This is a genomic window from Duganella caerulea, assembly GCF_040362985.1.
Classification (GTDB): domain Bacteria; phylum Pseudomonadota; class Gammaproteobacteria; order Burkholderiales; family Burkholderiaceae_D; genus Rugamonas; species Rugamonas vulcania.
Genome location: NZ_BPWJ01000006.1, coordinates 54,545 through 280,615, shown reverse-complemented (window position 1 = coordinate 280,615; position 226,071 = coordinate 54,545). Strand labels below are relative to the sequence as shown.

Annotated in this window: 210 protein-coding genes and 2 pseudogenes (1 of these 212 running past the window's edge); 81 read left to right on the top strand and 131 right to left on the bottom strand. The window is 64.4% G+C overall.

Annotation, left to right across the window (positions count from 1 at the left end):
• Window positions 1-184: 184 nt before the first annotated feature.
• Both ACUJB0_RS20030 and ACUJB0_RS20025 read left to right on the top strand, forming a co-directional pair.
• Window positions 185-373: pseudogene (locus ACUJB0_RS20030) on the top strand (type II toxin-antitoxin system RelE/ParE family toxin); the annotation flags it as partial.
• A complete protein-coding gene (locus tag ACUJB0_RS20025) occupies window positions 357-659 on the top strand; it encodes a helix-turn-helix domain-containing protein (protein ID WP_444846752.1) in 303 nt (100 codons plus the stop codon). The pseudogene ACUJB0_RS20030 and the gene ACUJB0_RS20025, both read left to right, overlap by 17 nt.
• A gap of 102 nt (window positions 660-761) precedes the next feature.
• Here ACUJB0_RS20025 and ACUJB0_RS20020 read toward each other — a convergent pair whose 3' ends face one another.
• Window positions 762-3,074 (bottom strand): dockerin, encoded by a 2,313-nt coding sequence (locus ACUJB0_RS20020; RefSeq protein WP_444846751.1) that lies wholly within the window; start codon window positions 3,072-3,074, stop codon window positions 762-764.
• A gap of 322 nt (window positions 3,075-3,396) precedes the next feature.
• Here ACUJB0_RS20020 and ACUJB0_RS20015 point away from each other — a divergent pair, with 322 nt between their 5' ends.
• Together ACUJB0_RS20015 and ACUJB0_RS20010 are read left to right on the top strand one after the other, a co-directional pair.
• Window positions 3,397-3,714 carry a cupin domain-containing protein gene (locus ACUJB0_RS20015; protein WP_444846750.1) on the top strand — a complete coding sequence of 106 codons (318 nt, stop codon included), beginning with the start codon at window positions 3,397-3,399 and terminating at the stop codon, window positions 3,712-3,714.
• 5 nt (window positions 3,715-3,719) lie between these two features.
• Window positions 3,720-4,319, top strand: a complete 600-nt coding sequence (locus ACUJB0_RS20010) for a TetR/AcrR family transcriptional regulator (RefSeq protein WP_444846749.1) — start codon at window positions 3,720-3,722, stop codon at window positions 4,317-4,319.
• Here ACUJB0_RS20010 and ACUJB0_RS20005 read toward each other — a convergent pair.
• From ACUJB0_RS20005 to ppnN, 3 genes are all read right to left on the bottom strand, one after another.
• Entirely contained in the window at window positions 4,316-5,968 is a 1,653-nt protein-coding gene (locus ACUJB0_RS20005) for a methyl-accepting chemotaxis protein (RefSeq protein WP_444846748.1), read from the bottom strand. The two genes, ACUJB0_RS20010 and ACUJB0_RS20005, sit on opposite strands and share 4 nt — an antisense overlap.
• Before the next feature lie 413 nt (window positions 5,969-6,381).
• On the bottom strand, window positions 6,382-7,794 hold the full coding sequence (locus ACUJB0_RS20000; RefSeq protein WP_444846747.1) for a YgdI/YgdR family lipoprotein: 1,413 nt from the start codon (window positions 7,792-7,794) through the stop codon (window positions 6,382-6,384).
• A 49-nt stretch (window positions 7,795-7,843) separates the two neighbouring features.
• On the bottom strand, window positions 7,844-9,214 hold the full coding sequence (ppnN, locus tag ACUJB0_RS19995; protein ID WP_117010299.1) for a nucleotide 5'-monophosphate nucleosidase PpnN: 1,371 nt from the start codon (window positions 9,212-9,214) through the stop codon (window positions 7,844-7,846).
• Window positions 9,215-9,471: 257 nt separating this feature from the next.
• On the opposite strand from ppnN, the gene ACUJB0_RS19990 reads away from it, so the two are divergent.
• On the top strand, window positions 9,472-10,971 hold the full coding sequence (locus ACUJB0_RS19990; protein WP_444846746.1) for a peptide MFS transporter: 1,500 nt from the start codon (window positions 9,472-9,474) through the stop codon (window positions 10,969-10,971).
• 71 nt (window positions 10,972-11,042) lie between these two features.
• Here the strand turns inward: ACUJB0_RS19990 and glpD are convergent, their stop codons facing one another.
• Window positions 11,043-12,587: a glycerol-3-phosphate dehydrogenase gene (gene glpD / locus ACUJB0_RS19985; RefSeq protein ID WP_444846745.1), complete on the bottom strand. Its 1,545-nt coding sequence runs from the start codon at window positions 12,585-12,587 to the stop codon at window positions 11,043-11,045.
• A gap of 187 nt (window positions 12,588-12,774) precedes the next feature.
• On the opposite strand from glpD, the gene ACUJB0_RS19980 reads away from it, so the two are divergent.
• Window positions 12,775-15,111, top strand: a complete 2,337-nt coding sequence (locus tag ACUJB0_RS19980; RefSeq protein WP_444846744.1) for a penicillin-binding protein 1A — start codon at window positions 12,775-12,777, stop codon at window positions 15,109-15,111.
• A gap of 1 nt (window position 15,112) precedes the next feature.
• Here the strand turns inward: ACUJB0_RS19980 and ACUJB0_RS19975 are convergent, their stop codons facing one another.
• Window positions 15,113-15,793: a TetR/AcrR family transcriptional regulator gene (locus ACUJB0_RS19975; protein WP_444846743.1), complete on the bottom strand. Its 681-nt coding sequence runs from the start codon at window positions 15,791-15,793 to the stop codon at window positions 15,113-15,115.
• Window positions 15,794-15,970: 177 nt separating this feature from the next.
• On the opposite strand from ACUJB0_RS19975, the gene ACUJB0_RS19970 reads away from it, so the two are divergent.
• Together ACUJB0_RS19970 and ACUJB0_RS19965 are read left to right on the top strand one after the other, a co-directional pair.
• A complete protein-coding gene (locus ACUJB0_RS19970; protein WP_444846742.1) occupies window positions 15,971-16,885 on the top strand; it encodes a lipase family alpha/beta hydrolase in 915 nt (304 codons plus the stop codon).
• Window positions 16,886-16,895: 10 nt separating this feature from the next.
• Window positions 16,896-17,819, top strand: coding sequence for a lipase secretion chaperone (locus tag ACUJB0_RS19965; protein WP_444846741.1), 924 nt, complete (start codon window positions 16,896-16,898; stop codon window positions 17,817-17,819).
• Window positions 17,820-17,827: 8 nt separating this feature from the next.
• Here ACUJB0_RS19965 and ACUJB0_RS19960 read toward each other — a convergent pair whose 3' ends face one another.
• Complete coding sequence (locus ACUJB0_RS19960; RefSeq protein ID WP_444846740.1) at window positions 17,828-18,004, bottom strand: hypothetical protein; 177 nt, start codon at window positions 18,002-18,004, stop codon at window positions 17,828-17,830.
• Between the two features lie 260 nt (window positions 18,005-18,264).
• Here ACUJB0_RS19960 and ACUJB0_RS19955 point away from each other — a divergent pair, with 260 nt between their 5' ends.
• Window positions 18,265-18,855 carry a DUF4337 domain-containing protein gene (locus tag ACUJB0_RS19955; RefSeq protein WP_444846739.1) on the top strand — a complete coding sequence of 197 codons (591 nt, stop codon included), beginning with the start codon at window positions 18,265-18,267 and terminating at the stop codon, window positions 18,853-18,855.
• Window positions 18,856-18,874: 19 nt separating this feature from the next.
• On the opposite strand, the gene ACUJB0_RS19950 is transcribed toward ACUJB0_RS19955, so the two are convergent.
• Both ACUJB0_RS19950 and ACUJB0_RS19945 read right to left on the bottom strand, forming a co-directional pair.
• Entirely contained in the window at window positions 18,875-20,008 is a 1,134-nt protein-coding gene (locus ACUJB0_RS19950; protein WP_444846738.1) for a GGDEF domain-containing protein, read from the bottom strand.
• A 121-nt stretch (window positions 20,009-20,129) separates the two neighbouring features.
• Window positions 20,130-21,110, bottom strand: coding sequence for a choice-of-anchor A family protein (locus ACUJB0_RS19945; protein WP_444846737.1), 981 nt, complete (start codon window positions 21,108-21,110; stop codon window positions 20,130-20,132).
• A 199-nt stretch (window positions 21,111-21,309) separates the two neighbouring features.
• On the opposite strand from ACUJB0_RS19945, the gene ACUJB0_RS19940 reads away from it, so the two are divergent.
• From ACUJB0_RS19940 to serB, 3 genes are all read left to right on the top strand, one after another.
• Window positions 21,310-22,248 (top strand): 5'-nucleotidase, encoded by a 939-nt coding sequence (locus ACUJB0_RS19940; RefSeq protein ID WP_161091146.1) that lies wholly within the window; start codon window positions 21,310-21,312, stop codon window positions 22,246-22,248.
• 92 nt (window positions 22,249-22,340) lie between these two features.
• Window positions 22,341-25,793: a transcription-repair coupling factor gene (gene mfd, locus ACUJB0_RS19935; protein ID WP_444846736.1), complete on the top strand. Its 3,453-nt coding sequence runs from the start codon at window positions 22,341-22,343 to the stop codon at window positions 25,791-25,793.
• A gap of 71 nt (window positions 25,794-25,864) precedes the next feature.
• Window positions 25,865-26,707, top strand: coding sequence for a phosphoserine phosphatase SerB (gene serB, locus ACUJB0_RS19930; protein WP_444846735.1), 843 nt, complete (start codon window positions 25,865-25,867; stop codon window positions 26,705-26,707).
• A 17-nt stretch (window positions 26,708-26,724) separates the two neighbouring features.
• On the opposite strand, the gene ACUJB0_RS19925 is transcribed toward serB, so the two are convergent.
• Window positions 26,725-27,054 (bottom strand): DUF3471 domain-containing protein, encoded by a 330-nt coding sequence (locus ACUJB0_RS19925; RefSeq protein WP_444846734.1) that lies wholly within the window; start codon window positions 27,052-27,054, stop codon window positions 26,725-26,727.
• 211 nt (window positions 27,055-27,265) lie between these two features.
• Between ACUJB0_RS19925 and ACUJB0_RS19920 the strand changes: the two genes are divergently transcribed.
• Both ACUJB0_RS19920 and ACUJB0_RS19915 read left to right on the top strand, forming a co-directional pair.
• Window positions 27,266-28,216, top strand: coding sequence for an aspartyl protease family protein (locus ACUJB0_RS19920; RefSeq protein WP_444846733.1), 951 nt, complete (start codon window positions 27,266-27,268; stop codon window positions 28,214-28,216).
• Window positions 28,213-28,497, top strand: coding sequence for a YciI family protein (locus tag ACUJB0_RS19915; protein ID WP_444846732.1), 285 nt, complete (start codon window positions 28,213-28,215; stop codon window positions 28,495-28,497). Before ACUJB0_RS19920 ends, ACUJB0_RS19915 begins: the two co-directional genes overlap by 4 nt.
• Before the next feature lie 27 nt (window positions 28,498-28,524).
• On the opposite strand, the gene ACUJB0_RS19910 is transcribed toward ACUJB0_RS19915, so the two are convergent.
• From ACUJB0_RS19910 to ACUJB0_RS19900, 3 genes are all read right to left on the bottom strand, one after another.
• Window positions 28,525-28,977, bottom strand: a complete 453-nt coding sequence (locus tag ACUJB0_RS19910; RefSeq protein WP_444846731.1) for a nuclear transport factor 2 family protein — start codon at window positions 28,975-28,977, stop codon at window positions 28,525-28,527.
• 9 nt (window positions 28,978-28,986) lie between these two features.
• The gene (locus tag ACUJB0_RS19905) at window positions 28,987-30,390 is read right to left on the bottom strand and encodes a serine hydrolase (RefSeq protein WP_444846730.1); all 1,404 of its coding nucleotides are present in this window, start codon (window positions 30,388-30,390) and stop codon (window positions 28,987-28,989) included.
• Window positions 30,391-30,472: 82 nt separating this feature from the next.
• Window positions 30,473-30,949 carry a low molecular weight protein-tyrosine-phosphatase gene (locus ACUJB0_RS19900; RefSeq protein ID WP_444846729.1) on the bottom strand — a complete coding sequence of 159 codons (477 nt, stop codon included), beginning with the start codon at window positions 30,947-30,949 and terminating at the stop codon, window positions 30,473-30,475.
• 76 nt (window positions 30,950-31,025) lie between these two features.
• On the opposite strand from ACUJB0_RS19900, the gene ACUJB0_RS19895 reads away from it, so the two are divergent.
• Window positions 31,026-31,982, top strand: a complete 957-nt coding sequence (locus ACUJB0_RS19895) for an AraC family transcriptional regulator (RefSeq protein ID WP_444846728.1) — start codon at window positions 31,026-31,028, stop codon at window positions 31,980-31,982.
• Between the two features lie 10 nt (window positions 31,983-31,992).
• Window positions 31,993-32,883 carry an alpha/beta hydrolase family protein gene (locus tag ACUJB0_RS19890; protein ID WP_444846727.1) on the top strand — a complete coding sequence of 297 codons (891 nt, stop codon included), beginning with the start codon at window positions 31,993-31,995 and terminating at the stop codon, window positions 32,881-32,883.
• Here the strand turns inward: ACUJB0_RS19890 and ACUJB0_RS19885 are convergent.
• Window positions 32,850-33,461, bottom strand: coding sequence for a UdgX family uracil-DNA binding protein (locus ACUJB0_RS19885; protein ID WP_444846726.1), 612 nt, complete (start codon window positions 33,459-33,461; stop codon window positions 32,850-32,852). The genes ACUJB0_RS19890 and ACUJB0_RS19885 overlap by 34 nt on opposite strands.
• A gap of 109 nt (window positions 33,462-33,570) precedes the next feature.
• Between ACUJB0_RS19885 and ACUJB0_RS19880 the strand changes: the two genes are divergently transcribed.
• Window positions 33,571-33,933 (top strand): DUF4870 family protein, encoded by a 363-nt coding sequence (locus ACUJB0_RS19880; RefSeq protein ID WP_444846725.1) that lies wholly within the window; start codon window positions 33,571-33,573, stop codon window positions 33,931-33,933.
• 3 nt (window positions 33,934-33,936) lie between these two features.
• Here the strand turns inward: ACUJB0_RS19880 and hisC are convergent, their stop codons facing one another.
• From hisC to rimO, 3 genes are all read right to left on the bottom strand, one after another.
• Entirely contained in the window at window positions 33,937-34,992 is a 1,056-nt protein-coding gene (gene hisC / locus ACUJB0_RS19875) for a histidinol-phosphate transaminase (protein ID WP_444846724.1), read from the bottom strand.
• Window positions 34,989-36,158 (bottom strand): cystathionine beta-lyase, encoded by a 1,170-nt coding sequence (locus ACUJB0_RS19870; protein WP_444846723.1) that lies wholly within the window; start codon window positions 36,156-36,158, stop codon window positions 34,989-34,991. The genes hisC and ACUJB0_RS19870 overlap by 4 nt, the downstream gene beginning before the upstream one ends.
• A gap of 70 nt (window positions 36,159-36,228) precedes the next feature.
• A complete protein-coding gene (rimO, locus tag ACUJB0_RS19865; protein WP_444846722.1) occupies window positions 36,229-37,620 on the bottom strand; it encodes a 30S ribosomal protein S12 methylthiotransferase RimO in 1,392 nt (463 codons plus the stop codon).
• Window positions 37,621-37,760: 140 nt separating this feature from the next.
• On the opposite strand from rimO, the gene ACUJB0_RS19860 reads away from it, so the two are divergent.
• A complete protein-coding gene (locus ACUJB0_RS19860; RefSeq protein ID WP_444846721.1) occupies window positions 37,761-38,780 on the top strand; it encodes a LacI family DNA-binding transcriptional regulator in 1,020 nt (339 codons plus the stop codon).
• Window positions 38,781-38,799: 19 nt separating this feature from the next.
• Here the strand turns inward: ACUJB0_RS19860 and ACUJB0_RS19855 are convergent, their stop codons facing one another.
• The 8 genes from ACUJB0_RS19855 to phaC form a co-directional block, all read right to left on the bottom strand.
• Window positions 38,800-40,128: a glycoside hydrolase family 27 protein gene (locus tag ACUJB0_RS19855; RefSeq protein WP_444846720.1), complete on the bottom strand. Its 1,329-nt coding sequence runs from the start codon at window positions 40,126-40,128 to the stop codon at window positions 38,800-38,802.
• 96 nt (window positions 40,129-40,224) lie between these two features.
• Window positions 40,225-41,310, bottom strand: a complete 1,086-nt coding sequence (locus tag ACUJB0_RS19850) for an ABC transporter ATP-binding protein (protein ID WP_444846719.1) — start codon at window positions 41,308-41,310, stop codon at window positions 40,225-40,227.
• Window positions 41,311-41,312: 2 nt separating this feature from the next.
• Window positions 41,313-42,233, bottom strand: coding sequence for a carbohydrate ABC transporter permease (locus ACUJB0_RS19845; RefSeq protein ID WP_444846854.1), 921 nt, complete (start codon window positions 42,231-42,233; stop codon window positions 41,313-41,315).
• Window positions 42,234-42,283: 50 nt separating this feature from the next.
• Window positions 42,284-43,168 carry a carbohydrate ABC transporter permease gene (locus ACUJB0_RS19840; RefSeq protein ID WP_161083700.1) on the bottom strand — a complete coding sequence of 295 codons (885 nt, stop codon included), beginning with the start codon at window positions 43,166-43,168 and terminating at the stop codon, window positions 42,284-42,286.
• 3 nt (window positions 43,169-43,171) lie between these two features.
• Entirely contained in the window at window positions 43,172-44,419 is a 1,248-nt protein-coding gene (locus ACUJB0_RS19835; RefSeq protein WP_444846718.1) for an ABC transporter substrate-binding protein, read from the bottom strand.
• A gap of 57 nt (window positions 44,420-44,476) precedes the next feature.
• Entirely contained in the window at window positions 44,477-45,868 is a 1,392-nt protein-coding gene (locus ACUJB0_RS19830; RefSeq protein ID WP_444846853.1) for a GH1 family beta-glucosidase, read from the bottom strand.
• A gap of 149 nt (window positions 45,869-46,017) precedes the next feature.
• Complete coding sequence (gene phaR / locus ACUJB0_RS19825) at window positions 46,018-46,581, bottom strand: polyhydroxyalkanoate synthesis repressor PhaR (protein WP_117010266.1); 564 nt, start codon at window positions 46,579-46,581, stop codon at window positions 46,018-46,020.
• Between the two features lie 201 nt (window positions 46,582-46,782).
• Window positions 46,783-48,519, bottom strand: a complete 1,737-nt coding sequence (gene phaC / locus ACUJB0_RS19820) for a class I poly(R)-hydroxyalkanoic acid synthase (protein ID WP_444846717.1) — start codon at window positions 48,517-48,519, stop codon at window positions 46,783-46,785.
• A 45-nt stretch (window positions 48,520-48,564) separates the two neighbouring features.
• On the opposite strand from phaC, the gene ACUJB0_RS19815 reads away from it, so the two are divergent.
• Window positions 48,565-48,777 (top strand): hypothetical protein, encoded by a 213-nt coding sequence (locus tag ACUJB0_RS19815; protein WP_444846716.1) that lies wholly within the window; start codon window positions 48,565-48,567, stop codon window positions 48,775-48,777.
• Window positions 48,778-48,794: 17 nt separating this feature from the next.
• On the opposite strand, the gene pgeF is transcribed toward ACUJB0_RS19815, so the two are convergent.
• Window positions 48,795-49,583, bottom strand: a complete 789-nt coding sequence (pgeF, locus tag ACUJB0_RS19810; RefSeq protein ID WP_444846715.1) for a peptidoglycan editing factor PgeF — start codon at window positions 49,581-49,583, stop codon at window positions 48,795-48,797.
• A complete protein-coding gene (locus tag ACUJB0_RS19805; protein ID WP_175048056.1) occupies window positions 49,583-50,605 on the bottom strand; it encodes an RluA family pseudouridine synthase in 1,023 nt (340 codons plus the stop codon). Before ACUJB0_RS19805 ends, pgeF begins: the two co-directional genes overlap by 1 nt.
• Window positions 50,606-50,694: 89 nt before the next feature.
• On the opposite strand from ACUJB0_RS19805, the gene ACUJB0_RS19800 reads away from it, so the two are divergent.
• Entirely contained in the window at window positions 50,695-51,495 is an 801-nt protein-coding gene (locus tag ACUJB0_RS19800; protein ID WP_161091123.1) for an outer membrane protein assembly factor BamD, read from the top strand.
• A 143-nt stretch (window positions 51,496-51,638) separates the two neighbouring features.
• On the opposite strand, the gene yaaA is transcribed toward ACUJB0_RS19800, so the two are convergent.
• Window positions 51,639-52,406 (bottom strand): peroxide stress protein YaaA, encoded by a 768-nt coding sequence (gene yaaA, locus ACUJB0_RS19795; protein WP_444846714.1) that lies wholly within the window; start codon window positions 52,404-52,406, stop codon window positions 51,639-51,641.
• A gap of 35 nt (window positions 52,407-52,441) precedes the next feature.
• On the opposite strand from yaaA, the gene ACUJB0_RS19790 reads away from it, so the two are divergent.
• The 3 genes from ACUJB0_RS19790 to ACUJB0_RS19780 all read left to right on the top strand — a co-directional run bounded on the left by ACUJB0_RS19790 (window position 52,442) and on the right by ACUJB0_RS19780 (window position 55,156).
• Window positions 52,442-52,891: a putative toxin-antitoxin system toxin component, PIN family gene (locus tag ACUJB0_RS19790; RefSeq protein WP_161092784.1), complete on the top strand. Its 450-nt coding sequence runs from the start codon at window positions 52,442-52,444 to the stop codon at window positions 52,889-52,891.
• A gap of 68 nt (window positions 52,892-52,959) precedes the next feature.
• Entirely contained in the window at window positions 52,960-54,150 is a 1,191-nt protein-coding gene (locus tag ACUJB0_RS19785) for a pyridoxal phosphate-dependent aminotransferase (RefSeq protein WP_444846713.1), read from the top strand.
• Between the two features lie 16 nt (window positions 54,151-54,166).
• Window positions 54,167-55,156, top strand: coding sequence for an HD-GYP domain-containing protein (locus tag ACUJB0_RS19780; RefSeq protein ID WP_444846712.1), 990 nt, complete (start codon window positions 54,167-54,169; stop codon window positions 55,154-55,156).
• Between the two features lie 6 nt (window positions 55,157-55,162).
• Here ACUJB0_RS19780 and ACUJB0_RS19775 read toward each other — a convergent pair whose 3' ends face one another.
• From ACUJB0_RS19775 to ACUJB0_RS19700, 16 genes are all read right to left on the bottom strand, one after another.
• A complete protein-coding gene (locus tag ACUJB0_RS19775; protein ID WP_444846711.1) occupies window positions 55,163-56,320 on the bottom strand; it encodes a tetratricopeptide repeat protein in 1,158 nt (385 codons plus the stop codon).
• Window positions 56,317-57,210 carry an ExeA family protein gene (locus ACUJB0_RS19770; protein ID WP_444846710.1) on the bottom strand — a complete coding sequence of 298 codons (894 nt, stop codon included), beginning with the start codon at window positions 57,208-57,210 and terminating at the stop codon, window positions 56,317-56,319. The genes ACUJB0_RS19775 and ACUJB0_RS19770 overlap by 4 nt, the downstream gene beginning before the upstream one ends.
• Complete coding sequence (gene mshL, locus ACUJB0_RS19765) at window positions 57,211-59,013, bottom strand: pilus (MSHA type) biogenesis protein MshL (RefSeq protein WP_444846709.1); 1,803 nt, start codon at window positions 59,011-59,013, stop codon at window positions 57,211-57,213.
• On the bottom strand, window positions 59,010-59,360 hold the full coding sequence (locus ACUJB0_RS19760; RefSeq protein WP_444846708.1) for an MSHA biogenesis protein MshK: 351 nt from the start codon (window positions 59,358-59,360) through the stop codon (window positions 59,010-59,012). Before ACUJB0_RS19760 ends, mshL (ACUJB0_RS19765) begins: the two co-directional genes overlap by 4 nt.
• Window positions 59,361-59,368: 8 nt before the next feature.
• A complete protein-coding gene (locus ACUJB0_RS19755) occupies window positions 59,369-60,151 on the bottom strand; it encodes a type II secretion system protein M (protein WP_444846707.1) in 783 nt (260 codons plus the stop codon).
• Window positions 60,148-60,807, bottom strand: coding sequence for a PilN family protein (locus ACUJB0_RS19750; protein WP_444846706.1), 660 nt, complete (start codon window positions 60,805-60,807; stop codon window positions 60,148-60,150). The genes ACUJB0_RS19755 and ACUJB0_RS19750 overlap by 4 nt, the downstream gene beginning before the upstream one ends.
• The gene (locus tag ACUJB0_RS19745; RefSeq protein ID WP_444846705.1) at window positions 60,804-61,742 is read right to left on the bottom strand and encodes an agglutinin biogenesis protein MshI; all 939 of its coding nucleotides are present in this window, start codon (window positions 61,740-61,742) and stop codon (window positions 60,804-60,806) included. The genes ACUJB0_RS19750 and ACUJB0_RS19745 overlap by 4 nt, the downstream gene beginning before the upstream one ends.
• Before the next feature lie 149 nt (window positions 61,743-61,891).
• Window positions 61,892-65,071, bottom strand: a complete 3,180-nt coding sequence (locus tag ACUJB0_RS19740; RefSeq protein WP_444846704.1) for a DUF6701 domain-containing protein — start codon at window positions 65,069-65,071, stop codon at window positions 61,892-61,894.
• 10 nt (window positions 65,072-65,081) lie between these two features.
• Window positions 65,082-65,510 (bottom strand): agglutinin biogenesis protein MshP, encoded by a 429-nt coding sequence (locus ACUJB0_RS19735; RefSeq protein ID WP_444846703.1) that lies wholly within the window; start codon window positions 65,508-65,510, stop codon window positions 65,082-65,084.
• The gene (locus ACUJB0_RS19730; protein WP_444846702.1) at window positions 65,507-66,340 is read right to left on the bottom strand and encodes a PulJ/GspJ family protein; all 834 of its coding nucleotides are present in this window, start codon (window positions 66,338-66,340) and stop codon (window positions 65,507-65,509) included. The genes ACUJB0_RS19735 and ACUJB0_RS19730 overlap by 4 nt, the downstream gene beginning before the upstream one ends.
• A complete protein-coding gene (locus ACUJB0_RS19725) occupies window positions 66,337-66,885 on the bottom strand; it encodes a type IV pilus modification PilV family protein (RefSeq protein ID WP_444846701.1) in 549 nt (182 codons plus the stop codon). Before ACUJB0_RS19725 ends, ACUJB0_RS19730 begins: the two co-directional genes overlap by 4 nt.
• Window positions 66,875-67,402, bottom strand: a complete 528-nt coding sequence (locus ACUJB0_RS19720) for a pilus assembly FimT family protein (protein ID WP_444846700.1) — start codon at window positions 67,400-67,402, stop codon at window positions 66,875-66,877. Before ACUJB0_RS19720 ends, ACUJB0_RS19725 begins: the two co-directional genes overlap by 11 nt.
• Window positions 67,403-67,453: 51 nt before the next feature.
• Window positions 67,454-67,927, bottom strand: coding sequence for a prepilin-type N-terminal cleavage/methylation domain-containing protein (locus ACUJB0_RS19715; RefSeq protein ID WP_444846699.1), 474 nt, complete (start codon window positions 67,925-67,927; stop codon window positions 67,454-67,456).
• A 68-nt stretch (window positions 67,928-67,995) separates the two neighbouring features.
• On the bottom strand, window positions 67,996-68,469 hold the full coding sequence (locus tag ACUJB0_RS19710; protein WP_444846698.1) for a type II secretion system protein: 474 nt from the start codon (window positions 68,467-68,469) through the stop codon (window positions 67,996-67,998).
• Window positions 68,470-68,531: 62 nt separating this feature from the next.
• Window positions 68,532-69,767: a type II secretion system F family protein gene (locus ACUJB0_RS19705; RefSeq protein ID WP_444846697.1), complete on the bottom strand. Its 1,236-nt coding sequence runs from the start codon at window positions 69,765-69,767 to the stop codon at window positions 68,532-68,534.
• Window position 69,768: 1 nt separating this feature from the next.
• Complete coding sequence (locus tag ACUJB0_RS19700; RefSeq protein ID WP_444846696.1) at window positions 69,769-71,475, bottom strand: GspE/PulE family protein; 1,707 nt, start codon at window positions 71,473-71,475, stop codon at window positions 69,769-69,771.
• Between the two features lie 165 nt (window positions 71,476-71,640).
• Here ACUJB0_RS19700 and ACUJB0_RS19695 point away from each other — a divergent pair, with 165 nt between their 5' ends.
• The 13 genes from ACUJB0_RS19695 to ACUJB0_RS19635 all read left to right on the top strand — a co-directional run bounded on the left by ACUJB0_RS19695 (window position 71,641) and on the right by ACUJB0_RS19635 (window position 85,439).
• A complete protein-coding gene (locus ACUJB0_RS19695) occupies window positions 71,641-72,357 on the top strand; it encodes an ABC transporter ATP-binding protein (protein ID WP_444846695.1) in 717 nt (238 codons plus the stop codon).
• Complete coding sequence (locus tag ACUJB0_RS19690; protein WP_444846694.1) at window positions 72,345-73,277, top strand: ExeA family protein; 933 nt, start codon at window positions 72,345-72,347, stop codon at window positions 73,275-73,277. Before ACUJB0_RS19695 ends, ACUJB0_RS19690 begins: the two co-directional genes overlap by 13 nt.
• Window positions 73,278-73,340: 63 nt before the next feature.
• Window positions 73,341-75,182, top strand: a complete 1,842-nt coding sequence (mshL, locus tag ACUJB0_RS19685) for a pilus (MSHA type) biogenesis protein MshL (RefSeq protein WP_444846693.1) — start codon at window positions 73,341-73,343, stop codon at window positions 75,180-75,182.
• Window positions 75,179-76,837 carry a tetratricopeptide repeat protein gene (locus ACUJB0_RS19680; protein ID WP_444846692.1) on the top strand — a complete coding sequence of 553 codons (1,659 nt, stop codon included), beginning with the start codon at window positions 75,179-75,181 and terminating at the stop codon, window positions 76,835-76,837. Before mshL (ACUJB0_RS19685) ends, ACUJB0_RS19680 begins: the two co-directional genes overlap by 4 nt.
• A 7-nt stretch (window positions 76,838-76,844) precedes the next feature.
• Complete coding sequence (locus ACUJB0_RS19675) at window positions 76,845-78,548, top strand: GspE/PulE family protein (RefSeq protein ID WP_444846691.1); 1,704 nt, start codon at window positions 76,845-76,847, stop codon at window positions 78,546-78,548.
• On the top strand, window positions 78,548-79,753 hold the full coding sequence (locus tag ACUJB0_RS19670) for a type II secretion system F family protein (RefSeq protein WP_161093299.1): 1,206 nt from the start codon (window positions 78,548-78,550) through the stop codon (window positions 79,751-79,753). The genes ACUJB0_RS19675 and ACUJB0_RS19670 overlap by 1 nt, the downstream gene beginning before the upstream one ends.
• 7 nt (window positions 79,754-79,760) lie before the next feature.
• Entirely contained in the window at window positions 79,761-81,338 is a 1,578-nt protein-coding gene (locus ACUJB0_RS19665) for a hypothetical protein (RefSeq protein ID WP_444846690.1), read from the top strand.
• Entirely contained in the window at window positions 81,335-82,015 is a 681-nt protein-coding gene (locus ACUJB0_RS19660) for a PilN family protein (protein WP_444846689.1), read from the top strand. Before ACUJB0_RS19665 ends, ACUJB0_RS19660 begins: the two co-directional genes overlap by 4 nt.
• Window positions 82,015-82,494, top strand: a complete 480-nt coding sequence (locus tag ACUJB0_RS19655) for a hypothetical protein (RefSeq protein WP_444846688.1) — start codon at window positions 82,015-82,017, stop codon at window positions 82,492-82,494. The genes ACUJB0_RS19660 and ACUJB0_RS19655 overlap by 1 nt, the downstream gene beginning before the upstream one ends.
• A 33-nt stretch (window positions 82,495-82,527) precedes the next feature.
• On the top strand, window positions 82,528-83,232 hold the full coding sequence (locus tag ACUJB0_RS19650; protein WP_444846687.1) for a type II secretion system protein: 705 nt from the start codon (window positions 82,528-82,530) through the stop codon (window positions 83,230-83,232).
• Window positions 83,229-83,993, top strand: a complete 765-nt coding sequence (locus tag ACUJB0_RS19645; RefSeq protein WP_444846686.1) for an ABC transporter permease — start codon at window positions 83,229-83,231, stop codon at window positions 83,991-83,993. Before ACUJB0_RS19650 ends, ACUJB0_RS19645 begins: the two co-directional genes overlap by 4 nt.
• Window positions 83,994-84,081: 88 nt before the next feature.
• A complete protein-coding gene (locus tag ACUJB0_RS19640) occupies window positions 84,082-84,801 on the top strand; it encodes a hypothetical protein (protein ID WP_444846685.1) in 720 nt (239 codons plus the stop codon).
• A gap of 83 nt (window positions 84,802-84,884) precedes the next feature.
• A complete protein-coding gene (locus ACUJB0_RS19635) occupies window positions 84,885-85,439 on the top strand; it encodes a prepilin-type N-terminal cleavage/methylation domain-containing protein (protein ID WP_161093341.1) in 555 nt (184 codons plus the stop codon).
• A gap of 4 nt (window positions 85,440-85,443) precedes the next feature.
• On the opposite strand, the gene ACUJB0_RS19630 is transcribed toward ACUJB0_RS19635, so the two are convergent.
• Entirely contained in the window at window positions 85,444-86,049 is a 606-nt protein-coding gene (locus ACUJB0_RS19630) for a LysE family translocator (protein WP_444846684.1), read from the bottom strand.
• 102 nt (window positions 86,050-86,151) lie between these two features.
• On the opposite strand from ACUJB0_RS19630, the gene ACUJB0_RS19625 reads away from it, so the two are divergent.
• The 4 genes from ACUJB0_RS19625 to ACUJB0_RS19610 all read left to right on the top strand — a co-directional run bounded on the left by ACUJB0_RS19625 (window position 86,152) and on the right by ACUJB0_RS19610 (window position 93,819).
• Window positions 86,152-87,021: a LysR family transcriptional regulator gene (locus tag ACUJB0_RS19625; protein ID WP_444846683.1), complete on the top strand. Its 870-nt coding sequence runs from the start codon at window positions 86,152-86,154 to the stop codon at window positions 87,019-87,021.
• 67 nt (window positions 87,022-87,088) lie between these two features.
• Entirely contained in the window at window positions 87,089-88,156 is a 1,068-nt protein-coding gene (locus tag ACUJB0_RS19620) for a phosphotransferase (RefSeq protein WP_444846682.1), read from the top strand.
• 87 nt (window positions 88,157-88,243) lie between these two features.
• On the top strand, window positions 88,244-92,884 hold the full coding sequence (locus ACUJB0_RS19615; protein ID WP_444846681.1) for a PAS domain-containing protein: 4,641 nt from the start codon (window positions 88,244-88,246) through the stop codon (window positions 92,882-92,884).
• Window positions 92,881-93,819 (top strand): diguanylate cyclase domain-containing protein, encoded by a 939-nt coding sequence (locus ACUJB0_RS19610; RefSeq protein WP_444846680.1) that lies wholly within the window; start codon window positions 92,881-92,883, stop codon window positions 93,817-93,819. The genes ACUJB0_RS19615 and ACUJB0_RS19610 overlap by 4 nt, the downstream gene beginning before the upstream one ends.
• Before the next feature lie 7 nt (window positions 93,820-93,826).
• Here the strand turns inward: ACUJB0_RS19610 and ACUJB0_RS19605 are convergent, their stop codons facing one another.
• From ACUJB0_RS19605 to ACUJB0_RS19580, 6 genes are all read right to left on the bottom strand, one after another.
• Window positions 93,827-94,279 carry a MaoC family dehydratase gene (locus ACUJB0_RS19605; RefSeq protein ID WP_444846679.1) on the bottom strand — a complete coding sequence of 151 codons (453 nt, stop codon included), beginning with the start codon at window positions 94,277-94,279 and terminating at the stop codon, window positions 93,827-93,829.
• Window positions 94,279-95,418, bottom strand: coding sequence for an acyl-CoA dehydrogenase family protein (locus ACUJB0_RS19600; RefSeq protein WP_444846678.1), 1,140 nt, complete (start codon window positions 95,416-95,418; stop codon window positions 94,279-94,281). The genes ACUJB0_RS19605 and ACUJB0_RS19600 overlap by 1 nt, the downstream gene beginning before the upstream one ends.
• 9 nt (window positions 95,419-95,427) lie before the next feature.
• Complete coding sequence (locus tag ACUJB0_RS19595; RefSeq protein ID WP_444846677.1) at window positions 95,428-96,618, bottom strand: acyl-CoA dehydrogenase family protein; 1,191 nt, start codon at window positions 96,616-96,618, stop codon at window positions 95,428-95,430.
• A 242-nt stretch (window positions 96,619-96,860) separates the two neighbouring features.
• The gene (locus ACUJB0_RS19590) at window positions 96,861-98,669 is read right to left on the bottom strand and encodes a glycoside hydrolase family 16 protein (protein WP_444846676.1); all 1,809 of its coding nucleotides are present in this window, start codon (window positions 98,667-98,669) and stop codon (window positions 96,861-96,863) included.
• A gap of 214 nt (window positions 98,670-98,883) precedes the next feature.
• Window positions 98,884-99,612, bottom strand: a complete 729-nt coding sequence (locus ACUJB0_RS19585) for an SDR family NAD(P)-dependent oxidoreductase (protein WP_444846675.1) — start codon at window positions 99,610-99,612, stop codon at window positions 98,884-98,886.
• On the bottom strand, window positions 99,609-100,670 hold the full coding sequence (locus ACUJB0_RS19580) for a patatin-like phospholipase domain-containing protein (protein WP_444846674.1): 1,062 nt from the start codon (window positions 100,668-100,670) through the stop codon (window positions 99,609-99,611). The genes ACUJB0_RS19585 and ACUJB0_RS19580 overlap by 4 nt, the downstream gene beginning before the upstream one ends.
• A gap of 104 nt (window positions 100,671-100,774) precedes the next feature.
• Between ACUJB0_RS19580 and ACUJB0_RS19575 the strand changes: the two genes are divergently transcribed.
• Both ACUJB0_RS19575 and ACUJB0_RS19570 read left to right on the top strand, forming a co-directional pair.
• Window positions 100,775-101,938: a phosphatase PAP2 family protein gene (locus ACUJB0_RS19575; protein WP_444846673.1), complete on the top strand. Its 1,164-nt coding sequence runs from the start codon at window positions 100,775-100,777 to the stop codon at window positions 101,936-101,938.
• Complete coding sequence (locus ACUJB0_RS19570) at window positions 101,935-102,546, top strand: CDP-alcohol phosphatidyltransferase family protein (RefSeq protein ID WP_444846672.1); 612 nt, start codon at window positions 101,935-101,937, stop codon at window positions 102,544-102,546. The genes ACUJB0_RS19575 and ACUJB0_RS19570 overlap by 4 nt, the downstream gene beginning before the upstream one ends.
• Here the strand turns inward: ACUJB0_RS19570 and ACUJB0_RS19565 are convergent.
• From ACUJB0_RS19565 to ACUJB0_RS19550, 4 genes are all read right to left on the bottom strand, one after another.
• Entirely contained in the window at window positions 102,497-104,290 is a 1,794-nt protein-coding gene (locus ACUJB0_RS19565; RefSeq protein WP_444846671.1) for a bifunctional alpha/beta hydrolase/class I SAM-dependent methyltransferase, read from the bottom strand. The two genes, ACUJB0_RS19570 and ACUJB0_RS19565, sit on opposite strands and share 50 nt — an antisense overlap.
• A gap of 1 nt (window position 104,291) precedes the next feature.
• Window positions 104,292-105,200 (bottom strand): phosphatidate cytidylyltransferase, encoded by a 909-nt coding sequence (locus ACUJB0_RS19560; RefSeq protein ID WP_444846670.1) that lies wholly within the window; start codon window positions 105,198-105,200, stop codon window positions 104,292-104,294.
• Between the two features lie 52 nt (window positions 105,201-105,252).
• Entirely contained in the window at window positions 105,253-107,397 is a 2,145-nt protein-coding gene (locus ACUJB0_RS19555) for a gluconolaconase (protein ID WP_444846669.1), read from the bottom strand.
• 211 nt (window positions 107,398-107,608) lie between these two features.
• Window positions 107,609-109,867 carry a carboxy terminal-processing peptidase gene (locus tag ACUJB0_RS19550; protein ID WP_444846668.1) on the bottom strand — a complete coding sequence of 753 codons (2,259 nt, stop codon included), beginning with the start codon at window positions 109,865-109,867 and terminating at the stop codon, window positions 107,609-107,611.
• A gap of 338 nt (window positions 109,868-110,205) precedes the next feature.
• Between ACUJB0_RS19550 and ACUJB0_RS19545 the strand changes: the two genes are divergently transcribed.
• The 4 genes from ACUJB0_RS19545 to ACUJB0_RS19530 all read left to right on the top strand — a co-directional run bounded on the left by ACUJB0_RS19545 (window position 110,206) and on the right by ACUJB0_RS19530 (window position 113,765).
• Window positions 110,206-112,209 carry a methyl-accepting chemotaxis protein gene (locus tag ACUJB0_RS19545; protein ID WP_444846667.1) on the top strand — a complete coding sequence of 668 codons (2,004 nt, stop codon included), beginning with the start codon at window positions 110,206-110,208 and terminating at the stop codon, window positions 112,207-112,209.
• 79 nt (window positions 112,210-112,288) lie between these two features.
• Complete coding sequence (locus ACUJB0_RS19540; protein WP_444846666.1) at window positions 112,289-112,651, top strand: DUF2946 family protein; 363 nt, start codon at window positions 112,289-112,291, stop codon at window positions 112,649-112,651.
• 80 nt (window positions 112,652-112,731) lie between these two features.
• Entirely contained in the window at window positions 112,732-113,340 is a 609-nt protein-coding gene (locus ACUJB0_RS19535) for an SCO family protein (RefSeq protein WP_444846665.1), read from the top strand.
• Entirely contained in the window at window positions 113,337-113,765 is a 429-nt protein-coding gene (locus ACUJB0_RS19530; protein WP_444846664.1) for a copper chaperone PCu(A)C, read from the top strand. Before ACUJB0_RS19535 ends, ACUJB0_RS19530 begins: the two co-directional genes overlap by 4 nt.
• 50 nt (window positions 113,766-113,815) lie before the next feature.
• On the opposite strand, the gene ACUJB0_RS19525 is transcribed toward ACUJB0_RS19530, so the two are convergent.
• The 4 genes from ACUJB0_RS19525 to ACUJB0_RS19510 all read right to left on the bottom strand — a co-directional run bounded on the left by ACUJB0_RS19525 (window position 113,816) and on the right by ACUJB0_RS19510 (window position 117,655).
• A complete protein-coding gene (locus tag ACUJB0_RS19525) occupies window positions 113,816-114,865 on the bottom strand; it encodes a S41 family peptidase (RefSeq protein WP_444846663.1) in 1,050 nt (349 codons plus the stop codon).
• Window positions 114,866-114,900: 35 nt separating this feature from the next.
• Window positions 114,901-115,653, bottom strand: a complete 753-nt coding sequence (locus ACUJB0_RS19520) for a LytR/AlgR family response regulator transcription factor (protein WP_444846662.1) — start codon at window positions 115,651-115,653, stop codon at window positions 114,901-114,903.
• On the bottom strand, window positions 115,653-116,987 hold the full coding sequence (locus tag ACUJB0_RS19515; protein ID WP_444846661.1) for a sensor histidine kinase: 1,335 nt from the start codon (window positions 116,985-116,987) through the stop codon (window positions 115,653-115,655). Before ACUJB0_RS19515 ends, ACUJB0_RS19520 begins: the two co-directional genes overlap by 1 nt.
• A gap of 137 nt (window positions 116,988-117,124) precedes the next feature.
• Complete coding sequence (locus tag ACUJB0_RS19510) at window positions 117,125-117,655, bottom strand: hypothetical protein (protein WP_444846660.1); 531 nt, start codon at window positions 117,653-117,655, stop codon at window positions 117,125-117,127.
• A 131-nt stretch (window positions 117,656-117,786) separates the two neighbouring features.
• On the opposite strand from ACUJB0_RS19510, the gene ACUJB0_RS19505 reads away from it, so the two are divergent.
• Window positions 117,787-119,178: an MFS transporter gene (locus tag ACUJB0_RS19505; RefSeq protein WP_444846659.1), complete on the top strand. Its 1,392-nt coding sequence runs from the start codon at window positions 117,787-117,789 to the stop codon at window positions 119,176-119,178.
• A 131-nt stretch (window positions 119,179-119,309) separates the two neighbouring features.
• Here ACUJB0_RS19505 and ACUJB0_RS19500 read toward each other — a convergent pair whose 3' ends face one another.
• The 5 genes from ACUJB0_RS19500 to ACUJB0_RS19480 form a co-directional block, all read right to left on the bottom strand.
• Entirely contained in the window at window positions 119,310-120,347 is a 1,038-nt protein-coding gene (locus ACUJB0_RS19500; protein WP_444846658.1) for a radical SAM protein, read from the bottom strand.
• Window positions 120,347-120,919 (bottom strand): hypothetical protein, encoded by a 573-nt coding sequence (locus ACUJB0_RS19495; protein ID WP_444846657.1) that lies wholly within the window; start codon window positions 120,917-120,919, stop codon window positions 120,347-120,349. Before ACUJB0_RS19495 ends, ACUJB0_RS19500 begins: the two co-directional genes overlap by 1 nt.
• A 105-nt stretch (window positions 120,920-121,024) precedes the next feature.
• Window positions 121,025-121,315, bottom strand: coding sequence for a type II toxin-antitoxin system TacA family antitoxin (locus ACUJB0_RS19490; RefSeq protein WP_444846656.1), 291 nt, complete (start codon window positions 121,313-121,315; stop codon window positions 121,025-121,027).
• A 102-nt stretch (window positions 121,316-121,417) separates the two neighbouring features.
• Entirely contained in the window at window positions 121,418-121,663 is a 246-nt protein-coding gene (locus ACUJB0_RS19485) for a TA system antitoxin ParD family protein (protein WP_444846655.1), read from the bottom strand.
• An 83-nt stretch (window positions 121,664-121,746) separates the two neighbouring features.
• Window positions 121,747-122,637: a LysR family transcriptional regulator gene (locus ACUJB0_RS19480; RefSeq protein ID WP_444846654.1), complete on the bottom strand. Its 891-nt coding sequence runs from the start codon at window positions 122,635-122,637 to the stop codon at window positions 121,747-121,749.
• 102 nt (window positions 122,638-122,739) lie between these two features.
• On the opposite strand from ACUJB0_RS19480, the gene ACUJB0_RS19475 reads away from it, so the two are divergent.
• A complete protein-coding gene (locus ACUJB0_RS19475) occupies window positions 122,740-123,603 on the top strand; it encodes a pirin family protein (protein ID WP_444846653.1) in 864 nt (287 codons plus the stop codon).
• A 27-nt stretch (window positions 123,604-123,630) separates the two neighbouring features.
• Window positions 123,631-124,209 (top strand): isochorismatase family protein, encoded by a 579-nt coding sequence (locus ACUJB0_RS19470; protein ID WP_444846652.1) that lies wholly within the window; start codon window positions 123,631-123,633, stop codon window positions 124,207-124,209.
• A 5-nt stretch (window positions 124,210-124,214) separates the two neighbouring features.
• Here ACUJB0_RS19470 and ACUJB0_RS19465 read toward each other — a convergent pair whose 3' ends face one another.
• On the bottom strand, window positions 124,215-124,775 hold the full coding sequence (locus tag ACUJB0_RS19465; protein WP_444846651.1) for a thymidine kinase: 561 nt from the start codon (window positions 124,773-124,775) through the stop codon (window positions 124,215-124,217).
• 195 nt (window positions 124,776-124,970) lie between these two features.
• Here ACUJB0_RS19465 and ACUJB0_RS19460 point away from each other — a divergent pair, with 195 nt between their 5' ends.
• Genes ACUJB0_RS19460 through ACUJB0_RS19450 form a run of 3 tightly spaced genes read left to right on the top strand, consistent with a single transcriptional unit; the run spans window position 124,971 to window position 127,958 of the window.
• A complete protein-coding gene (locus ACUJB0_RS19460; protein ID WP_444846650.1) occupies window positions 124,971-126,338 on the top strand; it encodes a pyridoxal-phosphate dependent enzyme in 1,368 nt (455 codons plus the stop codon).
• Window positions 126,335-127,513 (top strand): trans-sulfuration enzyme family protein, encoded by a 1,179-nt coding sequence (locus tag ACUJB0_RS19455; RefSeq protein WP_444846649.1) that lies wholly within the window; start codon window positions 126,335-126,337, stop codon window positions 127,511-127,513. The genes ACUJB0_RS19460 and ACUJB0_RS19455 overlap by 4 nt, the downstream gene beginning before the upstream one ends.
• A gap of 40 nt (window positions 127,514-127,553) precedes the next feature.
• Window positions 127,554-127,958, top strand: a complete 405-nt coding sequence (locus ACUJB0_RS19450) for an HNH endonuclease family protein (RefSeq protein ID WP_444846648.1) — start codon at window positions 127,554-127,556, stop codon at window positions 127,956-127,958.
• On the opposite strand, the gene ACUJB0_RS19445 is transcribed toward ACUJB0_RS19450, so the two are convergent.
• The gene (locus tag ACUJB0_RS19445) at window positions 127,943-130,156 is read right to left on the bottom strand and encodes an acylase (RefSeq protein WP_444846647.1); all 2,214 of its coding nucleotides are present in this window, start codon (window positions 130,154-130,156) and stop codon (window positions 127,943-127,945) included. The genes ACUJB0_RS19450 and ACUJB0_RS19445 overlap by 16 nt on opposite strands.
• 34 nt (window positions 130,157-130,190) lie before the next feature.
• Entirely contained in the window at window positions 130,191-131,021 is an 831-nt protein-coding gene (locus ACUJB0_RS19440; protein ID WP_161085582.1) for a ParB N-terminal domain-containing protein, read from the bottom strand.
• A 279-nt stretch (window positions 131,022-131,300) separates the two neighbouring features.
• Between ACUJB0_RS19440 and ACUJB0_RS19435 the strand changes: the two genes are divergently transcribed.
• The gene (locus tag ACUJB0_RS19435) at window positions 131,301-131,591 is read left to right on the top strand and encodes a hypothetical protein (protein ID WP_444846646.1); all 291 of its coding nucleotides are present in this window, start codon (window positions 131,301-131,303) and stop codon (window positions 131,589-131,591) included.
• Window positions 131,592-131,607: 16 nt separating this feature from the next.
• On the opposite strand, the gene ACUJB0_RS19430 is transcribed toward ACUJB0_RS19435, so the two are convergent.
• The 4 genes from ACUJB0_RS19430 to ACUJB0_RS19415 are packed head-to-tail and all read right to left on the bottom strand — an operon-like array spanning window position 131,608 to window position 136,162.
• Entirely contained in the window at window positions 131,608-132,588 is a 981-nt protein-coding gene (locus ACUJB0_RS19430) for a ribonuclease T2 family protein (protein ID WP_444846645.1), read from the bottom strand.
• 37 nt (window positions 132,589-132,625) lie between these two features.
• Entirely contained in the window at window positions 132,626-133,237 is a 612-nt protein-coding gene (locus ACUJB0_RS19425; protein WP_444846644.1) for a response regulator transcription factor, read from the bottom strand.
• Complete coding sequence (locus ACUJB0_RS19420; protein WP_444846643.1) at window positions 133,234-134,328, bottom strand: sensor histidine kinase; 1,095 nt, start codon at window positions 134,326-134,328, stop codon at window positions 133,234-133,236. Before ACUJB0_RS19420 ends, ACUJB0_RS19425 begins: the two co-directional genes overlap by 4 nt.
• Window positions 134,329-134,365: 37 nt before the next feature.
• Entirely contained in the window at window positions 134,366-136,162 is a 1,797-nt protein-coding gene (locus ACUJB0_RS19415; RefSeq protein WP_444846642.1) for a CIA30 family protein, read from the bottom strand.
• A gap of 170 nt (window positions 136,163-136,332) precedes the next feature.
• On the opposite strand from ACUJB0_RS19415, the gene torT reads away from it, so the two are divergent.
• Window positions 136,333-137,475 carry a TMAO reductase system periplasmic protein TorT gene (torT, locus tag ACUJB0_RS19410; RefSeq protein ID WP_444846641.1) on the top strand — a complete coding sequence of 381 codons (1,143 nt, stop codon included), beginning with the start codon at window positions 136,333-136,335 and terminating at the stop codon, window positions 137,473-137,475.
• On the opposite strand, the gene ACUJB0_RS19405 is transcribed toward torT, so the two are convergent.
• The gene (locus ACUJB0_RS19405; RefSeq protein ID WP_444846640.1) at window positions 137,476-141,003 is read right to left on the bottom strand and encodes an indolepyruvate ferredoxin oxidoreductase family protein; all 3,528 of its coding nucleotides are present in this window, start codon (window positions 141,001-141,003) and stop codon (window positions 137,476-137,478) included.
• Window positions 141,004-141,120: 117 nt separating this feature from the next.
• Between ACUJB0_RS19405 and ACUJB0_RS19400 the strand changes: the two genes are divergently transcribed.
• A complete protein-coding gene (locus ACUJB0_RS19400; RefSeq protein ID WP_444846639.1) occupies window positions 141,121-141,588 on the top strand; it encodes an Lrp/AsnC family transcriptional regulator in 468 nt (155 codons plus the stop codon).
• Window positions 141,589-141,596: 8 nt separating this feature from the next.
• Here ACUJB0_RS19400 and ACUJB0_RS19395 read toward each other — a convergent pair whose 3' ends face one another.
• The 4 genes from ACUJB0_RS19395 to ACUJB0_RS19380 are packed head-to-tail and all read right to left on the bottom strand — an operon-like array spanning window position 141,597 to window position 146,240.
• Complete coding sequence (locus ACUJB0_RS19395; protein ID WP_444846638.1) at window positions 141,597-142,799, bottom strand: ABC transporter permease; 1,203 nt, start codon at window positions 142,797-142,799, stop codon at window positions 141,597-141,599.
• On the bottom strand, window positions 142,799-143,515 hold the full coding sequence (locus tag ACUJB0_RS19390; RefSeq protein WP_444846637.1) for an ABC transporter ATP-binding protein: 717 nt from the start codon (window positions 143,513-143,515) through the stop codon (window positions 142,799-142,801). The genes ACUJB0_RS19395 and ACUJB0_RS19390 overlap by 1 nt, the downstream gene beginning before the upstream one ends.
• Window positions 143,512-144,807, bottom strand: a complete 1,296-nt coding sequence (locus tag ACUJB0_RS19385) for an efflux RND transporter periplasmic adaptor subunit (RefSeq protein WP_444846636.1) — start codon at window positions 144,805-144,807, stop codon at window positions 143,512-143,514. The genes ACUJB0_RS19390 and ACUJB0_RS19385 overlap by 4 nt, the downstream gene beginning before the upstream one ends.
• The gene (locus ACUJB0_RS19380) at window positions 144,804-146,240 is read right to left on the bottom strand and encodes an efflux transporter outer membrane subunit (protein ID WP_444846635.1); all 1,437 of its coding nucleotides are present in this window, start codon (window positions 146,238-146,240) and stop codon (window positions 144,804-144,806) included. Before ACUJB0_RS19380 ends, ACUJB0_RS19385 begins: the two co-directional genes overlap by 4 nt.
• 248 nt (window positions 146,241-146,488) lie before the next feature.
• Between ACUJB0_RS19380 and ACUJB0_RS19375 the strand changes: the two genes are divergently transcribed.
• Both ACUJB0_RS19375 and ACUJB0_RS19370 read left to right on the top strand, forming a co-directional pair.
• The gene (locus ACUJB0_RS19375; protein WP_444846634.1) at window positions 146,489-147,328 is read left to right on the top strand and encodes a universal stress protein; all 840 of its coding nucleotides are present in this window, start codon (window positions 146,489-146,491) and stop codon (window positions 147,326-147,328) included.
• Window positions 147,329-147,367: 39 nt separating this feature from the next.
• Window positions 147,368-147,760, top strand: a complete 393-nt coding sequence (locus ACUJB0_RS19370) for a TraR/DksA family transcriptional regulator (protein WP_444846633.1) — start codon at window positions 147,368-147,370, stop codon at window positions 147,758-147,760.
• Between the two features lie 8 nt (window positions 147,761-147,768).
• Here ACUJB0_RS19370 and fnr read toward each other — a convergent pair whose 3' ends face one another.
• The 5 genes from fnr to ACUJB0_RS19345 all read right to left on the bottom strand — a co-directional run bounded on the left by fnr (window position 147,769) and on the right by ACUJB0_RS19345 (window position 152,751).
• A complete protein-coding gene (gene fnr, locus ACUJB0_RS19365; RefSeq protein WP_444846632.1) occupies window positions 147,769-148,566 on the bottom strand; it encodes a fumarate/nitrate reduction transcriptional regulator Fnr in 798 nt (265 codons plus the stop codon).
• Between the two features lie 152 nt (window positions 148,567-148,718).
• Window positions 148,719-149,357, bottom strand: coding sequence for a response regulator (locus ACUJB0_RS19360; protein WP_161100144.1), 639 nt, complete (start codon window positions 149,355-149,357; stop codon window positions 148,719-148,721).
• Between the two features lie 3 nt (window positions 149,358-149,360).
• Window positions 149,361-150,836 carry a response regulator gene (locus ACUJB0_RS19355; protein WP_444846631.1) on the bottom strand — a complete coding sequence of 492 codons (1,476 nt, stop codon included), beginning with the start codon at window positions 150,834-150,836 and terminating at the stop codon, window positions 149,361-149,363.
• Window positions 150,833-151,246 (bottom strand): response regulator, encoded by a 414-nt coding sequence (locus ACUJB0_RS19350; protein WP_117010178.1) that lies wholly within the window; start codon window positions 151,244-151,246, stop codon window positions 150,833-150,835. The genes ACUJB0_RS19355 and ACUJB0_RS19350 overlap by 4 nt, the downstream gene beginning before the upstream one ends.
• Complete coding sequence (locus ACUJB0_RS19345) at window positions 151,243-152,751, bottom strand: sensor histidine kinase (RefSeq protein WP_444846630.1); 1,509 nt, start codon at window positions 152,749-152,751, stop codon at window positions 151,243-151,245. The genes ACUJB0_RS19350 and ACUJB0_RS19345 overlap by 4 nt, the downstream gene beginning before the upstream one ends.
• A gap of 182 nt (window positions 152,752-152,933) precedes the next feature.
• Here ACUJB0_RS19345 and ACUJB0_RS19340 point away from each other — a divergent pair, with 182 nt between their 5' ends.
• The 3 genes from ACUJB0_RS19340 to ACUJB0_RS19330 are packed head-to-tail and all read left to right on the top strand — an operon-like array spanning window position 152,934 to window position 157,192.
• Window positions 152,934-153,317, top strand: coding sequence for a TraR/DksA family transcriptional regulator (locus ACUJB0_RS19340; protein ID WP_444846629.1), 384 nt, complete (start codon window positions 152,934-152,936; stop codon window positions 153,315-153,317).
• Window positions 153,318-153,349: 32 nt separating this feature from the next.
• Window positions 153,350-155,944 carry a magnesium-translocating P-type ATPase gene (gene mgtA / locus ACUJB0_RS19335; RefSeq protein ID WP_444846628.1) on the top strand — a complete coding sequence of 865 codons (2,595 nt, stop codon included), beginning with the start codon at window positions 153,350-153,352 and terminating at the stop codon, window positions 155,942-155,944.
• A gap of 9 nt (window positions 155,945-155,953) precedes the next feature.
• Window positions 155,954-157,192: an MgtC/SapB family protein gene (locus ACUJB0_RS19330; protein ID WP_444846627.1), complete on the top strand. Its 1,239-nt coding sequence runs from the start codon at window positions 155,954-155,956 to the stop codon at window positions 157,190-157,192.
• A 38-nt stretch (window positions 157,193-157,230) separates the two neighbouring features.
• Here the strand turns inward: ACUJB0_RS19330 and ACUJB0_RS19325 are convergent, their stop codons facing one another.
• Window positions 157,231-157,680 carry an Hsp20/alpha crystallin family protein gene (locus ACUJB0_RS19325; RefSeq protein WP_175001376.1) on the bottom strand — a complete coding sequence of 150 codons (450 nt, stop codon included), beginning with the start codon at window positions 157,678-157,680 and terminating at the stop codon, window positions 157,231-157,233.
• Window positions 157,681-157,934: 254 nt separating this feature from the next.
• On the opposite strand from ACUJB0_RS19325, the gene ACUJB0_RS19320 reads away from it, so the two are divergent.
• Window positions 157,935-159,167 (top strand): putative glycoside hydrolase, encoded by a 1,233-nt coding sequence (locus tag ACUJB0_RS19320; protein WP_444846626.1) that lies wholly within the window; start codon window positions 157,935-157,937, stop codon window positions 159,165-159,167.
• Window positions 159,168-159,177: 10 nt separating this feature from the next.
• Here ACUJB0_RS19320 and ACUJB0_RS19315 read toward each other — a convergent pair whose 3' ends face one another.
• Together ACUJB0_RS19315 and ACUJB0_RS19310 are read right to left on the bottom strand one after the other, a co-directional pair.
• Complete coding sequence (locus tag ACUJB0_RS19315) at window positions 159,178-159,807, bottom strand: SagB/ThcOx family dehydrogenase (protein WP_444846625.1); 630 nt, start codon at window positions 159,805-159,807, stop codon at window positions 159,178-159,180.
• A 43-nt stretch (window positions 159,808-159,850) separates the two neighbouring features.
• The gene (locus ACUJB0_RS19310) at window positions 159,851-160,258 is read right to left on the bottom strand and encodes a carboxypeptidase regulatory-like domain-containing protein (protein WP_444846624.1); all 408 of its coding nucleotides are present in this window, start codon (window positions 160,256-160,258) and stop codon (window positions 159,851-159,853) included.
• 226 nt (window positions 160,259-160,484) lie between these two features.
• On the opposite strand from ACUJB0_RS19310, the gene ACUJB0_RS19305 reads away from it, so the two are divergent.
• Both ACUJB0_RS19305 and ACUJB0_RS19300 read left to right on the top strand, forming a co-directional pair.
• Window positions 160,485-160,922: a universal stress protein gene (locus ACUJB0_RS19305; protein WP_444846623.1), complete on the top strand. Its 438-nt coding sequence runs from the start codon at window positions 160,485-160,487 to the stop codon at window positions 160,920-160,922.
• Window positions 160,923-161,149: 227 nt separating this feature from the next.
• Window positions 161,150-161,572: a hypothetical protein gene (locus tag ACUJB0_RS19300; protein WP_444846622.1), complete on the top strand. Its 423-nt coding sequence runs from the start codon at window positions 161,150-161,152 to the stop codon at window positions 161,570-161,572.
• A gap of 286 nt (window positions 161,573-161,858) precedes the next feature.
• On the opposite strand, the gene ACUJB0_RS19295 is transcribed toward ACUJB0_RS19300, so the two are convergent.
• Together ACUJB0_RS19295 and ACUJB0_RS19290 are read right to left on the bottom strand one after the other, a co-directional pair.
• Window positions 161,859-162,233 carry a YajD family HNH nuclease gene (locus ACUJB0_RS19295; RefSeq protein WP_152840246.1) on the bottom strand — a complete coding sequence of 125 codons (375 nt, stop codon included), beginning with the start codon at window positions 162,231-162,233 and terminating at the stop codon, window positions 161,859-161,861.
• Window positions 162,234-162,332: 99 nt separating this feature from the next.
• Window positions 162,333-162,950: pseudogene (locus ACUJB0_RS19290) on the bottom strand (YdeI/OmpD-associated family protein).
• 610 nt (window positions 162,951-163,560) lie between these two features.
• On the opposite strand from ACUJB0_RS19290, the gene ACUJB0_RS19285 reads away from it, so the two are divergent.
• The gene (locus ACUJB0_RS19285) at window positions 163,561-164,415 is read left to right on the top strand and encodes an FRG domain-containing protein (RefSeq protein ID WP_444846621.1); all 855 of its coding nucleotides are present in this window, start codon (window positions 163,561-163,563) and stop codon (window positions 164,413-164,415) included.
• Between the two features lie 577 nt (window positions 164,416-164,992).
• Window positions 164,993-166,438: a tyrosine-type recombinase/integrase gene (locus ACUJB0_RS19280; RefSeq protein WP_444846620.1), complete on the top strand. Its 1,446-nt coding sequence runs from the start codon at window positions 164,993-164,995 to the stop codon at window positions 166,436-166,438.
• 775 nt (window positions 166,439-167,213) lie between these two features.
• On the opposite strand, the gene ACUJB0_RS19275 is transcribed toward ACUJB0_RS19280, so the two are convergent.
• The 13 genes from ACUJB0_RS19275 to ACUJB0_RS19215 all read right to left on the bottom strand — a co-directional run bounded on the left by ACUJB0_RS19275 (window position 167,214) and on the right by ACUJB0_RS19215 (window position 180,752).
• Window positions 167,214-167,570 (bottom strand): hypothetical protein, encoded by a 357-nt coding sequence (locus ACUJB0_RS19275; RefSeq protein ID WP_444846619.1) that lies wholly within the window; start codon window positions 167,568-167,570, stop codon window positions 167,214-167,216.
• A 220-nt stretch (window positions 167,571-167,790) separates the two neighbouring features.
• Window positions 167,791-168,402, bottom strand: coding sequence for a glycoside hydrolase family 19 protein (locus ACUJB0_RS19270; protein WP_444846618.1), 612 nt, complete (start codon window positions 168,400-168,402; stop codon window positions 167,791-167,793).
• Window positions 168,403-168,441: 39 nt separating this feature from the next.
• Complete coding sequence (locus ACUJB0_RS19265; protein ID WP_444846617.1) at window positions 168,442-171,111, bottom strand: phage tail protein; 2,670 nt, start codon at window positions 171,109-171,111, stop codon at window positions 168,442-168,444.
• Between the two features lie 5 nt (window positions 171,112-171,116).
• Complete coding sequence (locus ACUJB0_RS19260) at window positions 171,117-172,133, bottom strand: phage BR0599 family protein (protein WP_444846616.1); 1,017 nt, start codon at window positions 172,131-172,133, stop codon at window positions 171,117-171,119.
• Complete coding sequence (locus tag ACUJB0_RS19255) at window positions 172,130-173,020, bottom strand: hypothetical protein (protein WP_444846615.1); 891 nt, start codon at window positions 173,018-173,020, stop codon at window positions 172,130-172,132. The genes ACUJB0_RS19260 and ACUJB0_RS19255 overlap by 4 nt, the downstream gene beginning before the upstream one ends.
• Window positions 172,986-173,702 carry a hypothetical protein gene (locus ACUJB0_RS19250; protein WP_444846614.1) on the bottom strand — a complete coding sequence of 239 codons (717 nt, stop codon included), beginning with the start codon at window positions 173,700-173,702 and terminating at the stop codon, window positions 172,986-172,988. The genes ACUJB0_RS19255 and ACUJB0_RS19250 overlap by 35 nt, the downstream gene beginning before the upstream one ends.
• 207 nt (window positions 173,703-173,909) lie before the next feature.
• On the bottom strand, window positions 173,910-176,966 hold the full coding sequence (locus ACUJB0_RS19245) for a coiled-coil domain-containing protein (RefSeq protein WP_444846613.1): 3,057 nt from the start codon (window positions 176,964-176,966) through the stop codon (window positions 173,910-173,912).
• A 284-nt stretch (window positions 176,967-177,250) separates the two neighbouring features.
• Window positions 177,251-177,667, bottom strand: coding sequence for a hypothetical protein (locus ACUJB0_RS19240; protein WP_444846612.1), 417 nt, complete (start codon window positions 177,665-177,667; stop codon window positions 177,251-177,253).
• A 57-nt stretch (window positions 177,668-177,724) separates the two neighbouring features.
• A complete protein-coding gene (locus ACUJB0_RS19235) occupies window positions 177,725-178,429 on the bottom strand; it encodes a hypothetical protein (protein WP_444846611.1) in 705 nt (234 codons plus the stop codon).
• 63 nt (window positions 178,430-178,492) lie between these two features.
• On the bottom strand, window positions 178,493-178,897 hold the full coding sequence (locus ACUJB0_RS19230; RefSeq protein ID WP_444846610.1) for a phage tail terminator protein: 405 nt from the start codon (window positions 178,895-178,897) through the stop codon (window positions 178,493-178,495).
• Complete coding sequence (locus ACUJB0_RS19225) at window positions 178,894-179,388, bottom strand: phage virion morphogenesis family protein (RefSeq protein ID WP_444846609.1); 495 nt, start codon at window positions 179,386-179,388, stop codon at window positions 178,894-178,896. Before ACUJB0_RS19225 ends, ACUJB0_RS19230 begins: the two co-directional genes overlap by 4 nt.
• Window positions 179,389-179,390: 2 nt before the next feature.
• Window positions 179,391-179,849 (bottom strand): phage protein Gp36 family protein, encoded by a 459-nt coding sequence (locus ACUJB0_RS19220; protein ID WP_444846608.1) that lies wholly within the window; start codon window positions 179,847-179,849, stop codon window positions 179,391-179,393.
• A gap of 225 nt (window positions 179,850-180,074) precedes the next feature.
• Window positions 180,075-180,752 carry a hypothetical protein gene (locus ACUJB0_RS19215; protein WP_444846607.1) on the bottom strand — a complete coding sequence of 226 codons (678 nt, stop codon included), beginning with the start codon at window positions 180,750-180,752 and terminating at the stop codon, window positions 180,075-180,077.
• Window positions 180,753-180,843: 91 nt separating this feature from the next.
• Here ACUJB0_RS19215 and ACUJB0_RS19210 point away from each other — a divergent pair, with 91 nt between their 5' ends.
• Window positions 180,844-181,176 carry a hypothetical protein gene (locus tag ACUJB0_RS19210; protein ID WP_444846606.1) on the top strand — a complete coding sequence of 111 codons (333 nt, stop codon included), beginning with the start codon at window positions 180,844-180,846 and terminating at the stop codon, window positions 181,174-181,176.
• A gap of 128 nt (window positions 181,177-181,304) precedes the next feature.
• Here ACUJB0_RS19210 and ACUJB0_RS19205 read toward each other — a convergent pair whose 3' ends face one another.
• The 4 genes from ACUJB0_RS19205 to ACUJB0_RS19190 form a co-directional block, all read right to left on the bottom strand.
• Entirely contained in the window at window positions 181,305-181,580 is a 276-nt protein-coding gene (locus tag ACUJB0_RS19205; RefSeq protein WP_444846605.1) for a hypothetical protein, read from the bottom strand.
• Between the two features lie 79 nt (window positions 181,581-181,659).
• Window positions 181,660-182,589: a Mu-like prophage major head subunit gpT family protein gene (locus ACUJB0_RS19200; protein ID WP_444846604.1), complete on the bottom strand. Its 930-nt coding sequence runs from the start codon at window positions 182,587-182,589 to the stop codon at window positions 181,660-181,662.
• Window positions 182,590-182,618: 29 nt separating this feature from the next.
• The gene (locus tag ACUJB0_RS19195; protein ID WP_444846603.1) at window positions 182,619-183,788 is read right to left on the bottom strand and encodes a phage protease; all 1,170 of its coding nucleotides are present in this window, start codon (window positions 183,786-183,788) and stop codon (window positions 182,619-182,621) included.
• Window positions 183,789-183,992: 204 nt separating this feature from the next.
• Window positions 183,993-185,258 (bottom strand): hypothetical protein, encoded by a 1,266-nt coding sequence (locus tag ACUJB0_RS19190; protein WP_444846602.1) that lies wholly within the window; start codon window positions 185,256-185,258, stop codon window positions 183,993-183,995.
• A gap of 392 nt (window positions 185,259-185,650) precedes the next feature.
• On the opposite strand from ACUJB0_RS19190, the gene ACUJB0_RS19185 reads away from it, so the two are divergent.
• Together ACUJB0_RS19185 and ACUJB0_RS19180 are read left to right on the top strand one after the other, a co-directional pair.
• A complete protein-coding gene (locus tag ACUJB0_RS19185) occupies window positions 185,651-185,950 on the top strand; it encodes a hypothetical protein (RefSeq protein ID WP_444846601.1) in 300 nt (99 codons plus the stop codon).
• Window positions 185,951-186,813: 863 nt separating this feature from the next.
• Window positions 186,814-187,710 carry a hypothetical protein gene (locus ACUJB0_RS19180; protein ID WP_444846600.1) on the top strand — a complete coding sequence of 299 codons (897 nt, stop codon included), beginning with the start codon at window positions 186,814-186,816 and terminating at the stop codon, window positions 187,708-187,710.
• A 257-nt stretch (window positions 187,711-187,967) separates the two neighbouring features.
• Here the strand turns inward: ACUJB0_RS19180 and ACUJB0_RS19175 are convergent, their stop codons facing one another.
• Complete coding sequence (locus ACUJB0_RS19175) at window positions 187,968-188,315, bottom strand: hypothetical protein (RefSeq protein ID WP_444846599.1); 348 nt, start codon at window positions 188,313-188,315, stop codon at window positions 187,968-187,970.
• 185 nt (window positions 188,316-188,500) lie between these two features.
• Here ACUJB0_RS19175 and ACUJB0_RS19170 point away from each other — a divergent pair, with 185 nt between their 5' ends.
• Window positions 188,501-189,106 (top strand): hypothetical protein, encoded by a 606-nt coding sequence (locus ACUJB0_RS19170; RefSeq protein ID WP_444846598.1) that lies wholly within the window; start codon window positions 188,501-188,503, stop codon window positions 189,104-189,106.
• On the opposite strand, the gene ACUJB0_RS19165 is transcribed toward ACUJB0_RS19170, so the two are convergent.
• The 16 genes from ACUJB0_RS19165 to ACUJB0_RS19090 all read right to left on the bottom strand — a co-directional run bounded on the left by ACUJB0_RS19165 (window position 189,060) and on the right by ACUJB0_RS19090 (window position 200,280).
• Window positions 189,060-190,622: a phage portal protein family protein gene (locus tag ACUJB0_RS19165; RefSeq protein WP_444846597.1), complete on the bottom strand. Its 1,563-nt coding sequence runs from the start codon at window positions 190,620-190,622 to the stop codon at window positions 189,060-189,062. The two genes, ACUJB0_RS19170 and ACUJB0_RS19165, sit on opposite strands and share 47 nt — an antisense overlap.
• Window positions 190,613-192,205 carry a hypothetical protein gene (locus ACUJB0_RS19160; RefSeq protein ID WP_444846596.1) on the bottom strand — a complete coding sequence of 531 codons (1,593 nt, stop codon included), beginning with the start codon at window positions 192,203-192,205 and terminating at the stop codon, window positions 190,613-190,615. The genes ACUJB0_RS19165 and ACUJB0_RS19160 overlap by 10 nt, the downstream gene beginning before the upstream one ends.
• A gap of 290 nt (window positions 192,206-192,495) precedes the next feature.
• On the bottom strand, window positions 192,496-192,786 hold the full coding sequence (locus ACUJB0_RS19155) for a hypothetical protein (protein WP_444846595.1): 291 nt from the start codon (window positions 192,784-192,786) through the stop codon (window positions 192,496-192,498).
• 34 nt (window positions 192,787-192,820) lie between these two features.
• Entirely contained in the window at window positions 192,821-193,324 is a 504-nt protein-coding gene (locus ACUJB0_RS19150; protein ID WP_444846594.1) for a hypothetical protein, read from the bottom strand.
• A gap of 2 nt (window positions 193,325-193,326) precedes the next feature.
• Window positions 193,327-193,731 carry a hypothetical protein gene (locus tag ACUJB0_RS19145; RefSeq protein ID WP_444846593.1) on the bottom strand — a complete coding sequence of 135 codons (405 nt, stop codon included), beginning with the start codon at window positions 193,729-193,731 and terminating at the stop codon, window positions 193,327-193,329.
• Window position 193,732: 1 nt separating this feature from the next.
• Window positions 193,733-193,984 (bottom strand): hypothetical protein, encoded by a 252-nt coding sequence (locus ACUJB0_RS19140; RefSeq protein ID WP_444846592.1) that lies wholly within the window; start codon window positions 193,982-193,984, stop codon window positions 193,733-193,735.
• 267 nt (window positions 193,985-194,251) lie between these two features.
• The gene (locus tag ACUJB0_RS19135; protein WP_444846591.1) at window positions 194,252-194,578 is read right to left on the bottom strand and encodes a hypothetical protein; all 327 of its coding nucleotides are present in this window, start codon (window positions 194,576-194,578) and stop codon (window positions 194,252-194,254) included.
• Window positions 194,578-194,889: a hypothetical protein gene (locus tag ACUJB0_RS19130; RefSeq protein WP_444846590.1), complete on the bottom strand. Its 312-nt coding sequence runs from the start codon at window positions 194,887-194,889 to the stop codon at window positions 194,578-194,580. The genes ACUJB0_RS19135 and ACUJB0_RS19130 overlap by 1 nt, the downstream gene beginning before the upstream one ends.
• Before the next feature lie 65 nt (window positions 194,890-194,954).
• Window positions 194,955-195,509 carry a hypothetical protein gene (locus ACUJB0_RS19125; protein ID WP_444846589.1) on the bottom strand — a complete coding sequence of 185 codons (555 nt, stop codon included), beginning with the start codon at window positions 195,507-195,509 and terminating at the stop codon, window positions 194,955-194,957.
• Between the two features lie 157 nt (window positions 195,510-195,666).
• Complete coding sequence (locus tag ACUJB0_RS19120; RefSeq protein WP_444846588.1) at window positions 195,667-196,113, bottom strand: hypothetical protein; 447 nt, start codon at window positions 196,111-196,113, stop codon at window positions 195,667-195,669.
• Between the two features lie 20 nt (window positions 196,114-196,133).
• On the bottom strand, window positions 196,134-196,550 hold the full coding sequence (locus tag ACUJB0_RS19115) for a hypothetical protein (protein WP_444846587.1): 417 nt from the start codon (window positions 196,548-196,550) through the stop codon (window positions 196,134-196,136).
• Window positions 196,551-196,582: 32 nt separating this feature from the next.
• On the bottom strand, window positions 196,583-197,110 hold the full coding sequence (locus ACUJB0_RS19110; protein WP_444846586.1) for a hypothetical protein: 528 nt from the start codon (window positions 197,108-197,110) through the stop codon (window positions 196,583-196,585).
• A 211-nt stretch (window positions 197,111-197,321) separates the two neighbouring features.
• Window positions 197,322-197,867: a hypothetical protein gene (locus tag ACUJB0_RS19105; protein WP_444846585.1), complete on the bottom strand. Its 546-nt coding sequence runs from the start codon at window positions 197,865-197,867 to the stop codon at window positions 197,322-197,324.
• A gap of 176 nt (window positions 197,868-198,043) precedes the next feature.
• Window positions 198,044-198,511, bottom strand: a complete 468-nt coding sequence (locus tag ACUJB0_RS19100; protein WP_444846584.1) for a hypothetical protein — start codon at window positions 198,509-198,511, stop codon at window positions 198,044-198,046.
• Between the two features lie 218 nt (window positions 198,512-198,729).
• Window positions 198,730-199,062 (bottom strand): hypothetical protein, encoded by a 333-nt coding sequence (locus tag ACUJB0_RS19095; RefSeq protein ID WP_444846583.1) that lies wholly within the window; start codon window positions 199,060-199,062, stop codon window positions 198,730-198,732.
• Between the two features lie 798 nt (window positions 199,063-199,860).
• Window positions 199,861-200,280, bottom strand: a complete 420-nt coding sequence (locus tag ACUJB0_RS19090) for a hypothetical protein (protein ID WP_444846582.1) — start codon at window positions 200,278-200,280, stop codon at window positions 199,861-199,863.
• A gap of 322 nt (window positions 200,281-200,602) precedes the next feature.
• On the opposite strand from ACUJB0_RS19090, the gene ACUJB0_RS19085 reads away from it, so the two are divergent.
• Window positions 200,603-200,911 (top strand): hypothetical protein, encoded by a 309-nt coding sequence (locus ACUJB0_RS19085; RefSeq protein WP_444846581.1) that lies wholly within the window; start codon window positions 200,603-200,605, stop codon window positions 200,909-200,911.
• Window positions 200,912-201,331: 420 nt separating this feature from the next.
• Window positions 201,332-202,963, top strand: a complete 1,632-nt coding sequence (locus tag ACUJB0_RS19080) for a mechanosensitive ion channel family protein (protein WP_444846580.1) — start codon at window positions 201,332-201,334, stop codon at window positions 202,961-202,963.
• A gap of 3 nt (window positions 202,964-202,966) precedes the next feature.
• Here the strand turns inward: ACUJB0_RS19080 and ACUJB0_RS19075 are convergent, their stop codons facing one another.
• Window positions 202,967-204,226 (bottom strand): voltage-gated chloride channel family protein, encoded by a 1,260-nt coding sequence (locus ACUJB0_RS19075; RefSeq protein ID WP_444846579.1) that lies wholly within the window; start codon window positions 204,224-204,226, stop codon window positions 202,967-202,969.
• A 100-nt stretch (window positions 204,227-204,326) separates the two neighbouring features.
• Here ACUJB0_RS19075 and ACUJB0_RS19070 point away from each other — a divergent pair, with 100 nt between their 5' ends.
• A complete protein-coding gene (locus tag ACUJB0_RS19070) occupies window positions 204,327-204,617 on the top strand; it encodes a hypothetical protein (protein WP_444846578.1) in 291 nt (96 codons plus the stop codon).
• 8 nt (window positions 204,618-204,625) lie between these two features.
• Here the strand turns inward: ACUJB0_RS19070 and ACUJB0_RS19065 are convergent, their stop codons facing one another.
• Window positions 204,626-204,865 carry a hypothetical protein gene (locus tag ACUJB0_RS19065; RefSeq protein ID WP_117010158.1) on the bottom strand — a complete coding sequence of 80 codons (240 nt, stop codon included), beginning with the start codon at window positions 204,863-204,865 and terminating at the stop codon, window positions 204,626-204,628.
• A gap of 79 nt (window positions 204,866-204,944) precedes the next feature.
• On the bottom strand, window positions 204,945-206,384 hold the full coding sequence (locus tag ACUJB0_RS19060; RefSeq protein ID WP_444846577.1) for a M20/M25/M40 family metallo-hydrolase: 1,440 nt from the start codon (window positions 206,382-206,384) through the stop codon (window positions 204,945-204,947).
• A gap of 136 nt (window positions 206,385-206,520) precedes the next feature.
• On the opposite strand from ACUJB0_RS19060, the gene ACUJB0_RS19055 reads away from it, so the two are divergent.
• From ACUJB0_RS19055 to ACUJB0_RS19020, 8 genes are all read left to right on the top strand, one after another.
• The gene (locus ACUJB0_RS19055) at window positions 206,521-207,051 is read left to right on the top strand and encodes a GNAT family N-acetyltransferase (protein WP_117010156.1); all 531 of its coding nucleotides are present in this window, start codon (window positions 206,521-206,523) and stop codon (window positions 207,049-207,051) included.
• 169 nt (window positions 207,052-207,220) lie between these two features.
• On the top strand, window positions 207,221-207,628 hold the full coding sequence (locus ACUJB0_RS19050; protein WP_229213167.1) for a glycine zipper 2TM domain-containing protein: 408 nt from the start codon (window positions 207,221-207,223) through the stop codon (window positions 207,626-207,628).
• Window positions 207,629-207,715: 87 nt separating this feature from the next.
• The gene (locus tag ACUJB0_RS19045) at window positions 207,716-208,753 is read left to right on the top strand and encodes a protein kinase domain-containing protein (protein WP_444846576.1); all 1,038 of its coding nucleotides are present in this window, start codon (window positions 207,716-207,718) and stop codon (window positions 208,751-208,753) included.
• Window positions 208,750-211,389, top strand: coding sequence for an FtsW/RodA/SpoVE family cell cycle protein (locus ACUJB0_RS19040; protein ID WP_444846575.1), 2,640 nt, complete (start codon window positions 208,750-208,752; stop codon window positions 211,387-211,389). The genes ACUJB0_RS19045 and ACUJB0_RS19040 overlap by 4 nt, the downstream gene beginning before the upstream one ends.
• Window positions 211,390-211,392: 3 nt before the next feature.
• Window positions 211,393-212,952 (top strand): hypothetical protein, encoded by a 1,560-nt coding sequence (locus ACUJB0_RS19035; protein WP_444846574.1) that lies wholly within the window; start codon window positions 211,393-211,395, stop codon window positions 212,950-212,952.
• Between the two features lie 17 nt (window positions 212,953-212,969).
• Complete coding sequence (locus ACUJB0_RS19030; protein ID WP_444846573.1) at window positions 212,970-213,488, top strand: SH3 domain-containing protein; 519 nt, start codon at window positions 212,970-212,972, stop codon at window positions 213,486-213,488.
• An 83-nt stretch (window positions 213,489-213,571) separates the two neighbouring features.
• Window positions 213,572-214,582 (top strand): PP2C family protein-serine/threonine phosphatase, encoded by a 1,011-nt coding sequence (locus ACUJB0_RS19025; RefSeq protein WP_444846572.1) that lies wholly within the window; start codon window positions 213,572-213,574, stop codon window positions 214,580-214,582.
• Window positions 214,583-214,719: 137 nt separating this feature from the next.
• The gene (locus tag ACUJB0_RS19020) at window positions 214,720-216,255 is read left to right on the top strand and encodes an FHA domain-containing protein (protein ID WP_444846571.1); all 1,536 of its coding nucleotides are present in this window, start codon (window positions 214,720-214,722) and stop codon (window positions 216,253-216,255) included.
• Window positions 216,256-216,339: 84 nt separating this feature from the next.
• Here ACUJB0_RS19020 and ACUJB0_RS19015 read toward each other — a convergent pair whose 3' ends face one another.
• The 3 genes from ACUJB0_RS19015 to ACUJB0_RS19005 all read right to left on the bottom strand — a co-directional run bounded on the left by ACUJB0_RS19015 (window position 216,340) and on the right by ACUJB0_RS19005 (window position 217,985).
• Window positions 216,340-217,218, bottom strand: a complete 879-nt coding sequence (locus ACUJB0_RS19015) for a pirin family protein (RefSeq protein WP_444846570.1) — start codon at window positions 217,216-217,218, stop codon at window positions 216,340-216,342.
• A 4-nt stretch (window positions 217,219-217,222) separates the two neighbouring features.
• Window positions 217,223-217,621 carry an OsmC family protein gene (locus ACUJB0_RS19010; RefSeq protein WP_117010147.1) on the bottom strand — a complete coding sequence of 133 codons (399 nt, stop codon included), beginning with the start codon at window positions 217,619-217,621 and terminating at the stop codon, window positions 217,223-217,225.
• A gap of 76 nt (window positions 217,622-217,697) precedes the next feature.
• Entirely contained in the window at window positions 217,698-217,985 is a 288-nt protein-coding gene (locus ACUJB0_RS19005; protein WP_444846569.1) for a DUF1330 domain-containing protein, read from the bottom strand.
• Window positions 217,986-218,089: 104 nt separating this feature from the next.
• On the opposite strand from ACUJB0_RS19005, the gene ACUJB0_RS19000 reads away from it, so the two are divergent.
• On the top strand, window positions 218,090-218,974 hold the full coding sequence (locus tag ACUJB0_RS19000) for a LysR substrate-binding domain-containing protein (RefSeq protein ID WP_444846568.1): 885 nt from the start codon (window positions 218,090-218,092) through the stop codon (window positions 218,972-218,974).
• Here ACUJB0_RS19000 and ACUJB0_RS18995 read toward each other — a convergent pair whose 3' ends face one another.
• The 5 genes from ACUJB0_RS18995 to ACUJB0_RS18975 form a co-directional block, all read right to left on the bottom strand.
• Window positions 218,975-219,319: a zinc ribbon domain-containing protein YjdM gene (locus ACUJB0_RS18995; protein ID WP_444846567.1), complete on the bottom strand. Its 345-nt coding sequence runs from the start codon at window positions 219,317-219,319 to the stop codon at window positions 218,975-218,977.
• Window positions 219,320-219,373: 54 nt separating this feature from the next.
• Entirely contained in the window at window positions 219,374-221,680 is a 2,307-nt protein-coding gene (locus ACUJB0_RS18990; RefSeq protein WP_444846566.1) for an SUMF1/EgtB/PvdO family nonheme iron enzyme, read from the bottom strand.
• 34 nt (window positions 221,681-221,714) lie between these two features.
• Window positions 221,715-223,988: a hypothetical protein gene (locus tag ACUJB0_RS18985; protein WP_444846565.1), complete on the bottom strand. Its 2,274-nt coding sequence runs from the start codon at window positions 223,986-223,988 to the stop codon at window positions 221,715-221,717.
• 100 nt (window positions 223,989-224,088) lie between these two features.
• Window positions 224,089-225,111, bottom strand: coding sequence for a hypothetical protein (locus ACUJB0_RS18980; protein WP_444846564.1), 1,023 nt, complete (start codon window positions 225,109-225,111; stop codon window positions 224,089-224,091).
• Window positions 225,108-226,071, bottom strand: the 3' portion of a protein-coding gene (locus ACUJB0_RS18975) for a hypothetical protein (protein ID WP_444846563.1). 284 nt of this gene lie beyond the right edge of the window; the window shows 964 of its 1,248 coding nt (coding positions 285-1,248); its start codon lies beyond the right edge, outside the window; it ends in the stop codon at window positions 225,108-225,110. The genes ACUJB0_RS18980 and ACUJB0_RS18975 overlap by 4 nt, the downstream gene beginning before the upstream one ends.

Here is a 226,071-nt window from a genome sequence, read left to right as displayed (position 1 = left end):
GTAGATAACCACAGTTCCGGCCATAAAATCGTGCGGCGCGCGCCGGCGTTTATTGGTCAACATAATGATCGTCTCTCCCCAGGTCCGTCCGGCGGAAAACCGAACGCATAGTTATTAAAGGTCACGTAGTCTAGCGGATCAAAGCCAATTGAAATGCACGGATTGTCACGCCAGAGCGCCCGGCGCCCGAGCAGGCAGCCGCTACGTGTTTCTGCATGGGTTCTCCAAGGGCGACAAGGCAAACATCACGCAGGACGAAAAGAAGGCGCTGCAATTCGCCGGCAAGGTGTTCCTGGAACTGTCCACCCTGGCTTTGTTGAAGGCGTTGCAGTCGGGTGTGTTATTGGAGGTGCATTGTGAGCAAGATCATTGAATCCCTGCGTGGCGACCTGGCTACGCTCCTCGAAGCGGGCGCGATCAGCAAGGTGACGATGCGCGAGTTCCACGCGATCTGCCCGCCACCAGTGCGGGCGTTCAGCGCTGCCGACATCAAACGCCTGCGCGAAGCCTTGAAGTTCAGTCAGCCGGTATTCGCGCTTCATCTGCACACGTCGGCATCAACCGTCCGTAAATGGGAACAAGGTGACACCCATCCCACCGGCCCTGCCCTCAAGCTGCTCAACATCATCGCCGACAAAGGCCTGCAGGCCATCATCTGACGACGACGGCGGCGCGGCAAACCGGCCAGGCTCGGTAAAAAAAACGGAGGCGCGCGGCCTCCGTTGTGCTCACGTCAGGGACGTGCGGCTTGGTTGCTGCACTTAGTTGCTATATTGCAGACCACGCGCAACACCATTGACGTAGATGCGGCCATACGTGTTCCAGTCACCCACCACCACCGCGTTGCCGCCAAACTGGTGCGCATCATCGTTGAAGCGCGACCACGTTGCGCCACCATCGTCGGAGCGGAAGATGCCCCACTGGCCGTTGATCGTGCCCTCCACATAGACCGCGGCCGAGTAAGACGCGCCGCTTTGCGCCTTGCCCAGCGTGATATTGGTGGCGCCCAGCTTGCCGTTGGAGGTCGCAAAGGCGGTGAGCTTGGTCCAGCTCGCACCCGAGTCCAGCGAGTGGTAGACCGCATTGCCATCGGCCACCCAGATGTCGCCCTCGGCGTTCGGGTTCACCGCCATCGACGTGTCGCCCCAGGCATTCCAGGCCATGTTCGCGTTCACCGACCCCTGGCTCAGCGTGAACGTGTGGCCGCCGTTGGTTGAGACATAGATCTTGCCAGGCTGCCAGCTCCACGGTGCGCCGCCCGAGTCGAAGGCATAGACCTTGTTCGGGTTCTTGCGGTCCACGGCCAGGCGATACGCGCGGAAGAAGCCATTCCAGGTGGCGGTGAACGCCGGCAGGTTGGTTTGCGTCCAGCTCGCGCCATTGTTGGTGGTGTACGACGGCACCGCGTCCTGCGGCGCCCAGACCAGGTTGTTGCGGGCCGTGACGGCCAGGCTTTGCACCTGGCTTCCGCTGGTCGAGCCGCCGGCCGGCATCGACGAGAACTGCGACCAGCTATTGCCGGAGTCGCCGGACCAGAAGGCCTTGATGACGGCACCGTTGGCGTTGTCGACACCGGTGACGGCGATGTAGGATGGATCGGCCCACGCGATGTCGACCGCATTGCCGCTGCTCCATCCGGGCATGGGCGCCCGCGTCGGCCGCGTCGCGAGGTCCGTGATCACCCACGCGCCGATGTCGCCGGCGGCGTTGATCAGCTTGTACTGCGCGCCGGCCGGAGGGGCGACGGCGAACAGCGTGGCGGTCTCTTCCAGGTTGTTGACCTTGGGGCTCCAGGTCGGCGTGGCCGAGGAAGCGTTCGTGGTTTCGCAGATGCCGCCGCCGTGGACGTGCATGATGTGATCGCGGTTGGCCGGATCGATGGTGACGCTCTCGATCCACCCGCGGCAGCTGTCGGAGGTATGCGGCATGTTGGCCTCGACTTCGCGCCAGGTGCTGCCGCCGTCATCGGACATTTGAATTTGCTTGCTGCTGTCGCTCCAGCCGGTCATGCCCACCGCGATGCGGGCGCTCGAGCCGGTGCCGGAGACGGACAGGCCGGCCATCCCCATGCTGGTGGAGCTTGTGAGCTGGGTCCAGCCGCTGCCGTTGCTGGCGCCGAACTTGTAGAGATAGCTGGGGCCACTGCCGCCCTGAACCTGCGGAGCGGTCGGGCGGAACGTCATGTAGAAGTTGCCGTCGGACGTTTTCACGACGTGCGGGATGTCGTAATTGCTCACGTTGGACGGGACCGCGACCGGCGCCCAGCTGGCGCCGCCATTGGTGGAGCGGTACAGCGTCGACGTCAGGCCCGCCGCCTGGGCGTAGTCGGCAGCGACGGTGGCCCAGATGATCCACGTCGGCTGTCCGGTCCCCTTGAACGGGGTGTCGAAGACGATTTGTTCGACGCCGATCGGGGTTCCCCCGCCGGTCATCGTGGTGCTCGAGAAGCTCGTGACCTGGTTCCACGTGTGGCCCGAGTCCGTGCTCTTCCAGATACCGGCCTTGCGCGAGCCGAACATCAACGTCGATGGATTCTGCGGATCGACCGCCAGGCGTTCGCCGTAGCCCCGGGCGTTATCGTTGCCGCCCACCGCGAACGGCAGCTCGTAGTACGTCCAGCTGTTGCCGCGGTCGCCCGAAATGTAAATGCGGCCGTGGGTATCCTGATTCACGGTATCGCCGGTCATCATATACACCAGCTGGTCGTTGTTCGGGTCGAGGGCGATGCTCTCCACGCCGTGATAGCGGCCTTCGCCGGCGCCGAAACCCAGGCCATCGGTGATCGGTGTCCAGGTCGAGTTGCTGGCGTTCCAGCGGTAGGCACCGCCGACGTCGGTGCGCGCGTACAGCAGGCTCGCATTGACCGGGTGATAGATCGTGCCGGTGACATAGCCGCCGCCGCCCCACTTCACGCTGGTCCAACTGGAAGCCGCCGCGCCGGCGAGAGCTTCGCTGGTCACGGTGCCGGCGAGGGTGCGGGCCGGTGCGTCGGCGCTGGTTCCGGTATTGCCGCCACAGCCGGCCAGCAGGCCCGCCAGCAGGGCCGGGATGATGAACTTGTTGTTTTGCCTCATGGGTATCTCCTCCATATAGATTGCCAAGGTTCTTTTTGTTTACTTCGAACTGCTCAGGCAGTGTGCGGATATGGGGGAGTGGCCGCAATTCACAAAACCATCAAACGACTGAATAAAATTTCACATTTCAAGATGTTGGCAGGTTATCATTCAGGCATCACGAAATTGCATGAATGAAAATTTGGTTGCGAGAAGTAAAACGTCTATTTCCCCAGAGCCTCTACGCGCGGGCGGACGGCCGTCGACCGTCTTGAATCATGCTTGACTCCCTAACGAACGTTAGTTAGAGTGGCGACCTCTACTTACAAATAGGAGTTGGCGCATGATTCTGGCTCAACAAGCTCAACGCGACTGGTGCGACTCCGGGATCGCCGGCGTGCAAACCTGCTCGACCTGGAGCGGCAACGACGGCGACGGCGGCTACCTGGCCAAATTCCAGGCTGGCGCGCGGTTTCCGAAACACGCTCACGATGGATGGGAGCAGATCCTCGTCATATCGGGCGCCATCCGCTTTAACGATGTCGAGATGCGCGCTGGCGACGTGCTGCAGGTTCAGGGATGCGATGAACATGAAGCCTGCGCATTGGAGGAAACGCTGCTGTTCGTCGCCCACCGCGGCGGCATCGCCATTCTGGAATAAACCCCATGGTGCCAACGAAGAAAAACAATCCGCCATTGACGCGGGAAACCATACTCGGGGCAGCGATCCGCCTATTCCAGCGGCGCGGATTCAACGGCCTGGGTATGCGCCAGATCGCAGAGCACCTGCAAATAAAGGCACCCAGCCTCTATCACCATTTCGCTTCAAAGGAAGATTTGACCAGGCACGCGCTGCGGCAGTATCGGGAGGAACAAGCCACGCGGCTGCTCGCCATCGAGGACGGCGAAGACCTGGCCGAGCAGCTTCGGATGTATGCGGGCCTGTTTGCCGAGATGCTGCACGACGGGAATCGCCTGTGCATGTACGTGACGATGGTGCGCGAGCCGTCTTTTCAGGAGCAAGCCTGCGTCGACGAGCTGCAGCTGTTCGCCAAACAAAACATCGACTGGCTTGAGAAGATTCTGCACGCAAAAAAAGGCGGCGCGCGCTTGCCGGCGGGCGTACGAGAACGCGAGCTGGCGGAAATCATCTTCGCGTCTTTCGAGGGCTTCATGACGGTTTCCCTTGCCGATAAAACGCCATCCGCGACGTTTCGGAAAAAAGCCGCCAATCTCCTGAAGATCGTGATCAGCTCGGCCGCTTAATGCGCCACCCGCTTCAGCGGACCGGCGACCGATGCGGTAACCTGCCGGGGCATCGGGGCACGATGGCCTGCCGCCTCAAGCTTCACAACAACCGCCGTGTGCGCGCCATCCAGCTTGAACACCCCCACGACGTGCGACAGGTTGTTGGCTTGATCCTGCAGCGCCCCCGCCGCCGCGGCGGCTTCTTCGACCAGCGCGGCGTTCTGCTGCGTGACCTCATCCATCTGCACGATCGCCTGGTTGATTTGCTCGATGCCCAGGGTTTGCTCTTGTCCAGCGGTCGTAATCTCCGACATGATTTCGGTCACCCGCTTGACGCTTTCCACTATTTCGTCCATCGTCGCCCCGGCCTGGCCCACCAGCCTGGCGCCGATATCGACCTTGTCGACCGAGTCGTCAATCAGCGTCTTGATTTCCTTGGCGGCGGCGGCCGAGCGTTGCGCCAGGTTGCGCACCTCGGAGGCCACCACAGCAAAGCCCCTGCCCTGTTCTCCGGCGCGGGCCGCTTCAACCGCGGCATTCAAGGCCAGGATATTGGTCTGGAACGCAATACCATCGACCACGCTGATGATATCGACGATCTTCCGGGAAGACGCGTTGATTGAACTCATGGTGTCAACCACCTGCGCCACCACGCCGCCGCCTTTGACGGCCACTTCGGAAGCGGACACCGCCAGTTGATTGGCTTGCCGGGCATTGTCTGCGTTCTGCTTAACGATAGACGTCAGCTCTTCCATTGACGACGCTGTCTGTTCCAGCGAACTGGCTTGTCCTTCGGTGCGCGCCGACAGATCGAGATTGCCGGCCGCGATCTGCGCCGAAGCAGTGGCGATCGTGTCGGTGCCGATGCGAACCTCACCCACAATTTTTCTCAGGCTGTCGTTCATAATCTTCAGCGCCTGTAACAATTGGCCGATTTCGTCAGTCGATGTAATGTCGATGCGACTGGTCAAATCGCCCGCCGCCACGGTCTCCGCCACCTTTACCGCCTCACGGATCGGACGGGTGATCGAGCGGGTGATGCCATACGCAAAAGCCACGCCGATCAGCACCGCCGCCAGGCCCAGGCCAACCATCAGATTCCGGGAAGACGCAATGTTCTGCTTGATGTCGGCTCCGCTGGCTTCAACGATCTTTTTCTGCTGCCTAGTCAATTCCTTGACGCTGCCCTGCAGCTGGTCGAGCATTGGTAGCGTTTCCGCGATCATCAAGCTTGTAGCCTGCTCGCGCTGATCCTCGGCCACCAACTTGCCGACCTTGCCGAAAGAGACCACATATTGCGCGCGTTGCTCTTTGATTTTTGCCAGCAGGGCCCGGCCTTCCGGCAGATAGACCAGCTTGTCGAGCGTCGCCAGCGCTTCGGTGATGGTCTTCTTGTTGACCTCGATCTGTTCGCGCACCTTGTCCGCATAGGCCTTATCAGGCGCGATCAGCAATTCCATCGAGCGGCGCGCGTTGGCCCGCGTCGTGGCGTCGATGACGTTGGCCGCCTCCGCCTTGATCCAGTCCTTCTCGATCATTTTGCCGCTCGTTTCGCCGATGTCCGCCAAGTGCATGAGGCTGACCACAATCAGCGACGCCATCAGCGCCAGCACCAGCCCGAAACCTGCGCCGAGACGGCCGGCGATCCTTATATTCGCGAAACTCATTTAAACTCTCCTGACTCTGGATAACTGCGATATGCGATTCCGTTACATCGGAGCGCACACCCGTTCCGAGCAGCGTGCTTTTCGATCAATCCGATGTTTTCTCGTTGTGCGCCAGTTAGCCATCACGGAATAGATCGTCCGCCCCGGCGCGGCGCATGAACGCGCTGATTCCGGTGCGAGATTATTCGATGAGATATTGCACGGGTTTAGGTGCGAGGAACTTCGGTTGGCGCGAAATTGATATAATTGACTAATTCAATTGTACCTGTATTTGGCTTATTGATATTTATCGAATTTAATAATTCTTGATTTGCATTAAGATTCCTTGCGGCAACGAGTCGATCCTTGTGCGGACTTGCGCCGCGAAGAGTAAATCAAGCCACAATGTACTGAATCACACGACCCGGGGCGATTCATTCAGCGCTCGGTGGATCTTCGCGCGAAAAGTCCTCGCGGAAGATGGTCGCGATCACGGTGCCGCCATTCTTCGATGGCAGGACGGCGAAGGCGAGATTCCGCATGACGAACACCGTCTCGCCAGCCTCTCCAGTGCGAATCGCCTCATCCAACCTATAGCCATTGCGTCCCTGCCTGCCCAGGCTGGACTCGATCAACGCGTCACAGTCGATGCGCTTGGTATCCTCGCGGCGCGGACATTGGTCGCCCCGCACGAAGGGGATCTTGCGCTGCTCTAGGCGCTTGGAGATCTCGGCGACCACCTTCTCCGGCGTGGAATCCGCGAACAGCGTATAGCCGCTGCCGCTGAGTTGGGCGCGGCGAAGCAGCAGCAGCTTCGCATTGGCGCCGAACGCCTGCTTGGCCGTAACCGGAGCGTACACAAACGGCGGCGTGTAGTCCTCGCCAAATTCTCGGTTCATCTCGCCGACCGTCGCCTGGCGCCAGCCGCTCACGCAGCCCTTATGGGCGGGATTGAAGCAATTGCGATATCCGCCAGCCTCGGTCAGGAATAACTCCTCGAGAGGGTTGGGGGTTTTGCGATTCTCCGGCGCCGCAGGTACGACATCCCACTTCCCTTCCGCGTTACGCTGCCAGGTGTAGGACTGGTCGAACCAGGCACGGACGCGATCATATGGATTAACCTTGGGATCCGGTTCGCGCGGCAGGCTGACAATCGGAATAGGCAGCGCATCGCGCGATTCGCCATTGTCATCCGCAACCAGCAGGTTCGATGGATCATCCAGGCTGTCCACGTAGGCAAACGACTTCTGGTCCGGCGAAATCGACACAAGGGACTGTATCCAAAGCTTGTCGCGGCGCTCATTGAAGGGAGCCGGCAATACCTGCACCTTCATGGGAAAAACGCTAAGCAAGAATCCCGGCGTCGATCTGCCGGGGAAGTATCTTGCGCCAGCGCGCAGCGGATAACCGAACGGGAATTCCCTGGTCATCGCACGCTGGCTGTCCCCGCGTTCCAGGTCGCCATGGTCTATGCGGTCCACCACCACCTTGCCGGCGGTTTCGTGCACCAGGTATTCCTCTTTCTCTAACGGCGAGTTGGAGTGCACGAAAAAGGCGGGACGATCGAGGCCGGGCCAGGGTTCGATCAGGTCGGACTTCTCGATGACGATCCGGCCATTGTGGATCAGGCGTTTGTAGTCCGAGTGCCATGCGCCGAAAAAGCCCTTGCCGCCGGACTGCCGAATGGAGAGCACTGTAAATTGTCCATTGGGCGCATCCTTCGTGACGTATTCGCCGTCCTTGAGGGTGCTGACATACGGCCCAAAAGGCTTTTGCATATTACTGGTTTCGCAGCCGGCCAGCAGGCCAAGGGCGATCAAACAAATTACAGGGACGGCTTTGGCCATGGTGCTCAATCTGGCGTCCGCGCCTATTGCACGCGGACGCCGGCTGGTGTTACTGGATCACGCGATAGCAAGGCGTGTACTGCTTGCCCGCCAGCTTCATGCGATGCTGCGCCACGAAGGATGCCAGCAGCGCATCCATCGGCCCCATGATCTCCTTGTCGCCGTGGATTTCGAAGTGGCCGAATTTCTCGATGGCGCGGATGCCCTCGTCCTTGACGTTACCCGCCACCACACCCGAAAACGCGCGGCGCAGGTTCGCAGCAAGCAGGTGCACTTCCTGGTTCTTGTGCAGGCTCAGGTTGCGCATGTTCTCGTGCGTGGGCGCGAATGGATGCTGGAACTCGTGGTCGATCTTCAGGCCCCAGTTGAAGTAGTAGGCGTCGCTGCGGGATTTGCGGAACTCGCGCACCTGCTTGATCCCCGCCTGCATCTCGCGCGCCACCAGTTCGGGATCGTCGATGATGATCTTGTAGCGCTGCTGCGCCTCGGGGCCCAGCGTATCGTGGATGAACTGGTTGATCTGCACGAAGTACTCGCGCGACGTCTCCGGCCCGGTGAACACCAGCGGGAACGGGATCTCGGCGTTATCGGGATGCAGCAGGATGCCCAGTATATAAAGGATCTCTTCGGCCGTCCCCGCGCCGCCGGGGAACACGACGATGCCATGGCCGGAGCGCACGAACGCTTCCAGGCGCTTCTCGATGTCCGGCATGATCACCAGCTCGTTGACAATCGGGTTCGGCGATTCGGCCGCGATGATGCCCGGCTCCGAGATGCCCAGATAACGCCCCTTGTGCAGGCGCTGCTTGGCGTGGCCGATGGTGGCGCCCTTCATCGGGCCCTTCATCGCGCCGGGACCGCAGCCGGTGCAGATGTCCAGGTCGCGCAAGCCCATTTGATAGCCGACTTCCTTCGAGTAGTTATACTCGGCGCGGTTGATCGAGTGCCCGCCCCAGCACACCACCAGGTTCGGGTTGAGCATGGGCTTGAGCACCCCGGCATTGCGCAGGATGTGGAACACCGAGTCGGTGATGCCTTCGGTGCTGCCCATGTCGAACTTTGGATTGTCGCTCACCTCATTGCTGACGAAGACGATATCGCGCAGCACCGCGAACAGGTGCTCGTGAATCCCCTTGATCATTTTGCCGTCGACGAATGCGATCGCCGGCGCTCCCTTGATATCGAGCTTGATGCCTCGCTCGCGCTGCACAATGCTGATTTCGAACGACTTGTATCGTTCCAGCAGTTCCTTTCCATCGTCGATCGTGCTGCCGCAATTGAGCACGGCCAGCGCGCAATTGCGGAAGATGTTATAGAGGCCGCCCTGGCTTGTGTCGAGCAGCTTGTTCACTTCCGCCTTCGAAAGCACTTCCAGCTGGCCTTCGGGCGAAATCAGGGTATCGACAACGTCATGTTCCATGATGCGAAAATCCTTATTCAAATTCGATGCATAACAGGTAAGCCTGCACTGCCAATATACGACAAACCAGCGCATTGTGGGGCGGAGAATGCCGCAGCAGGAATTTACATAGTTCTTAGCACAAAAGACATAACTTTGCAGGCACGCCATCAAAATGTACGAGCGGAGTGATTTGTAGATTAAAATGGCGCCCAATTTGGCTCCCCATAAGGGAACCCGAGACACTTTTCATAGATCATAAAATTAGGAGAAGCCGCATGAGCGGTGCTACCACCACCAATACGGAAGTCGCTATTCCCGAATTCAAGCAGATCATGGGTCACCCTGCTCCGCTGTGGATGTTGTTCATGACCGAGTTCTGGGAGCGTTTCGCGTTCTACGGCATACGCTGGGCCCTGGTGCTCTACGTCGTGGCGCAGTTCTACAGTGGCGCCCCCACCGGCGAGGCCCCGGCCAACCTGATTTACGGCTCCTACCTGGCGCTGGTCTACGCCGCCGCACTGTTCGGCGGCTACGTGGCCGACCGTGTCCTCGGCTACCAGCGCTCCATCCTGGTCGGCGCGACCTTCATGGCCGCCGGCCTGTTCATGATCGCCTTCCCCAACCAGACCGTATTCCAGCTTGGCCTGGCGACCGTCATCGTCGGCAACGGCATGTTCAAACCAAACATCTCGACCATGGTCGGCAAACTGTATAGCGCCGCCGATCCGCGCCGCGATTCCGGCTTCACGATTTTCTACATGGGGATCAACTCCGGCGCGATGGTCGCACCGGTGCTGACCGAGTGGCTCGCGTCGACCATCTTCGGCACCAACGGCATGCCCGCTTACAAAGTGGTGTTCATGTCGGCCGGCGTCGGCATGCTGATCTCGCTGGTGTGGTTCTTCATCGGCCGCCGCAACCTGAAAGGCATCGGCGCTCCGGACGCATCGAACTCCGATCCAAAGCGCGTGATGTACGTGGTTCTGGGCTCGCTGTGCGTGATCCCTGTGGTTTACTTCCTGCTGGCCGCCGGCGCCAACAACCTGCAGGTCGTGCTGTCCGCGCTGTTCATCCTGCTGTCGGTGATGCTGCTGATCGAAGGTATCAAGAACGGCAAGGTCGCCCGCGACAAGGTCATCGCCATGCTGCTGATCTTCTTCTTCAACATCATGTTCTGGATGTTCTTCGAACAGGCAGGCAGCTCGTTCACCTTCCTGGCCGAGAAAATCGTCAACCGCCAGATGTTCAACTGGACCTTCCCAGTGGCCTGGTTCCAGATCTTTAACTCGCTGGCCATCATCGGCTTCGCGCCTGTCGTGGCCTTCGTCTGGATCGCCATGCGCAACAAGAATCCTTCGATCCCGCGCAAATTCGGTCTGGGCCTGCTGTTCAACGGCTCCGCCTTCGGCCTGCTGATGTTCGCGCTGTCGTCGCTGGTCAGCGCCGACAACCATATCCCGTTCTGGACCCTGGTCATGGTCTACGTGCTGCAGTCGATCGGTGAACTGTGCCTGTCGCCTATCGGCCTGTCGATGGTGACCAAGCTGGCGCCTACCCGCCTGGTTGGCCTGGGCATGGGCGGCTGGTTCCTGTCGACCGGTATCGGTAACAACCTGTCGGGCATCTTCGCTTCGGCGGTCAGCGGCGAGAGCGGCATGTCGGTAGGGTCGGCGCTGTCCGGCTACACCTTCGGCTTCTGGTCGCTGATGGCCGGCGGCGTGCTGCTGTTCCTGATCGCACCGCTGATCCAGAAGCTGATGCACGGCGTGAAGTAAGCGTCTTCCGCACCCAATAAAAAACCACCTGCACGGAGCGCGATCCTAAGCGCTTCGGCAGGTGGTTTTTTTTATGCGGCCTGCTTGAACTGGAACGGGTTCGCCGCGAGCCAGGCCTGCAGCTTGTCGCCGGCATCCTTCGGCAGGTGCAGGCCCAGTTTGGAGCGCCGCCACAGGATGTCCTGCGCGGTGCGCGCCCATTCGTAGCGGCGCAGGTATTCCACTTCCGCCGCGTACAGGCCTGGCGCGATCTCCTCGCCCATTTCGGCGACATCCTCTTTCTTCCCGAGCAGCGTGTGCACGCGCGTGCCGTAGGCGCGGGCGTAGCGCGCCACCAGCAACGGCGGCAGCCAGCTGTAGCGGCCCTGCACGTTGCGCAGCCAGGTGTCGAATTCCAGCACCGAGCGGTTCTGCGGCTCAGCCCCGAACAAATCGCCGCCAGGCAGGCAGGCGTTGTGGGTCCAGGCGCCGTGGCGGTTGCCCAGCGATTTGGCGATCAGGTCGACCGCCTCTTCCGCCAGCTTGCGGAAAGTGGTGATCTTGCCGCCGAAGACGCTCAACATCGGCGGACCGTCGCTGTCGACTTCCAGCCGGTAGTCGCGGGTGACGGCCTTGGCGTCGGCGCCGTCTTCCACCAGCGGGCGCACGCCCGAATAGGTCCACACCACGTCGGCCGGCACGATGGGCTTGACGAAGTACTGGCTGGCCAGCTCGCACAGATAGGCGATTTCGTCCTCGCTGATGGCGACCTGGTTGGCGTCGCCGTGGTAATCGAGGTCGGTGGTGCCGATCAGCGTGAAGTCGCGCTCATACGGAATCGCGAACACGATGCGGCCGTCCGGATGCTGGAAGATGTAGGCGTTGTCATGCTCGAAGATGCGCTTGACGATGATATGGCTGCCCTTGATCAGACGGAGATTCCCGCCGCCCTCCTTCGGCAGCGTCGAATGCAGCAGGCTCGCGGTCCACGGCCCGGCGGCGTTGACCACGTAGCGCGCGTTGACGCGGATGTCGCCGCAGCCGGTCTTGTGCAGTGCCGCTTCCCAGCCGTCGGCCTTGCGCGTCAGGGCGCTGCACAGGGTCCGGGTCAGGATGGTGGCGCCCTTTTCGCAGGCATCGATGGCGTTCAACACCACCAGCCGGGCGTCGTCCACCCAGCCGTCCGAGTAGATGAAGCCGCGCTGGAATTCAGGCTTGAGCGGCTTGCCCGCCGCGTGCGCGCGCAGGTTGATACCGGCCGACGCGGGCAGCAGCTCGCGCTTGGCCAGCAGGTCGTACAGCATCAAGCCGGCCCGTATCATCAGCGCCGGACGCTGGCCTGGCGCATGCGGCATCACGAAGCGCAGCGGCCACATGATGTGCGGCGCGGCGCGCAGCAGCACCTCGCGCTCGATCAGTGCCTTGCGCACCAGGTTGAATTCGTAGTACTCCAGATAACGCAGGCCGCCGTGTATCAACTTGGTGGAGGCCGACGAGGTATGCGATGCCAGGTCGTCTTTTTCGCACAGCACCACCGACAACCCGCGCCCCGCCGCATCGCGCGCGATGCCGGCGCCGTTGATGCCGCCTCCTACGATCAGGATGTCGCAATCAAGAGTGTGCAGCGGTTCCGCCATGTCTTCCCCGGTTGTAGAGCGTTTTTAGTCAGATATCTGCCAATATCTATTACGTTACGACAAAATCACCAATAGTCATAGGGGGGAGTGACCATATTTGCATAAAAAGCCACTTTTCATTTAAGGGTACCCAAATTTTTGTTGGTCTATAATCGCGCCTACCCGCCGCTATCGTGAGACTAACGCCTTGAGTGCTTCCCCCATCAATCTGTCCAAATGGCTGACCCGCCGCAACGCCATTCGCGGCTTTATCGTGGCCGGCGTCGCCGCGCTGATCGCCGGCGGCCTGCTGCTGGCCTATTTGCTGCTGTATGTCGCGCCCAACCTGCCGTCGCTGGAGGTCATCACCGACTACCGGCCGAAGATCCCACTGCGCATCTACACCGCCGACAATGCCCTGATCGGCGAATTCGGCGAGGAGCACCGCGACTTCGTGCCGATCAAGGACATCCCGGAGATGATGAAGAAGTCCGTGCTGGCGATCGAGGACAAGCGCTTCTACGACCATAACGGCATCGACTGGCGCCGCGCGCTGGGCGCCGCACGCGCCAACCTGGGCGGAGCGATGCGCCAGGGCGGTTCCACCATCACCATGCAGGTGGCGCGTAACTTCTTCCTCACCCGCGAAAAATTCTACGGCCGCAAACTCAATGAGGTCATGCTGGCCTTTAAGATCGAGGCTGCGCTCAGCAAGGAGCAGATCCTCGAACTGTATATGAACCAGATCTACCTCGGCCAGCGCTCCTTCGGTTTCGGGGCGGCCGCGCAGGTCTACTTCGGCAAGCCGCTCAAGGACCTCGACATCGCCGAGATGGCGATGCTGGCCGGCCTGCCGCAGAATCCGGCCCGCCACAACCCGGCCGTCAATCCCAAGCGCGCCAAGCAACGGCAGCATGTGGTGCTCAAGTCCATGCGTGACCTGAACTACATCACCGAAGAGCAGTACCAGAAGGCGCTGCACGAAACGCTGCACGTCAGCCATCGCGGCCAGGAGTTCGACACCCACGCCGAGTACGTGGCCGAACTGGCGCGCCAGGTGGTCTACGCCCAATTCAAGGAGGACTCGTACACCAAGGGCATCAGCGTCTACACCACCATCCTCAAGGCCGACCAGAACGCGGCCTACGAATCGGTGCGCCGCAATGTGCTGAACTACGACCAGCGCCACGGCTACCGCGGCCCGGAGGCCTTCATCACGCTGCCGGCCACCGAGGAGGAGCGCGACGACGCCATCGAGGAAGCGCTGCAGCGCCGTCCGGGCAGCGACCGCCTGATCCCGGCCGTGGTGCTGGAGGTGGGCGCCAAGTCGGTCAAGGTGCAGAATCCGTTCGGCGAGGAGATCACCATCAGCGGCGACGGCCTGCGCCTGGCCGCCAACGCGCTAAGCGACAAGGCCAAGGACAGCGTCCGCCTGCGCCCCGGCGCGGTGATCCGCATCATCCAGGAGAAGAACAGCTGGAGCATCACGCAGGTGCCGCAGGTGGCGGCGGCGTTCGTGTCCATAGATTCGGTCACGGGCGGCTACCACGCCATGGTCGGCGGTTTCGATTACAACCTGCAGAAGTTCAACCACGTCACGCAGGCGTGGCGCCAGCCGGGTTCCTCGATCAAGCCGTTCGTGTATTCGGCGGCGCTGGAAAAAGGCTTCTCGCCGGCGACCCTGATCAACGACGTGCCGCTGGACCTGACCGGCGCGGAAACCGGCAACGAAGCCTGGAGCCCCAAGAACGACGACGGCAAGTTCGACGGCCCGATCACCATGCGCACCGCGCTGGCCGAATCGAAGAACGTGGCCTCGGTGCGCATCCTGCGCTCGATCACGGTGCCGTACGCGCACAACTACCTGGGCAAGTTCGGCTTCGACCTGGCCAAGCATCCGAAGAACCTGACCATGGCGCTGGGCACCGGCTCGGTCACGCCGGCGCAGCTGGTGGGCGCGTACTCGGTGTTCGCCAACGGCGGCTACACCGTCGAGCCTTACCTGATCGCGAAGATCGTCGACGGCAGCGGCAAGATCATCTCCGAGGCCAAGCCGCGCACCACGCTGCCGGACGACGCCCGCGTCATCGACCCGCGCAACGCCTTCGTCACCGACAGCATGCTGCGACAGGTTACGCGCACCGGCACCGGCGCCGCCGTGGCCCGCCTGGGCCGCCCCGACCTGGCCGGCAAGACCGGCACGTCCAGTGACGCCATCGACGGCTGGTTCGCCGGCTACGGCGGCGGCATCGTGGCGGTGTCGTGGATGGGTTACGACGACTCGAAATCGTTGGGCGGCAAGGAGTTCGGCTCCAGCGTGGCGCTGCCGATCTGGATCGACTACATGAAAGTGGCGCTGCAAAGCCGTCCGCCGCAGGAGCGCCAGGTGCCGGCCGGGCTGACGCAGGTGGACGGCGAGTGGCTGTACGACGAGTTCACCGGTGACGCCGCGCGCCACACGCTGGACATGGACGATGTGCCGCCGGGCGCGGAGAACGTGGCGCCGCAGCCGGCCGGCACGACGCCGCCGCCGCCGACCAACTAAATCAGGGCGCCAGGTAGGCGCGCATGAGGCGCACGGCGCTGTCCGCAAACTGGTCCGGGCTGACATCGGCGGCCCGGTACTTCCAGCGTTTCACATACCAGTCCTGGAACGTCGCCATGATGTGCGCGGCCTGCATTTCCGGGCTGCCTTCGGGACGATCCGGAATTTGCGCGATCACGCCGGCAAACAAGGCCTGCACGTACAACTCCGATTCCTTGGCGGTGGTGCGCTGGGCCGCCTGCAGCACGCGCGAATCCATGAACACAAAGTAGAACCACGGCTGCAGGATCTCCGACACGTAGATCGAGGCGCGTATCAAGGCCTCCAGCTTGTCCAGCGGATCGGCGACGTCGTCGGACAGGCGCGGCATCTCGTGGGTGGCGTGGCGCACCACGTCCTCGATCATCTCCGCCAGCTGGTCCTTGTTGCTGATGTAGCCGTACAAGCCGCCCATCGACAGGCCGGTTTCCTGGCACAGGTCGCGCAGGTTCATGGCGCGGAAGCCGACGTCGTTGGCCAGCTTGAACGTGGCGCGGAAGATCCGCTCCAGGTTCTCCAGCGCCGGCTTGCGGCGCTTGACGGTGATGCGTTCAGCGTTGTGGTCGAGCAGGTACGCCCAGACATTGGCGCCGTCCAGCGGCGTCATCGCCTGAAATTGTTGGAAGTCGAATCGCGACGGCAAGGGAGTCTCTTTGTAGGATTTTTATCATCGATTATAGCGCACGAAAACAACTGTCATCAGCAGCCCGTCAGATTGGCTCCCCAGGCCTAGCGTGCGGACTGCAACGCCATCGGCTCGGTGCTACATTTTGTTGACCGGGGAAGCACCCGGACTTCAAAAATATAACCGGAGACTTCAATGATTAAACGCTATTGGACCTACCTCGCCGCCTGCCTGATCGCACTTGCCGCCCTGCCCGCGCCATCCTGGGCCACCGGCTACACGCAAACCAAATATCCCATCGTGCTGGTGCACGGCCTGTTCGGCTTCGACAACATCGGCCCGGTCGACTACTTCTACGGCATCGCCTCGGGGCTGCGCAGCGGCGGCGCCAATGTGTACGTGACGTCGGTGTCGGCCGCCAACAGCACCGAGGTGCGCGGCGAGCAGCTGCTGTTGCAAGTCAAGCAGATCCTGGCCGCGACCGGCGCCTCCAAGGTCAACCTGATCGGCCATAGCCACGGCGGCCCCACCGCGCGCTATGTGGCGTCGGTGCGTCCGGACCTGGTGGCTTCGGTCAGCAGCGTCGGTGGCGTCAACAAGGGTTCGAGGGTGGCCGATGTGCTGATCGGCGCCGTGCCCGACGTGACCTACGCGCTGGCCAACGCGGTGTCGGGCTTCATCAGCTTCCTGTCCGGCAGCCCGACCTTGCCGCAGAACGCGCGCGCGGCGGCGACCTCGCTGAGCACCGCCGGCACGCTGGCCTTCAACAGCAACCATCCCGAAGGCGTGCCGACGTCGGCCTGCGGCGAAGGCGAGTATCAGGTCCATGGCGTGTACTACTTCTCGTGGAGCGGTGCGCAGCCTTACACCAATATGCTGGATATCAGCGATCCGGTGCTGGCCCTGACGGCGATCGCCTTCAACGGCGCCAAGAACGATGGCCTGGTCAGCAGCTGCTCCAGCCATCTTGGCCGCGTGATCCGCGACGACTATGCGATGAATCACCTGGATGAAGTCAATCAGATGGTGGGCATCACCAATCTGTTCGAGACCAGCCCCGTGACTATCTTCCGCCAGCAGGCCAATCGCCTGCAGGGACTGGGACTGTAAGGAGCTGATGATGAGCACAAACGCGAAACTGCTGCGCTTCGGCGCGTTGGCCGCTGTCGTCTGCACCGGCTTGTATCTGGCGCTGCCGCGCAGCGAGCCTCCGCCGGCCAGGCCTGCAGCGGATCCAAACTATTTTGCGTTTGTGCCGTCGATGATCGGCACCCGGCCGGATGGCGACGTGCGCCAGGTCGCTGGGGACAAGCTGGCCGTCAACGCGGAACTGGCCTACCTGTTCGACTACTATCTGGCGGGGCTGGGCGAGAAGCCGCTGGAGGCGATCCGCGTGGAGATAGGCCGCGAACTGGATCGCCGCCTGAACGCGGCGCCGGCGGCCGAGGCCAAGCGCCTGCTGGACGCCTACCTGGCCTACAAGCGCGCGCTGGTCGATGTGGAACGCGCACTGCCGGCCACACCTGATCTGGCAAAGGGCGCGCGCCAGCGGCTGGAGGCCATGCAGCGTCTGCGGCGCTCCTACTTCAGCGATGCGGAGGCGGAGGGCCTGTTCAGCGCCAGCGATGCCTACGACCTGGATGCGCTGGCGCGGCTGGAGATCAATGCGGACAAGGGCTTGAGCGATGCGCAGCGCAAGGAGCGGATCGCGGCGCTAGACGCGAAGCTGTCGCCGCAGGAGCGCGAGGAACGCGCCGCGCCGGCCAGGGTGATGAAGCTGGAGGACGATGTGTCGAAGGCCCGCGAACAAGGCATGGGCGACAACGAGATCTACCGCATGCGCGCGGCGGCGCTGTCGCCCGAAGCGGCGGCTCGCCTGGCCGACGTGGACCGTGAGGAAGCTGACTGGCACCGGCGCATCGCCAGCTATCAGGCGCAGCGCCAGCAGCTGGCCGGAGCCGGCGATCCCGCTTCATTGCAGAAGCTGCGCGACGCCATCTTCTCCGCCGACGAGCAAAAGCGCCTGGGTGCATACGAACAGTAAGCGTATTTCTAGTGCACGTAGCGGGCGATGTAATCACTCAGATCCATTCCAGACTCTTGGGTGGCGAAATTGTTCTGCATGACAGCCACGTCCTTCTCCAGCACCCCGAGGCGCGCCTCGACACGTTCATCATAGGTGCGGCCCGGGATATTTTCAAATTTACTTCCTTCAATGTTCGCAGGCATGGCAGCTCCTCGGCAGCGGGACACCCTCCACACTCGCGCGCCTACGTGCCGCTCCGTTTGCGCCAGATCAGCGAAAAAAAAGCAGCCCGAAGGCTGCTTCACTTTGCTGCTACGCCAGATAGTGGCTTACTTTATTGTTAGAACTCTCTTGCCGCAATATGCTGCCCAGCCGCCGCAGCGTCAACCAGATTCTTCGGATGTGTGGCGCGATCCGCACAGTTATCGGTTAAGCTTGCGGCTTTTACATCGCCTCGACCAACATGGAACCAATGGAAATTCTCGACACCCAGACCGAAGCCCAGGCCACCGGCAGAAAGCTCAACGCCACCGTCGCCATCACGGTCGCGCTGCTGGCCACCTTCATGGGCATCTGCAAGGTCAAGGACGACAACATCAACCAGAGCATGCAGCAGGCGCAGGCCAACCGGGTCGACCACTGGGCCTTCTACCAGGCGCGCAACGTGCGCGAGGAAGTCGCCAGATCGACCGTGGTGCAGCTGCGCCTGGCGTCGGCGGGCAAGCCGGCGGCCGAACAGGCGGCCTACCAGCAGGCGATCCAGGAATACGAGAAAGTGGCGCAGGACCAGGCCACCAAGAAGGCCGACGCCAAGGCCCAGGCCGAACAGGACCAGAAAACCTACGACGCCGCCAACTTCAAGGACGACCAGTTCGACCTGTCCGACGCGCTGCTGGCGATCGCCATCTCGCTGCTGGCCATTACCGCGCTGACCCAGTTGTGGGCGCTGTACTTCACCGCGCTGGTGCCGACCGCGTTCGGCGTGCTGATGGGCCTTTCGGGGCTGGCCGGCTGGGGCTTGCATCCGGACTCGCTGATCGCGCTGCTGTCCTGACCGGCGCCGGGCCGCATCATCAGCCTGCGATGACGCGGTTGCGGCCGGCGCGCTTGGCCTCGTACATGGCGGCATCGCCGGCCGAGATCAGGCGGATCAGGTCATAGCCATATTCGTCCGACGACACCACGCCCACGCTGGCCGTGTAGCGCACCGACAGCGCATCGATCTCCACCAGCTCCAGCTCGATGCGCGAGCGCAGGCGCTCGGCCACCTTGATCGCGGCCTGGCGGTCCAAGCCATCCAGCGCCAGCACGAACTCCTCGCCGCCGAAGCGCGCCAGCAGATCGTAGGGCCGCAGTTCCAGCTTCAGCATCCGCGTCAGATGGCGCAGCACTTCGTCGCCAACGGGGTGACCGTAGGTATCGTTGATCTGCTTGAAAAAATCGACATCGATCATGATCACGGCCAGGCTGCGGCGGCCGCGCTGGGCCCGCAGCGCCACCCGCTTGCCCTCGTTTTCCAGGCCGCCCCGGTTCAGGGCGCCGGTCAGCGGGTCCAGCGTCGACAGGTGGCGCAGCCGCTCGGCGTAACGCCACATCACCATCAGGATCATGCCGAAGACGATGCAGACCTGGGCCAGCGGAATGGCCAGCATGCTCATGCCCATCACCAGCGAGGCCGGCACATCGGCCGGATCGGCGTGCCGCAGCATGTGGGCGCCGCGCATGAACAGCGCCAGTCCCAGCACCGCGAAGCCGCTCACGCAGATGGCGATGCCGCGCCAGCCGCTCTGGCGCGCAAGCGTGACCGCGCACAGCCAGTTGATCAGCGCGAAATAGAAGCCGCTGAAGCACAGCCGTCCACGCAGGCTCGGCACCACAAGCGTGAAATAACCGGGGATGAGCAGCGCCAGCACGGTGAAGATGGCCACCACGCGCCATGACAAGGTGGCGGAGCCGTGCACGCGCAGGCCGCGCAGCACCAGCCCCATGCCGAAGGCGATCACACCGTAGCCGATGACGGCGCTGAAGATGAAGGGCAAGCCGTCCAGGTTGGCCATCGCCAGGCCAGCCGACACCACCAGGTTGCCCGCCGCCCACCAGCGCAGCTCGGGCGGGCTGCCCGCGTAGCAAGCGGAAGCCACCAGCAACGCCGTCGTCAACAGCGTTACACAGACCTGAACCAGTAAAAGTGTGTCGAGATTGAGCACGCCGGTTTCCTGTCCTGAGGATGCTTCAATGTATCCCAGCGTCGTGCCAGTGGCAATCGCGCATGCAAGAAAGAAACAAAAAAAGCTGCCGAAGCAGCTTTTTTGGCGACGCCAATGTGGATCAGGCGTTGCGGCGGCGGCGCGCAACCACGCCCACCAGCGCCAGGCCGCCCAGCAGCATGGCGTAGGTTTCCGGTTCCGGCACCGGAGTGGCGACGTAGCCCTTGAACGGCTCGTAGCCGATCTCGACGGCGCTGACCAGGGATTTGGCCACCACGCTGCCCTCCAGATGGCCGGCGCCGGACAGCACGGCGTCGTTGGCCAGCACCGAGCCCCAGACGAAGGTGTTGACCTTGACCACATTGGCGTCGTTCAGGTTGAACAGCACGTTGGCGCGCAGCTGCTCCAGCAGGCCATCCTGGCCGCCGCCGAAGACCACGTCGCCGCTGCCGCTGACGTTGATGACCACGGTGGCGCCGGCCTTCACATTGCTCAGCGACAAGTTGGTCAGGTTGCGGGTGTTGACGTTGAACACTTGCAGGCCTGCGCTGTTGTTGCCCACCAGCTCGATGCCGCCGTTGGCGAAGTTGACCTTGCCGTTGGCGGTCTGGCTGTTCAGCGTGCTCGACAAGCCGGTCAGCTGGGTCTTGGCCGCGCCGAAGTCGGTGTAGGTCGAGACATTGGCTTTATTCAGCGTCAGGTAGCTCGACGACGTGTTGACGCCGCCGTACACACCGTAGCCGTTGTAGTTCTTGGCGTACTCGGTGATCGGGCCGATGGTGGCATTGGTGTTCACATTGGCTAGCGGCGCGGCGTAGATGTCGCCGCCGCTCAGTTTGACGTTGCCGCCCACCACCAGGCTGGGCGCGGTCACGCCGTACGGGGTGCGGTAGCCGATCGACGCGCCTGAAGTGGAGACATTGCCGCCGACGGCCAGGCGGCCTTCGATATCGGTGAAGTTACTGGCATTGCCATAAAAATAGGCGCTGTAGCCATTGGCCAGTCCCAGGTCGAAACTCGGGACCGCTGCCTGGGCGGCGCACATGGCGCCCGCGCCCAGCACCAACGGCAAAACACGTTGCATCAAAGTGGAAATAGTCATGGTATGTAATTGGTATGTTCGTTAAGAAACGGAGGAAACCCGCATGCAAGGGCTAAATTATATCTCATAAACAACAGTAATAAGCTTATTGATAATAAAAAATATTGAGATATATGACCAAAACAATACCAATAATATGCCACGCGTGAAGAATGCGAATCGGTTAAAGTGATGCTAATTGCAATCCACAGACAAGACCATGGCCTACCCTATCGAGCACAAACTGGTGATCGGCATCGCCTCCAGCGCGCTGTTTGACCTGACCGAATCGCACAAGATCTACCTGGAAGGCGGCGCCGAGGAGTACCGCAAGTACCAGGAGCAGCATATCGACGTCATCCTGGGCAAGGGCGTGGCCTTTCCCTTCATCCGGCGCTTCCTCAACATCAACAAGCACTACGCGCAGACGGCGCCGGTGGAGGTGGTGCTGATGTCGCGCAATTCGCCGGAGACCGGGCTGCGGGTGATGAATTCCATCGCCCACTACGGGCTGGACATCTCGCGCGCCTGCTTCGTCACCGGCAAATCGCCGTACAGCTACCTGCCGGCCTTCAATACCTCCCTGTTCCTGAGCGCCAACGAGGAGGACGTGCGCAACGCGCTGGAGGCCAACTATCCGGCCGGCCTGGTGCTGCCCTCGCGCACCGAGGACGATGACGACGAGGAGTTGCGGGTCGCCTTCGACTTCGACGGCGTGATCGCCGACGACGAATCGGAGACCGTCTTCAAGCGCAACAACGACGTCGACGAATTCCACGCGCACGAGCGCGAGCGGGTCGCCATCCCGCACCAGCCCGGCCCGCTGGCCGACCTGTTCCAGAAGCTGTCGCTGATGCAGCGGCTGGAGGAGCGCGCCCAGCGCCGCGACCCGTCGTACAAGCGCATCCTGCGCATCGCCATCATCACGGCCCGCAGCGCGCCGTCGCACGAGCGGGTGGTCACCACGCTCAAAAGCTGGGGCGTGTCCGCCAACGAGACGTTTTTCCTAGGCGGCATGGAAAAAGCGCGGGTGCTGGGCATCTTCAAGCCGCATATCTTCTTCGACGACCAGCTCAGCCACCTGAAGTCGGCCGGCGGCAATATACCGATGGTCCATGTACCCTTCGGCATAGCCAACCGGCCACCCAAGCCGGCATGAGCGCGAGGCGGCGGGCGCGCGGGGCTTCGTCTATAATGTCGGCAGCGGCATTGCCCCCTCTGGCGGTGCGTCGAGGTCCCATTAACCGTTGAATGTGTGTTGTGTCCCTGGTCTTAAAAAACTCCCTACCAAAACCCGGCACCCGCTTCGCCCTGCCTGCGCTGCATGGCTCGTCGGACGCCTACGCATTGGCGCTCACCGCGCTTGAACTCAAATCCAAGGGCCAGATGCTGGCCGTGATCGTCGCCAACGCCAGCGACGGCCAGCGCCTGCTCGACGAGATCCCATGGTTCGGCGGCGACAAGCTGCGCTGCCACCTGCTGCCGGACTGGGAGACCCTGCCCTACGACGCCTTCTCGCCGCACCAGGATCTGGTGTCCGAGCGCCTGGCCACGCTGCACGAGATCTCCAGTGGCCAGTGCGACGTGATGCTGGTCCCGGCCACCACCGCGCTGGTGCGCATGGCGCCGCCGTCCTTCCTGGCGGCCTACACCTTCTTCTTCAAAAAGGGCGAGTCGCTCGACGAAGCGCGCCTGAAGTCGCAACTGACGCTGGCCGGCTACACCCACGTGGCGCAGGTCATGTCGCCCGGCGAATACTCAGTCCGCGGCGGCTTGATCGACCTGTTCCCGATGGGTTCCGCCCTGCCCTACCGGCTCGACCTGTTCGGCGACACCATCGAAACCATCCGCACCTTCGACGCCGACACCCAGCGCTCGCTGTACCCGGTCAACGAGGTGCGCTTGCTGCCCGGCCGCGAGTTCCCGATGGACGAAGCGGCGCGCACCACCTTCCGCAACCGCTGGCGCGAGCAGTTCGAAGGCGACCCTTCGCGCTCGGTGGTGTACAAGGACATCAAGAGCGGCATCGCCTCGGCCGGCATCGAGTACTACCTGCCGCTGTTCTTCGAAGAGACGGCCACGCTGTTCGACTACCTGCCGCAAGGCGCGGCGCTGGCCCTGGTGGGCGACATCGACGCCGCCATCAAGCGCTTCTGGACCGACACCGGCTCGCGCTACCGCTTCCTCAAGTCCGACCGCGACCGCCCGATCCTGGCGCCGGAAGCGCTGTTCCTGTCGGACGAGCAGTTCTTCACGCTGGCCAAGCCGTACGGCCGGCTGGTGATTTCCAGGGACGCCAGCGAGGGCGCCTCGGAGCTGTCCGCGCCGGTGCCCAACATCGCCGTCAACCGCCACAACGACGATCCGCTGACCAACCTGCGCGCCTACCTGCTGCAGGCGGGCCGCCGCGTGATGATCTGCGCCGAGACCAACGGCCGCCGAGAAACGCTGCAGCAGTACTTCACCGAATACGACCTGGCGCTGACGCCGGTCGAAGGCTACGAAGGCTTCGCCACCTCCAGCGCGAAGCTGATGCTGGGCGTGGCCCCGCTGCACGCCGGCTTCGAGCTGTCGACACCCGGCGAGAATCTGATTTTCATCACGGAGACCGAGCTGTATGCGGGCTCCGGCCGCCGCGTCGGCACCAAGAAGCAGGAAGCCGTCACCCAGGTCGAATCGATGGTGCGCGACCTGTCGGAGCTGAAGATCGGCGATCCGGTGGTCCACATCAACCACGGCATCGGGCGCTACATGGGCCTGACCAGCATGGACCTTGGCGAAGGCGAAACCGAATTCCTGCACCTGGAATACGCCAAGGACACCAAGCTGTATGTGCCGGTATCGCAGCTGCACGTGATCTCTCGCTACTCCGGCGCCTCGCCGGACGACGCGCCGCTGCACGCGCTGGGCTCCGGCGCATGGGAAAAAGCCAAGCGCAAGGCCGCCGAACAGGTGCGCGACACCGCCGCCGAACTACTCAACCTGTACGCCCGCCGCGCGCTGCGCCAGGGCCACTCGTTCGAATACTCGGCGCACGACTACGAGCGCTTCGCCGACAGCTTCGGCTTCGACGAAACGCCGGACCAGCAGGAAGCGATCAACAACGTCATCAAGGATATGACCTCCGGCAAACCGATGGACCGCCTGGTATGCGGCGACGTCGGCTTCGGCAAGACCGAAGTGGCGCTGCGCGCGGCCTTCATAGCCGTCATGGGCGGCAAGCAGGTGGCGATCCTGGCGCCGACCACGCTGCTGGCCGAGCAGCACGCGCAGACCTTCGCCGACCGCTTCGCCGACTGGCCGGTGCGCATCGCCGAAATGTCCCGCTTCCGCACCGGCAAGGAGATCGCGCAGGCGATCAAGGGCATGGCCGACGGCACGCTCGACATCATCATCGGCACCCACAAGCTGCTGTCGGACGACGTCAAGTTCACCCGCCTCGGCCTGGTCATCATCGACGAGGAGCACCGTTTCGGCGTGCGCCAGAAGGAAGCCCTGAAATCGCTGCGCGCCGAAGTGGACGTGCTGACGCTGACCGCCACGCCGATCCCGCGCACGCTGGGCATGGCGCTGGAAGGCCTGCGCGATTTCTCGGTGATCGCCACCGCGCCGCAAAAGCGCCTGGCGATCAAGACCTTCGTGCGCAGCGAGGGCGAATCGATCATCCGCGAAGCCTGCCTGCGCGAGTTGAAGCGCGGCGGCCAGGTCTACTTCCTGCACAACGAGGTCGAGACCATCCAGAACCGCATGGCGATGCTGACCGAGCTGCTGCCGGAGGCGCGCATCGCCGTGGCCCACGGCCAGATGCACGAACGCGACCTGGAAAAGGTGATGCGCGACTTCGTGGCGCAGCGCTACAACATCCTGCTGTGCACCACCATCATCGAGACCGGCATCGACGTGCCAACCGCGAACACCATCATCATGCACCGCGCCGACAAGTTCGGCCTGGCGCAGCTGCACCAGCTGCGCGGGCGTGTCGGCCGTTCGCACCACCAGGCGTACGCCTACCTGCTGGTGCACGACCTGCAGTCGCTGACCAAACAGGCGCAGCGCCGCCTGGACGCGATCCAGCAGATGGAAGAACTGGGCAGCGGCTTCTATCTCGCCATGCACGACCTGGAGATCCGCGGCGCCGGCGAAGTCCTCGGCGACAACCAGTCCGGCGAGATGACCGAGATCGGCTTCCAGCTGTACTCGGACATGCTGAACGAAGCGGTGCGCTCGCTCAAGGCCGGCAAGGAGCCCGACCTGGCGGCGCCGCTGGCCACCACCACCGAAATCAACCTGCACGTTCCGGCGCTGCTGCCTGCGGATTTCTGCGGCGATGTGCACGAACGCCTGTCTATTTACAAGCGCATGGCCAACTGCAACGTCCAGGACAAGATCGACGACATGCAGGAGGAAATGATCGACCGTTTCGGCAAATTGCCCGATCCCGTCAAGGCGCTGATCGAGACCCACCGCCTGCGCATCGCCGCCAAGACCGTGGGCATTATCAAGATCGACGCCCATGGCGAAGCGGCCACCTTGCAGTTCATGGCCAAGCCGCCGATCGATCCGATGCGCATCATTGAGTTGATCCAGAAGAACCGCCAGATCAAGCTCAATGGCCAGGACAAACTGAAGATCACCGCCGCCATGCCCGACCTAGCCGCGCGTGTGGCCCAGATCAAAGGCGCCATCAAACAGTTGACCGCATGAGCCTTAACACGTAACTTGGGCGCTTAGCCCAAAAAACGCTATCCGCATTTATGAAGACTGCCAAAAATACTATGAATCTTGTGCTGCAAGGGTTGGACGACTGCAAGGCCAGACTGGAACGCATCGCGGCGCTGACGGCGCCGACAAACATCACCTGGTTGAACGAACGCGCGCTGCGCTGCGAAGGCATCACCTTCTCGCCGGCGCTGCGCCAGACCATCGAAGTGGCGGCCCAGGCGGCCCAGCTGGACGCCACCTACTCCATCGGCGTGCACAAGATGAGCGAGTTCAAACTGGTCGCCATGGACATGGACTCCACGCTGATCACCATCGAGTGCATCGACGAAATCGCCGACATGCAGGGGCTCAAACCGCAAGTGTCCGAGATCACCGAGGCGGCCATGCGCGGCGAGCTTGATTTCTCCGAGAGCCTGAAGCGCCGCGTGGCGCTGCTGGAGGGCCTGGAGGCGTCGGCGCTGGAGCGCGTGTACGACGAGCGCTTGCGGCTGTCGCTGGGCGCGGAGGCGATGCTCAAGGCGGTCCAGCAGGCCGGCCTGAAAACGCTGCTGGTATCGGGCGGCTTCACCTTCTTCACCTCGCGCCTGAAAGAGCGCCTGGGCCTGGACTACACCCACGCCAACGAACTGGAAATCGTCGACGGCAGGTTGACCGGCCGCGTGGTCGGCGGCATCGTCGACGCCGAAGAGAAGAAGCGCACCGTGGAGCGCGTGTGCGCGGAACTGGGCATCTCGCCGTCGCAAGCCATCGTCATGGGCGACGGCGCCAACGACTTGAAGATGATGAGCATCTCCGGCATGTCGGTGGCGTTCCGCGCCAAGCCGGTGGTGCGCGAGCAGGCCAACGTCGCGCTCAACTTCGTCGGCCTGGACGGCATCATTCCGCTGCTGACCTGATCCCCTCAAGCGCCGGCTCAATCCTGCCGGCGCGCCACCTGCTCGGGCCCCGACAGGCGCACGCCGGCGACATTGCCGTTGTCGCGCTGGTCGAACTCCACGCGCAGCCCGCCCCAGCGCGTCATGAACGCGCCTTTGCCCGCCGGCTCAAGCTCGACCTCCGGGCCGTTATTCATCTGCACAAACAGCTTCTTGCGATGCTGCGTGACGGTCAGGATGCGGCCGTCGGCCAGCGCATACTGGCCCCTGAACTCTTGCAAGTCAGTCTCGCGCAGCGGTTTCTCGGCGGCGCCCGCGGCGCCGGCCATGCAGCAGCCCAGCATCAAAGCCCACACAAAAGTACGCATGATATGTCCCATCCCGGTCGATATCGCCATCGCTCACAAGGTGGATGGCAATACGATCACTCTAGACAAGAAAACCACCTTTTGCACGGGGCATCCGACGAACGGCGCGTGCCGCAGGACGAACCGTCGTTTTGCGGCGACGAAGGGAATGCCAAACACAAAAGCTGACTAAAATGCTAACATCGGCATTTACCTACCGCTCCCTCGCTCCATGACCCGCTTCCTGCTTTGCGCAACCCTGCTGACGGCCGCCGTTTCCATCCACGCGGCCGAGTGCCGCTACACCGAACTGGCCGCGCTGGACATCGGCGTGGACGAACGCTTTTCCGCGACGCCCTATCTGGACGCGCAAATCAACGGCAAGTCGGTGCACATGCTGATCGATACCGGCGCCTTCAAGACCGTGCTGACGCGCGCGGAAGCCGATCGCCAGGAGATCACGCTCACCCGTAGCCGCGAACTTGTGTATGGCGTGGGCGGCCAGGCGGCGATGTTCTCGGCGCGCCCGAAGGAAGTGATCATCGGCCCCGCAAGGGTCGCCGGTACCTGGTTCCCGGTCATCGAAGGCTTCGACTTCCCCGGTTACGGCGGCATCATCGGCGCCGACTACCTGCTGCAGGCCGACCTGGAAATCGCGCTGGCCGACAAGAAGCTCAAGTTCTTCCGGGGCGCGGGCTGCGACGACAAGTCCCTCGCCTACTGGGACACCAACGCGCTGGACGTGCCGCTGGACATCCCGTCCCACGACAGCCGCGCCACAGTGCCGGTCTCGATCAACGGCACCAGGCTGATGGCGCTGATCGATACCGGCGCCGCGGTCTCGGTGATCAACCAGAACGCCGCCGAACGGTTGGGCTTTGATTCCGCATCCGCCAATGCCGTCAAGAGAGGCAAGCTACAAGGCGTCAACGGCAAGAGCCGGCACGCGTGGATCGCCTCGTTCGACAGCTTCGCCATCGGCGACGAGCGGATCGACCATCCCCAGATCACCGTCCTCGAACAGCAGAGCGGCGACATCGCCAGCAAGGGACACCAGATGATACTGGGCCGCGACTTCCTGCGTGCCCACCACGTGCTGTTGTCGCCCCATCAGCAGCGGTTTTATTTCACATATCTGGGCGGGCCGGTGTTCGCCGCCGCATATCGGAAGGAGAAACCATGAACGACTACATCATCCTGATGCTGAACGACGCGCCGGGCGGCGGCGACTGGGACGGCTACATCGCCGGCCTGCGCCAGACCGGGCACTTCGACGGCGGTAGCTCGATCGGCGACGGGGTACGGCTCAGGAAAGGCGACGCCGACCAGCCGGCCAGACTGGCCGTCACGGGATTCCTGCACGTGCGGGCAGCCAGCATCGACGACGCCAAGCGCTACCTGGCCGGCAATCCGGATTACGAAGCCGGCGGCAGCGTCGAGATACGCGAGCTGCCGCGCGGCTAGCGCACTACCCGGCTGAACATCCCTCGCTCACTGGGGCTTCGGGGGACGGATGCCGGTGTACTGCGCCGACGCCAGCTTCCACTTGCCGCCTTCGTTCACCGCGACATAGCCGGCGCGGAAGGCGAAGTTCCGCTTCTCCGCATTGACTGTCGCGGTGCCACTCAGCTTGACGAGGATGGTGCCGGTATTGCCGAACACCTGGATCGACGGCTCGGACACCGCCATCGTCGGCGCCTCGCGCTTGTTGGCCGGCAGGTAGAAGCCCAGCACCTTCTCGCGCGGGTCGACCTCGCCGATCGGGGAGACCTCGTAGAAATCGCGAGTGACGATGGCATCGATCTTCGACGGCTCGAAATCGCGCTGCGCCTCGGTGTAGGCCTGCACCAGTTTCAGCAACTGCTGCTGCGGCGCGGCTTCCTGCGCATGCAGCTGGGCCGCGGCCAGGGCGATCGTCGCCAGAAAAGCGGATTTGAATTTCATGTCGTCTCCTTAGTGTGGCGCAGGCGCCGAGGCGTCCGCAGTGGTTTCGGCCGGCGCGGCTTCGGCAACGCGCGGCAGGCGCATGTTGCGGCCGCCCTGCATCAGCGTCACCGCCTCCACCTTGCCGGCCGCGTCGCGATGGAGCTCCAGCTGCGCATCGATCTTGCGCAGGAATAGCTTGTCCGCCGACTCGGCGTAGATCGGCAGCGGATCCTGTCCTTGCAGCTGCGTCGTCATGCCGCCGTTAGCGGTGCGCAGCCACAGGCGGCGGCCATCCGGCATCGTGTAGGTGCCGGCGATGGCGGCCATCTGCTCCGCCGACAAGGCGATGTCCTTGCGCTCGGACGGCAGCACGTACGCCGCGCCGCGCGCGGTGGCGGTCAGGCCGGCGGTCAGCGCTTCCAGCTGGCTGCCCTGGAAGTTACTGAGCACGATCACGCTGATCTTGTCGCCCATGCGGTAATGCACCTCGGTGGCGAAGCCCGGAATGCCGCCGCCGTGGCCAACCTCCTTGCCGCCGTCCTTCTGCTGGATGCCCAGGCCGAAGCCATAGCCGGATTGATAGGGCGTCGTCATCGCCTCCAGCGAGGCCGGCGACAGCAGCTTGCCCTCATACAGGGCGCGCTGCCAGCGCAGCAGGTCGCCGGTGGTCGAGTACAAGGCGCCGGCGCCCTGCGGCACGCTCATGTTGATGTAGCTGGCGTTGGTCACGCCGTTCTTGCCGCGCGCGTAGCCGGCGGCGCGGTTCGGCAGCACGGTGGCGTTCCAGTCGTAGCCGCTGTCCTTCATGCCAAGCGGGTCGAAGATATTCTTGCGCAGGAAGGCGTCGTAGCTCTCGCCGCTGACCTTCTCGATCAAAGCGCCCAGCAGCACGTAGCCGGTGTTGCTGTAGTTGAAGCGGGAGCCGGATTCGAATTCCAGTGGCATGTCCTTCACCAGCGCCACCACTTCCATCGGCTTCTTGGAGAACGGCTCGATCGATTCGTACTCCTTCGCCGCCGTGAAATTGGGGATGCCGGAGGTGTGGTTAAGCAGCTGGAAGATGGTGATCTTGCTCCATGCGGCCGGCAGGTCGCTGAGGTATTTGCTGACCGGATCGGTGACCTTTAGCTTGCCGCGCTCCTGCAACAGCAGCACGCTGGCGGCGGTGAACTGCTTGGTCACGGAGCCGAGCCGGAACTTGGTGCTCGGCGCGTTGGGGATGTTCCATTCGAGGTTGGCGGAGCCGTAGCCCTTGTCCAGCAAGACCCGGTCGCCCTTGGCCACCAGCACCGTGCCGGAAAAATGATCGTTGGCGACGGCCGTATCGACCAGCGCCTCGAGGCGCTTCAGGTCCTGCGCCTGCACTGCCCCGCCGAACAGCAGGGCCGTAGCCACGCCCGCGGACAGCATCCAATTGCGATGTTGCGACATATTTTCTCTCCCGTTGCGGATCGCTCTCAAATGGCGATCGACCGCCGTATGCTGCCATTAACTTATTTTTTTCGCAATCGCTTTATTTCATCTTCAGGGCGGCGATCAGGCCATCGGAGGCGTCCTCGATATAGTCCAGCACCAGGTCGAAACCGCGCCCGCCGCCATAGTACGGATCGGGCACCACGTCGGAATCGCTGCGGCTGGCGTGCGCCATGAACAATCCCAGCTTGTGCCGGTGCTGTGGCGGACACGCCGCTTCCAGCAGGCGCAGATTGTCGTGGTCCATCGCCAGCACGTGATCGAAGTTTTCAAAGTCGGAGGCCGCCACCTTGCGCGAACGCTGCGCGGACAAGTCGTAGCCGCGATTGGCCGCATGCTCCATCGAGCGCGCGTCCGGCGGCTCGCCGACGTGGTAACCATGCGTGCCAGCCGAATCGATGACGAGGCGGTCCGCCAGGCCGGCCGCCGCGGCGCGGTGGCGGAACACGCCCTCCGCCGTGGGTGAGCGGCAGATATTGCCCATGCAGACAAACAGCACCGAAGTTTTCGCAGCCACGCCGGCTCCTTATATAATCAACATGATTGTATTTTATCGACTTTACTTCGCAGCCGCCGGCGCGCCGGCAAAATAAATGAGCCTCCCCAACGACCAGTCGCCCCGCGCCGAATACGCGCGCCGCATGAACCGTGTGCTGAACTACATCGACGCCCATCTGGACCAGCCACTGGAGCTGGCGCAGCTGGCCGATGTCGCCAACTTCTCGCGCTTCCACTTCCACCGCATCTTCCAGTCGTGGATGGGCGAAACGCTGGGCGACTACGCGCGCAGGCGCCGGCTGGAAAAGGCTGCCTTCCGCCTGAGCTGCACGCCGCCCGAGTCGGTGCTGGAAACGGCGCTGGCCACCGGCTTCGGTTCCGGCGAAGCGTTCGCGCGTGCCTTCAAACTCAAGTTCGGCTGCACGCCGACCGAGTGGCGGCGCGACACGCGCGCGCGGCTGGCGTCGCAGGCCCTGGGCGCGGACAGCAATCTGGATCAGGCGTTAAGCAAGTACGATCAGACGCCGCAAACCGGCATCGGCGACGATGACATCTCCAACAACCAATCAGGAGATTTCAATATGGACGTTAAAGTGATCGACTTGCCCGCCGCGCGCGTTGCCTACCACCGCCACATCGGCCCTTACGGCCCGGCCATCGGCGCCTTCTGGGGCCGCATCGTGGGACCGTGGATGCAATCGCATGGCCTGGGCCAGGCGCTCTGCTATGGCATCGGCCACGACGACCCGACCGTCACGCCAGCCGACAAATGCCGCTACGACGCCTGCGTGACCGTGCCGGACAACTTCACCGCCGCCGGCTCGGCCGACATCACCACCCTGCCTGGCGGCCGCTATGCGGTCGGCCACTACGAAGGCCAGACCGCCGACATCGCCGACGCCTGGACCTGGATGACGCGCAACTGGCTTCCGTCGAGCGGCCTGCAGTGCGACGACCGGCCCTGCTTCGAAATGTTCAGGCCCGACTTGGCAATCAATCCGCAGACAGGCGCCATCAGCTGCGACATCTGCATTCCCGTTCGCCCACTGTAAGGAGCAAGGCATGATGCATGTATGTGGCTGTCGCCTGGCCGACATCGACGACGCGGTACAAGGTGCGGTGGTGCCGCTGGCGTTGCTGTATCCCGCAGATGGCGTCGAAACGATCGAACACTTCGGCCCATACACGCTGGATGCCGCCAGGGATGCGCCGCCGGCCGCCTGCGCGCATCCGCTGGTGGTCATCTCGCACGGGAACTCCGGCACGCCGTGGGCCTACCGCGAGATGGCCAGGCACCTGGTGCTCGCCGGCTTTGTGGTGGCGCTGCCCGCGCACACGGGCAATACGCGGCACGACAATAGCCTGGCCGGCACCGCCGCCAACCTCGCCAACCGCCCGCGCCACATCACGCTCGCCATCGACGCGGCGCTGGCCGATCCTGTTTTGCGCGGCCATATAGCCGGCGACGGCGTGGCCGTCATCGGTCATTCGATTGGCGGCTACACGGCGCTGGCGGTGGCAGGCGGCCAGCCGTGGTCCGGCCCGCGCGAAAGCAAGGACGGCCAGCCGGTGCCCGTCCCCGTGCGGGCCGACCCGCGAGTGCGCGCGCTGGTGCTGCTCAACCCCGCCACGTTCTGGTTCATTCCCGGTTCGCTGCAGGCGGTGCATGTGCCGATACTGATGCGCACCGGCGAGAAGGACGACATCACGCCGGCCGAACATGCGGAAAAAATCATCGCCGGCGTGGCCGATGCCGCGCTGGTCGAGCACCGGGAAATCGCGGGCGCCGGCCACTTCGCCTTCATGAGCAAGTTCCCGCCCGAGATGACGCGGCCGAACTTCAAACCCTCGCAGGATCCGCCGGGATTCGACCGCGCGGACATTCAACCGGAACTGTTTGCCGACGTGACCGCGTTCCTTCAGCGGACCTTGTCCAGCAAGCGCAGCGCCTGACGCAAGCCGTCGACGATGACCTGGTAGGCCTGCCGCCGGCTGGCCTCATCGCGCGCCCGCAACGCAAAGGATGGGTGGTAGACCACCACCACCCAGCGCCCTTCGTGTTGGAACGGCGCATCCATGAACGATTTCATCGTCGCGCCGCCATCCTGCAAAACCGACTTCAGCGCCGTGCCGCCCAACGCCACGACAACGTCAGGCTGGACGCGCGCCAGCTCCTCTTCCAGCCACAGATGGCAGGCCGTGATTTCTTTTTGCGCCGGGGTCTTGTGCAGCCGCCGTTTGCCACGCAGCTCCCACTTGAAGTGCTTGACGGCGTTGGTCAGGTAAATGCCGGCGCGGTCCACGCCAGCTTCCGCGAGGGCCTTGTCAAGCAGCGCGCCGGCCGGCCCGACGAAGGGCAAGCCTTGCAAATCCTCTTGATCGCCTGGCTGCTCGCCCACCAGCATGATGCGCGCACGCGACGGGCCAACGCCAGGCACCGCTTGCGTGGCGTGCTCCCAGAGACCGCACCGGCGGCACTGGTCCAGCGTGGCCGGCAGCTTGCCCTGCTCATGGTTTGGGGCTTTATCCATGGGCTTTTTATACAATAAACCTGGCGCCTCGGGCGCACGCCAGCGCCGCGCGCCGTGTGTCCCGCAGTGCGGCTATACTGCAAACCGTTACTCAACCAAAGGAGTGATCATGTCGCAAGAACTGGTTCTCGACGACCGTCTGGACGCGGCCAAAACCACCGCCTGGTGGCTTTATGTCGTCCATGCGGTCAGCTTCCTGTTTTCGCTCGGCCTGTTTTCCGTCATCCCGCTGGCGATCAACTACATACAGCGGCCCGGCACCAGCGGCACCTTCGTCTATAGCCATCACAGCTGGATGATCCGTTCATTCTGGTGGTACGTGGTCTTCGTGGTCGTAGGCGCGCTGCTGTTCGCCACCATCATCGGCATCCCGCTGGCCTACCTGGTCTGGCTGGGCGCGTGGCTGTGGAAGGCCTATCGCCTGATCAGCGGCGTGCAGCGACTCAACCGCAACGAGGCCGCCGCCGACTGACTCCTACACAATAGCCTTCAGTGCGTCGACCAGTTTGGCGCACTCCTCGTCCGTGCCGATGGAGATGCGCAGGAACTGGTCGATACGCACCTGCTTGAAATGGCGCACGAGGATCGCGCGCTTACGCAGTCCGGCCGCCAGCTGCGCTCCGTCGCGTTGCGGATGGCGGGCGAAGATGAAGTTGGCCGCCGAGGGCAGCACCTCGAAGCCCAATGCCTGCATCTGCGCCGTCAGCCACGCGCGCGTGGCGATGATGGCTTGCGACGTCTGCTCCATGTAGGCCGCATCGTCCAGCGCCGCCACCGCGCCGGCCTGCGCGACCTGCCCCAGCGGATAGCAGTTGAAGCTGTTCTTCACCCGCTCCAGGCCCGCGATCAGGTCGGGATGGCCGACCGCGTAACCCACCCGCAGCCCGGCCAGCGAGCGCGATTTGGACAGCGTCTGGATCACCAGCAGATTGTCGTAGCGGCCCAGCAGCGCGATGGCGCTTTGGCCTCCGAAGTCGACGTAGGCCTCGTCGATCACCACCACCTGATCGGGATGCGCGGCCAGCAGCGCCTCGATCCGCTCCAGCGGCAAGGCGATGCCGGTCGGCGCATTCGGGTTGGCGATGATGATGGCGCCACACGGCTGCTTGTAGTCCTCGACATCGATCTCGTAACGCTCGTTCAGCGGAACCTGCACCGCCACGATGCCGTACAAGCTGCAATAGGTCGGATAGAAGCTGTAGCTGATGTCCGGGCAAAGCAGCGGCAGCTCGTGCTTGAGCAAGGCGTGGAAGGTGTGCGCCAGCACCTCGTCCGAGCTGTTGCCGACGAAGACCTGCTCACGCGTCAAGCCGAAACGGCGGGCCACGGCGTCCTTCACGACCACGTTGCCGGGATCCGAATACTTGCGCAGCTGGTCGCCGACGGCGGCCTGCATGGCCGCTATCGCCTTGGGCGACGGACCGTATGGGTTCTCGTTGGTGTTCAGTTTGACCAGGCCGGGCATCTGCACCTGCTCGCCCGGCGTGTACGGCGTCAGGCCGTGGACCACGTCACTCCAGAAGCGGCTCATTGCAGTGCTCCCAGCGCACGTTCGATGTCCGCAATCAGATCGTTGACATCCTCCAGGCCGACGTTGAAGCGCACCAGAATCCCCTTGTCCTGCCAATCCTTGCGCATGTGCTGGATACGGTAAGGCATCACCAGGCTGTTGGCGCCGCCCCAGCTATAGCCGATCTTGAACAGCTTGAGCGCGTCGACAAAACGGTCGGTCTGCTCCTCGGTGTAGCGCGCGTCGAACAGCACGGAGAACAAGCCGCCGGCGCCGGTGAAGTCGCGTTTCCACGTCTCGTGGCCAGGGCAGTCGGTGAAGGCTGGGTGCAGCACCCGCGTGATCTCCGGGCGCGCCTGCAGCCAGGCCGCCAGCTTGCGGGCCGCCGCATCGTGCGCGTCGAAGCGCAGGCGCATGGTCGGCAGGCCGCGCGCAACCAGGTAGGCGTCATCCGCGCCGACGCCCATGCCGAGCCGCATGTGCGAGAGGCTGAGCCGCTCGTGCAACGCTGGATCGCACGTGATGACGGCGCCCATCAGCACATCCGAGCCACCGGACTGGTACTTGGTCAGCGCCTGCATGATGATGTCGACACCAAGCTCGAACCCGCGCAGCGCCAGGCCGGCCGACCACGTGTTATCCAGCGCCACCACCACGCCGCGCTCGTGCGCCGCCTTGCAGATGGCCGGCAGGTCCGGCACCTCCATCGACACCGAACCCGGCGCCTCGGTCCAGATCAGCTTTGTATTTGGCTGGATCAGCGCGGCGATGCCCTCGCCGACCAGCGGATCGTAGTAGCGCGCGGTGATGCCGAAATCGGACGACAGCCAGCGCCCCAGCTCGCGATTTGGGTTGTAGACGTTATCCGGCAACAGCACATCGTCGCCGGCTTTGAGCAGCGCGAAGTCCACCATCGCGATGGCCGCCAGGCCGCTCGGCGCCAGCAGGCAGTACTTGCCGTCCTCGATCTCGGCCAGGCGCGCTTCCAGCGTGAAGGTGGTCGGCGTGCCATGCAGGCCGTAGGTATAGGCGTTCTTCTCTTTCCAGTCGCCCGAACGCATGGCCGCCACGTTCTTGAACAGCACCGTCGAGGCATGGTGGATGGCGCCAGGGAAAGCGGCGAAGCCTTCCGGGGCCTGGTAGTCGGTATGTACGAGCGCGGTCTGCGGGGATTTTTTGATGGTCATGATGAGAGTGGACGGTCGAAAAAAAAAGGCGGCCCATTGCTGGTCCGCCTTCATTATAGGTTCGATTCGCTTATTGCGCCTCGCCCCACAGGTCGTGGGCGTCGGAGGTGGTGATCTTCACGTCGACGAATTGGCCGACGGCCAGCTTCTTGTGCGGCTCGTACGGCGGCTTGACGTACACCACGCCGTCGATTTCCGGCGCGTCGGCGCTGGAGCGGCCCACGCCGCCGCTGCGGTTGACTTCATCGATCAGCACACGCACGGTCTTGCCGACCTTGGCCTTCAGGCGCGCTTTCGAAATCTCTTCCTGCAGCAGCATCACGCGGCCACGGCGCTCTTCGCGCACTTCTTCCGGCACCGGGTTGGCCAGTTCATTGGCGGTCGCGCCTTCCACCGGCGAATAGGCGAAGCAGCCCAGGCGGTCGATCTGCGCTTCCTTCAAGAAGTCCAGCAGGTATTCGAATTCGGCCTCGGTCTCGCCAGGGAAGCCGGCGATGAAGGTCGAACGGATGGTCAGGTCCGGATTCATTGCGCGCCAGGCCTGGATGCGGTCCAGGTTTTTCTCGCCGCTGGCCGGACGCTTCATGCGCTTCAGCACATCGGGATGCGCGTGCTGCATCGGGATGTCCAGGTATGGCAGCACGTGCTCGCCCATCATAGGGATTACCTGGTCGACGTGCGGGTACGGGTAGACGTAGTGCATGCGCACCCACGCGCCGTAGGACTTGGCCAGCTCGCCCAGCGCTTCCATCAGCTGGGTCATGTGGGTCTTGACCGGACGGCCGTTCCAGAAACCGGTGCGGAACTTGACATCCACGCCGTAGGCCGAGGTGTCCTGCGAGATCACCAGCAGCTCCTTGACGCCGGACTTGAACAGGTTCTCCGCTTCCAGCAGCAGCTCGCCGATAGGACGCGACACCAGGTCGCCGCGCATCGACGGGATGATGCAGAACGAGCAGCGGTGGTTGCAGCCTTCGGAGATCTTCAGGTAGGCGTAGTGCTTCGGCGTGAGCTTGATGCCCTGCGCCGGGATCAGATCGAGGAAAGGCTCGTGCGGCTTGGGCAGGTGCAGGTGGACCGAGTCCATCACCTCTGCCAGCGCGTGCGGGCCGGTCACGGCCAGCACCTTCGGGTGCACCTTCATGATGATGTCGTCGCCGGCGGCGTCTTTTTTCGCGCCCAGGCAACCGGTCACGATCACCTTGCCGTTTTCGGCCAGCGCTTCGCCGATGGCGTCCAGCGATTCCTGCACGGCGGCGTCGATGAAGCCGCAGGTGTTGACGATGACCAGATCGGCGCCGTCGTACGACTTGGCCGTCTCGTAGCCTTCGGCACGCAGTTGGGTCAGGATCTGTTCGGAGTCGACCAACGCCTTGGGGCAGCCGAGCGATACGAAGCCGACTTTAGGCGCGGGGGCGCCGGCTGCGGGCATGGGGAGACGGGAGAGTGGTTGCGATTGCATGATTGGTAGCTTTATACGCCATGAAAATTACGAGCAATCGAGCATTATACCCCATTCGCCATAGGGAGATCATGCTAGGATAGAGGCTAACCCAGTGGCCCGCGCCGGCACTGTTTTCATCATCCAGTTCAGGAGAATTCGTGGCAACGCTGAAAGACGTCGCAGTGCTCGCCGGTGTAGGCATGTCGACAGCATCGCGCGCCATTTCAGGCGCCGGTCCGGTATCGGCCGAGGCGATGAAAAAAGTCCAGGCCGCGATTGAACAACTCAACTTCCGCCCCTCCTCCATCGGCCGCTCGCTGTCGGCGAAGTCGCTGGGCATGATCGGGATTTTCACGCCGTCCTTCTTCGGCGCCTACTACGGCACCATCCTCAAACAAACCGACTTCGAACTGCGCGCCATGCGCCGCCACGTGGTCGTGGCCACCGGCTGCGGCGACGGCACGCCGCGCGACGAGGCGCTGGAAGCGGTCAAGTTCCTGATCGGCCGCGATTGCGACGGCATCGTGGTGCTGGGCCACGACCTGTACGACGAGGACCTGATCGCGCTGCAGAAGATGAATCCGAAAATAGCCTTCCTCAACCGCCGCAGCACGCAGGTGCCGGAGGCCTCGTTCTGCCCCGATCATTTTCACGGCGGCGAACTGGCGGCGCGCACCTTGCTGCAGGCGGGCCATCGCGAACTGGCGGTGATCTCCGGCCCGGCCGCCACGTCGGACAACACGGAGCGGCTGGACGGCTTCTTCGCCGAGCTGCGGCGCAACGGCATCGAACGTTCGGCGGTGCGACTGATCGAATCGGACTTTTCGCGCGAGGGCGGCTTCGGCGCCGCGCAGCAGTTGATCAACGAAGGCCTCAAGTTCACGGGCCTGTTCTGCGCCAACGACGAGATGGCGGTCGGCGCCCTGTCCTGCTTCCACCGCGCGGGCGTCGACGTGCCGGGCCAGGTTTCCGTCATCGGCTATGACGACGACTACTCGGCCGAATATACCTCGCCGGGACTGACCTCGGTCCACATTCCGATGGAACAGCTGACGCAGAACGCCGTGCGCTGGTTGCTCAACCTTTGCTACGGCACGCAGCACGAGATCGTCCGCGACTTCCCGGTCACGGTGACGATGCGCGGCTCGGTCGCCGCACGCACGGCCCGGCACAACTGACTGGCCGGGCCGGCGCGCCCTATTGCGCCGCCTTGATGCGGAACAGGCGTGCGCCGTGGGGGACTACCTCGGGCGCGAAATCGCGGCCGGCGGGGCCGAGGTCTTTTCCGCTCCACAGGTCCCGCACCGGCGCCGCGTCGCCCACACCGAGCGAGGCAGGTTTGACGGCGACCCGCGCGGCCGTCTCGCCGGTATTGAAGACCGCCAGATATTTATCCTTGGACTGGGGCACATCGGCAATCCACGCGATCAGGCCATCGTCGGTGCGGAACAGCTGGCGGTTGTTCTCGCTGCGCTGATTGACGGCGATGACTTCATCGTTGGTGAGCAGCGACAGCGTGAACGGATCGGTCTTCGTCATGTCCCCGCCGTGTATCAGCGGCGAGCGGGCGATACTCCACAACGTCATCACCGTGGTTTGTTCGTCGGGCGTGAAGCGGCTGTGCTCATTGAACCGTATGGTCCCGAAGGGCAGCATGTCGGCGTCCGGCCACGCGCCGGAAATGCGGAACGGAGTCCAGTCGTGGAGGCGCTTGAACTGGTCGCGCAAGGACTTCCAGTCGTCCCAGAAGTCGTCGCTGACGCGCCACATATTGGCGTGCTGCGTGACGTGCGCGCCGGCGCTGAGCGGGGTCTCGCCAGGCGAGGTGCTGAGCAGGATCGGCCGTCCGGTCTTGTCGATCGCCTTGCGGAGCGCCTCGATCTCCGGCTGATGGTAAGGGCGGCTGAGGTCATCGACCTTGATGAAATCCACGCCCCAGTCGGCGACCAGCTGGATCAGCGAATCGTAGTAAGCCTGCGCTCCCGGCTTGCTCATGTCGACGCCATACATATCCGGGTTCCATTCGCAGATGCTATTGCGGTCGGCGATCTGGCCGGCGCGGATGGCGGTGCCGAACAACGGGGTGTTCTGCTCCACGGCCTGGCGCGAAATCCCGCGCATCATGTGTATTCCGAATTTGAGGCCCTTGGCGTGGACATAATCGGCGAGCGGCCGGAAACCGGCACCAGCGCGCGCCGACGGGAATTTTTCAGGCGCCGGGACCAGGCGGCTGAATTCGTCCATCGTCAGCTTGGCCCCTTTTTCGTAGCCATGACCTTTGGAGCTGGGCTGATACCACTGGATATCGACGACCAGATACTCCCAACCATGCGGCTTGAGCGTCCGCGCCATATAGTCGGCCTGCTGTTTGGTCTGAGCCTCGGTGATGGTGGTGCCGAAATTATCCCAGCTATTCCAGCCCATCGGCGGGGTCGGAGCCCAGATGTGATAATCGCTGGCAGCGGCGGCCAGCAGCGGAGCACTGAGCAGCAAAGCGCAGGGCAACATCAGAATACGTTTGAACATAAAAAGGACCGTGGACAAAAGAGCTCAATGTAGCTCTCTGCGCGTACACGATCCAATCACAATTTCTTCGCCAGCGATGCCAGTTTGGATATTACGTCAAAGCCGCTGCTCACTGGCTCCGTCAAATAGCGACACGCGTTTGGTGCGGATCGAGAAGCTGAGTTCCTGCTCGGTCTCGATCTGCTGCTGGTCCTGCACGATGCCGGCGACCTGGGTGCCGTGGAAGTCCAGCCACAGCACGCGATGCGCGCCCATGGCCTCCACCAGCGACACCGACGCACATACCGCGTTGTCGGCGCCATCGCAATTGCCGATGTCGATGTCCTCGGGCCGCACGCCCAGCACGCATTCCTGCTTGCCGGCCGGCGCTTGTTTGAACGGATAATCCGTCACGTCGACCGACAGGTGCTCATTGCGGAACAAGGTGCGCGCGCCCTCCTGCTCCAGCCGCCCCTTGAACAGGTTCATGCCCGGCGAGCCGAGGAAGGTGGCGACGAACAGGTTGGCCGGCTCGTTGTAGATGTTCGCCGGCGTGTCGAACTGCTGCACCACGCCGCCCTTCATCACGGCCATGCGCTGCGCCAGCGTCATCGCCTCCACCTGGTCGTGGGTCACGTAGATCATGGTGGCGCCGAGCTGCTTGTGCAGCTGCTTCAACTCACGCCGCAGTTCGGTGCGCAGCTTGGCGTCCAGGTTGGAGAGCGGCTCGTCGAACAGCATCACGTCCGCCTCGCGCACGATGGCGCGGCCGATCGCCACGCGCTGGCGCTGGCCGCCGGACAGGTTGGCCGGCTTGCGCTTCAACAGCGGCCCCAGTTGCAGCATATCCGACGCGCGGGTGACGCGGCGGGCGATTTCCGCCTTCGGCGTGCCGTTGATGCGCAGGCCGAAGGACATATTGGCCTCCACGTTCATGGTCGGGTACAGCGCATACGACTGGAACACCAGTGCGATGCCGCGGTCCTTGGGGTCGGCCCAGGTCATGTCCTTGCCGCCGATCTCGATCTGGCCGGAGGTGGTGTCGATCAGGCCCGCGATGGAGTGCAGCAGCGTGGACTTGCCGCAGCCCGATGGGCCGAGCAGCACCACGAACTCGCCGGCCTTCACGTCCAGGTTCAGGGACTCGATCACCTTGTTGCCGCCCAGCTGAATCTGCAAATTACGAATAGCTACGTTAGACATGTTTAACCCTTCACAGCGCCGGAGGCGATGCCGCGCACGAACCAGCGGCCAGAGATGAAATAGAGAGCCAGCGGCACCAGCGACGTCAGGATGGTCGCGGCCATGTTGACGTTGTACAGGCGCTCGCCGGTGGTGGTGTTGATGATGTTGTTCAGCTGGACCGTCATCGGCAGATGCTCGGAACCGGCGAACACCAGGCCAAGCAGGAAGTCGTTCCAGATGCCGGTGACCTGCATGATGACGGCGACCACGATCACCGGCGTCGACATCGGCAGCATCAGCTGCAGGAAGATGCGCCAGAAACCGCCGCCGTCGATGCGGGCGGCCTTGAACAGTTCCATCGGCAGCGCCGCGTAGTAGTTGCGGAACAGGAGCGTCATCACCGGCATGCCGAAGATGGTGTGGATCAGCACAATGCCGGGCAAGGAACTGAAGAGGTTCACGGCGGCCAGCACGCGCACCAGCGGATACACCATCACCTGCACCGGAATGAAGGCGCCCATCATCAGGATGGCGAACAGCAGGCCCGCGCCGCGCGGACGCCAGAACGACAGCGCATAGCCATTGACCGCGCCGATGGCGATCGACAGCACAGTGCTCGGCACCACGATGGCGACCGAGTTCCAGAAGCCGCCGCGTATGCCGTCGCATTCCAGTCCTGTGCAAGCCGATTGCCAGGCTTGCAGCCACGGCTCCAGCGTCGCGTGCACCGGCAGCGCGAACAGCGTGCCGAGACGGATCTCTTCCATCGGCTTGACCGACGTTACCAGCATCACGTACAGCGGCAGCAGGAAGAACAGCGCGGCCACGATCAGGAAGCCGTACACGCCGATGCGGGCCGGCGTCCAGGCCAGCTTGCGGCGCGGCTTGACGGCTGGCGGTGCGCCGATAGTGCTGTCGTTGGCGGCGCCACCTGGCGCCATCCCTGCTGCCTTGTCCATTACTTCCTTTTCGAGTTTGACGACCTGTCCCATCACGCCCCCTTGGCCGCGCGGCGGTTACGCACATAGTATAGCGGCGCGACGATGGCCAGCACGGTCGCCAGCAGCACGATCGACGCGGCGGACGCGAGGCCGATGTTGGCGCGGCCGAACAGGTAGTCCATAATGAATTTGGCCGGCACCTCGCTGGCCGTGCCCGGGCCGCCCTGCGTCATCGCGACGACGGCGTCGAACACCTTTACCACCATCACGAACAGCAGCACGAAGGCGGTCGATACCGAAGGCCCGAGCATCGGCAGCACGATGCTGACGTAGACGCGCCAACGAGGGATGCCGTCGATGCGGGCGGCCTTCCACAGCTCCTCGTCCACGCCGCGCAGGCCGGACAGCATCAGCGCCATCACCAGCCCGGAGGCCTGCCACACGGTGGCGATGACGATGGTGTAGATCGCCATGTCCTGGTCGACGATCCAGTCGAACGTGGCGCCGGCGAAGCCCATCTTGTGCAGCACTTCCTGGATGCCCAGCTCGGGATTGAGTATCCACTGCCAGATCAGGCCCGTGGCCACGAACGACATCGCATACGGATACAGGAATATGGTGCGCAGCGCGCCTTCGGCCATCACTTTCTGGTCGATGAACACGGCCAGCAGGAAGCCGATGACCAAGCAGGCGGCGATGAACAGCACGCCGTACACGGCCACGTTTTGCAGCGACAGCAGCCAGCGCTCGTTGTTGAACAGCCGGATGTACTGCGAGGCGCCGACAAAATCGCTGGCCGGGAAGGTGCGCGAACTGCTGACCGATACGCGCGCCGTCCACAGCATCGTGCCCAGGTAGGCCAGCAGCACCGTCAGTGCCATCGGGATCATGGCGACATAGGCTGCGAAGGATACGCTTTGACGCTTCTTGGCCATGGCTTATTGATCCTTCAGCGCGCGGGCGAAGGCCTTCTGCGCGTCTTCCGGCGATTGATTCTTGTTCCAGTAGCTGGTCAGCACGTCCTGCAGGGCGCCTGTGGTGTCGGGCGTCGCCAGCATTTCGGAGTTGGGCAGCTGGCGGCTCTTGTCCTTGATGATGGCCAGTCCCTGCTTCGCGCAGATGTCCAGCGTGGACTCATCGACGTCGCCACGGATCGGGATCGCGCCCTTGCGCGAATTGAAGGCCACTTGCGCGGCCGGCGAAGTGACCACTGTCGCCAGCAGCTTCTGCGCCTTGACGGCGTTGGCGTCGATGGTTTTCGGGAACACGAAAGCGTCGCCGGCGACGATGTACGGCGCCTTGGGGCCGAAGCCGGGGAAGCAGCCGAAGTCCTTGCCCGCCACCTGCTTGGCCGACGAGAACTCGCCCTTGGCCCAGTCGCCCATGATCTGCACGCCGGCCTTGCCGCTGACGACCATCGCCGTCGCGTCGTTCCAGTTGCGGCCCGGCGAGCCGGCATCCACAAAGGCCTTCAGCTTTTTGAAGTCGACCAGCACCTGCCTGAAGGCCGGCGACATCACGGCTTTCTGGTCGCGGTCGCGGTACACCTTCAGATACAGGTCGGCGCCGCCCACCATCGCGAAGATGGCGTCGAAAGTGATCTTCTCCTGCCATACCTGGCCGCCGAAGGCCAGCGGCACCACGCCTGCGGCCTTCAGCTTGGCCAACTGCGCCAGGAACTCGTCCCAGGTCTGCGGCTCATTGGTGATGCCGGCTTTTTTATAAGCGGCCTTGGAGTAGAAGAACCAGGCCGGCATGTGGATGTCCACCGGCGCGGCGTAGAAGTGGCCGTTGATCTTGATCGCGGCCAGTATCGACGGCGGCATGATCTGGTCCCACTTGCCGGCGGCGGCCACGTCGTCCACGTTGTTGAGCAAACCCTGCTCGACGAAATCGCGGAACTGCTTGGAGGTGTTGAACTGCGCCGCCGTCGGCGCGTTGCCGCCGACGATGCGGTTGATGGTGGTGGCGCGCGACTGGTCGGCACCGGCGATGGCGTTGTCGATCCACAGGCCGCCAGCCTTGTTGTAGGCGTCCGCGAACTGCTTGACGGCCTGGGACTCGCCGCCCGACGTCCACCAGTGGATCACGGTCGCCTTCAGCGGCGCGGGCGCCTGCGCGCTGGCCGCGCCGCATGCCGCCAGCGTGAGCGCGACGGCGCTCGCCAGTGTTGTAGCCTTAATCATTCTGTCTCCTGTGGGCGTCGAGCGCCCATTTTATTCGGATGGCTGCCGGATGTTCAATTATTTGCTGTTCCGCTCAGCCAGGAACTGCGTCACCAGTTTGGCGCTGCGCTTCAGCGTGCGCTTCTGGGTCGCGTAGTCCACGTGGATGATACCGAAACGGCGCTCGTAGCCGAAAGCCCATTCAAAGTTGTCCATCAAGGACCAGATGAAGTAGCCGCGCACGTCGACGCCCTCCTTCACCGCTTGATCCACCGCAGCCAGGTGCCGGTTCAAAAACGAAATACGGTTTATATCGTTAACCTCGCCGTCGATCACCTGGTCGTCGGAGGCGGTGCCGTTCTCGGTGATGTAAATCGGCGGCAGGTTCGGATAGTCGCGATGGAAGCCAACCAGCAGGTGGCGCAAGCCTTCCGGGTAGACTTCCCATCCCATCTGCGTGCGCTCCACGCCTTCCAGATCGACCTCCAGATAACCGTGCTTGCCGTCGCTGACGACGTTGGTGCGGAAGTAGTAATTGATGCCGAGGAAATCGAGCTTGCAGCCGATGACCTCCATGTCGCCCGCGTGCACCGGCGGCTCGGCGCCCGGCCACAGTTGCCACAACGCCGACGGATAGGACTTCTTCAGCAGCGGGTCGAGGACCCAGTTGTTGTGCTGGAGTTCGAACAGCCAGGCCGCGTGCTGGTCGGCGTCGGTCGCGCCGTTGCTGGTGCCACGGCCGACGTTGGCGACGATGCCCACTTGCGCGGCCGGATCGTTGGCGCGCAGCCGCGCCACCGCCAGCCCGTGGCCCAGCAGCAGGTGATGCATGGCGCGCGTGGCCAGCGCCACATCCTGCTTGCCCGGCGCGTGGTGGCCGGTGCCGTAGCCATGCATGGCCGAGCACCACGGCTCGTTCAGCGTGGCCCACGCATCGACCAGGCCCGCCAGCTGCTTGCTGATCATGTCGGCGTACTCGGCGAAGCGGTAAGCGGTGTCGCGATTGGTCCAGCCGCCCTGGTCTTCCAGATGCTGCGGCAGGTCCCAGTGGTACAGCGTGACGAAGGTCTTCAAACCCTTGGCGCGCAAGGCCGTCAACAGCTTGCGGTAGAAGGCGATGCCCGCGTGGTTGGGCGCGCCGTCCTCCGTCATCACGCGCGGCCAGGCGATCGACAGGCGATAGGCGCCGACGTTCAGGCTGGCCAGCAGTTCGACATCCTCTTCCCAGCGGTGATAGTGGTCGCAGGCGATGGCGCCGGTGTCGCCGGCCAGGGTCTTGCCCGGCGTGGCCGAGAAGGTGTCCCAGATCGAGGGGATGCGGCCGTCTTCGGCGACGGCGCCTTCGATTTGATAGGCCGCGGTCGCGGCGCCCAACAGAAATTCCTTGTTCCAGAGGACCGAACCGGCCGGCGGGGAAAACGTCTCTTCCAGTGCAACGGATGCATAGCCTGCCACAAACAACTCCTTCATCTGATCGTCAAGTGGAAGCGTTTCCACATCTGTTGTCGATAGTACTACCGAAGAAATTCAAGTGTCAAAGAATTTTTGTAACTTGGCTACAAAAACGGCACAGCGACCGAGGTGGCTGTGCCGTTTTGAACACCGCGAACGGTGAAGGATTACTTCTTGTCGGTCGGCGGTACGCCGGGCACGAACGGGAAGGTGCCGAAGATGTTCTTGCTCTGGTTTTGCATCTGCTCTTGCATCTGCACGAACAGGCTCTTGCTCTGGTCGATGTAGTTGTTCATCATGCCCTGCATCATCGGGCCTTGGACGTTCATGAACTGGGTCCACATTTCCGGGCTGAAGGGCTTGCCTTCCAGGCCGCCGACAGCGCTGCCGGTGAACTTGCGCTGGATGTCGGTGAAGGCTTGCACGTTCTTTTCCAGGTACGAGCCCATCATGCCCTGCATGGCGTGGCCGTAGAAGCGGATGATCTGCGCCAGCACGTCGCTGGAGAACATCGGCGCGCCGCTGGCCTCTTCTTCCAGGATGATCTGCAGCAGGATGCTGCGGCTCAGGTCTTCATTGGTCTTGGCGTCGACCACGGTGAATTCTTCGTTGTCCAGCACCAGCTGCTTGACGTCGGTCAGCGTGATGTAGGAACTGGTCTGCGTATCGTACAGACGGCGGTTCGGGTATTTTTTGATCAGACGGTCAGCATTTTTTTTCGCACTACTCATCACAAGTCCACTTATTGCGCCGCAGCGCGTACTCTAACAATTCGAAAAAAAAGCGAACTTCGGTCCGCTTTCCCACTAGCCTACTTTTCCTATTATAGAGGGGAAAAAGCAGATCTTGCACAATCTGATATAACTTTTAGGTTTTATTGCAACGCAACCAAATTTACAGATCGACAATACCATGCTTTTTCCCTGCCGACATCAATCGGCGCGCACCTTCACGTAGCGGCCGGGCGCCGGTTCGATGGCTTTATAGCGGGCATTGCCCGGCTTGGCTTTCGGCTTGACATCCTTGCCGCCGTGCTCGGCCAGGAACTTGGCCCATTCCGGCCACCAACTGCCGGGATTCTCGGTGGCGCCGGCCATCCAGGCCTCGCCGTCCTGCGGCTTGGCGGCGGCGCGGCCCAGCGGCTTGTCGTTGGTCCAGTAGCTGCGCTTGTTCTTTACCGGCGAGTTGATCACGCCGGCGATGTGGCCGGACGCGCCCAGCACGAAGCGGTTGGCCTTGACCTTGCCCGGGTTGAGGATGTTCATCGAACCGAAGGCCGACATCCACGGCACGATATGGTCCTCGCGCGAGCCGTAGATGAAGGCCGGCGCGTCGATGCTGCCCAGGTCGACCTTCTGCCCCGCCACCGTCAGCTTGCCGGTCTTGAGCTTGTTTTCCAGGTAGGTGTTGCGCAGGTACCAGCAGAACATCGGGCCCGGCAGATTGGTGCTGTCCGAGTTCCAGTACAGCAGGTCGAACGGTGGCGGCTCATTGCCCTTCAAATAGTTGGACTGCACATAGTTCCACACCAGGTCGTTCGGACGCAGGCTGGAGAAGGTGCTGGCCAGGTCGCGGCCCGGCATCAGGCCGCCGCCTTTAAGCTGCTGCTCGCGCATCGAGACCTGGGCTTCGTCGACAAACACGTCCAGCACGCCGGTATCGCTGAAATCGAGGAAGGTGGTCAGCAGCGTCAGGCTGGAGGCCGGCTTCTCGCCGCGCGCCGCCAGCACCGCCAGCGCGGTCGACACCAGCGTGCCGCCGACGCAGAAGCCCAGCATGTTCATCTGGTCCTGGCCGCTGATGTCCTGCACCACGTGGACGGCTTCGATCACGCCCTGGTCGACGTAGTCGTCCCAGGTGGTGCCGGCCAGCGACTGGTCGGGATTGCTCCACGAGATCAGGAACACGCTGTTGCCCTGCTCCACCGCGTAGCGCACCAGCGAGTTTTCCGGCTGCAGGTCAAGAATGTAGAACTTGTTGATGCATGGCGGCACCATCAGCAACGGGCGCTGGTGCACCGTTTCCGTGACCGGCTTGTACTGGATCAGCTGGAACAGCGGATTCTCGTACACCACCGTGCCCTCGGTCGTGGCCAGGTTGCGGCCCACCTCGAACGCCGATTCGTCCGACAGCGAGATGTGGCCCTTGTTCATGTCGGCCAGCATATTGGCCAGGCCCTTGGTCAGGCTCTCGCCCTTGGTTTCGATCAGCTTTTGCTGCGCCTCGGGATTGGTCGCGAGGAAATTGGCCGGCGACATGGCATCGATAATCTGCTGCACCGCAAAGCGGATTTTCTGCTTCTGCTGGGCCGAAGCCTCCACGGTATCGACCATGGCATTCAGGAATTTGGCGTTGAGCAGGTATGATGCCGCATTGAACGACGACATGGGATTGCCCTGCCAGGCGGACGAGGTGAAGCGGCGGTCTGCCACTTCCGGCGATTTGCCGGACAAAAACTCCTGCCACAAATCGCCAAAATCTTGCAGATACTGGTTTTTCAGCTGCTCCATGGCCTCCGGCTTCACCGAGGCGCCCACATCCTGCATCATGGCGGCCAACGGATTGGCGTCCGTTGTGGGCGCCATGTTGAACCAGGATTGCCACTGACCGGGGTCGCTCATCTGCGACATCCAGGCGTTGGCAATGGCTTGAGGATCTGGCAAATTCATGTTTGATTCCCTAAAAATAGTTAAATATCTTTACCTGGGCTGCTGATGCTGATTGTTGCTATTGCTTGGATTTACGTGGTCGGACTGATGGCACTGACCGAGCCTACCGTCGTTGCGGGAATTGTAACGTTTTTGTTCTATTGCGTGCTGCCGCTTGGCACCTTGATTTACATCGCCGGCAGCGGCAAGCGCAAAGCCCGCCGCCGGGCCGCCGAACTGGCGGCGCACCAAGCCCGCCAGGCCGAACGCGAAGACTAAGCCAGCGCGGGGTCGATTCATTTGATCCAGATCAGCGCAGCCTGCCGGCCGGTGACGCCGTCGCGCCGGAAGGAGTAGAAACGGCCGGAATTGGACACGGTGCAGAACTCGCCGCCATGCACCTGCTTCACGCCGGCCCGATGCAGGCGGTAGCGCGCCAGCCCGTAGATATCGGCCAGGTGCTTGCCCGGCTTGCCTTCCACGGGCGTGAACGCCGCCTCCACATGGCGCACGCCAGAATCGTCCAGCGCGTCGCTCAGGAAAGTCTGGCGCACCTCGGGGCCGACCTCGAACTGATAGGGGCCGATCGCCGGCCCCATCCAGGCCATCAGCTCGCCGGCACCGGCCGCGCGCATCGCGTCGACCGTGTTTTCCAGCACGCCGGAGGCCAGGCCGCGCCAGCCCGCGTGCGCGGCCGCCACGACCTTGCCCTCGACATCACAGAACAGCACCGGCAGGCAGTCGGCCGTCATCACCACGCACACCTTGCCGGCCGTTGCCGACAGGCTGGCGTCCGCCTCCGGCACCTCCTGCCGGCCGATCCGGGCCACATCCACCACCGCCGTGCCGTGCACCTGCGACAGCCAGGCCGGGTCGCCCGGCAGCATGGCGCGCACGATCTCGCGGTTTTGCGCGACATTGTGCGGCTGGTCGCCGACGTGGGTGCCCAGGTTCAGGCCGCCCTGCCCCATGCCGTCGTCATACGGCGCGGGGCTGACGCCGCCGCGCCGCGTGGTCGACAGCGCGCCGACGTTGGCCGGCAGGCCGGGCCAGTGCGGGATCAGCCATTGCGGCAGGCTGGACATCAGATCGCTTCCGGCACTTCGATGCCGGCACGGGCCAGCAGCTCGGCGAAGTCGTCCGCCAGCGGCACGGTCCACTCGCATTGCTCGCCGGTGGCCGGATGGACCAGGCCCAGCCGGCGCGCCTGCAGCGCCTGGCGCGGGAAATAATCCGCCAGGTGCTGCTTGCCGTAGGTGGTATCGCCAACCAGCGGGAAGCCGATCGACATCATGTGCACGCGGATCTGGTGGGTGCGGCCAGTTTCCAGACGGCACTGAACCAGCGTGACCGGACGGCCCTCGCCCAGCTTGCCGCCGCCCAGCACCTGGTAGTGGGTGATGGCCGGCTTGGAGCCCATGCCGGTCGAGACCGCCATCTTGATGCGGTCCTTGGGATGGCGGCCCATCGACGAGTCGATGGTGCCGCTGATGCGCGGCATGCCCCACACCACGGCGAAATACTCGCGCTTGACGGTGCGCGCGGCCAGCTGGCGCACCAGGTCGGTCTGGGCCGGCAGCGTCTTGCCGACCACCATCAGGCCGCTGGTGTCCTTGTCCAGGCGGTGGACGATGCCGGCGCGCGGCACGCCCGACAGCTGCGGGCAATGGTGCAGCAGGCCGTTGAGCAGCGTGCCGGACCAGTTGCCTGCGCCCGGATGGACCACCAGGCCGGCCGGCTTGTTGATGACCATCAAGTGCTCATCTTCGTAAACGATGTTAAGTTCCATCGGTTCCGGTTTAAAAGCCTCGTCTTCCGGCGCAGGTTGGGGCAGAATGACGATCTTCTCGTCGCCGTAGACGGTGTCCTTGGTGGACTTGGCCGGCTTGCCGTCGACGGTGACGAAGCCGTCGGTGATCCACATTTGCAGGCGGCCGCGCGAAAATTGCGGGACCAGGTGGGAGATCACCTTGTCCAGGCGTTGGCCGCAGACTTCGGGGGTCAGTTCCAGTTGGATCGGAGCCAGGCCGTCGTCCTCGCCAAAATCACCGTCCTGCTCGACCAGCAGGTCGGCGTCGGCATCGTGATCGGAGGAAGAATCGGCCAAATTCGGCTTTGGAGTTAATATCACAGCATTCCCATCGGCTATAATCAGCCTATTGTAAAACTTTGGTTAAACAGCTTCTTGCAAAACATATGCAAAAAAAATTGAAAGTAGTCGCAGCAACGTTGGTTCTGCTTAGTTTGTCCGCTTGCGGTTTGTTCTCGGAGAAAATCGACGAGACTAAAGGTTGGAGCGCTACGAAATTATACTCGGAGGCGAGCGAAGAGCTGGAAGGACAGCACTACGAACGCGCAATTCAGTTGTACGAGAAGCTGGAATCGAGCTATCCGTTCGGCACCTATGCCCAGCAGGCGCAGATGCAGATCGCCTACGCCTACTACAAATCGCAGGACCAGGCCCAGGCGCTGGCTGCCGTGGAGCGCTTCATCAAGCTGCACCCGAACCACGCCAATGTCGACTACATGTACTACCTGCGCGGCCTGATCAACTTCAACGACCAGATCGGCTTCCTGAACTTCATCTACGAGCAGGACGCCACCGAACGCGACCCGAAAGCCACGCGCGAAGCCTACGCGGCCTTCAAGCAGCTGGTCGACAAGTTCCCGAACAGCAAGTATACGCCGGATTCGCTGGACCGCATGCGTTACCTGGTCAACGCGATGGCTTCGTATGAAGTGCACGTGGCGCGCTACTACTACCGTCGCGGCGCCTACCTGGCAGCGGCCAACCGCGCGATGGGCATCATGAACGACTACCGCGACTCGCCAGCGATCGAGGAAGCGCTGTTCATCATGATCCGCAGCTACGACAAGCTGGGCATGACCGAACTGCGCGACGACACCATGCGCGTGTTCAAGCTGAACTACCCAACCAGCAAGTTCCTGGACGAAGGCAAGAAAGCCGAACGTCACTGGTGGAAACTCTGGAACTAAGCTAGCCCCAACGAAAACCGGGACCCAGGTCCCGGTTTTTCTTTTCCCCAATTTGGGGTCAAGTCTGACATTCGGACACGGGCTCTGCCGTAGCGGGCTGCTACGGCAGAGCCCGTGTCCGAATGTCAGACTTGACCCCAAGATTATTCGGTGCGGCGGCGGAATATCCAGGTTTTGTCAGTCGAGTCTTTCTTGTCGTAGGCGTAGCCGTCGACGTTGAATTTCTTGAGCTTTTGCGGGTCGGTGATGCCTTTGACGGCGGCGTAGCGCGCCATCAGGCCGCGCGCGCGCTTGGCGTAGAACGAGATGATCTTGTATTTGCCGTTCTTCCAGTCTTCGAATTGCGGCGTGATCACCGGCACGTCCAGCAGCTTGGGCTTGACCGACTTGAAGTATTCCTCGGACGCCAGGTTGACCAGCGTTTCGGCGCCCTGCTCGGCTGCGGTCTTGTTCAGCGCCCGGGTGATGGTCTCGCCCCAGAAGGCATACAGGTCCTTGCCGCGCGGGTTGCTCAGGCGGGTGCCCATTTCCAGGCGGTGCGGGTGGATCAGGTCCAAAGGCCGCAGCATGCCATACAGGCCGGACAGAATCCGCACCCGCGATTGCACATAGTCCAGCTGCGCCGGCTTGAGCGTGCGTGCGTCCAGGCCGCCGTAGACGTCGCCGTTGAAGGCCATCACGGCCTGGCGTCCGTCGGCGGTGTCGTGGCTCCAGCTGGCGTAGCGGGCGACGTTGAGCGCCGACAGGTTGTCGGACAGATCCATCAGCTCGCCGATCTGCACCGGCGAAAACTCGCGCAGGCGGTTGATCAGCTGCGCCGAGTGGTCGAGAAAATCAGGTTGGGAATGCAACTTGGTGGTCGGAGGGGTCTCAAGATCGAGACTTTTTGCGGGCGAAAGCACTATCAGCATAAGATTCCAGATGAACATTTTTACGAACTAAGCACATGATACCTGTTCCAGAGAAACTCACACCGACCCGCATCGTTATCGATACCAACGTTTGCCTCGACCTGTTCGTGTTCAAGGACCCGCGCTGGGCTGCCCTGCTGGCCGCGCTGGAAAACGGCACGGTCGAGGCGATCACCCGCTCCGACTGCCGCGACGAGTACAACATCGTGCTGCACTACAAGCACCTGCCGCTGGACGACGACTCGCGCCCGCTGGCCGCCGCGCGCTTTGACGAGCTCATCACTGTGGTGGCCCCGCCCGAGTCCGGCGTGCGCCTGCCGGTCTGCACCGACAAGGACGACCAGAAGTTCCTCGAAGTGGCGCGCGACGCCAACGCGGCCATCCTCATCACCAAGGACAAGGCGCTGCTGAAACTGGCCCGCCGCCTGGCCAAGGCCGGCATGTTCAAGGTGATGGTGCCCGAGGCGTGGAGCCCGGAAAGCTAAGGTTTTTTCGCCACACCAAACCCGGCGCGCTGAGCTAGAATAGGCTATCTGTCCACTACACAGCCGCCATGAATAGCCGTAACAACCTGCCGAGCAGCACGCCCTCCACACCGGTCCTGACCAGTCGCCTGCCGGCCGTCGGCACCACCGTGTTCACCCGCATGTCCACGCTGGCCGCGCAGGCCAACGCGGTCAACCTGGGCCAGGGCTTCCCCGATTTCGCTTGCGAACGCAGCCTGCTGCAAGCCGTCAACGACGCCATGCAGGCCGATTTCAACCAGTATCCGATGATGACCGGCGCACCCGTGCTGCGCCAGGCCATCGTCGCCAAGATCGCGGCCATTTACGGCCACCAGTACGACGTCAACACCGACATCACCGTGACCGCCGGCGCCACCCAGGCGCTCACCACCGCCATCCTGTGCTGCGTGCATCCGGGCGACGAGGTGATCGTCATCGAGCCGAGCTACGACAGCTACGTGCCGGCGATCACGCTGGCCGGCGGCGTGCCGGTGCTGGTGCAGATGGAAGCCGGCGCGCAAGGCTACACGGTGCCGTGGTCCGCAGTGGCGGCGGCGGTCAACGGCAACACGCGGCTGATCGTCATCAACACCCCGCACAACCCGACCGGCAGCGTGCTGCGCGCCGCCGACCTGCAGGCGTTGGCCGACATCGTGCGCGGCACGGACGTGCTGATCCTGTCGGACGAGGTGTACGAACACATGGTCTACGACGGCCAGCGGCACGAGTCCGTCTGCCGCCATCCCGAGCTGGCGGCGCGCGCCTTCGTGGTCTCCAGCTTCGGCAAGACTTACCACGTCACCGGCTGGAAGATCGGCTACGTCGCCGCGCCGGCCGCGTTGTCGGCGGAGTTCCGCAAGGTCCACCAGTACAACGTCTTCAGCGTCAACACGCCGATGCAGCACGGCATCGCCAGCTACATGGCCGACCCCAAGCCCTACCTGGAACTGCCGGCGTTTTACCAGCGCAAGCGCGACCTGTTCCGCGAGGGCCTGAAGCATTCGCGCTTCGAACTGCTGCCGGCCGACGGCACCTATTTCCAGTGCGTGCGCTACGACAAAATTTCAACGCAAACGGAAGCGCAGTTTGCGGAGTGGCTGACCACCGAGATCAAGGTGGCGGCGATACCGGTATCGGCGTTTTACCAGCAGGGCAAGGAATCGGGCATCGTGCGGTTCTGCTTTGCCAAGAAGGATGACACCCTGGCGCTCGCATTGGAGCGGCTGGGCAAAGTTTAATTCGGGGACGAGAATCATGGCCGAGAACAACCAGGCGGACGCGCCGCTCGTGGCGGGCGTATTCGCGGAGCAGGAGCCGCCGCCATCGGTGCTGCATCTGCTCAACGAGTCGAACCGCAGGCTGGAGCGCCTGCTGCAAAACCTGCGCAACGAGCACAACGCCGAGAGCGAGCTGCGCGACATCGCGCGCGACGTGATCCACGCGGTGGACCTCAATCCCGACATCGCGCTGGCCTGCATCTTCCTGTGCCAGATCGCCGGCAGCTACGCGGTGCGCCATTGCATCGAAACGGCCGTGGTGGTGGTGGTGATCGCGCACAGCCTCGGCAAGACGCCGGCCGATACGCTGACCGTGACGGCGGCCGCGCTGACGATGAACGTCGGCATGCTGCGCCACAATAACGCTTTCCAGGACAAGCACACGCCGTTGACCAGCGAGGAAATGGCCATCGTGCGCCGCCATCCGGAGCAAAGCGTGGACATGCTCAAGGACGCAGGCATCCAGGATGACGAGTGGATTTCCTGCGTGCTGCTGCATCACGAGAACGACGAAGGCAGCGGCTATCCGGCCGGTGTCGCCAGTCCCGAGGTGACGCAGAACGCAAAGCTGCTCAGCCTGGCGGACCGCTATTGCGCGCAGGTGTCGGCCCGCAATTACCGCCGCTCCATCCTGCCCGACCAGGCCTTGCGCAACCTCATCGAGGACAAGGTGGCGCCGGTCGATCCCATGCTGGTCCAGTACTTCCAGCGCGAGCTGGGCGATTTCCCGCCGGGGACGCTGGTGCGTTTGCAGAACGGGGAAATCGGCGTGGTGTGCCGCCGTCCGGGCGGCGCAGGCGGCTTGCAGATCCACTGCCTGCGCGATCCGGCGGGCGCGCTGCTGTCGCCGCCCCCACTGCGCAGCAGCGCCGACCAGGACGGCGCGATCGCCGCCGCCTTGAGCGAGGATGAGGCGTCGACCCGCTTCAGCATGAAACAGATCTGGGGCCAGCAGGCCAGCCTGTAAGCCGACCTAGTGCGGCAGCGATTCGATCTTGCGGTCGATGAAGGCCTGCAGCTCCGGCGACAGGCCGTTCGATACGCGCGCACGGCGGTAGGCTTCGCGCGCTTCCGGCAGGTGCATGTCGGCTTGCAGCGAAATGCCCAGACCCATCCACCACACGCCGTTCTGCGGCGCCAGCGTCAATGCCGCGCGGTAGTATTGCGCCGCTTCGGTGTGGCGCTGCTGGCGTTGCAGCACACCGGCCAGGAACGCCTGATATTCGGCGTTGTTGCCGGCGTATGGCAAGGTCGTCATCAGCGTTTCCAGCGCCGGGCCGCCCTTCTCCAATTGCAGGCGCGCCAGCACCATCGCCAGGCCAGGCTGGCGCGGATCGATGCCCAGCGCCAGGCGAAGCTGGCGGATGGCGTCGTCGTTGCGCTTGTTTTCAAGCAGCAGGCTGATGTTGGTTTGACGCGCGGCTTCGTTGCGCGGATCGATCTCCAGGGCGCGGTCCAGGTCGGCCAGCGCGGCGCTGACGCGGCCTTCCTGCAGGGCCACCAGTGCGCGGCGGTAGGCGTTCTCGGCCATCTGCTGCGGGCTGATGTCGTGCGTGATGGTGCCCTCGCCTGCCGCGGTGCCGGCACCGGCCTGGCGGGACGCCTTGCGTTCGGCGCGCGCGGCCGCGGCAAGCTTGCGCGGTGCCGCTTCCACAGCATCGGTTTCCGGCGTCGCCGGGGCATCGGACGTCGCCAGCGCGGCAGGCGGGGCCTGCGCCCGTGACCGCTTCGGCGCGGACTCGCGCGCAGCCGGCGGCGCATCGGCCGGAACCGGCGTCGGTGCCGCGGCCACTGCCGGCGCAGGCGCCGCAGCCGGCTCCGGCGTGGTCGTCGGCGCTGCGGCCGGAGCCGGCGCAGGCGCCGGTGCGGCCGCTACCTGGGGGGCCTTGACCGGCGCAGCCGCCAACGCAGGCGCCTGTGGTGCCGCCGCGCGATGGCTTTGACTATACTGCCAGCCGAACCATCCGCCGCCCACCACCACCGCCGTCAACACCAGCGCGCCGCCGATGACCAGCGGCCGTTTATCGCGCGCCTGTCCGCCAACGCCATGCAACTGCTGCTGGCGCAAGGCGTCATCGCCGGCACCGCCGCGCGCATCGAGGTCCTGCAACATTTTATTAATCAGACTCATTTCGTCAACGCCCAAGTCAGGCCGCACGCGGCGATCAGCAAACTGACGCCGGCCATCAGCCATTGCCATCGCAAGCCCGCCTTCGATTGCACGGTATCGACCGCCGCCATGTCCACATGACGGCGCGTCACTTGCTGCTTGCCTTCGCCGAAGCATAGCATCAACGACTTGTTTGCCATAATGTTCACCAGCCGCGGGATGCCGCCGCTGGCCTTGAACAGGCGTCCAATGGCGCCCCGGCTGAACAGGCGGCTGCCGCCATAGCCCGCCACGCGCAGGCGATGGGCCAGATAATATTCCATGTCGTCGCGGCTGAGCGGCCCCAGATGGTAGTGGAAGGTGATGCGCTGCGCCAGCTGGCGAATCGAGTTGGTCTGCAGATGCTGGTTCAGCTCCGGCTGCCCGAACAGCACGATCTGCAGCAGCTTGCGCTTCTCGGTTTCCAGATTGGTCAGCAGGCGCAAGGCCTCCAGGCTCTCCAGCGGGATCGCCTGCGCCTCATCGAGGCACATCACCACCTGCTTGCCCTCGCGCGCCAGGTCCATCAAGCGCTGCGTGAGCGACTTCAGCAACTGATGCTGGTCCACGTCGCGCTGCAAGGGCAGCTCCAGCTCATCGGCCAGGGCCAGCATCAGCGAGCGCGGCTCCAGGTAGGGATTGGGAATGTAGGCCGTGACGAAGCCCTCGCCCAGCGTCGCCATGAATTTGCGACACAACAGCGTCTTGCCGGTGCCGACCTCGCCGGTGATCTTGATGAAGCCCTCCCCGCTGCGCGCCGCCACCAGCAGCGTGTTGAGCGCCTGCTGCGAATGCGGGCTGGTGAAGAAGAAGCTGGTGTCAGGCGTGATCCCGAAGGGCATCTCGCCCAAGCCGAAGTGGGCCTGGTACATTTATTTGCGTCCTCCGACAGGCGGCGGCGCCAGTTGCTGGACCCGGCGGCTGGCATCGTCCAGGTCCTGCGCATAGCTGGACGCGCCATCGACGATGGTGGGCTTGATCAACACCACCAGCTCGCGCTTCTGCGTGCTGCGCTCGGTGTTGCGGAACAAGGCGCCGACCACCGGCAGGCTGCCGATGCCGGGCGCCTGGCTGTTGTCGTCGGTGCTGGACTGGCGCATCAGGCCGCCGATGGCGACGATACGGCCATCCTGCCCGCGCACCATGCTGTCCATCTCGGATGTGCTCGACGCCGCCAGCGGCAGCTTCAGCGTGTTGGTGCCGCCCAGGTCGACGGTCTTGTTCACCGTCGTCACCTGGCTCACCGACGGGTGCACGTGCAGCATGATGTTGCCTTCGTCGTCGATCTGCGGCGTCACGTCCAGCACCACGCCGGAGAAGAACGGCTGCAAGGTCACGCTGGGACTGGTGGTGTTGCCGCTGACGTTGGAGTTGGTCGTGGTGCTGACGCCGGTCACATAGAATTCGTCGGTACCGATCTTGAGCACCGCCTTCTGGTTGTTCATGGTGGCGATGCGCGGGCTGGAGAGCACGTGCACCGAACCCTGCGACTCCAGGAAGGAGATCATGGCGGCGAAATTACTGGTCTGGAAGGCCAGGCCGAACAGCGAGCCGGCGTTGCTGGCGGCGTTGGCCAGCGAGAAGCCGGCGCTGGCCGAGATCCCCGCCGTGCCGCCGCTGGTGATGACCGCCGGCTGCCCGCCGTTGGCCGGCAACGGCGCCAGTCCGGTACCGGGCGCGATGAAGCCGCCGGACAGGCGGTTGCTGCCGCCGCCACCGAACGAGGCGAAGCTGGCCCAGTTGATGCCGCTCTGGAAGCCGCTGTTCAACTGGACTTCGAGGATCTTGGCCTCCAGGATCACCTGGCGTTCAACCGCCAGGCGGGTCGCCTTCAGATACTGGTCCACATTGCGCAACTGCTCAGGCAAGGCGCGCACCACGATGACGCCCGACTGCGGACTGATCACCACGCTGCGGCCATCGCCAGCGCCGCCGACCAGGGCCACCAACGCTTCCTTCAGCTCGGTCCAGAAATCGGCGGCGGACGAGGTCTTGACGTTGCTGGAATCTTCCAACGCATACTGCTGGTTGTTCTGTCCCGGCTGCTGCGGCTGGTTGTTCTGGCCGTTGCTGCCGCTGCCACCATTGCCGCTCTGGCCGGACACCACCGTGCCCACCGTGTTCACCGACGTCGACGACACCCGCACGTTGGACGTGCCCTTGCGCGTGGAGTTCAGGTAGTTGACCTGGAAGATGCGGGTCTGCATCGTCAGCGGACGGATGTAGATGCGCGTGCCCTCCACCTTGTAATCGTAGCCGTACATCTCGCGCACCGCGTCCAATGCCTCGAACAGCGTCACGTCCTTCAGGTTGGCGGTGATGGTGCCGCTGACGTCCGGATGAATCAGCATGTTGTAGCGCGTGCCGGCCACGATGGAATTGTAGAACTGCTGCACCGGCACCTGGTTGAACGACACGTTGAAGCGCTCCTCCATCACCGCGCGCGCCTTGGGCAGCTCGGCCGCCATGGCCGCGGCCGGCGGCGGCAGCAGCGCGGCCTCCACCGCGGCCGGACTGGCCGGCTGGGCGTGGGACTGGGCGGCGGCGTCGCGCATCTGCTGGTCGATGGTGTTGTAGGTGTCGCGCGGCGCCTGGGTCTGGCAGGCCGACAGCGCGGCGGCCGCGCCCAGCGCGCAGGTCCAGCGCAGCATGTTGTGTGGTGTCTGTTTCGTCATTTTGTTTTCCCTGTCGGGTCTGCGGCCTCGGCCGGTTTGGGAAACAGGGTCAGGGTTTCCAGATTCTTGCCCCGGCGGAGTACCACCGAATTGTCGTTGATGCGTTCGAGTATCGCGTCGCCCACCTTGGCGCCGGCGCGCACGGTGGCGCCGTCGATCACCGCCAGCTTGCGGCCCCCGGGCGCGCGGCTGATCAGGATCGATTGCAGGCGCGGCCCGGATGGCGCGCTGTCCGATGCGGCGGCGTCGCTATCGGGCGCGGCCAGCGCGGCGGGCGGACGGGTAGGGTCGGCCATCTTCTGCGCCAGCGCGGGCAGCGCCAGCAACAGCGCGAGTACCAAGCTCAAGCGGCGGTTCACAGTGCGATCCATTTCTGGTCCAGGCTCAGGGTGTACAAGGTCAGTGTCAGCCGCGCTTGCGGGTATTGGTCGGCGTCGAGGACGGCGGCGCCCCAGAACAGCTGGGTCGGCATGGCTTCGAGCGCTTCGAGGTAGCCGATCATCTCCAGATAGCTGCCCTGCAGCACCAGTTGCACGCCGTGGCGGAACAGCAGCGGCGCCGGCGCGGCAGCCGGACCGGCAACGGCGGGCTGCGGCTTGGCCGCAACGGCGTTGGCGTTGGGCGGCACGATGGAGGCCGGCGTCGGCTGCGGCGGCGCGGCCGGACGTGCGGGCGGCGGCTCGGCCAGGTCCAGCGCGGCGAAGTTGCCGTCAACCGTGCCTTGTGGCGGCAGGGTCTTCAGCGACACCAGGCGCAACTTGCCGTGTCCCCGCACCATCTGCTGCAGCAAGGCGCCCATGCGCTCCGGCGCCACCAATCCTTTTTGCGCGCTGCGCAGCTTGGCGCGCAGGTCCGCGCTATCCTGCTGCAACACGCGCAGGCGCTCGCGCACTTCGCGGTCGGGATCGCGGCGCGACGCCGCGTCGAGCTGTGTCAGTTCGGAGTCGATGCCCGAGATCAGCATGCGCTGTTCCACCATGGCGGCGCGCAGCGTGCGCTCGCGGGTGTAGGCCGGATCGAGCACCAGCATGTACGTCAGGTACACCAGCATCGCCGCCGTGGCGCCCACCACCATCAGGCGTTCGCGCTGGCTCAGGGCCATCAGCCAGGCATCGAATCTGATCCAGTATGTTTTCATGGCCGCTCCGCCTTGCCGTGCTCGCCGGCCGATGCCGACTGCAGGCTGAATTCCACATAACGCGGCGCCGCCGGCGCGGCATCCGCCGCATCGGCCTTCGGTTCAGCCTTGGGCTCGCGCATCTCCAGCTGGCCGAAGGTTTTGCCGCGCAAGACAGCCTCGCTGGCCAGGCCATTCAGATAACCCGGCAGCAGGCTGGCCTTGAGCGCCCGTCCCTGCAGGCCGATCGCATCGCCGCTGCCCTGGATGGTGACACCGGTCAGCCACAGGCCATCAACGCCGCGCCGCGCGAAGGCGCGGAAGTATGCCGAGTAGCCGCGCGTCTCACCCGGCTCGCCCTGTTCGAGCATGCCGGCGACCCGCTGCAGGTTGTGGAACTCCACGCCGGCCTGGTCCAGCTCCTGCTGCAGCGCCTCGCTCTTGCGTGGCGCGACGAAGGCCGCGGTGGCGGTACTCTTGCGCTTCTCGTAACTGTCCAGGTTGGACTTGACGATGGCGGCCTCGGCCTCCATCGCCGCCAGCTGGGACTTGGTCCAGGCCGACACCCCGATCAGCAGCAACACCAGCACACCGACGCCGGCCGCCAGCACCGGCGCGGTGGCGTAGTTCTTCTTCCGCTGGAACCCGGCGTTGAACAGGTTGATCTGCTGGCTCATGCGCCCGCCCTTTCGCGCAGGGCCGCGCCCAGCGTGCGCAGGAAGCCGGCCTGCTGCGCAGGTTCCTGCAGCTCGGGCGCCGCGCTCAGGTCCAGCACCTTGGCCAGGTCCAGCTGTTCCACCGGCAGGTACAGATTGCTGGTCAAATAAGTGCACAGGCCGCCCTCGCCCACCGGCGACAGCACCAGCTTGGCGATCGTGACAAACGAGAACTGCCGCTCGAAATGGTCCAGCGAGCGTTGCAGCTCCAGCGTGATGCGGTCGTACAGCTGATGCAGGCGTTCATGGTCCGGGTCCAGCAACTGGTTCAGCGTGATGTCGATGCGGCGTGCCAGGTAGAGCTCGGACTGATAGCTGACCGTCAGCAAACCGCCGTCGGCGTCGAAGGCCAGCAGCGCCAGGCCGCGTCCCTCCGGCTCCAGCAGCGCCGAGATATTCCGCTGCGCCATCTCGCCGATATCGATGGCGGTCAGCGCGATTTTGCTGTCGGCGAACAGCTGCTGGTGCGGCATCAGCACGCTGTTGCGGGCGGCCACCGCGAACGCCTGCCGCGCCTGGTTCGAACCATTGGCCGCCGGCAGCAGCGCCATGTCGATGGTGGCCTGTTCCAGCGGGAAGTCGATCATGTCCTTGACGCGCCAGCCGAGCGCGGTCTTCATCTCCGCCTCGGGCACATTGGGCGCCTCCACCATCAGCAGCTGATAGCCGCCCGCGCCCAGCAGCGTGGTGCATTGATAGCGGTTGGCTTGCAAGTCCTTGCCCAGCCGCGTCAGGGTGGCGCCGGCCTCGTCGGCCTTGCCGGGGTAGGACGCGGCCAGCATCACCTTCGGCAAGCCGTCGGTGCGGCGCTCGATCGCCGCCGCCTGGACGCCGTCCGCCGTCAGGCCTATGGCCAGCCAGCCGTTCTTTTTTTCAGCTTTTCCGAATAAACGCATCCGACTGTCTCAAATGATTAAGCACGGGATTCAATAGTCGCCGCACATCGTTGATTATATTCAAGTTTTATTGGACCATCTCCCCTATTTCGGGCCATGTCTCCAGTTTGCCTTCTTAATGCTCAGATACAAAATAAAATGAGGCGGATTCAATACACTTCCCTCAAGAAAATGACCGGACTGCGGTACAAGCCGAAAGTCACACGCCCCTGGCCGGTCGGCAGCCACACCGGTTGATTGATGACGGAGACGTTGGCGCCGCTCTTGCCGGCACTGCTGCCCGCCTTCAGGCGCACGCCCGCCACCCCCGCGCTCATCGTGTAGCTCGGCTGCGCGCCGCTGGCCGGCGACGGGCAGGCCAGCAGGCAGCTGGTGTATTGCAAGTCCGTCGCCGGCGCAATCGCGGTGGTGCTGTCGCTGAGGTTGTTGCGCCAGGCGCGCACGGTGGCGCCGCCGACGGTGGTCTGGCCGTAATACTGGGCGGCCAGCTGCAGCGTCACCGGCAGGTTGGACGCGCCGTAGGCGTTGGGCACGAACAGCCGGCCGGACACCACCGCCACCCCGCCCTCCACCGCGCCGGTGCGCAGCGAGGTGACGCCGTCGTTGGGCGCGCCGGTCTCGTCGGCGCGCACGTACACCATGGTCGGCGGCACCCAGTTGTTGGCGAACGGCGCGGTCGACACGTACGGATTCGGCAAGTTGTAGGCCGGATTGGCGTAGGCCACGCCGGTCGGCGGATTGCTCGGCTTGCCCGCGACGGGATCGTAGTTGAAATCGGCGGCGGCCAGGTTGTTGGCGCTCATCGCCGCCCCGGTTGGCGAAGCCGGCGGATTGGCGGTGGTGGTCGTGCCGGGCGCCGACCAGGCCGACAGCTGCACCGCGCGCGCCAGGGCGCCGCGATAGTTGACGGTGGCGGCGCCCTGCAGGTTGGCCGCCGTCACCTTCACGCCGAACGGCTGGCGCGAGTACGCCATGCCGGCCACCGAGGCCGGACAGCTCATGCCGGCCGGGTCGCAGGCCATCTTCGGCGTGACCACCGTGTCGAAATGGTCCGGCACGAAGCGGCCGACGTTGACCGGCACCGACACCACGCTGCCGGTGCCGAGATAGCTGCCGCTGGGCGTGGAGGAATCCGGCGGAGCGATCACCGGCGTGATTTCCAGCACGCCGACATCGGCGTACGAAAACGCGTTGCCGGTGGCGCTGCCGCCGTTGAAGGCGCCCAGGCTGCCGTTCAGCACCAGCTCGTCCTCGGGCTTGGTCGGATCGATCAGCATGTCGATCAGCCGGTCGCCGTTCGCGTCCTTGGCCGCCTTCACGGTCAGCTTGATGGCCACCGGCGTGCTTTCCTTGCCAAAGTTGGGCGCCGGCGCGCCGCCATACATCAGCGCGCTGACCGTCAGCGAAAACGCGGTGCCAGCGCTGACGAACTTGGGGTCGGTGGCCGATGCCACCGGGTTGCCGGCATGGTTGCCGGATGGCGTGAACAAGGCCAGCTTGTCCGGGCGTTCGACAAAGGGGCCGCTGGTGCCGTAGCGGGCGCTGTTGTCGCTGACGAGGAACTCGATGCGGCCCACGTCCGCGTAATGGAACTTGTACATATTGACCGAGCTGGCCATGCCGGCGGCCATGTCGACGTTGTTCAAGCCGGTCCAGTTGGACGAGTTCTGCGCCGGCATCGCGCCCGAGCGGGCGCACAGCGGCAGCGTGCTGGTGCCGCCGCCAACCATGCCGAAGGTAGCGCGCACGCCGGCGTCCTGCACCGGATCGTGGCAGGACAGCGCGTACTTGAGCTGGATCGTCGTGACCGAGTTCGACAAGGCGGTCGGCACGCCGGCCGCCACGAAGGTCAGGTACATCGGGATATCCACGTTGGCCAGATACTGCTTGCCGGTGAAGTCGACCGGCTGGCAGGTCTGGCCCGGGTCGTCGAACGCCAGGCCGTTCACGCACTGGCCCTGTTCTGGCCTGCCGTCGTCTTTCGAGATGGTGTACACATAGGTCGGCGTAAAGCCCGCCGCGCCCACCAGCGAGCTGACGGTGGAGGTGTCGTTGCCGTCGTAGTAGTCGAACAGCTGGCCGCCGACGGTGGCGCTGTTGACGACCAGGCCGCTGGCGGCGGCGGCCGTGGTCACCCGCAGCGTGATCACCGGCAGCGTGGTGCCAGCGGCCATGGTCGCGCTGTAGGTGCAGGTCAGCGTCTGCCCCGCCATGCCGCACACCCAGCCGGTGCCGCTGGCGCTGACGAAGATCAGCGACGACGGCAGCACGTCCACCACGGTGGTCGGTCCGCCCTCGGCCAGCGGGCCGTTGTTGCTGACCTTGATGAGGTAGTTGCTGGCCTGCGCTGGCTGCAACGGGGTCTGCAGCGTCATCGAGATGGCGCGGTCGGCGGCCGGCACGTTGGGCGCGGCGATCACCTCGGCGTTCAGCAGCACCAGGTCCTGGCCGGACTGGTAGTCGCTGCGCGCCTGGGTCTGGCCGGCCTTGATGGTCGGCGACGACACGGTGTAGGCGTCGAAGTCGATGCCGTAGGACTTGTCGTCGCCGTCGATGTTGGAGGCCGAGTTGAACTGGTTGCCGGACGGGTTCATGTCATCGACCATCTCGACCCCGTTGTAGCGCAGGATCTCGCCGCCGCCCGACAGCGTGGGGTCGCCCTCCCAGGTGATATGGCCAATCTTGCCGGTCAGGCTGCCGATCGGCGTCGGGGTCTTGAAGTTGGCCAGCGTCAGCGTCACGGAGGAATAGCGGATGTACTGCAGGCCCTCGTAGACGTTGAGCACCCGGAACGGCTCGCTGGGATCGGAGTACACCACCAGCAGCTGGAAGCCGCCCAGCACGCCCTCCACCGCGCAATACGGGCTGCCGTTGTTAATGGTCAGGTCGTCGATCTTGTAGTTGCCGTTGCCCTTGGCGATCACCTGCGCGGTCACGTCCACCGCGCCCGCGAAGAAGTCGTAGCCCACCGTGGCCGAGGTGAAGCGGCGGTTGATGGGGGCGCTCACCGGATCGCCGTCGAAGGACACATCGAAATCCGGGGTCGAGCTGGAACCGGCCCAATACAGCTGGGCGCTGAGGATGGTGGCGGTGCGCGGCACATCCTTCAGCTTGAGCTGTTGCTGGCCATTCTTCAGATCGCAGGGACCGGAATCGTTGTCCTTGGCACGCAGGGTGGTCTGGGTGCCGGTGAAGCTGACATTGCCGGCGAAGCTCTTGAACAGCTTGATCGGCGTGTCGGCGCGCGCGACGCCGGCGGCCAGCGCACACAGCAGCGCCAGCAGGCAGGCCAGCCAGCGCGGCGCGGAGATGGGAGTCGTGGTGCGCATCGTCGCCTCCTCAGAACTGCGCCGTGACCGTGCGCTGCACATAGTCGGCGCTGGTGGTGGCGGCGTTCGGACACGCGCCGCCGGCCGGCTGGTTGCAGGCGGTGGCGGTGACGGTGATCCGGTTCATCTCCGGACCCATGCCGGGCGTGGGATTGACGGTGCAGCGCACGGTCACGGTAAAGGTCGACAAGGTGCCGCCCAGCGGGAAGCTGGTGGCGGCCACGCAGCTGCTGTTGATCTGCTGCTGGTACAGGCCGTATTCGACGCCGGCGCGGGCCGCCTCGTAGGCGCGCGCGCCCAGCAGGTCCAATGCCGAGCTGGTCTGCTGCGAGGTGGTCAGGCTCATCATGGCCACGCCCAGCGCCGACAGCACCACCACCAGGAACAGCGCGGTGACGATGGAGAAGCCGGCGGCGAGGCGTGGGCGGATCGGTCTCATGGCGTGTTGTCCAGGTGAACCTGGCGCACCAGGCTGATGGTCTCGCCATTGGTGCGCGCCAGCGTCAGCGAGACGGACACCAGCGCCGCGTTGGTGTTGGCCAGCACGGTGCTGTCGAAGTCGCAGGCCGCGACGAAGTTGGCCAGCCGCGCCGCCGCGCCGTAGGGCGGCGCGCCCAGTCCGTTCAGGCCGATGAGCTGGCTGGTGAAGTTGCGCGTCAGCGTACCGCCGGCGGCGGCCGGCGCGCACACATAGGTCACGGTGCCGGTCACCACCTGGAAGCGGCTGGTCGGCGATTGCATCGATGGCGACTGGGCCGCGAACGGATTGGTGGCCAGCGTGACGCGGGTGCCGTTGACCGCCGTCACGCGGGCGGCGTTGCCGAAGGTGCGGGCGTCCGCCGGCGCGGTGCCGATGTTGAACACGGTGATCCAGTTGCCCGGCACGATCGCCATGCGTCCGGTCGGCGCGGCGCCGGCAATGTCGAATTGCAGGCTGGCGGCCGGGCTGAAATCGAGCGGCAACAAGGAGGCCGGCGGCGAATCGGCGATGTCGATGTAGCGGCCGCCGGTGCTGGTCAGCAGGAACTGCAAGGTATGGCGGTCGGCGGAGATCAGCACGCTGTTGGGCAGCGCCAGCCGCAGCTCGCGCGTCATGCGGCGCAGGGCCAGGTCGGCGACGTCGGTCATGTCGACGCGGGCGGCCGTGTCGACGTAGTTCTGCACCGGAGTCCTGAGGAACACCGCCACCATGCCGGCCAGGATGCCGGTGACCACCATGACGATAATCACCTCCACCAGCGTGAAGCCGCGCGCGCGATGCCCGCTCATAGCGACCTCGGCGCGTAGCGGGTGCGGTAGCCGTCCAGCACCACGGGGTCGCCGCCTGCGCTGTCGGTGACCGTGACCGTGATGTGCAGCACGGCGTCCGACGGGACCGTGGCGCCGGCCGGCCCGAACGCATTTTCCGCGACCACCGCCACGGTAACGCCGTAACGGGCCGGGAAGGCATTGCCGGCGGCGTCGGTGGTGTAGCTGCCCACGTAATCGTTGACGTTGTCGTAAGGACGGGTGTCGCTGGGTTCCCTGCCGGGGCCTTCCGGAATCGTGCAATCGGCGGCGCTGGCCGTCGCCGGATCCTCGGCCTTGGGATCGTTGCCGTCGCAAAACGTGAAGTGCGCCAGCCGGACTTCCTCCATCATGCCCTCGGCGATGGCCAGCGCCTGCTTGCGCCGCATCGGATCGGGACTGGAGCGCGCGCCGAAGCCCAGCACCTGCAATATGCCGACCACGGCGATACCGACGATGACGATGAACATGATCAGCTCAACCAGGCTCACGCCCGACTGCGCGCGCGAGGCCGGCTTAATAGACATAGCCGGTCACCGGAGTCACGATGATGTTGTGGGTGCTGCCGTCGCCGGTGATGGCCAGCGTCAGCGGGGTGAAGGTCGAGTTCAGTCCGCCCGGCGGATCGTTTACCGCGAAGGGTTGGCCGGCGGGGTCGAAAAAGAAAGTGGCGGCGGAGGCTGCCAGACCGTTGGGCACGCCCTCGCAGGCCCAGGCGGTGGTGCCGCAGCTGGCAAGGGTGGCTTGGGTGCCGCTGTTGGATCCGCCCGCAGGCGGGAGGTACACGCTGCAGGCGGCGTCGTAGCACAGCGCCGCGCTGCTGCCGTTCAGCCGCACAAAAACGTTGCGGCCCTGGGCGATGGCGATCTTCTGGCCGTAGCGCAGCAAGGCGCGCGTCTGGTCGGTGTAGGCGACCGCGTCAAAGCCCTGGCGCTGGAAGAAGCGCGGCGCGGCGATGCCGCCCAGGATGCCCACCACCACCAATACCGTAATCAGCTCGACCAGCGTGAAACCACCCAGCCTCGCGGACCGGGTACGGCGCATTGGTGCCAGCCCCATCACGCCGCGGCCCCGGCCAGCCATTGCCAGCGGCGATTAACAGTTGGCGGCGGTGGCCGCTACTGCCACAACGGCGCCGCCAGCTGCGGTGGCACTGTAGGTGACCGTACACGCGGCGTGACTGATGTCGGGACGCAAGACGCCATCAGTGGCAAAGGTCGACGTATCATAATCAGTCAAACCACCCGCAGCGACCAACGCGCCAGCCAGCGTCGGATAGCCGGTAGCTGTATCGACGGTTACCGCGGGATTGTCATAGGTTACGGTGGCGGCGGCGGTCGGCGAGCCTGCCGCCAACCAGCGTCCGTGATACATATTAGCTCCGCTCAACAAAGCCGCGCGGGCCCCTTCCATTTTGGCCAAGCGCGCATCACCGCCCAGATTGGCGAACCGTGGCAGTGCAGTCGCTGCCAGCACACCCAAAATGACGATGACGACGATCAGCTCGATCAGCGTAAAACCGCCCTGCTGTGGCCGATATTTGAAAAGGCTTGCTTGTTTGGTTTGCATTTGAATCTCCAGACCTGGCTAAGAAAAGTTCATCAACGCCTTCCTGCGGCGGATAGCGGCAGCGGCAATTATTCGGGGACTTCGATTAGCGCGACACCGGCATTGTTTCCCGGCTGGCGCTCTGCGTTGGCGTTTTTTGAGGGCAAGCGCAGTAATTCTACCTTGAAACAAATGTTCTTTGAGGCACCATTTAACAAATTTCCCTGCGCTCCCCTCACGAAAATCAACTTTTGTTGAGATGGATCAAAATACCAATTGCCAGCTTTAACATTTTTTGCCGCGCCGTCTGTTAGCTCGCCAACATAGTTGCCCGGCGCCCGGTCCAGCCAGGCCACCGGATTGGCGCCGGCCAGCGCGTCGATTTCCCGCTCCCTGCCCTGCGCCTGCAGAGCCATCACTTTCCCAGACAAAGCGCTGCGCATATTGATCAGCAAAGCCTGCACCCCAGCCTCGTCGCCGGCCCGGCGGTAAAACGCCACGCGCTCCAGCGCCACCGTTATCAACACGGCAAAAATGCAAGCCACCACGGCGAACTCGAACAATGTGATCCCCCGCTCGCGCCGTCGTTGTGGCCGCACAACACTAGCTGGACGCGAACGGTCCATCAGTGCGGCAACGCCACTTTGCCCAGGTCCCAGATCGGCACGAAGATGCCCAGCGCCAGCACCAGCACCAGCACGCCGAGGAAGGTGATCAGGATCGGTTCGATCTGCGCCGCCAGGGTCTTCAATTCGTAATCCACCTCGCGCTCGTACATCTGGGCGATCTCGTCCATGAGCTCGTCCAGCGAACCGGACTCCTCGCCCACCGCGATCATCTGCAGCACCACCGGCGTGAACACCTTGGCCGCCATCGAGGTGCGCAAGATGCTGTCGCCGCGCTCGACGCCGTCGCGCATCTGCTCGACGCGGGTGCACAGGTAGGCGTTGTCGACCGTCTGCGACACCACCGTCAGCGCCTGCACGATGGGCACGCCGCTGCGGCTCGACAGCGAGAAGCTGCGGGCAAAGCGCGCCATCGTGGCCTTGTGGATAATCTTGCCGGCGATGGGGAATTTCAATTTGTAGCGGTCCCACTGGAGCCGGCCGGCGCTGGTGCCCACCCAGTAGCGGAAGCCGAACACCGCGCCGCCGGCCATCACCAGCAGCTGCGGCCAGTAGGTGATGGTGAAGTGCGAGGCGCCGATCAGCATGCGCGTCATCAACGGCAGCTGCGCGTGGAAACTCTCGAACACCTTGACGAACTGCGGGATCACGAACACGTTGACGATGATGATCGCGATGATCATGGCGACGATCACGAAGATCGGATAGCGCACCGCGCTCTTGACGCGGGCGCGCATCTCGCGGTCGAACTCCAGGTGGTCGAACAGTCGCAGGAACACTTCCTCCAGCCGCCCGGTCATCTCGCCCACGCGCACCATGGACAGGTAGAAGTCGTTGAACACGGTGGGATGGCGGCGCATCGCGGCAGACAGCTCGCGGCCGGCGTCGAGCGACTCGCGCAGGTCCTTGATGACCTTGCCGAACGATTTGCTGATCGCCGATTCCTGCAGGCCGGCCAGCCCGCGCATGATGGGCACGCCGGACTTGAGCAGCGTGTACAGCTGGCGGCTGAACAATTGCACATCCATCGAGGTCACCTTCTTCTCGAACAGCGTGGTCCACCAGGCCTCGCCGCTGGTGCTGCCGCTGGCGGCCTTGCGGGTCAGCGCGATCTCGACCGGAATGGCGCCGGCGTTGCTCAAGTGATCGGCCACGGCGCCGCTGTCGGCCGCCTCCAGCACGCCCTGCATCAGTTCCCCGCGCGCGCTGCGCGCCTTGTAGGCATAGAACGGCACGTCAATCCTCGATCTGGTTACTGATGCGCATCGCCTCGGCCACCGTGGTGCGGCCCTGGATCACCAGCGCCACCGCGTGGCGGCGCAGCGTTTCGCCGGCCATCTGCGTCGCCGCCGTGCGCAGGAAGTGCGACGGGTCGGGATCGTTGGCGGCATCGACCACGTCGCGCGTCATTTCCAGCAGCTCGTACACGCCGGTACGGCCGCGATAACCCATGCCATTGCAATGCGAACAACCCTTGCCGTGGAAGTAGCGCGCCATGTCCACCTTGTCGCGCAGTTCCATGCTCAACCAATCGCGTTCGGCCGGCGTCAGCTCATATGGCGTGGTGCAGCTTTCGCAGATCACCCGCACCAGGCGCTGCGCCAGCACGGCCTGCAGCGAACTGCCGACCATGTAGCGCGGCACGCCCATGTCCATCAGGCGCAGCGGCGTGCTGGCCGCGTCGTTGGTGTGCAGGGTCGATAGTACCAAGTGGCCGGTCATGGCGGCGCGCAAACCGATCTGGGCGGTTTCCTGGTCGCGCATCTCGCCCACCAGCACGATGTCCGGGTCTTGCCGCAGCGCGGAACGCAGCACGCGCGCGAAGTTCAGCTCGATCTTGTCGTTGACCTGCACCTGGTTGATGCCTTGCAGCCGGTATTCAACCGGGTCCTCCACCGTGATCAGCTTTTTCTCCACCGAGTTGAGCTCGGCCAGCGCGCAGTAAAGCGTGGTGGTCTTGCCGCTGCCGGTCGGGCCGGTCACCAGCACCAGGCCGTTGGGGCGCTGGACGATGGCGCGGAACTTCTCCAGCATGGCCTTCGGCATGCCGATCGCGTCCAGCCGCAGCTGGGTGTTGCTCTGGCTGAGCAGACGCATCACCACCGATTCGCCGTACTGGGTCGGCATGGTCGAGATCCGCACGTCGATGCGCTGGTTCTTCACGCGCACGGCGAAGCGGCCGTCCTGCGGCAGGCGCTTTTCCGAGATGTCGAGGTCGGACATCAGCTTGAGCCGCAGCGCCAGCGACGGTGCGATCTTGATATCGGCCTGGGTCTGCAGGTGCAGCACGCCGTCGATGCGGAAGCGGATCTGCAGCCGGCCCTCCTGCGGCTCGATGTGGATGTCGGAGGCGCGCACCTGGGTGGCGTCGTCGAACACCGTCTGCAGCAGCTTGACGATGGGCGCCTCCTCCAGGTTGGCGTTGGCGGCGGCCAGCGCGCCGAAGTCGACCGAGACATCGCCCAGGTCCTGCTCCAGCTCGCGCGCCAGGTCGGAGATGTCCTCGGTGCGGCGGTAGATGCGGTCGATCGCGCCCAGCACCTCGGTCTCGTTGACCACGGCCAGCTCGATCGGCTGCTTGACGATGCGCGAGATCTCGTCGTACGCGAACAGGTCGGTCGGATCGGACATGCCCACCAGCAGCGCGCCGCGGCGGTCCTCCAGCACCAGCGCGCGGAAGCGGCGGGCCTGGGTCTCCGGCAGCAGCCGCACGATCTCGGGATTGACGTTGTAAAACTTGAGGTTCAGATAAGGGATGTTCAGCTGCCGCGCCAGCGCGCCGGCGATCTGCTCCTCGGTGACGTAGCCGTTGTCGATGAACACCCGGCCCAGCTTGCGTCCGCTGCGCTTTTGTTCGGCCAGCGCCAGGCCCAGTTGTTCCTCCGACAGCAGCTTCTGCTGCACCAGAATTTCCCCAAGCCGCACTTTCTCAGGCCTTGCCATACCCCGCTCCCCGGCCTCTGCCGTCTGTCAACTTGCGGCCATTCTAGAGCAGAATGCGCCCCGGTAACACCAGGACATGCGGCGGGCGCGGCCGGGTGTCGCTTTCTTCGCACGAATGCGCTACAGTGTCGTTCGTTTTCCAGCCCGACAGAGCCACCACCTTCCATGACCGCACCCGCCCTGCGCTTCCAGCAAGTAGTCAAACGCTATGGCCAGGCCGAGGTATTGCGCGGCGTGGACCTGGAGCTGCAGGCGGGCGAATGCTTCGGCCTGGTCGGCGTCAACGGCGCCGGCAAGACCAGCCTGATCAAGTGCCTGCTGGATTTCTGCGCCCTCGACGGCGGCAGCATCGACATCTGCGGCCAGCCGCACGACCGCCCGGCCAGCCGCCTGCCGCTGGGCTACCTGCCCGAACGCTTCAGCCCGCCCTACTACCTGACCGGCGCCGACTTCATCCGCTACCTGCTCACCTTGCAGGGCCTGGCCTACGACCCGGCCGCGGTCGGCGCCATGCTGGAAGCGCTGGACCTGGACCCGGCCGCGCTCAAGCGCACGGTGCGCGGCTATTCCAAAGGCATGACGCAGAAACTCGGGCTGGCCGCCTGCCTGCTGGCGCGCAAGCCGCTGTATGTCCTGGACGAGCCGATGAGCGGACTCGACCCGAAAGCGCGCGCGCTGCTCAAACAACAATTGCGCCAACTGCACCAGGCCGGCGCCACCGTGTTCTTGACCTCGCACATGCTGGCCGACGTGGACGAGCTGTGCGACCGCATGGCCATCCTGCACGAAGGCCGCGTGCGTTTCGCCGGCTCGCCGGCCGAATGCCGCAGCCGCTACGGCGCCGGCAACCTGGAGCAAGCCTTCCTGGCTTGCATCGCCTGACCATGTACCAGTCGCACTTCGGCCTGCGCGAGTCGCCGTTCGGCATCACGCCCAACCCGGCCTTTTTCTACGCCGGCAACACCCGTGGCGAAATCCTGCAAGCCTTGCTGTATGCGGTCTGCCACGGCGAAGGCATCGTCAAGGTGACCGGCGAGGTGGGCGCCGGCAAGACCATGTTGTGCCGCATGCTGGAGAGCCAGCTGCCGCCGCATGTGGACGTGATCTACCTGGTCAACCCCAACCTCGATCCGCAGGAAGTGCAGTACGCCATCGCCGCCGAGCTGGGCATCGACGGCCACGGCCTGCGCGTGGACGAGGTCCAGCGCCGGCTGCAGGCCGACCTGATCGCCCGCCACGGCCAGGGCCGCCAGGTGGTGCTGCTGGTCGAGGAAGCCCAGGCCATGCCGCTCGACACGCTGGAGGCGATCCGCCTGCTGACCAACCTGGAGACCGCGCGCAGCAAGCTGCTGCAGATCGTGCTGTTCGGCCAGCCCGAGCTGGACCAGCACCTGGACCTGGCCAGCATGCGCCAATTAAAGGAGCGCATCACGCACAGCTTCACGGTGCCGGCCCTGGCGCCGTCGCTGATCGGCGAGTTCCTTGAATTCCGCCTGCGCGCGGCCGGCCACGACGGCCCGGCCATCTTCAGCCCGGCCGCCGCCAGGCTGATCGCCCAGCGCTCCGAAGGCATCGTCCGCCGCATCAACATCCTGGCCGACAAGGCCCTGCTGGCCGCCTTCGCGGCCGACGCCACCACCGTCAGCGCCCGCCACGCGCGCCAGGCGATCCGCGAATCGGCCTTCCGCCGGCGCGGCTGGCGCCAGATCTTCCCCTTGCGCGCTGTTGCTGTGGGGGCCCTGGCGGTGCTGCTAATTTGGGCTATTTATGGGGCTATCCTTGCGGTAGCACCGAATTTGTAAGATCATGGTGTCTATATTGCAAATGCACAACATCGTGCATTCCCTCCGGGCCGGAAAGAATCAATGAAAAAACTCGCCTCCCCCATCGTGCCTATGGTGTGCAGCGTGTTGCTGAGCGCCTGCGCGACCCATCCCCTGCCCAATTCGCCGACCCACATCATGGAAGCGCCGCGTCCCGCCGGGTCGATCCCGGAACCGGTACAGCAGAGCGCCGCGCTGCCGCCGCCGGCCGCCGCGCCCAAAGTCGAGACCTACAGCGTGACCGTGCACAAGGTGCCGGTGCAGTCGCTGCTGTTCGCGCTGGCGCGCGACGCCGGCCTGAACGTGGACGTCCATCCGGGCATCGAGGGCACGGTCACGCTGAACGCGCTGGACCAGACGCTGCCGCAGCTGCTCAACCGCATCCAGCGCCAGGTCGACATGCGCTATGAAATCAACGGCGGCACGCTGACGGTCCTGCCGGACACGCCGGAGTGGCGCAACTACAAGGTGGACTACGTCAACATCGCACGCAGCACCACCAGCAGCGTCAACATCGCCACCCAGATCTCGACCACCGGCGGCGGCAGCTCCGCCAGCCCGGTCGTGAACACCACGCCCGCCGCCGGCGGCCAGGGTCAGCAGCAACAGCAGCAGGCCGCGCAGGCCAACAACGGCGCGGGCGGCAACGGCAACAACAATTCGACCACCGTGGTCAACAACCGTTCCGACAACAACTTCTGGTACAGCCTGGAGAAGAACATCCGCGACATGCTGCGCGCCTCCAACCTGGCCGACAATCCGGTCGATCCGCTGGCCGCGGCACCGACCGGCACGCCCGCCGCGGCGCCGCAGAACGGGCAGCAGCAGGCCGGCTTCGACGCCGCCAGCTTTGGCGGCAAGTCCGGCGGCGCAGCGCAGCGCGGCAGCTCGGTCATCGTCAACGCCGAGGGCGGCCTGATCGCCGTGCGCGCGACCGCCCGCCAGCACGAGAAGATCCGCGAATTCCTCGACGTGGTGCTGGGCGCGGCCAAGCGCCAGGTGCTGATCGAGGCGACCATCATCGAGGTGCGCCTGAGCGACCAGTACCAGCAAGGCATCAACTGGCAGTCGCTGGCCAAGGGCGGCCTCAAGCTGACGCAGGGCGCGCTCGGCGCGGTCACGCTGCCCACCGCCACCAATCCCGGCGTGTTCGTGATGAACTACACCAATCCGACCAGCCGGCTGGGCAATATCGCCGCCACCATCGAGCTGCTCGAATCGTTCGGCAAGGTCAAGGTGCTGTCCAGCCCCAAGATCAGCGTGCTCAACAACCAGACCGCGCTGCTCAAGGTGGTCGACAACAATGTCTTCTTCTCGCTCAAGGTGACGCCGGCGGTGCGCGACCTGAACGGCACCATCATCTCGCCGGCCACCTATGAATCGCACCTGGAGACGGTGCCTGTGGGCTTCGTCATGAGCGTGACGCCGCAGATTTCCGACAGCGACGAGGTCACCCTCAACGTGCGGCCGACCATCACCCGCATCGTCGACTACGTCAACGACCCGAATCCGGACCTGGCCAAGGCCAACGTCGTCAGCAAGGTGCCGGTGATCCAGGCGCGCGAGCTGGAATCGCTGATGAAGGTGTCGAGCGGCCAGATCGCCGTCATGGGCGGGCTGATGCAGGACTCGGTCGACAACGCCAAGAGCGGCATCCCCGGCCTGAGCAGCGTGCCGCTGATCGGCGACCTGTTCTCCCACCGCAATGAGAACACCAGCAAGACCGAGCTGGTGATCTTCATGCGGCCGGTGGTGGTCAAGGACGCCAGCGTCAACGGCGACTACAAGGACTATCGTTACCTGCTGCCGAGCGAGAAGCCGGACAGCACTCCCTATGGCGCGGCCACGCCGGCCGCCGCCCCTGCCAAGGCGAACGGATCATGAGTCTCCTGATGCAAGCGCTCAAGAAGGCTGAGCGGGCCAAGCAAAGCGCGGCCGATGACGACGCCACCGACAAGCCATCGCAGGCGTTCGACGAGGTGCTGGCGCTGACGCCGGAACCGGCGGCGCCGGCCAGGACCAGCCTGAGCCTGGACCTGGAGCCGATGTCCGGCCTCAGCCTCGAGCCGATCGCGGCCGCGCCGCAGGCCAGCCTGCAGCCCTCGCCCGACCCGCTGCCGGCGCCCAGCGACCACCGCACCGCCGGCCTGACGCTGGACCTGGCGCCCGATCCGTCGGCGCCGCCGTCCGCCGCGCAGGCGATGGCGTTCGAACCTGCGACATCAGCCGCCCCGGCGCCCGCACCCGCGATGGCATCTGGAGCGGCGACAACGCCCGCTTCGGGCGCCACGATGGCGTTCGAAGCCGCGACGACAGCCGCTCCAGCGTTTGCGTCCGCCACGGCGCACTCGTCGGCGAGCACGGCCGCATCCGCCGCTGCGCCTGCCTCCGCGTCCGCCGCCAAGGCCGGCGCCGCCAAATCGGCCGCCGGCGCGCCGCGCGCCGACAAGGCCGAGCAAGCCGCCCCGTTGCGCGGCGCCGCCCGCGCGCGCGCCGCGGCGGCGGCCACCGTGCCCTCCGAATCCGCCGGGCTGGACCGCGAACGCCTGCGCCTGATCGGCTGGGTCGCGCTGCTGGTGCTGGTCGTGGCCGGCATGGGCTATTACTACTGGCAGGCGATCGCCGCGCCGGGCGCCGGCTCGCGCCTGCCGCCGGTGCCGATGCCGCCGATCGGCGCCACCGGCGCCACCCCGGTCAAGGTCGCCGTGGCGCCGGACGCCGCCGCAGCCGCAACTGACGCAGCGCTGGCCGACACCGCAGCCATCGCGCCGCCGGCCGCCCGCGCCGGCAGCGAGGAACTGGAACGCCGCCTGAGCGCCGCCGAACAGGCGCTGGCCGCGTCGCAACAACTGATCCAGACCCAGATGGCGCAGCTGAACGCGCCCCGCCCCGACCGCCTGCCGCCGATCACCGCGCCGGACAACACCGACATTCGCGTGGCCCGCGCCAGCAAGCGGCAAGTGGTGGCGCCGGCGCTGGAGAACGGCTACCAGGCGCTCAACAGCGGCGACTTGGCGCAAGCCCAGCAGCAGTACGAGGCCGCGCTGCGCGACAGCCCGACCAGCCGCGACGCCCTGCTCGGCCTGGCCACGCTGGCCGCGCGCAAGGGCCAGGGCGAACAGGCGGCGGGCTACTACCTGCGCCTGCTCGAACTCGATCCGAACGACGCCACCGCCGTGGCCGGCCTGGTCGGCGTGCGCCAGGGCGACGCCGCCCAGAGCGAGGCGCGGCTGCGCGCCATCCTCGGCACCAATCCGGACGCCGGCCCGGTGCTGTTCGCGCTCGGCAACCTGCAGGCGCAGCAAGGCCGCTGGCCCGACGCGCAGCAAGCCTACTTCCGCGCCTACACCGCGATGCCTGACAATCCGGACTACGCCTACAACCTGGCGATCGGGCTGGACCGCCTGAACCAGCCCAAGCTGGCCCTGAAGTACTACCAGCGCGCACTGGCGCTGGCGCAGGACCGCGCCGCCGCGTTCGACCGCAACGCTCTGCGCGCGCGCATGCACGAGCTGAGCGCGCCGGCCAAACAACAATAAGAGATCCATGGCAGAACAAGTCAAACTCCCGCTCGGCAAGCTGCTGATCCAGAAAGGCGTGATCAGCGAGGACCAGCTGCGCATCGCGCTGATCGAGCAGAAACGCAGCAGCGAACCGCTGGGAAAACTGTTGATCACGCTGGGCTTCGTGACCGAGGCCACGGTGCGCATGGCGCTGTCGGAAAACCTCAACCAGCAGAGCGCCGACCTGACCAGCCTGGTGGTGGACGCCATCGCGCTCAAGCTCATCCCCAAGGACGTGGCCAAGCGCTACAAGGTGTTCCCCATCGTGTACGAGCGCGCCACGGACAACCTGATCCTGGCCATGTCGGACACCAGCAACATCGTCGCGCTGGACCAGATCAGCGCCATGCTGGTCAAGGGCATCACCATCAGCCCGCTGCTGGTGAACGATTCCGACATCCAGCGCGCGATCGACCAGTACTACGGCTTCGAGTTATCAATTGATGGCATCCTGCACGAGATCGAAACGGGCGAGGTCAACTACGCCAGCCTGGGCAGCACCTCGGACGAGTACAGCCAGCCGGTGGTGCGCCTGATCGACGCCATCCTGGCCGACGCCGTGCAGAACGGCGCCTCCGATTTGCACTTCGAGCCGGAGCAATCGTTCCTGCGCATCCGCTACCGCATCGACGGCATCCTGCGCCAGATCCGCAGCCTGCACAAATCGTACTGGCCGGCGATGGCCGTGCGCCTGAAGGTGATGAGCGGCATGAACATCGCCGAGACCCGCGCGCCGCAGGACGGCCGCATCTCGATCAAGTTCTCCGGCCGCCAGATCGATTTCCGCGCCTCGGCGCAGGCCACCACGCACGGCGAGAACTTCGTGCTGCGCGTGCTGGACCGTCAGAAAGGCATCGTGCCGCTGGACGGCCTGGGCCTGGAGGAAAACGAGCTCAACCTGCTGAAGCTGATGATCGCCCGTCCCGACGGCGTGATCCTGGTGACCGGCCCGACCGGATCGGGCAAGACCACCACGCTGTATTCCATCCTCAACCACATCAACACCGAGAGCGTCAACATCATGACGCTGGAGGACCCGGTCGAGTATCCGATGAACATGATCCGCCAGACCGCCGTCAACGAGTCCGCCAAGATGGGCTTTGCCGACGGCATCCGCTCGATGATGCGGCAGGATCCGGACATCATCCTGGTCGGCGAGATCCGCGACCGCGAGACCGCCGAGATGGCGTTCGCGGCGGCCATGACCGGCCACCAGGTGTACTCGACCTTGCACACCAACTCGGCGATCGGCTCGATCTCGCGCCTGCTCGACATCGGCGTGGTGGCCGACATCATGGCCGGCAACATCATCGGCATCATCGCCCAGCGCCTGGTGCGCCGGCTGTGCCCGCACTGCCGCGAGGCCTACCCGGCCGAGGACCTGGAGCGCCGCCTGCTCGGTCTGCCCCAGGACGCCGCGCCGTTCACGCTGTACCGCGCGGTCGGCTGCGAGCGTTGCGGCCACCAGGGCTACAAGGGCCGACTGGCCATCATGGAACTGCTGAAGATGACGCCGCAGCTTGACGAGATGGTGGCGCGGCGCGCCTCCTCGCGCGAGCTGAAGAACGCCACCGCCGCGGCCGGCGTGCGCTCGCTGGTGGACGACGGCCTGCGCCGCGTGCGCGAGGGCGTGACCACGCTGGAGGAAGTGTCGCGCGTGGTCGACCTGACGGACAGGCTGAGCTAATGCCCCAATACCTCTACCGCGCCATGGACGCCAGCGGCCAGCTGCTGCTGGGGAATATGGACGCGCTCAACGAGCCGGACCTGGAGCTGCGCCTGCACCGCATGGAGCTGGACCTGATCGATTGCCAGGTCTCGCGCCAGAAGCTGGCCGCCATCGGCCGGCGCGACATCACGCGCAAGGACCTGATCAACTTCTGCTTCCAGATGGAGCAGCTGACCGGCGCGGGCGTGCCCATCCTGGAGGGCCTGAACGACCTGCGCGACAGCATGGACCATCCACGCTTCCGCGAGATCATCACCGACCTGATCGAGAACATCGAGGGCGGCCTGCAGCTGTCGGCCGCGCTGGAGGCCTACCCGGACGTGTTCGACAAGACCTTCACCAGCCTGATCACGGCCGGCGAGCGCACCGGCAAGATTTCCGAGGTGTTCCTGAACCTGTCGGAAAGCCTGAAGTGGCAGGACGAGCTGGCCTCGCAGTCGCGCAAGATCGTCATGAAGCCGCTGTTTGTCGGCGTGGTGATCCTGGGCGTGGTGGCCTTCCTGATGATCTACCTGGTGCCGCAGCTGACCGCCTTCATCAAGAACATGGGCAACGAGCTGCCCTTCCACACCAAGGCGCTGATCTTCGTCTCGGACATCTTCATCAACTACTGGTACGTGCTGCTGGCGCTGCCGGTGGCGGCGTATTTCGGCGGCCGCGCCTGGCTGGCGCGCAGCGAGCAGGCGCGCTACAACTTCGACGCCTTCAAGCTGCGCATCTGGATGATCGGCCCGGTGCAGCACAAGATCATCCTGGCCCGCTTCGCCACCTTCTTCGCGCTGATGTACGGCGCCGGCATCACCATCCTCGAATGCATCCGGCTGTCCGAGGGCATTGTCGGCAACAGGATGGTGGCGGCCGGGCTGCGCCGCGCGGCCCAGCTGATTTCGGAAGGCCAGAGCGTGACGGCGGCGTTCCAGAACACCGGCATCTTCCCGCCGCTGGTGATCCGCATGCTCAAGGTGGGCGAGGCCACCGGCGCGCTGGACGGCGCGCTGCGCAACGTCAGCTATTTCTACAACCGCGAAGTGAAGGAAATGATCGAGAAGGTGCAGGCGATGATAGAGCCGGCCATGACCGTGGTGCTGGGCCTGCTGCTGGGCTGGATCATGCTGTCCGTGCTGGGGCCGATTTACGACACCATCTCCAAGATCCGACCCTGAGGCCGCCGTGTTGCACAGCCATTTACTTTATCTCAGCAGCGAATTCGTGTGGGCCTACCCGTGGCACAAGGGCGTGCTCGGCGAGCCCACGCGCTATCCCAACGACCGCGCCGGCGTCGACGCCTTCATGGACGACCTGGACGCGCGGCCGTACGGCCCGGTCTACCTGATGGTCGACCTGATCGAGGAGGATTTCCAGCGCATCACGCTGCCGCACGTGACGGGCCGCTCGGGCCGCCGCCTGCTGGCGCGCCGCCTGCTGCAGCAATACCGCGAGACGCCCTACCGCTACGTGCGCGTGCAGGGCCGCGAGGCGGACGGCCGCCAGGACGACATCGCCCTGCTCAGCGCGCTGACCAATCCGGCGCTGGTGCAGCCGTGGGTGGAGGCGCTGGAACTGCTGCGCGCGCCGCTGGCCGGGCTGTACTCCACTACGCTGATGACCGCCTCGCTGGTGCGCAAGCTGGGCCTGGCGGACCAGCGCCTGCTGCTGGTCACGCAGCAATCGGCCGGCCTGCGCCAGAGCTATTTCCTCGACGGCCAGCTGAAGTTCTCGCGCCTGACCCTGGCGGTGGACCGCGACGGCGCCCCGGTCGACGTCGCCCGCGAGACCGCCAAAACCCAGCAGTTCCTCACCAGCACCCGCCTGATCGGGCGCGGCGAGGTGCTGCACACGGTGATCCTGGCGCCGGACGAGACGCTGGACCGGCTCGAGCCGCAGTGCCAGGACGGGCCCGAGACGGCCTACCATTTTGAATCGATGGAAACCGCGGCCGAACGCACCGGCCTGCCGCAGGCGCCGGAGCTGGCCGACACCCTGCTGCTCACCCTGCTCGGCCGCGAACGTCCGGCCAGCCAGTACTCGCTGGGCGAGGCGCGCCGCTACTTCCAGCTGTGGCGCGCGCGGCTGGCCCTGTTCAGCGCCAGCGCCGTGCTGGCGGCCGGCACCCTGGTCTGGCTGGGCGTCGACATCTGGCGCTATGTCGAGGCCACCTCGGCCACCGATGCCATGGTCGCGGAAGCCAGGCAATATGACGACCGCTACCGCGCCGCGCTGTCGACCATGACGCCGGCCATCGACAAGACCGCCAACATGAAGGCCGCCGTCACGGTGGCGCAGCTGCTGGTGCGCCAGGGGCCGCAGCCGCTGCCGCTGATGACGCACCTGAGCGCGGCGCTCGACAAGGTGCCGCAGATCCGCGTGGTCCAGCTGGACTGGAAGATCACGCCGCCAGCCACGCCAGCCGCGCCGGCCGAACCAACCACCGGCTTCATGAGCACCGCGCCGGGCACGGCGACGGAGCCGATCTCGTCGCTGATGCTGGGCCTGCCGGGCAAGGTGCCGCAGGCGCTGCGGCTGGAGGCGGAGATCATGGTGCCGCCGGATAATTACCGCGAAGTGGTCAACAGCATGAACGCCTTCACCCAGGAACTGGCGCGCCAGCCGCGCATGGCGGTGGAGATCGTGCAGCAGCCGGTCGACACCCGCTCCAACGTCAAGCTCAGCGGCAAGGCCGGCGGCGGGCCCGTGGGCGGCGTCGAGACCAAGGCCCGCTTCATCCTCAACCTGACCTGGCAGCCATGAACGCCTCCCCCGCCCCCTTCAGCAAGAAGCCGGTCCGCGCCGCCAGGCCGCTGCCGTACTGGCTGCGCGAGTTCGCGCTGATCCGGCTGGCCGTGGTGATGGCCGCCGGCGCCCTCGCCATCGGCGTGGCGACCGTGTTCGCCAGCAGCTGGTATGTCAACCACGCCGAGGAAAACCGCCTGCAGGCGCTGCAGACGCGCGACGCCGCGCGCCAGCGCTTCGCCCAGGTGGAGACCGAAAAACGCGAGATCCGCGCCTTCCAGCCGCGGTTCGCGCTGCTGCGCAGCCAGGGCCTGATCGGCGAGGAAAACCGCCTCGACTGGGTCGAGCAGATCCGCCAGATCCAGGAGCGCCGCAAGCTGCCGCCGCTGAGCTACGAGATCGAGCCGCAGCAGGCCGTCAAGCTGGACGCGCCGCTGCCGCTGGGCGACTACGCGCTGCGCGGCAGCCGCATGAACCTGCGCATGGAGCTGCTGCATGAAGGCGACCTGTTCAACTTCCTCGAGGACCTGCGCCAGCGCGGCTATTACGCGGTGCAGGAATGCACGCTCAAGCGCGTCGGCGGCCTGCAGAACGTGCCGAACACGCCGACCATCGGCGCCGACTGCAAGCTCAACTGGCTGACGCTGGCGCCGTCCGCCGCGCTCAACGCCGCCGTGCGCAAGAAAGGTTCGTGATGACCAAGTCGACTTCGCTGATCCGCGCCCTGCTGCTGGCTACGCTGGCGGCGGCCCCGCAAGTGGCGGCCCAGCAGGTGGCGCTGGGCCGGCTGTTCGCCACGCCGGCCGAACGCGAGGCGCTCGACCGCCAGCGCGCGGCCGGTCCCACCGCCTCCGCCATGCCCGGCGCGGCCGACCAGGCCCAGGCCGGCGTCGCCGGTGCCGCGCCCGGCGCCATGCCGCCACCGGAGGCGCCGCCCGCCGGTACCGATGCGGCCGCTCCGCCCGCCTCGTCCGCCGTCCAGCTGAGCGGCGTGCTGCGCGGCAGCAGCGGGCGCACCACCGTCTGGATCAACCAGGTGCCGCAGACCGGCGGCGTCAAGGCCGGGCCGGGGACGGCGGTGTCGCTGCGGCTGTCGTCCGGCCGGCGGCTGATCATGAAACCCGGCCAAAGCTACGACCCCGACAATGGCAGCGTGCAGGAAATCGGCCGCTAGCCGGCGCCTCCCTTATCCATCCATGCCTACGCCATGAAGAAACACAGACAATCCGGCTTCACGCTGGTCGAAATCGCGATCGTGCTGGTCATCGTCGGCCTGATGATAGGCGGCCTGCTCACGCCGCTGAGCATGCAGCTGGAGCAGCGCAAGATCACGGAAACCCAGAAAACCATGGAGGACGCGCGCGAGGCGCTGACCGGCTTCGCGCTCCGCAACGGCTACCTGCCCTGCCCGGCGATCTCGGCCAGCAACGGCCTGGAGGCGCGCGACGGCAACCGCTGCGCCGGCGACCGCCGCAGCGGCTACCTGCCTTGGGCCACGCTGGGCCTGGGCAAGCTCGACGGGTGGAATCATCTGTTCCGCTACAGCGTCACGCCGGCCTTCAGCGACAGCGGCGCGCTGTTCACCCTGCGCACACCGCGCGACATCACCGTCGCCACGCGCGACGCCACCGGCCAGCTGGTGGCGGCCACCGGCGTCAACGACATCCCGGCGGTGATCGTCTCGCACGGCAAGAACGGCTACGGCGCCAGCAACGAGCTGGGCGGGCTGATCGCCAACACGGCCACCAACAACAGCGACGAGCGGATCAACGCCGGCTCCGACACCCAGTTCGTCAGCCGCTACGCCACCGACACCGCCACCGCGCCGGGCGGTCCGTTCGACGACATCGTGGTCTGGCTCTCGCCCAACATCCTGTACAACCGCATGGTCGCGGCGCAGAAGCTGCCATGACCGCCGCGCTGGTCATCGCCCGCTACACGCTGCTGGAGGCGCTGCGCAATCGCCTGCTGTGGCTGCTGTTGCTGGTGCTGGCGGCGGCCGTGTGCGCCGGCGGCTTCCTCGGCCAGCTGGCGCTGACCGAGAGCCGCCAGCTGCAGGCGGCGCTGCTGGCGGCGGTGCTGCGGCTGGCGGCGGTGTTCCTGGTCGCCACCTTCGTGGTCAGCAGCATGGCGCGCGAGGCGGCCGACAAGGGCGCCGAGCTCCTGCTGGCGCTGGCCCTGCCGCGCGCCGTGTACGTGTTCGGCAAGCTGGCCGGCTTCGCCGCGCTGGCGCTGCTGCCGGCGCTGTTGTTCGGCGCGGTGGCGCTGGCCTTCGCGCCGCCCGGCCAGGCCGCGCTGTGGGCCGCCTCGCTGCTGGGCGAGCTGTGGATCGTGGCCGCCTTCAGCCTGCTGTGCTCGCTGACCTTGAGCCAGACCCTGCCGGCGCTGACGGCGGCCGGCGCCTTCTACCTGCTGGCGCGCGTGCTGGGCACCTTGCAGTTGCTGGGCCACGCCGGCGCCGCCCAGGCCGACGCCGGCCAGCGCTGGCTGACGCGCGGCATCGACGCGCTGGCGCTGCTGCTGCCGCACCTGGACGCCTTCACCCGCACCGAGTGGCTGCTGTACCACACCGGTGGCCTGGCCGACCTGGCCAACGTGGCGGCGCAGACCGCGCTGGCGGTGGGCCTGCTGACGGCCGCCGCGCTGTTCGACCTGTACCGGAAGAACCTGTGAACACGCCGCCCCGCCCGCCGTCATCCGTGCCACGGGCCGTGCGCCTGCCGCTGGCCGCCGTGCTGTTCGGCCTGGACCGGAAGACCCCATGAACGCGCCGGCCCGTCCGCTGTCGTCTGTGCCGCCGGCCGTGCGCTGGCTGCTGGCGGCGGCGCTGGTTTTGCAGCTGGGTTGGCAGGCCAGCCGGCCGCCACCGCGCGCGCAAGCCGAGACGCTGCCGCCGGCGCCGTCGCCGGCCGCGCTGCGGCTGGCCAGCCTGGGCGATCCGCTGGCGCTGTCGCGGCTGCTGATGCTGTATGTGCAGGGCCACGACGACCAGGCCGGCGTCGCCATCGCCTGGCGCGACCTCGATTACGGCCGCATCCGCCAGTGGCTGGAGCGCGTGCTGGAGCTCGATCCGCGCAGCCAGTATCCGCTGCTGGCCGCCAGCGAGGTGTACGGCGCGGTCGGCGATCCGGCGCGGGTGCGGCAGATGCTGGAGCTGGTCTACGAGCGCTTCGGCGAGGACCCGGACCGGCGCTGGCCGTGGCTGGCGCACGCGGTCGTGGTGGCGCAGCACCGGCTGCACGACCTGCCGCTGGCGCGCCGCTACGCGCAGGCGATCCGGCTGCATGCCACCGGCCCGCAGGTGCCGGCCTGGGCGCGCGAACTGGAGTTGTTCGTGCTGGAGGACATGGACCAGGCCGAGGCCACGCGGGCGCTGATCGGCGCGCTGCTGTCGAGCGGACAGATCACCGACGCCAACGAGTTGCGCTTCCTGGAGCGGCGGCTGCAAAACCTGCCGCCGCCGGCGCATCCGCCACGCTAGTCGGGACGACAGTTTCCGTCTATCATGATGGTTACAGAGCGCGAAGTCTTTGCGCCACCGACACCGTTACGAAAGGATGCCCCATGCAGCGAGCCCAACGCGGCTTCACCCTGGTTGAGATTGCGATTGTCCTGGTCATCATCGGCCTGCTGCTGGGCGGCGTGCTGAAGGGGCAAGGGCTGATCGACAGCGCCAAGGTCAAGAACATCATCCAGCAATCGAACTCCCTGTCGGCGGCGGTCAACTCCTACCAGGACAAGTTCCACGCCCTGCCCGGCGACGATCCGCAGGGCACCACCCACGCGCCCGGCGCCACCGGCAACGGCAACGGCGACGGCCAGATCGCCGAATACCAGCTGGCGCCGCAGCACCTGGCGCTGGCCGGCTTCATCACCGGCTCGTTCAACGGCACCACCGACTTCATGACCAGCGCCCAGGGCGGCGCGGTCTACATCTACAACGACGTGGTCGGCGGCCGTGGCGGCAACGGCATCCGCCTCGACAACCTGCCGGACTCGTTCGCCGAACAGGTCGACAGCAAGCTCGACGACGGCAAATACAACACCGGCTCGGTGCGCGCCACCGCCGCCTACACCAACAACGGCACGGTCATCCAGCGCACCGCGCTGTTCTTCTAATCATTCAGCGCGCGGCCAGCAGCGCGCCCAGCCCCACCAGCAGGCCGCCGAACACGCGGTCTATCCAGTGCCGCGCCCGCAACAACCGGGCGCGCACCGTCCCCGCCGAAAAGCACAACGCCACCAGGCAGAACCAGACCACGTGCGCCGCCACGATGTAGGCCCCGTAAGCCAGCTGGACGGCGAACGGCGTCTCCGGCCGCACCGCCTGCATGAACAGGCTGACGATGAACACCGTGGTCTTGGGATTGAGCAGGTTGGTCAGGAAGCCGGTGCGCAGCGCCGCCAGGTCGGACAGCGCCACCGGCTGCGTCCCCTCGCCCGCCACGCCGGGCCGCGCACGCAGCATTCGCACGCCCAGCCAGACCAGGTAGGCGGCGCCGGCCAGCTTGATCGCGTTGAACAGCCACAGCGAATTGCGGATCAGCAGGCCCAGGCCCAGCAGCGTGTAGCCCACATGGATCACCACGCCCAGCCCGATGCCGACGGCGGTCAGCACGCCGGCGCGCCGCGACAGCATCAGGCTGTTGCGCGAGACCATGGCGAAATCCGGTCCGGGGCTGATCACCGCCAGCAGCGTAATGGTGATTACAACTATCATTTCGGTCATACCGCATCCCTTCATTGAATTGAACCAGACGCCATGCTAAAGGCTACAATCGTCCTGACATAACGATCAATCCTGACCACCATGGTGACTACAGCTCACAGAATGCCCTCGCTGACGGCGCTGCGCTGCTTCGAGGCGGCCGCCCGACTGGAGCATTTCGGCCGCGCCGCCGAGGCCCTGCACCTGACCCACGGCGCCATCAGCCGCGCAGTGCGCGCGCTGGAGGACGACCTGGGCGTGCAGCTGTTCGAACGGCGCAGCCGGCGGGTCTTCCTCACCGACGCCGGCCGCCTGCTGGCGCGCGCGGTGCAATCGGGCTTCGGCGTGATCGAGCAGGCGGTCGGCGAACTGCGCGCCGGCGCCGGCCCCAGGCGGCAACTGGTGCTGTCGTGCGAGCCGACGTTGCTGATGCGCTGGCTGATCCCGCGCTGGCCGGCGTTCCAGGCCGCCCATCCCGGCGCCGACTTCCTGCTGGTGGCCGGCGGCGGCCCGTTCGCCTTCGATGGCGGCATCGACCTGGCCATCCGGCGCGGCGACTTCAGCTGGCCGGAACATTTCCATGCCCACGCCCTGTTCGCCGAACAGGTCGGCCCCGTCTGCCGGCCGGACATGGCCGCGCAGTGGTTCGCACCCACGCTGCAGCCCGACGCCCCGCGCCTGCACGCGCGCAGCCGTCCCGACGCCTGGCGCGACTGGGCCCGCTCCGCCGGCATCCGGCACAGGCAAGGTGGCGCCGGCCAGTCCTTCGAGCATTTCTACTTCAGCCTGCAGGCGGCCGTGGCCGGGCTGGGCGTGGCCATCGGCCCGCGCCATCTGGTGTGCGATGACCTGCGATCCGGCCTGCTGGCGGCGCCGCTCGGCTTCGTGGCGGACGGCACCAGCTACTATCTGCTGTCGGCCGCGCCGCTGGCGGAGGCCTCGCCCCAGCAGGCGGTGCTGGACTGGCTGCGCAGCGCCGCCGCCGACAGTTGAAAATAAAAAGCACGCACGTACTTTTATTGGACTAGAATAGCTGACACTCACAACAGCGGGAGACAGCATGTTCGAAGAATTCATCGGCACCAAGGCGGTGTCGGCGCGCCACCAGTTCGACGTGGCGGCACTGGACGCCTATCTGCGCCAGCACGTGGCCGGCTATCCGGAAGGCACGCTAGGCGTGGAGCAGTTCAAGGGCGGCCAGTCCAACCCCACCTACAAGCTCAGCATCGGCGGCCAGCATTACGTGCTGCGCACCAAGCCGGCGCCGGCCGCCAAGCTGCTGCCATCCGCGCACGCGATCGAGCGCGAGTACCGCGTGATGGACGCCCTCAGCAAGAACGGCTTCCCGGCCGCGCGCCAGTACGCGCTGTGCACCGACGAGTCGGTGATCGGCCGCGCCTTCTACGTGATGGAATTCGTCGAGGGCCGGGTGCTGTGGGACCAGGCCCTGCCCGGCATGACGCCGGCCGAGCGCGCCGCCATCTACGACGAGATGAACCGCGTGATCGCCCAGCTGCACACGGTCGATTACGCCGCCATCGGCCTGGCCGACTACGGCAAGCCGGGCAACTACTTCGCGCGCCAGATCGAGCGCTGGAGCAAGCAATACCTGGCCTCGCAGACCGAGACCATCGAGGCGATGGACCAGCTGATCGCCTGGCTGCCGGCCCACATTCCGCCGGGTGAAGACACCTCCATCGTGCACGGCGACTTCCGCCTCGACAACCTGCTGTTCCACCCGACCGAGCCGCGCATCCTGGCCGTGCTGGACTGGGAGCTGTCGACGCTGGGCCACCCGTTCGCCGACTTCTCCTACCACTGCATGAGCTGGCACATCGCGCCCGGCCAGTTCCGCGGCATCGCCGGGCTGGACCTGGCGGCGCTGGGCATCCCGTCGCAGCAGGAATACATCGCCCGCTACGCCGAGCGCACCGGCAAGACCATCCGGTTGGAGGACTTCAACTTCTACCTGGCCTTCAACATGTTCCGCCTGGCCAGCATCATGCAAGGCATCATGAAGCGCCACGTGGACGGCACGGCGGCCAGCGCGCAGGCGCTGGAATCGGGCCGCATGGCCAGGCCGATGGCCGAGCTGGCCTGGAGCTACGCCCTTGGCAAGCCCCTCTGACATGGACAAAATCGCTTTCTGAAACGGCCAGTCTCGGCTACTATCGTGCTGCCTGCCTGAACCCGCATCACCGCCGAGGCCCACCACGTGCCAGCACCGTCCCGCCGCCTGCCATCCATCCGCTCGCAGATCACGCTGCTGGTGCTGGCGTGCGCGTTGCCGACGGTGATCGGCTTCGGCGCCGTGGTGGCCCAGTTCTACCAGCGCGAGCGCGACACGCTGATGGAGGACACCGGCCAGGCGGCCCGCCTGGTGGCAGCCGCCATCGACCGCGACCTGCTGCAGGGCGAGAGCGCGGCGCGCGCGCTGGCCGGTTCGCCCAGCCTGCAAAGCGGCGACCTGGACGCGCTGCGCGGCCAGGCCGCCGCCCTGCTCGGTCCGCAATTCCCGGCCGCCCAGTTCCTGCTCAGCGACGCCTCCGGCAAGATCGTGCTGCAGGTCGGCGCGCCGCTGCCGGCCGCGCTGGCCGCCGCCGACAACCGCCGCCGCCTGGCCCCGCTGTACGCGCACGACCGCGTGCAGCTGTCGCTGGTGGGCAACGGCGCCAACGCCCAGCTGGCGATCGACGTCCCGGTGCGGGTCGATCGCCGCCTGGCCTACGCGCTGACCGCGCTGCTCAAGCCGGAACGCCTGGCCAACATCCTGCGCGACGAAAATATCGGCCGCCACCAGGCCATGTCGCTGTTCGACAGCGAGGGCGTGATCGTGGCCCAGGCCGGCGGTCCGCACCAGTTGCTGGGAGAGCCCGCCGAGGCCGCGCTGCGCACCAGGCTGCAGGCCAACGGCAACGCCCTGCTGGCCACAACGGCGGCCGACGGCACGCCGATCTACCTCGCCTTCAGCCGCTCGCCGGTCAGCCGCGCCATCGTCGCCATCGCCACCCCGCAGGACCAGGCGCTGCGCGAACTGCTGGGCGCCATCACCACCATCTCGCTGACCATGGCGGCGGTGCTGCTGGCCGGCTTTTCGCTGGCCTGGTGGGTCGGCGGCCGCATCGCCGGCTCGGTGCGCGCGCTGGTCGGCCCGGCCCAGGCGCTGGCCGGCGGCAGCCCGTTCACGCTGGGCGCGGCCACCTTCCGCGAGGCCGACGAGGTCGGCCAGGCCTACCGCGCGCTGGAAGTCGACCTGCGCCGCAACCAGGCCCAGCTTGAACAACTGGTGGCCGAGCGCACCGCCCAGCTGGAAAAAAGCCGGGCCCAGCTTGAAACCCTGTACGCCACCGCGCCGGTCGGCCTGAGCTACGTCGACAGCCAGTTGCGCTTCGTGCGCCTGAACGACTACCTGGCCAACCTCAACGGCCAGCCGGTCAGCGCCCACCTGGGCCGCCACGTCGGCGAGATGATCCCCGACGCCGCCGTGCGGCGCGGCGTGCTGGCCGACTACCGCGCCGTGCTCGACAGCGGCCGGCCGCTGACCGGCCTGCAGCGCTCCGGCTATACGGCCGCCTCGCCCGATCAGCTGTGCCACTGGGTGCTGAGCTACTACCCGCAGTTCGGCACCGACGGCCGCATCGCCGGCATCACCGCGCTGCTGATGGACGTCAGCGAGCTGAAGCGGACGGAGGCGGCGTTGCAGCGCTCGCGCCAGTTGATGAGCTCGGTGCTGGAAAACGCGCCGGCGATGATCTTCCTGAAACGCGCCGCCGACCTGCGCTACGACCTGTTCAACCGCTACGGCGCGCAGATGCTGGGCCATCCCGGCGGCGAGGAACTGATCGGCAGGAACGACTACGATTTCGTGCCGGCCGCCCAGGCCGACAGCTTCGCCGAGGCCGACCGCAAGGTGCTGGCCGCGCCGCCCGGCCACGTGACCGAGATCGCCGAGGAACCGATCACCTCCGCCGACGGCCAGACCCGCTACCTGACCACCCGCAAGGTGGCGCTGCGCGACGAGCACGGCGCGGCCACCCACGTGCTGGGCATCGCGATCGACATCACCGAGCGCAAGGAAGCCAAGGAAGCCTTGCGCGCCACCGTGGCCAAGCTGGCGCAGAGCGAGCACTTCGTGCGCACCGTGGCCGACAACCTGCCCGGCATGGTGGCCTACTGGGACGCCGGCCTGCGCTGCCGCTTCGCCAACCGCTATTTCCTCGACTGGCACGGCCGCGACAGCGCGCAGATGCTGGACGCGCTGATGCCCGAGGTGCTGGGCCCAGCCGAGTACGCCGTCTGCGCGCCCTACGTGCAGGGCGCGCTGGCCGGCCAGCCGCAGGCGTTCGCCGACCGGCTGCGCTGGCCGTCGGGCGAGATCAGCCACACCTGGGTCAACTACATCCCGGACATCGACGAGCGCGGCGCGGTGCGCGGCTTCTTCGTGCTGGTGTCCGACGTCACCGAGCTCAAGGAAACCGAGCTGCACCTGCAGGAGCTGAACGAGGAACTGGTGCTGGCGCGCGACCGCGCCGAGGCCGCCAGCCGCGCCAAGAGCGAGTTCCTGGCCAATATGAGCCACGAGATCCGCACGCCGATGAACGCCATCATCGGCCTGGCCCGCCTGCTGGAGCAGGCCGCGCTGGCGCCGCGCGAACGCGAGCAGCTGGACAAGATCCAGCTGGCCACGCAGTCGCTGCTGGGCCTGGTCAACGACGTGCTGGACTACTCGCGCATCGACGCCGGCCAGCTGGTGCTCGACCACGCCAGCTTCAGCCTGGAGCGCATCCTCGACAGCGTCAGCGTGCTGGTGAGCGGCGCCGCCGGCGACAAGGGCATCGAGCTGGTCTACGACATCGACCCGCGCCTGCCGGCCGCGCTGGCGGGCGACCCGATGCGGCTCGAGCAGGTGCTGCTCAACCTGATCGGCAACGCCGTCAAGTTCACCGAGCGCGGCGAGGTGGTGCTGCGGGTGCGGCCGGCGGCCGGCGCCGACCTGGCCGGCCGGCACGCCATCCTGCTGGAGTTCCGCGTGCGCGACACCGGCGTCGGCATCCCGGCCGCGCAGCAGGCCCGCATCTTCGACGCCTTCTCGCAGGCCGACGGCAGCAGCAGCCGGCAGTTCGGCGGCGCCGGCCTGGGCTTGGCGATCTGCAGCCAGCTGGCCGACATGATGGGCGGCGCCATCAGCGTCAGCAGCGAGCCGGGCGGCGGCTCGGAGTTCCTGTTCAGCTGCCCGTTCGAATGCGCCGCGCCGCTGGCCGCGCCGGTGCCGCCGCCCGCCGCGGCCGGCCTGTCGCTGCTCATCGTCGACGACAACGCCAGCGCGCGCGAAGCCCTGCGGCTGGCCTGCAACCACCTGGGCTGGGCCGCCAGCTGCGCCGCCGGCGCCGGCGCCGCGCTGGCCATGCTGAGCGAGCGCCAGCACCGGCCCTACGACCTGGTGTTGCTCGATTACCACATGCCGGACGGCGACGCCGCCACCGTGCTGGCCCGGCTGCGCGCCGGCCTGGCGCTGCCGCCGGTGCTGCTGATGGCGCCGGAACCTGTCGCGGCCGGCCAGGCCGGGCTGGCCGACGGCCTGGGCGTGGCCGGCGTGCTGTCCAAGCCGATCCTGCCGGCGCGCCTGCTGGAACGGGTGGCCGGCCTGTTCAGCGGCGGCCCCGGCGCGGCGCCGTCCGCCCCGCACGGCCAGCTGGACGGCCAGTTGAACGGCATGCGCATCCTGCTGGTCGAGGACAACGAGATCAACCAGGAAGTGGCACAAATGATGCTGCTGCACGCCGGCGCGACGGTCGAGACGGTGGCCAACGGCCAGCTGGCGGTCGACCTGCTGCGCGCCGACCCGCAGCGTTGCGACCTGGTGCTGATGGACGTGCAGATGCCGGTGCTCAACGGCTACGACGCCACGGCCGCGATCCGCGCCGCCGGCGGCCCGCTGGCGCGGCTGCCCATCGTCGCCATGACCGCCAACGTGATGGAGGACGACCGCCGCCGCGCCGACCAGGCCGGCATGAACGCCCACGTGGCCAAGCCGATCGATGTCGCGGAAATGATCGACGTGCTGACCCGGCTGGTGCCGCGCCCGGCCGCGCCGGGCCCGTCCACTTCCGCCGCGATGCCGGCCGCCACGCCGGCCGCGGCGCAGCACGCCCCCCGGCCATCCGCCCCGCCCTCTTCCGCCGCCGCGCCCGGAGCGATGCCAGCCGCCGCGCCAGGCACCACGCCGGCTTTTGCGCCGGCCGCCAGCCCTGCGGGCGTGCCAGCCAGCCTGCTCGCGCTGCCCGGGGTCGACGCGAAGGCCGCGCTGGCCCGGCTGGGCGGCAACAGCGAGGCCCTGGTGGCGCTGTTCAAACGCTTCGAACAAACGCAGGGCGGCACCGTGACCGAGGTCCGGGCGCAGCTGGCGGCCGGCCAGCGCCAGTTGGCCGCGCAAAGCCTGCACCGCCTGCGCGGCGTGGCCGCCAACCTCGGCGCGACGCAGGTGGCCGGCCTGACCGCCGAAGCCGAAGCCATCCTGCACCGCGACCACGCCGACCCGGCCGCGCTGGACGCCGCGCTGACCGTGCTGGACCAGGCCCTGCAACGCCTGGCCGCCGACGCACGCCAGTTGTCAGTCTCCACAGATTCGCTTCCCCAAGGCAACCCGGTCGCACACGACTTGCCGCAAAAGCTGGCGGAGTTACATAGTTTGCTTCAGAATAACAACTTGAAAGCTTTGGACGTGCTGCGCCAGCTGCGCCCGGCGCTGGCGGACGCGGCCGGATGGAGCGCGCTGGCGGAGGCGGTCGAGACGCTCGACTTCGCCGCGGCGCAAGCCATCGTGGCGGATATGTTGTATCGAAAGGATAGTGCATGAGTTGGACCGACCTGGCCAGGAACGGACGGATACTCGTGGTTGACGACGCCATGGAGAACATCCAGATCCTGCACCACGCGCTGCGCGACGAGCACGAGGTGCTGTTCGCGCTGAGCGGCGAAAAGGCGCTGGAGCTGGCGCTGGAGCAGCAGCCGGACCTGATCCTGCTGGACGCCGTCATGCCCGGCATGGACGGCTACGCGGTGTGCGCCGCGCTGCGCAACTCGCCCCGGCTGCAGGACATCCCGGTCATCTTCGTCACCGCGCTCAACCAGCCGGAGGACGAGACCCGCGCGCTGGAGGCCGGCGCGGTGGACTTCATCAGCAAGCCGTTCAACGTGGCCGTGGTGCGCGCGCGCGTGCGCAGCCAGCTGACCATCAAGCGCCAGGCCGACGCCATGCGCGAACTGAGCATGACCGACGGCCTGACCGGCGTGGCCAACCGCCGCAGCTTCAACGACACCCTCGACGCCGAATGGCGGCGCTGCGCGCGCGCCGGCCTGCCGCTGTCGGTGATCATGATCGACGTCGACCATTTCAAGCTCTACAACGATCACTACGGCCACCAGGCCGGCGACCTGTGCCTGCAGCAGGTGAGCCTGGCGATGGCGCGCTGCGCCTCGCGGCCGCAGGACCTGCTGGCCCGCTACGGCGGCGAGGAATTCATCCTGCTGCTGCCGCAGGAGCCGGCGCTGGGCGCCGAGGTGGTGGCGCGCCGCATCCTGGAGGAAGTGCGCGGGCTGGCCATCCCGCACGCGGCCGCGCCGGCCGTGCCGTACGTGACGGTCAGCCTGGGCGTGTGCACGGCGCTGCCGCCGCTCGACAGCACCGACAGCAACGCCCTGATCCGCATGGCCGACAGCCAGCTGTACCGCGCCAAGCAGGACGGCCGCAACCGCTACCACAAGGCCGAGATCGGCGGCAGCGCGGCCTGACGCCGGCTCAGTAGCGTCGCATCACGAACTCGGCGACGCAGACCGGCTTGTCGCCGCCCTCCCGCTCGATCACCACACCCCACAGGATCTGCGCGCCGTCGGCGATGTCGTCGATGGCGACGATGGTCAGCCGCGCCCGCAGCCGGCTGCCGACCGGCACCGGGGCCGGGAAGCGCACCTTGTTCAGGCCGTAGTTCAGGCCCATCTTCATGTCCACCATGTGCAGCGCGTTCACCAGCAATGCCGGCACCAGCGCCAGCGTCAGGAAGCCGTGCGCCACCGTCGCGCCGTACGGCGACTCGCGCGCGGCCCGCTCGGCGTCGGTGTGGATCCACTGGTGGTCGCCGGTGGCGTCGGCGAACAGGTCGATGCGGGCCTGGGTGATCTCCACCCAGTCCGACACCGCCACCTCGTTGCCGATCTCGGCCTTCATGGCCGTCAGGTTGGCGAAGTTGCGCATCAGCTGTGCTGCTGGAAGCCGCGCTGGGCGATGAACCGCTCCAGGTGGTGGTCGACGTCGCCCAGCGTCAGCTCGATCATGGCCATGCGCTTGAAGTGGTGCGCGGCCGGCAGCTCGTCGGTCACGCCCATGCCGCCGTGCAGTTGCACCGCCTGCTGGCCGATGAATTTGGACGCCTGGCCAACCCGCACCTTGGCCGCCGACACCACGCGCCGGCGCTCCTCGGCGTCGCCGCAGGACATGCGGGCCGCGGCCAGCATCGCCATCGAGCGGGCCTGCTCCAGGTGGATGTACATGTCGGCCATGCGGTGCTGCAGCGCCTGGAAGCCGCCGATCGGCGTGCCGAACTGCTTGCGGGTTTTGAGGTAGTCCAGCGTGGCGGCGAACAGCGCGTCCATCGCGCCCACCGCCTCCGCGCACAGCAGGCTGGCGCCGTAGTCGGCCGCCTCGTCCAGCATGTCCCAACCGCCGCCCAGCTTGCCCAGCAGCGCCGAAGCCGGCACCGCCACATGGCTGAACTGCACGGTGGCGGCGCGCTGGCCGTCGATGGTGCGGTAGTCGCGCACGATCACGCCCGGCGTATCGGCCGGCACCACGAACAGGCTGATGCCGTTGGTGTCGCGCTGGGCGCCGGCGCTGCGGGCCGACACGATCAGCGCGCCGGCCTGGGCGCCGTGGATCACCACTGTCTTGGTGCCGTCGATGCGGTAGCCCTCGCCGTTGATGCTGGCGATGGTCTTGACGTCCGACAGCTCATGGCGCGCATGCTTCTCCCCCAGCGCGCACGCCAGTTTCAGCTCGCCGCTGGCCACTTCCTCCAGCATGCGGTGCTGGTTGCCGGCCAGCTTGAGAAACTGCGCGCCCCACACGGTGGCGAAATACGGCTCGACCACCAGGCCGCGGCCGATCTCCTGCATCACCACCCACAGGTCGACCGCGCTGCCGTTGAAGCCGCCCTGCTCTTCCGGCACCGGCAGCGCCGTCATGCCCAGCTCCACCAGCGTGTTCCAGGCCACGTCCGAGACGCCGCTCTGCGAGTGGACGATGCGATGGCGCACATCGAAGCCGTAGTCCTTGTCGATCCAGCGGCGCAGGGCGTCGGCGAACTGCTGCTGTTCTTCTTTCAAATTAAAATCCATCGCTGCCCCTCACAGTCCCAGGATCATCTGGGTGATGATGTTTTTCTGAATCTCGTTCGAGCCGCCGTAGATCGACGTCTTGCGGAAATTGAAGTAGTAACCGGCCAGCGGCGCGGCGGCGTCGTCGCCGGTCACCGCGTGGTCGGCCTTGCCTTCGAGGTAGTCGGTATCGAAGGGCAGCGCGTCCGGGCCCAGGGCCTCGACCATCAGCTCGGTGAGCATCTGCTGGATCTCCGAGCCGCGCACCTTCAGCAGCGAGGCCTCCGGGCCGGGCGCGTGCGACTCGCGCGTGATCACGCGCAGCACCGTGGTTTCCAGCGCCATCAATTCGATTTCGAGGCTGGCCACCTTGGCCGCGTAGACCGGGTCCTGCAACAGCGGCTTGCCGTGCTTGTAGTGTTCGGAGGCGATCTTCTTCAGGAACAGCAGCTCGCGCTTGGAGCGGCCCACCGCCGCGATGCCGGTGCGCTCGTGGCCCAGCAGGTACTTGGCGTAGGTCCAGCCCTTGTTCTCCTGGCCGATCAGGTTCTGCACCGGCACCTTGACGTTGTCGAAGAAGACCTCGTTCACCTCGTGGTCCTCGTCCAGCATGATGATGGGGCGCACGGTGATGCCCGGCGTCTTCATGTCGATCAGCAGGAAGGAGATGCCCTCCTGCTTGCGCACGGTGGTATCGGTGCGGACCAGGCAGAAGATCATGTCGGCGTGCTGGGCCAGCGTGGTCCAGGTCTTCTGGCCGTTGACGATGTAGTGGTCGCCGGAACGTTCGGCGGTGGTCTTGAGGGAGGCCAGGTCGGAGCCCGAGCCGGGTTCGGAATAACCCTGGCACCACCAATCCTCGCAGCTGAGGATGCGCGGCAGATAGTGGGCCTTCTGCGCCTCGTTACCGAAAGCCATGATGACCGGCGCCACCATGTTGACGCCGAACGGCAGGATGGGCGGCGTGCCGGCGCGGGCGCACTCTTCCTCCCAGATATGGCGCTGGGTGGCGCTCCAGCCCGGACCGCCGTATTCGACCGGCCAGGCCGGCGCGGCCCAGCCCTGCTTGGCGACGATCTGATGCCAGCGCACATAATCCTGGCGGCTCAGGCGCAGATGGTTGCGGACCTTCTTCTGCAGATCGCCCGGCAGGTTGGCGTCGAGGAAAGCGCGCGCCGCGTCGCGGAACGCCAGATCCGCCGCCGTGTAGTTCAAATCCATGCTGTCTCCGTATTCTTATGACCCCGCTAAAAAAGCACGATCGTTCAAGAAATTGTACCCGATATCCCGCCACGCATTGTGGCATTTTTAGAGGGCGACAGAATGGTCTGCTTTGTCCACTTTTTGCCAAAGAAAATTGGGGTCAAGTCTGGCATTCGGACACGGCCTCTGCCGTAGCGGCGCCACTACGGCAGAGGCCGTGTCCGAATGCCAGACTTGACCCCAAATTTTGATGCGGAAATTTACTTCATCGTGTAGCTTTGTTGCGCGGTGTCGACGGCGTAGTTATGGGCGGTGTCCCAGTAAGTGAAGCTGTAGTTCACCACGTCGCCGATCTTCAGGCCGCTGGCGGTGTAGCTGTTGGTGCCGGCGTTCTGCGTCATCCGCACGTTGAGCTGGCCGCCGCCGTTGACGGTGTAGTGCACGTCAGCCCAGCTGCTGGTGTTGAGCGAGAACTTCAGCATCGTCGCGCTGGTTTGCTGCGCGGCTGGCGTCGGAGTGGGAGTTGGCGTCGGAGTCGGCGTGGGCGTTGGGGTGGGTGTCGGCGTTGGAGTCGGCGTGGGTGTCGGCGTCGGCGTGCCGGTATCCCAGACGATATCGTCAATCGCCATCTGGAACGCGGAGCCCGGCAGCGCGGCGCTGTCGCTGGCGATCTGGAACAGGTCCAGCATCGACTGCAAGGCGATCTTGCTGCCCGCCAGGTCGGCCACCGGGATGGTCGCCGTGCCCCAGTCGCCATTGCGCACCAGGCCGTACGTGGTGGCGTTGGCCGGGAACTTGACCGCGTTCTGGTTGGTGTACGTGTCCTGCACGCCGACCGTGAAGGCGACGTTGGCCGGTATCTTGATCTTCAACTTCATGGTGCCGTTGCGGAAGTTGCTCATGTCCCGCGCCTGGCGCGATTCGACGCTGCCGCCGAACCACTGCCCCGGCGTGTTGAAGCTCCACGCCATCACATTGCTGCCCTCATACGGCGGCAGGTTGCCCTGCGTGACCGAGGCGTTGTTCCACACGAAGATGTCGGAACTGGTGCCGGCCACCAGCTTGTTGTTGACCACCGTGTTGTCGGTGAACACGCCGAACTTGCCGACCTCCGGCGTGCTCTGGCTGCCCAGCTGGACCGAGCCCTTGCCGTCCAGCTGGTACACGCGCACGTAGTCCACGTACATGGTGCCCGGCAGCGGCGCCGTCACCTGCCCCGGCGTGGCGGCGTCCGTGAAGTTGCCGCCGACGGCCAGGTTGAACAGCAGGTAGAACGGCGCCTGCAGCGCTGTCGAGTTGACCGGCAGCGGATTATCGTACAGGTCGTGCTCGACGCCGTTGTCCACCACGGTGAAGCGCATCTGCGTGTCGGTCCAGTACAGGCGGTAGATGACGAAACGGTTGGCCAGCGACTGGCTCGGCGTGTACCAGTTCTTGGTCTGCCACGCGGTGGAGGCGGCGCAGCTTTCGTTGCCCGGCACGCAGGCGGCCTGCTGCCAGGTGATGACGTTGGAGCCGACGAAGTTGTCGATCGCCGGCGTCGGCGAGCCGGCCGCCGCGCGGCTGCTGGCCTTGTGGCCCATTTCGACGATGTCCATTTCGCCGTTGCGCGGCCACGCCTGCGGGCTCACGCCCAGCATCCACGCGGCCGGCCACAGGCCGATGCCCAGCTGCGGCGTGGCCATGCGGATCTCCACCATGCCGTACTGCACCTGCACCTTGCCGAAGGAGCCGATCTTCCCGGAGGTGAAGACATTGCTGCCCACCGTCTGGTTTTGCGCCTTGAGCGCCAGCGCCCGCGTGTTCGGCTCGAACGGGACGTTGACGATGGAGACGTTGTTGGGGCTGTAGTACTCGAGTTCCTGGTTGCCGTAGCCGCACAGGTTGATCTGGCAGCCGTTGCCGTCCACCGCCGTCCACAGCGAGGTGTTGAGCGCGGCGCCGTTGAACTCCTCGGACCACAGCAGCTGCCCGATCACGGGACTGGTGACGCTGGCGAACACTTGCGGGCCGTACGCCGACAGAATGCCGGCCGCCACGGCGGACAAAACGAATTTCTGTTTTTTCACAATGCATGTCTCCTCGTATCCAAACTTCCACATTCGAACCGGACGGGCGTCCGGTCCGCGCTATTCCGCTTGTGGTCAGGGAGCATGGGACGATGCGCGGTCCGCTTGCCCGAAAGCTGTCGCCAAACGAAATTGGAAACGATTCCAATTTCGTCTTCAAAATATATTCTGATTAATATTTTTTGTCAACGAAGACGGGCAAGCGTGCGCGGGCTTACTTTTTACGGAGGCTTTTGAGGAAGCTTGGCAAGCGGTTGAAGATGCCGACCAACGCATGCATCTGCCAAGGGAAGACGCAGCGCTCGTCGCGCCGTTCGATGGCGGCGGCGATGCGCCGCACCGCGTCCTGCTCGGACATGAGAAAGGGTTTGCCGCTGGCGTCGCCGTTGTTCAATTCGCGCAGGCGGGCGGTGTCGACGTAGCCCGGCACGATCACGGTGACGCCGATGCCGAATGGCGCCAACGCCTTGCGGTAGGCGTCGCAGATGGCGATGGCGGCGCGCTTGCTGGCACTGTACAGCGAGCCGCCAGGATAGTCCCGCTGTAGGCCGGCGATCGACGCCACCGCGACCAGCTGCCCTCGCCCGCGCGCCATCATCGCTTCGGCGGCGGCACTGAAAGCGTGATCGAGACCGCCCACGTTCACGCGCAACACCGGCAACGTGCTGGCGGGATCGCGCGCGATGGCGGCGGCGTCGGTGTACTGGCCGGCGGTGACGATCAGCAGGTCCAGCTCCGCAAACGCGGCCACGGTGCGCGCGACGGCGTCGCGGTCGGCGATGTCGCAGGCGTGTATACTGATGCGCTCCTCCGCCAGCAGCGGCGAGCCTTCCAGTTTTCCCGGATGCCGCCCGCAGATGGCGACGCGTGCGCCCTGCCGCCAGTAGTGCCGCGCCAGTCCCAGGCCGATGCCGCTGGTGCCGCCGATGATCATCACGTTCATGCTGTTGCCTTGTTATGTCGGGTTGCGTTGCGCATCGCGGGGCGGCGGCCTTGCGCGGCCAGCGCGTAGGCTTCCTTTGCACGCTGGTAGCCGTACTGCCATTGGGTTTCCACGTCGGCCACGTAGCGTTCGTAGGTGGCCGGCGCCACCAGCTGCACGCGGTTGGCGCGCCACGCGATGCGCTTCTGGATGCCGGTGCCGCGCAAGGCCTGGCTGACGTCGGAGGTGTCGATCCATACGTCGGCGGGCTGGCCATGCACATGGCGCAGGCGCGCGTTGGCGTCGATGCCGAACACCGCGCGCAGTGCGGGAACGGCCGTCTGCTGGTCGTAGGCCTGCTTCATTTCCATGCTGACGTGGCGCGCGAGGCAGCGCGCCAGTTCAATCGGGAACAGGTCGATGGCGCCGCCGGTGTAGTCCGCACCACCGGCGGATTGGCAGCGGAAGTAGACCATGTCGGCAATCGAGATGCGGGCCGCGTCGGCCAGCGGCATCGTCGTGTCGATCGCCAGGTCGTGCGCGACGGCGTCGGTCCAGCCGTCGCGGCCGATGGCGAATGCTTGGCCGGCCGCCAGCGCGGCGATGCGATCATCGCCGAACAGCGTGACGCGATAAATGGCGCGGCCTTGCCGCAGCTGGCCCGCTTCGCCAGGGCCGAACAGCAGCCTGCCGCCGACGATGGCTAATGCGGGTACGGGCGCAGGCGCCGGCTCGGGCGGCAGTGGCAGCACCGGCGGAATCTCGAACAGGTAGTCGTTGAACAGATCGGGAATGCGCGCTGCCCTCGCGCCGTTCATCCGCCGCAGCGCGATGCCGGCCAGTGCGCGCAGCGGCGTGGCGCGCGGACCGGATCGCAGGCCGCGGAAAAACTCATACATCTGCGGCGATGCCAGCCACGCCTTGCGCGCCGCGCTGTCGGGCAGGTTGCGGATGATGGCGCCGGCCACCGCGCCGCCGCACGTGGCCAGCAGCAGGTCCGGCTCCTGGCCGGCATCGACGGCCGCCGCGTGCATGCCGAGGTAGTAGCCGAAGCGGAAGCCGCCTCCGGCCAGCACCATGCATCGTTCATATCTTGGGTCTCGCGCAGCGTCGGTCATGCGTGACATAATGCCTCAATTACATCGTTATCAACAAGGACAGTCAGACAATGAACCGCCCCGGCATGTCGCAGCGTCTCATCCAGCTAGCGCTCAACGGCGCGCTGTTCGGCATCTGCTACCCGCTCACCAACTACCTGGCGCAGGGACGGCGGGACGTGGGCAACGTCGCGATGGCGTGGGAAGCCGGGCTGCCCTTCCTGCCTTGGATGGTGCTGCCGTACATGACGTCCGGCCTGTTCTTCGTGCTGAGTTTTCTGCTGGTGCGCGACCGCGCCGGCCTGCAAGCGCTGAGCCGCCGCACCGCGTTCGCCACCATCGCCGCCTGCCTGGTCTTCGCCGCCTGGCCGCTGCGCTTTTCCCTGCCCCGCCCCGCCGTCGACGACGCGCTGCCCGCCTGGCTGTTCGCGCAACTGGCCGCGATGGACCATCCCTACAACCAACTGCCGTCGCTGCACGTGGCCTACTGCCTGATCTTCTGGGCCGCGCTGCGCACCGCCACCACATCGACCCTGCTGCGCGCCGCACTCGCCGCGTGGCTGATGCTGGTCGCGATCAGCACCGTGTTCACCTACCAGCACCACGCGCTCGACGTGGCCGGCGGTGCCGTATTGGGCGCGCTCGCGCTGCACCTGCTGCCGGTCGATGGCGATGTGCGCAAGCCGGTGGCGTTCTGCTACACCGTACTGGCAGGGCTGTCGTTGCTGGCCTGGTTCGCGCTTGGCGGCCCGTGGTGGCTGTACCTGGCGGCCAGCCTGCTGCTGGTGGCGCGCGCGTACTACCGCCGCCACGCCGCCTTCCTGCACAAGCGCGACGGCCACTATCCGCTGTGGATCTGGCTGATGTACGCGCCATACCTGTGCGGCTACCTTCTCACATGGCAGCTGGTGCGCTGGCGCGAACGCCACCGGCCACCTTTCGTGCGACACAGCGAAAGCCTGTGGGTAGGCCGCCGCCTGACCGACGCCGAAGCCGCGCAGCTGCCCGCCGATTGCGCCGTCATCGACCTGTCAAACGAATTGAGCGAGACGCGCGCGCTGCGCAATCGCAGCTATCATCACTTCCCGCTGCTCGACCTGCACGCGCCGGATGCGCAATCGGCCCGCCCCATCCTGGCCGCCATCCGCGCGCACGCGGCACAAGGCCGCGCCATTTACCTGCACTGCGCCATGGGCTACCGGCGCAGCCGCCAAATCGCCCAACTCTACCTGGAGCACTACCCGCAATGAGCTTTTCGATCTACCAGCTGAAACCGCAATTCCAGCAACTGCTGCAACCGTTGATGCGCGCGCTGGTGCGCTGCCGCGTCACGCCCAACCAGATCACGTTGACGACCATGCTGCTGTCGGTGGCTTACGGCGCCGCGCTGGCCACGCAGCCGCAATGCGCGGGTCTGTGGGCCGGCCTCGCCGCGTTCCTGCTGCTGCGCATGGCCCTCAACGCCATCGACGGCATGCTGGCCAACGCCACCGGCCAGAAGACGCGCCTCGGCACGCTGCTCAACGAAATCTGCGACCAGGTGTCCGACGTGGCGCTGTACCTGCCCTTCATGCTGGTGCTGCACGCACCGCTGGTGGTGCTGGCCGTGGCGGCCGCGCTGCTGGCCGAATTCGCCGGCGTGCTGGCCCTCAGCGTGGGCGCGGCGCGCCGCTTCGACGGCCCGATGGGCAAGAGCGACCGCGCCTTCTGGTTCGGTCTTCTCGGCCTGCTGATCGCCTACGGCGCCGCCCCGCTGCTGATGAACGCCATCCTGGCGCTGGTGATCGCCTTGTCGGCGTGGACCGTCGTCAATCGCCTGCGGCAGGCGCTGCGGGCTTCTGCGCCAGCGACACCGTAAAGATCCCTTCCAGCCCGATGCGGGTGGCGATCTTGCGGCAGCCCGCATGCGCCACCAGGCCATCCATCTCCGCCTGCGGACGCGGACGCATCTGCCACGGCTTGCCCTGGTGGCTGGTCAAGGTCAGCGCGATCATGTCCAGCTGCGGGTGCCACGGCTGGCCAGTGTAGATCAAATGGCCGCCGGCGCGCAGCACACTGACGATGCCCTGCAACGAAGCCGCCACCGGCGCGTTCTCGCTGAACAGCTCATACAAACCGGAGACGATAACGATGTCGTACTCGCCCTCCTCCGCGCGGTAGCTGCCGGCGTTGAAGGCGTCGCGCAATTGATAATCGATCTTGGCCCGCAGTTGCAGCTGGTCCGCCAGCACGCGCGCCTCGTCGAGGTTATGCTGCGTGAAGTCGCGCAGCGTGACTTCGATCTCGCGGTCCTGGAAGCGCTTGATGGTCTCCAGCACGTAGCGCCCCGAACCTGCCGCCACGTCGAGGATACGCAGCGGTGCGTCGCCTTGATGCGCGGCGATGCGTTCGCCCAGCATCTGCTGCAACTGGCGCTTGCGCAAGCGGATGCCGCGCCAGCCCACCGCGTCCAGATAGCCGCGATCCATCATCCCGCCGAACAGGAAGCGCCCACCGGCCTGGTTGCGGTACACGTAATCGAGCGAGGCGCCGGAATCGAAACCGTGCCGCAGGCCGATCTTCATGCCGTTGCTGACTGGTCCCATCATACCGAGCATCACACGCTGCATGCCGAACCACGCCTTGGCCACCGGACCGCAGCTCTGGCCCGCCTGCAGCGCCGCGTACTGGCGGGCGCTGTGGCTGTCGCGGTCCGCGCTCAGGTAGTGCGACGGCGCCAGCGGCGCGCGCTCGAAACACTGCTCGATGAATTCGCGGCTGGCCTCCAGCGCCACGCTGATGTCCTGCTCGTAGAACAGCGCGTGGAAGGCATCCGGCAGATGCACGTAGCGCTTCAGCGGCGACGACAGGCGCCGGTAGAAGTCCTGCTGCGGGCCTTCCTTGACCACGTAATCCTTGCCGGCGCTGAGCATCAGCACCGGCGTGTCGATGGCGGCGGCGTCCTGCACGATGCGCTTGGCGGTATCGGCCAGGCCTAGCAGCACGCAGGCGGAGATGGCCTTGGCGATCAGCGGATCGGCGGCGTAGGCGGCCGCCTCCTGCGCCGAATGGGTCAGCATGCCAGGGCGGATGTAGCTGGTCACGAACAGTTCCGGCTTGAAGCGGCGGGCGAAGCGCAACGCCGGCTTGGCCAGCGGGACGTAGAGGTTGATGTCGAATGCGGCGGCGGCCATGATGACGCCGCGCACGCGTGGTGCGTAATCGTGCAGCCAGGTGGCGGCGACCACCGCGCCGACGCTGTTGGCCACCACCAGGATGTTCTCCGGCGCGAAGCCGTAGGTGGTGGCGATGTGCGCGATGAAGGTGTCGAAGTCCTCGACCAGCGCCTCGAAGCTGGGCGCGTCGCCACGCTCCCCGGGCGAGTAGCCGTGGCCGCGCGCGTCCCAGGCGAAGGCCCAGTCCTGCGTGTACCCGAACTGCTCGACCAGCGGCTGGATGCGGCCCGAGTGCTCATGGCCGCGATGCAGGAACACCAGCGCGCGCTGCGGTCCGTCCTGGCGCGGCGACTGCGGCTGCCAGGCGCGGTAGAACAGGCGCACGCCGTCGTTGCAGTCGAAGCCGGATTCGGTGGTGCGCCATGCCAGTGAGCGTTCAGCTTTCATATTATTTTTCCAGGAGATGAGTGATGAGGAAGTACAGCAGCGGCGCAGTCACCACCAGGCTATCGACCCGGTCGAGGATGCCGCCGTGGCCGGGAATGAGCTGCGAAAAATCCTTGACGCCCAGCGCCCGCTTGGCGGCCGAGAACATCAGGTCGCCGCAGAAGCCGCCCAGCGACAGCAGCATCGCGCACACCATCGACAGCAGCAACGCGCACACCGTCAATTGCGCGTCGCCGGCCAGATGCAGATAGCGACCCAGCGCCAGCGACAGCGCGATGCTCACCACCACACCGCCCAGCAATCCTTGCCAGGTCTTGTTCGGACTGATGCCGGGCGCGATGCGGTGGCGGCCGAAGATGGTGCCGCTGATGAACTGGGCCACGTCGTTGAGCGCGGTCAGCACGTACAGGTAGAACAGCCAGGCCAGGCGCGCATGCGCGTCCAGCGGCAGGCTGTCGTACAGTGGCAGGAAGCGGCAGCTGTAGCACAGCACCAGCCATAGCAGCCATGCCAGGACTGCGGCGCCGCGCTTGCGCAGGTAGATCGCCGCCGTCAGCGCGACGGCCGGCGGCAGCGCGGCCATGGCCACCGGCGCCGGCAGGAACAGCGCCGTACCGAACACGATGGCGGCCGGCACCACGAAGCCGCGCCCGGCGAACGGCGCCAGCTCGCGCAAGGCCAGGAGGCCGATCAGCATCGCCAGCAGCGTCGCGCCGAGCGGATGCAGCAGCAGGCTGACGGTCACCACCGGGAAGATCCACCACCAGGCGTTGACTTGGTCGCGCAACTGGCTGTGCGGCCGCGCGCGCAGCTTGACGCCCACGCCCAGCGACGCCATACCCAGCATCAGGTACAGCATGCCGAGCGCGGTCAGGATCTCGGTGCCCAGCAGGGAAAACAGCAATTGCATAAATGCCTCAATTATTTTTGTGGCAATTGTATAGCGTTTTCCGGCGCGCGGGTCAGTCTACGGTGATCAGGACGTCGCGCCCCTTGGTGGCGGCGTTGCCCGCGTAGTCCTCGGCCGTGATGCGCAGCGTGTAGTTGCCGGGGCCGAGGGCGCCAACTTTCCAGCCGCCCGGCGTCAGCTTGCCGTGGATGAGCGTGTTGTTGATGGCGTAGGAGAAGCGCGTCTCCGCCGCGCCGTGCACGGTGATGCCGCTGGTGCTCGAGTAGGCCAGCTTGACGGCGTCGCGGTTGCGCGGCAGACGGTCGTAGAGTTGCGTGATCAGCGGCTGCTCCATGCCGGGGATGATCTCGCCGTCCGCGTTCAGCAACTGGTAGCCCAGCTTGTACAGGCCGAGGCGGCGGCGCGCCTGGTTACCGTTCATCTGGTCGAACGCGTCGACGATGATCTGCACTTCGCCCAGGCTGCGCGGCACCATCAGGCGGCCGTCGACCTTGTCCTTGAGCGGCTTGCCGCTGCTGTCGGCCAGCGTGATGCCCTGGATCTGCGGCGCGATGGTATCTTCCAAGTCCACGAACGGCAGCGACAGCGGATTGAGCACGTCGCCGTTGGGCAGGTAGTCCAGATGCACGTGGGCCATGCGGTTGACAGTGCCCAGCGTTTCGCCCACCACGAAGCGGGTGCCGCGCTTGACGCGTACCTCCGACGGCACGCCCTTCTCGTCCTTCAGCACCTGGAAGCGCGGGTCGAGCGGCTTGTCGTTGGCGCCGCGTCCCACGCGCATGTGGATGTAGCGCATGCCGTCCAGCGCCAGCCCTTCCGACAGCTCGCCGTAGCCCCAGCTGGCGAGCGGGCTGCTGACCTTGCCGGAGGTGACGGCCAGCACCGGCGTGCCGATCGCGGCTTGCACATCGAGGCCGGCGTGGAAATGGTCGCGGCTTTCGCCGTCGAAGTTGCCGCGCACCTCGCCCATCAGGCCGACCACTTCGTGCGGCTTGTCCTGGGGCTTGACCGGCCACGGCATCGTGGCGCCGTGCGCCGGGATCCCGGACAAGGGCTCGTCGGGCGCTCCCTCATCGCCATCCCGCGCCGGCGCCACGCGATGCACGCGGAAGGTGGCGCTGTCGGCCACGTACAGCGAGCCGTCCCGCGCCAGCGCCAGGCCGCGCGGCGCATAGAAGCGCACGCCGCCGTCGGCGCCATAGCCCGGCTGGGCCGGATGGTCGACGTCTTCCAGCGCCAGCACCTCGCCGGCCGGCGTGATCTGCGCCAGGCGGCCGTGGGCGTTGCTGGTCACGTAGAGGAAGCCGTCCGCCGTGCGCGCCAGCCCGATCGGCGATTCCAGCGGCGGCGAGCGGTCGCCGTCCTTGGCCTGGGCGACGGTGCTCACGCTGCCGTCCTTGCCCAGCTTGCGGATGGCGTGGTTGCCGGTGTCGGCGATGAACAGCTCGCCGGCGGCGCCAAGCGCCAGGCCGGTGGGGCCGTTGAACAGCGCCTGCGCGCCAGGACCGTCCACATCGCCCGCGCGGCCGCCGCCGGCCACGGTGGTGACGTCGCCGTTGGGCGCGATGCGGCGGATGCGGTCGTTGTAGGTGTCGGCCACGTAGACCACGCCGGCCGCGTCCACCGCGACGCCGACCGGGCCGTTGAACTGGGCCGCCGCGCCGCGGCCATCCTTGTCGCCCGCCAGGCCGTCGCCGGCCAGCGTGCTGACCGTGCCGTCGGGCGTGATCTTGCGGATGGCGTTGTTGCCGGTGTCGGCCACGTACAGGTTGCCGGCGGCGTCGATCGCCAGGCCGGACGGCGTATTGAACGCGGCCGCCTTGCCCGCCCCTTCCGCATAGCCCTCGACCGCGCCGGCCAGCGTGGTGGTGGTACCGTCCGGGGCGATCTTGCGGATGCGGTTGTTGTCGCCGCCGTCGGCCACATAGACGTTGCCGGCGGCGTCCACCGCCACGCCGAACGGGTCGGCGAAGCGCGTGCTGCGGCCGTGGCCGTTGTTTGCGCCCGGCATGCCGTCGCCGGCGATGCTGGTCACGCGCGCGCGCCAGTGCGGCTGCGTGCCTTGCGGAGCGGCCTGCCGGGCCGGGCCTGCTTCTGGATGCGATGGATGCGTCAGGAGGTAGGCCGCTCCGCCCCCACCCAAGGCGCCGCCCACGGCCAGGGCGGCGGCAATTAACTTGAATTGGCTGGGAGTCACGTTGCAGGAGCCTAAACGTTGATTTAAAGAAAATATTTTACCTGATCTAACGCGCCTGGGCAAAAAAAAAGCCCGCTAAGTTAGCGGGCTAAATCTATTTCCTTGGAGGAGATAGAGGAGACAGGTGAATGATGCTGCATCGCGGCATATAGGTCCAATTTATATTGGCAATAGCAGAGATATTCACCGTGAATATCTCTGCGTGCTCCCCTTATTTGCCGATGTCCGCGGCGTACGGCAGCACGCGCGAAGCCATGCGGGTGTCGGTTTTCAACAGGCCCACCTCGTCGGCCAGGATGTGGACCGCTTCATTTAGCAGCACATCCTTGGCGGCCTTGGCGGCCTTTTCCGCGTCCAGCTCGGCCGTCAGCGAGCGCTCGTCGCCCTGCAGGCCGTCGTCGGTGCGCAGCGCGCCCTTGACCGCCGCCACTTTCGGCGACGGCGCGGGCTTGCCGTTGGCCGGCTTGGCCGAGATCGCCTTGTTCAGCGCGTCCTTCGGATCGGGGATCAGCACCGGATCATCCGCGCCGAGCGTGGTCGACAGCAGGCGCGCCTCGCGCAGCTTGGCGCGGGCCTCCTGGGCGTCGCGCTCCTTGCGGCGCACCGCCTCGTTGAGCGAGATCAGGTTGTCCTTGCGCTGCTTCTTGACCAGCGCGATGTCCTCGGCCAGGTACTGGAAGTCCTTGTCCTTGGCCACGCGCGCCTCGTGCTTCTTGTCCAGCAGCGGCAGGATCTCCTTGAGCTCGCCGGCCGGGATGTAGACCGCCGGCTTGATCGAGGTCCACGGCAAGGCATTGTCGTAGCTCGATTCGCCGAAGGTGTCCGAATCGCCCATGGTCGGCAGCTTGATGTCGGGCGTGACGCCGCGCAGCTGCGTGGTGCCGCCGTTGATGCGGAAGAACTGCGCGATGGTCATCTTCAGCTCGCCGTAATGGATCTGGGCGTTCTGCGAGAAGCGGTCCAGGCCGAAGATGGTCTGCACCGTGCCCTTGCCGAAGCTCGGCTCGCCGATGATGACGCCACGGCCATAATCCTGGATCGCGGCCGCGAAGATCTCGGAGGCCGAGGCCGAACCACGGTTGATCAGCACGCCCAGCGGACCGTCCCAGGCCATGCCGGGGTTGGTGTCGCTTTCGACTTCGATCTTGTTGTCGCTGTTACGCTGCTGCACCACCGGGCCCTTGTCGATGAACAGGCCGGTCAGCTGCACCGCCTCGGCCAGCGAGCCGCCGCCGTTGTTGCGCAGGTCGATCAGCACGTTGTCGACTTTTTCCTTCTTCAGCTCGCCCAGCAGGCGGGCCACGTCGCGGGTGGCGCTCTTGTAGTCCTTGTCGCCCTTGCGGCTGGCTTCGAAGTCCTGGTAGAAGGTCGGCAGCGAGATCACGCCGATGCGGCGCTTGGCCGTGCCATCCTTGACTTCCAGGATGGATTTCTTGGCCGACTGCTCTTCCATGCTGATCTTCTTGCGCACCAGCGACACCTGGGTGTGCTTGCCGTCGACGCCGGCGTCGACCGGCAGGATGTCCAGCCGCACGGTGGAATCCTTCGGCCCGCGGATCAGCGCGACCACGTCGTCGATGCGCCAGCCCAGCACTTCGGTCATCGGCGAGCTGTCGTCCTTGGCCACGCCGAGGATCTTGTCGCCGACCTTGATCTTGCCCGACAAGCCGGCCGGGCTGCCCGGCACCACTTCGCGCACCACCGTGTATTCGTCGCGGGTCTGCAGCACGCAGCCGATGCCCTCGAGCGACAGGCGCATGGCGATGTCGAAGTTTTCCGACGCGCGCGGGCCCAGATAGTTGGTGTGCGGCTCGATCGACATCGCATACGCGTTCATGAAGATCTGGAACACGTCCTCATTGGTCAGCTTGCGCGAGCGGCTGATGTAATTCTCGTAGCGCTTGTCGAGCGTCTCGCGGATGCCCTTGTCGTCCTTGCCGGCCAGCTTGAGGCGCAGCCAGTCGTTCTTGACGCGCTTGCGCCACAGCTCCTTCATTTCAGCGTCGGTCTTGACCCAGTCGGCCTTCTCGCGGTCGTACTGGTAGCTGTCGTCGAGGCTGAAGTCCGGCTTGGTCTTGAGCAGCTCGCGCGCGTAGGCGATGCGCTCGTTGAAGCGCTGCTGGTACAGGTTGTAGATGGCGAACGGCACGCTGAGGTTCTCGCCGTTGATGGCGTCGTCCAGGCGGGTGCGCACGATCGCGTACTGGTCGAGGTCGGCCTGGGTGAAGAACAGTTTTTCCGAATCCAGCGATTTAAAATAGCGGTCGAAGATCTTTTCCGACATGGCGTCGTCCAGCGGCATGGACTTGTAATGCAGTTTGGTCAGCACCCGCGAGGCCCACACGGCCGCCTGGGCCTGGCCCGGCTGAGGTTTGAGCGCGGTGTCCGCCGCGGCTTTTTCCGGCACGGCGGCGCCGGCCTGCGCCGACAGCGCCGCTAATATGGCCACCAACAGCATTTGCTTCTTCATCGGCTTACTCCGAAACGTAGTTATCAATATCGTCCTGCGCAGCGCTCCTGCCTGCCATTCCATTCTACAGGATAGCACCTGGCACAGGCGCTGGGAGTTTGCAGTGTCCCCGCGCAGGCTTAAGCCGGCCTGAAATACCCCATCGACATCTATGTTGCCATGCAGCAAAAGTGTGATATCATGCCGGTCTGTTGTTTTTTGACGGCCCGCCAAGCACCACTCCGGCAGCGCCGATACGCCTCGACCCGTGAGGCGCCCTGAAGTCCTCACGCAGTCGCTCCGCTGGAGCATGCTCGCTTTCGAGCCCTCAATCCGCAGTACCCTGAACTGATAAATACATGCAAACCTTTACTATGAACGTCCGCAACTGGGGCGTTGGCACCAAGATTTCCGTTTTCACTTTCGGCCTGATCGCCGTCATCCTGGCCATGCTGCTCAGCCTGATCAACATGAGCACTTCGGCCATGCTGACCGAGCGCGCCAAGGCCAACGTCGCCAATACCCTGGGCGGCATCGCCAACACGGTCGAGGTGTTCAACACCGCCATGACCAATGAGGCGTCGAGCTTTGCCCGCCTGTTCGCGGCCGGCTTCGGCGAAGGCAAGTTCACGCTGGACACCGGCGCCACGGTCGACATCGGCGGCAAGCCCACGCCCACGCTCAAGCACAACGGCCGCCCGCTGAACCTGGACTTCTCCATCCCCGACAAGTTCACCGCCGACACCGGCGTGGTCGCCACCATCTTCGCCGCCAGCGGCGACGAGTTCGTGCGCGTGAGCACCTCGCTGAAGAAGGAAAACGGCGAGCGCGCGGTCGGCACCCAGCTCGACCACGCCCACGCCAGCTACGCGCCGCTGCGCGCCGGCGGCAGCTACATCGGCCTGGCGACCTTGTTCGGCAAGCAGTACATCACGCAATACGATCCGATCAAGGACGAGCGCGGCCAGGTCATCGGCGTGCTGTTCATCGGCCTGGACATCTCGAAGAACATGGCGATGCTGAAGGAAAAGATCAAGGCCATCAAGATCGGCGACACCGGCTACATCTACGTGCTCAACGCGGCGCCCGGCAAGGCGCAGGGCACGGCGCTGGTGCACCCGGCCAAGGAAGGCGAGAACCTGATCGACAGCCAGAGCAGCGACGGCCGCCCCTTCGTCAAGGACATGCTGACGCAGCAGAAAGGCGCGATGACCTACGCCTGGGCCGACAGCGCCGGCGCCGCGCCGCGCGACAAGATGGTCGAGTTCCACACCTTCAAGCCGTGGAACTGGCTGATCGTCGGCGGCACCTACACCGAGGAGATCACCCACGAAGCGGGCCAGCTGCGCAACCGCTACGCCTTGCTGGGCTTGGTCTCGCTGGCGCTGTTCGCCGTGGTGCTGTTCCTGCTGGTGCGCGCCAACGTCACCCGCCCGCTGGCCCGCGCCGAAGCGGCCGCCGCCCGCATCGCCCAGGGCGACCTGGACGTGCAGCTGGCCATCGACAATAAGGACGAGATCGGCCGCGTCCTGCGCGCCCTGAACGGCATCAGCAAGAACCTGTCGGGCGTGGTCGGCCAGGTGCGCCTCGGCGCCGAGCAGATCGCCACCGCCTCGAACGAGATCGCCGCCGGCAACCTCGACCTGTCGTCGCGCACCGAAGAGCAGGCCTCCAGCCTGGAGGAAACCGCCGCGTCGATGGAGCAGCTCAGCAGCGCCGTCAAGCAGAACGCCGACAACGCCGCCCAGGCCAACCAGATGGCACTGGCCGCCTCCAGCATCGCCGCCAAGGGTGGCGATGTGGTGGCGCAGGTGGTCGACACCATGGGCTCGATCAACCAGTCGTCGCGCAAGATCGTCGACATCATCTCGGTCATCGACGGCATCGCCTTCCAGACCAACATCCTGGCGCTGAACGCTGCTGTCGAAGCGGCGCGCGCCGGTGAGCAGGGCCGCGGCTTCGCGGTGGTGGCGTCGGAAGTGCGCAACCTGGCGCAGCGCTCGGCCATGGCGGCCAAGGAAATCAAGGCGCTGATCGACGACTCGGTCGGCAAGGTCGAAACCGGCAGCCAGCAGGTGGCGCAGGCCGGCACGACGATGCAGGAAGTGGTGGTCAGCGTGCGCCGGGTGACCGACATCATGGCCGAGATCAGCAGCGCCAGCGAGGAACAGCGCGCCGGCATCGGCCAGGTGCACGAGGCGATCGCGCAGATGGACCAGGTCACGCAGCAGAACGCCGCGCTGGTCGAGCAAGCGGCTGCGGCGGCCCACGCGCTGCAGGACCAGGCGTCCGACCTGGAGCAGGTGGTACGCATTTTCAAGCTGGGCGATGCTCAAGCCGCGCCTCGCCTCGCGCTGAGGTAATCCTACCCCTAAGTGGCGCGGCCGGCCCGTCGCTCAGGCACGCGGGGTAGGCCTTCCGGTTTTGGCCTATAATCGCGCCATGGGCAAATTTCTGAAGCACCGGCGCGGTTACAGCCTGATCGTCTGCATGGCGATCGTGCTGAACCTGCTCGCCCCGGCGATCGGCCACGCGATGGCCACGCTGGCGGGCGATCCGCTGGCGCTGGAAATTTGCAGCGCCACGCCGGCCAAGCCGGCGCCAGGCGATCCGGCCACGCACGCGATCAAGCATTGCGCGCTGTGCGCCACCCATGCCGACACCTACGCGCCACCACCCGCGCCGTCGTCCGCGCTCACCGTGCTGCGCGGCCACGACGCCTATCCGGCGCTGCACTACCAATCCCCCACACCACTGTTCAACTGGTCCAGCGCGCAGCCGCGCGGACCGCCCGCCCTGTCCTGATGTCCCGTTAAATCCGCAAGCCACCGCGCCGCACCGGCGACGGCTGGCCCGCGCCTGTTCAACGAATCACAGGATTAATCATGCAACGCCGTACCCTACTCACCGCGCTGGCCGCACTGCCGTTGGCCGCGCACGCCGCGCCGCCGGCCTACACCGGCATCGACGTCACCGGCAGCAGCATCGGGCCCGACTTCCGCCTGTTCTACGGCGACGGCAAGCCCGCCTCGCTGCAGGACTTCAAAGGCAAATACGTGCTGCTGTTCTTCGGCTTCACGCAATGCCCGGACGTCTGCCCGACCGCCCTGTCGCGCGCCGTCGAAATCAAGAAACTGCTGGGCGCCGATGGCAACAAGATGCAAGTGCTGTTCGTCACCGTCGATCCTGAGCGCGACACCGCCGCGCTGCTGGCCGAATACATGCGCGCCTTCGATCCGAGCTTCATTGGCCTGCGTGGCGACGCCGCGCAAACCGCCAAGGCCGCCAAGGACTTCAAGATCTTCTACCGCAAAGTCCCCAGCGGCAGCTCGTACACGATGGACCACACGGCCATCACGTACGTGTTCGACGCCACCGGCAAGATCCGCCTGGCCTTCAAGCACGAGCAAACCGCCCAGCAATGCGCAGCCGATCTGCGCCAACTGATGCAACCTAAAAAAGAAACCAGCTTCCTGAAAGGACTCTTCTCATGAAACGCATGCTCTACCTGATGCTCCTCGCCGCCCTGCCCGCGTTCGCGCAAGTCACCGTCAGCGAGGCCTGGGTGCGCGGCACCGTGGCCGCGCAAAAAGCCACCGGCGCCTTCATGACGCTGACCTCCGCGCAGGACAGCCGCCTGGTCGGCGCCAGCTCGCCGGCCGCCGGCGTGGTCGAGGTGCACGAAATGAAAATGGTCGACGACGTCATGCGCATGCGCCAGATCGACGGCCTGGCGCTGCCCGCCGGCCATCCGGTCCAGCTGTCGCCGGGCGGCTATCACCTGATGATGATGCAGCTGAAGCAGCCGCTGGCCACCGGCCAGAAGATCCCGCTGACGCTGGAGTTTGAAGACGCGCACAAGGTCCGCAGCAAGGTCGTGGTGGACGCGGTGGTCAAGCCGCTGAACGCCGCGCACTAGTCGCGCATAGTGGCCGTCGCAGCGATTACGGCAGCGGCCACCAGCACTCTCTATTTCGTCGACACCAATGGTGAGCCGCCACCAAGTTGTCGCTGCATCAGGTCCTTGGCCGTCACGAGCGCATCGTCGACCTTTGCCGCAACATCCGGAGTGATGCCCGTGCCCTCCCAGTTGGTATGGGTGATCGGGCTGATCGAGCGCCTGCTTGGTATGAATGCGGCAAAGTGCTCGCTGAGACGATAGGGGCGCGAAGCGTTGGCGCCGCCCCAGGTGCGTTCGCCAATCACCGTGGCGCGTTTCAGTGCCTGCATCTGGTACGCGAATGATTCGGCGGCGGACTTCGTCTCGGGCCCCGCCAGGATCAGGACCGGCTTCTTGCCGCCATAGCGTTTGCCGTCAAGCTTATCCTGCGTCCAATACTGCGTGGTGATGCCGGTCGAACGTTCCCAGGTGTCATCGAGGCGGGTGCGCTCGTCGACCAGATAGCTGATCAATAGCGCCACCGAGTCTCCCCCACCGCCGCCATTGTTGCGCAGATCGATGATGAGGCCATCGGTGTCCGCGAGTTCGTTCATCGCCGCGGCGTACTTGTCGGATACGAGGAAAACCGGCGCGAAGGAGGAGATCCGCAGGTAGCCGATATTGGGGCCAAGGTGATCGACCTTTTCCACGCCAAGGTTGGATGTGCGGACCCTTTCAAGCACGGCGGGCGGCACCTGTTTTTCCCATTCCGCCCGCGTGCGAGGTGGCGGCGGCATCGCATCGTCGGACGGCACAGGGCGGGCGCTGACATCGATGAACATATGCTTGTCATGGACCACGCCATCAATGTCATCCAACAGCTGTTTGGCCAGCTGTTCACCGTCCGTGATCCCATCGTACTTGCCTTCGCGCTGGTTCTTGCGCAAAACGACCTCGGCCTGTTGTGCCTTGTCTGGAAAAACGTAGTTGGCATTCAACTTGGCGATCAGCGTATCGATGACCTCCAGCCGGGTCGCCTGATCGACCGCCACCGGCGGCGGCGACGGAGGCGTGTTGGCGATTGCCACTGTCGCGGTCAGCGAGAACAAACATAGTGCGGCCATCCATTTCATGTTCATTATTTTCCTTTCACATCGGTAGGTGGAACAAGCTGCTACATCTGGCGGAACTGCTTGGTGAATCCCTCGCTCACGGGAAGACGCTCGGTCCGGCCCTTCAGGACGACCTCCAGCCCGGCGCCGCCGCGCGCCCCGTATTCGCTACGTTCGATACGGTCGATGGCCTGTAGGTTGACAATGGCGCTGCGGTGGATTTGCGCGAACAGCTGCGGGTCCAGTTGCTCGAGCAACGACTTGATAGGCAAGCGAATCAGCGAATCACCGCGCTCCGTCACCACCCGCGTGTACTTTTCGTTCGACTGGAAGTACAGCACTTCGCTCACCATCACCAGCCGCACCGAATTGCCGCTCGAAGCCTTGATCCACTTGAGGTACACCGGCGCGCTCTCCTGCTCAAACAACTGTTCCCACACGGCCGGCGGCGGGCTGGCGGCGGTGCGCGACTTCAGGCGGCGGATCGTCTGCAACAGGCGCGCGGTCGTCAGCGGCTTGACCAGGTAATCGGACGCGCCGGCATCGAAAGCGGCCAGGGCATACTCCGCATGCGCCGTCACGAACACGACCTGGCACGACTCGGGAATATGCCGCGCCACTTCCATGCCGTTGAGGCCGGGCATCTGTATGTCCAGGAAGACGATGTCCGGTTTCAGTGCATCGATGGCTGTCACCGCTTCGATGCCGTTTTCGACCTGGCCAGCGATGTGCAGTTCGGGCCACAAGGCATGCAGCTGGTCCACCAGCTCCGCCCGCAGCAAAGGCTCGTCTTCGACAATCAGGGCGCGCGGCATCAGGCGGGGCTCCCAACAATCGGCACAGTCAACAAGGCGCGCACTCCGTGTGCGTCGCCCGGCTCGACGAACAGGCTTGCCTTCCGCCCGTACAGCAGCAGCAAGCGCTCCGCGATATTCGCCAGCCCCGTGCCCTGCCCGGCTTGTTCGGTCAAGCCGACGCCGTCGTCGACCACGGACACGATCAGCAGCTTGTCCTTCCCGTCGCTCTCGTGCCTTGCGCCGATGGTGATCAGGCCCGGCCGGCTGGCCCGCTCCAACCCGTGCTTGACGGCGTTTTCCACCAGCGAGATCAGCATCGCGGGCGGGAACGGCAGGCCGCGCAATTCATCGGCCACCTCGACCGCGAAGCGCAGCCGCGCGCCCATGCGGATGCGCATCACCGCCAGGTAGTCGCTCACCAGATCCATTTCGCGCCCCAGGGTCGAGGACACCGAGCGCATATCCGGCATCGCGTTCTGCAGGTAGCCGACCAGGTGATCGAGCATTTCCTGCGCGGCCCGCTGGTCGGTGCGGATCAGGTACTTCAGATTGGCCAGGGTATTGAACAGGAAGTGCGGCTCGACCTGGGCCTGCAAGGCTGACAGGCGCGCCTGCAGCGAGGTGCGCTCCAGCTCGCGCTCGCGCCGGACCGCGTCCAGTGCGCTGGCATGCCGTGCGAGGTGCTGGCGCAGTTGGGCGGACACCAGCTCGGCGGTCTTGAGCGACTCGCCCTGCTGGATCGTGAACCAGGCCAGGCCCGGGCGGCAGCGGACATCGATGTGGCAGCTGGGGCCCAAATCGGACGACACCTTGACCTCGACATGGCGCCCCAGCGTCAACGGACGCCAGCGGCCCAGCACGATCCGTCCCTTGAAAGGGTCGTGGAAGAACGCCGGCGGGCCGGAATAACCGAGCGCGGTGCCCAGCGCCAGCCCCGACAAGGACTCGGTGCACAGGTCAAAGGTGGTCAAGGGATTGAACGGCGCATCGATGCGCCGCGTCACCGAGGAAGCCATCGCCTCGGCGCTCAGCGCCTTGCCCTCCTCGACCAGCCGCGCAAGAAAGCCGCGGGCGATTCCGCTGGACATCAGTGCGAGCCAGATCATCACCGCCAGCACAACGCCGCCGGCAATAATGTACGGCGTCAGCTTGCGGGTCTCCATTTCGTCCGGCGCGGGCGGGCCGAGTTTCAGCCAGAGCGGCAGCAGCGCGATCGCCAGTGACAGGAACAAAAGCGAGCCGGCGTTGAAGCGCAGCGCCGACTGCAACAGATAGCGGCGCACCAGGCGGCGGTCGTGCTCGACCTCCGATACGGCAGGCGCGTTAAATGGCAGAAATGGGGGAGAACTCATTAAATTCCTCGTGTTGAACTTGCACCGCCATTCTAGCGGCAGGGACGCGCGTGTCTTCGCCTATGCGACGAATGGCCGCAAATCGGGGAGGAAACCGGTGCTGGCGGGATGAATGCCGCCGGGAAGATGCGTAGCAACTACGCAAGCAGTCGATGGAACTGGAAAACGCCCAGCCAAATCAAACAAGCGATACAGCCATACATCAGGGCGGACAGCGCTCCCATTTTGATGTCGATATGGGAGGGAAGGCAGGAGAACAAGGCGACCGCCGCGACATAGCCGGACACTATCCAGCTCATGTAGTCGCCGTTCTGGAAAGCCGACTGGGTCCAATGGTTGAAGATAAACCAGCTCACCCAGGCCAACAGAAGCGGGGCAAAGGCCACTGGCGCGGAGTTCCAGATATTCAGGTTTCTGAAGCCCACGGAACCCAGCATCCAGTAGTTTTTCCCCCGTCTGGGAATGATGGAAAACGACGTTGGTTTCGCATACACCATCCAGCCCACCGCCGCGTGGAGGATCTCATGGCTGATCGTCCCGATCAACGTCAGGATCGCGATGCCCCAACCCGAATACCGCACCCAGCGCAGCAAGCAGAACCAGACAAATATCAAGATGAGGGATGGGATGGAGCCAACCGTCAGGCCCAGGTGATTTAGCGAGAACATTCTGGCCTCTTGTCAGGTATGGCCGCATCGTCGCACGGAGGCGAAAGCGCGTCAATTGTCCCGATTAAAGTTGTACGATGTCTGACATCTGCGTTATGATCGCTGCAAAACCACCATAGCAAGGAGACCGCATGACCCCTCTTCCGACCAAGGCCAGCCGGGTACGCTGGCTGATACTCGCCATCCTGTTCGCCGTCACGACCATCAACTACGCCGACCGCGCCACCATCGCCATCGCCGGGCCGGAGCTCAAGAAGCTGCTCGGCCTGTCGCCGGTGCAGATGGGCTTTGTGTTCTCGGCCTTCGCCTGGTCCTACGTGCTGGCGCAGCTGCCGGGCGGCTGGCTGCTGGACCGCTTCGGCTCCAAGCGCACGTATTTCTTCAGCATCTTCCTGTGGTCCAGCTTCACCATGCTGATGGGCACCGTGGGCTTCCTGACCGGCGCCGCCGCCGTCTCGACGCTGTTCTGCCTGCGGCTCTTGATCGGCGCGGCCGAGGCGCCCTCCTTCCCCGGCAACAGCCGGCTGTCCTCGGCCTGGTTCCCGACGGCCGAACGCGGCACGGCCGCGGCCATCTTCAACTCGGCGCAATATTTCGCCACGGTGCTGTTCGCGCCACTGATGGGCTGGCTGGTCCACAGCTTCGGCTGGCAAAGCGTGTTCTACGTGATGGGCGGGCTGGGCATCGTCATGTCCTTCATCTGGCGCAAGACGGTCTACGGGCCGAAGGATCATCCGGCCATCAACGCGGCCGAGCTAGCCTACATCGAAGCAGGCGGCGCGCTGGTGGACCTGGAGAGCAAGAACAAGGCCGTCGCCACCACCCGGCTCGACACCTGGTCCTGCATCCGCCAGCTGCTGGGCAACCGCATGCTGCTGGGCGTGTACATCGGCCAGTACTGCATCAACACGCTGACCTACTTCTTCCTGACCTGGTTCCCGGTCTACCTGGTGAGCGAGCGCCACATGACGATCCTGAAGGCCGGCTTCGTGGCCGCGCTGCCGGCGGTGGCGGGCTTCCTTGGCGGCGTGCTGGGTGGCGTGATCTCGGACCGCATGATCAAGTCCGGCAAGTCGCTGTCGATGGCGCGCAAGACGCCGATCGTCGGCGGCATGCTGCTGGCGATGTCGATGATCGTCTGTAACTACGTCGACGCCGACTGGCTGGTGGTGCTGGTGATGTCGCTGGCCTTCTTCGGCAAGGGCATCGGCGCGCTGGGCTGGGCGGTGGTGGCCGATACGTCGCCCAAGGAAGCCGGCGGCATGAGCGGCGCCTTGTTCAACACCTTCGGCAACACGGCCGGCATTACCACGCCGATCGTGATCGGCTACATCCTGCAGGAGACCGGATCGTTCGCCGGCGCGCTGGTGTTCGTCGGCGCCAACGCCGCCGTCACGGTGCTGTGCTACGTGCTGATGGTCGGCGAGATCAGGCGCTTCGAATTCAAGACGCCGGTGCTGAAGCACATCGGCGGCGCGACGCAGGATGCGGGCGCTCCACTGCCCTCGACAAACACCAACTGATGCCGCGCCGACTCTGCGGCGGCCGGGAACGCCGCCGCGGAATTAATATGCGACCGTCTTTGCGCACCTGTACAACCGCTGAATCAGCGCAAGCGGGCACACCACCTCATTTTCAAGGGTGGCATGGTTACTCACGCCTCGGCGGGAATAAAATTGTATAAATAATATTCGCTGAACAAGACGTCCAGGATCTTTTCTTCGTGGTGCGCCCTAATTGCTGCGCGCACAGCTGGGTCGGTGTACAGACGCTTGCACGCCTGACAGCGGTGGGCATATTGATCCTCCCACTTGATACCTGAATCCTTGGTAGCTGCCCACTGCAAGATTCGCTCCGGGCCCTCGTTTCGAATCCACCGTTTGAGGAAATCGCTTTCGGCCCTTTGGCGAACTGTGGCCAAGGTGTCTTCGAAAACGCTGCCGATCTCGAGCTCTGGTATGGTTCGAGTCCCAAGGCCGCAACACGCCATGATCTTGCCGTCGGCAAGGACCGTCGTCGTGTTGATCACGCTATCGCACCCGAGCCTGCGCGAAATGTTGGCGGCGTTGGTAGCCAGCCCTTCCGGGTAATGTTCGAGCTGCTTCTCATCCAGCGGCATCCATGGACTCTCGCTGAAGGTGATCAACTCGAGTTCGGCCGTTGAGATCAGTTGGCAGAGCAGCGGCTCGGCAAGCAGCGATGACTTGGTGACCGAGTTTCCGGACACCACTTCGATCATCACCGCGACCGGCATTCCGGCCATCAGGGCGGCCTTGATGCCCCAGATGATCTGGTTTATGTCCACGAATTTTACGTGCTCATCGCCTGTCGAAAAATTGATCTCCTTGAGCCCTGCTTGCTTGAACCTGTGCGTCTGTTCCCTCGCGGCCTCGAGATTCTTCGCCCAATGGCCATTGGTGACGATTCGCGTGGGCAGGGACAGGCTGTCTGCGAATTCAATGAGTTCGAAGAGCTCCTTGCCGTAGAGCGTTGGTTCGCCGCCGGTGAACACGACGGAGTCGTAGTCCAGCGCCTTGGCCTGTCTGATGAGATCCCTCGCCACATCGGCTGCGAGGCGCCCTTTTACTCGCGGGCTGCTCAACGTGCCGCAATGTTTACACTCTGCTGTGCACTGCAGCGTCATTAACAGGGACAGGATCTTCGGATTCGGCAATGGGTCGAGGATTTTCATCAATGTTCCCGCGAAATGTCAGCCTTGAGTGCGTCGAGCTGGTTTACCAGCAGCCGCACGGTGTTCCTGGACAACAGATCGTCCCGCGAGTGCGGAGCAACGACGACCACGATTACTGCAACGAAAACGAGAAGCACGATCGCGACGTCGTCTTCGCCGGAGACTTGCCCGCCAAGCACCTTCTTGCCCATGAATTTGTTAGCAATTCCCTCGGGGAAGTGCGAAGCGACCCCATCTGAAAACTCCTTCTGAATTCTGGCGGCCACGGCCTTCGAGTTGTTGACCATTTCAGTGAGCGTCATCGCCTCAGTCAAAGACGGAACCTCCGTTTCGACTTTGTGCTGAAACTCCTCGCACCACTTGTTGAACGCGTCGTCTTGCATGAGCGATGCAAACGCCTTGTTCGCAGAGCTAATTGCCCGCGAAGGCATTTTCAAATGGAACTCACGCATGGCCGTCCCCGAGGGATCGGCCAAGAACCGCTTCTTGAAATCCGGCGTTCGCATGAGATTCGTGAAACTCACCGCCCTGCTGGTGAACTCCGGGCTGGTCAGGTCCAGTTTTTCGGTCATCGCAACTCCTTCACGTGTGAAATCAACTGGCGCGAACGCCCTGCATAGCCACTTTAGACAATCTAGCCGAAAGAATTATCCACACACTCACACTTTGTCACGAATTCAAGACGCCGGTGCTGCGCCGCATCGGCGGCGCCGCGCCGGGTGCAGGCGTTCCCCTGCCCTCGGCGAACAGCAACTGACGCGGCACTGGCTTGGCGGCTGCTTTAGTCGGTAATTGCACGCAGCCGAGACGACAACACTATCCGCCACGATGGTGGCATGCGCTTCACGTAGCAAGACATCACGTGCGAAGGCCGACACGGTCATACCTCGCAGTGCGGCGGCTTTGACGATCCTGTCCTTCTCGCGGGACTCAAGGCGAAGATCGAGACGGACGGTAGCAGACGTCATGGCAGACTCCTTTGTAATCTCTTACTGTACCCCCCCAGCATCAGCAAGACATAAAGATTTAGTGGCTGTCCGCAGAGGTATTCGTCGGCGCCAACGCCGGCGTCAGGGGGCTGTTCTACGTTCCGATGGTCGTCCGAACTGGTATGGCGTCAGCATTCCGGCCTTCGCTTCTTCAGCGGCGAGAAGCGTATCCTTAATGAACTGGAGAGGTAAGCCGGGGTTCTCATCCACCAACTTGCCCAAGCGCGCCCAATATTCAATCTGCTTCGGCACAGAGCGGTGCTCCGCCGCCGCGTACGGCTTGGCCATTTCCACTAAGTAATCCGGTAATCTCAGTGCAATTGACATGATTTCACCTCCAGGTTCGAGATTTCAGTGTGTCGCCGTTTGCAACCTTTTGCAACCTGCCAAAGGCGGCGCGGCGCCGGATTCTATACAGGATCGATCATTCCCAGATGCTCCCGTAAGAAATCAATGAAGCGCTGTATCTTCGCTGGCAGCAGTCGCGTTTCCGTCAGGGCGTAGACGGGGATCGGCGTGGCCTGCCACTCCGGCAGCACGCGGCGCAGGCGCCCGGCGGCGACGTCGTCGGCGGCGATATCCCTGGCCAGGACGGCGATGCCCATGCCGCGCGTGGCGAGGCGCTGAATCATGCTGACGCTGTTGAGCAAGAAGCGGCCGCCCACCACGACCTCCTCCCGGGTGTCGCCCTGAAGCAAAGACCACCTGTCGGGCTCGGAGGCGCGTAGCCTGAGGCATTCATGCCGCGCCAGGTCGGACACCTGCTTCGGCTCTCCCACCACGTCCAGGTAGGCGGGCGAAGCGTAGAGATAGCGCGGCAGGACGGCGAGACGGCGCGCGATCAGGTTCGAGCTCGGCGGCTCGCCCATGCGGATCGCCACATCGACCGGCTCCGTGACCAGGTCGACCGGCCGCGCACCCAGATCCAATTCAAAACGAATGCCGGGATATCTGCGGGCGAACTCGGCGATCAATGGCGCCAGGAAGATGTTTGCGAAACCCTCCGGCATCGAAGCGCGCAAGACGCCGCTTGGCTGCGCCAGCATTTCCCCGAGCTGCTCGTGCGCCAGGTTGGCTTCGTCGACGATGCGCTTGCAGCGTTCGAAATACAGCTGCCCGGCTTCGGTCAATTCGATCTTGCGCGTCGTCCGATGCAGCAGCCGCAGCCCGATCGACTTTTCCAGCGCAGTGACGCGCCGCGACAAGGTGGAATTCGGCACGCCGGTCGCGGCGGTCGCGCCACGAAAACTCATCGCTTTGACGACCTCCACGAAGAGCGCCATGTCGTTCAATATTTTCATGGAGATTGCGTCAAAAATGGATCAGTTATATCCATTTTCACACATTTACTTTGAATATGCATCAATGCATGATAACGCCTCATCGTCACTGAGGAGCAGCACATGACCCGGCCCACCATCGCCCAACTGCGGCCCATGAATCTCGGCAGCCACTTCCGCGCCTACTCGCTGCGAGGCGACCAGGCGGCCGAGCCGATCGATCCCATCCTCGGCGTCGATCACGCCTGGGTCAGCGCGCCCACGTTTCCGCCGCATCCGCACGCCGGCTTCTCGGCGGTCTCGTATTTGTTTCTCGACTCGGAAACCGGTATCGACAATCGGGATTCCCTCGGCAACCGCAACCTGATCGCACCGGGCGGCCTGCACTGGACCGCCGCCGGCCGTGGCCTGATGCACGAAGAGGTTCCCGTCGAGACCGGCAAGACCGTCCATATGCTGCAGATCTTCGTCAACCTCGCCCGCGAACGCCAGCACGACGCGCCGCACGCGCTCAGCCTGGCGCCGGAGGATGTGCCGGTCGTGCAGCTGCCCGGCGCGAAAGTGCGCGTGCCGCTCGGCAGCTTCGGCGAGGCGCACTCCCCGCTGCGCCCGCCGACCGCGATCACCCTGCTCGATATCAGCCTTGACGACAGCGCCGAATTGACCGTGCCGGTTGCGGCCGGCCAGAGCACCTTCGTCATGCCGATCCACGGCGAATTGTCGGTCAACGGGCAAACATATGAACTCGACAAATTCACGCTGCCGGCCTTTCCAGCGCAGGAGGCACCGCACGCGATCTCGCTCGCGGCCGTCCGGGGCGGCGCCAAGGCCGTGGTGTTCACCGGTACTCCGCTGCAGCAGCCGGTGCATTGGCAAGGCCCGATGGCGCTCGCGTCGCCCGAGGCGCTCGCCGCCGCCATCGCGGCTTATCAACACGGCGATTTCGGCACATTGGACTCCCCCATTGCGCCGGCAAATCACGCGTAGGACCATTCAACCCCAAGGAGAAATCACATGACCTTCCAGAGATTCACCAGCGACAACGCCGCCCTTTTGCTGATCGACCACCAGGTCGGCACGATGGGCTGGGTCAAGTCCACCACCTTCGACGAAATGAAACGCAACGCGCTGATCCTGGCCAAGTCGGCCAAGATCCTCAAGCTGCCGACCGTGCTGACTTCCAGCATGGAGGAAGCCGCCCAAGGTCCGCTGCTGAGCGAGCTGGAGGCCATCTTGCCGGCCGAGTTCGCCGCCCGTATCAAGCGCCTGGGCATCGTCAACGCCATGGACGATGAACACTTCGCCGCCGCCGTCAAGGCCACCGGACGCAAGCGCCTGATCCTGGCGGGCGTGACCAATGACGTGTGCACGGTCTACCCGGCTTTAAGCCTGGTGGGCATGGGCTACGAAGTACAGGTGGTTGCCGACGCGGGCGGTTCGCCGACCAAGATGGCCGACGACATCGCGCTGCGCCGCATGGAACGCGCCGGCGTCACGCTGACCACGACCAATCAGCTGATCGCTGAACTGGCGGGCAGCTGGGCCACGCCGGAAGGTAGCCAGCTGGTTCAGGTGTTGATGGTCGGCGAGTAAGGAGATTAGTGGCTGTCCGTGTAGAAGCACCGCCCGCAAGCCTGGCGGTAGCTTTCATTCCCGCCGATGCTGATCTGCTCGCCTTCCTTGAGGCGCTTGCCGTTCTCGTCGACGCGGATGTTCATGGTGGCCTTCTTGCCGCAGGTGCAGATGTTCTTGAGCTCTTCGATATCATCGGCCAGCGCCAGCAGATAGGCCGAGCCGGGGAATGGCTCGCCGCGGAAGTCCGTGCGCAGGCCGTAGGTGATCACGGGGATGCCGCGTACCTGCGCCAGCTGGTGCAACTGCTGCACCTGCTGCGTGCTGAGGAACTGCGCCTCGTCGATCAGCAGGCAGGCGATCTTGCGGTCGATCGCATCGAGGAAATTGGTGCCGGCGTCGAACACCTCGGTCTGCCGCTGCGGTCCCAGCCGCGACGTCACCTGCCCCACGCCGTAGCGGTTGTCGATGGCGGCGGTGAACAGGCGCACCTGCTGGCCCTGCTCTTCATAGTTGTGCGCCACTTGCAGCATCGCGGTGGACTTGCCTGCGTTCATCGCAGAATATCGGAAATAAAGTTTAGCCACTACTGCCCCTTTTGAAGAGCGCGATTATAAACCGTCGTTCTTGAAAAAGGCGCATACTGGCTGTTGCCCTTTTCGCATATAGAAACTCGAAAACATTCGTTTCCAGCGCTTATCGAGCGACCTACCATCCGCTCTTTACAAAAAAGCACGGACGGACACAATCCTTCCGTGCAGACAGTTCGCAAGGAGAATCGTATGCCCACCCCCGCATTATTCAAACTCATCGGTAACACTCCGCTGGTCCAGGTCACCCGCCTGGACACCGGCCCCTGCCAGCTGTTCCTCAAGCTCGAATCGCAGAACCCCGGCGGCTCGATCAAGGACCGTATCGGCCTGTCCATCATTGAAGCGGCCGAGGCCGACGGCCGGCTGCAACCGGGCGGCACCATCGTCGAAGCCACCGCCGGCAACACCGGCCTGGGCCTGGCGCTGGTCGGCCGCCTCAAGGGCTACCGCGTGCTGCTGGTGGTGCCGGACAAGATGTCCACCGAAAAGGTGCTGCACCTGAAGGCGCTCGGCGCCGAGGTGCGCACCACCCGCTCCGATGTCGGCAAGGGCCATCCCGACTACTACCAGGATTACGCCGCCCGGCTGGCGCGCGAGCTGCCCGGCGCCTTCTTCGCCGACCAGTTCAACAACCCCGCCAATCCGCTGGCGCACGAGACCACCACCGGCCCGGAGATCTGGGAACAGATGGGCCATGAGCTGGACGCCATCGTGGTCGGTGTCGGTTCGGGCGGCACGCTGGCCGGCCTGACCAGCTACTTCCGCCGCGCCGCGCCGCAAGTCGGCTTCGTGCTGGCCGATCCCAAGGGCTCCATCCTCACCGAATACGTCGAGACCGGCCGCGTGTCCGACACCAGCGGCTCGTGGGCGGTGGAAGGCATAGGCGAGGACTTCATCCCCGCGATCGCCGACCTGAGCGGCGTGCGCAAGGCCTACACCATCACCGACCAGGAAAGCTTCGACAGCGCCCGCAGCCTGCTGCGCGCCGAAGGCATCCTGGGCGGCTCGTCGACCGGCACGCTGCTGGCCGCCGCGCTCAAGTACTGCCGCGAGCAGACCACACCGAAGCGCGTGGTCACCTTCGTGTGCGACACCGGCACCCGCTACCTGTCCAAGGTCTACAACGACGGCTGGATGCACGACCAGGGCCTGCTGCGGCGCGAACCGCTGCACGACCTGCGCGACCTGATCGGCCGCCGCCACGACGAGGGCGACGTCGTTAGCGTCTCCCCCGGCGACACGCTGCTGACCGCCTTCAACCGCATGCGCAGCACCGACGTGGCGCAGCTGCCGGTGCTGGAGAACGGCAAGCTGGTCGGCATCATCGACGAGTCCGACCTGCTGCTCAAGGTCGACAACCACGCCGAACAATTCTCCAGCCTGGTCGGCGCGACCATGACCTCCCGCCTCGAGACGCTGCACCCGAGCGCCAGCGTGCAGGCGCTGCGCAGCACGCTGGACCGCGGCCTGACCGCCGTGGTGGCCGACGCCGACGCCTTCTATGGCCTGATCACCCGCTTCGATTTGTTGAACCACCTGAGAAGGACTTTATCTTGAGCCAACCGCACAAAAAAGCCGCCCTGGCCACCCGCGTGATCCACGCCGGCCAATCGCCCGACCCGTCGACCGGCGCCATCATGCCGCCGATCTACGCCACCTCGACCTTCGTGCAGGACAGCCCGGGCGTGCACAAGGGCCTGGACTACGGCCGCTCGCACAACCCGACCCGCTGGGCGCTGGAGCGCTGCGTGGCCGACCTGGAAGGCGGCGCGCAAGGCTACGCCTTCGCCTCCGGCCTAGCGGCGATATCGACGGTGCTGGAACTGGCCAACGCCGGCAGTCACATCATCGCCGGCGACGACATGTACGGCGGCACCTACCGCCTGTTCGAGCGCGTGCGCCGCCGCAGCGCCGGCCACGACTTCACCTACGTCGACCTGACCAACCCGGAAAACCTGCTGGCCGCGATCAAGCCGGAGACCAAAATGGTGTGGGTCGAAACGCCGACCAACCCGATGCTCAAGCTGGCCGACCTGAAGGCCATCGCCAAGATCTGCCGCGAGCGCGGCATCATCGCCGTGGCCGACAACACCTTCGCCAGCCCGCTGGTGCAGCGCCCGCTGGAACACGGCTTCGACATCGTCGTGCATTCGACCACCAAGTACCTGAACGGCCACTCGGACATCATCGGCGGCATCGCCGTGGTGGGCGGCGAGCCGCACCAGCAGGCGTGGAGCGAGCAGCTCGGCTTCCTGCAGAATTCGGTGGGCGCCATCGCCGGCCCGTTCGACAGCTTCCTGGCGCTGCGCGGCGTGAAGACGCTGGCGATCCGCATGGAACGCCACTGCCGCAGCGCGCTGGAGCTGGCGCGCTGGCTGGAGCAGCAGCCGGAAGTGCGCAAGGTCTATTACCCCGGCCTGGAATCGCACCCGCAGCACGAACTGGCCAAGCGCCAGATGGACGGCTTCGGCGGCATCATCTCGATCGACCTGAAGACCGACCTGCCGGGCGCGCGCCGCTTCCTGGAAAGCTGCTCAGTGTTCGCGCTGGCCGAGAGCCTGGGCGGCGTCGAAAGCCTGATCGAGCACCCGGCCCTGATGACCCACGCCACCATCCCGCCGGCGCAGCGCGCCAAGCTGGGCATCGGCGACGGGCTGATACGGCTGTCGGTGGGAATCGAGGATATAGAGGACTTAAGGGCCGATATTCGCCGTTCGCTCGACGCGATTTAGGTGCTAGTATCCGGGCATTGCGTAATCAGCCTGAGAGCTCATGGAATTCCTCTTAATCATCATTGGCGTACTGGCCATAGGCGCCATCTACTCGATCGGCGTGGCCAGCGCCAAGCCGGTGCCCGGCAGCGACTTCTACAAGGTGTCGAAGGATGGCCGCGTGCTGGCCGCCGGCGGCCCCAAGGTGACGGCGCTGCGGCCCAAGGTCACGCCGGAAGGCTTGATGGTCAAGCTGCGCAACGGCCAGCGCACCGGCGAATTCCTGGTGCACGACCTGGTGGCCGAAGTCCATCTGCCCAATCCATCGGGCCTGAAGAACGTCCGCCACAAGGACGGCAACCTGCGCAACAACAAGGTCGAGAACCTGGCGTGGATCAGGGAGCCGGCCCAGGCGCCGGCGCCCGACGCCGTGCCGCCCGAAGAACAGCCTCAATCGCCGGGATGATACCTGCGTTCCAGGTGCCTTTCCACGTCCGCCTTGTAGAACAACACGTCCTTGAATTCGCCGCGCGCATACATCGCGGCCTGGTCGCTGAAATGCGGCGAGGCCGGATCGCCGCTCTCCCCGCCCGCCAGGATGCTGCGCGCCTTGATGCGCGGCCCGAACTCCACCGCCGCCACAAAGCTGTTGCCACGCTCGCCGTAGATTTTTTTGGTCTGGCTCTTTGACGTCATGCCGTAGGCCGCCAGCGATCCCCAGTTGGCCGACGCGAACGCCACCGGCAGACTGGGCTTGCTGTCGTCGAAGGGCTGGACGATGTCGCCGGTCAGGCGCTGGAAGCGGTTGATCTCGCCCCACGGCGTCTGCCACGTGCCGAAGTCCGCCGCCAGCTTGGCCGAGGCGCGCTCCAATGCCTGCAAGCGCTGCTGCGGCGTGATCGCGGCCTGCAGGTAGTCGAGCACCTGCACCTCGCGCGCCTTGGCGGCCGGGCCGTAGGTCGCCGCCAAGTCCTGCGCCCAGAAGATCGCCAGCGAGGTCGGCACCGAATCCAGTGCATAGCGCATGTTCCAGCCGCGCAGCGCGGCGATCTGCGGCGCCAGGCTGGCCTTGAACGGATCGCCTTCCGGCAGCTCGTCCCATGCCGCGAACAGCTGCGGCAGCAACGGCTCGAAGGCCGGCAGCTGCGTGTCGTAGGCGCTGGCGATCAGGCTGTCGAGCGTGAAGTTCTTTTTGTTCTCCAGCACCCGCACCGCGTGGATGCCGCGCGGGTTCTCGGGATTCATCGACATATAGGCCGGATAGTCGCGCGCCTTCGGGCTGTACGCGCCGGCCGCCGTGTAGGGCCAGTTGTTGGTGTTCTGTATCCAGCCGTTCTTCGGGTTGAACAGCGTGATGGTGTCCTTCACCGCATGCAGGCCTTGCCATTCGGTGGCGGGATCGCTGCCGTCGACCGGATGCTTCCAGTCGAACTTTGGATCGCGCTTGGGGATGAAGTTCCCGTGGAAGTAAGCGATATTGCCGTCGGCGTCCGCGTACACGGTGTTGTTGGACGAGTTGGTGCGCAGCTCCATGGCCTTGTAGAAGTCCTTGTAGCTGCGGGCCTTGGTGCGGATGTAGGATTGCGTCAGCGCCTTCAAGGGCTCGTTCATCAGGCGCACGGCGATCCACTTGCCGTCCTTCGCGCGCACGATCGGGCCGTGGTGGCTGTAGTAGACCCTGACCGTTTTGCTGGCCGTGCCGTCCGCCGTCTTGTACGGCAGCGCGATGTCGACCGCCTTCAATGGCCGCAGCTCCTGGCCGTACTGGTAGTGGAACTGGCCATCCTTCTCGCTGATGGTCTCGAGGTATTCGTCGATGACGTCGCCGCCGCCGGACGTGTGCATCCAGCCCAGCCGGTCGTTGAAGCCCTGGTAGACGAAGAACTGGCCCCAGGTCACGGCGCCATACGCGTTCAGGCCCTGCTCGCTGTGCACCTGCACCTCGGGCCGGAAATAGAACGAGGTGTGCGGATTAATCAGCAGCAGCGCGTGGCCGTCCCTGGTCAGCGCGGGCGCGATGGCAAAGCCGTTGGAGCCGCCCGGTTCCTTGTCCAGGTCGACGCCGTCCCCGCGCGCCGACAGCAGCACCGGCGGCGCCAGCGGCAGCTTGGCGCCGTTGGCGTACAGCTCCTGCAGCTGCTTGATGTCCACCGATTCGATGTCGCCGCCGATGCTGCCTTCGCTGAAGCTGAGCGCCATCCACGGCTCGAAATGCGTGATCAACGCCGGCTTCACGTCGGGGTGGGTGGCGAGGTAGTAGTTCAAGCCGTCGGCGAAGGCCACCATCAGCTGCTTCAGCCACGCCGGGCTTTGCTTGTACTGCGCCTGCAGCTCGGCCGGATTGATGAACAGCTTCATGCGCAGGTCGCGATACAGCTCGGCCTCGCCTTCAACCTCGGCCAGCCGGCCCATGGCGTTGATGTAGTTGCGCTCGACCCGCTTGAAGTCGTCCTCGGCCTGCGCGTACATCAGGCCGAACACGGCGTCGGCGTCGGTCTTGCCGTAGACGTGGGGGATGCCCCACTTGTCGCGCAGGATGGTCACGCGCTGGGCTGCGGCCTTCAGGCGCGCAGCCTCCGCTTTGTCCGCCGGCTTGGCCACCGGCGGCGCCGCCACCGCCGTACTCATCGCAACACAACACATCAGGGCTAAGCTTGAACGCATCGACAGGACTCCGGGCGGTGGTGGGGACTACAACTCAGCTGGCGTCGACCAGTTCCGAGATGCGCAGCTGCAGCGCGGTGATTTCCGCCCGCAGCGCCGCGTTCTTTTCCTTCAGCGATGCGTTCTCGGCGCGCAGTTCCTCGACCTCGGTCAGCGGCCGGCCGTAATCGCCGCCGCCCTCCTTCGGCTCCTTGGCCGGACGCGAGGCGGCGCGCAGTTCGCGCACTTCCTTGGCGGCCTTCTGCAGCTCCTTCTTGCCGCCGGCGACCGCGGCCACCTGGTCCGCCTCCGGCAACGAAGCCACCGTGGCGGCCGCGTTGATCGAGATCGTGCCCGAACGGACCGCCTCCACCAGCTCCGGCGTGGCCGTCTTCTGGATCTTTTCGATCTGGCTGATGGTGGCGCTGCTCAGGCGCGCGGCGCGGGCGATGTCCTCGCGCGAGGTCAGCGGCATGGCGGCCGGCTTGGCCTTGGGCGCCTCGCCCTCGGGCGGCGCGATGGCCGCATCCTCGGCGGCGGCCTGCGCGGCCAGCTCGGCCACGCGGGCCGCGACGATTTCCTTCTTGCGCAGCGCCAGCACGCCGCGCTGGAAGTCGGAAATGCTGCGGCGGCCCAGGTTGTTATCGATCATCCACAGCTTGACGTCGTCCAGGTTGCGGAAGCTGGTGTTTTCCGTGACCTTGAACGGAATGCCATGCTGCTGGCAGATCTGGTAGCGGTTGTGGCCGTCCACCAGCACGTCTTCCCACAGCACCAGCGCGTCGCGGCAGCCTTCCACCAGGATGCTGCGCTCCAGCGCGGCGTATTCGGCCTCGGTCAGCGGCTCGATATAGCCGCGCAACACGTCGTTAATTTTGATTTGCATAGTTGTCCTCGAAATACCGGCGGGCCGGCGCCTGTGCGCCCGGCCAAATCGCCGTCCCGCATGCTACACCATCCGCGCGCGCGGCCAAAGCCCTGGGCCGACAATGGCAATTAAGGCAATCTTAAGCCTTCTCCACTATCATGCTCTCCAGTCAACAAGCTTTCTCCGGCCACTTGACATAAGCCCCGACAGGTTTCCCTCCTGCTCGGGGCTTTTCTTTTGGATTGCTTTTGCCTGGGCCTTGTCGCATGATGCAACTTCATCAACCAAGGCCCGACCATGATCAACTACATAATCCAAGTCTCCTTCGCCGATGCCGCCGCCGACACCATCGTGCGCCTGAGCCACGAACTGTCGAAATACAATATCGCCGCCGGCGTCAGGGCCGACGACGGGCGCGCCTATCACCTGCCGCCCGGCACCTTCATGTACCACGGCGGCGAAACCATCAACGAGGTGCGCGACGCCGTCCACCGCCTGGCGGAAACCATCCAGTCCGGGGTCTCGGTGCTGGTGACGGAAGCGGCGTCGCTGTCCTGGAGCGGACTGCAGGAATTGCCGGCCGCCTGAGCGGCATGACCGCGGCCTAGTGCCGGCCGGCCGCCTCGACCAGCACTTGGTCGTCGCAGCCGATCTCGCGCGGCGCCGACGGGGCGGCGTTGCCGACCAATTGCGGCAGCTCGCCGCCGGTGCTGAAATCAAGCGGCAGCGCCACCCGGATCTCCTGCAGGTATTTGTGCTGGGTGCACACCAGCGTGATGCTGGCCGCCACCCGCTCGCCGTAGCGCGCCTTGACGCGGTCGAAGAACTCGCCGACGCGGAAGCTCTTGCCGGCGCTGCCCAGCACGATCTTGCCGACCTCCGAATCGTTCACCACCTTGACCGCCGACACCGCCTTGACGAAATACTCGTCCGGCGGCAGCGCCTGGCATTTGCCGTGCTTGTTCCACTCGTACGCGCCGAACGTGCGCTCGAAGTAGAAGTTGGGCATCCACGGCGCCACCTTGTCGATGGTTTCCTTGGTCAGCGCGAAAGCCGGACCCTCGCAGCCGCCGTAATGGGTGCCGCATTCCTTCTTGTTCGGCCACAGGCCGTGCAGGCTCAGGGTCTTGGCTTCCAGCGCGCCGCTGTTCATGGCGTCGCATTCAGGCTTCTTGCCGTTGTACGGCACGTGCTCGCAGAACCCGGGCTGCCAGGTGATCGCCAGCACATAGCTGTCCTGCTTGTTGGCGATGCTGCACGACTCGCCGCCACCGTTGCCGCCGGACGGCGCCTTGACCGCCTGCTCGGCCAGCGCCGGCGTGCCGCAGCTGCGCTGCACCCAGCGCAGGGATGGCTGGGCGCCTGGCACCTCCACCCGCAGCCAGTCGTATTCGACCTTGTTAATCTCGCGCACCGTGTAGGCGGTGCCGGCGGCGACCTTGGTCTCGCCCGGATTGGTGCGCTTGGCGAAGGAGGCGAACGCCTCGCAGGACTGGGTCGCGGTGAATGTGCCGCTGGCCGATTCGCTGGCGGCGGCGTCGAACGCGGCGATGGCCAGCAGCAGCGCTGCGAGATGACGATGCATGGAAACTCCTAAGGTGGGGAAAAGTCGCGCTATTCTATTACAGCCAGCCGGCATCGCGGGCCAGGCGGAAGGCCTCGACGCGGTTGCCGGCATCGAGCTTGCTGATCGCCTCCGACAGGTAGTTGCGCACCGTGCCCTCGGACAGGTGGATCCGGCGCGCGATGTCGCCGCTGCTGCAGCCCTCGCCGGCCAGCCGCAGCACCTGCCGCTCACGCTCGTTGAGCGGATCCTCCTTGCCGCTCCAGCTCTCCAGCGCCAGCTCCGGCGCGATGGCGCGCCCGCCCGCGTGCACGGTGCGGATGGCCGCCGCCAGCGTCTCGGCCGGAGCGTCCTTGAGCAGGTAGCCGCGCACGCCGGCGCCCAGCGCGCGCCGCAGATAGCCGCTGCGGGCGAAGGTGGTCACGATCATCACCCGCGTCGGCAGGCTTTGCGCGGCCAGCGCGGCGGCCAGTTCCAGCCCGGTCATCAGCGGCATCTCGATGTCGGTCAGCAGGATGTCCGGCCGCAGCGATTCGCACAGCGTCAGCGCCTGCTGGCCGTTGGCGGCGCGGCCCACCACATCGATATCTCCCTCCAGCTTGAGCAGCGCGGCCAGCGCGCCCAGCACCAGCGCCTGGTCTTCGGCGATCACCACGGATATCATCGTCATGCAGTCCCTCCCATCGGCAAACTCAGTTCCAGCGCCAGCCCGCGGTCGACCCGCAGCGCCAGGCGCCCGCCCAGCGCCGTCACGCGCTCCTTCATGCCGCTCAGGCCCGAGCCGTGGACGATGGCGCCGCCCCGCTCCAGCGCCTGGCCGTTGTCGCGCACCCGCAGCAGCACCATGCCCGGCTCCAGCGTCATCCTCACCTCGCAGTGCGAGGCGCCGGCGTGGCGCAGGATGTTCGTCACCGCCTCGCGCAGCGCCAGCGACAGCACGTTCTCCAGCGCGGCCGGCAGCACGCACGGCTGCACCTGCTCGGTGAAACCGACATTGGCCGCCGCCAGGCTGGCGCGCGCCGTCGCCAGCTCGTGCGCGAAGCCGGTCTGGCGGATGCCCGTCACCGCCGAGCGCACCTCGCCCAGGGCGTTGCGCGCGGCCTGTTCGATGTCGCGGATCTCGCCGCGGCAAGCCGCCGGGTCGCGCTCCAGCAGCTTGCCCGCCAGCTCGGCCTTCAGCGTGATCATCGACAGCGTATGGCCCAGCAGGTCGTGCAGGTCGCGCGAGATGCGTTCGCGCTCGGCGATGCGGGCCAGGTGCGCCACCTCCTCCTGCTTGCGCAGCAACTGGTCGCGCGAGCGCCGCATGCTTTCCTCGATGACGCTGGCGAATCCGACCGGGCCGCCGACGATCAGCGCCGGCGCCAGGAAGTTGATCTTCAACGTGACGTAAGGCGTCATCACGCAGGCGCACAGCAGCACCAGCGCGATCCCCAGGTAGGAATAGCCGCGCCGTTCGAAGCGCGAGCACATGGCGCAGCCGAAGATGAAGAAGGTGCTGGCGCCGGAATTATACGGCGCCCACAACACGCCGAGCAGCACGACGAACAGCAGCAGCGGCACCACCTGCAGGTTGCTGCGCCAGAAGCTGAGGAAATACACGGGAAAGAACACCAGCACCGTCAGCGCCAGCCACGCCATCTCTGCCGGGCTGGGACCGATGTAGACGTACTTCCACAGGATGAACAGGAATGACCACGCCCACAGGTACGGGCCCTTGCCCATGGCCGGCGGCACCCACGGCGCGCGCAGCACGTTCACCAAGTTCCGATCAATGCCCAAGCTCTTCCCCGTTCCGTTATTCGTTCACCAGCCGCACGTCGGCGATCTGGAACTGGTAGTCGCCCACCACCGGGCCGGCGTTGAACGCGATCATGGTCACCGCGCCGAAGTCGATGCCCTTGAAGCCGTCGAACGGCAGCGCCACCTCTTTCCACTCGGCCGAGGCCTCGAAGCCCTGGTTGACCGGGATCGTGATCCCGCTCGACAGCACGGCGACATTGTAGCGCCGGCCGTCACCCTTGACGCGGAAGCGCAGCACCTTGGCGCCTCGCAGGTCGGCCGGCTGCATGATCTGCGCGCCCGGCATGAAGGCCAGTCCGGCCCAGGGATAGGCAAAGCCGGGCACCACCTTCGCGTTCACCGCGACCGTGCCGGGTTCCCGCACCTTCAAGTCGACGGTGGATTTGCCGCCGGCGAATTGGTCGGTGGACGGCACCCAGCCCATGCCGATCGGGCTGGCCAGCTTGTCGGCCGTGAACTGGCTGATACGCCCGCCGTCCGGCAGCGCCATCGGCGGTTGCGTGCGCGGCGCCAGCTCCTGCGCCACCTTGTCCTGCTGGGCCTTGCGCAGCGGACTGGCGGCGTCGCCGTCCTTCCACACTTCGACGATGTCGTGCAGCACGCCGATATCGCTGCCGGCGTCGCCCTGCACCAGCAGCAGGTCGGCCTTGTAGCCCTTGGCGATGCGGCCGCGATCGGCCAGCTTGAAGGCGCGCGCCGGCGCCGACGTGGCGGCGGCCAGCGCCTGTTGCTGCGTCAGCCCGGCCTCCACCAGCGACCGCACCTCATGCAGCAGGCTCACGCCGTGCTGGGTGCCGGCGTTTCCGGCGTCGGTCCCGGCTAGCACCGGCACGCCGGCCTTGCCCAGCGCCGCCACCAGCTGCCGCGGCGCCGCCATCAGCGCGGGATTGGGCTGGGCGCCGTATGGGGACTTCAACGGCGCCATCTGCTCCTTGGTGAGCAGGGCCGCCAGGCCGGCGTCCCCCATCACGTCCTCCTCGCGCAGGCCGGCGACGCTTTCCAGCACGCTCAGGGTCGGGATGATGAAGGCGTGCTTCTGCCGCGCCAACTGGACGAAGGCTGCCACTTCCTCTCCGCTCATGTCGCGGGCGTTGAACAGGTGGGCCAGGCCGTCGGCGCCCGCGTCCAGCGCGGCGCGGGCGTCGGCCAGCTTGCTGATGTGGACCACCGCCAGCTTGCCGCGCGCGTGGGCGGCCGCGATGAGGGCTTTGACCGTCGGCAGGTCCAGCGTTTTCATCGGATGGCCGGGCCAACCGCTCTCCATCACGATCTTGATGAAGTACGAGCCCTCGGCGATGCGGGCGTCGACGAAGGCCTGGGCCTCCTCGGGACGGGTCAGCGTGGGGATCGGCAAGCCGTATTCGGTGCCGTGGCCCTCCGGCGCGGTGGCCAGCGTGCCGGCCGAATACATGTCGGCCTGGCCGTGGTTGGCGTTGGCGCGCATCTTCGCGCTCATCGCCTGCATCGTTTCCACGGCGGTGAACATGTCGATCTGCGTGGTCACGCCGAACATCAGCGGCAGCTCCAGGTGGCGGTAGGCGTGGACGTGGGCGTCGATCAGGCCAGGCAGCAGCGTGCGGCCGGCGCCTTCGACGATGCGCGCGCCGGCCGGCGCCGCGCTGCGGAAGTCGGCGTCGGCGATCTTGTCGTCCTTGACCAGCACCGAGCGCTTGGCGTACATCTGCTCACCATCGAACACGCGGGCGTCGCGTATCAGCCAGGTGTCGGCCAGCGCCGGGAGGGTCAGGCCGAGGCCACAAGCGAACAGCATGGTCGAAAATACAGGTTTCATTGAAGTCTCCGGGTTGGTATGACGACAGTGTGCCGCGAGACCAGGCGGCGGACCAGACGCAAATGCCACAACTTTGACGTGACAATTGTCAGCACGCCCCTCGCGCCAGCCGATGCGGTTAGAATTGTACTAAACAAGCTCCATCCGCCGAACCGGAAGAAAAACACCGTATGCTCAAACGCCGTTTACGAATACTGGCCAGCCTGGGCGCACTGGGCATCCTGCCCGCCATTGCCGCGCCGGCGGCGCCCGTCGCCAAATTCGCGCCGGTGCCGGTGGTATCGATCTTCCGCCCGCTGCAGGCCAACGGCTCGGCCGACGACGCGCTGGCCAGCGGCCGCGTGGTCCCCGGCAGTTATGCGATGGCGCCCAAGGCCAGCAAGCATTGGCGCATCGCCTTCCTGTTCCCCCATTTAAAAGATCCGTACTGGGTCGGCTGCAGCTATGGCGTCATCAGCGAGGCGCGCCGTCTCGGGGTCGCGGTCGACATCCTGCCGGCCACCGGCTACGACGACCTGAAAGGCCAGTTGCGCCAGATGGACGCCGCCATCGCCGCCAAATACGACGCCATCGTCATCTCGCCGATCGGCATGACGGCCAATAACCAATCGATCGCCAAGGCGCGCGCCGCCGGCATACCGGTGTTCGAGCTGGCCAACGACAGCCGCAGCGACGACCTGACCATCAAGGTCACGACCTCGCTGCGCAACATGGGAGTGGAAGCGACGCGCTGGATGGTGCGCGACGCCCAGCAGCGCGGCCTGAAGTCGGTCAACATCGCGCTGCTGCCCGGCCCCATGGGCGCGGGCTGGGTCAAGGGAGAAGTCGACGGCACGCGGATCGCCGCGGCGGAAGCGGCGATCCCGGTCAACATCATCGATATCCGCTACGGCGACAGCGACCGCCAGATCCAGTCGCAACTGGCGGCGCAGCTGCTGGCCAAGCACGGCGCCAAGCTCGATTACCTGCTTGGCTGCACCGGTTGCGCGCCGGCCGCGGTCCAGCCGGTCAAGGCGGCCGGCTTGAAGGGCAAGCTGCGCGTGGTGGCCTTCGACCTGACCGACGAAATCGCCCGCCTGATCCGCAGCGGCGACATCTACGCCGCCGCCGACACCAAGGGTGTGAGCCAGGCGCGCGTGGCGATCAACGCCGCCGTCAACCTGCTGGAGGGGCGCGGCAAGAACCTGCCACATACCATCCTGGTCAACCTGGGACTGGTCGACCAGCAGAACTACGCCAGCTATCCTTTCGATACCTCGATCGCGCCGGAAGGCTACAAGGCCGAGCTGTCCTACGACCCGGCCAGGAACTGATCAGGCCTGGCGCTTCAGTTCCACCACCTTGGCGGCGCGGAAGCGTGCCGCCAGTTCGGCCCACTGCGCATCGGCCTTGTCCAGCGCCGCCAGCTTCACGTGGCCGTAGCCGCGCACCTGGTCCGGCAACTGCGCCAGCTTCAGCGCCACCTCCTTGTTGTCGACCCGCAGGCCGGACGCCAGTTCCTCGGCGAAGGCCAGGTAGCGGTCGCGCAGCGCGCGCTCACGCTTGCGCTCCCGCGTGTAGCCGAAGACGTCGAGCGGCGTGCCGCGCAGGGACTTGAGACGGGCCAGCGCGCCGAAGGCCGGCATCATCCAGCCGCCGAAGGTCATCTTGGCCGGCACGTCGGAGCCTGGCTTGCGGCGCGCCAGCAGCGGCGGCGCCAGATGGAAGGCCAGCTTGTAGTCGCCGTCGAACTGCGCGGCGATCTGCGCGCGGAAGGCGGGATCGGCATGCAGCCGCGCCACTTCGTATTCGTCCTTGTAGGCCATGACCTTGAACAGGTTGCGCGCCACGGCCTTGCTCAACTGCTTGCGCGAGCCGCTGCCTTCCAGCGCGATCTCGCGCAGTTCGACGGCGGTCACCGCATCGAAGTACTGCCGCGCGTAGGCGGCGTTCTGGTACTTGGTCAGCCAGTCGACGCGGAAGGCGACGGTTTCGGCCAGCGACTTCGGCGCGGCGAACTGGATCACCTGCGACGGTTGCGCGAGGCGGTCCAGCGCCGCGCGGTCGGCGGCGGCCAGGCGGCCCAGCATGAAGGCGCGCTTGTTCATGTCGATGGCGACGGCGTTCAATTCGATCGCCCGCATCAGCGCCTCCAGGCCGACAGGCACCAGCCCCAGTTGCCACGCATAGCCCATCAACAGGATGTTGCCGCCGATAGGATCGCCGAGGAAGCGCGCCGCCGTTTCCTGCGCGTCGAGCTGCGACAGGTTCTCGGCGCCGGCCGACGCGGCCAGCTTCTCCAGCAGGCCGTCCTTGTTGATGGAGGCGTCGCGCTCGCGGGTGAATTCGGCGGTCGGGATTTCGCGCTCGTTGGCCACCACCTTGGTGTGCCCGTGGCGCATGACGGACAGGCTGTCCGGCATGGCGGCCACCACCAGGTCGCAGGCGAACACCGCGTCGGCCTGGCGCAGGTCGATGCGCACCTGGTTCAGGCGCGACGGCGACGAGGCCACGCGCACATGCGACAGCACCGCGCCACCCTTCTGCGCAAAGCCCATGAAGTCCAACGTGGAGGCGCCCTTGCCTTCCAGGTGGGCGGCCATCGAGATCAGCGCGCCGACGGTGACGATGCCGGTGCCGCCGACGCCAGCCACCAGGATTTCAAACGGTTTGGCCAGCGCGTGGCGCGCCGGCTGCGGATAGGCGGCCAGCGCCTGCTCAAGGTCGGCCAGCGACAGCTTCACGCTTTCCGGCTTGCGCAGCGCGCCGCCCAGCACCGAGACAAAGCTCGGGCAGAAGCCCTCGACGCAGGAGTAGTCCTTGTTGCAGGACGATTGCTCGATCTGGCGCTTGCGTCCCAGCTCCGTCTCCAGCGGCAGGATGGACAGGCAGTTCGACTGCACGCCGCAATCGCCGCAGCCTTCGCACACGGCGGGATTGACCACCATGCGCCGCGCAGGATCGGAGAAGACCACCTTGCCCGGCTTGTTCTTCTTGCGGCGGCGGCGTTTCTCGGCGGCGCAGGTCTGGTCGTACACCAGCACCGTCACGCCGGCGATCTCGCGCAGCATGCGCTGCATGGCATCGAGCTCGCTGCGGTGATGCACGGTCACGCCTTCCGGCAGCGTCACGCCCTGGTAGTTTTCCGGCGCATCGGTCACCACCACGACCTTCTTCGCGCCCTCGCTGCACACCTGCTGCACGATCTGCGGCACCGACAGGCTGCCGTCCACCGGCTGGCCGCCGGTCATGGCCACCGCGTCGTTGTACAAGATCTTGTAGGTGATGTTGGTGCGCGCCGCGACCGCCTGCCGTATCGCCAGCGATCCCGAATGGTAGAAGGTGCCGTCGCCCAGGTTCTGGAACACGTGCGGCTCGCCGACGAAGCGCGAGGAGCCGACCCAGCTCACGCCCTCGCCGCCCATCTGCGACAGGTAATTCGTGTCGCGCTTCATCCACGTCGCCATGAAGTGGCAGCCGATGCCGGCCAGCGCGCGGCTGCCTTCCGGCACGCGGGTCGAGGTATTGTGCGGACAGCCGGAGCAGAAATACGGCGTGCGCTTGACGCCGTCGGCGCCGTTCGACAGCAGCTCGGCGGCGCAGAAGTCCGGCAGCATGCGCGCCAGGTCCAGCTGCGGGAAATGCGGCGCCAGCCAGCGCACCAGCGCCGGCGCGATGCGCGACGGCCGCAGCTCGCCCAGCGCCGACAGCAGCGCGTCGCCATGGCGGTCGGTCTTGCCGATGACGATGGGGCGCTGCTCGTGCGGCAGGTTGTAGAACAGGTTCTTGACCTGCTGCTCGATGACCGCGCCCTTCTCCTCGACCACCAGGATCTCGGCCAAGCCCTCGGCAAACGCCGACAGGCGGGTGCGCTCCAACGGATAGGTCAGGCCCGGCTTGTAAAGGCGCACGCCCAGCTGCTCCAGCCGTTCGAGCGGCAGCTCCATGCGCTCGAGCGCCTCCAGCAAATCGAGGTAGGCCTTGCCGGCGCTGATGATGCCGATGGTGGCGCGCGGCGCCGGCACCACCAGCTTGTCGATGGAATTGGCGCGGGCGAAGGCCTGCACCGCCTCCAGCTTGGCGGCGGCGCGCTGCTCCAGCGCGAGGCCCGGCAGGTCCGGCCAGCGGTTGTGCAGGCCATCCGGCGGCGCCGTGTAATCGGCCGGCTCGACGTAGCGCGGCAGCGGCGGCAGCTCGACCACCGCGCCGCCCTCCACGGTTTCCGAGATGGCCTTGAAGCCGCTCCACGCGCCCGAGTAACGCGACATGGACCAGCCGTACAGCCCGAACTCCATGTACTCCTGGATGTTGGCCGGGTTAATCACCGGCATGCCCCAGGCGATCAGCGCCTGTTCGCTCTGGTGCGGCATCGACGACGACACGCAACCGTGGTCGTCGCCCAGTATCACCAGCACGCCGCCATGCGGCGACGAGCCGTAGACGTGACCGTGCTTGAGCGCGTCGCCGGCGCGGTCCACGCCCGGCCCTTTGCCGTACCACATGGCGAACACGCCGTCGACCTTGCGGGTCGGGTCGGCCTCGACCTGCTGCGAGCCCATGACGGCGGTCGCGCCCAGTTCCTCGTTGATCGCCGGGAGGAATTCGATGTGGTGGCCTTGCAGCAGGTCCTTGGCGCGCCACAGTTCCTGGTCGACGGCGCCCAGCGGCGAGCCGCGGTAGCCGCTGACGAAACCGGCGGTGTTGAGCTGGCGCGCCTCGTCGCTGACCTTCTGCATGCACAGCAGGCGCACCAGCGCCTGGGTGCCGGTCAGGAACACGCGGCCTTCGGCGCGGGTCAGGTTGTCGTCCAGCGCGTAGTGCGGATCGGCCAGGAATGGCACGGGGATGGTCAAGGTATTCATTGTCTCGTTATGTTTTTTTGATGAGACAGGATATGCCGCCACTATGGAAAAATTATTTCTATCTTTGCCGCGTGCGGGACTAGAATGGCGAGAATCTTTCGAAATTTGACCTAAAACATGAAAAATATTTCTATCGACCCCGCGTCGGTGAAAATCCTTGCCGAGCTGCAAAAAAACGGCAGGATTTCGTCCAACGAGCTGGCGGAAAAGATCGGCATGTCGGCCAGCCCGTGCTGGCGGCGGCAGAAGGAATTGGAGGACAACGGCTACATCGTCCGCTACACCGCGCTGGTGGACCGGCGCAAACTGGGGCTGTCCGTGGTGTGCCTGCTGCACATCTCGCTGGCGCGGCACGAGGAAGGCGTGGTCGAACAGTTCGAGGCGACCATGCGCATGCGCCCGGAGGTGGTGGAGTGCTACGAAACCACCGGCAGCTCGGACTACATGGTCAAGGTGGTCCTGGCCGACATGGATGCCTACCACGACTTCCTGCACAATGTGCTGGTCAAGCTGAACGGCGTGGCGCAGGTCAACACCAGCGTGGCGCTGCGCGAAGTGAAGTACGAGACGGCGCTGCCCTTGTAGGCCCGCCGTTATTCGTGGCGCAGCGCCTCGATGGGATCCATGCGCGCGGCGCGGCGCGCCGGCACGTAGCCGAACACCACGCCGATCCCGGCCGAGAACAGGAAGGACAGCAGGTTCACACCGGGATTGAACAGGTACGGCAGCTGCAGGCCGCGCGCCATCAGCACCGTCGCCAGCGCCGCCAGCAGCACGCCGGCCAGGCCCCCCAGCGCGGCCAGCACCATGGCCTCGATCAGGAATTGCAGCAGCACGTCGCGTTCCTGAGCGCCGATGGCCAGCCGCAGGCCGATCTCGCGCGTGCGCTCGGTCACGCTCACCAGCATGATGTTCATGATGCCGATGCCGCCCACCAGCAGGCTGACCGCCGCGACAGCCGCCAGCAGCGTCGTCATCACGCGGGTGGCGCCGGACATCGTCTCGGCCAGCTGGCGCGTGTCGAGGATGTTGAAGTTGTCCTCCTCGGCCGCGCCCAGCTTGCGGCGCTCGCGCAGCAGCAGCCGCAGGCGCGCCTGCAGCGCGGTGGGGTCGCTGCCCTCCTGCATGGAGATCAGCAGCGTGTTCACGCGCTGGTTGCCGGTCACGCGGCGCTGCAGCGTGTGCAGCGGCAGCAGTACCACGTCGTCCTGGTCGTTGCCCATCGCGCCTTGGCCCTTTGGCGCCAGCAGCGCCACGATCACGCAGGAGAACTGCTTGATGCGCAGCCGCTCGCCCAGCGGATCGCGGCGGCCGAACAGTGAGCGCGCCACGGTCGCGCCCAGCGCGCAGACGGCGCCGCCGGCGCGCTGCTCGCCGTCGTCGAACTGGCGGCCGGCGCTCAGCGTCCAGTTGGCGGCGGTCATCCATTCGGCGCTGCCGCCGGTGACGGTGGTGGTCCAGTTGCGACCATTGGCCACCACGGTGGCGCCGCTGCGCGCCTCGGCCGCCACCGCGCGGATGCCGCCGATCTGCAGCGCGATGGCCTCGGCGTCGGCTTCCTTGAAGGCCGGCGCGCCGGAGCCGCCCTGCCCCATGCGCTGGCCGGTGCGCACCATCAGCAGGTTGCTGCCCAGGCTCGCGATCTGGTCATGCACCGCCTGGGTCGCGCCGTTGCCCAGCGTGACCATGGCGATCACCGCGCCCACGCCGATCACGATGCCCAGCATCGTCAAGAAAGAGCGCAGCAGGTTGCGCCGGATCGAGCGCAGCGCCAGCAGGATGGTATTGAACAGCATTAGCTCACCTCCAGCGCGGCCGGATTCAGTTCATCGCTCTCGATGCGGCCATCGCGGAAGCGTACGATGCGTTGCGCGTACAGGGCCATGTCCGGCTCGTGGGTGACCATCACCACCGTGATGCCCTGCTCGCGGTTCAGGCGCGCCAGCAGCTCCATGATTTCGGCGCTGCGCTGGCTATCGAGATTGCCGGTCGGTTCGTCGGCCAGCAGCAGCGACGGCGCGCTGACGATGGCACGCGCGATGGCGACCCGCTGCTGCTGGCCGCCCGACAGTTCGGCCGGCGTGTGCTGCTCCCAGCCTGCCAGTCCGACCGCGGCCAGCGCCTGCGCGGCCAGCGCGTGGCGGCGGGCCGCGCCCTCGCCGCGGTACAGCAGCGGCAGTTCCACGTTCTCCTGCGCCGAGGTGCGCGCCAGCAGGTTAAAGCCCTGGAACACGAAGCCCAGGTAGCGCCGCCGCAGGCGCGCCCGCTGGTCGCGGCTGGCGGCGCCGACGTCGATCTGATGGAACAGGTATTGGCCGGCGCTGGGCGTGTCGAGGCAGCCGAGGATGTTCATGGCGGTCGACTTGCCCGAGCCGCTGGGTCCCATGATGGCGACGAACTCGCCCTGCGCGATATCGAGGTTGACCCGGTCCAGCGCCATCAGCGCGGTGCCGCCCGCGCCGTAGCGCTTGCAGACGTCGCGCAGCCGTATCAGCGGGACGGTATCGTTCACGGCGCCGCCGCGCGCTGGTCGGTGATGACGGGCACGCCCGGCTCCAGCCCGGCGCCGCTCACCTCCGTGTAGCGGCCGTCGCTGATGCCCAGCGTGACACTCAACTCCTGCGGCCGTCCATCGCGCAGCACCCACAGCGAGCGGCGCACGGCGGCGGCCACGCCGGCCTGGCGCGGCGCCCGTGCCGGCAGGCGTGGCATCAGGCGCGACACCAGCCCGGCCGATGCCGCCACGCCGGCGTCGCCGGGGGTGAAGCGCAGCGCGCTGTTCGGGATCAGCAGCACATTGTCATGCTGGGCCGCGCGGATCACGGCGGTGGCGGTCATGCCGGGACGCAGGCTCAAGTCGGCGTTGTCGACGTCCAGGTAGGCGACGTAGGTCACCACGTTCTCGGTGATGGTGGAGCCGTACGAGACGCGGGTCACGGTGGCGGGATAGCTGCGGTCTGCATAGGCGCTGACGGTGAAGCCGGCCTGCTGGCCCGCCTGCACCGCGCCGACGTCGGCCTCGTCGACGTTGACCAGCAGGCGCAGATGATGCAGGTCCTCGGCCAGCGCGAACAGCGTCACCGCCTGCAGCGAGGCGGCCACCGCGTTGCCGGGATCGACGCTGCGGCTCAGCACCACGCCGTCGATGGGCGAGCGGATCGACGCGCGCGCCAGGTTGGTGCTGTCGGTCGACAGCGTGGCCTGCGCGCTGTCGACGTTGGCGGCGGCGCTCAGGACCGCCGCTTCGGCGCGGGCCAGCGTCGCGCGGCCGGCGTCGAGCTCCGCGCGCGACGGCACTTTGCCGCCGGACAGCCGGGCCACGTCCTCCAGCCGTGCCAGCGCGCTGCGCGCCTCGGCCAGGCTGGCCTGGTTCTGCGCCAGCGCGGCCCGGGCGGCGGCCAGCGCGGCGCGCGAACGCACGATCTGGTCCTGCAGCTTGGCCGTGTCCAGCTCCACCAGCACCTGGCCGGCGTGGACCTGGTCGTTGACGTCCACCAGCACGCGCGCCACAGTGCCGGACAGCTCGCTGCCGATGTTGACCGCGCGGGTGGGCTGCAAGGTGCCGTTCGCGGTGACGCTGAGCGTGACGCTGCCGCGCTTGACCGGCACCGTCACATAGCCGGGCGCGCGCGCCGCCTGGCGCTGCGCCTGCCACGCGTACAAGCCGGCGCCGGCGGCGAGCAGCGCCAGCATGCCTGCCCAGAATGCGGCGCGGCGCCACCACGGGCGCCGTACCGGTTCGGCCAGTTCGCTCAACGGCGTGGATGCGGCGGGCCGGGGCGCCTGCGCCAATGGTTGGTTCATGGTGCGCTTCCTTGTTTCGTTGCGGCGCCTTCGCCGTCGGGTTGCCAGCCGCCGCCCAGCGCCTTGTACAACCGTACCAGATCGCCGCCCAAGTCGGCGCTGGTGACGGCCACGCCATCCTGCGACGCGTACAGTGCGCGCTGGGTTTCCAGCACCGTCTGGAAATCGACCAGCCCGCTCGCATAGCGCTGCCGCGCCAGCAGCGCGGCACTCTCGGCGGCGTCGGCGGCCAGGCGCAGATGCTCCAGCCGCGCGCGTTCGCCGGTCAGCGAGGCCAGCGCATCCTCCACTTCCTGCAAGGCGCCCAGCACGGTGGACAGGTAGCCCGCCTGCGCCTGCGCCAGCGCGCCACGTTGCAGGTCGAGCTGGGCCTGGCTGGCGCCGCCGTCGAGCACATTGCCGGTCACGCCGGCCAGCAGCGTGCGCAGCAAGGTGCCGCCGCTGGCGCCCCAGCCCAGGCCGCTCAATCCCAGCGAGCCGTCCAGCCGGAACTGCGGATAGCGGGCGGCGTCGGCCTGCCCGACCCGCGCGCGCGCCGCCTCCAGCTGGAACTCGGCCGCGCGCACGTCGGGACGCTGATGCAAGGTCGCGGCGGGCAGGCTCAGCGCCAGTTGCGCGCCGTCGCCGGGGATGGCTCGCGGCGGCGCCAGCAGCGCATCCAGCGCGGCCGGCGACTGCCCGCACAGCACGGCCAGCGCGTGGCCCAGCTGCGCCACGCTGGCCTCCAGCACCGGCAGCTGGGCGGCGGCCTGCTCGGCGGCGGTGATCGCCTGCTGCTGTTCGAGCGAGGTCAACATGCCCGCCTGGACCCGCCAGTTGGTGATTTCCAGCGTACTCAGTTGATTGGCCAGGTTGTCGCGCGCGATCGCCAGCCGGGCCTGGGCGCCGCGCAGGTCGATGTAGTCGCGCGCCACCTCGGCCGCGACCGACACCTGCGTTCCGCCCAGCGTGGCCGCGCTGGCCTGCAGGGCGGCGGCGCTGGCCGCCAGCCCGTAATGGTTGGCGCCGAAGATGTCCGGTTCCCAGCGGGCGTCGAAGCCCAGGTTGTAGGAATTGGAGACGGCCGAGCCGTCCTGCTTGCTGCGCTGGGCCTGGCCGCTGCCGCTGACGGTGGCGGCCAGGCCGGCCGCGGCCGCCGCGCGCGTGGCACGCGCCTGCTGCAGCGTGGCGCGCGCCTGCGCGATGCCGGGGTTGGCTTGCAGCGCCTGCCCCACCAGTTGCTCCAGCAAGGGATCGTTGAAGCGCCGCCACCACGCGGCCAGTGCGGCGGCATCGGCTGGCGCCGCACGGGCCTTGCCTTGCGACCAGTCCGCCGGCGCCTGGAAAGGCGCCGCCGCAGGTGGCAGGCTGACCGGCCGCAAGTTGGCGCAACCGGCCAGCGTGGTCAGCGCCAGCAGCAGCGGTGCGCCGGACGACAGCGGGGACGTTTTCATCGGATGCGGCTCCTGTCTATCGGGCGGCGGTGCCGCCCACTACCAGACTGTACGGGCGCACCCGGCTGGCGTCACCATCGCCATTTGATCCAACTCAAAAAATGGAAACATACAGCGCGAGTATCACCAGACTAAGTCGCGCTTGATTTGGATCAATCAATTTGGGCGGTCAAATCACTACGATGGCGGTACTTGACGCGACTCAATTGCCGCGTCGCTGAATCCGTGCCAGCCACCAGGGAGACACCATGACCTACAAAACCATACTCGTGCATGCCGACGGCACGCCGCAGGCCGAACAGCGCATCCGGCTGGCGGCGCTGGTCGCGCTGGCGCATGATGCCCATCTGGTGGGTGCCGCCATGACCGGCCTGTCGCGCCACGCGCTGCCGGACGGCTCGATCGCCGCGGTCGGCACGCCCTTCCCCTTCGACCTGCGCCTGCTGCACGACCGCGCCGACGCCGCGCTGTCGCAGTTCACCGATTGCGCCAGCCGCCTCGGCGTGCCGTCCATCGAGGCGCGGCGGGTCGACGACGCGGCCGACGACGGCCTGATCCTGCAAAGCCCGTACGCCGACCTGCTGGTGCTGAGCCAGGCCGACCCGCACGACCACAGCAACAGCCTGCAGGCCCGCCTGCCGCAGACCGTGATGTTCCACAGCGCCCGCCCGGTGCTGCTGGTGCCGCACACCGGCCGGTTCGAGCAGACAGGCAAGCACGTGCTGGTGGGCTGGAACGGCAGCGCCTCGGCCGCGCGCGCGGTCACGGCCGCGCTGCCGCTGCTCAAGCGCGCCGCCACCGTCACGGTCGCCGCCTCGCCGCAAACCGGCGGCCACGGACGCCAGACCGACGTGCCGGGCGCCGAACTGGCCCGCTTCCTGTTCCGGCACGGCGTGGACGTCACGCTGGTCGCGCAGGAGGATGACCGGCGTGCGGGCGAAGCATTGCTGGACCTGGCCTACGGCACCGGCGCCGACCTGCTGGTGATGGGTGGCTACGGCCACCAGCGCCTGCAGGAATGGCTGCTGGGCGGCGCCACCCGCACCGTGCTGCGCGGCATGACGCTGCCGGTCCTGATGGCGCACTGAACCAACACCCCCGCAACACCAATAACAATGGAGATCACCATGAGTACCGTCAGCGCCAACGTCATGCAAGTATTGAGCAACCGGCTCCAGCAACGGCGCGAGCAACTATCCGTCCAGTTGCGGCAACGTCTGCACCAGGCTGACGAACAACAGGAAATGGCCCTGTTTAACAACTACGCCATCGACGCCGACCTGGCCGAAGCCAGTCAGCTCAGCGATACCGATATCGCGCTGCTCAATCATGAATTATTGGAGTTGCGCAGCGTGGACAATGCGCTGGGGCGGCTGCACCACGGCGGCTACGGACAGTGCTCGCGCTGCGGCGAGGCCATCCTGGAAGCGCGCCTGCTGGCGCAGCCCGAGGCCGAGATGTGCCGGGACTGCCAGACGGAACTGGAACTGCGGGGTGGGTCGAAAATGCCGCCGCGCTGACGGCGGCGTCAGGCCATGGCGGCCTGCATCATGATAGCCGGACGGGCGCCGGCGGCGGGTGCGGGCATGCCGGTGGCCAGCGATTCCAGGCTCGGGTGGTCGAGGATGGTCAGCTCGCGCTTGTCGACCGCGATCCAGCCGCTGGCGCGGAAGCGCGACAGCAGGCGGCTGATGCTCTCGATGGTCAGGCCCAGGTAATCGCCGATGTCCTCGCGCGACATGCGCAGCTGGAAGCTGTTGGGCGAGTAGCCGCGCGCGGCGTAGCGGGTCGACAGGTTCAGCAGGAAGGTGGCGAAGCGCTGCTCGGCGCGCATATTGCCGAGGAAGAGCATGGCGTTCTGTTCACGCATGATTTCCTGGCTCATGATGCGGTGGAAGTGGCGCAGCAGCTGCGGCACTTCGGCGAACAGTTCCTGCAGGCGGGCGAACGGGATCTCGCAAACTTCGCTGTCCTCCAGCGCCACCACGCCGCAAGCGTGCTGGCCGCTGCCGATGGCGTCCATGCCCAGCAGTTCGCCGGCCATCTGGAAGCCGGTGATCTGCTGCTGGCCGCTGTGGTTGACGCGCGAGGTCTTGAAGTGGCCGAAGCGCACCGCGTACAGGCTGTGGAACGGCTGCTCCATGCGGCACAGGTTCTCGTCGCGCTCCACGCGGCGGCGGCGGCCGATGATCTTGTCGAGGCGGGCCATCTCGCTCTCGTTGAGGCCCTGCGGCAGGCACAGGTTCTTGAAGCCACACATGCCGCATTTCGATTGCGCCGCGCCTACGTTGCCGCCGGATGTCGCGAGTTGTATATTGGTCATCATGTCCATGCTCCTTAGTGTGCTGGCCTGCACATCGCAATGATGCTACGGCATGGACACAGTATCGGCGATGGACGGCCCGGCGCTAATCGGGCTTCGCTGTCCTGTCGTGTAGTGGCCGGCCGACAGAATCTTGTAGGGGATCCCCTACAGCGCTAGATAATGCCGTGTTCAAGGGCATAACGTGTCAATTCGGCATTACTTTCCAGGCCCATTTTCTCCAGGATGCGGGAGCGGTAGGTGGTCACGGTGTTGGGGCTCAGGTGCAGGGTTTCGCCGATGCGCACCAGCGATTCGCCGGCCGCGATCAGCTTGAACACTTCCAGCTCGCGGTTGGACAGCGCCTCGTGGCCGGCGTCGCCGCCGCCGCCGATCAGGCTGGCCAGCTTCTCCAGCAGCGCCGGGCTGACGTGCTTGCCGCCCGAGGCGGCCTTGCGCACCGCCGCCACCAGCGTGGTGGTCGGCGCATCCTTGATCAGGTAGCCGGCCGCGCCCAGCTTGAGCGCGCGCACCGCGTAGATGTCTTCCGAATACGTGCTCAGCATCAGCACGGCCAGCTTGGGCCGCTCGCTGCGCAGCTGCTTGAGCAGTTCCAGGCCGTTCTTGCCGGGCATGGTGATGTCGAGCAGCGCCACGTCGAATTCCTGGGCCATGACCAGTTGCAGCGCCTCCTGCGCGTTGCACGCCTCGCCGTCGACGCGGATGTCGTCGGCCGTGCTCAGCATCAGGCGCACGCCGTTGCGGGCGATCGCGTGATCGTCGACCAGCAGCACGCGGATGGGATGGTTACTCATGTTTTACTCGTCTTGATCGTGCAATGGCAAGCGCAGCAGAAGGGTCGTGCCCTCGCCCGGCTTGCCGGTGATTTTCAGTTCGCCGTCGAAGTGACGGCAGCGTTCGTGCATGCCGAGGATGCCCCAGGATTCGCGGTTGAGCAGGCGCTCGGCCTCGATGCCCTGGCCGTCGTCGCTGATGCGCAGCTCCAGCACGCCGTCGGCGTAGTCGACCTGCAAGGTGGCGTTGCTGGCCTCGGCGTGCCGCACCACGTTGGTCAACCCCTCCTGCGCGATGCGGAACAGCATCGTGCTGCGCTCGGCGCCCAGCTCCAGCGCGGCCGCGGCCGGCGCCACCGTGCACTGGCAATGCAGGCCCGAGCGGCGTTCCACCTGCTCGGCGTACCACTCCAGCGCGGCCCACACGCCCAGCTGGTCCAGCACGCTCGGGCGCAGGTCGGTGATCACGCGGCGCACGGTGTCGATCGCGTCCTGCGCCAGCCCGGCCACCTCGGCCAGCAGCGGCTCGGCCGGCGAACCGGCCGCCGCCGCGCGCTCGATGCTGACCGCGACGTAGGCCTTGATGCCGGTCAGCAGGCCGCCCAGCTCGTCGTGGATCTCCTGGGCGATGCGCTTGCGCTCGTGTTCCTTGATCTGCTCCTGGTGCGCCGACAGGCTGCGCAGCGCCTGCTGCGAAGCCAGCAGCGCCTGCTCGGCCAGCTTGGTCTGGGTGATGTCGATCATGATGCCTTGCATGAACAGCGGCTGGTCCTGCTCGTCGCGCACCAGCTCGGCCTGGTCGCGGAACCACAGCGTGCGGCCGTCGCGCGCGTGCAGCCGGTATTCCAGGTGCAGCGGGCTGCCGTCGCGGCGGCTGCGGCGCATCGCCGCCAGGATGGCCTCGCGCCGGTCCGGGTCCATGCGCTGGCCGTGCAGCGCCGGATCGGCCAGCCATTCGGCCGGGCTGAAACCCAGCAGGCCGATCTGCGGGCTGATGTAGCGCAGCGCGCCCTCCTCGCCCAGCTCGGCGATGTAGCTGATCGCCTGCATCTGCTCGATCAGCGTGCGGAAGCGGGCCTCGGCCTGGCGCTTGTCGTCCAGCAGGCTCTGCTCGCGCAGCATGCGGTGGATCGCGCCCGGCAGGAACTCCAGGTAGTAGCCGTCGACATCCTTGACCAGGTAGTCGCGCGCGCCGCGCCGCATGGCCTCGGCCGCCACGGCCGCGCTGTCGGCGCCGGTCAGCATCATCACCGGAATGGCCTGCGCGGCGGCGTCGCCGTTCAGGTGGGCCAGGAACTCCAGCCCGGTCAGGTCGGGCAGATGGTAGTCGAGCAGGATGCAGTCGGGCCGCTGGCTGCGCGCCAGGTCCAGGCCCTGCTCGCCGCTGTCGGCCTCCAGCAGTTCGAACGGCGCGTCGGCCGCGGCGGCGAAGGCGCGCCGGCACGCCATGCGGTCGACCGCGTCGTCCTCCACGATCAGCACGCGCAACGGGGCGTTCACGGCATCTCGCTGATGGTCCAGTACAGGTCGATCGAGCGCATCATCTCGACGAAGCGGCGGTAGTCGACCGGCTTGGCCATGTAGCCGGCCACGCCCAGGTCGAAGCTGTGCACCTTGTCCTGTTGTTCCTCGGAGGTGGTCAGCACGACCACCGGAATGCGGCGCAGCGAGGCGTCAAGCTTGATCTGCTGCAGGAATTCGATGCCGTTCATGATCGGCATGTTCAGGTCGAGCAGGATGATGCACGGCCGCTCGTTGGCCGGGTCGCGCAGGTAGGCCAGGCCCGCCTCGCCGTGTTCCATGCTGACCACCTCGTTGCCGACATGGATTTCCTTCAGCGCGCGCTTGATGGTCATGATGTCGACGTGGTCGTCTTCGACCAGCAGGATGGGCTTGTTCAGTACTTTCATTGGATGGATCCTGTTCTGGGTAAGGGGGCGCCGGACTTGGGCAGCGTGAACCAGAAGGTGCTGCCCTGTCCCATTTGCGATTCGAGCCAGATGCGGCCATGGTACATTTCGACGATTTTCTTGGCCAGCGCCAGGCCGACGCCGGTGCTCTCGACGCGGTCGCGCGAGGCCAGCGTCTGGAACAGCTGGAAGATGCGCTCGAAATGGCGCGTCTCGATGCCGGGGCCGTTGTCGCGCACGCTGAAGCGCCAGTGGCTGCCGTCGTCTGCGCAGGCGATCTCGATCTCGCCGTCCGGCTTGTCCATGTACTTGATGGCGTTGGAGATGAGGTTGTGGAACACCTGCTGGATGCGGGTCGGCTCGATCAGCACGGTCGGCAGCGCCGGCGCCACCGTCACGCGGAAGTTGGCCGGCGGCGCCAGCAGGTCCACCACGTCCGCCAGCAGGCGGTTCAGGTCGACCGGCAATTGCGCCTCGCGCACCCGGCCCACGCGCGAGTATTGCAGGATGCCGTCGATCAGGCTGCTCATCCGGTGCACCCGGTTGATCAGCAGGCGCATGTGCTCCTTGCCCTCGTCGTTGAACTGCTCGGCGTAGTCGGTGGCCAGCCAGTCGGCCAGCGAGCCGATGCCGCGCAGCGGCGCCTTGAGGTCGTGCGACACCACGTAGGCGAAGTTGGTCAGCTCCTCGTTGGCGCTGCTGATTTCCTGCATCAGGCGGCGGTTGCGGTCCTCGGCCGCCTTGCGCTCGGAAATGTCGCGCACCATGCCGGTGAACATGCGGCGCGCGCCGATCTGCATCTCGACCACCGACAGCTCCATCGGGAACACGCTGCCGTCCTTGCGCAGGCCCTCGACCTCGCGGCCCTTGCCGATGATGCGCTTCTCGCCGGTCTCGCGGTAATGCGCCAGGTAGCCGTCGTGCTGGGCGCGGTGCGGCTGCGGCATCAGCATCGAGACGTTGCGGCCCGCCACCTCGGCCTCGGCGTAGCCGAACATGCGTTCGGCGGCCGGGTTCAGGCGCTCCAGCACGCCACGCTCGTCGATGGTGATGATGGCGTCCACCGCGGTCTCGAAGATGGCGCGCATGCGCGCCTCGCTTTCCTGCAGCGCCTGCTCGGCCAGCTTGCGTTCGGTGATGTCGCGCACCGTGGCCAGCACCATCTGCTGCCCCTGCGAGGTGCGCAGCGGCGACAGGCTGACCTCGACGCCGAACTCGTAGCCGTCGTGGTGCAGTCCGTACAGCTCGGCGCCGGCGCCCATGGCGCGCGAACGCGGCTGGTCGAAGAAGTCGTCGCGCTGGCCGACGTGGGCGGCGTGGAAGCGCGACGGCACCAGCGCCTCCAGCGTCAGCCCCAGCATCTGGTCCGGCCCGTAGCCGAACAGCTTTTCCAGCGCCGGATTGGCCAGCACGATCTTGCCATTCTGGTCGACGATCAGCATGGCGTCGGTGGCCGAGGCCACCAGCCACTCCAGACTCAAGCCCTCAATTCCCAGATTTTTCAAAGGTGCATCCCGAATAACGATGCCGATCCGGCACCCAAACCTCGATGATACGTTTGAATCGCCCGAAATACAAAAAAAAGTGCCTTATCGGCAAGAAGCCGGACCGATAGTATTCCCGGGCATTTTGATCTGGATCAACGGGCGCTACAGACGGCGCGGCGGCGCGGCCCTACAGTGATGCCATGAACCCGTCCTCCCTCCCTGAACTGGAAGCGCTCGCCGCCCGCCTGCACCGCCACCGCGCCGAACTGGCCAGCCAGCTGCGCCTGCGCCTGGGGCCGTTGCCGCTGACGGCGCAGTTGCTCGACGGCACAATATCGCCGGACGATCCGGCCGTGGCCAGGCAACTGCCGGGCTGCGACCCGGTGCGTCTGGCCGAGGACCTGGCCACCCTGCGCAGCCTGGACAGCGCCTGCGCGCGGCTGGCGGACGGCAGCTACGGCCGCTGCCAACGCTGCGGCACCGCCATTCCCCACGAGCGCCTGCGGGTGCAGCCGACCGCGCACATGTGCCTGCCCTGCCAGCAGGCGCACGAGCGGCGCCCGCATCGCGGCCCACGCGGCTGACCCTATCCCCTTACCGGAGCCCGACCACCGACATGTCCGCCAATCCGCCCAGCACCGCCAACGCCCAGCAACAAGCCCTGCTGCAGAACTACGCCGCAGCCGATCCCGACGCCGCGCTGCGCCTGCTGGACAGCCGCGCCGGCGGGCTGACCGAACAGGAGGCGCGCACCCGCCTGCAGCAAACCGGGCCCAACGCGGTGGTCCACCAGGCCCACGGCAACGCCTGGCTGCGCTTCCTGACCTTGCTGGCCAGCCCGCTGTCGCTGTTGCTGCTGGCCCTGGCGCTGGTGAACTACCTGACCGGCCAAGCCTGGGGCGCCATCGTGATCGCGGTCATGGTGGTGCTGTCGTCGCTGCTGGCGTTTGTGCAGGAGCACCGCTCCGACCTGGCGGCCGAACGCCTGCGCTCGATGGTGGCCACCACCGCCAGCGTGCTGCGCGATGGGCAGGCCGGCGACCTGCCGCTGGCCGCGCTGGTGCCGGGCGACATCGTGCGGCTGTCGGCCGGCGCGCTGGTGCCGGCCGACCTGCGCATCCTCTCCAGCCGCGACCTGTTCATCAGCCAGTCCGCGCTGACCGGCGAGGCGCTGCCGGTCGAGAAGCACGGCCAGGCGCTGGCCGCCGCCGGCCTGCCCGCGCTGGAGCTGGGCAACATCGCCTTCATGGGCAGCACCGTGGTCAGCGGCACCGCCAGCGCGCTGGTGGTGGCCACCGGCGCGCGCACCTGCTTCGGCCAGATCGCCACCGACCTGGCCGGCGCGCGCGCCCTGACCAGCTTTGACCGCGGCGTCAACCAGTTCGTGTGGCTGATGATACGGGTGATGTGCGTGATGATGCCGCTGGTGTTCCTGCTCAACGGCTTGAGCAAGGGCGACTGGCTGCAGGCGCTGCTGTTCGGCGTGGCGGTGGCGGTCGGCCTGGCGCCGGAGATGCTGCCGATGATCGTGACCATCAACCTGGCCAAGGGCGCGCTGGCGATGTCGGGCAAGCAGGTGATCGTCAAGCGGCTCAACGCGATCCAGAACTTCGGCGCGATGGACGTGCTGTGCACCGACAAGACCGGCACGCTGACGCAGGACCGCGTGATCATGGAGCGCCATGTCGACATCGAGGGCAAGGACTCGGCCCGCGTGACCGAGTACGCCTACCTGAACAGCTACTACCAGACCGGCCTGAAGAACCTGCTGGACGTCGCCGTGCTCAACTACGTGGACGTGCACGAGCACCTGGACGCCGACCACGCCTTCCACAAGATCGACGAGCTGCCGTTCGACTTCCAGCGGCGCCGCATGTCGGTGGTGGTCGAGCGCAGCGACGGTACGCGCGTGCTGATCTGCAAGGGCGCGGTGGAGGAAGTGCTCAGCGTCTGCACCCGGGCCGAGACCGGCGCCGGCGTGATCTCGCTGCAGGACCATCACGGCGTGGCGCTGGACCGCGTGGTGAACGAGCTCAACGAGGACGGCTTCCGCGTGATCGCCGTGGCCTGCCGCGAGCTGGCCGCCGGCGATACGGTGATCGACAACAGCGCCGAGGCCGACCTGCTGCTGGTGGGCTACATCGCCTTCCTCGACCCGCCCAAGGACAGCGCGGCCGAGGCCCTGCGCGCGCTCAGCCATTACGGCGTGGCGGTCAAGGTGCTGACCGGCGACAACGCCACCGTCACGCGCAGCGTGTGCCGCCATGTCGGGCTGCCGGTGCAGCAAGTCATGCTGGGCAGCGACATCGACGCGCTCGACGACGACGCGCTGGCGCTGCGCGCTGAAGAAGTGTCGGTGTTCGCCAAGCTGGCGCCGCAGCAGAAGGCGCGGGTGATCCGCGCGCTGCAAAGCCGCGGCCACGTGGTCGGCTACCTGGGCGACGGCATCAACGACGGCGCCGCGCTGAAGGCGGCCGACGTCGGCATCTCGGTCGATAGCGCGGTCGACATCGCCAAGGAATCGGCCGACATCATCCTGCTGCAGAAGAGCCTGATGGCCTTGAAGGACGGCGTGGTCGAGGGCCGCAAGGTGTTCGGCAACATCAGCAAATACCTGCGCATGAGCGCCAGCTCCAACTTCGGCAACATGCTCAGCGTGCTGGGAGCCAGCGTGCTGCTGCCCTTCCTGCCGATGGCGCCGGTGCAGATCCTGCTCAACAACCTGCTGTACGACGTCTCGCAGACCGCGCTGGCCAGCGACCGCGTCGATCCCGGCTACCTGCGCCGGCCGCGCCGCTGGGACATCGGCAATATCTGGCGCAACATGCTGTACCTGGGCCCGCTCAGCTCGCTGTTCGACTACCTGACCTTCGGCGTGCTGTGGTATCTGTTTGACGCGGCCCATCAGCCGGCGCTGTTCCAGTCCGGCTGGTTCCTCGAATCGCTGCTGACGCAGACGCTGGTGGTGCACGTCCTGCGCACCGGCAAGGTGCCTTTCGTGCAAAGCAAGCCCAGCACGGCGCTGCTGACCACCACGCTGGCGGTCTGCGTGCTGGGCCTGTGGTTGCCGGTGTCGTCCTTTGGCGGCGCGCTCGGCTTCGTCACCCCGCCCGCCGGCTACTGGCTGGCGCTGTCGGCCATCGTCGGCGCCTACCTGGTGTCGGCCCAGCTGCTCAAGAGCTGGCTGGCGCACCGCTATGGCCAACTGTAGGGAGCGCCCATGAGCATCAGCGCCAATTTGATCGGGCTGGGCGCCGCCCTCGGCAGCGGCATGCTGATCGGCATCGAGCGCGAGCGGCGCAAGGGCGCCCCCTCCACGCACACGCTGGCCGGCGTGCGCAGCTTCGCGCTGGTGGCGCTGTGCGGCGCGCTGGCCCAGACCATCGATCCCGCGCTGACGCTGATGGCGGCGCTGATGGTGGTGGCGCTCAACGTGATCGGCTACTACCGCGCCAGCGCCCAGGAGTCCGGCATGGTGACGCAGCTGGCCTTGTTCGTCAGCTTCCTGCTGGGCGTGAACGCGGTCGGCCATCCGCAGCTGTCGGCCGGCCTGGCGGTGCTGGTGGCATCCATGCTCAACCTGCGCGCGCCGCTGCACCACTTCATCCGCGTCACGCTCAAGAGCGGAGAGCTGCGCGACGGCCTGATCCTGGCCGGCGCCGCGCTGGTGATCTGGCCGCTGCTGCCGGACGCGGCCAACAGCTGGCTGCTGGGCGTCAATCCGCGCCGCATGTGGGGGCTGGTGGTGGTGCTGATGGCGCTGCAGGCGGTCGCCCATGTCGCCATGCGCATGGCCGGTCCGCGCATGGGCCTGGCGTTGACGGGGCTGGCCTCGGGCTTTGTCTCCAGCGTCGCCGCCACCGCCGACATGGGGCGGCGCTACCGCCACGACCCGTCGCTGCTGGGCGCGTGCGCGGCGGCCGCGCTGCTGTCGAACGTGGCCACGTATCTGCTGCTGTTCGTGGTGGTGCTGACCATCGCGCCGGGACAGTTGCTGTCGCTGGCGCCGACGCTGGCCTGCGCCTTGCTCGCGACCGCGCTGGTGTCGGCCGCGCTGCTGCGCGCGGCGTCCACGCCGGTGCGTCCGCCCGCGCGCGGCGGCCGGGTGTTCAGCATCCGGCAGGCGGTGCTGTTCGCGCTGATCCTGAGCGGCGCCACCGCGCTGATGGCCTACGCCAACGCCTATCTGGGCACGGCGGCGGCCACGCTGGGGGCTTTGCTGGTCGGACTGGTGGATGTGCACGCGGCCGCCAGTTCGATCCTGTCGCTGGCCGACAGCGGCGTGCTGACGCCGGCGGCGGCGCGCCATATCCTGCTGGCGGCGCTGGCGGCCAACACGTCAAGCAAACTGGCTGCGGCCGCCGCCGGGGGTGGCCGCTTGTTCCTGCGGCGGGTTGGGTGGGGATTGGTGGCGATACTGCTGGCGGCCAGCCTGCCGTCGCTGCTGACCAGCTGGTGAGGCACGCCCGGCATGCGCCGGGCCGCGCTCGCCGCGTGTCAGCTGATCACCAGTTTCTTGGCGCCGTTGTTGGGTTTCTTCGGCAATGTCAGCTCCAGCACGCCATCCTGGTATTTGGCTTCGGCCTTGCCGTCGTCGACTTCCTTCTCCAGCGTGAAGCTGCGGTACAGCTGGCCGACGTAGCGCTCGCTGCGCACCACGGTCTTGCCTTCCTTCTGTTCGCTCTCGCGCTTGGTCTCGGCAGAGATCGTGACGCGGTTGCCTTCGACATCGACCTTGATGTCTTCCTTCTTCATGCCGGGCAGCTCGGCCTTGACGCTGTAGGCTTGCTCGGTCTCGGCCACGTCGAGCTTGATCAACGGCTTGGCGTCGAAATCGCGCAGCATGTTTTTGAGGCGGAAGTCACGGAAAAAGTCTTCGACGCCGCGCAACGGTTCCAGCCGCGCCAGGTCGCCAAAGGGGTCGAACTGCATCAGATTGTTAGCCATGTCATGCTCCTTGTATCAGTGAACGCCGGTGGGGGTTGACCGATGGCGCGCCGGCGAACACGCCATTACCATCGAGCTACCGAATTACTGTAGCAATCGAGGCTGGCGCTGTCACCACGGCATTTTGATTCAAGTCAAAGGTGCCGCAAATTCGCCGGTCTTTTGACCTGGATCAAGCGGCGACCTGTGCCGTCACAACGTCCACCGCTACAGTGGCCCACAGCAATGCGAACCACCAGCCAAGGATAGTCCCCATGCGCCAACTTGTACTCGCGGCGGCACTGACGCTCGCGCTTCCAGCCGCCCACGCGATCGACGGCTTCGTCTACAGCCAGGCCGACCAGAGCGCGATCGCCGGCGCCATCGTCACCTCCGGCGGCGCCAGCACGCTGACGGACGCGGCCGGAAAATTTCACCTGCCCGGACCTGGGCCGGAGGTGGCCGTCCGCGCGCCGGGCTACACGCGGCGCCAGGTCGTGCACGCCGACGGCGACGCCCCGCTGCGGCTGGCGCTCGCGCCCTTCCAGCCCAAGGCCGTGTACCTGTCGGCCTACGGCATCGGCAGCGACGCGCTGCGCGAGGCCGCGCTGCGGCTGGTCGAACAGACCGAGCTGAACGCTCTGGTGATCGACGTCAAGAGCGACCGCGGCATGATCCCCTACGCCAGCTCCATCGCGCTCGCCGAGCGCATCGGCGCGCAGAAGGTGCGCACCGTCCGCGACATGCCGGCGCTGATCGCGCAGCTGCACCAGAAAAACATCTATCTGATCGCCAGGATCGTGGTGTTCAAGGACGAGCCGCTGGCCACCTCACAGCCCGACCTGGCGCTGAAAAACAGCCAGGGCCAGGTCTGGCGCGATGGCGAAAACCTGCCATGGGTCGACCCGATGCGGCACGAGGTGTGGCAATACAACCTCGACATCGCCGAGGAGGCGGCGCGGCAGGGCTTCGACGAGATCCAGTTCGACTATGTGCGCTTCCCGGACGCGCCCGGCGCGCAGTACGCGCAGCCCAGCACGCAGGCCAGCCGGGTCGACGCCATCAGCGGCTTCCTGGGCGCGGCGCGGCAGCGGCTGGCGCCCTACAACGTCTTCGTGGCCGCCGACATCTTCGGTTACGTGCTGTGGAATACCGACGACACGGCGATCGGCCAGCAACTGGAACGCCTGGTCCAGCCGCTCGACTACATCTGCCCGATGCTGTATCCGTCCGGCTTCAAATGGGGCATTCCGAACTACCGCAACGCGGTGGCCCATCCGTACGAGATCGTGTACCAGTCCTTGCAGCGCGCCAAGCAGCGCACCGGACTGGGCGGCGCCCGCTTCCGGCCGTGGCTGCAGGACTTCACCGACTACGCCTTCGACCACCGTCCGTTCGGCGCGGCCGAGGTGCAGGCGCAGATCGACGCCGCCGAAGCGGCCCAGTCCAACGGCTGGATGCTGTGGAATCCGCGCAACCGCTACTCGGATGGCGGCCTGCACGAATGAGCCGCGCGCGTCACCCCTGCGGCGACGCCGGATAGCCGACCGATTGCGCCGCGATCACATGCTGGTGCGGCGCCAGCCCCATGACCTCGGCCAGCGCCGGCCGGTCGACCCAGCCGCGCACCACCGTGGCCAGGCCTTCGGCGGCGCAGAACAAATAGACGTTCTGGCTGATGAAGCCGGTGTCCAGCGCGGCGTAGAACTTCTGCTCAGTCTCCGGCCGCGTGCTGTCGTCCTTCAGGCTGGCCACGTAGATCAGGTTGATCGGAGCGGTGGCGACGAAATCCTGGCAGCCGGTGGCGGCGCGGATGTCCTCGGCCAGCACCGGCAGCAAGGCCAGCTGCTGCGCATCGAAGCGATACAGCCCGGCGTGCATCGCCACGTAGATGTCGATCTCCTGTCCGTTGCTGGCCGACGGCGCCGTGCGCAGGCCCAGCTGCGGCCGGTTGATGCCGAACGCGGCCCACAGCAGGCGCGACAACGCGTACAGCGGCAGCTCGCCGGGGCTGAACTCGCGGCTGGACTGGCGCCGCAGCAGCACCTTGAACAAGGCCATGCTCAGCGGCGCGAACTCGGCGTCGAGCGCCAGCGCTTCGGGAGCGATCAATTGCAATGGGGTTAGCGGGGTGTGGGGTGTGGTCATGGTGGTCCATTCAGGTGATTCATTGCGCCCGGTCCGGCGTGGCTCATTCCGGGTCCCAGTAAAAATACAGTTCACGCGCGGCCAGCGGCTGCACGGTGAGCGCCTGTGTCAATTCCTTGCCGCGCAGGCTGGCGACAATGCGATAACTGCCCGGCGCCAGCTTGATGTAGCACAAAGGGCCGGGCGACATGAAAGTCGCCGCCACCGCACCGGCGCGATCAACTATGGTGACCGAGACGTCGGCCCGGAATTCGCCGCTGCCCTTGGTGGCAAAGGTCAGCCGCACCGGATAGTCGGCGCGGGCCGCCTGCATGGCTTGCCGCTCGTCCTCGCCGACGCCGCCGCTCAGATAGGCGATGCCGTTCTGCGTCCGCGGCGCCAGCTCGGCCGCCAGCGCACCGCCTTGCGCGGCCAGCGCCAGGATCAACACCCCGCTTCTCAATGCGTACATGGCAGTTCCTCCGTGAAGAATCCTCACAGTAATAGGAGCCGCGCAGAAAAGCACCAGGGCCGCCTGACCCAAATCAAAAAACCCGTGAATTATTCAGACGCGGCGTCGCGGCCCAGGCCGGAACATTTTGATCCACGTCAAGGACTTGTACTGGCGAGCGGCGCGATGATCACGGTATCCCGCCGACGGCGGCCCGAACCATCAGCCTTAGCGGCAGAAAGCATTTATGTACCAGACCATCCTACTTCCCAGCGACGGCTCCGCCTTGTCGAAAGCAGCGGCCACGGCCGCCATTGAACTGGCGCGCAAGCTTGGCGCGAGCCTGGTTGCCATGTCGGTCGCCGAACCGTATCCCTACTCTCCGTATGTCGAGTTCGGCGCCGTGATGGACGTCCAGGTGTTTGCCGACGCCATGCAGGCCGCAGCGCACAAGTGCGTGCAGGAAATCGGCGCCGAGGCGGCCCGCGCGGGCGTGCCATGCACCACCCACGTCGCCACCTCGCTCAGTCCGTCCGACGAGATCGTACGCACGGCGCAGGACTACAACTGCGATTTGATTTTCATGGCCACGCACGGACATGGCGGCCTGCAGCGCCTGCTGCTCGGCAGCCAGACGCAGCGGGTGTTGGCCCATGCGACGGTGCCGGTGCTGGTGTATCGCTGACATTGCGCGCCGGCTCCAGCCCGACACGGCGTCTGAACGCCACGCGGAACGCGATGCCCCCAACGGCCGACGCGGTCGGCCAATGCGTCCCGCCCGGATTGGACGTCACTGTCGAAGTTCGTTCCGGCTGAGATAACGCAAGCAAGCTCATTCGTCCTCCCCCTACGCTACGTATGCCGTGCTGTCGCCGGCCAAGCGACCCAACCTGGTACAACCGAGGGGCAACCATGAACTTCGATCAACTACTTACGTTTATTCTTATCCACTGGCAAGCGGCGCTACTGCTGCTGATGCTAGCGATCATGACAGCCGGAAACCGCGTGGATCACTACCTGCAACGGCGCTTTGGCTTCAGTCTGGCCAACCGCTGGAGCAATATAAGCTTGGTGATTTTGCTGGTGGCGCCCGGTGTTTTGTTCCTCGCCTACACACGCCCTAACCGCTCATTCGACACGCTGCCACTGGGATGGCTGGCACTTGCTATGCTGGCGGTGGTCGCTGCCGCGCTAGCGCTACACAATATCCGCAATATCCCGTGGAAATGGGGACTGGCGACCGCGCTATTGCAAACGTGCGCCTTGTCCTTGGCGCTGTTCATCGGCGCCTTGCCACCGATGATGGTGACGGCGTTGAGTGGGCGAATTGGGTAACGGCGCACGTCTCCGAATATTCAATGACATGGAATAGATACACGCGCTACGATCTATTGCATTTATTGCCATCGATCCAGCGCTGCTGCGCCCGCTTTCTATCCTCGCTGCAGCGCGCATTCGCGAACATCCGGCCAAGATGGCACGTATCCCATCAATACCAGCATTGTTGGCAGTCGCGGCTTTCGCGAGAGTTCGCCCGCACACTGCGCCGAATTGGTGGCTCCTGGCCGTCAGCCGCCCAAATTACGATTCATTTTTTCGCTAGTCAGGAGCAACAACCTATTTATTCTTTCTTTTTCATCAAACCGGCTAATGAGGCAAACGGATTATGCGTTGCCGGCGCGACCTCGGCCGATTTCAGGCTTAGTCCCCGGTCGGCCTCAAGATAACGCGAGTGTTCGTTATCGTGGCAGTAAAGGCACAGCAATTCCCAGTTGCTGCCATCAGGCGGATTGTTGTCGTGATTGTGGTCACGATGGTGCACTGTAAGTTGCGACACATTCGCATGCGTGAATTCGCGCATGCAGCGCCCACACACCCACGGATACATTTTCAGCGAACGCTCGCGATAACCCAGCTCGCGCTGGTCGGCCGCGCGCCGTGCGTCGGCCACAATTTTGTCCAGTCGCGCGGCGTCCGGTTTTTTCCCAACGGTCATACAAATTTCCTTTACTTGCTGTTAGATACTCGTTGAGTCTCCCGCCGATCCGCACTTGGCCGCCTGCGTAAGTCATCGGGATGAATCGCCCTCTTTCGCTTATGTCGCATCCTGGTCAGCCTTGCTCCGCTTCTTCGCCATGACCGGGGTAAGCGTCTCTTGCCGAGCCAGCATGGCTGCGTATTCCTGTGCCTTGCGGAGCCTGGTCTCAGGCTTGATTGCTGTCTGAACCCTGAACAACACTGCATAGCGGTTTTGCGAATTGAGCGTGGCGAAAAATTCGGCTGCGCCGGGGTGGTCAGCGAAGGCAGCTTGAAGTTCGGGCGGCACGCTCGCGATGCTGGCCGATTCGTATGCGGCATCCCATCGACCGTCTTTTTTCGCTCACTCGATTTCAGCCAAGCCGCTCGGCTGCATCTTGCCCTCCTCGATATACCTGAGCACTTTCTCGCGATTGACCTTGGACCATAGACTGCGTGCACGACGCGGTGTCCAGCGCTGCAAATAGTGATGAGCGTCGAGCGAACGCTTCTGGCCGTCAATCCAGCCGAAGCACAGTGCTACTTCCAAGGCCTCTTGATAGCTTACGCTGGGGACCGGGGCCCCTTTTTTCGAGTGCTGCAGCCACACCCCGTCAGAGCTGTCGTGATGGGCTGCAAGCCAATGCGCAAACGCTCCCTGGGATGGGAACAGCATCATCTCAACATCTGCTGCCATTGAATTACTCCGTCTTTTTTAGTCAGGCTTCCGTAGAAAGCATAGCAGCTTGTCCATATAAAAAAAGCAAATTGTCACTGCAAAGCTAACTCTTCTTACCGCTAAACGCAACGGCATAAGTTAAGCAGAAACCGTTGAGCCAAACATACGTGATGTTATCGAATTTGGTAAGTGGTTCTGGCCACCATGCATGCCGCAGCAGAGACAGAATGCGTGTGTAACCGGCATGTACGGACGGTGAAAAGATTCGGAACCTCTCTTAGGGCATGAGCTATGCCTTGTCGCATTACCATCTTGCTCCTCAATGACCGAAGGGGCCGATAAATATGCTGCGGGGGTCACTTGACTTACGCCGAGGGGGACGGCCGTACATCATGAGAAAACTCACTAACATTTCAGATTCAGTTAGTCGCTCGACTCCGTAGACGATTTAGCTAGCTGCGACTTTCGAAACTTACTTTGCGCGCAATAGGCCGTTTTCCAGTCCATGTGCCACATATCTATATATCGGCGCCACGTAACAAGGCGCCAACTTTTCCACGAGGCAATATGCTATTCTTGGAAGTCGGCCCAACTCAGCGGCAGACGTCCATATATATAGGAGCGATGTATGCCTTTAAGTAAAGTAAACATTAAAAATACCCAGCATGAGATAGATGGCGGTACGCCAGTATTGCACGTTAACGACCCCCATGCGTTGATAATGGCTGCTGGCTATTTAAAATACAACCTAGCGAAAAAAAATCAAGAAGGCATATATTTCCGTGGTCAACGGAAAATCTATGCTTCGTTGCCTCCAACGGCGTACCGTAGCGCAAAAACCAACAAGGCACAAGCTGCCAAGAACGCCGCCATCGCTGAAATTATTTCCGAATACAAAAAAACGGGAAAAATTTTTAATACTTTCGGTGACTATGCGCATGAGCCGCTCTTGCAACACTATGGTATTGAAACCACCTGGGTCGATGTGGTGGATAATTTATGGGTTGCACTCTGGTTTGCATGTTACAAATCATTCTCGACCGGCGAATCGGGAAAATTTTTGCATTTCGAACGCAGGCTGACAAGTGATCCGGACAAATACGCATATATTTTGCTGATTGGGGCAGACATTGGACAGACAGTCAAAGGGCAGCCTGGCTATTTCCACGGTCCAAACACTGAACTAGTAGATCTACGCATTGCTGCACCGTCGATATTTTTGCGCCCTCATGCGCAGCACGGCCTGCTTTTCAGAAAAAAAGGCAATGCCGCTGGGGCACGTCCGGCGGACTATGCAGATCAGGTCCGAGGAGTTATTCGCGTCGACTTGACGAAAGCTTTAGACTGGCTGGGCAGCGGCACTATTGTTAATACTCATTCTATTTTTCCGCCACCATATTACGACAATGGCTATAGCATTTTACTAACATGCGGCGTTCCCGGAAACAGTGTAATCGGCGCAATTTCGCACATCGGTGCCTAATTCGATGCTTAAGATGATTATCTAGCGGTAATCATCTAAAGTTACCCCTCGGAATGGCCCTCCGTACCAGTCGGGAGGCTGATACCGTAAAAGTATTGCGATAAGATGAGATTCATTGAGATGCCACGACGCAAAAAACCCGCTTTTCCTGGAAGGCCCGCGGGTTTCGAAAGCATATGAGATGATTTAATTCATCACGAAAGAATATTTTTGGTGCTCCGAGCCGGAATCGAACCGGCACGCCTTGCGGCGGGAGATTTTAAGTCTCTCCGCTTTAATGCGGCAAATACCTAAGTCATTGATTAAAAAGGACTTTTGTATAAAATAATATTGCTGGCATGTATTTTTTATACCGAAATAGCCCCTTTTGGCATAAAAAGTGTGGGGGAAGTGTGGGGGAAGTGTGGGGAATGTGGGGGACATGAATCCCCACGCTATCCTCGCCGGCGCAACTCCTGCCTGCTTGCTTTTCCATGGGATTTTAGTGGTTGAAGTTCTTATACCCGACTAATTTACTCAAGCTCATATAACCACTACTGCCTAGACCTGATAGGTCAACTTTTTAGGCAGAGGACACATGGGCAAACACGCAGAGGGAAAACGCTGGAACGACAGCATCACGTACGCACTGTCGCGCAGGCCAAGCACAAAACCTTACTCAGACCCTGGAATGGCGGGTTTCGGGATGGTCGTCAGCGCTACTTCCGCGCGATGGCACGTACGCGTGTCAGTAACGGAGAACGGGAAGCGCAAATTTCACGAAAAAACGTTGGGATTTGTTGCCCGCGCGGGTGACGTCGCAGATGGCGAATTTACGCTGACATTAACGCAGGCGCAGGACCAAGCTCGGGCATGGCAGCGGTTCATGAAACTCCCCGCCGCCGAGCGAGAGAAACGGGATGCGGAACGGGCAGCCGATAACATCTGTCTCGAGACAATAATCGTGCCGTTTCTCGCAGAGCGTCGGACAAAAAACGGTACGCACTTAGCAGCGACAACAGTCGAGGGTTACCGCGCTTGTTATGAGCGATATCTGCAGCCGTACAAGCATTGGCCACTCGTGGAGTATCAACGCAAAGTTACTGAGTGGCAGCAGGTCATACGGAAAATCGATTCGGAGCACAGCAACTCGTGGGCGTGGCATACACTCAATCTGCTGTCGGGAATCTACAGCTTCCTGCAGACCAAGCAACTGTGCGATTTCAACCCGCTCAGCAACGTACGCCGCACACGCATTATCAAACGTACGCCAGTCCGGAAGGCTTCCGTGAGCACGCTGGATTTGCCCAAATTTGTCACACAATTGCAGACTACTCGGGGCCGTAATTCTAAGGAGGCTGCACTGATGATGTTGTTGGGTGGATTCCGTGGAAGCGCGGTCATGCAACTGAAATGGGAGCATGTCGACTTAAGTAACAAGATGTTGAAAATCCCAGCTGTCGATGACCAGACTGAGGTTTGTCCAGTTGAAGCACCTCAGCCAGGCACAGCAGTTGACAGCATCGTTGTGGTCGAATCGGGAATGCCGGGGTGGAAAGGCTTTTCCGGAGATTACCCGCTCAACGATGCCGTGTTTGAGATTTTGCAGCGGCGTCACGAGGTGCGTGAACATGGTGCAGTTTATGTGTTTCCCGCACGTCACGGAGACCAACCTCACATGATTGATATCCGGGGTGCGCTTGAGCGAGGGTCCGAAGGACTTGGCGTTAGGGTTTACCGGCACATGTTGAGGAAAACGTTTGGCACAATCGCAAACGTAGTTTTCCCAGGCGATATTATGCTCATCGGTGCGCTGCTTACACACCGTTGGGCGCTACCTGATGCGCCTCAGGCCGGCGTCACCTCGGACTATCTGGTTGCGACTGAGCGTATGAGAATTGCTACAAACCGTGTAGCTGACGTTATTCAGCAAATCGCAGGTATGAGGCCGCTAACCGAGGAAACAATCGCAATGCTCAAGCGTGCAGCTATCGACACATCAAAACTGACGATTACTGCTACGCCTGATGACGACGACGAGTGACAAATAAAATCTGATTGCAGCACAAATTCAAAAGCCCGCGATGTGCGGGCTTTCTTTTGACTGCAGTGTTCGGTCTGTGGTGCCTCGAGCCGGAATCGAACCGGCACGCCTTGCGGCGGGAGATTTTCGTACGCACTTCGGTTTTCACCGCCAGGTTCCAGTACTGAATCCTGTTCGTGGTCTGGAGCACGCCTTCGCCTTGGTCTCTCAACTTTAGGCGCCCGCCGTCTGCTCTCTACACGTTCCCGATTTTAAGTCGGGCTTCGCTCGGCGTTGGCTCGCACTCGCGTGCAGGGCTTTCTCCGAGTTTGACGGGCTTCACCGCAAATTTTTCAACAAGCGGGCTCAAATAATTTAAGTCTCCAGTGTCTACCAATTTCACCATCGAGGCAGCACAGCCCAGTATTATGCCACGACACGATGAGCACCACCAAATTTACGTTGAGGTAACCGTGTTAGCACCACCGGCACCACCCTGTGGACGCACGTTAGCCGTCCAAATCGACGACACTCCAGCCGCCGAACGAGCACTTCTGCGGCACGCCGAATGTGCGCTGGACTGAGCGCTCGTTTTGCGTGAGCGTGCGAGGGGTACGACTGTGCATTCAAATTTTTCAGACGTCGGGCGTTGTACACTGTTGCCGCCGTGCCGCCTTGAGGAAACTCTGGATTGAGGGAACTGTGCGGCCGGCGCGATGGTACTCCTCAGCACGTTAGCCGCCGGAGGTACTCTGCTCTTGAAAAAAAGAGCGCACCAGGGCGGTGCGCTCAGTAGTTAGGCTGTTTGTGCCCATGCCTGATTGTTCTCAGCTGCCTGCTGTGCGAGCGTCTGCTCCGCGGCTACCCGGGCCTCCGCCTCAGCGAGGAGCGCAGGAATATGCTGCCCACGCAGCCGTTTGAAAATCGCGTCGACGACAGTTGCAGACCACGACTCGCCGGGTTCTCGACGCAGGTTCCAGCTCACGTCGCGTGCGCATGTCGTCACCGCGTTGACGTCCAGGTGCGCGAGACGTAGCAGCTCGGCGAGCTGACGCTCCGGGATAGAGATGGTCGTGAACCCGAGACGGCCGGGTTTGTGCACGAAAATCCGTTTGCCTCGTAGGCGGTCCTGTGTTTTTTTATGTGTGCTCATTGTGTACTCCGGTGTGCAGAAGACAGTGCGTAACACTGACGGAGCGAATGCCCTCGTACTATGTATAGCCACGATGTTTATAGTTTTTCGGGCGTTCAGACCGTCTCCTATACCTACGCACCGCCGGCTATAAACAAACACCGCTAGAACCCGCATAAACACAACGTTTTAGCGTTGTGGCGGCTGTTGCGCAGCAGGACACGGGTAGTTATAGAACCGTTCAGCCGCCGAGGACGGCGAGCGCTCGATTGATAGCAGCGATGCGCTCGGGCAGTGCTGTCACGCCGCCGTTGATTTTGCGTGTGAGCGCGGTCCAATCTCGGGCGTCTGCAAACGTGCTGCAGCTGTTTGAAAACCAAAACCACCCCGCTGAATCGGCAGCAAATTCAGGCTGGAGTAGCAGGTCCGGGTTGGTCAGAACGTCGACGCCAGAGGCTATTTTGTACGCAGCGTAATTGCTGCGGCCAGTCAACTGCTTTAGGCCTCGGCCGCGGAATTTGTAGCCGTCTCCAGACGCCGGCAGGCCGTTGCCCATGCGGTTTGCGTACACGAAATTTGCCAGTGCATCGGGGCGGTTTGCGTACTGCTGCGCTGAGGACAGCGTTGGAAAACGAGCGTGCCAGACTGCACAGAGGCGTGCTGCTGAGTAGTTCAGATTCTCGCTGACGACGCTCAGATTGCCGCTCTCGATGCAGACCTGGCCCAGAAAGGCCGCTTGCCGCAGAGGGGAACTAATGCCCCATTTGCCCATGGCTGAGGTGAGAAACAGGGCATATTTTGTGGCGTTAGCCGGTGTGCAGCCGGTGGCTGCGATGAGCGTTTGAGGGGACACGAGAGGCTCCTGATGGATACCCCTCGTGTAGTGAAACGGTCAGCTAGTCAGCTGCCAGAACATTTCAACGATGGCAGATTGAGCGAACGAACCCCCGGCAGGCCTGTTAGTCTGGACGCGAATCCGAATCATCCTCGCACCCGCCGGCACGCTGCCCAGGTTGACAACGCCGGTGGTCGCGCCCGCGCTGCCTGTTGTGTATGTTCCGAAATTAGTGAACACCCCTGGGCTGGTTTCCCAATCCAGCGCGTAGCTCAACGTTACGCCAGGCTCGTTATCTGACAGCGCGGTGTAGTAGCCTGCAGTCGCGCGTGCGAGCCGGTTACGGTTGACCCAGTTCAGCGTCACAGTAGCAGCTCGAGTCACCGCAGGCACCACATCGGCCACGCTCAACGCCCCCCAAGAGCTGCCTATTTTCACTGCCCCGGGCGGCAACGGTTTCGGTGCACGCGCCCCACCGGGAGTCGAAACGTATGTCCACGACGCCTGGCTACCAACCGCATTTACGGCCTCCAGCCGCCCGCCGGCGCCATAAGAATCAGCGCGACCAACAGCCGACGTCAGGCCTGGCAACTCGTACCCGGCGGCCACATAGGTCCGCAGCCGCGCTGGGTAAATCGCGTATCCGAGCACCAGTTTCACGCTCGTCCCGGCAGCGAACCGCCCAGGTACTGTATCGAAAATCCCGCGCTCCACAGCCGTAGCCGTCAGGGTATTTCCGCTCAAACTCCACGTTCCAGCCACCATCCACTCACTGCCCGCAACAATATAGACCTGCCCCCGAGTGGCACGCGACCACTGCTCGACGGCCGCATCAGTCAGCGAAAACTGCAGCGTCGGAGACTGCGTAGACGCTGCTAGAGCTGCCACCAAAAATGCGCTGATTGCAGGTTCGTGTCGGTCCGCGTCGTACGTAGCGGTGTCGTAATCGCTCCATGCGGTGAGACCCTCCTGCACAGCTAGCTGGAACGAGGACGTGGACGTCGAGGGGTCGGTGCCGAGGTACAGCAGCTGGTCGTAGTCGTCCCCGGTTAGTGCGTACGGCGCCGGCGCTAGTGTTGCGGCAGTCAGCGATTCAGGCGGTGCAATAGGCGTCGACGGCGGGAGGGTTGGCGTGGTGGTGCCGGAGGAAACGCCATTCCGGAAAACGTCCTCGATAGCCTCAAGCTCGACACGTAGGCGGCTGCTCCAATTCGCGAAACGGGATGAAGCAATACGCATGCGGACGGTCAAATCGCTGCCAGGCGGGTGCAAAATTATCAGGTTTCCAGGTTTGAGGACCGTACCAGTGGGCACGGTGGCGGTCCACGTGGCGCTCGCCAGCGGAGACGAAACGACGCGGATATCGCGGCTCGCAAGTAGCCCGGCTAGGTCAGCGCGGCTCACGCCGATATACTCGTTGGAGCGTGCAATCTCGGCGCCGGCAGACCGCAGCCCGGTTGGGTTACTGGTCGAGGCGACCCGGGATTGCCAGTCCAGTTGGCGGTCCACAAATGGCACTTGAATGACATTCGGGGCCTCCTCAACAGAGATGCGCGAGAACGACGTCAGCTCAATGATATTCGAGTCGTCGAACGTCATGACTGGTGCGTCAGTCTCGCGAATCAGCGTCAGCTGCAGCTGGCCGGTGCGCTCGTTAATCTCGAGTTGGCCATTGAGTTGTTTGAGCAAATCTCCGATTACCTCGCCCACAGAGCGGCTGGATTCCCACGCGAATGACACGCCGTTTCCCTCACTGTGTAGCACGTCTGCGGCACGGAAAAACGTCTCCAGCGCGATAGCGTAGGTGCTCAGACGAGGCCCCACACCGGGCAGCCGCGTGGTCAGCAGCTCGAGGATTGCGAACGCCGGGTTAGCGTCTCCAGAGACGTCTGCACGCGCAGCCAGCCATCCATCTAGGTCGGCACGCGTGTAGTCGCCGTGGCTAACGCTGCCAGCAAACGGATAGCTGATTACACGAAAATCCCTGCTGCCGCCGCCTAGTGCTGCGGTCAAAACAGGCAGACGTTTCAACGTTAGCAGTAGCGGTGATATATTTGGAGAGCTGCCGACGAAACCATATTGAGGGGTTGAAATCGGCTTGCCAATTAGCCCTACTGACGCCGCCGAGGGGCCGAGGAAAACGGCATGCAGCGTGTTCGGGTACGCAGGAACCGGCTGTCCAATCTCGCCGGCCAGGTACGCGGTATCGAGCGGTACGTACGGTGAGCTGATAGCAGAATCAGCGACGTCAACAGCGTGATTGTAGAACGCAAATCGGCCGACGAGGCCATCAGAAATCTCTTGACCCTCGCTGGCTGTCCACGTCGAATTGACGTCTAGATTTGTCACCGCAGTGCGTGACAGCGGTTGGTCGCCAGCCCACACGAGGTGGTCGCCGAGGCGAACCTCGCGGACCGAATCGCACGTTGCAGCGCTCAGACTCAGCCACATGCCGACGTAATAGCGGTAGCCCAGCGACACCTTGGTCGTCTTGAACAATCCCGCTTTTACCGATTTTGTCACCTCGCGAGCATCGTAGTCGAATACGGAGAGCACGTTGGCAGCTACCTGGAACGTCCCGAAACCCAATGGCTGGGCGCGGTCCTCGGTGGCAGTTGGGAACTGAAATTCGGACAGCTGGTACTGCCGCGCGCGAGGCGATTTAGGCACCGGGGTGATAGCGGCGATAACCAAATTGATGATTAACGCTATGAAGAAATTGAACATTGGTACTAGCCTTTCAAGCCGGTTTCGAATAAGTTTTTTAACGGGATAAATGGGTAGCCGCCATGGCGTGGGGTGTTGCTGAACGCGGTGTTGCACGTGGTGAGCGATTTGTCGCAGCCACGGAATAGGCTGATGCGCATACCGGCTGAGACGCTACCTAGCGGCACGGGGGTAATAAGCTCCACTAGAGAGCCGCTGTGGCCGATTGCGGCGCGACGGATGCCACCGTTAGGGCCGGTAGCTGCGATGGCGCCTTGAGGTGTTGGGTCGGTAGGACGCGGATAGAACTGCTCTGACGTGCTGCCGTCGTTGCCGTACACGCCGTTGATAACGGCAAATCCATATTGGAAAAAGCCATCGGTACGGTTAGCTGCGGCGGCTACGGTGAGGGTCAGGCCATCGCTCGATACAGCGGCGACGTGGCCGTCCTCACGCCATTTCCAATAGTGTGTGGTGTAGTCGTACGCGGAGGCGGAAACGCCGCAGCTCGTGCGGTCGTACAACTCGTAGCCACATGTGCGCGGATATTTCCGCGTTAGGCCGGGGCGTTTTAAAACATCCTGCAGTGGCGTACAGCTCAGTTTGCACATCTGCTCGTCAAATTCAGCGCTGCGCACGCGTCCAATCCACACCACGAGCGGCGTGTCAGTTGGCGCGTCGAGCATTGCAACTGTGAGCCACACCTGCGCGCCAGGGGCGTCGTATCGGTAAAGTTCTGCCACTGGATGGCCGCGGTCGAGGGTCACCGCGAGCTGGCCGGCCGCCGATTCTGCGTCGAGGCGCAGGCCGTCGTGCTGGACGCGAATTGGCGTGTACGTCAGTGCTGTAGTACCAAATCGTGGCAGAAATGGGCTCGCTAGGCTGTCGCCTGCTATCGTGACGGACCGCTCAGAATTGGTGTGCGTGTAGAGCGTTTGCCGCATGCCGTCAGCTGCAGTGACGAGGGCACGTGTCGCGAGGCCAGTATCGTCGGCCATCACGCCGTCAGCCTCGAGCAGTTCGAATCGGTACAGAAAAATCACGTGGTAACCTCGACTAGAGAGAGCTGACAGGTAGCCAGCGATGGTTTTAGATATTGAATTTCAACGTCGTCGGAGCCGAGCCGCCACAGCCGTGGCTCCGCGTCATGTGGCGCCTGCCAGGCGAACGCGTTGAGACGACCGCGGACTGCGTAAATCCATCGGCGAAACTCTACAATTGCGGACCGGTCCATCAGCGTCAGCGACAGCCCGAGGGTGCGTTTGGCGTATCGCAGTTCTCGCAGGCGCAGGTTTCCAGCGTCGAACCGATTGGCGCTGAACGACGACGATTCTTTTAGCGTAGCCGCCCAGTTGTGCCGTTCCGGGAACGCCAGCCCCAATCCACCATCAGGCCATGGCTGAGGAACCTCGAGATTCGCCTCAACGTCAAACGACAGACTGACGGTCCGCGCAGTAGGCGTGCTGTACTCGACGTCAAACGAGTCCTCAGCTAGCTGCGCCACGTGCAGCGGTATCGCCAGAGCATCGTCGGCAGACCAGCCATCGAGCACATTCGTCCCTGGCAAAAATCCCAAGGTCACGTCCCGCCAGATGCCCCTTCGGTTCCTAATAAGCCACTCCCGCTCACCCACCAGCGGCACACCCGCGTCAACCACAGGCGGCGCCCCAGAGCTGCTAGCAAATTGATGCTGCCAGGCCGGGACTAGAAGCGTGCCGCCGGCGCGCAGAGGCGCGAGAGTGGCCTCAGGGTCATTGCGTAGCAGTACGTACTGTGCGGATAGGCTCAGGCGGGGGTACGCGCGTGATGCGGAGCGGCGCTCCGAGCCGTCGCGATGAGTTTCGACGTCGGTGGCGAACGAAAGCCGCTCTATCCTGGGAGCGGCGCCGGTGGGTTCAAGCAGAAACGGGGTCGGGGTTGGTGTGGGCATGCTGCGTATAGGAGCCGTTCAGACGTTTTGAGATTTGCCGCCAGCGCCCCAGGACAGCCTCCGCGATGCGCCACTGTGGCATGCCGGCTACCGATGCCCGGTGCGCTGCGTGGATTTTGGCCTGTTCTAGCAGCCACGTGGCCTGCGCAGCACGGCACTCGTGGGTCTGGCTAGCCACGCGCTCGAGCATGGCCTCGTCGACCGCGTAGTCCTCTCCTGGCTGCCAGTGCTGGCGTGCTAGCCACTCAGCCTCCAATTCGTTGCAGTTGTGGCCTGCGGCGGCTATCCAGTGCAACGCTATCTCGTCGTGTGCGCGGTCGAATCCGGGCAGCCAGCTGCGCATTATTTCGCGCTCTTTTAGCAGCTCGAGATAGCGGCCAATTACCTCCCGGCCGCAGATTGCAACCAGGTCAGGCATTAGTTTGGCACCGTAGTAGGCCCTCAGCTCGAATGGGCGGCCACGAGGGTATGACCTGTCTGGCTGCGCGTAATTCGGCAAATACGCCTCCAAGTCATAGTCTGGCTCGAACAACACGTCGTAGTCGTCGGTAAATTCGACGACCTGAAAAAGCGCCGCCTGTGCAGCGTCCATAAATTCGGACAGCAGGTTGTCAGGTATTCCGGCTGCGCAGAATTTGAATATCAATTTTGAAACGCGCGGCTTGTATTTTGTGGCTGCCATGGTGATGTGCTCTCGGGTGCCGGTCCACCTCATTGCGGACCTACTACGTATAGGCACGATGTTTATATAAAGGTTTTGTCAGAGACTCCCGACGTAAAAAAAACCGCCCAACCTCTTGCGAGACCGGGCGGCTTTCAACACACTGGAGTTTTCACATGACCAAGGGCTCACCACAAACCCTTGACACTACGTATAGTCACCGGCTGCTTATCCGGTTGAACCATTGATTTTGCGTTTGTTTGCAACGCTCAGCTCAACGTGGAGACGCTCAAATTCCGGGTCCTGGCGTAGCGCGGCGATTACGGCGCCAGTGGCGACTGTTACCCTCGGATGCACGTTGACGTGCGTATCTCCGCTAGCTGGTACTGGGGCTGCTGCCGGCGAATACGCTGCTGCGTTCGGAACCATGGCCATCGGCGACGCGAACTGCCTGCTGTACGTGCTCGACAGGCTGCGTTTCAGGGCCTCGTGCGAGACAATGGTACCGTTCGTGCCAGCCAACATTAACTCGGGCCCGCGCTCGCCTACAACGTAGGCCTTTCCTGCTTCAATGTCACCGCCGTTCACACGGAACCCGCCGAAAATCCCAGCCAGGAATCCACCCAGGCCACCGCTTGTCATCGAGCTGCCGAATGCGGACTGCAGGCCGGATTTGAGCGCAAAACTCGCAATCTGAGTCAGAGTGCTGATGACTAGGTCGCGCAGCGCGTCCAACGGGCGCTTGGCGCCGGTCGCGATGTCTTGAAATCCCTTCTCGATTGACGAGAAAAAACTCTCGTTAATTTGCTGCGCAGTCGTGCTGAACGCGGTATCCAGTTCGGCTATTTGGTCCTCAACCTGCCTGATGGCCTGCAGTGCGGCTGGCGAATCGTTCGAAAACTCTTTGAGCAGGTCCAGCCGCTCACGCAGCGCCGCTGCTTGCTCGCGTTTCAGAGCGAGGCTCTGCTGGTCCAGCTGAATGTCGGTCAGCGTGCCGGCGCGAGATTGACGCTCAAGCGCAGCCTGGCTGCTGTCGAACTGCGAATTGACCTGGCCGACTGCATCCTGCGCTCGTCCAAACTCGTTCTCACGACGTTGAGCCGCTGCCACGGTCTCAGCCCTTTTCAGCAGGTCCGGGAACGCTGCCAACTCTCGGCGTTTCTCCTCCAGCCACTGGTCTATTGCCACGCTGCGAGCGTCAAACGACCGGCCCTCAGCGTCCGCCAATTCCTGCTCCAGCCCTCGGCGCAGGTCTGCCAGATTGATTGCAGACTGAGCGATTTTGCCGTCAGTCTCGAGGGCCAGCTGCTGTCGCTGCTGCTCGACTGCTACAATTTGAGCCGACAATTCCGTAGATTTTGCAGACCTGGCTGCTTGCTGCACTGGGTCAGTGGTCACCGGCGCGGTCACATCAAACGCCTGCTGCTCTTTGAGGCGCTCCAAGTCCGCAGCCAGCGCTGTGTCTTTCAACGCGGCGGAACGCTTTAGAAACTCCTCCTCGCTGATTTGACGCGCGTCGTAAAGCTGCTGCACGCCGGCCAGCTCGCGTTCGCGGATTGCCGCCGACGAGGTTTTCTCTGCGTTAGCACGTGCCTGAAATAATTTTTCGTCGATATCACGACGCTGCGCGGCATCCTGCTTGCCCGCCTCTGAAACGTCGCGATTAGTCTGCAGGCGAACCTGCTTTATTTTGTTTGCAGCTACCGTAGCAGCCGCAATCTCGCTGTCGTAGGCGCTCTGTGCCTCTGCAACTTTCTCCTTGTCGCCGCTTTTTGTAGCAAGTTCGAGGCTCTTCTGCAAATCAAGCTGGCGCGCTTGTGTCTGCTCGAGCGTTTTTTGCGCCTCGTCCAGGTCGATGGCGGCCACGCGCTTTGCATACTCAGTGTGCGTGATAGCGTTTCTCGCAAGCAGTCCGTCCAGCTCAGCTTTTTGGGCATCTAATCCGGATTTGTAGATTGACAGCTCGTCCGACTGTGTCTGTTTTGCGCGCGCCAGTGCCTTGGCGGCGGAGTCGAGCTGCTGCTTGGCCTTGGCTTTCTCTTCCTCGTCAGCGAGGGTTTTTGCACGTTTTGCAGCCGCAGTTTTGTCGATGTCGTTTTTGACGTTATAGGTGGGTGCGGTAGGCCCGTGTAATATTTTGCCGTCTGGCCCGGCGACTGGGATACCAGTGTGATTGGTCGATAGCGGCGGAATCTCCGTATTTCCCTCTGGAATTGGCGACGGTACTTCTATACCAAACGCACGGCTGATGCTGTAGGCTATGGACGCCTTTTTACGGTTCCTGACTCTGTCAAATTCAGCGTTGACGTCCTCAGGGCGTTTAAATTTGCCGAACGCCGTAGACGCGTCACTGACGGCCGTAGCGACGCCATCGAAAGTTTTATAGATTGCTGCGCCGATGTGCACCAGTGGCGTCAAAACGTTAGTCAATAGCGACGCTCCGGCATTCTGCAGTGCGTAAAACGCCGGTGTCAGTTCGTCACCCACGGCGGTTTTAAGCCCGCCCCATGCCTGCGCGAGGTGCGCGCTCGACCCAGAAACGCCCTGAAGGGCCTTGCCGGTGTCGCCGACTTGCAGCTCGGTCTCTTTCAGGATGCCCAGCGTAATGGCCTGAACTTTGTCGGCCTTCGTCAGGCTAGTTGATACTACGCCGATTTTATCTGCGTACTCCTCGTACATTTTTGCTACGTTTTTTGTAACGCCAGCATTATCCACCAACGCTGAGTTTTCGTTGCGAATACCCTCTGTAGCAGTGACAACAGCCTCGCCCCAGTCGAGCCCGGCCTGCCGACCATACGCGGCAGCGTCCTTGATGCGGTCGATGATTTTCGCGGCTTTTTCAGCGTCTGTGATACCGAATGAAAATAGATTTTTGAACGCGGTCGCAGCCTGGCTCTGGCTCAGGACGCCGTCAGCAGTGACATCTTGGACAGCTTTCCACGCCCTCTCGATACCCACACCGGTACGATTCGAGACCGACTCCAGCCCCTTAAACGCAGCCTCCGCAGTGGTCGCGGAGTCCACGCTAGCTTTAGCGAACGTGGCCATGGCACCCGTGGCTGCGGCGAGTACCACAGCCTGTAAACTCACGAAAGTGCTGGCAAGCGAAGTCACTGAGGTGTTAGCTGCGGCGGCGCCGGCTGTGACGTTCTGCAACGGATTGCCGCTCGCGCCGGTTTGCGCCGCAGCGGCTGTGGCAGCCAGGTGCTGCTGCAAATTTGATAGTGCAGCCAGCGCCTGTTGAGGGTCGAGCGCGACGGTGATATTAAGGGCTTGAGTGGTCATGCGTATCTGTCTGGATTGGTATAACCCGTCTAGGGATTAGCCCAGGCCGGACTGGGCTAACAGACTTTTGACGTGGGACTGCCGCAGCCGGTCGCCGTCTCTGAACTGCGTAGGCGCCGCAACAGCTGTGATGTCACTGACGAGCAGAAACCGCGACCGTGCGTCTAGCTCGTGTGCTCGCTCGAACAGATACCAAATCGTCTTGGGAGTCAGGTCGAGTACGGCATCGAGGCTCATCCGCCCCAGCAGCACCAGATGTGTAATAGCGTCAGCGAGGGTTACGGTTATTTGCTCTGAGCGTCCGCTGTCACTATCAGAGCGGAGCGCTTTTTTGAGTAACGCTCCGCATTCAACTGGTTGATGATGCCCGCGAGCGTAATCAGCTCGTCGATATCGAGCGTATCCTCAATCCAGTCGGTAGGACGGTTGATTGCCGTGGCCACCAGCTCGACGTACTCCGGATAGCAGCGCTCGTGCACCAAGTCCATGGGAATCTCGTCGGCCGCCACCGCAGTGTCACGCCCCATCGCTGCGGCTGCGGTAGCTAGCTCTTGGCCGATTTCAGCCGCTTTGGCGGTGATGCGACGGTTTATATTTAAATATGGCACGGTGTGCCGTGCTTTGAATGCGGTCAGGGTGAACTGCTCGCCGGCGAGTGTTACAGTAACTGTTGAGGGGAATAGCGCAGCTAAGTCGTCCATGTGGTCTCCATGTAAAAGTGGCACCCGGTTGGATGCCACTTGTATAGAGAGCTGCTATTACTGGATGACGTCTTTGAATCCGAACTGTCCCATCTCCGCGTCAGCCGGTTTTGTGTCGTCAAGCAGCAGTTCGAATTTGACGTCGTACACGCCAAATTGGTCGGGCGAAATAAGGGAGATGTTATCCGGCAGCAGAGCGCGTGCGCGATACAGGCAGGTGTACTCGCCGTTTAGAACGTCTGTCACGTGCACAGTAAAGTACTGGTCGCCGCCAGCCGTGATGCCGGCGCGCTTCGTAGTGCCCGAGCTGTACGAGCATGCAGGGATGGCCGTGATATTGTCGGTAAGCGCTACTACAATTCCGGAGGCCCTGTAGAATTTATAGTCCACGCCCTGGACTTTGCCGGTTACCGTCATAGCCGTGATATTCGAGTGCGGCAACTTGAACGATTGGCCGGCTTCAAGCTCTGGATACGTGAACGTACCGTCCGTAACTGGCGCCTGAGTCGCCGTACTCGCGCGCACTGCGAGCACGAAATTGTCATAGCTCGTGTCGCCTAGTTTGAGTGTCAGCGTGCCGTCGGTTGAAATTGTCTGCGACGCGATAGTGCCCACAACCTCGTTTGTCGACTTTTTCTTGATGGTGTCCTCGCTGAACGAGTACGCAGCCTCGTCGACCACATTGATATCGCGCAGAACGCCCGAGCCGTACAGCTCTAGGTGGATTCGAGCGCGTTTTACTGAAATTACGGGAGTACTCATGTCGTTATCTTTCTGTAGTTGTTATTAGTGGCTAAACAGCCGTTTTTGCGTGTAGCGAGGCGGTCAGAGCCTCATCGTGGTCTGCGATTTGAGCGTCACGAAATATTCTCTGGCGTTGTCCCGATAATCGGTCGCGACGTTCTGCAATCGCATTGGGCTGTACTCGTACTCGTCGGGAGTCCAGCCATGGAGTGCCCGGATAATCGCCTCCAAGTGCTCGCCGTCGACCGCATCGCGCTCGCTCACTGCGCCCCGGCGGACGTAGTACACCGACCAGGTCTGGTCCGAGAGAATCGCTTTTGATTTGCTCTCAACGACGTCGCTGCTGATGAACGCGACGACCGCCGTCGGTTTGAGGCCGAGCGCTTTGAGGGCAACCTCGCTAGTGTCCGCAGTAGTGCGCACGATGAGGCCGGGGACGGCGGTGAGGCGGTCGACGATGTGCTGCTCGAGGCTCAGGTAGCTCATGCCGCGCCTCCTGATGCGGCTGAGACGGATTTACTGATTTGATAGCGCAGCGCGTTGTAGACGTACTGCTCGTCAGATTTTGAAAGCCCACGACCGCTGCCACGCTTGGAAAATACAAAGGCGCGGCGCGGTATGCGCCCGCTGCCAGGGCCATCAGGCTGCTCGTGGTAGGCGGCGTAGCTCGTTCCGAGGCGGAGACGAATATCGTTTCGGCCGGCGATGAACTTGACTTGGTCGCGAGTTTGCCGGGTATACAACATTAACTGGTGGCGGCCGTCGCGCTTGTACCGTGCCGCAGTCGACGGGGCCCATGGCGCCCATCGCTGGCCATCTGGGTCGCGTTTTGACGTAAATCGCGCCTGTACGCGCCGAGTTAACTCGGCCGCTGCGTTCCGGAGAACTGGCTGTAGGTTGCCGATATCGGTACGCAGCCGCTGCAGGCTGTTCAGTACGCCGCGGGCCTCAACTGTAATTTTGACTGTGCTGGCCATAATTACCACCCGCGCAGCTGTTCGCGACCGAGCAGGCGTGGCGCAGAGCCGCACGCGGCGCCGGTGTCAGACTCGTCATCGGGAGTGCTGGGGTCGTCAACGACCGCTGGCAGCGGCGGCAACGTGGTCTTGCCCTGAGCGATGCCATCGAGAGTGCGCTCAGCCTGCGCCGCAGCGGCTGCCTGTTCCTGGGATACGCCGCTGCCGTAGAGTTGTTGCATGACGAGCGCCGCCGTCGGCCGCGCCAAAATCGCCAGGGTTTGCAGTGGGACGTCAGCAGTCCATGCGTTTGAATAGCCAAGCTGCGCGTAGCCTGACCGCACTTTGCCATCTACGTAGGCGCTGGCGGCATCGATAACGTCTTGCAGCACGGCCTCGGTCTGCGCGGTCGCGTTTGCAATCTGCGGGGCGCCATAAAGCGCCTCGAGCTGCGGGATTGTGAGATAGGCTGGAGTCGTCATGCCTCGTATAGCACAAGGCTGGATAATTGTAGCGACTCTGTTTATATGAAAACATTATGCGCCAGTGGCGGCGCTGGTAACATCTCAACATTCAGCCATGGACGAGGAGGATGAGATGACCGATGCAACGCTTAAAACTTTGGCGGCGCGCCTGCGCGTGGTGGGCCTAACGGCAGGTGTTCTTGGGATAGCCGCAGTGTGCGTGCTACCCCTGCTCAGCTAAATTTAGCACTTGCCTGACCAAGGAAGGCTGACAGTTCGTGCAGTTCCAGATGTGCCAGGAAACTCACTCAGCAAAGCCTGGATGAAAGACGGCATAACTGTTGGCAGATTTCCGCAACTACCCTCACTTTTCAAGCGGCCCTGATAAACCTTCTTAGGGACCGAGCCCACGCTGTCCATTTCGACGATATCAATGTTCACGAATCGTCGATATATCTGCGAAGTCGTGGCAATTTGGTTGTAGCCGGTCACACCGTAGTTCGGCGTTGCAGTCGTCGTCGCATTGACGTATGCAGTGTTGCCAACGCGATTTACGGTCCCTGTAGTAGTTGAGTTGCCGTATCCGGTCACGCCCCATTGGGGTATCGAATAGCTTGCAGTTTCGGTGCGTCCGTCATCAATCCCAAAGTCCAAGAAAATCCCGTATTTCGCTGGTGACCCGTTCGCAACAACATTCAGCCCTTTCGCGGTCAAACCCGACGCCAATTGCTGCGCGTACGCTGCAAACTCGAGCGAGCCGACGTCAGCCTTTTTCCACGGTAGCACGGCGTATGTCGCGTCCGCCGTAGCCGCAGGCATCTGATGAAAAACAGTAACGTTGCTCTCAATACGAGAGCCGGGCGTAGCGCATCCAGCAAGTAGCGCTACTGCAGAAATAACGAGTCCTGTTCTAAAGTTCATGTTGTGTTCCTGGTTGGTTGCTTATATAAATATTGTAACCAAAATTACAGTATCCGAGCGGAAATGATTATATAATTTGCAAAACACTTTAATGAGATTGATTATGCGTAAATTTACTTCAGCGGTAGCGTTAGTTCTGGTTTTGGCCACAAGCACTGCGTCCGCACAGTGGTACGTAGGCGGCACTCTGCACAGAGCAACATTAAGCGAATGGACGGCTAGTACATCGAGCAACCAACTTGCCACACTTGCCGACATTGTCGGCAAGACTCTGAGTCTGAGAGACCCTGTGGCTGTTCGACCAATGGCAGAGCAGGTGCAGGCCTGCATTAACGTCGTAGCAGCAAACAAGAAGATGGGAACGCAGCCGGTGGCTGATACTGCAGTCGGCTGCATGTTCCAGCTTGGTTACCTTCCAAAGTAAAAGCCCGCCAATACGGCGGGCCTTCTATCACAGCCTCTGCTTCTGTTTTTCCGGCTTGGCAGGAGGTTCCGCCGGCGCTTGGGGCTTTTTACGCTTCGCTGCCGCCATCTTCAAATATGCATCGATGCTCATGCTGTCACCCCGGTTTCAGGAACTGCGTTCAAAACCTGCTGCGCCAGAGCTGCTGGTTGCGTGGATTTGAGGCCCAGCTCCGCCAGGGTTTGCATGATTGCTGTTTTCAGTTGGCCGCGCTCGCGTTTGCCTGCCAACAGTTTGCAGCAGCGCTGTACAAACTCGTGAATTTTCTCGCCCCTGCGCGGCTGAGCTTTGCACAGCGCGTCAAGAATCTGCTCGATTGCTGGCACGCGGTTAGGGGTCTGGGATTGAGGTGCAGCTTGGTTCATGGTCATCACTCGTTGTTGTGGTGCTGTGTATAGGCATGGCACAAAAAGCCCCCAGTCGGGGGCTCAGGACCGCTGCAGATTAGATGCGGTCTACCTCGAGGATAGTGATGCCCTCGGTCGCGTAGATGTTCGACTCGCCGTTCGCCAGGAACTGCTGCGTGAACAATTTGCGGGCTGCAATCGCCGCTGCGGTGCCGCGTTTCACGACGATATGAGTAGCGCGATTGTCCACCAACTCGCCGGCGTCATTTGTGAACGTCGCCATTGTGTCTTTGGCCGCTTGGTAGCTCTCAGCGGTCAGCACAGCCTTCGAACGCAGACTGTAGTACGCCATACCGCCGCGGAAAATCTTACGGGCTTTCCAGCCCCAGGCCAGATTGTCCGTGTCGAACGTGTACTCCGAGGAATCCGCGCTCCCACCCTTCATAGTGACGTTGTAGTCCTCGCCAGTTTGCGTTACTCGAATGATAGATTTTTTCGACGCCAAGTACCAAGGCGCGCCGGGGCCAGCGATATCGTTCGTGTAGCTGCCCAGGATTACAGGGTCGCCACTTCCATCTACCTTGATAGAGCCATCCGGATTCTGGTCGACGTACTCGTGTGTGCCGAACAGCGGGTCTAAATCGAACCCAACGGCGTTGTTTTTGAAAACCGCTAGGGTTTCGATTTCCTGCGTGAGTGCGGCGGATTCAGCCAAGCGTGCACCGATTTTTCCACCGTCCACAGCCGGGTTGTCGGTCAACTCATCAGATGGAATCTCGACGGTTTTTTCGAATTTCTCACACGTGAATTTTACGCCATAGCTTTTCAGACGAATATATACGCGGTTACCGACCCAGCGGCGACCTGCGCCAATACCGCCGAGGAAATAAGGGCTGTATCCGCCGTTGCTGCAGGTATCGTCAGTGACGATAGCGTCTACCGGCGAGGTACGCGCTTTCATGTCATCGATGAAGCGGGACGATGCGGTAGTCATCAGGTCCAGCAGCTTTTCTTTTGTCATTGCCATCGTAGTGTTCTTTCGTTAGTTGTTGTTGTTTATAGTCCGAGCTGGCTGCGCGCTTTTGCTCGCTGTTCTGAATAGGTCTGCAGGTCTTTAACTCCAGCAGCTTTTGCAGTAGCGACTTCGTCAGCGGTAAGGCCAAACGTCTCAGCCGGCGCGCTTGTGTTCGCGTGCGTTGCATTTCCCGCCGGCAGCACCGCCGGAGCCGCTGCCATCGCAGCGTTGAACGCAACGACGTCCAATTTGGCCAGGGCCAGTAAGCTGTCGCGTTGAGCAGGCGTGGCTTTGCGAGCGCTGATAGCAGCGTCAACCGCGGACAGTACGACGCGGTCTGCGTCAGCAGCTTTGAGCGCGGTCAGCTGCGTGGTCAGGTCGGTGACTGTCGCAGTCAGCGTGGTCACCTCGGCGCGCGCGGCTGTCAGCGCAACGGTGTCGGTATCACGCTGCGCGGTGAGAGTGGTCACGGTCGCAGCCACGTCAGCGGCCTGTGTTTGAGCTGCAGTCAGCGCAGTGACAGCGGCCAGTGCGGTTGCCTCGTCGGCGGTCTCAGCAAGGCCTAAGGCCAAGAGTAGTTTTTTGAGCATTTCGTCGTCTTTAGTTGTTGCCGATTGGTCGGCTTGCGTCGTATAGACAGTGATGTTGAAAGTCTGGGCATGCTGCGGCTGTGGCTGCGCGGAGAATGTTTGCGCGGTGTACGCGGCGGGATTGTTAGTCAGCGCCGTGGATTTCAGCTCTGTCAGGTGCAGCTCGTTTTCAGACAGCCTTACGCCGTGCGCAACTCCGCTCGTAAATCCATAAAGTTTGTCTCCAAGTTCCTGAAGCCCAAGCGGAGTCAGCTCGAACCATCCAAGCAAGCCTGGCTCAAGGCCAATTCCCGGTTCAAGTTCTGCAGTTGTCAGCGAGTGCCGCCAGCCGCGAGCGCGGGTATCAGTGCGGTCGTTCTCCGTGGCGTGCTCGACGTCCAGCGGAGACAACGTCTTGTCATTCGCATGTAGTGCAATCAGCGCAGCTGCGTCGTAGCTGATGATGAGATTTGAGCGCAAGTCGTCGCGTCTGGTCCGGAATGGCGACGGCGGGAAAATCTGCAGCGCAACTAGGTCGACCGTGCGGCCGTCCGCGGTCACCACGGTTTTGGTTGGACGCGTGGTCTGCAGCGTTGACGTGAACGCGGTTGTGAGCTGGTTTTTGAGGTTCGGCTTAGGCATGCCATGTGTAGTCACGCCACAATGAGAAAACCCCAGCGGGATTGCTGCTCAGGGGTTATCGCGAATCTGCTGCGCGTACGCCTCGGCGTCAGCCAGTTTGGCGTAGCAACGCATTTTTACTACGCCGACATACACACAGTAATACGTACCCGATTTCGCTACTGTCACTGCTACGTCTAATTCCATGGTTTATTCGTTTAGAGTTTAGAGTTTCACCGCTTTTCGGACGAAATTTGCGAACAGGCTGGCGCGGCTCACAACCAGCTGCCAGTACGTGTAGATAGGCTGGACGGCGGCGTTAGGGACAGCGTAGGTCAGCGCTATCTGGTCGCCGTACTCGTCTAGCGTTACCGCAGTCAGCGGAGTGACGTCAGAGAATTGGGGCATTTGTGGGTGCCGGCCTGCGATTTGAGCGGTGTCTGTGCTGCCTGAGTCGCGGTCAACGGTAATTGAGTACCACGCGGTCGGCGCGATTAGCGTGAACGTAGCCGTAGCCGGGCTGCCGTTGTCGCCGGCGGAGGTGCTGGCGTTGTCGGTCAGCACGAGGCACAGGTCAGAGTACTCGACGCCCGCTACGCCGGTCGCAACGCGGCGGTACTGTGTGTGCACGCGCGCCTCACCCTCGACGTCAGCTATGTAATATCGCCGAACGCGCACCAGATTGTCGATGCTCGAGCCCACGATTGAGGTGCCGTCGCTGAGGCTGGCGAGAGTAACGGACGCATCGGACGGCCCGGCAATGCCCGCTGCAGGCTGCAGGAGGCTCATAGAGGCGTTTTCTGTGTCAATTGCGATGTAGGTGCCGTAAAACGGTGACGCGCGCAGTAGGAGCCTCGTAGCCCCCCCGTACGGTGCGTACGCGAGGCATGCACGGTTCAGGTGGTCTGACTGCGAATCGAGGTACTGCACGTGCGTCACGGTAGTGGTGCTGCCGTCGTGGGTCCAGCGAATCGCGCCGGCCAGCTGCGTCTGCGTTGTACCCGTGCTGTCGTTGAGTGAAACTATTGTGAACATAGTTCGGATGCCGTCGACGAGCGATAGCTGCTCGCACGCCAGCACATCAACGACTGTGAGACTAGCGTCAAAAAACTCCGCCGGCCACGCGTAGTGGCAATTTATCGACGAGGCGTAGTTTTCGGCCGGGTAGAACTGCAGGGACGTTGCGGCAGGCCCGCTGCCGCCGAATTGCTCACAGCGCCACGAAGCGCCGGCCAGGGAGCGGCCGAATTGGTACGTGTCGCCGTGGAACGGGTCCGGGCGGGGCTGTATAAATGGCGGCGAGAGAGTATCAGTTGCAGCGACGAACTGGGTATCGCCCGGCGAGCAGCCCTGCGCGTACGACGTGTACGCGAGGCCGTCGAGGTACTCGTAGCCCGAGGGGGCGGCGCCAGTGCCGCGGACGTCTATGACGCTGCCTGGGACTGCGGAGGGGCCTCCGCTGGCGTTGCTGTGGTTGTCGAATATGCTCACTGTGCCACCTCCACTGCGACGGCGCCGCCGCTGGCTGACACGCGGATTGCGGTGAGCGGCGCCGGTATATCAGTAATGGTCGGGACGGACACGCTACCACCCGCGCCGAGCGCCGCTGGGACCCAGCGTGCGGTGCCTGCTGCAATTCGTGCTGGCGTGCTGATAGAGACGCTAACGGTGGCTGTAGCACCGGGGTCGGGGTGGATTGCGAGGACCGCTGGTGTGGCTGCTGGAAAATCGGCGTGGATAAGGGTTTCGCCGTCGTTGAGCGTGTAGTCCGCGATAGAGACGCGGCTGGTCTGTGTATATGACATTTGGTGTTTTTCACTGTGGTTGTTGTACGCTGCGTGTAGCGAACAATCGCGAATCGATAAAACGTTGAGGAGATTGATATGAGTTTTTTCAGTGACCTGCTGGGTGACGTGTTTGATAGTGTTTTTGCACCTGCCTGTGCGAATGACCCGTGCAGTTCTGGATACGTCGAGAACCTCGGCATCAGCGATAACAGCAGCGTGTTCGATAGCAGCTCGATGAGCGACAACAGCATCAGCAGCAGCGACTGGACGAGTGCGTTCGGTACGCAGTGCGATTTTCAGCCAGCTGCAGAGAGTGGCGGGCTGCAGTTCGGCGGGACGTTTGACTCGTTCGATTCCGGTATCGGAGGGTCGTCGGCATTCGGCAACGAATGGTAAAAAACCGCCCTCGTGGTGAGGACGGTTTTAATCAGTCAGGTAGGACCGGGAGTCGGTCTAGACCCAGTTCAAAATATCGCGCTGAGAAAAACGGCACACTGCTGCTGTATGAACCGCCGTGCCGTTTTATCGTCCAATTTTCATCCCCGTCGGGTGCTGGGCGAGGAAGCGAGCCGCTGACAGCTACGCCACGTTCGAACGCTTGGAGCTTGGTAGCTGCTTCTACAATCAAGAGTGGTTTTTGATTGTCAACTAAAGAAATTCTAAAATCCGGCATTACACTGCTCCTTGGAAGTTGGCCTCGACGCGTATAGAACTACTACCAAGCGGCTGCAGTAGAGGCCTAGGTTCCCATGGCTGATTGCTAAAACTTCTTCCGCTCGACAGCCGTTCTCCTAAGTGCCCCTGGCTGAATGCTCACGCTGTATTTTTCAGACTATTTTTCAGTCCTGTGTTTTGAAAATAGTTCTGCCGTCGTGCAGCCGTTCTTTAGAATCAAAAGCCCAGGTTTACTACATGAGAGTACTGCTGCCGAAATGTTGACCGTACTTTTTACAGTTCAAAGGTCTTGTTTAAAAACTCCCGCCGTCGAGCGAACGTGAGCCGTAGATTACAAGGATTAGCCCTCTTGAAACCCGCATGCAGCCTAGCTCTCCGGCCGGTCACCGGGGGTAAGCGGTGCAAAAACCGGGGGTAACCGGTGCATCCTGCCGAGGCCCGCCGCGCCGATTTCGACAACCGAGGCTGAAAAAACCGGGGGTAACCGGTGCGAAACGGGGGTAACCGGTGCACGTGAAAATGACCTAAAAAACCCATATAAACACGTGGTGACTATACGAGGTACAACACCTCGGAGACACCACGTGACCACCACCACCCGCACCGCTTCACCCCTACGCGCAGCACTCGCTGCAGCCGAGCAGACGTTCGAGGACGCGCGCCGTGAGCGCTGGCAGGAATTTGAGCAACGACAGGCTGAAATAGCTGCAATCGACGCGGAGAACAAGCGCCAGGCCGAGATTAGGGCCAACACCGTCCCTACATCATCGCTGCTCACGCCGATAGCGCTCACCACGCCCCTGTTCAGCGTCTACCGTCGCAAATCGGCAACCGCTGCGCTGCCGCACGTCACAGCACTCTACAACGCTAATGGCCGCGGTTACGTGCGTTACGAGGGCCCCCAGTTGACGCAGTCCCACCAGACTCTCCTACTCGCGCTGCTGCAGCTGCAGGCTAACCGCGTCGTCGACGAGCCACTTTTGACGCGTCCACGCGACCTAATTCTCGCGATGCGTTGGACCGATAACAAACGCAATCGCGAGCGTCTCGCGGAGCTGATAGACGATATGCACAAATCGCGCCTCCGAATCTGGGCCGCAGACCAGACAGAGAGAACAGACGCACTCCGCGCAACGCTAATCTCGTCGTGGCAGCCCTCGTCAGACGAGACCGCGCTGTGGACCATCAATCTAGACCGCAGCGCCGCCAGCTTGTTCAACGCGACCACTCCGACACACCTCAACCTCAATGTCCGTAGCCAGCTGCAGGAGGGAATAGCGACGTTTTTGTACGGTTTCGTCCGCGCAAACACATGTATTGTTGAGTACAAATTCCGCGACCTGCAGGCAATCTGTGGCTCGACCGCCAAGGACAGCGGGGAGTTTGGTGACAGCGTGTGCGCCGCGCTCGACCAGCTCGAGTCATTGGGCGTCATTAAGGGACATAAACGCCTCCGCGGGGCCGTGAAAATCAACAAGTAACCGCCGCCTCCCACCACCCCGAACGCCAGCTGTGTTTATATGAAAACAGCTGGCGTTCTGTCGTTATGCGCTAACCTCGCGAGAACACAACCACCACAGGATTTTCCATGGCCGAATTTCTGAAATACGCAACCTCGCTGGACGGGCTCACAGTTTTTTGTCTAGGCGTCCTCATCCCGTTCCTACGGCCGCAATGGTTCGGCGTCAAATTTGAAGACGAAAAAAAGCCCGGGTGACCGGGCTTTTGAATCAAGCACTTATAAAACCAGCGACTTCAGCGACACAGGACGCACGTAATTGAACAGACAAATCGCGAGAACCATCGCAGTAATCGCACCGTGCGGGGAAGCGCCCAGTGCAGCTGCTGCGAGGAATGCGGCAAGTCCAGCTGGGAGGCTGTACTCGTCAAGTTTATCCTCGCGCAGTACCGCCACGAGAGCGAAGCTGACTGCCGCGATGAACTTGACCAGCAGCATCGTTCGCAGCTGCTTGCCATGCCCGGTCAGGTACCGCTGGGTGTGCTGCGCGGTGCGGCCGAGGACGTAGACGACTGCTGCAAAATTGATGACGTAGGCGATGAAACCAAATACAAAAGTTGCGTTCATGATAAAAACTCTCCATTTCGAAATGACCTGAATCTGAGCCCCGGGACACCCGGGAGATTCGGGTGTTGGGGGGGATACCGGCTGCAGTCCGGGTAACGAGGTTCTCTCGATTACAATACGTATAGCAACTTTCTATAAACAGGGTTGGTCGTAAATTTATACGCATTGAAAATTGAGGAACCGGCATGGCAGAAAACTCGCAGTCCACTGAGGCCTACAAAATATGGCTGGCTGCCAGCGAAAAATACGATTACCACGTTGTAGGGGTAGCCGGCGCGCTATGCGCTTGGGCCGTGCAAGCACTGACGTTCAAGGTGCTTGACTGGCCTGCCGGAGTACAGTTGGGTGGAATAGCTGCGCTCGTCGCCTCTGTTGCGCTGGGCCTGCTTCGCATAGAACGGACGGTTCACGTGCACTCGTTGTCACTGCAAGGCGCCAAGTCGGCAGAACGGCTCTCCAAAGCCATGGCACAAGAGCGTGAGAACTACGCATTGAATAGCGAGTTTGACAAGCCGCTGCTTGAATCGCTGAAAAATAATCACTTGTCGCTGATTCAGAGAGCTAAAGACGCTAGCCGTGGTGCTGTTAAAGTTTACCGCTTCAGGAACTACGCGGTAGTTGCAGGGCTGACTTTATATTCTGTTGGTCGGGTGTGGGCGCAGCTCACCGCGCCCGTTATTCCAGTGACCATTCAGGTACAGTTGCCCGCATCTGCGGTAGTTGCACCGATTGCGCCGCCAGCGCTTAAGTCGCCGGCTCAATCTGGCGCGTTGCAGCCAACCCGGCCATGAGCAGCGCTTGCAGGTCAGCGACGCTCGATTTTTCTATAAACGACAGCAGCGCCGATTTGATAGCAGCCTCGCTACCGTTTGCCACGTCGGCGGGCTCGGTAGATGGTGGGTTACCCTGGCTGAGTGTGGTATTTGCGGTTACGTGGGCGGTCAGCGCTGATTTGGCGTCGACAGGTGGCGCTCCAGTCGCTGCGGCGGGGGCCGTGGTACCACCAACGGTCTTGTCGCCGTCCTGCGGCTCGGTAGTCTGCAACAATGAGTGGACGTCAGACACAAGGAATTGGACGCCACGGTCCATAAATCCCTGCATCGCTGAAGCCTTGGCCGCTGTGTCCTCGGCCTCCTCGACGGGCATCGTAAATGACGGCACGACCGCGCCGGCGAAATTGAACTGCACAAATGGCGTGAACAAATCGCGAACGATAGTGTCAGCGATGTCGCTCGCGTCTGCGCGCATGATATCTGCGCGCAATTCGTTGTGCACTACGCCGAGCGCCTGCGAGCCGCCGCTACCGGTGTTGCTCGTACCGCTGGTCAGTGAGCCGCCGAGAATCAGTTGTGTGAGCAGCTCGTCGAAATATCGAGACCAACGTTCGTAGGTCTCGATTGAGCCCTGAACGGTGCTGTCTTTTAAAAATTCAATTTGCATTTCCTCGGGGATAATGGCCCAAGCGTCAGCGCCAATGTGCTCGAGCGCTTGACGCATTACCGACAGATTTTTTTGGTGTTCAGGCCCAGCGCCACGGGGGAATTTACCAAGGCGCAATGGCATCGCAAACAGCTCGACAAACAACGAGCCGCGGCCTTGAATTACATCGAGCAGGCACGCGTAGAAAACTGCGGTGTATGCGAGGCCGTTTAAGTGGGGTTGCCCTGGTAGCAGTGATGGCGTGTGAAAGATAAATTTTCCGTACGGCGCTAGTGGCGTCGGCTTTTCGCCTGCGACAGCAGGTAGCAACAGAGGGCTACCGTCAGCAGCATCGAAGGCGAACCACGACGGCGGCATTAACCCGATATTTTCAACAGGCCAAAATTCTGTACCGCTCCCAAAACGCACTTGCGCGCCTTGCCACCCGAAATAGGAGGCCCATGCGAGATGCCGCACTAGATTTTTGAAGTGTGGTGTCTGTGCCAGCGCCTGACAGGCTGCAAGCGCTTTTTTGTCCTGTCGGCTCGTCCCTGCGCTCTCCACAAGCCGTGGCAGGCTCGTAATCGACATCACACGCGTCGCCATCAACGACCGCAATTTCGGACTGCGGCGTAAAACAGCCATGCCCATGTCCACTAGCCCGGTTAGGTTTTGACCAGACTGTGCCCCCTTTAGCGCCTTTAGCGCGGCGTCAGGCGTGTATGTGACAGCGGTGGCGGTCGACGTAACGCGACGAACCTCTCCCGTCGCCTGAGTCTCAAAAAGAGGCGGCGCGGGCGGAGCTATGTCGCCAGTCATTTCCTTCGCGGTCGGCGTCCGCTTTGCTGCAGAAAATGCTGCCAAAAAGGGTTTTAAGTTCAATGCCATTGGTCGTCGTCGCTGTCGCTGTCGGTTGATGTGGTGCTCGAGCTGATGTACTCCCAGCTGTTGCTCTCGAACGTGTAGCGAGCCGTCGCGTACAAAATGGCCTGGATAGCGCTGTCAACGACGTCACGCGGTTTGCACTTCGGGAACGCGTCCGCTTTATCCAGAAAGCCGGGTGTATCCGGGTCATCCTCTATTAGCCACACCAGTCCGTTCTCAATGCGCACAGACGCTAATGTGGCGCGGTCCTCCTTACTACCGCCAAGTGCGGTTTTCACGGCGTCGAGCGTGCGCGACGGGACGTGTATGTTTTTTGCCAGATTGCGCGGGTCTGCCGGCGTCAGCGTCAGAGCTGGATATTTAGTTTTCAGGAGTTGTAGCAGCGCTAGCCCGCTAGGACCAGCCGCTTCGATAAGGTGCTCAGCGCCGGTCTGCCAGTTGCGGCCGTAGTCAGGAATGCGTTTCTCTAATTCGGGTACTGTAAGCCACTCCTCCAATTGGCCGAGTTTGAACAGGCCCGCTTTTCCTGGCACTGAAGATAGGCCCCAGACTGTACACCCCGTTGGGTCGTTGTTCTCATTGTCAGTGGCGGCAGTGTCCCACGAGATAATGAAATGGAAAAATGACGGCAGGTCCCTCCGCTTGATGAGCCGCCAGTGGTTGCGTTTAATGATGCCGCCGCCACGCGGAGCTGGACGTTGCTGCAACTGCCCCGCAGCTGCGTACGACCCCACGGACAGCTTTAGCTCTAACAAGGCCTCGTGACCGAAGTGATTTTTCCAGAGAAGCTCGCCATCCTCTGTGCGTGGGTCCCTAAAACCCAGAACCGTGGAACAACGTCGTGCTGGCTCGTACTCCGCAGGCAGCATAAGGTGCACCCAGCCCCCACGCTTCAGCATACGCGCGCACACATCTGCCTCCGATAGTCGCTGCATTGTTAAGACCATCGCGCCGTCATTAGGATTATTGAGACGCGTGCTCCACACCTCATCCCACCAGATATTGAAGGATTCAAGATACGCTGCGGACCGCATTTCGTTGGAGTCCATCGGGTCATCAGCGCTCAATATGTCCCCGCCTTCGCCTACGGCACCTGCCACTGATGACACGCTGAGACGGTATCCGGTATGGTTGTTCGTGTATCGCTGCTTTTGATTTTGGTCGCGTGTGAGCGAAAACACATCAGAGAACCTGGCTTGGAACCACGGAGACTGTATGAGGCGGCGGGATGCTAGCGCATCGCGAATAGATAGCCCTTGTTTATATGAACAAGACAGGAATCGACGTGAGGGCTTGCTGAGCCAGTCCCATACTGGCCAGATAACGCTCACCAGCGCGGTTTTCATGTGGCGCGGCGGAATATTGATTAGCAGTCGTTTGATTCGGCCGTCGGACACTGCCTGCAGATGGTCGCAAATCGCGTGGATGTGCCAATTGTCCCTGAACGGCTGAACCGGCTCGAGGACGTGCCATGCGCGAATCGCAAATTGGTACAGCGAGCGTCGGCACAGCTCTCGTTCGATTTCGAGAGCTGACGGGAGCCGCTGCGCTATTTCTAATAACTGGGATTTTGGTGGACGTTGCATCCACCGTATAGGGTCTTACTTCGCTTTTGAATACGATTTAGCAGAGTGTAAAAGCTCGCTCAAGTCGGGGCTGTGCACGTGCCGGCAGATGCCGTCGGTATCAGTTACCCGAAGGCACCAACCGTCCTCCCTCAGGCTGGAAATATAGACCCTAAATCTACCGTAATCCAGTTGGCCCTCGGCAAGGTTGAGGTTAGTTAAAGACTGACGCTTAAGGCGAAGCTCAGCAATAAGCTTAGCCAAAACTTCGTCGTCATCCGCAATTGCGCCTGAAGGCTCACACCACGGCCTCATGCTACTTTGACCCACATCGCCAGGGTGACCGTCAGGGCGGCCAGAGCGGCATGCACGTCACCATCAATAACTGCAGGCGCCCCCAGCGCGTCTCCATCCTCGGCGTGCGTCACGTCCAGCTGCCAACTCTGTGGCCCAGTTTTCAATACAGTGAATTTTGTCGAGGCGCGCACGACGTAAAACATGCGAGCAATTTCCGTCGTGCAGCCAAATTCGGCTACAGCAGCATATTCGGCGGGCGTTAGTACGTAGAGTAATGTTGACAAGATTTTGTTGATTTTCAGCAATTCGGCCGACGATTCTACTCTATATAAACAGAAATTACTTGCCGTCCCCAGACCCCGGTGTTTGCGCTGCATTCATCAGCGAGTCAAGTTGCAGTAGCTGCTCGAGCGAGAGTGCCGACAGGTTGACGTTCGCAGTCGCTGACACTGATTGCAATGGCCCGCCGTCGCGGCCCGTCAGCTCGGTACGAGCGGCTGCATCGAGGCCTAGCAGTCTCGCCCTGCGCTCCATCGTTTTCAGGTAAGTGGTTGCGGCAGCAGTGTCGCCAGTCAGCGCGAGCGTTCGGAACGTCTGCGTCAACTCGTCGAGACGCAGCAGCTCTAGCTCGCGAACCTCGTCGGCCGCCTCGCGTACAACGGCACGATAGTCGGTTAGCGCACCGTCTACCAGCTGCCACGCCGCCTCTTTGGAGATTGCGAGTCGGTCGCCAATAGCCTGAAACGACATGCCCGTTTTTCGCAGCTCGAGCGCCTGCAGCCGTCGGTCAGTGCTGACGGCGGCCCGTTTAGAGCGAGGAGAAGCGGGTTTTTTCGTTACCATTTTTAAGACGTTTTCAGGTCATAGATGCGCACAACGGTGCGGCCGGCGCCGCGTTTTGCGGGCAGCTGTGTAACCGCCGGTGCCGATGGCATGTTTTTGGGGTTGTCGTCACGGATAAGCCCTAGGCCGTCCGGATTGCGGTCGCTCGCGCAGACGAGGCAATCGAGCAGGGGTTTGAGCCCGCCGTAAACATTATCCCAGTCGAGCAGGCCCGCGCTGTGGCGCTCGATTTCCATGTCCGATAGTTCGAGCGGCACAGCGGGCAACACGCCGCCAAGCTGCTCAAGCACCCACGCCCGCCACTGCTCGCGGAGTTTTTTGTAGACGCGGTAGTGCAGTTGTTTTATTACGTTGTTGCTCGGCGTGGCGTCTGGCAGTGTCAGCGTGAAAACGAGTGTGCGGGTCATGTTAGTGCCCCGCCGATTTTGCGAGCAGGAATAGGACCGCTGCAACGGTCGGAGCACCTAGCCACGCTACAAGCCGGATAACGCCCTGCGCGCGCAGGCGGTCGCCCTCGACTGTACGCAGACGGGTTTCGTGGTCGCTGAGTGTGCGCTCAAGCGCTGTCGCGATGCGCTCAATGTTGGCGTTCGTCGCGTGCAGCTCAGCGCGCAGCTGAGCTAATTCGATGGCAGTTTTGTCAGTAGTTTGTGAAGTCATTTACAGGCGTCTAGCAGCGTTTCCAGTTGTCGTGAGTACGAGCGCCAGTCGACGACACTCGATGCGTAGGCCCGCGCGACTGCATCGGGCTGTGACGCGTCTAGTGACGAGAGTCTCGAAACGGGGCGTGCTGGCCGTTTGTCGATGGCGGCGGCTGGGCATGGCTGTGGCACTGGTAGCATGCGTGGCGGCTGCGTAGCGCAGCCTGAAAGGCATGCCATGGCCATGTACGTGAGGAGGATGGGGGCGGCAATAGTGGCGCGCATATCAGTCGTCCGACTCGAGTCCGGGGCCTTCAGTCACCAGCCACTGAATCACCGAGGGGCAGTCTCGCGGTATCGGCAGCGCTTTTATAACGCTCACACGCTGACGTGCGTCCGCCGCCAACGACTGCGCTGCTACAACAGCTCCCCTGGCTGACTGCTCGCGGCGTGCCGCGTCGGTGCGGAGTGCCTCTGTCGCCGACTCGTACTGGTGAATCGCGTCCAGCCGCGCGGCGGATGTCACACGCTCGCTCTCGAGACGCAGCTGCTGCACTACGAACGCGAGCACGACAATCGCTGACAGCGCCAGCGCACGATAATTAACCCCCATTACGCACCTCCGGCGGCGCCATCGCCATCGCCATCGCCATCGCCATCGCCGGCACCACTACCACCGTCGTGCTCCACACTGCGCACACTGCGCACACGCAGGAATGCAATCAACGTGCTGACGACAACTGATAGCCCGACCATCGGCCAGCCGGTTAGCATCGTCGAGATTGCTGGCAACTGGTCGCGCAGCGACTCTGCGATTGCGAGCAGAATTGGGACGGCGCCGGCGGTGAGGACCGTGGCGGAACGGCGGGCGGCGGCGAACTTGGCGCGGACGGTATGGGAGCGGGAGCGGGCAGAGGTTTTCATACCTCGTGTAGCGAGTGCCGCAGCTCGATGGCTGCGGCTTTGTCCTTCGCCACACTCAGCCAAGTTCACATGGCCGCTGGCGTCGGGCACTCAATGCGGTAAAAGTCGCCCTTACCGCGTACGCCCGGCCGCTTGGTCCACGCCGCTCCGGCGGCCTCGCTTTTACAGCACCACACCCTCGCCAGCCCAGGCTCCACATGCTGCACGAGCAGCAGCGCGTCGTAGTCCCTGCCGTCCACGCGCCACACTGGTACCGCGAATGAATTTCCCGGGCGGACGTCTGCGGTTTTGACGTCAAAACGCACGCCGGCGACAGTGCGGTCTGGGCGTGCGTCGGTGGCGTCGGTGAGAACGGCGGCTACGTCAATTCCAAGCAGCTCCTCTATGGCCCCCTCACCGACACGGCCCAGTTCGTCAACGGTCAGTGCGTGGCCGGGGGTGTTCTGGTCGCCGGCATGCCAGCGGGCGCCGCGCATGGCGGCGTTTGCAGCGGCGCGTGCACGGCCCTCATCGCAGTAACGGTCGAAATTTGAGGCGGACGTTGAGACGTCGCAGATATAGCGCGGGGTGGACGATTTTGATGCGTCGAGAACCATCAACTCGAACAGGTCGCGGTCCACTGTGGACGCGGGCGAAAACGTTGGCATTTTCTTGCTCTTTTACAGCCGCATTTATGTCATCGCGCCCAGCCCGTGGCGCTCACTCATCCATCACGTGAATCTCCAGTTATCCTCAAGCGCCGCTGTCGGTGGCCGCGGCTCGCCAAAAATTGGGGTGTTACGCCAGCTCTAGTTCCTGCTGTGCAGCTGCGAGTCGCAGTACGTCGATAGTCCCTCCAACCAGCAGAGTCTCGATTAGCCGATTCCCGCGTTCGCTCGCCGGCCGATACGCGCTGTGTTTTGCGCTGCGGCGAAATATTTGACGACAAATTTCGTTCTGCTCGTACGTTAGCGAGTCGCAGATTCTGTACAGCCAAAACGTGTCGCAGCATGCGTCTGTCCACGCGGTGTAGCGGTCGTCACGGTCGCTGCACTGTAGCTGGCCGGCCGGGCGTTCGTATCGCCATGGATTTGCCTCGATTAGAGCGTCTACCTGGCGTGCGAGACGGGCCATCAGGTCACAGGCGGCGGGCGAGGCTGTTATCAGCTCTAAAAATGCAGCGTTACGTGCGCCGCCGCGCAGGGTTCTGTAGTCGGCCGAGGTGTGTGTGGTGGTGGTGTTCATGTTCGTGGTCTCCGTGGTTGTTACGCCAGTTCCAGCTCTTGCTGTGCAGCTGCCAGTGCGAGTACGTCGATAGTCCCAGCGATTAGCAGCGTACGCAGCAGCTCAATACCGCTCTCGCTCGCCGCACGCGGCGCACTGATAACAGCACTGTCCAGCGGCGCTAGAATTTCGTCGCACAGCAACTCCTGTTCGACGGTCAGGCGTCCATCTGCTACGAGCTGGTAGTGGCAGCAGAGCGTTGACATCATTGCGTCCGCCCAGTATCCAGTCTGGCCTCGCCACGGGTTGGCTGCAATCACGTCCGCAGCCTGTTTTGTGAGTCGGGACATCAATTCGGTGGCGGCTGGCGAGGCTGCGATTAGGGCGAGAAATGCCTCGCGGCGTGCGTCACCTGTGAGCTGGGTGTAGTCGGTCGTTGTGGTGGTGCTGGTGTTCATGTTAGTGGTCTCCGGCGTTGTTGTTGTTTTAGTCATTTTTTTGATGCAAGCGCTGTCGGCAGAAACGAGTTGTAATACGCCTCGCGGTGTGCGCGGTTGGCCAATCGCTCCGCCTCTTTTTTCGCACGGTACTCGTTGAACGGGGAGTCGATTCGACGCACAGTCCGGCCGTCTGGCTCGACAGTCAGCTCGTCGCCAGTCCGGAGGACATGCAGACCACTACGCTGTGCTGCAATTGCTCGCACAGCCATTTTTACGCCGGTCTTGCTGCGCGCGCGGTACAGTGCAGGACTGCGGCTGTCGTACGCGGTGACGACGCTTCCGGGTGAGGCGGTAGTCACCCGGACGTAGTCCGGGCCATCGTCTTGAGCGAGCAGGTACAGCAAATCCGCTAATTCGCACTCGTACCGAGGTACGTCCGTACCGACCGAGACGAATGAGGCGCAGATGTTGAAATTTTTACGCAGCATGGCAGGCTGCTTTGTAGCGGGACGTGCGAATTTCTCGAGTCCGTTGTAGCTGATTTCTGAGGGGGCTGCGGTGGTGGTGTTGTAGTTCATGTGACTCTCCGAGTTGGTAGTTGCGAGCTGCGTTTTGCTGCTCGTACTATGTATAGTCACGACGTACCCCCAATTCGGGGGTATCGAGGGTATCGACACCCCTAATTAAGTCATTCTTAAGAATATTTTTTATACGCCCAGACGCCCGCCACCGAGCACCGGCCGCAGACGTGAAAAACCCCGCCTGCGCGGGGTTTGGCGGGGTTTGTAATCAGTTTTTAGTGGCTGTTGACGACTCGTGCAGCTGTAATTGCAGTGCTACCCGCGCCGGCGAGAGCGGCGTAGCTGGCGGGTGGTGGATAAATTGCGCTCGCTCGAGAACAAACTCGCCGAAATTCGCTGGCGGCGGAACCGGCGGGACGTTAATGTACAACCGGTCGGGCAGCAGCATGGCTGCTAGGTGCCAGTGCAATAGTAGCTGCGGAAGCGCCGGCGCGATTTTGTACGTGTGCGCGTACTCTAGCTGACCGTAAGCGGAGTGCATCGTCGCCAGCAGCGCAGCGAGTACTGGGTCCTCGCCGGCGAACGCACTAAAATCGGCCAGGTCCTCGTTTTCCATGGGCAGCACCAGGCTGTGCGTCCGCGGTGTACTAGTCTCGACGTCTGCAAGCTCGAGAACCTCAACCCCCGCCACCACCAGCGCTGCCGCCACGGTAATCGGGTGCGTAGTTGCGAGCAAGCGCGCGCCGTCGATTGTGACGTCAAAACAGATTGACCCGCTGCCTGCCTTGAACCATTTGATTTTTGCCTGTCGCATGTTTTCCTGTGTAGTTGACCTGTGAACTACGTGTAGTGCATGCGTTTATATGAAGTTGGGCGCAATTTTAAATGCTGGCCAGGTTATCCTCATGCATGAGGGCTATCGGGAGTGAACCTGGCTGAATGTGAAGACGTGTAAAAAATGCCCGCAGGGCAAAGTGCGGGCAATGGCAATCAGACGCGGTTCGCGAGCGTCGTCATTATTTTGTTATCCGTGAGCCAGCGCCTCAACTGGACCAGCTCACCCGTCTCGAACATCTGCAGCGCGGGCAGCAGCTCAGGTGTAACGCGCTCAAATTCAGCGCGTATATCGGCCTGTTTTTCGCGCAGGTCCCGCGCCCACGTCCGGCGGTCGGCTTTCTCAACCTTAATCGCGAACGCATAAAATGCATCGTATAAACGGCGCACCACGCCCAGTTCGCCAAAACTGCGCGGCAGCTGTTCAAATCCGCAATAGTTGGCCATCTGCTCAATAATCTCGCGCACCTCTGGCGGCGGGTCGTATTTCGTTGTGCGTTTCGGCAGGTCTAGCAGTCTGCGCATCCACAAACCTAGTACTGCCGAATTTATATGCTGCGTGCCTGTTTTAGGGGTTTCCAAATGTTCCTGCCTACTAAGTTCCATCGCTACTACTACGCCCATTTTGTGTCCTTTTATGCCAACAAATCCGGCCGCGAGGGCCGGAATAACTATTAATTCTAGCTGACAGAGCCGTTTCCTGCCAGCAATCGAAGATGCTGCTTATATAACTGCTGCCCAAGGTGAATCGGTAACTGCGTGTACTGCAACGCCGGTGCTGATTCCAGCGCGGTGCACCAGTCCATACATGTTCAGTGTTGCTGGCACAGTTTCCTATGAGGTTAGTCCACGAATTTTCTGATATTTTCGAGGGTGTCCCAGCCGCCCTGACCAATGTCGTCAATTTCCTGTATTGCCTCAGCTCCACTCTCTCTTACTGCGGCTATGGCAGCTGCAGTCGCTGGCTCGTAGCGCAAATCGTCAGGCCCGTACTGGCGGAGGATACTGTCATGGCCATTTGCGGAATCGCGCATACTCGCCCGCGCATCGGCACGTGCGGATGCATACGTCTTGCCGCAGCCCCAAATTACACCGCTGCTCACGCAAAAAACGATGAACCCGGCGGCCACGAATTTATAGTCGTCGTTTACGTAGGTGGTTTCGTAAAGATGCATGTGATTGGTCCTAGTAGTAGTTGTCGTCAGCGAGATTGCTGACAGACCGTATAGTCAGGGTGTTTATATAAAGGCCTACGATTCGTGTGGGTATTACTGGCCGGCGGTGGGGCCAAGCGGAGTTACCCTGGCTGAATGTGCAGAGGTTCGGCGGTTGTCGCGAGGGAGGGCTGGATTGATGGCTGATGTGAAAATTGCCCGCAGGGTGAGCTGCGGGCAATCTGTTATTGGAGCTGACTGCGCTCGAGACGCGACGTGTAGTACGACAGCTCTAGCCGCCCACGAATGTCAGGCGCCATAACGGTCAAATTGTCGAGTGAGAGTCTACGTTCTACAATTTCAGCGTATATCGCTCGCAGTACGTCTGCGCTCGCAGCGACTAGGGGGTCTTCGACTAGCGCGACTACGCCGGCGTGATGGGTGAATGTCCCTACAACGTAGCGGCCGGGATTTTCTACGCACTTAAACTGTGGGAACCGGTACTCAAGCTCAAAGATTTTAGCGTCGGTGGTGATGTTCTGCAGCATGGCGATACTCCGTGTTTTTGCAGCAGCATCAGTGCCACCGCTCCCTCGTATAGCTCACGTGCTTATATAGATTTGGCTGCAAATTTATACGCCACCCCGCCATCGAGGGTTAGCCGTCCATCGTGCACCTGCAGCTGCAGACACTCCGACATTCAGCCAGGTTCACTGCGAGGTAGTTGTGCTGCCGACGAGTTGACGTGTGCCGCCGATGGTCGCTGGATTGGAGGCAAAGAAAAATGCCCTCAACTGGAGGGCACTTGATTGGGAGCCGTTACACATTAAACCAGGGCTGCATCCACTCCTCCGCATACTGCGCGGGAGTATCGCGCACTGCAGCTGCAATACGCCCGCGCAGTGCACGATTTGCAGAAAAATGCTGCGGTTCGAGTTGTTCTGCGAGGTGGAGTAGCGAGTACTCGCCAAACTGCTCCGTGCTCGTACCAGCCAGCAGCGACTGGACGGCCACGTTTTTCAGTTGCGGCGACCACGGCTCGTTTAGCTGCGCAGCTAGATAGAGCACCGGCGAATCGTCGTACTCCGCTGAATAGCACTGGTCAATTCTCAGGCTGTCGCCGTAGCAGTCAGTGAGCTGGCAGCCGGTCTCCTCTACAAGCTGTACGTAGCCGAGGATAAATCGCTGTTTTGCAGTCAGCTCAGCATTGTTGGTGTTCATTGTGGTGTTATTGGTCATTGCTAGTCTCCGTGCCGGCAGCGAGATTGCTGTCAGTACGTTGTCTAGCAATGATGTTTATATGGATTGGTAGCAGATTTATGCCTTGCAGTCACTTCGCAGACTTGCTGGCAGATGCTGGGACTGATGCCGCCGGGTGGGCGTTAGCAGGCGCCGATGGTGCTGTAGGTGCGGCAGGCGCTGCTGCCGCCGGCGGGGCTCGGTGCACCATTGTGTCAATCAAGGTCCAAATTAGCACTGCCAGGGTCGCAGCAGCTAGGCCCGTTGTCCAACCAAATTTCAGCTTTGACCAACGCTTCGCCAGTATTTCGTCAACATGGTCATGGGCTTCACGCCATTGCAGGTAGTAGTCGGTGTTCGCCGTAAATGGCCTGACGATACCTTCGTGCTCAGTCCGTGGATAGTATCGCAGGATGGACGCCTTCAGCTCTCTCAGTTCCTTGGTAGGCGCGGTGAGTACGTCTGGGTGAAATGCGTATACCAGCAGTTCGTCTCGCTGGGTATTGGTATTGTTGTATTCGAACTTTTTCAGCATGCCGGTGCGCTTAAGATTGATAACACGAACAGCATAACTGACAGCAATGATATGTACAAATTTGCAAGCAGCCAACGGCTGGCGTTAAGCGGCTAATGTGTTAAGGCAGACGGGCTTTGCTGCTGTTTATATAGAATCAGGGCCCAAGCGGCTATTGACGTGTACTGTACCGTCGCCACACCTCAAAATCACGGGGTGAAAAAGGTCAGTTTCACTCTGCTGCGTTTAAGCTGGCGGTGTGAAAAGGCATAGATTATGTGGGGAAAGTGTGGGGTGAGGGGGTAAGTCGAAAGTGCTTGCGCCAAGAAAATACCAGTAAAATCAATGACTTAGCATGACATAAAACAGGTATTTGGCTCAGACCCATATTGTTTTAAGTCTCCAGTGTCTACCAATTTCACCATCGGAGCGACGGAGCCCGTGATTATGCCACGAACCCGGCATAACTGCCATACCGGCAACTATCCAATCCAATAACATGGCATCATTGCCAACATCTACGTCACAAGGATAGCCATGACCGTTCTGCGCCGACTGCTCTTCGCATCGCTGTTGATGATGCTCCACTGCTTCGCAACCGCCGCCGACACCCTGCCCAGCCCACAAGCCCCTGCGCCCGCCGCCGTACCCACGCAAGCCAAACTGGTATTCGCCAACCGCACCATCTTCGTGTTCCGCTCCGTGCTGACCGGCTATCCGCCGGAGGAACGGGCCGATGGCGCGCGCAAACGGCTGGAGGCGACGCTGGCCCGCAACGGTCCGCAGTTGCCCGGCACCCGGACAATCGCCGAAGGCACGCAGGTGATGCTGGACGGCGCGCTGCTGTTCCTGGTCACGCCCGCCGACATCAATCCGCTGGCCGGCGACACCACCGACAGCGTCGCCGCCGAAAGCGCGGCGATACTCGGCAAGGCCCTGCTGGAGCGCCGCGAACAAGCCAGCCCGCGCTACCTGCTGATCGCGGCGGCCCTTTGCGCGGCTGCCACGCTGGCATACGGCCTGATACTGCATGGCCTGCGGCTGATGCACCGCTGGGTGGGCAAGCGCTCGACCCAGGCCATCAGCCGCCGCCTCGGCCAGGTGCGCCTCAAGAACGTGCGCGTCCTCGACGCCGAACACTACGTGGCCTTCATGCGTCAGCTGGTGAACCTGCTGATCTGGGGCCTGCGCCTGATGGCGACCTATCTGTGGCTGGCCTTCGTGATGGGCAAAATCCCCTACTCGCGCAGCTGGGGCGAACGTCTGCAGGACTACCTGATCGACATCATCGCCGGCATCGCGCAAGGCGTCATCGATGCGCTGCCTGGCCTGGTGCTGGTGGCCGTCATCGCCGCCATCGCGCGGCTGGTGATGCTGACCGCCGGCTCGGTGTTCCAGCGCGTGGAAAGCGGCGAGCTGCAGATAGCCTGGCTCGATCGCGACACCGCCATGCCCACGCGCCGCATCTTCAATGTCGTGATCTGGCTGTTCGCGCTAGCGATGGCCTACCCTTACCTGCCCGGCGCGCATACGGCCGCCTTCCAGGGCGTGTCGGTGCTGGTGGGGTTGATGGTGTCGATCGGCGCGTCGAGCATCGTCGGCCAGGGCGCCAGCGGTTTGATCCTGATGTACGCGCGCTCGCTGCGCAAAGGCGAGTATGTGCGCATCGGCGAGTCGGAAGGCACGGTGGTCGAATTGGGCATGTTCGAAACGCGGCTGCGCACCGGCCTCGGTGAGGAGATCACCATGCCCAACGCATGGGTGCTGTCCAACACCACCAAGAACTATTCGCGCGCGCATGCGGGCACCGGCTTTGTGCTCGACACCACCGTCACCATCGGCTACGACACGCCATGGCGCCAGGTGCATGCGATGCTGGAGCTGGCGGCCGCCAGGACGGAGGACATCGCCGCCACGCCCAAGCCCTACGTGATGCAGATCGGGCTGTCGGACTTCTACGTGGAGTACCGCCTGGTGGCCTATGCCACCGTGGAGACGCCGCGCCGCCGCGCAGAGGTGTTGAATCAGCTGCACCAGTACATCGTCGATGTGTTCAACGAGTTCGGTGTGCAGATCACGTCACCGCATTTCACGCAGGAGCCGGCCACGCCACACGTGATCCCGAAAGAGAACTGGCATCCGGCGCCGGCGGTGCGGGAGCAGCAGTAAGCTTTAAGCCGGCGGCTTGCGGTCGCGCGCCACCGGCGGCAAGCGGTGCTTGAGCATGCCGACTTTCTGAGCGCGGTAGATGCCGGCGTGGCCGGAGAACAGATAAGCCACCACGCACGCCAACGCGGCGTAAGGCCCGATCTCCGGCCCGAATAATTCGATCGCCATGATGGTGGATGCCAGCGGCGTGTTGGCCGCCCCCGCGAACACGGCGACGAAGCCCAGCCCCGCCAGCATGGCGAACGGCAGGTGCAGCAGCGGCGCCAGCGCGTTGCCCAGCGTCGCGCCGATGTAGAACAGCGGCGTGACCTCCCCGCCTTTGAAGCCGCTGCCCAGCGAGCCAACCGTGAACAGGAACTTGCCGATGAAATCCGTCGGCGCCAGCGGCTGCTGGAACGCTTCGATAATCACAGGGATGCCAAGACCGATGTAGCGCGTGCCGATTACCCACACCGCCACCGCCACCAGCGCGCCGCCGATCAGGGGACGCAGCGGCGCATATGCCACATGGCGCTTCATAAAGGCCGATGCGGCGTGTGTGGACTTCGCGAACAGCATGCCGGTCAGTCCGAACACGATGCCGGCGGCCAGCACGGCGGCCATGCTCCAGAAGCCGATCGCCACCACGCCGCTGATCGCATAATGGGTGTGATGCACGCCCCAGGCCATGCCCACCTGGTCGGCGGCGATGGCCGCCACCATGCAGGGGAAGATGGCGTCGTAGCGCAGGCGGCCGATGGCCAGCACTTCCAGTCCGAAGATGGCGCCGGCCAGCGGTGTGCCGAACACCGAGGCGAAACCGGCGCTGATGCCGGCCATGAGCAGGATGCGGCGTTCGGCGTGGCGCATGCGGAACACGTGGGTGAGCTGGTCGGCCAGGGTGCCGCCCATCTGCACGGCCGTGCCTTCGCGGCCGACCGAGGCGCCGAACAGGTGCGAGATCACGGTGCCGATCAATACCAGCGGCGCCATGCGCAGCGGGACGACTTTCTTGGGGTCGTGGATTTCGTCGATCAGCAGGTTGTTGCCGGCTTCGACGCTGCTGCCCAGTTTCAGGTACACCCAGCCGACCACGAAGCCGGCCAGCGGCAGCAGCCAGATGATCCAGCGGTGGGCTTCGCGCCAGCCGGTGGCGCGGTCGAGCGCGAACAGGAAGAAGGCCGAGGCCGTGCCGCTCAGCAGTGCGATCAGGCCTGCGATGAAGGTCCATTTGCCGATGTACGGCAACAAGGCGATTTGTTCGGGATAGCGGCGTGATTTCATCGGACTTGCATACTAGCAAATTCGCCGGAGGACGGCAATCAGGCCGCCGGGATTGAACTAGTTTAGCCGAAGCCGGTCTAACATCTCATCGGCTGGAAGGATGGCGCCAAAAGTGGAGACCGATGTCATATTAAGCAGGCTGGATAGGCAGGCAAGCCAGATCGCAAGTCTGCGGGAAGATATGGACCGGCAATTTCAGCTGACGAATCAGCGCTTCACGCAGGTCGACGCACGCTTCGATCAGATCGAACGAGGCCTGGACCAGCAAGACGAGGTGCTGAAAGAGCTGCGAACAGAACTCCGCTACGTCACCCGTTGGCTCTTCGGTGCCCAATGCACCATCATGATATTCCTGCTGGGGCTGGCGGCTAAGGTCATCTTTGTGCCGTGAGCGTCACCTCAGGCCAGCCGCACCAGCGGGTTGGCGATGATATTGTCGATCTGGCGGATCGCCTCGTCGCAGGCGGCGGCGATCGCCTCGTCCTCGGTGTCGCGCACGAACTGCATGGTGGCACCTTCGAACACCTCCACCCCGCCCACGCTGGCGCGCTCGATGTCGCAGCTGGCGGACCAGCGGCGGTCGGTGGTCTGCAGCGCGGTCGGCACGATATCCCAGCCCTTGTAGTGAATCTTGTCCATGATGCTCTCCTCGATAAGTCAGCAGCCTATCACGAAGGCTCCGGCGCGCCGCGCACGGATGCGCTGCGCGCCGGCCTGATCAGTCGTCGCTGTCCTGGTGCGCGGTGCGGCCGATCGGCTGCTCCATGTTCGCCAGGAACCAGCTCAGCGACGTCATCACCGCGACATGGCGCTTCAGTTCCAGCGGGTTGACCTTGTCCAGCGTATCGGCCGGCGTGTGATGGTAATTGAAGTAGGCCGACGAATCGACCATCGGCTCGAACACCGGCACGCCCGCGCGCTCCATCGGACCGGTATCGGTCGGGCCGGTGATATCGCGGCGTTCGAACTGGCCCGCGCCGATCGGCGCCAGCGCCTCCTTCAACGGCGCGAAGTACTTCACCATCGGCGGCGTCACGCTGCCGATGAAGCCAAACGGACGGCCACCGCCGCTGTCCGATTCGATGGCGGCGAAGTGTTTATCCAGCTTGTCCTTGTTCGCCTCGAAGTAGGTCTTGCCGCCGTGGGTGCCGTTTTCCTCGTTCATCCACGCGATCATGCGGATGGTGCGGCGCGGATGCAGGTCCAGCTTTTTCAGCGTCTCGATCACGCCCATCGCGCCGGCCACGCCGGTGCCGTCGTCGTTGGCGCCGGTGGCCAGGTCCCACGAGTCGAGGTGGCCGGAGACCACCACCACTTCATCGGCCTTGTCGGTACCAGGCCAGTCGGCGATGACGTTGAAGCTGTCGGCTTCCGGCAGCATTTGCGGGGTCAAGGTCAGGTGCATCTTGACCGGGCCGCGCGCCAGTAGGCGATCCAGCAGCAGCACGTCCTCGGTGGTGATGGCGGCGGCCGGGATACGCGCGCCATCAACCAGGCCGGTCACGCCGGTGTGCGGGATGCGGAAGTTGGCGCCGCCGACCGAGCGCACCAGCGCCGCCGCCGCGCCCATCTCCGCCGCCATCTTCGGACCGATATAGCGGAAGCCCGCGCCAGGACCGTAGGCCGCGCCGGCGTGGCCGCGATCGGCCAGTTCCTGGTCGAAGGCCACGTCCACCAGCACGATGCTGCCTTTCACCTGGGCCGCCTTGGCTTTCAGCTCCGCCAGGCTGCGCACCACCAGCACCGGCGCGGTCAGGCCGGCGGCGGGCGTGGCGCCCGAACCGCCCAGCGCAGTCAGCACGATCTTCTGGGTGATGCCGGCCGGACGGCCGTTGTAGTCGACCAGTTCCGCCGTCTCCACGCCGCGCACCCAATGCGGCACCTTGACCGGCTGCAGCGTGACCTTGGCGCCCAGCTTGCGCATGGCGGCCGCCACCTGCTCCACCGCCGCCGCCGCGCCGGGAGAACCGGACAGGCGCGGGCCAACCAGATCGGTCAGGTCGGCCAGGCGCTCGTAGGCCCAGTCATCCTTCATCGCGCTATCGCGGATCTGGGTCAGCGTGGCCGGATCGTTGGCCGGGGCGGCAATGGCGCCGGCGCTCAACAAGGCGCTGGCAAGGACGGTCAGGGACAACGGGGACTTGAACATGGATTTCATGCGTTTCCTATCGATGGGGAGTAAATAGCAAAGAACGATCTAAACGATAACCCATCATGGAGTTCTTGTCATCAATGTTGATTTGTTATGGCGCTTGCACTACCATGAACCTTCACCTCCGACGAAAGCGCCGCCTATGCTCAAGGGTTCACTCTGCACCGTGCGCCACCTGCTGACCACCGATTTGAACACCTTCATCGCGCTGGTCAACGACCTGCCCTCGCGCGGCGACTACTTCTCCAGCCATTTCAAGTCGCCGGAGACGATGCGAAAGGAGTTCATGCAGAACGGTTTCGTTTCGGACGACAGCGAGCTGTTTGTGATCGAGGACGGCCTGCACCACATCGTCGGCGTGATCACCCACTTCAAAAGCCGCACGCCGGTCACGCGCGAAATCGGCTACCGCCTGTTCGACAGCAAGCTGTCCGGGCACGGCTACGTGACTGAGGCGTGCCGCATGCTGGTCGATTACCTGTTCAAGGTCCACCAGTTCCACCGGCTGGAACTGCTGTCGGCGCCGGAAAACGTGGCCTCCATCCGCGTCGCGCAAAAATGCGGCTTCAGCGCCGAAGGGACGCTGCGCCAGAGCTTTTTTATCAACGGGCGGTATCAGGATGTACAGGTTTTCAGCCTGCTGCGGCCCGAATGGGAGGCGCTCCGGGGCTAGGTGGGGGCCGGCGTCAATTGTTACAAGCCATTACCGGATCGGCCGGTTTGTAAGCATGTGTATAAGACGTGGCGTATTTTTTCGCGGGCTTTATAGTGGAGTCACTGGCCGACGTATCATTCCGATCCGGGCCACCGCAAGGGGAAATACCATGTTGAACAAAAAATTTATGGGTGTAGCGTTACTGGCCGCAGCAGCAGTATCGTCGTCGGCCTACGCAGGCGACCGTGATTTCAACACGGTAGCCGGTGCGGTGGTCGGTGCGGCCATCGGCCACAACGCCGGTGGACGCGATGGCGCCATCGTCGGCGGCCTGGTTGGCGCGGCGGTCGGCAACAGCATCAGCACCAATGACCGCTACTACGGCCGCGGCGACCGCTACGTCGAGACCCGTGTGTACACCCAGCCCGCTCCGGTGTACTACGAACCGGCACCGGTGTATTACGCTCCGCCGCCACGCTACTACGCTCCGCCTCCACGCGTGGTGTATGTGGAACCGGCCCGCCCTTACTACCGCGAATATCGCGAAGAGCGCTGGGAACACCACCATCGTCACTACGATCGCTGGGAACGTTAAGCGTCCCACGCCCAAAGCCCCGCAAGGGGCTTTTTTTTCGTCTTCCCTCCGCTAGCCCTGCGTAACGGCGCGGGCCGAGGGGAAATCATGACGACAGCAGACGCAATCATCGCTTTGGAACTGGGCCACTACCGGCTGCGCGAGCAGATCGGAGGATCCGCCTACGGCATCATCTGGCGCGCCAGCGGGCCGCCGGCCACGCGCGACGTCGCCCTCAAACTGATCAACCGCGAGCAGATGGCGCGCGCCCTGCCCGCCCAGCGCGAGCGCTGGATCGCCAGCGCAAACAATGAAATCGGCTTCCTGCAGTCGCTGGAGCCGTGGGACGAGCGCCACATCGTGCGCCTGCTCGACAGCGGCTGGCACGAGGGCCTGCCGGTGCTGGCGCTGGAGCTGATGGCCACGGACCTGGGCAAACACATGATCGCGCTGAAGGGACGCGGCCAGGCGCTTGCGCTGCCGCGCATCCTGCATTGGATCGCCCAGATCAACCAGGCGCTGGCTAAGGTGCATCAATACGGCTGGCGTTACCTGGACCTGAAACCGGCCAACGTGCTGCTGGACCGGGACCTGACCACCGTCAAGCTGGCCGATTTCGGCACCAACCGCCTGTTGGGCAGCCTTCAAGTTCACTCGTATGCCGGCACCGCCAACTGGCAGGCGCCGGAACAGTTCTTCCCCGCCGACGGCGGCGGCTACGCCACCGGCCAGCGCAGCGACTATTTTTCGCTGGGTGCCATGTTCTACTTCCTCGTCACAGGCGGGCTGCCGCTGCGCTTTTGCAGCGACTGCGGGCAGGCCTATCGCGAGCATCACACAGCGGGCGCCGATCTGCTGCGGCGCATGCACGGTGGCGCGATTCCGGCGGCGCTGCATGTGGAGGAGGAGGCGCGCTTCGCCGCCGAGATTCCGGCGCCGGCCCGCGATGCCGCGCTTGAGCTGCTGCGCGCGCTGCTGCATCTGGATCCGGCGCAGCGTCCGCGCCACGCGATCCAGATCAGCCGCATGCTGCACGCGATCGAGGGCGTCAAGCCGGCTCGCGGTGTTCTCGACGCCGCCGATCCAGTCCACGGCATGAACCGGCCGACAGCCAATAACAGCTGGCGCACCATCCAGGGGGCATGATGGCGATCTCTCTGCGTCTTACGTCTTCCACGAAGCCGGCTGCGCGCCGACGCGCGTTCGACCGGCCTCGCCTCGGCGACATTCTCGCGGCCATTGCCCGCGCCGCAGCGGCCAATTGCGCCGTCGCCGCCACATTGGCCTTGCTGGCCGCGTTGTGCGGCTTGCAGGCGCAGGCCCTGTTGCGCGCTCCGGCGGCCTGGCTGCCGGCCACCATCACCGTCAAGCTGGCGCCGGGTGAAGCCGTCGCGCTGGGGCGGCACGAATTGGCGGCGCCGCAGGCCGATCGCGATCACCTGTCCCTGCGCCGCGATGCGCAGGATGGCTGGACGGTTCGTAACCTGAGCGCGACCCGGCAAGTGGTCCTGTTGCGCGACGGCGGCGATCAACGATTGGGCAGCACGCCGCTGGCAGGCGGCCAACGCTTCCAGATCGACGGCGCACTGTTCGATGTGCGCGCAGCCGATTCCGGCAGCATCGCCTTCGCGCGAGACGGCCATGAATGGCGCTACGACGGCGCGGTGCTGTATCGCGATGGCCATCAGCAGGCCAACTGCCCCGAATCGCATCTGGCGTCCAAGGTACTGTCGTTGTGGAACCGCGCCATGCCTGGAGTGCTGACGATATCGCGTCCACTGTCCTTCGGCGGCAATCTGCATTGCGACAATCGGCTCGGCCTGGCGCAGGTGACACCCGGCGCGGCGCTCATCGCACGCGGCAACGGCGGCCTGCAGCTCACGGCCGGCAATCCGGACGGCGACCGTGCGGCTGTATTGGTGCACGGCGCTGGTTCGCAGATCGACTTGCGCAAACAGGAGGCGTCGCTGGCCGGCGTAAAGGCGATTGTGGTCGGCCATACGCGCTTCCAGCTGGAGACGGATGGCGGCCAGCTCACGCTGCACCCGAACCGCCACGTCAGCCTGTTCAGCGCACCGGACCTGAAACTGCCCGAGCACGTGAGCTGGCAATGGCAGCAGCGCGCGCTGTGGAGCGGTGGACAGTCCGGCGCCATCTGGGCCGGCATCGCGATAAGCCTCGCATGCATGGCGGTGGCCCTCGCGCTGACGGCGCGCCAGCCACGCAGCGCCGGCCGGTCCCGTGGCGCCGGAGGTAACCTCGGCGGCGATGGCCGCGTCGCCAGCCGCACTGGCCGCGTAAGCGCCGCAGCCGGCAAAAGCAGCGTTGGCCGCGTAGGCGGCATGAGCGGCGCTGGTGACTTGAGCAGCGCTGGCGACTTGAGCGGCGCTGACGGCGCTGGCCGCGCTGCGCGCGTCGGCGGCTTTGGGGACGTGAGCATGGTGCTGGCAGCCGGCGGTGTACTGGTTTGCGGCGTCGTCGCATTGATATCGCAGCGGGCGGGCTATGCGCCAAGCGCCGCGTGTTCGATGGCGTTGGCCGCCTGCGCGCTGGTGCTGTGGCTCGCGCTGCCCGGCCGCCTCACGCTGATGACCGCCGCCGGCGTGGTGCTGCTGGCCGCCGGCCTGCTGTCGCAATTGGAGCTGGGCCTGGGCGCCCCCGAATCCTCCTGGCTGCGCTATTACCAAAAAAGCGCCGCCATGCTGGCTATAGGCGCCGGCCTTGGCGGCCTGCTGCGCCTGTGGGCACAACACCAGGCCGCGCGCGGCGCCCACCTCCAGCAACGCAGTATCGAATGGCTGCTCGCGCTGTTCGCCGCCGTGGCATTGGCCGCGCTGGCCGCGCAAGTACTGTGGGGCGACGAGCAAGGCGTCTTCGACCTGCAGCCGGTGGAACTGGCCAAGCTTGCCCTAACCGCCCTCACCGCCCACTGCCTGGCGCTGCGCTTCAATTGGCACGCCGGCCCGCACACGCTGTCCGAACATGGCGCCCGCTGGCTGCAACTGATCGCCCCCGCGCTGCTGTTCCTTGCCTTGCTGGGCCTATCGCTGGTGCAGGTCGACGACTTTTCACCGCTGATCCTGCTGCTCATCTGGAGCAGCATCATGGCCTTCGCCTACGCCCTCGCCGCGCGCAACCGCAAGCTTGCTAGCGCGCTGGTCGCGATGGCGCTGACGGCCGCCGGCGCCATCGTCTACCTGCGCTGCACCGGCACCGACGACCTGATACGCTGGGGCTTCTACGCCGACCGCTTCCTGGTCTGGCTCAATCCCGCTGAGCATCCACACACCGGCCAACAACTGCTGCTGGGCGCCCGCGCCATCGCCGACGGCGGCTGGCTGGGCGCCGACCACTGGCTCGGCCTGCGCTCGCTCGGCATGGCGGCCGGCGGCGCGGTGCAGATCCCCGCCGTGCAGGACGATTTCGCCGCCTCGTTCTTCCTCAATCGTCACGGCTTGATCGGCGGCCTGCTGCTATGGACCGTGCAAGCCGCCTTCCTGGCCGGTATCGCCCTCACCGCCGCACGCGCCTACCAGGCCGGCACCTCGGCGCGCGACTTCCGCCATGCCTGGTCCGGCCGCTTCCGCTACTTCGCATTGTGCGGCGGCGGCGCCTTCGTGCTGGGCCACTTCCTGCTATCGTGGGGAACCAACCTGGCCATCTTCCCCATCATGGGCCAGCCCATGAGCTTTCTCTCGGCCGGCGGCAGCCACCTGCTGTTTTTCCTCTGCCCCCTGCTAGCGTTTAGTGCCATCAGCGCGCAATCATCAGAAGGAGAATGAATCATGCCGATCTATGTACAACACCAAGTCCTGGGCCGCATTCCCGACGTCTTCAACGCCGAGGCGATCTGGCAGGCGCCCGGCCTGGCGCTGTTCTCGCGCCGCCCGCTGCTGCGCGACCTGCTGGAACGCAGCCCGCGTGAGCACAAGGGCCGCGCCGCCACGCGCTGCTTCTCGCACGTCACGCTGATGCTGCCGCAGGAAGAAGTCGACGACGACTACCACCTGACCCGGGGCGCCCGCGCGCGCGACCTGGCGCAGACGCTGACGGCGCTGCACCAGAAAGACTTCGGTGACCTGCTGGGCGGCGACCAGGTGCGCTACGACGTGATCGGCACGTCGTCGCTGGCGCCGGGCGAGATCGAAGTCAAGTTCGGGCACGCCGTGTACCTGCCGGCGCCGGACGAAAAAATCCTCTACAACGTCAGCGTCTCGCGCGACAGCGCGATCTGGCACCCGGTCTGCCCGATCTACCCCAACCAGCGCCTGGCGCTGATCGGCGGCGAAGGCGGCGAAGCGAGCTTCATCGCCAGCGGCTGGCCGTTCGGTCCCGACGGCGCCATCCTCGTCATCAACGACGGCCCGGATGCGCCACCCGTCGTGCAGATGCGCCCCAAGGACGCCTACGATTGCCGCTTCGATCCGCGCAGCGGCTACTACACCATCAAGTCCACCCGCGAAACGCCGGGCGGCAGCCCGCGCCTGATGCTCAAGATCGCGCGCACCGCGGCGGCACCGCGCCCGCAGGCAGTTGCAGCCGCCGACACCATCAGCATCGCTCCGGTCAACACCGGCAAGCCGGCGGTATGGCAAAGCCGCGCCCACAACGGCGCGGCGCCCGACATGACGGCCATCCCGGTCAGCCACAAGCCGGCCAACAACGCAGGCGAAAGCGACGCCACCTACGCGCCGGTATCGCAACAGCGCGTCAGCCTAGTGGCGCTGGCCATGCCGCGCCTGAGCCGTTACCGCGACACCGGCGCGCAGGCGATGGAACTGCCCTTCAACCGCGCACTGGCCTTGTCCAGCGACGGCAAGCCGGCCATCAGCTTCGTGGTCGACGCGTCCGACGAGCTGTATGCCTGCACCGCAGAAGGCCGCCAGCGCATCACGGCGCCGGCCACCTTCACGCCGGTCGACACGCAGGCCATCCGCGTGCTGGCTGCCGCGCCGCAGATGGATGACCGCTACCGCGCCCTGATCTGCCTCGCGCAGCCGGTCGGCGCCTCGGTGGCGAGCGGCGCGCGCTTCAGCTTCGGCCGCAACTCGCCGATGCTGGCGGCATTGCGCCTGCTCGATTCGCCGCGCTTTCTCAAACGTGCCGGCGGCGCCAACACCGCCAGCACCGACCGCATCGGCCTCTCGCGCGAAGCCTTCAGTTTCGAGGCGGCGGCGCAGGGCTACAAGATCGGCCGCCTGAGCGCCTCGCAGGCCCTGTATCACCTGGACGAGAAGATGGAATTCGTCGCCAGCATCGGCGATGCCGACACCGACGCGCCCTATCTTCTGCCGACCGGCCATCACCTGGTCGCGGGCCACTACGTGCTGCGCTTCGACGCCTGAGCGCACAGGGAGCCTGCATGGAAACGGCAAAACTCTACGCGGCGGGCGCCTACGCGGCGGGGCTGGTGATCACCCTGTTCCTGGCCGCCTACCTGACGCCGCGGCAGTGGTGGCGCCGTCCGAACGCGCGCGCGCTGCTCATCATGGTGGCCGGCGCATGGGGCTTCGGCAGCCTGATACTGTACGCCGCGCACGGCCGGCAGAGCGAGAACGACGCCGCCGGCGTCACGCCGGACCGCACCGCCGAAGCGCGCGCGATCACAGCGGCGGCCGCGGCACGGGAGGCTGCGGCCCGCGCATCCGCACTGGCATCGGCGCCACTGATCGCCGGACAGCCCTTCGCCGTCTACCGCGACCTGAACCTGCGCGTGGCGGCCGGCGTGCACGCGGCCCGCCTGGTCACCGTGCCGGCAGGCGCCACCGTCACGCCGACCGGCGCGCGCAACGGCGACTGGTGGCAGATCAGGGCCAGCGTGGCCGGCCACGAAAGCACCGGCTGGGTCAACAGCCTGTGGCTGCGCCGGAGCGGCGAATGACGCCAGCGGCCACGCCATCCCGCGCGAGCATATTTTCGGCTAAGCTGTGGCCTTTCATGTCCCGCGCCACGGCGCCCGCACCGATGACCCGAATCACCGACCCGCAGAACTTCGGCCCCCACCTCGACATCGCCGCCCGCAGCAGCGCCAGCATCAGCAAGCTGCAAGTGCCGGAGAACCAGGACAACCTGCTCATCATCGACGCCCACGGCCATGCCGTCTTCCTGCGCGACCAGACACCACACAGCATCACACTGCCCGACTGGCCGCGCGGCCATGTGCGCCTGGCCGTGTTGGACGGCATGGGCGGACATGGCAACGGCCGCGAGGCCGCCGAAGCCGTGGCCACCGGCCTGCTGCTGGTTCCGGCCTGCGCCACGCTGGAAGAACTGGGCGCCCGCCTCGACGCGCTGCACGCCCGCCTGCAGGATCAATTCCGCAGCGAGGGCGACGCCGACAACTTCCGCCGCCCCGGCACCACCTTGACGCTGCTCGAAATCCCGCCCGGCGCCGCGCCGATGCTGTACCACGTCGGCGATTCGCGGCTGTACGAAATCACCGCGCAAGCCGCACAGCCGCTCACGGTGGACCACGTGCCGGCCACCTCGTTCGCCATGCACGGGCTGCTGGGCGAACGCGAATGGTGGCAGCAGGTACACGGGGAACATCGCCCGCAGATCACGCAGGCCTACATCCTCGGCAACGCCTTCACCAATCCGCAGGTGCTGGACGACGGCCTGCTCGCGCTGAGCGCAGCCAACCTGCCGCCCTTCCTGACCGGCCTTGCCGACCGCCGCCTGCTGACCGTGCGCGCGGATGCTACCTATCTGCTAGCGACCGACGGCTTCTGGTCCTGCGGCCGGCCGCTGCACTGGATCGCGCGCTGGCCGGCGCTGCTGGTCCAACCGGGCCACTCGGCCGGCGCCGCGCTCGACGCGCTGTTCAACGACTACGCCGACCATCCGCCACCCGCGCTCCACATCGACAACCTGAGCGCCATCGTGCTGCGCTTCGCGCCGCCACCCGATCCCGCGCCCGGTGAAAACGTTGACGAAACGGCACTCCCGCACGCATCAATGCCGTCGCATTTTTGATAACTGATGGGCGGCGGTGTTGCGCCGCCGCCCCACGACGCGGCGTGGCTCAAAAATATGTCGTTTGATTGGCCGGCGAATTGCCAAACCAGGTGAAAACCGCATAAACTGACGGGTATCCCATCGGTCGGTTCACCATGAAAAAATGCAGTAATGCCCAGCACCCGCATTGCACCTACTGGGTCATGCCAGGAGCGCAAGCTTGCGAAGGCGGCCATGCCCAAGCAGAGCCCTCCAGCTATGACCTGCTGAGTGCCGTGCGTCGTAACCGTTCCGGCGCCCCCGGCACGGTGCTGGACGCCGCCCCTGCCGACACCACCGCCCACGCATCCAGCACCTACGCCCGTCCACTGCAACGCGCGCAATCGGAGCGCCCGCAGCTGCACATCAGCGGCTTCGACCCGCGCGCCGCCGGCGGCCGCCAGACCCTGAAGATGGAATTGCGCGGCATGCCGGACGCCTGCGCGCCGCAACTGACGCTGCAAGTGCAGTCCGACCTGATCCCCAACGGCGCGGCGCGCCAGCAGTTCGTGCGCGCCACCAGCGGCGAATGGCGGCCCGTGTTCGTCGAATTCTCCTCGCGCGGCAAGGAGCACGGCCAGTACCAGATCAGCATCGAGCTGCTGAGCCAACACGCGGCGCTGGCCTCGCGCAAATGGGTGTGCACCTTCGTGATTCTGGTGCCGCGCCTGGACGCGACGCTGACCGAAATCCATCGCATCTTCCTCAGCACGCACAAGAACGTGCGCGTGATGGCGGACGACGCCTCCATCGCCCGCGTCAGCGCGCAGGGCGGCGAGAGCCTCGATATCGATGTCACCGCGCGCAACGCCGGCATCGCCCACCTGGACCTGAACGCGCCGGCCGGCAAAGTCGACATGGGCTTCACGACCATCGCCTGGGACGAGGACCTGATCGAGATCGACATGCCGGTGGCCGCCGCCATGCATCCGCACCCGAGCCGCGCGGCCTGCCTGGTCAACGCCGCGCCGGAAGCCGGCGCCCAGCGCCAGATCCGTTTGTTCGCGATGGAAGAATGCGTGCTGGGACGCTTTGAACTGGTCGATCCCGAATCGGACGTGCTGCTGACCCACTACAGCGCCGACGGCCAGGACACCAATGGCCTCACGCGCCGCCTGTCGGGCCGCCACGCGGTGATACGTCGCTCCGGCCAGGGGTTTGAAATCGAGGACGTGTCGCGCTATGGCCTGCTGCTGGACGGCGTCTGGCCCGGCAAGCACAAGCCGACCGCGCTGCGACTGGGCATGCGCATCGAGCTAAGCGCCAGCATCAAGGGCATCGTGGTGCTGTCGGTGTCGGCCATCATGCCGCATGGCGTGATCCTGCACCGCATCGACCAGGGTGCCAACGCCGAGTGCTTCTACCTGCTGATGCCGGAGACGCATCCCGGCTATCCGCTCAAGTCCTTCGCAGCCGCGCCGCATGCGGCCGCGCTGCCGCTGCTGCTGCACCGCGACGGCGGCTTCTGGCACCTGGATCAGTTGACCGGCAAGGAAACCGCGCTGGCGCCGACCGTGCCGCTCGATAAACTGAGCCGCGTGCCGCGCCACAACCGTTTCGCCAGCGATCCGTATCCGGAGCACTGGATCATCCGCACCGGCGGCAACGACCTGCATAGCACCGTGGCGGCCAACGCCATGTCCACCGCCTGACGTCATTCCCGCGCAGGCGGGAATCCATACCTCGCATCCGTCACAGGCTCCGCATGGGTTCCCGCCTGCGCGGGAACGACCAGCTTACGCAGGCTTCTTCGCCGGCAGCGGAATGAACTCGGTTTCGCCCGGCACCTTGTCGAAACGCTGCGCTTCCCAATCCTCGCCCGCCTGCACGATGCGCTCCTTGCGCGACGAGACAAAGTTCCACGACATGAAGCGGTGGCCATCCAGCGGCTCGCCGCCGATCACCACGAAATGCGCATCCGCGCCGGCCTTGATCAACTGCGCGCTGGATGTATCCAGCAGCGCCATGTTGTGCAGCGCCAGCGCGGCGCCGTCGACACTCAACTCGCCGCTGATCGGATAGATCGCCGCTTCGGCCGGCAGGCCGCTCAGCGCCAGCTCGTGGCCTGCCTTCAGGGTCACGTCCAGGTACAGCGTCTGGCTGTAGGTCTTCACCGGCGAGGTCTGGCCGAACGCCGAACCGACCAGCACCCGCACGCGCGCGCCGTCCACGTCGAACTCGGGAATGTCGCCGGCCGGCGTGTGGCAGAAGCCCGGCTCGTCCTCTTCATGCGCGACCGGCAGCGCGGCCCACAGTTGCAGGCCGTGCGTGCGATGTGGCTTGCCGACCAAATCCTTGGGGGTGCGCTCGGAATGGACGATGCCACGGCCGGCCGTCATCCAATTGATCGCGCCGGGTTCGATACGCTGCACGCTGCCAATGCTGTCGCGGTGGTCGATCGCGCCTTCGAACAGATAGGTCACCGTGGCCAGGCCGATATGCGGATGCGGACGCACGTCATGGTCGGCGTCGAGCGGCACGTCGACCGGACCGAAATGGTCGAAGAAGATGAACGGTCCCACCGCCTGCTTGACGGAGGACGGCAGATAGCGGCGCACCACAAAGCCGCCGCCCAGGTCTTTCTCGTGGCCCTTGAGCAGATTCGAAATCGTCATGGTCTTATCCCAGCACGGTGGTGACTTCGGTGGTCACGGAAGTCATCAGTTTATGGATCGGGCATTTCTGCGCGGCGGCCAGCAGTTCCGCGCGCTGGGTCTCGGTCAGGTTGCCGGTCAGGTGCAGCGTGGCGGCCAGGCGGTACGTGCCCTGGCGCTCCTCGCTGGCGTCGCGCTCCATGCTCACTTCCACATGTTCGAGCGGGATGTTCTTGCGCTTGGCGTACCAGACGACCGTCAAGGCCTTGCAGGCGCTCAGCGCCGCGTCGTACAGGTCGTGCGGCGAAGGGCCAGCGTCGCTGCCGCCCTCCTCCACCGAGCCGTCGGTCGACAGGATATGGTTGCGCACATGGACGATGTGACGCATCGGCAGCGACTGGTCGCGCAGTACTTTGATAGTCATACGGTGGTCCTCGAAAACGGCATTAACAAAACCGTCACTCTACACCGTTTGACCGGGTTCCGCCTCTCCTAAACGGTCAGAGGCCGTTCAGCAGCACCATCGAAAAATCGGCGCCGCCCTGGCGCAGCTTTTTCAGCGGTGCGTGCGCCGGATCGTTGTACCAAGCCTGCGCGTGCTCCATTGACGGGAATTCGACGATGATCTGCGTTTCCGGCAGCATCGGCGAACCTTCGAGCACCACGGGCGCCACTTTCGCCAACGGCTTGCCGCCGTGCTTTTGTGCCAGTGCCGGCATGTGCGCGCTGTACTCGGCCACCCAATCCGAGTTGCGTAAAGTGAGATAGCCGATTGCGTATGCTGCCATGATGACCTCCTTGCTGTTGAATGAGGCTTCATTATTATTCGAAGCCATCACCGCATAAATGAGCTAGAATTTCGCAGACTCGTAACTATTACTTCCGAATCGAAATGAGCGATAAACTCCGCAGCATGCAGGTATTCGTGACCGCCGCCACGGCGCGCAGCTTTGCCGCCGCCGCGCAGGCGCTGGACATGTCCCCGGTCATGGTCGGCAAACATGTGCAGGCGCTGGAGCAGGAACTGGGCGCGCGCCTGATCGAGCGCACCACGCGCAAGCAGTCGCTGACCGAAATCGGCGCGGTCTACCTGGAGCGCTGCCGCGATGTGCTGGCCAGCGTGGAGGCAGCCGACCATGTGGCCGAGCACCTGCGCGCGGAGCCGCAAGGCAGCCTGCGCATCTCCGCGCCCTCCACCTACGGCGAGCACCGGCTGATGCCCGTCATCGGCGCCTACGCGGTGCTGCATCCGCAAGTGAAAATTGACCTGATGCTGACCAACCGAGTGGTCGACATGGCCGAGGAAGGCGTCGACATCGTGATCCGTTCCGGCACGCTGGCGGACAGCGGCTTGATCGCGCGTCCTTTGCGGCCGGGCCGCGTGCTGGTCTGCGCCAGCCCGGCCTATCTGAAGCGGCGCGGCACGCCGCGCCATCCGTCGGACCTGGAAAAGCATGACTGCCTGATGTTCTCGGACTGGCGTCCGCATGCGACGTGGCGCTTCCGCAAGGGCGAACAGGAAGTCGAGGTACAGGTGCGCAGCTCGTTCGTCAGCAATACGGGAATGTCGCTGGTGACGGCCGCGATCGCGGACATGGGCGTGGCGATGCAGGCGGATGTGCTGCTGGAGCCTGCGCTGGCGGAGGGAAAACTGGTGCGGCTGCTGCCGAAGTGGGAACTGCCGTCGCGGCCCATGCACATCTTGCGCCGGCCGGAAGCGCGCCCCAGCGCCAAGGTCCGCAGCTTCGTGGACTTTGCGCTGGAGCGGCTGGGATGATTACACGACTTTGCGAACGAATTCCGTTTTCAGGCTCATGGCGCCGAAGCCGTCGATCTTGCAGTCGATATCGTGGTCGCTGTCGACCAGGCGAATATTTTTGACCTTGGTGCCCACTTTGACGGTGCCGCCGCCGCCCTTCAATTTCAAATCCTTGATCACGGTCACAGTATCGCCGTCCTGCAGGATGTTACCGACGGAGTCGCGATAGACCTTGGCGCCTTCTTCCGCGGCTTCCGCAGCGGTGGCGCTCCACTCGTGGGCGCACTCCGGGCATACCAGCTGGGTGCCGTCTTCGTAGGTGAACTCGGAATTACATTTCGGGCATGGTGGCAAGCTGCTCATGGTACGGTCCTGGTGTTTTGAAGAAGGCAGCATTATACCAGTGCTTGACCGTAGTTAGACCAATTTTCGCGCCACTCTGAAGCCGACGATGTCGTTGGCCAGCACCGCCGAGAAGCCGTTACGCACCGCGGACCGCAGGTAGCGCGGGTTGTAGAGCCACGAACCGCCGCGCAGGATGCGCCGCACAGGGTCGCCGCCCTCCTCCCACGCACTGCCGTCGACCGGTGCTCCGACGTAGTTATCGTGCACCACATCCTGCGTCCACTCCCACACGTTGCCGTGCATGTCGAACAGGCCCCAGGGATTGGGCTGGAAGGTCCCGGCCTTGTTGGTTCCCTGTAGATAGGCGCCGCGCGGGCTGCCGTTGTAGGTGTAGTGGCCGTCGTAGTTGGCCTGCTCTGTGGTGATGGTGTCGCCGAAGCTGAAGGCGGTCTTGGTGCCGGCGCGGCAGGCGTATTCCCATTCCGCCTCGCTGGGCAGGCGGTACAACTGGCCGGTCTTCTCCGACAGCCAGCGCAGGTACTGCTGCGCATCTACCCAGCTGACGCCGACCACCGGATGCTCGTCGGTCTGCGCGAAGCCCGGCGCGCGCCAGTCGGTGTCCGATTGCGACTCCCAGCCGGTGGCGCGCACGAACTGCCGCCATTGTCCGACCGTGACAGGCGAACGTCCCATCGCGAACGACTGTTCGATGCCGACCCAGTGCTGCGGGGTTTCGCGGTCCAGCCAGTTTTTCTGCGCACCGGCCTTGATGGCCGCCGCCTGTTCATGTTCGTGTGAGCCCATCTGGAAGCGGCCGGTCGGAATCAGCACCAGGTCGGGACCGACGCCGGTGCCGTCGAGGAAGCGGTCGCGCAGCACGCCGTTGGCATCGGCGACCGGGCTGCCGGGCGTGGGCATCAGCGCGGCCAGTTCGGCGGCGTTGCGTTCGGCCTGCTGCCTGCGATGGCGTTCCTGCTCCGCGCGATACGCAGCTTCCGCTTTCAGCTGCGCGGCCTTGCGCTGCTGCTCCTCGCGCTCGTCGCGGGCCTTCTTCGCATCGGCATCGCGGCGCGCCTGCAACTGCTCGCGCAAGGCCTGCTTGCGCGCCTGCGCAGCCGCTTCCGCCTCGGCGCGCTGTTTGACTTCCAGTGCGCGGCGCTGCTGGTCCAGCTTTACCTTCTCCGCCGCAGCCGCCTGCGCCTCGGCCTGGCGGCGCGCCGCCAACTCGGCCACTTGCGCCTGGCGCTTCACTTCGGCGGCGCGCGCCTGCTCCGCTTGCGCGGCCTTGGCCTCGGCGTGGGCGGTCTGTTCGGATTTGCGTTGCTGCTCGCGCTCCTGCGCCAGCTTGGCTTGCGCTGCCAGTTCCTCTTCGCTTGGGCCGGCGGCGCGGTGCAGCTCCGCCAGCAGTTCGTTGACCGACGCCGGGCGGCGCTCCTGTGCGTAGGCGAAGCCGTTCTGCAGCACCTTCCACTGGGCGGGATTGAGTCCCTGCGGCGGAGATGGATGGAAGTCGGCCGGGCGCATGTCGTCGAACGGCATGCGGCCTTCCAGCAACTGGTAGATCATCACGGCGACGGCGTAGACATCCAGCTTGGGCGCGGGCTGGCGCTGATGCGTGCCCGCCTCCGGCGCGCGGTAGCCGACCGTGCCGGCATTGGGCGTCTGCAAACCGAGGCTGCTGCCGGCGCTGCGCGCGCGCGAGGCGATGCCGAAGTCCAGCAGCTTGATCTCGCCGCGCTGGGTCAGGAACACGTTGCCGGGCTTGATGTCGCGGTGGACCAACTTGTGCTTGTCCCATGCGTATTGCAAGGCGTCGCCCACTGGGGCCAGCAGGCGGTAGACGGTGTCCAGCGGCAGCGGGCCTTGCGCCGCCAGATAGGCGTCGAGATCCTGGCCTTCCAGGTATTCCATGATGATGAAATAGCTGGAGGTGGCCGGATCCTGCGCCCATTCATACACGCGGACGATATTTTCGTGCGCCAGCTTGCGCGCCTGCGTCGCTTCCTCGATCAGCAGCTTGGCGTGGGTGGCGCTCTGGGTCAGCTGCGGTGGCAGGATCTTCAGGGCCACCATGTCGCTGTGGCCCAGTTCCGCGTGGGTGGCCAGGTCGGTCGCCTGCCACACCTGCCCCATGCCGCCCATGCCGATCAGGCGCTCCAGCCGGTAGCGGCGGTTCTGCGGGCCGATCTCCTGGCCGGACATCAGCCCCAGCTCCGTCCCCTGCCGCACCGGCGGCGTGGCCGTGACGCCGCCTCCCGGTGGCGCGTACTCCGCGTCCAGGATAGCGTTCTTGCGGCGGTCGAACTCCTGCAAGCTCAGTAAACCGTCATCATGTAAGGCCCGCAGCTCGCGGATCTTGTCTCTTGCTGTTTGCATCATTAAGCGAAGTGTAACCGTTCCTGCTTCAAGCCGTTCAAGCTAAAGGCACGCCACATTGGGCGCAGAATTTGTCCAGCGGGTGGCCGGCCCGCGTCGGATGGCCGTTGACGCAGTAGCGCACCGGCGCCGGAGCGGGTGCCGGGGTGCCGGCGCCGGCCTGCGCCACGCCGATGCCCAACTGGCTCTGCGTGGTCAGTGCGCTGGCACTGGCCGTGTTCTGCACGTTCAGCAGGTCGAGCTGGTGGCGGCGATCCTTGTCCATCTCGGCGTCGCGGTGCGCGCGCTCTTCCAGCACCCGCGCGTGCGCCAGCTGCGCCGCTTCCGCCGGCGTGACGCCATGTTCGGCCGCCACCACATGCGCCAGCGCCTGTATCTGCTCGGCCGTCATGCCGCCCTGGATTTGCAGCTTCATGATCTGCGTCAGCGCCTCGGCGTTCGGCGCGGCGGCGGTGGCAACCTTGCCGGTATCGCTCAGGCGTCCGATGGTTTCGATGCGCGCCAGTTCGTGCGACTGCTGCGCCAGCAGCACATCGTACTCGCCCTTCCAGCGCGCGAACTTCTCATCGCGCTCGTGCTCCAGTTTCTTCAGGTCGCGCTGCCACTGGGCTTCCTGCTCCTTCTGCTTGAGGATCTGCCGCTGCTCCTCGACCTCCAGCTGGTCCAGCATGGCCTGCTTGTTCACGGCCAGGTTCTGGCGCTGGTGCACGCCGTCCGCCTCGATGGTGCGCAACAGCTTTTCGTACTGGGCGACGGAATCGGCCTGCGCGCCGACGCGCTTCAGCTCTTCGATCTTCTGGTTGATTTCCGCCACCTGCACGGCGTTGGCGGCGTCCTTGACGGCGTCGCCGCGCAGCAGCTCTCGCTGGCGGGCCAGTTGCAGCTGGTCTTCCCATTCCTGCACGCGCTCGGCCTCGCGGCGGCGTGCGGCGGCGGCCAGGGTCATGCCCTGGATGCGCTCATTGTGGCCTTCGGCCTCGATTTGCAGCTCGCGTTCTTTTTCCGCCTTCTCGCGCTGGCGCAGCGCGGCCAGTTCGTTGCGGCGATGCGCTTCGTCTTCGATCAGCAGCGCCTGAGCCATCTGGTTTTCGATGGCCTGCTGGCGCAGCTGGTGCGACAGGCGCTGTTGCGCCAACTGGCGCTGCTCGGCTGCGGTCTGCTGCAGCACTTCGAGCTCGGTGCGCATCTTGATCTGGGCCAGATGGCGCACGTGCTCCCAGTCGGCCTGCTCGCCGGCGCGGTGCGATTTGTTCTTCGCCAGCTCGTGTTCCAGATCGGCCAGCACGGTGCCGGCGCCCTTGTCGACGGCGACCTTGCGGGTCTTCGATTCCATCACGCGGCTGTACAGGTCCACTTCGCGCGCGCGCAATGCCTGCATGCGCTCGGACTCCTTGAACGTCAGCTCCGCCTTGTCGACCGCGGCATCCTGACGCAACTCGGCGCGGCGCAGCTCGGAGCGCATCTTCTGCTCTTCGCGCCAGATGGCCTGCCATTCCTCTTCGTCGTAGATCTGGTCCAGTTGTTTGGTGTGCTCCAGCTGCACGTGGCGCTCGTCCGCCACCAGCCACAGGGTACCGATGCGTTCGCGGTTGTGATCAAATTTGTCGTGGCGCAGCGCGGCGGTCTCCACGCGGTCGACGGCCAGGCCGTAGGCGGCCAGGCGCAGCTTCAGCGCGGCCTGCAGGCGCTCGTCCAGTTGCATGCGCAGGTCGGCGTTGTGGGCCATGTCGCGCATTGAACGGCTGCCGACGAATTCCGCCGCCACCTGGTGCACTGAGGGGCCAAGCAGGTCGTGCAGGTGTCGCGTGCTGACGGTGCCAGGCACGGTCATGAAGTGCTGGGCAAAGGCCGGCACGTTCTCGATGCGAATGGCGACCGTGAAGCGGGCCGATACCTTCAGGTGTTCCGCCGTTTGCAGGTCGGCGAAGGAGAACTCCACCGGCAGCGCGGCGCTGCGGGTGATCAGGATTTCGGCGTTCTGGTTGCGCAGCAGGTGATTCAGGCGGGTGAAGAAGCCTTCGATCTCGTACTCGCCCTGCGGGACTTCGGTGGCCTTGTCGCCCTGCAGGATGTAGGCGCGCGAGGTGGCCGGCACGCGCAGCGTTTTGGTGAAGATGCCGGACAAGGCGCTCACGCCGAAGTACACGGCCAGTTCGTCGTCGCCGGGGATCCAGCGGTTATCGCGCAGCACCGGCTCGTTGCGCGGGGCGCCCAGGGTCAAGCCGCAATGCTTGCAGTAGCCCGATTGGTCGTCGTTTTTGTGCTCGCAGCGCGGGCATTTAACGCCGCCAAAACCAAACATTTGGAACATGTCAGACTCCTTCTTCGATTCGTCTTCCGGGCCGTCCTGCCATGCGGCGATTTTAGCAGGGCAGGCCCGATTTCATTCTTGCGCACGATACCGCGACGCGCTAAATCATGCCGATCCGCTCGATACAGGCCACGCTGGCGCCTCTTTGGCGCAGCTCAGCAGCAAACCCGGGCGGCAGTTCGGGCTCCCAGTCCTTGGGCAGCAGGATGCGGTCGCCGGCGATCGCTTGCATTAATATCAACTCCAGCTTGGGGTGGCGGCCTTCGACCGTGTCGACGCGGCCGGCATGCCACGCGCTGGAGCAGCCGGTGGCGATGATGCGGCCGCGCGGCACGAACTCGCGGCCGCGCGCGAGCCGGTCGGCCATCACCAGCGCCAGTTGGTACGATCCGCCCTGGAAGCGCGGCTGGCCAAAGCGCACCACGCTGCGCCAACGCCCCATACCCTTGGCGTCGAAGTGGCGGGCGCCGGCCAGAGTCTGGCGCACTTCCTGCTGGGCGCTCAGGTCCAGGCCCGGTGCGGCGATGGTGTCTTCCTCGCTTGGCGCGGCCTGGCCGTCCGAGGAGCTTTCGATTGCGAAGACGCTGACTTCCACCCATGCGAGGCTGTCGTTGATGCCGCCGCTGTGCAGCGGGAACCATGCGCGCACGGTGGATACGCCAGACGATGGATCGGCGTGTCCGCTCAAGGCGCCGAGGTGGGTGATATGCAGCGTACTTGCCGCGCCGTCGCCGACGGTGCCGTTGACGCGGCCGAGGTGCCACGTGTCGGACCAGCCTTGGGCGTGTTCGCAACCGGCGTGCATCGGCTGATACAGGCCGCGCACCATGCGGTCGGCCAGCACGGCGGCCAGTTCCCAGTCGCGGTCTGCCGGTTCGGGGGCGATGTCCATGCTGAGGACCACCTGGTCGCGGCTGTCGAGACGCACCTCGGTGTGGCGGGCCAGGCGCACCACTTCCTGCATCCGCTCGGCGATGGCCGGGGCGCCAGCGACGGTGCATTTGACGTCGGCGCGGTTGGCGCGCGGGCGGCGGCTGGCAGTGATCGTCAGCACGCGGCCGTCCGGCAGCATGCTGCGGCATTCGGCGTTGGTAGGCACGGTGGCGGCGGACAGTGAGGTCATAGCGATGGCTCGGCGCGGGGCGCATGCGGGGCGCGGCGGAAGGCCAGGCCGGTTTCCAGGTTGGCGCAGATGCGGTCCGCGTCTTCCAGCAATGCCGGCCATTGCGCGTGTTCGGCACGCTGGAAGCGGGCCAGCAGCGCCCAGGCTTCGTCCAGCGCCTGTACCGCCAGCAGGGTTTGGACGGTGCGGCGGGCTTGTTCGTCCTGCGACAGCGGCTGGTCGGGTGCGGCCCAGGCCAACGCCGGCATGGTGTTGACGTTCAACGCGGCCATGCCGAGGCGCAGCAACAGGGCCTGGTGCTGCTGGAAGATCTGCAAACCGTCCGGCAGGACAAGCGTGCGCAGTTCGCTGGCGAGGCTGGGGAGTTCGATGAAGAGGCGCCGCAGGCCAAAGGCGTCCTGCTGGGCGGTCGGCATCGCAGCCGTGGCGGTGCGCGCCGCAAGCGCGGCCGGCGCGAAGATGGGCGCGGACGTGGCGGTGGCCTCCTGCCGTGCGACCCGCGCTGCTGTCGCGGCGGTACGCGGCGCTTGGGCTGGCGGCTCGAACCGAGCTGCGGTGCCCTGTTGTGCGACCGGCGTGGCGGTCGCGGCGAGGCTTGGCTCTTGCGTGGGCGACGCGAATGCAGGCGAGGCACTGGCTGTCTCCTCGGACGGCACCACTGCTGCTTCGACCGCGGCGCGGGCCTTCAACACTTCGGCGTAGTCGACCTGATCGCCGAGATCCACCGGCACGCAGTCGTCGACGGTCACGCCGAAACGCGTGTACATCAGCTGATTGAGGCCGGCGCGGAATGCGTGCCACTCGTCCATCGTCGTGCATGGCGGCAGATCCAATGCGCCTTGCGCCAGCTCCATTTGCAGCGCCGCTTGCGCAGCCGCGCGCAGCGCTTCCAACTCCAGGCGCTCCGCCATCTCGCTGTACAAATACAAGTCGAAACGCTGCTGCGTCACGCGCGGATTG

Bases quoted from the DNA above. Each gene is read 5' to 3' on its own strand.
- ACUJB0_RS20020 (WP_444846751.1), bottom strand. From the start codon at position 3,074: ATGAGGCAAAACAACAAGTTCATCATCCCGGCCCTGCTGGCGGGCCTG.
- ACUJB0_RS20015 (WP_444846750.1), top strand. From the start codon at position 3,397: ATGATTCTGGCTCAACAAGCTCAACGCGACTGGTGCGACTCCGGGATC.
- ACUJB0_RS20010 (WP_444846749.1), top strand. From the start codon at position 3,720: ATGGTGCCAACGAAGAAAAACAATCCGCCATTGACGCGGGAAACCATA.
- ACUJB0_RS20005 (WP_444846748.1), bottom strand. From the start codon at position 5,968: ATGAGTTTCGCGAATATAAGGATCGCCGGCCGTCTCGGCGCAGGTTTC.
- ACUJB0_RS20000 (WP_444846747.1), bottom strand. From the start codon at position 7,794: ATGGCCAAAGCCGTCCCTGTAATTTGTTTGATCGCCCTTGGCCTGCTG.
- ppnN (WP_117010299.1), bottom strand. From the start codon at position 9,214: ATGGAACATGACGTTGTCGATACCCTGATTTCGCCCGAAGGCCAGCTG.
- ACUJB0_RS19990 (WP_444846746.1), top strand. From the start codon at position 9,472: ATGAGCGGTGCTACCACCACCAATACGGAAGTCGCTATTCCCGAATTC.
- glpD (WP_444846745.1), bottom strand. From the start codon at position 12,587: ATGGCGGAACCGCTGCACACTCTTGATTGCGACATCCTGATCGTAGGA.
- ACUJB0_RS19970 (WP_444846742.1), top strand. From the start codon at position 15,971: ATGATTAAACGCTATTGGACCTACCTCGCCGCCTGCCTGATCGCACTT.
- ACUJB0_RS19965 (WP_444846741.1), top strand. From the start codon at position 16,896: ATGAGCACAAACGCGAAACTGCTGCGCTTCGGCGCGTTGGCCGCTGTC.
- ACUJB0_RS19960 (WP_444846740.1), bottom strand. From the start codon at position 18,004: ATGCCTGCGAACATTGAAGGAAGTAAATTTGAAAATATCCCGGGCCGC.
- ACUJB0_RS19955 (WP_444846739.1), top strand. From the start codon at position 18,265: ATGGAACCAATGGAAATTCTCGACACCCAGACCGAAGCCCAGGCCACC.
- ACUJB0_RS19945 (WP_444846737.1), bottom strand. From the start codon at position 21,110: ATGACTATTTCCACTTTGATGCAACGTGTTTTGCCGTTGGTGCTGGGC.
- ACUJB0_RS19940 (WP_161091146.1), top strand. From the start codon at position 21,310: ATGGCCTACCCTATCGAGCACAAACTGGTGATCGGCATCGCCTCCAGC.
- mfd (WP_444846736.1), top strand. From the start codon at position 22,341: ATGTGTGTTGTGTCCCTGGTCTTAAAAAACTCCCTACCAAAACCCGGC.
- serB (WP_444846735.1), top strand. From the start codon at position 25,865: ATGAATCTTGTGCTGCAAGGGTTGGACGACTGCAAGGCCAGACTGGAA.
- ACUJB0_RS19925 (WP_444846734.1), bottom strand. From the start codon at position 27,054: ATGCGTACTTTTGTGTGGGCTTTGATGCTGGGCTGCTGCATGGCCGGC.
- ACUJB0_RS19920 (WP_444846733.1), top strand. From the start codon at position 27,266: ATGACCCGCTTCCTGCTTTGCGCAACCCTGCTGACGGCCGCCGTTTCC.
- ACUJB0_RS19915 (WP_444846732.1), top strand. From the start codon at position 28,213: ATGAACGACTACATCATCCTGATGCTGAACGACGCGCCGGGCGGCGGC.
- ACUJB0_RS19910 (WP_444846731.1), bottom strand. From the start codon at position 28,977: ATGAAATTCAAATCCGCTTTTCTGGCGACGATCGCCCTGGCCGCGGCC.
- ACUJB0_RS19905 (WP_444846730.1), bottom strand. From the start codon at position 30,390: ATGTCGCAACATCGCAATTGGATGCTGTCCGCGGGCGTGGCTACGGCC.
- ACUJB0_RS19895 (WP_444846728.1), top strand. From the start codon at position 31,026: ATGAGCCTCCCCAACGACCAGTCGCCCCGCGCCGAATACGCGCGCCGC.
- ACUJB0_RS19890 (WP_444846727.1), top strand. From the start codon at position 31,993: ATGATGCATGTATGTGGCTGTCGCCTGGCCGACATCGACGACGCGGTA.
- ACUJB0_RS19885 (WP_444846726.1), bottom strand. From the start codon at position 33,461: ATGGATAAAGCCCCAAACCATGAGCAGGGCAAGCTGCCGGCCACGCTG.
- ACUJB0_RS19880 (WP_444846725.1), top strand. From the start codon at position 33,571: ATGTCGCAAGAACTGGTTCTCGACGACCGTCTGGACGCGGCCAAAACC.
- hisC (WP_444846724.1), bottom strand. From the start codon at position 34,992: ATGAGCCGCTTCTGGAGTGACGTGGTCCACGGCCTGACGCCGTACACG.
- ACUJB0_RS19870 (WP_444846723.1), bottom strand. From the start codon at position 36,158: ATGACCATCAAAAAATCCCCGCAGACCGCGCTCGTACATACCGACTAC.
- rimO (WP_444846722.1), bottom strand. From the start codon at position 37,620: ATGCAATCGCAACCACTCTCCCGTCTCCCCATGCCCGCAGCCGGCGCC.
- ACUJB0_RS19855 (WP_444846720.1), bottom strand. From the start codon at position 40,128: ATGTTCAAACGTATTCTGATGTTGCCCTGCGCTTTGCTGCTCAGTGCT.
- ACUJB0_RS19850 (WP_444846719.1), bottom strand. From the start codon at position 41,310: ATGTCTAACGTAGCTATTCGTAATTTGCAGATTCAGCTGGGCGGCAAC.
- ACUJB0_RS19845 (WP_444846854.1), bottom strand. From the start codon at position 42,233: ATGGCGCCAGGTGGCGCCGCCAACGACAGCACTATCGGCGCACCGCCA.
- ACUJB0_RS19840 (WP_161083700.1), bottom strand. From the start codon at position 43,168: ATGGCCAAGAAGCGTCAAAGCGTATCCTTCGCAGCCTATGTCGCCATG.
- ACUJB0_RS19835 (WP_444846718.1), bottom strand. From the start codon at position 44,419: ATGATTAAGGCTACAACACTGGCGAGCGCCGTCGCGCTCACGCTGGCG.
- ACUJB0_RS19830 (WP_444846853.1), bottom strand. From the start codon at position 45,868: ATGAAGGAGTTGTTTGTGGCAGGCTATGCATCCGTTGCACTGGAAGAG.
- phaR (WP_117010266.1), bottom strand. From the start codon at position 46,581: ATGAGTAGTGCGAAAAAAAATGCTGACCGTCTGATCAAAAAATACCCG.
- phaC (WP_444846717.1), bottom strand. From the start codon at position 48,519: ATGAATTTGCCAGATCCTCAAGCCATTGCCAACGCCTGGATGTCGCAG.
- ACUJB0_RS19815 (WP_444846716.1), top strand. From the start codon at position 48,565: ATGCTGATTGTTGCTATTGCTTGGATTTACGTGGTCGGACTGATGGCA.
- pgeF (WP_444846715.1), bottom strand. From the start codon at position 49,583: ATGTCCAGCCTGCCGCAATGGCTGATCCCGCACTGGCCCGGCCTGCCG.
- ACUJB0_RS19800 (WP_161091123.1), top strand. From the start codon at position 50,695: ATGCAAAAAAAATTGAAAGTAGTCGCAGCAACGTTGGTTCTGCTTAGT.
- yaaA (WP_444846714.1), bottom strand. From the start codon at position 52,406: ATGCTGATAGTGCTTTCGCCCGCAAAAAGTCTCGATCTTGAGACCCCT.
- ACUJB0_RS19790 (WP_161092784.1), top strand. From the start codon at position 52,442: ATGATACCTGTTCCAGAGAAACTCACACCGACCCGCATCGTTATCGAT.
- ACUJB0_RS19785 (WP_444846713.1), top strand. From the start codon at position 52,960: ATGAATAGCCGTAACAACCTGCCGAGCAGCACGCCCTCCACACCGGTC.
- ACUJB0_RS19780 (WP_444846712.1), top strand. From the start codon at position 54,167: ATGGCCGAGAACAACCAGGCGGACGCGCCGCTCGTGGCGGGCGTATTC.
- ACUJB0_RS19775 (WP_444846711.1), bottom strand. From the start codon at position 56,320: ATGAGTCTGATTAATAAAATGTTGCAGGACCTCGATGCGCGCGGCGGT.
- ACUJB0_RS19770 (WP_444846710.1), bottom strand. From the start codon at position 57,210: ATGTACCAGGCCCACTTCGGCTTGGGCGAGATGCCCTTCGGGATCACG.
- mshL (WP_444846709.1), bottom strand. From the start codon at position 59,013: ATGACGAAACAGACACCACACAACATGCTGCGCTGGACCTGCGCGCTG.
- ACUJB0_RS19755 (WP_444846707.1), bottom strand. From the start codon at position 60,151: ATGAAAACATACTGGATCAGATTCGATGCCTGGCTGATGGCCCTGAGC.
- ACUJB0_RS19750 (WP_444846706.1), bottom strand. From the start codon at position 60,807: ATGAGCCAGCAGATCAACCTGTTCAACGCCGGGTTCCAGCGGAAGAAG.
- ACUJB0_RS19745 (WP_444846705.1), bottom strand. From the start codon at position 61,742: ATGCGTTTATTCGGAAAAGCTGAAAAAAAGAACGGCTGGCTGGCCATA.
- ACUJB0_RS19740 (WP_444846704.1), bottom strand. From the start codon at position 65,071: ATGCGCACCACGACTCCCATCTCCGCGCCGCGCTGGCTGGCCTGCCTG.
- ACUJB0_RS19735 (WP_444846703.1), bottom strand. From the start codon at position 65,510: ATGAGACCGATCCGCCCACGCCTCGCCGCCGGCTTCTCCATCGTCACC.
- ACUJB0_RS19730 (WP_444846702.1), bottom strand. From the start codon at position 66,340: ATGAGCGGGCATCGCGCGCGCGGCTTCACGCTGGTGGAGGTGATTATC.
- ACUJB0_RS19725 (WP_444846701.1), bottom strand. From the start codon at position 66,885: ATGTCTATTAAGCCGGCCTCGCGCGCGCAGTCGGGCGTGAGCCTGGTT.
- ACUJB0_RS19720 (WP_444846700.1), bottom strand. From the start codon at position 67,402: ATGCGCCGTACCCGGTCCGCGAGGCTGGGTGGTTTCACGCTGGTCGAG.
- ACUJB0_RS19715 (WP_444846699.1), bottom strand. From the start codon at position 67,927: ATGCAAACCAAACAAGCAAGCCTTTTCAAATATCGGCCACAGCAGGGC.
- ACUJB0_RS19700 (WP_444846696.1), bottom strand. From the start codon at position 71,475: ATGGCAAGGCCTGAGAAAGTGCGGCTTGGGGAAATTCTGGTGCAGCAG.
- ACUJB0_RS19695 (WP_444846695.1), top strand. From the start codon at position 71,641: ATGACCGCACCCGCCCTGCGCTTCCAGCAAGTAGTCAAACGCTATGGC.
- mshL (WP_444846693.1), top strand. From the start codon at position 73,341: ATGAAAAAACTCGCCTCCCCCATCGTGCCTATGGTGTGCAGCGTGTTG.
- ACUJB0_RS19680 (WP_444846692.1), top strand. From the start codon at position 75,179: ATGAGTCTCCTGATGCAAGCGCTCAAGAAGGCTGAGCGGGCCAAGCAA.
- ACUJB0_RS19675 (WP_444846691.1), top strand. From the start codon at position 76,845: ATGGCAGAACAAGTCAAACTCCCGCTCGGCAAGCTGCTGATCCAGAAA.
- ACUJB0_RS19670 (WP_161093299.1), top strand. From the start codon at position 78,548: ATGCCCCAATACCTCTACCGCGCCATGGACGCCAGCGGCCAGCTGCTG.
- ACUJB0_RS19660 (WP_444846689.1), top strand. From the start codon at position 81,335: ATGAACGCCTCCCCCGCCCCCTTCAGCAAGAAGCCGGTCCGCGCCGCC.
- ACUJB0_RS19655 (WP_444846688.1), top strand. From the start codon at position 82,015: ATGACCAAGTCGACTTCGCTGATCCGCGCCCTGCTGCTGGCTACGCTG.
- ACUJB0_RS19650 (WP_444846687.1), top strand. From the start codon at position 82,528: ATGAAGAAACACAGACAATCCGGCTTCACGCTGGTCGAAATCGCGATC.
- ACUJB0_RS19645 (WP_444846686.1), top strand. From the start codon at position 83,229: ATGACCGCCGCGCTGGTCATCGCCCGCTACACGCTGCTGGAGGCGCTG.
- ACUJB0_RS19640 (WP_444846685.1), top strand. From the start codon at position 84,082: ATGAACGCGCCGGCCCGTCCGCTGTCGTCTGTGCCGCCGGCCGTGCGC.
- ACUJB0_RS19635 (WP_161093341.1), top strand. From the start codon at position 84,885: ATGCAGCGAGCCCAACGCGGCTTCACCCTGGTTGAGATTGCGATTGTC.
- ACUJB0_RS19630 (WP_444846684.1), bottom strand. From the start codon at position 86,049: ATGACCGAAATGATAGTTGTAATCACCATTACGCTGCTGGCGGTGATC.
- ACUJB0_RS19625 (WP_444846683.1), top strand. From the start codon at position 86,152: ATGCCCTCGCTGACGGCGCTGCGCTGCTTCGAGGCGGCCGCCCGACTG.
- ACUJB0_RS19620 (WP_444846682.1), top strand. From the start codon at position 87,089: ATGTTCGAAGAATTCATCGGCACCAAGGCGGTGTCGGCGCGCCACCAG.
- ACUJB0_RS19610 (WP_444846680.1), top strand. From the start codon at position 92,881: ATGAGTTGGACCGACCTGGCCAGGAACGGACGGATACTCGTGGTTGAC.
- ACUJB0_RS19605 (WP_444846679.1), bottom strand. From the start codon at position 94,279: ATGCGCAACTTCGCCAACCTGACGGCCATGAAGGCCGAGATCGGCAAC.
- ACUJB0_RS19600 (WP_444846678.1), bottom strand. From the start codon at position 95,418: ATGGATTTTAATTTGAAAGAAGAACAGCAGCAGTTCGCCGACGCCCTG.
- ACUJB0_RS19595 (WP_444846677.1), bottom strand. From the start codon at position 96,618: ATGGATTTGAACTACACGGCGGCGGATCTGGCGTTCCGCGACGCGGCG.
- ACUJB0_RS19585 (WP_444846675.1), bottom strand. From the start codon at position 99,612: ATGAACGTGATGATCATCGGCGGCACCAGCGGCATCGGCCTGGGACTG.
- ACUJB0_RS19580 (WP_444846674.1), bottom strand. From the start codon at position 100,670: ATGGTGCTGGCCGGAGGCGGCTTCCGCTTCGGCTACTACCTCGGCATG.
- ACUJB0_RS19575 (WP_444846673.1), top strand. From the start codon at position 100,775: ATGTCGCAGCGTCTCATCCAGCTAGCGCTCAACGGCGCGCTGTTCGGC.
- ACUJB0_RS19570 (WP_444846672.1), top strand. From the start codon at position 101,935: ATGAGCTTTTCGATCTACCAGCTGAAACCGCAATTCCAGCAACTGCTG.
- ACUJB0_RS19565 (WP_444846671.1), bottom strand. From the start codon at position 104,290: ATGAAAGCTGAACGCTCACTGGCATGGCGCACCACCGAATCCGGCTTC.
- ACUJB0_RS19560 (WP_444846670.1), bottom strand. From the start codon at position 105,200: ATGCAATTGCTGTTTTCCCTGCTGGGCACCGAGATCCTGACCGCGCTC.
- ACUJB0_RS19550 (WP_444846668.1), bottom strand. From the start codon at position 109,867: ATGAAGAAGCAAATGCTGTTGGTGGCCATATTAGCGGCGCTGTCGGCG.
- ACUJB0_RS19545 (WP_444846667.1), top strand. From the start codon at position 110,206: ATGCAAACCTTTACTATGAACGTCCGCAACTGGGGCGTTGGCACCAAG.
- ACUJB0_RS19540 (WP_444846666.1), top strand. From the start codon at position 112,289: ATGGGCAAATTTCTGAAGCACCGGCGCGGTTACAGCCTGATCGTCTGC.
- ACUJB0_RS19535 (WP_444846665.1), top strand. From the start codon at position 112,732: ATGCAACGCCGTACCCTACTCACCGCGCTGGCCGCACTGCCGTTGGCC.
- ACUJB0_RS19530 (WP_444846664.1), top strand. From the start codon at position 113,337: ATGAAACGCATGCTCTACCTGATGCTCCTCGCCGCCCTGCCCGCGTTC.
- ACUJB0_RS19525 (WP_444846663.1), bottom strand. From the start codon at position 114,865: ATGAACATGAAATGGATGGCCGCACTATGTTTGTTCTCGCTGACCGCG.
- ACUJB0_RS19520 (WP_444846662.1), bottom strand. From the start codon at position 115,653: ATGCCGCGCGCCCTGATTGTCGAAGACGAGCCTTTGCTGCGGGCGGAG.
- ACUJB0_RS19515 (WP_444846661.1), bottom strand. From the start codon at position 116,987: ATGAGTTCTCCCCCATTTCTGCCATTTAACGCGCCTGCCGTATCGGAG.
- ACUJB0_RS19510 (WP_444846660.1), bottom strand. From the start codon at position 117,655: ATGTTCTCGCTAAATCACCTGGGCCTGACGGTTGGCTCCATCCCATCC.
- ACUJB0_RS19505 (WP_444846659.1), top strand. From the start codon at position 117,787: ATGACCCCTCTTCCGACCAAGGCCAGCCGGGTACGCTGGCTGATACTC.
- ACUJB0_RS19500 (WP_444846658.1), bottom strand. From the start codon at position 120,347: ATGAAAATCCTCGACCCATTGCCGAATCCGAAGATCCTGTCCCTGTTA.
- ACUJB0_RS19495 (WP_444846657.1), bottom strand. From the start codon at position 120,919: ATGACCGAAAAACTGGACCTGACCAGCCCGGAGTTCACCAGCAGGGCG.
- ACUJB0_RS19490 (WP_444846656.1), bottom strand. From the start codon at position 121,315: ATGACGTCTGCTACCGTCCGTCTCGATCTTCGCCTTGAGTCCCGCGAG.
- ACUJB0_RS19485 (WP_444846655.1), bottom strand. From the start codon at position 121,663: ATGTCAATTGCACTGAGATTACCGGATTACTTAGTGGAAATGGCCAAG.
- ACUJB0_RS19480 (WP_444846654.1), bottom strand. From the start codon at position 122,637: ATGAAAATATTGAACGACATGGCGCTCTTCGTGGAGGTCGTCAAAGCG.
- ACUJB0_RS19475 (WP_444846653.1), top strand. From the start codon at position 122,740: ATGACCCGGCCCACCATCGCCCAACTGCGGCCCATGAATCTCGGCAGC.
- ACUJB0_RS19470 (WP_444846652.1), top strand. From the start codon at position 123,631: ATGACCTTCCAGAGATTCACCAGCGACAACGCCGCCCTTTTGCTGATC.
- ACUJB0_RS19460 (WP_444846650.1), top strand. From the start codon at position 124,971: ATGCCCACCCCCGCATTATTCAAACTCATCGGTAACACTCCGCTGGTC.
- ACUJB0_RS19450 (WP_444846648.1), top strand. From the start codon at position 127,554: ATGGAATTCCTCTTAATCATCATTGGCGTACTGGCCATAGGCGCCATC.
- ACUJB0_RS19445 (WP_444846647.1), bottom strand. From the start codon at position 130,156: ATGCGTTCAAGCTTAGCCCTGATGTGTTGTGTTGCGATGAGTACGGCG.
- ACUJB0_RS19440 (WP_161085582.1), bottom strand. From the start codon at position 131,021: ATGCAAATCAAAATTAACGACGTGTTGCGCGGCTATATCGAGCCGCTG.
- ACUJB0_RS19435 (WP_444846646.1), top strand. From the start codon at position 131,301: ATGATCAACTACATAATCCAAGTCTCCTTCGCCGATGCCGCCGCCGAC.
- ACUJB0_RS19430 (WP_444846645.1), bottom strand. From the start codon at position 132,588: ATGCATCGTCATCTCGCAGCGCTGCTGCTGGCCATCGCCGCGTTCGAC.
- ACUJB0_RS19425 (WP_444846644.1), bottom strand. From the start codon at position 133,237: ATGACGATGATATCCGTGGTGATCGCCGAAGACCAGGCGCTGGTGCTG.
- ACUJB0_RS19415 (WP_444846642.1), bottom strand. From the start codon at position 136,162: ATGAAACCTGTATTTTCGACCATGCTGTTCGCTTGTGGCCTCGGCCTG.
- torT (WP_444846641.1), top strand. From the start codon at position 136,333: ATGCTCAAACGCCGTTTACGAATACTGGCCAGCCTGGGCGCACTGGGC.
- ACUJB0_RS19405 (WP_444846640.1), bottom strand. From the start codon at position 141,003: ATGAATACCTTGACCATCCCCGTGCCATTCCTGGCCGATCCGCACTAC.
- ACUJB0_RS19400 (WP_444846639.1), top strand. From the start codon at position 141,121: ATGAAAAATATTTCTATCGACCCCGCGTCGGTGAAAATCCTTGCCGAG.
- ACUJB0_RS19395 (WP_444846638.1), bottom strand. From the start codon at position 142,799: ATGCTGTTCAATACCATCCTGCTGGCGCTGCGCTCGATCCGGCGCAAC.
- ACUJB0_RS19385 (WP_444846636.1), bottom strand. From the start codon at position 144,807: ATGAACCAACCATTGGCGCAGGCGCCCCGGCCCGCCGCATCCACGCCG.
- ACUJB0_RS19380 (WP_444846635.1), bottom strand. From the start codon at position 146,240: ATGAAAACGTCCCCGCTGTCGTCCGGCGCACCGCTGCTGCTGGCGCTG.
- ACUJB0_RS19375 (WP_444846634.1), top strand. From the start codon at position 146,489: ATGACCTACAAAACCATACTCGTGCATGCCGACGGCACGCCGCAGGCC.
- ACUJB0_RS19370 (WP_444846633.1), top strand. From the start codon at position 147,368: ATGAGTACCGTCAGCGCCAACGTCATGCAAGTATTGAGCAACCGGCTC.
- fnr (WP_444846632.1), bottom strand. From the start codon at position 148,566: ATGATGACCAATATACAACTCGCGACATCCGGCGGCAACGTAGGCGCG.
- ACUJB0_RS19360 (WP_161100144.1), bottom strand. From the start codon at position 149,357: ATGAGTAACCATCCCATCCGCGTGCTGCTGGTCGACGATCACGCGATC.
- ACUJB0_RS19350 (WP_117010178.1), bottom strand. From the start codon at position 151,246: ATGAAAGTACTGAACAAGCCCATCCTGCTGGTCGAAGACGACCACGTC.
- ACUJB0_RS19340 (WP_444846629.1), top strand. From the start codon at position 152,934: ATGAACCCGTCCTCCCTCCCTGAACTGGAAGCGCTCGCCGCCCGCCTG.
- mgtA (WP_444846628.1), top strand. From the start codon at position 153,350: ATGTCCGCCAATCCGCCCAGCACCGCCAACGCCCAGCAACAAGCCCTG.
- ACUJB0_RS19330 (WP_444846627.1), top strand. From the start codon at position 155,954: ATGAGCATCAGCGCCAATTTGATCGGGCTGGGCGCCGCCCTCGGCAGC.
- ACUJB0_RS19325 (WP_175001376.1), bottom strand. From the start codon at position 157,680: ATGGCTAACAATCTGATGCAGTTCGACCCCTTTGGCGACCTGGCGCGG.
- ACUJB0_RS19320 (WP_444846626.1), top strand. From the start codon at position 157,935: ATGCGCCAACTTGTACTCGCGGCGGCACTGACGCTCGCGCTTCCAGCC.
- ACUJB0_RS19315 (WP_444846625.1), bottom strand. From the start codon at position 159,807: ATGACCACACCCCACACCCCGCTAACCCCATTGCAATTGATCGCTCCC.
- ACUJB0_RS19310 (WP_444846624.1), bottom strand. From the start codon at position 160,258: ATGTACGCATTGAGAAGCGGGGTGTTGATCCTGGCGCTGGCCGCGCAA.
- ACUJB0_RS19305 (WP_444846623.1), top strand. From the start codon at position 160,485: ATGTACCAGACCATCCTACTTCCCAGCGACGGCTCCGCCTTGTCGAAA.
- ACUJB0_RS19300 (WP_444846622.1), top strand. From the start codon at position 161,150: ATGAACTTCGATCAACTACTTACGTTTATTCTTATCCACTGGCAAGCG.
- ACUJB0_RS19295 (WP_152840246.1), bottom strand. From the start codon at position 162,233: ATGACCGTTGGGAAAAAACCGGACGCCGCGCGACTGGACAAAATTGTG.
- ACUJB0_RS19285 (WP_444846621.1), top strand. From the start codon at position 163,561: ATGCCTTTAAGTAAAGTAAACATTAAAAATACCCAGCATGAGATAGAT.
- ACUJB0_RS19280 (WP_444846620.1), top strand. From the start codon at position 164,993: ATGGGCAAACACGCAGAGGGAAAACGCTGGAACGACAGCATCACGTAC.
- ACUJB0_RS19275 (WP_444846619.1), bottom strand. From the start codon at position 167,570: ATGAGCACACATAAAAAAACACAGGACCGCCTACGAGGCAAACGGATT.
- ACUJB0_RS19265 (WP_444846617.1), bottom strand. From the start codon at position 171,111: ATGTTCAATTTCTTCATAGCGTTAATCATCAATTTGGTTATCGCCGCT.
- ACUJB0_RS19255 (WP_444846615.1), bottom strand. From the start codon at position 173,020: ATGCCCACACCAACCCCGACCCCGTTTCTGCTTGAACCCACCGGCGCC.
- ACUJB0_RS19250 (WP_444846614.1), bottom strand. From the start codon at position 173,702: ATGGCAGCCACAAAATACAAGCCGCGCGTTTCAAAATTGATATTCAAA.
- ACUJB0_RS19245 (WP_444846613.1), bottom strand. From the start codon at position 176,966: ATGACCACTCAAGCCCTTAATATCACCGTCGCGCTCGACCCTCAACAG.
- ACUJB0_RS19240 (WP_444846612.1), bottom strand. From the start codon at position 177,667: ATGGACGACTTAGCTGCGCTATTCCCCTCAACAGTTACTGTAACACTC.
- ACUJB0_RS19235 (WP_444846611.1), bottom strand. From the start codon at position 178,429: ATGAGTACTCCCGTAATTTCAGTAAAACGCGCTCGAATCCACCTAGAG.
- ACUJB0_RS19230 (WP_444846610.1), bottom strand. From the start codon at position 178,897: ATGAGCTACCTGAGCCTCGAGCAGCACATCGTCGACCGCCTCACCGCC.
- ACUJB0_RS19225 (WP_444846609.1), bottom strand. From the start codon at position 179,388: ATGGCCAGCACAGTCAAAATTACAGTTGAGGCCCGCGGCGTACTGAAC.
- ACUJB0_RS19220 (WP_444846608.1), bottom strand. From the start codon at position 179,849: ATGACGACTCCAGCCTATCTCACAATCCCGCAGCTCGAGGCGCTTTAT.
- ACUJB0_RS19215 (WP_444846607.1), bottom strand. From the start codon at position 180,752: ATGAACTTTAGAACAGGACTCGTTATTTCTGCAGTAGCGCTACTTGCT.
- ACUJB0_RS19210 (WP_444846606.1), top strand. From the start codon at position 180,844: ATGAGATTGATTATGCGTAAATTTACTTCAGCGGTAGCGTTAGTTCTG.
- ACUJB0_RS19205 (WP_444846605.1), bottom strand. From the start codon at position 181,580: ATGAACCAAGCTGCACCTCAATCCCAGACCCCTAACCGCGTGCCAGCA.
- ACUJB0_RS19200 (WP_444846604.1), bottom strand. From the start codon at position 182,589: ATGGCAATGACAAAAGAAAAGCTGCTGGACCTGATGACTACCGCATCG.
- ACUJB0_RS19195 (WP_444846603.1), bottom strand. From the start codon at position 183,788: ATGCCTAAGCCGAACCTCAAAAACCAGCTCACAACCGCGTTCACGTCA.
- ACUJB0_RS19185 (WP_444846601.1), top strand. From the start codon at position 185,651: ATGAGTTTTTTCAGTGACCTGCTGGGTGACGTGTTTGATAGTGTTTTT.
- ACUJB0_RS19175 (WP_444846599.1), bottom strand. From the start codon at position 188,315: ATGAACGCAACTTTTGTATTTGGTTTCATCGCCTACGTCATCAATTTT.
- ACUJB0_RS19170 (WP_444846598.1), top strand. From the start codon at position 188,501: ATGGCAGAAAACTCGCAGTCCACTGAGGCCTACAAAATATGGCTGGCT.
- ACUJB0_RS19165 (WP_444846597.1), bottom strand. From the start codon at position 190,622: ATGGCATTGAACTTAAAACCCTTTTTGGCAGCATTTTCTGCAGCAAAG.
- ACUJB0_RS19160 (WP_444846596.1), bottom strand. From the start codon at position 192,205: ATGCAACGTCCACCAAAATCCCAGTTATTAGAAATAGCGCAGCGGCTC.
- ACUJB0_RS19150 (WP_444846594.1), bottom strand. From the start codon at position 193,324: ATGGTAACGAAAAAACCCGCTTCTCCTCGCTCTAAACGGGCCGCCGTC.
- ACUJB0_RS19145 (WP_444846593.1), bottom strand. From the start codon at position 193,731: ATGACCCGCACACTCGTTTTCACGCTGACACTGCCAGACGCCACGCCG.
- ACUJB0_RS19140 (WP_444846592.1), bottom strand. From the start codon at position 193,984: ATGACTTCACAAACTACTGACAAAACTGCCATCGAATTAGCTCAGCTG.
- ACUJB0_RS19135 (WP_444846591.1), bottom strand. From the start codon at position 194,578: ATGGGGGTTAATTATCGTGCGCTGGCGCTGTCAGCGATTGTCGTGCTC.
- ACUJB0_RS19130 (WP_444846590.1), bottom strand. From the start codon at position 194,889: ATGAAAACCTCTGCCCGCTCCCGCTCCCATACCGTCCGCGCCAAGTTC.
- ACUJB0_RS19120 (WP_444846588.1), bottom strand. From the start codon at position 196,113: ATGAACACCACCACCACACACACCTCGGCCGACTACAGAACCCTGCGC.
- ACUJB0_RS19115 (WP_444846587.1), bottom strand. From the start codon at position 196,550: ATGAACACCAGCACCACCACAACGACCGACTACACCCAGCTCACAGGT.
- ACUJB0_RS19110 (WP_444846586.1), bottom strand. From the start codon at position 197,110: ATGAACTACAACACCACCACCGCAGCCCCCTCAGAAATCAGCTACAAC.
- ACUJB0_RS19105 (WP_444846585.1), bottom strand. From the start codon at position 197,867: ATGCGACAGGCAAAAATCAAATGGTTCAAGGCAGGCAGCGGGTCAATC.
- ACUJB0_RS19100 (WP_444846584.1), bottom strand. From the start codon at position 198,511: ATGGGCGTAGTAGTAGCGATGGAACTTAGTAGGCAGGAACATTTGGAA.
- ACUJB0_RS19095 (WP_444846583.1), bottom strand. From the start codon at position 199,062: ATGCATCTTTACGAAACCACCTACGTAAACGACGACTATAAATTCGTG.
- ACUJB0_RS19090 (WP_444846582.1), bottom strand. From the start codon at position 200,280: ATGACCAATAACACCACAATGAACACCAACAATGCTGAGCTGACTGCA.
- ACUJB0_RS19085 (WP_444846581.1), top strand. From the start codon at position 200,603: ATGGGCTTCACGCCATTGCAGGTAGTAGTCGGTGTTCGCCGTAAATGG.
- ACUJB0_RS19080 (WP_444846580.1), top strand. From the start codon at position 201,332: ATGACCGTTCTGCGCCGACTGCTCTTCGCATCGCTGTTGATGATGCTC.
- ACUJB0_RS19075 (WP_444846579.1), bottom strand. From the start codon at position 204,226: ATGAAATCACGCCGCTATCCCGAACAAATCGCCTTGTTGCCGTACATC.
- ACUJB0_RS19070 (WP_444846578.1), top strand. From the start codon at position 204,327: ATGGCGCCAAAAGTGGAGACCGATGTCATATTAAGCAGGCTGGATAGG.
- ACUJB0_RS19065 (WP_117010158.1), bottom strand. From the start codon at position 204,865: ATGGACAAGATTCACTACAAGGGCTGGGATATCGTGCCGACCGCGCTG.
- ACUJB0_RS19060 (WP_444846577.1), bottom strand. From the start codon at position 206,384: ATGAAATCCATGTTCAAGTCCCCGTTGTCCCTGACCGTCCTTGCCAGC.
- ACUJB0_RS19055 (WP_117010156.1), top strand. From the start codon at position 206,521: ATGCTCAAGGGTTCACTCTGCACCGTGCGCCACCTGCTGACCACCGAT.
- ACUJB0_RS19050 (WP_229213167.1), top strand. From the start codon at position 207,221: ATGGGTGTAGCGTTACTGGCCGCAGCAGCAGTATCGTCGTCGGCCTAC.
- ACUJB0_RS19045 (WP_444846576.1), top strand. From the start codon at position 207,716: ATGACGACAGCAGACGCAATCATCGCTTTGGAACTGGGCCACTACCGG.
- ACUJB0_RS19040 (WP_444846575.1), top strand. From the start codon at position 208,750: ATGATGGCGATCTCTCTGCGTCTTACGTCTTCCACGAAGCCGGCTGCG.
- ACUJB0_RS19035 (WP_444846574.1), top strand. From the start codon at position 211,393: ATGCCGATCTATGTACAACACCAAGTCCTGGGCCGCATTCCCGACGTC.
- ACUJB0_RS19030 (WP_444846573.1), top strand. From the start codon at position 212,970: ATGGAAACGGCAAAACTCTACGCGGCGGGCGCCTACGCGGCGGGGCTG.
- ACUJB0_RS19025 (WP_444846572.1), top strand. From the start codon at position 213,572: ATGACCCGAATCACCGACCCGCAGAACTTCGGCCCCCACCTCGACATC.
- ACUJB0_RS19020 (WP_444846571.1), top strand. From the start codon at position 214,720: ATGAAAAAATGCAGTAATGCCCAGCACCCGCATTGCACCTACTGGGTC.
- ACUJB0_RS19015 (WP_444846570.1), bottom strand. From the start codon at position 217,218: ATGACGATTTCGAATCTGCTCAAGGGCCACGAGAAAGACCTGGGCGGC.
- ACUJB0_RS19010 (WP_117010147.1), bottom strand. From the start codon at position 217,621: ATGACTATCAAAGTACTGCGCGACCAGTCGCTGCCGATGCGTCACATC.
- ACUJB0_RS19005 (WP_444846569.1), bottom strand. From the start codon at position 217,985: ATGGCAGCATACGCAATCGGCTATCTCACTTTACGCAACTCGGATTGG.
- ACUJB0_RS19000 (WP_444846568.1), top strand. From the start codon at position 218,090: ATGAGCGATAAACTCCGCAGCATGCAGGTATTCGTGACCGCCGCCACG.
- ACUJB0_RS18995 (WP_444846567.1), bottom strand. From the start codon at position 219,319: ATGAGCAGCTTGCCACCATGCCCGAAATGTAATTCCGAGTTCACCTAC.
- ACUJB0_RS18990 (WP_444846566.1), bottom strand. From the start codon at position 221,680: ATGATGCAAACAGCAAGAGACAAGATCCGCGAGCTGCGGGCCTTACAT.
- ACUJB0_RS18985 (WP_444846565.1), bottom strand. From the start codon at position 223,988: ATGTTCCAAATGTTTGGTTTTGGCGGCGTTAAATGCCCGCGCTGCGAG.
- ACUJB0_RS18980 (WP_444846564.1), bottom strand. From the start codon at position 225,111: ATGACCTCACTGTCCGCCGCCACCGTGCCTACCAACGCCGAATGCCGC.